General features: G+C 34.4%; 210 protein-coding genes, 8 pseudogenes and 4 other annotated features. Of the genes and pseudogenes, 58 read left to right on the forward strand and 160 right to left on the reverse strand.

Annotated elements, in window-relative coordinates; translation table 11 throughout:
* Positions 1 to 150: 150 nt before the first annotated feature.
* On the reverse strand, positions 151 to 1,353 hold the full coding sequence (locus tag ABH957_RS18380; protein WP_113937825.1) for an L-lactate MFS transporter: 1,203 nt from the start codon (positions 1,351 to 1,353) through the stop codon (positions 151 to 153).
* Between the two features lie 694 nt (positions 1,354 to 2,047).
* Here ABH957_RS18380 and ABH957_RS18385 point away from each other — a divergent pair.
* A complete protein-coding gene (locus ABH957_RS18385; protein ID WP_002012762.1) occupies positions 2,048 to 2,233 on the forward strand; it encodes a YkvS family protein in 186 nt (61 codons plus the stop codon).
* Positions 2,234 to 2,291: 58 nt separating this feature from the next.
* Here the strand turns inward: ABH957_RS18385 and ABH957_RS18390 are convergent, their stop codons facing one another.
* Positions 2,292 to 2,591 (reverse strand): ArsR/SmtB family transcription factor, encoded by a 300-nt coding sequence (locus ABH957_RS18390; RefSeq protein ID WP_097832019.1) that lies wholly within the window; start codon positions 2,589 to 2,591, stop codon positions 2,292 to 2,294.
* 335 nt (positions 2,592 to 2,926) lie between these two features.
* Between ABH957_RS18390 and ABH957_RS18395 the strand changes: the two genes are divergently transcribed.
* Positions 2,927 to 3,100 carry a hypothetical protein gene (locus tag ABH957_RS18395; protein WP_001142748.1) on the forward strand — a complete coding sequence of 58 codons (174 nt, stop codon included), beginning with the start codon at positions 2,927 to 2,929 and terminating at the stop codon, positions 3,098 to 3,100.
* Between the two features lie 123 nt (positions 3,101 to 3,223).
* Here the strand turns inward: ABH957_RS18395 and ABH957_RS18400 are convergent, their stop codons facing one another.
* The 4 genes from ABH957_RS18400 to ABH957_RS18415 form a co-directional block, all read right to left on the reverse strand.
* On the reverse strand, positions 3,224 to 6,313 hold the full coding sequence (locus ABH957_RS18400) for an AAA family ATPase (protein ID WP_404511969.1): 3,090 nt from the start codon (positions 6,311 to 6,313) through the stop codon (positions 3,224 to 3,226).
* Positions 6,310 to 7,467 (reverse strand): exonuclease SbcCD subunit D, encoded by a 1,158-nt coding sequence (locus ABH957_RS18405; RefSeq protein WP_404511971.1) that lies wholly within the window; start codon positions 7,465 to 7,467, stop codon positions 6,310 to 6,312. The genes ABH957_RS18400 and ABH957_RS18405 overlap by 4 nt, the downstream gene beginning before the upstream one ends.
* Before the next feature lie 15 nt (positions 7,468 to 7,482).
* Positions 7,483 to 7,722, reverse strand: a complete 240-nt coding sequence (locus ABH957_RS18410; protein ID WP_002085739.1) for a DUF2584 family protein — start codon at positions 7,720 to 7,722, stop codon at positions 7,483 to 7,485.
* A gap of 184 nt (positions 7,723 to 7,906) precedes the next feature.
* Positions 7,907 to 8,164: a hypothetical protein gene (locus tag ABH957_RS18415; protein WP_002012747.1), complete on the reverse strand. Its 258-nt coding sequence runs from the start codon at positions 8,162 to 8,164 to the stop codon at positions 7,907 to 7,909.
* Positions 8,165 to 8,514: 350 nt separating this feature from the next.
* Between ABH957_RS18415 and ABH957_RS18420 the strand changes: the two genes are divergently transcribed.
* Together ABH957_RS18420 and ABH957_RS18425 are read left to right on the forward strand one after the other, a co-directional pair.
* Positions 8,515 to 9,567, forward strand: a complete 1,053-nt coding sequence (locus tag ABH957_RS18420; protein ID WP_404511973.1) for an enoyl-CoA hydratase/isomerase family protein — start codon at positions 8,515 to 8,517, stop codon at positions 9,565 to 9,567.
* A 159-nt stretch (positions 9,568 to 9,726) separates the two neighbouring features.
* Positions 9,727 to 10,359, forward strand: coding sequence for a LysE family translocator (locus ABH957_RS18425; RefSeq protein WP_404443325.1), 633 nt, complete (start codon positions 9,727 to 9,729; stop codon positions 10,357 to 10,359).
* A gap of 106 nt (positions 10,360 to 10,465) precedes the next feature.
* On the opposite strand, the gene ABH957_RS18430 is transcribed toward ABH957_RS18425, so the two are convergent.
* The 8 genes and pseudogenes from ABH957_RS18430 to ABH957_RS18465 all read right to left on the reverse strand — a co-directional run bounded on the left by ABH957_RS18430 (position 10,466) and on the right by ABH957_RS18465 (position 20,169).
* On the reverse strand, positions 10,466 to 11,926 hold the full coding sequence (locus ABH957_RS18430; RefSeq protein ID WP_404511975.1) for a CoA-acylating methylmalonate-semialdehyde dehydrogenase: 1,461 nt from the start codon (positions 11,924 to 11,926) through the stop codon (positions 10,466 to 10,468).
* Between the two features lie 39 nt (positions 11,927 to 11,965).
* On the reverse strand, positions 11,966 to 12,856 hold the full coding sequence (locus tag ABH957_RS18435) for an NAD(P)-dependent oxidoreductase (RefSeq protein WP_404511977.1): 891 nt from the start codon (positions 12,854 to 12,856) through the stop codon (positions 11,966 to 11,968).
* A 16-nt stretch (positions 12,857 to 12,872) separates the two neighbouring features.
* The gene (locus tag ABH957_RS18440; RefSeq protein WP_404455121.1) at positions 12,873 to 14,582 is read right to left on the reverse strand and encodes an acyl-CoA dehydrogenase family protein; all 1,710 of its coding nucleotides are present in this window, start codon (positions 14,580 to 14,582) and stop codon (positions 12,873 to 12,875) included.
* Positions 14,583 to 14,737: 155 nt separating this feature from the next.
* Positions 14,738 to 15,646, reverse strand: a complete 909-nt coding sequence (gene prpB / locus ABH957_RS18445) for a methylisocitrate lyase (protein WP_404511979.1) — start codon at positions 15,644 to 15,646, stop codon at positions 14,738 to 14,740.
* 18 nt (positions 15,647 to 15,664) lie between these two features.
* Positions 15,665 to 17,101, reverse strand: a complete 1,437-nt coding sequence (gene prpD, locus ABH957_RS18450) for a 2-methylcitrate dehydratase (protein WP_002085755.1) — start codon at positions 17,099 to 17,101, stop codon at positions 15,665 to 15,667.
* A 98-nt stretch (positions 17,102 to 17,199) separates the two neighbouring features.
* A complete protein-coding gene (gene mmgD / locus ABH957_RS18455; protein ID WP_002127276.1) occupies positions 17,200 to 18,321 on the reverse strand; it encodes a citrate synthase in 1,122 nt (373 codons plus the stop codon).
* 415 nt (positions 18,322 to 18,736) lie between these two features.
* Positions 18,737 to 19,008: pseudogene (locus ABH957_RS18460) on the reverse strand (HesB/YadR/YfhF family protein).
* 15 nt (positions 19,009 to 19,023) lie between these two features.
* Positions 19,024 to 20,169, reverse strand: a pseudogene (locus ABH957_RS18465) (MFS transporter).
* A gap of 238 nt (positions 20,170 to 20,407) precedes the next feature.
* On the opposite strand from ABH957_RS18465, the gene ABH957_RS18470 reads away from it, so the two are divergent.
* Entirely contained in the window at positions 20,408 to 20,686 is a 279-nt protein-coding gene (locus ABH957_RS18470; protein WP_404442884.1) for a hypothetical protein, read from the forward strand.
* An 82-nt stretch (positions 20,687 to 20,768) separates the two neighbouring features.
* Here the strand turns inward: ABH957_RS18470 and ABH957_RS18475 are convergent, their stop codons facing one another.
* Positions 20,769 to 23,288: a PBP1A family penicillin-binding protein gene (locus tag ABH957_RS18475; RefSeq protein ID WP_404511981.1), complete on the reverse strand. Its 2,520-nt coding sequence runs from the start codon at positions 23,286 to 23,288 to the stop codon at positions 20,769 to 20,771.
* 466 nt (positions 23,289 to 23,754) lie between these two features.
* Here ABH957_RS18475 and ABH957_RS18480 point away from each other — a divergent pair, with 466 nt between their 5' ends.
* On the forward strand, positions 23,755 to 23,964 hold the full coding sequence (locus ABH957_RS18480) for a KTSC domain-containing protein (protein WP_002085762.1): 210 nt from the start codon (positions 23,755 to 23,757) through the stop codon (positions 23,962 to 23,964).
* A 67-nt stretch (positions 23,965 to 24,031) separates the two neighbouring features.
* On the opposite strand, the gene ABH957_RS18485 is transcribed toward ABH957_RS18480, so the two are convergent.
* The 4 genes from ABH957_RS18485 to ABH957_RS18500 all read right to left on the reverse strand — a co-directional run bounded on the left by ABH957_RS18485 (position 24,032) and on the right by ABH957_RS18500 (position 26,737).
* Complete coding sequence (locus ABH957_RS18485; protein ID WP_002085763.1) at positions 24,032 to 24,244, reverse strand: YqaE/Pmp3 family membrane protein; 213 nt, start codon at positions 24,242 to 24,244, stop codon at positions 24,032 to 24,034.
* Positions 24,245 to 24,544: 300 nt separating this feature from the next.
* Positions 24,545 to 25,204, reverse strand: a complete 660-nt coding sequence (locus ABH957_RS18490; protein WP_002136178.1) for a DUF6944 family repetitive protein — start codon at positions 25,202 to 25,204, stop codon at positions 24,545 to 24,547.
* 158 nt (positions 25,205 to 25,362) lie between these two features.
* On the reverse strand, positions 25,363 to 26,073 hold the full coding sequence (locus ABH957_RS18495; protein ID WP_404442894.1) for an SDR family oxidoreductase: 711 nt from the start codon (positions 26,071 to 26,073) through the stop codon (positions 25,363 to 25,365).
* 325 nt (positions 26,074 to 26,398) lie between these two features.
* Positions 26,399 to 26,737: a hypothetical protein gene (locus tag ABH957_RS18500; RefSeq protein WP_219302200.1), complete on the reverse strand. Its 339-nt coding sequence runs from the start codon at positions 26,735 to 26,737 to the stop codon at positions 26,399 to 26,401.
* Positions 26,738 to 26,949: 212 nt separating this feature from the next.
* On the opposite strand from ABH957_RS18500, the gene gerPF reads away from it, so the two are divergent.
* A complete protein-coding gene (gene gerPF / locus ABH957_RS18505; RefSeq protein WP_001141569.1) occupies positions 26,950 to 27,165 on the forward strand; it encodes a spore germination protein GerPF in 216 nt (71 codons plus the stop codon).
* A 285-nt stretch (positions 27,166 to 27,450) separates the two neighbouring features.
* On the opposite strand, the gene ABH957_RS18510 is transcribed toward gerPF, so the two are convergent.
* From ABH957_RS18510 to ABH957_RS18520, 3 genes are all read right to left on the reverse strand, one after another.
* Positions 27,451 to 27,786 carry a YolD-like family protein gene (locus ABH957_RS18510; RefSeq protein ID WP_113937814.1) on the reverse strand — a complete coding sequence of 112 codons (336 nt, stop codon included), beginning with the start codon at positions 27,784 to 27,786 and terminating at the stop codon, positions 27,451 to 27,453.
* 552 nt (positions 27,787 to 28,338) lie between these two features.
* A complete protein-coding gene (locus ABH957_RS18515) occupies positions 28,339 to 29,190 on the reverse strand; it encodes a peptidylprolyl isomerase PrsA (protein WP_002012625.1) in 852 nt (283 codons plus the stop codon).
* A gap of 139 nt (positions 29,191 to 29,329) precedes the next feature.
* Positions 29,330 to 30,325, reverse strand: coding sequence for a glycoside hydrolase family 25 protein (locus ABH957_RS18520; RefSeq protein ID WP_404511983.1), 996 nt, complete (start codon positions 30,323 to 30,325; stop codon positions 29,330 to 29,332).
* Between the two features lie 566 nt (positions 30,326 to 30,891).
* Here ABH957_RS18520 and ABH957_RS18525 point away from each other — a divergent pair.
* Entirely contained in the window at positions 30,892 to 31,086 is a 195-nt protein-coding gene (locus ABH957_RS18525) for a hypothetical protein (protein ID WP_002085768.1), read from the forward strand.
* A 341-nt stretch (positions 31,087 to 31,427) separates the two neighbouring features.
* Here ABH957_RS18525 and ABH957_RS18530 read toward each other — a convergent pair whose 3' ends face one another.
* On the reverse strand, positions 31,428 to 31,931 hold the full coding sequence (locus ABH957_RS18530) for a MepB family protein (protein ID WP_404511985.1): 504 nt from the start codon (positions 31,929 to 31,931) through the stop codon (positions 31,428 to 31,430).
* A gap of 220 nt (positions 31,932 to 32,151) precedes the next feature.
* Between ABH957_RS18530 and ABH957_RS18535 the strand changes: the two genes are divergently transcribed.
* A complete protein-coding gene (locus tag ABH957_RS18535) occupies positions 32,152 to 32,364 on the forward strand; it encodes a hypothetical protein (protein WP_002031831.1) in 213 nt (70 codons plus the stop codon).
* A gap of 93 nt (positions 32,365 to 32,457) precedes the next feature.
* Here ABH957_RS18535 and ABH957_RS18540 read toward each other — a convergent pair whose 3' ends face one another.
* The 4 genes and pseudogenes from ABH957_RS18540 to ABH957_RS18555 all read right to left on the reverse strand — a co-directional run bounded on the left by ABH957_RS18540 (position 32,458) and on the right by ABH957_RS18555 (position 35,473).
* A complete protein-coding gene (locus ABH957_RS18540) occupies positions 32,458 to 33,015 on the reverse strand; it encodes a hypothetical protein (RefSeq protein ID WP_002065254.1) in 558 nt (185 codons plus the stop codon).
* 137 nt (positions 33,016 to 33,152) lie between these two features.
* Positions 33,153 to 33,728 carry a C1q-like domain-containing protein gene (locus ABH957_RS18545; protein ID WP_404442905.1) on the reverse strand — a complete coding sequence of 192 codons (576 nt, stop codon included), beginning with the start codon at positions 33,726 to 33,728 and terminating at the stop codon, positions 33,153 to 33,155.
* A gap of 821 nt (positions 33,729 to 34,549) precedes the next feature.
* Positions 34,550 to 34,735 (reverse strand): annotated as a pseudogene (locus ABH957_RS18550) (hypothetical protein); the annotation flags it as partial.
* Between the two features lie 516 nt (positions 34,736 to 35,251).
* Positions 35,252 to 35,473, reverse strand: a complete 222-nt coding sequence (locus ABH957_RS18555) for a hypothetical protein (RefSeq protein ID WP_404442908.1) — start codon at positions 35,471 to 35,473, stop codon at positions 35,252 to 35,254.
* A gap of 76 nt (positions 35,474 to 35,549) precedes the next feature.
* On the opposite strand from ABH957_RS18555, the gene ABH957_RS18560 reads away from it, so the two are divergent.
* The 5 genes from ABH957_RS18560 (at position 35,550) to ABH957_RS18580 (ending at position 38,577) form a co-directional block, all read left to right on the forward strand.
* On the forward strand, positions 35,550 to 36,158 hold the full coding sequence (locus tag ABH957_RS18560; RefSeq protein ID WP_219302191.1) for a hypothetical protein: 609 nt from the start codon (positions 35,550 to 35,552) through the stop codon (positions 36,156 to 36,158).
* Between the two features lie 112 nt (positions 36,159 to 36,270).
* Complete coding sequence (locus tag ABH957_RS18565; RefSeq protein WP_404443348.1) at positions 36,271 to 36,429, forward strand: site-specific integrase; 159 nt, start codon at positions 36,271 to 36,273, stop codon at positions 36,427 to 36,429.
* Positions 36,389 to 36,745, forward strand: coding sequence for a site-specific integrase (locus ABH957_RS18570; RefSeq protein ID WP_113937808.1), 357 nt, complete (start codon positions 36,389 to 36,391; stop codon positions 36,743 to 36,745). Before ABH957_RS18565 ends, ABH957_RS18570 begins: the two co-directional genes overlap by 41 nt.
* Before the next feature lie 72 nt (positions 36,746 to 36,817).
* A complete protein-coding gene (locus ABH957_RS18575; RefSeq protein WP_002012639.1) occupies positions 36,818 to 37,132 on the forward strand; it encodes a thioredoxin family protein in 315 nt (104 codons plus the stop codon).
* A gap of 563 nt (positions 37,133 to 37,695) precedes the next feature.
* Positions 37,696 to 38,577 (forward strand): cation diffusion facilitator family transporter, encoded by an 882-nt coding sequence (locus ABH957_RS18580; RefSeq protein WP_404443328.1) that lies wholly within the window; start codon positions 37,696 to 37,698, stop codon positions 38,575 to 38,577.
* On the opposite strand, the gene ABH957_RS18585 is transcribed toward ABH957_RS18580, so the two are convergent.
* From ABH957_RS18585 to ABH957_RS18605, 5 genes are all read right to left on the reverse strand, one after another.
* The gene (locus ABH957_RS18585) at positions 38,567 to 39,202 is read right to left on the reverse strand and encodes a phosphatase PAP2 family protein (RefSeq protein WP_016094107.1); all 636 of its coding nucleotides are present in this window, start codon (positions 39,200 to 39,202) and stop codon (positions 38,567 to 38,569) included. The two genes, ABH957_RS18580 and ABH957_RS18585, sit on opposite strands and share 11 nt — an antisense overlap.
* A 77-nt stretch (positions 39,203 to 39,279) precedes the next feature.
* Entirely contained in the window at positions 39,280 to 40,035 is a 756-nt protein-coding gene (locus tag ABH957_RS18590) for a sporulation protein (RefSeq protein WP_404455107.1), read from the reverse strand.
* A complete protein-coding gene (locus tag ABH957_RS18595) occupies positions 40,017 to 40,838 on the reverse strand; it encodes a serine/threonine protein kinase (protein WP_242308425.1) in 822 nt (273 codons plus the stop codon). Before ABH957_RS18595 ends, ABH957_RS18590 begins: the two co-directional genes overlap by 19 nt.
* Positions 40,838 to 41,020: a hypothetical protein gene (locus ABH957_RS18600; protein WP_002141661.1), complete on the reverse strand. Its 183-nt coding sequence runs from the start codon at positions 41,018 to 41,020 to the stop codon at positions 40,838 to 40,840. Before ABH957_RS18600 ends, ABH957_RS18595 begins: the two co-directional genes overlap by 1 nt.
* A 110-nt stretch (positions 41,021 to 41,130) precedes the next feature.
* Positions 41,131 to 41,310 carry a YozD family protein gene (locus ABH957_RS18605; protein ID WP_002012644.1) on the reverse strand — a complete coding sequence of 60 codons (180 nt, stop codon included), beginning with the start codon at positions 41,308 to 41,310 and terminating at the stop codon, positions 41,131 to 41,133.
* 149 nt (positions 41,311 to 41,459) lie between these two features.
* Between ABH957_RS18605 and ABH957_RS18610 the strand changes: the two genes are divergently transcribed.
* A complete protein-coding gene (locus tag ABH957_RS18610) occupies positions 41,460 to 41,627 on the forward strand; it encodes a DUF3930 family protein (protein WP_000456534.1) in 168 nt (55 codons plus the stop codon).
* 4 nt (positions 41,628 to 41,631) lie between these two features.
* On the opposite strand, the gene ABH957_RS18615 is transcribed toward ABH957_RS18610, so the two are convergent.
* The 10 genes from ABH957_RS18615 to ABH957_RS18660 form a co-directional block, all read right to left on the reverse strand.
* The gene (locus tag ABH957_RS18615) at positions 41,632 to 42,294 is read right to left on the reverse strand and encodes a hypothetical protein (RefSeq protein WP_002012647.1); all 663 of its coding nucleotides are present in this window, start codon (positions 42,292 to 42,294) and stop codon (positions 41,632 to 41,634) included.
* 273 nt (positions 42,295 to 42,567) lie between these two features.
* Entirely contained in the window at positions 42,568 to 42,783 is a 216-nt protein-coding gene (locus tag ABH957_RS18620) for a YozE family protein (RefSeq protein WP_002085796.1), read from the reverse strand.
* A 72-nt stretch (positions 42,784 to 42,855) separates the two neighbouring features.
* On the reverse strand, positions 42,856 to 43,128 hold the full coding sequence (locus tag ABH957_RS18625) for a YokU family protein (protein ID WP_002085797.1): 273 nt from the start codon (positions 43,126 to 43,128) through the stop codon (positions 42,856 to 42,858).
* Positions 43,125 to 44,543 carry a lysine 2,3-aminomutase gene (gene kamA / locus ABH957_RS18630; RefSeq protein ID WP_002012651.1) on the reverse strand — a complete coding sequence of 473 codons (1,419 nt, stop codon included), beginning with the start codon at positions 44,541 to 44,543 and terminating at the stop codon, positions 43,125 to 43,127. Before kamA ends, ABH957_RS18625 begins: the two co-directional genes overlap by 4 nt.
* Positions 44,544 to 44,753: 210 nt before the next feature.
* Complete coding sequence (gene rocR / locus ABH957_RS18635) at positions 44,754 to 46,139, reverse strand: arginine utilization transcriptional regulator RocR (protein ID WP_219302185.1); 1,386 nt, start codon at positions 46,137 to 46,139, stop codon at positions 44,754 to 44,756.
* A gap of 191 nt (positions 46,140 to 46,330) precedes the next feature.
* The gene (gene ablB / locus ABH957_RS18640; protein WP_002085802.1) at positions 46,331 to 47,230 is read right to left on the reverse strand and encodes a putative beta-lysine N-acetyltransferase; all 900 of its coding nucleotides are present in this window, start codon (positions 47,228 to 47,230) and stop codon (positions 46,331 to 46,333) included.
* Positions 47,227 to 48,495, reverse strand: a complete 1,269-nt coding sequence (locus ABH957_RS18645; protein WP_404511987.1) for a peptidase — start codon at positions 48,493 to 48,495, stop codon at positions 47,227 to 47,229. Before ABH957_RS18645 ends, ablB begins: the two co-directional genes overlap by 4 nt.
* Positions 48,496 to 48,510: 15 nt before the next feature.
* Positions 48,511 to 49,173 (reverse strand): CoA transferase subunit B, encoded by a 663-nt coding sequence (locus ABH957_RS18650; protein WP_002127246.1) that lies wholly within the window; start codon positions 49,171 to 49,173, stop codon positions 48,511 to 48,513.
* The gene (atoD, locus tag ABH957_RS18655; protein WP_002085805.1) at positions 49,158 to 49,856 is read right to left on the reverse strand and encodes an acetate CoA-transferase subunit alpha; all 699 of its coding nucleotides are present in this window, start codon (positions 49,854 to 49,856) and stop codon (positions 49,158 to 49,160) included. Before atoD ends, ABH957_RS18650 begins: the two co-directional genes overlap by 16 nt.
* Positions 49,853 to 51,163: an aspartate aminotransferase family protein gene (locus tag ABH957_RS18660; protein ID WP_002136137.1), complete on the reverse strand. Its 1,311-nt coding sequence runs from the start codon at positions 51,161 to 51,163 to the stop codon at positions 49,853 to 49,855. Before ABH957_RS18660 ends, atoD begins: the two co-directional genes overlap by 4 nt.
* 801 nt (positions 51,164 to 51,964) lie before the next feature.
* On the opposite strand from ABH957_RS18660, the gene ABH957_RS18665 reads away from it, so the two are divergent.
* Positions 51,965 to 52,714 carry a DUF4397 domain-containing protein gene (locus ABH957_RS18665; RefSeq protein WP_002012659.1) on the forward strand — a complete coding sequence of 250 codons (750 nt, stop codon included), beginning with the start codon at positions 51,965 to 51,967 and terminating at the stop codon, positions 52,712 to 52,714.
* Positions 52,715 to 52,747: 33 nt separating this feature from the next.
* Here the strand turns inward: ABH957_RS18665 and ABH957_RS18670 are convergent, their stop codons facing one another.
* Positions 52,748 to 53,866: a BA2291 family sporulation histidine kinase gene (locus ABH957_RS18670; RefSeq protein ID WP_002085809.1), complete on the reverse strand. Its 1,119-nt coding sequence runs from the start codon at positions 53,864 to 53,866 to the stop codon at positions 52,748 to 52,750.
* Between the two features lie 254 nt (positions 53,867 to 54,120).
* On the opposite strand from ABH957_RS18670, the gene ABH957_RS18675 reads away from it, so the two are divergent.
* Entirely contained in the window at positions 54,121 to 54,513 is a 393-nt protein-coding gene (locus ABH957_RS18675; protein ID WP_404511989.1) for a YueI family protein, read from the forward strand.
* A 120-nt stretch (positions 54,514 to 54,633) separates the two neighbouring features.
* Here the strand turns inward: ABH957_RS18675 and ABH957_RS18680 are convergent, their stop codons facing one another.
* Both ABH957_RS18680 and ABH957_RS18685 read right to left on the reverse strand, forming a co-directional pair.
* A complete protein-coding gene (locus tag ABH957_RS18680; RefSeq protein WP_002085816.1) occupies positions 54,634 to 56,058 on the reverse strand; it encodes an aldehyde dehydrogenase family protein in 1,425 nt (474 codons plus the stop codon).
* A 143-nt stretch (positions 56,059 to 56,201) separates the two neighbouring features.
* Positions 56,202 to 57,557: a hemolysin family protein gene (locus ABH957_RS18685; RefSeq protein ID WP_002127238.1), complete on the reverse strand. Its 1,356-nt coding sequence runs from the start codon at positions 57,555 to 57,557 to the stop codon at positions 56,202 to 56,204.
* 362 nt (positions 57,558 to 57,919) lie between these two features.
* Here ABH957_RS18685 and racA point away from each other — a divergent pair, with 362 nt between their 5' ends.
* Complete coding sequence (gene racA / locus ABH957_RS18690) at positions 57,920 to 58,462, forward strand: chromosome-anchoring protein RacA (RefSeq protein WP_002012665.1); 543 nt, start codon at positions 57,920 to 57,922, stop codon at positions 58,460 to 58,462.
* A gap of 101 nt (positions 58,463 to 58,563) precedes the next feature.
* On the opposite strand, the gene ABH957_RS18695 is transcribed toward racA, so the two are convergent.
* From ABH957_RS18695 to ABH957_RS18760, 14 genes are all read right to left on the reverse strand, one after another.
* Entirely contained in the window at positions 58,564 to 59,160 is a 597-nt protein-coding gene (locus ABH957_RS18695) for a hypothetical protein (RefSeq protein WP_002085820.1), read from the reverse strand.
* 317 nt (positions 59,161 to 59,477) lie between these two features.
* Positions 59,478 to 61,328, reverse strand: coding sequence for a hypothetical protein (locus ABH957_RS18700; RefSeq protein ID WP_002136129.1), 1,851 nt, complete (start codon positions 61,326 to 61,328; stop codon positions 59,478 to 59,480).
* On the reverse strand, positions 61,318 to 63,135 hold the full coding sequence (locus ABH957_RS18705; RefSeq protein ID WP_002012669.1) for an AAA family ATPase: 1,818 nt from the start codon (positions 63,133 to 63,135) through the stop codon (positions 61,318 to 61,320). The genes ABH957_RS18700 and ABH957_RS18705 overlap by 11 nt, the downstream gene beginning before the upstream one ends.
* Positions 63,136 to 63,242: 107 nt before the next feature.
* Positions 63,243 to 63,503, reverse strand: a complete 261-nt coding sequence (locus ABH957_RS18710) for a hypothetical protein (protein ID WP_002085825.1) — start codon at positions 63,501 to 63,503, stop codon at positions 63,243 to 63,245.
* Positions 63,504 to 63,579: 76 nt separating this feature from the next.
* Positions 63,580 to 65,007, reverse strand: a complete 1,428-nt coding sequence (locus ABH957_RS18715) for a basic amino acid/polyamine antiporter (protein WP_002085826.1) — start codon at positions 65,005 to 65,007, stop codon at positions 63,580 to 63,582.
* A 213-nt stretch (positions 65,008 to 65,220) separates the two neighbouring features.
* Positions 65,221 to 66,732 (reverse strand): ABC transporter permease/substrate-binding protein, encoded by a 1,512-nt coding sequence (locus tag ABH957_RS18720; protein ID WP_002127232.1) that lies wholly within the window; start codon positions 66,730 to 66,732, stop codon positions 65,221 to 65,223.
* A gap of 3 nt (positions 66,733 to 66,735) precedes the next feature.
* Positions 66,736 to 67,683 (reverse strand): ABC transporter ATP-binding protein, encoded by a 948-nt coding sequence (locus ABH957_RS18725; protein ID WP_404511991.1) that lies wholly within the window; start codon positions 67,681 to 67,683, stop codon positions 66,736 to 66,738.
* Positions 67,684 to 67,785: 102 nt separating this feature from the next.
* Positions 67,786 to 68,343, reverse strand: coding sequence for a YdcF family protein (locus ABH957_RS18730; protein WP_002127228.1), 558 nt, complete (start codon positions 68,341 to 68,343; stop codon positions 67,786 to 67,788).
* A 63-nt stretch (positions 68,344 to 68,406) separates the two neighbouring features.
* Positions 68,407 to 69,636: an MFS transporter gene (locus ABH957_RS18735; RefSeq protein ID WP_404442950.1), complete on the reverse strand. Its 1,230-nt coding sequence runs from the start codon at positions 69,634 to 69,636 to the stop codon at positions 68,407 to 68,409.
* 1 nt (position 69,637) lies between these two features.
* Positions 69,638 to 70,174 (reverse strand): NADPH-dependent FMN reductase, encoded by a 537-nt coding sequence (locus tag ABH957_RS18740; protein WP_002031805.1) that lies wholly within the window; start codon positions 70,172 to 70,174, stop codon positions 69,638 to 69,640.
* 153 nt (positions 70,175 to 70,327) lie between these two features.
* The gene (gnd, locus tag ABH957_RS18745; protein WP_404511993.1) at positions 70,328 to 71,224 is read right to left on the reverse strand and encodes a phosphogluconate dehydrogenase (NAD(+)-dependent, decarboxylating); all 897 of its coding nucleotides are present in this window, start codon (positions 71,222 to 71,224) and stop codon (positions 70,328 to 70,330) included.
* Positions 71,225 to 71,242: 18 nt separating this feature from the next.
* Positions 71,243 to 72,592, reverse strand: a complete 1,350-nt coding sequence (locus ABH957_RS18750) for a GntP family permease (RefSeq protein WP_002165883.1) — start codon at positions 72,590 to 72,592, stop codon at positions 71,243 to 71,245.
* A 14-nt stretch (positions 72,593 to 72,606) separates the two neighbouring features.
* Positions 72,607 to 74,145 (reverse strand): gluconokinase, encoded by a 1,539-nt coding sequence (gene gntK / locus ABH957_RS18755; RefSeq protein ID WP_404455097.1) that lies wholly within the window; start codon positions 74,143 to 74,145, stop codon positions 72,607 to 72,609.
* Entirely contained in the window at positions 74,124 to 74,330 is a 207-nt protein-coding gene (locus tag ABH957_RS18760) for a hypothetical protein (protein WP_404455095.1), read from the reverse strand. Before ABH957_RS18760 ends, gntK begins: the two co-directional genes overlap by 22 nt.
* Positions 74,331 to 74,539: 209 nt before the next feature.
* On the opposite strand from ABH957_RS18760, the gene ABH957_RS18765 reads away from it, so the two are divergent.
* Both ABH957_RS18765 and ABH957_RS18770 read left to right on the forward strand, forming a co-directional pair.
* On the forward strand, positions 74,540 to 75,442 hold the full coding sequence (locus ABH957_RS18765; RefSeq protein ID WP_404455092.1) for an ABC transporter permease subunit: 903 nt from the start codon (positions 74,540 to 74,542) through the stop codon (positions 75,440 to 75,442).
* On the forward strand, positions 75,439 to 76,458 hold the full coding sequence (locus ABH957_RS18770) for an ABC transporter permease (RefSeq protein ID WP_404455089.1): 1,020 nt from the start codon (positions 75,439 to 75,441) through the stop codon (positions 76,456 to 76,458). The genes ABH957_RS18765 and ABH957_RS18770 overlap by 4 nt, the downstream gene beginning before the upstream one ends.
* Positions 76,459 to 76,610: 152 nt before the next feature.
* Here ABH957_RS18770 and adhP read toward each other — a convergent pair whose 3' ends face one another.
* The 7 genes from adhP to ABH957_RS18805 form a co-directional block, all read right to left on the reverse strand.
* Entirely contained in the window at positions 76,611 to 77,648 is a 1,038-nt protein-coding gene (gene adhP, locus ABH957_RS18775; protein WP_404455085.1) for an alcohol dehydrogenase AdhP, read from the reverse strand.
* A gap of 525 nt (positions 77,649 to 78,173) precedes the next feature.
* Positions 78,174 to 78,704, reverse strand: a complete 531-nt coding sequence (locus tag ABH957_RS18780) for a methyltransferase family protein (protein WP_404442975.1) — start codon at positions 78,702 to 78,704, stop codon at positions 78,174 to 78,176.
* 96 nt (positions 78,705 to 78,800) lie between these two features.
* Entirely contained in the window at positions 78,801 to 79,115 is a 315-nt protein-coding gene (locus ABH957_RS18785) for a hypothetical protein (protein WP_404511995.1), read from the reverse strand.
* Positions 79,116 to 79,252: 137 nt separating this feature from the next.
* Positions 79,253 to 80,107, reverse strand: coding sequence for a MurR/RpiR family transcriptional regulator (locus ABH957_RS18790; protein ID WP_001119626.1), 855 nt, complete (start codon positions 80,105 to 80,107; stop codon positions 79,253 to 79,255).
* Between the two features lie 130 nt (positions 80,108 to 80,237).
* Positions 80,238 to 80,873 (reverse strand): response regulator, encoded by a 636-nt coding sequence (locus tag ABH957_RS18795; protein ID WP_071745187.1) that lies wholly within the window; start codon positions 80,871 to 80,873, stop codon positions 80,238 to 80,240.
* A 14-nt stretch (positions 80,874 to 80,887) separates the two neighbouring features.
* Positions 80,888 to 82,006, reverse strand: coding sequence for a GAF domain-containing sensor histidine kinase (locus tag ABH957_RS18800; RefSeq protein WP_002141640.1), 1,119 nt, complete (start codon positions 82,004 to 82,006; stop codon positions 80,888 to 80,890).
* Positions 82,007 to 82,157: 151 nt separating this feature from the next.
* Positions 82,158 to 83,051: a mechanosensitive ion channel family protein gene (locus ABH957_RS18805; protein ID WP_002141639.1), complete on the reverse strand. Its 894-nt coding sequence runs from the start codon at positions 83,049 to 83,051 to the stop codon at positions 82,158 to 82,160.
* Between the two features lie 276 nt (positions 83,052 to 83,327).
* Here ABH957_RS18805 and ABH957_RS18810 point away from each other — a divergent pair.
* Positions 83,328 to 83,447, forward strand: a pseudogene (locus tag ABH957_RS18810) (NUDIX hydrolase); the annotation flags it as partial.
* A 35-nt stretch (positions 83,448 to 83,482) separates the two neighbouring features.
* Here the strand turns inward: ABH957_RS18810 and ABH957_RS18815 are convergent.
* From ABH957_RS18815 to asnB, 10 genes are all read right to left on the reverse strand, one after another.
* Positions 83,483 to 84,031: a cysteine hydrolase family protein gene (locus tag ABH957_RS18815; RefSeq protein WP_002141638.1), complete on the reverse strand. Its 549-nt coding sequence runs from the start codon at positions 84,029 to 84,031 to the stop codon at positions 83,483 to 83,485.
* Positions 84,032 to 84,270: 239 nt separating this feature from the next.
* Positions 84,271 to 84,453: a hypothetical protein gene (locus tag ABH957_RS18820; protein ID WP_235713853.1), complete on the reverse strand. Its 183-nt coding sequence runs from the start codon at positions 84,451 to 84,453 to the stop codon at positions 84,271 to 84,273.
* A 151-nt stretch (positions 84,454 to 84,604) separates the two neighbouring features.
* Positions 84,605 to 85,093: a putative periplasmic lipoprotein gene (locus ABH957_RS18825; RefSeq protein ID WP_002141637.1), complete on the reverse strand. Its 489-nt coding sequence runs from the start codon at positions 85,091 to 85,093 to the stop codon at positions 84,605 to 84,607.
* A 260-nt stretch (positions 85,094 to 85,353) separates the two neighbouring features.
* Positions 85,354 to 86,001, reverse strand: coding sequence for a nitroreductase family protein (locus tag ABH957_RS18830; RefSeq protein WP_002012699.1), 648 nt, complete (start codon positions 85,999 to 86,001; stop codon positions 85,354 to 85,356).
* A 98-nt stretch (positions 86,002 to 86,099) separates the two neighbouring features.
* A complete protein-coding gene (gene dat, locus ABH957_RS18835) occupies positions 86,100 to 86,975 on the reverse strand; it encodes a D-amino-acid transaminase (protein WP_002189501.1) in 876 nt (291 codons plus the stop codon).
* Positions 86,976 to 87,106: 131 nt separating this feature from the next.
* Positions 87,107 to 88,069 carry an ABC transporter substrate-binding protein gene (locus ABH957_RS18840; RefSeq protein WP_002189500.1) on the reverse strand — a complete coding sequence of 321 codons (963 nt, stop codon included), beginning with the start codon at positions 88,067 to 88,069 and terminating at the stop codon, positions 87,107 to 87,109.
* Positions 88,070 to 88,302: 233 nt separating this feature from the next.
* A complete protein-coding gene (locus tag ABH957_RS18845; protein WP_404442986.1) occupies positions 88,303 to 89,304 on the reverse strand; it encodes an N-acetylmuramoyl-L-alanine amidase in 1,002 nt (333 codons plus the stop codon).
* A 106-nt stretch (positions 89,305 to 89,410) separates the two neighbouring features.
* Positions 89,411 to 89,746: a hypothetical protein gene (locus tag ABH957_RS18850; RefSeq protein ID WP_012260872.1), complete on the reverse strand. Its 336-nt coding sequence runs from the start codon at positions 89,744 to 89,746 to the stop codon at positions 89,411 to 89,413.
* A gap of 45 nt (positions 89,747 to 89,791) precedes the next feature.
* A complete protein-coding gene (locus ABH957_RS18855) occupies positions 89,792 to 90,151 on the reverse strand; it encodes a GNAT family N-acetyltransferase (RefSeq protein ID WP_088039316.1) in 360 nt (119 codons plus the stop codon).
* Between the two features lie 91 nt (positions 90,152 to 90,242).
* A complete protein-coding gene (gene asnB / locus ABH957_RS18860) occupies positions 90,243 to 92,144 on the reverse strand; it encodes an asparagine synthase (glutamine-hydrolyzing) (RefSeq protein WP_002012706.1) in 1,902 nt (633 codons plus the stop codon).
* A gap of 217 nt (positions 92,145 to 92,361) precedes the next feature.
* On the opposite strand from asnB, the gene ABH957_RS18865 reads away from it, so the two are divergent.
* Positions 92,362 to 92,829 (forward strand): Hsp20/alpha crystallin family protein, encoded by a 468-nt coding sequence (locus ABH957_RS18865; protein WP_404442993.1) that lies wholly within the window; start codon positions 92,362 to 92,364, stop codon positions 92,827 to 92,829.
* A gap of 36 nt (positions 92,830 to 92,865) precedes the next feature.
* Here ABH957_RS18865 and ABH957_RS18870 read toward each other — a convergent pair whose 3' ends face one another.
* Positions 92,866 to 93,453: an SCO family protein gene (locus ABH957_RS18870; protein ID WP_002012710.1), complete on the reverse strand. Its 588-nt coding sequence runs from the start codon at positions 93,451 to 93,453 to the stop codon at positions 92,866 to 92,868.
* Positions 93,454 to 93,788: 335 nt separating this feature from the next.
* Between ABH957_RS18870 and ABH957_RS18875 the strand changes: the two genes are divergently transcribed.
* Complete coding sequence (locus ABH957_RS18875) at positions 93,789 to 94,763, forward strand: MBL fold metallo-hydrolase (RefSeq protein WP_404511997.1); 975 nt, start codon at positions 93,789 to 93,791, stop codon at positions 94,761 to 94,763.
* Between the two features lie 188 nt (positions 94,764 to 94,951).
* Here ABH957_RS18875 and ABH957_RS18880 read toward each other — a convergent pair whose 3' ends face one another.
* The 4 genes from ABH957_RS18880 to ABH957_RS18895 all read right to left on the reverse strand — a co-directional run bounded on the left by ABH957_RS18880 (position 94,952) and on the right by ABH957_RS18895 (position 97,505).
* The gene (locus tag ABH957_RS18880; protein ID WP_033733157.1) at positions 94,952 to 95,794 is read right to left on the reverse strand and encodes a DegV family protein; all 843 of its coding nucleotides are present in this window, start codon (positions 95,792 to 95,794) and stop codon (positions 94,952 to 94,954) included.
* A 153-nt stretch (positions 95,795 to 95,947) separates the two neighbouring features.
* The gene (locus tag ABH957_RS18885; RefSeq protein WP_002012715.1) at positions 95,948 to 96,199 is read right to left on the reverse strand and encodes a DUF2535 family protein; all 252 of its coding nucleotides are present in this window, start codon (positions 96,197 to 96,199) and stop codon (positions 95,948 to 95,950) included.
* A gap of 328 nt (positions 96,200 to 96,527) precedes the next feature.
* Positions 96,528 to 97,268 carry a twin-arginine translocase subunit TatC gene (gene tatC / locus ABH957_RS18890; RefSeq protein ID WP_033708120.1) on the reverse strand — a complete coding sequence of 247 codons (741 nt, stop codon included), beginning with the start codon at positions 97,266 to 97,268 and terminating at the stop codon, positions 96,528 to 96,530.
* A 57-nt stretch (positions 97,269 to 97,325) separates the two neighbouring features.
* Positions 97,326 to 97,505, reverse strand: coding sequence for a twin-arginine translocase TatA/TatE family subunit (locus ABH957_RS18895; protein WP_002012719.1), 180 nt, complete (start codon positions 97,503 to 97,505; stop codon positions 97,326 to 97,328).
* Positions 97,506 to 97,714: 209 nt separating this feature from the next.
* Between ABH957_RS18895 and trhA the strand changes: the two genes are divergently transcribed.
* The gene (gene trhA / locus ABH957_RS18900) at positions 97,715 to 98,371 is read left to right on the forward strand and encodes a PAQR family membrane homeostasis protein TrhA (RefSeq protein WP_002189496.1); all 657 of its coding nucleotides are present in this window, start codon (positions 97,715 to 97,717) and stop codon (positions 98,369 to 98,371) included.
* A 37-nt stretch (positions 98,372 to 98,408) separates the two neighbouring features.
* On the opposite strand, the gene ABH957_RS18905 is transcribed toward trhA, so the two are convergent.
* The 5 genes from ABH957_RS18905 to ABH957_RS18925 form a co-directional block, all read right to left on the reverse strand.
* Complete coding sequence (locus ABH957_RS18905; protein ID WP_404511999.1) at positions 98,409 to 99,128, reverse strand: lysophospholipid acyltransferase family protein; 720 nt, start codon at positions 99,126 to 99,128, stop codon at positions 98,409 to 98,411.
* Positions 99,129 to 99,239: 111 nt separating this feature from the next.
* Positions 99,240 to 99,875 (reverse strand): FMN-dependent NADH-azoreductase, encoded by a 636-nt coding sequence (locus tag ABH957_RS18910; protein WP_002012622.1) that lies wholly within the window; start codon positions 99,873 to 99,875, stop codon positions 99,240 to 99,242.
* 241 nt (positions 99,876 to 100,116) lie between these two features.
* Entirely contained in the window at positions 100,117 to 102,102 is a 1,986-nt protein-coding gene (pbpC, locus tag ABH957_RS18915) for a penicillin-binding protein 3 (protein ID WP_309514844.1), read from the reverse strand.
* Positions 102,103 to 102,258: 156 nt separating this feature from the next.
* Positions 102,259 to 102,747, reverse strand: coding sequence for a dihydrofolate reductase (locus ABH957_RS18920; RefSeq protein WP_000637202.1), 489 nt, complete (start codon positions 102,745 to 102,747; stop codon positions 102,259 to 102,261).
* Positions 102,748 to 102,766: 19 nt separating this feature from the next.
* Entirely contained in the window at positions 102,767 to 103,723 is a 957-nt protein-coding gene (locus tag ABH957_RS18925; RefSeq protein ID WP_002065184.1) for a thymidylate synthase, read from the reverse strand.
* A 198-nt stretch (positions 103,724 to 103,921) separates the two neighbouring features.
* On the opposite strand from ABH957_RS18925, the gene ABH957_RS18930 reads away from it, so the two are divergent.
* Positions 103,922 to 105,379, forward strand: a complete 1,458-nt coding sequence (locus ABH957_RS18930) for a serine hydrolase (protein WP_404512001.1) — start codon at positions 103,922 to 103,924, stop codon at positions 105,377 to 105,379.
* Between the two features lie 211 nt (positions 105,380 to 105,590).
* Positions 105,591 to 105,815, forward strand: a pseudogene (locus tag ABH957_RS18935) (S41 family peptidase); the annotation flags it as partial.
* A gap of 35 nt (positions 105,816 to 105,850) precedes the next feature.
* Here the strand turns inward: ABH957_RS18935 and ABH957_RS18940 are convergent.
* The 6 genes from ABH957_RS18940 to ABH957_RS18965 all read right to left on the reverse strand — a co-directional run bounded on the left by ABH957_RS18940 (position 105,851) and on the right by ABH957_RS18965 (position 110,697).
* Positions 105,851 to 106,783 carry an aminoglycoside phosphotransferase family protein gene (locus ABH957_RS18940; RefSeq protein WP_002168476.1) on the reverse strand — a complete coding sequence of 311 codons (933 nt, stop codon included), beginning with the start codon at positions 106,781 to 106,783 and terminating at the stop codon, positions 105,851 to 105,853.
* Positions 106,784 to 106,794: 11 nt separating this feature from the next.
* Positions 106,795 to 107,181: a VOC family protein gene (locus tag ABH957_RS18945; RefSeq protein ID WP_016126868.1), complete on the reverse strand. Its 387-nt coding sequence runs from the start codon at positions 107,179 to 107,181 to the stop codon at positions 106,795 to 106,797.
* A gap of 1 nt (position 107,182) precedes the next feature.
* The gene (locus tag ABH957_RS18950; RefSeq protein WP_309514843.1) at positions 107,183 to 107,818 is read right to left on the reverse strand and encodes an HAD family hydrolase; all 636 of its coding nucleotides are present in this window, start codon (positions 107,816 to 107,818) and stop codon (positions 107,183 to 107,185) included.
* A gap of 105 nt (positions 107,819 to 107,923) precedes the next feature.
* The gene (locus ABH957_RS18955; protein ID WP_002031682.1) at positions 107,924 to 108,511 is read right to left on the reverse strand and encodes a YpjP family protein; all 588 of its coding nucleotides are present in this window, start codon (positions 108,509 to 108,511) and stop codon (positions 107,924 to 107,926) included.
* A 283-nt stretch (positions 108,512 to 108,794) separates the two neighbouring features.
* Positions 108,795 to 109,994: an ABC transporter permease gene (locus ABH957_RS18960; RefSeq protein ID WP_404512003.1), complete on the reverse strand. Its 1,200-nt coding sequence runs from the start codon at positions 109,992 to 109,994 to the stop codon at positions 108,795 to 108,797.
* Positions 109,987 to 110,697: an ABC transporter ATP-binding protein gene (locus ABH957_RS18965; protein ID WP_404512005.1), complete on the reverse strand. Its 711-nt coding sequence runs from the start codon at positions 110,695 to 110,697 to the stop codon at positions 109,987 to 109,989. The genes ABH957_RS18960 and ABH957_RS18965 overlap by 8 nt, the downstream gene beginning before the upstream one ends.
* A gap of 148 nt (positions 110,698 to 110,845) precedes the next feature.
* Between ABH957_RS18965 and ABH957_RS18970 the strand changes: the two genes are divergently transcribed.
* Entirely contained in the window at positions 110,846 to 111,277 is a 432-nt protein-coding gene (locus ABH957_RS18970) for a GNAT family N-acetyltransferase (RefSeq protein ID WP_002168481.1), read from the forward strand.
* 29 nt (positions 111,278 to 111,306) lie between these two features.
* A complete protein-coding gene (locus ABH957_RS18975; RefSeq protein ID WP_002185960.1) occupies positions 111,307 to 111,834 on the forward strand; it encodes an HAD-IIIA family hydrolase in 528 nt (175 codons plus the stop codon).
* A gap of 56 nt (positions 111,835 to 111,890) precedes the next feature.
* Here ABH957_RS18975 and ABH957_RS18980 read toward each other — a convergent pair whose 3' ends face one another.
* The 6 genes from ABH957_RS18980 to ABH957_RS19005 all read right to left on the reverse strand — a co-directional run bounded on the left by ABH957_RS18980 (position 111,891) and on the right by ABH957_RS19005 (position 117,338).
* The gene (locus tag ABH957_RS18980) at positions 111,891 to 112,331 is read right to left on the reverse strand and encodes a GNAT family N-acetyltransferase (protein ID WP_033713296.1); all 441 of its coding nucleotides are present in this window, start codon (positions 112,329 to 112,331) and stop codon (positions 111,891 to 111,893) included.
* Positions 112,328 to 112,801 (reverse strand): SAM-dependent methyltransferase, encoded by a 474-nt coding sequence (locus ABH957_RS18985; protein ID WP_002168484.1) that lies wholly within the window; start codon positions 112,799 to 112,801, stop codon positions 112,328 to 112,330. The genes ABH957_RS18980 and ABH957_RS18985 overlap by 4 nt, the downstream gene beginning before the upstream one ends.
* Before the next feature lie 88 nt (positions 112,802 to 112,889).
* Positions 112,890 to 113,588 (reverse strand): aspartate/glutamate racemase family protein, encoded by a 699-nt coding sequence (locus tag ABH957_RS18990; RefSeq protein WP_404512007.1) that lies wholly within the window; start codon positions 113,586 to 113,588, stop codon positions 112,890 to 112,892.
* Positions 113,589 to 113,732: 144 nt separating this feature from the next.
* The gene (locus ABH957_RS18995; RefSeq protein ID WP_404512037.1) at positions 113,733 to 114,935 is read right to left on the reverse strand and encodes an iron-containing alcohol dehydrogenase; all 1,203 of its coding nucleotides are present in this window, start codon (positions 114,933 to 114,935) and stop codon (positions 113,733 to 113,735) included.
* Positions 114,936 to 115,022: 87 nt separating this feature from the next.
* Positions 115,023 to 116,462, reverse strand: coding sequence for a GntP family permease (locus ABH957_RS19000; RefSeq protein ID WP_404512009.1), 1,440 nt, complete (start codon positions 116,460 to 116,462; stop codon positions 115,023 to 115,025).
* A gap of 210 nt (positions 116,463 to 116,672) precedes the next feature.
* A complete protein-coding gene (locus ABH957_RS19005) occupies positions 116,673 to 117,338 on the reverse strand; it encodes an HAD family hydrolase (RefSeq protein ID WP_404512011.1) in 666 nt (221 codons plus the stop codon).
* A 183-nt stretch (positions 117,339 to 117,521) separates the two neighbouring features.
* Between ABH957_RS19005 and ABH957_RS19010 the strand changes: the two genes are divergently transcribed.
* Positions 117,522 to 118,319 (forward strand): lipid II flippase Amj family protein, encoded by a 798-nt coding sequence (locus tag ABH957_RS19010; RefSeq protein ID WP_061673890.1) that lies wholly within the window; start codon positions 117,522 to 117,524, stop codon positions 118,317 to 118,319.
* 24 nt (positions 118,320 to 118,343) lie between these two features.
* The gene (locus ABH957_RS19015; protein WP_113937766.1) at positions 118,344 to 118,919 is read left to right on the forward strand and encodes a nucleotidyltransferase family protein; all 576 of its coding nucleotides are present in this window, start codon (positions 118,344 to 118,346) and stop codon (positions 118,917 to 118,919) included.
* A gap of 35 nt (positions 118,920 to 118,954) precedes the next feature.
* On the opposite strand, the gene ABH957_RS19020 is transcribed toward ABH957_RS19015, so the two are convergent.
* From ABH957_RS19020 to aspS, 3 genes are all read right to left on the reverse strand, one after another.
* Positions 118,955 to 119,869: an alpha/beta fold hydrolase gene (locus tag ABH957_RS19020; protein ID WP_404512038.1), complete on the reverse strand. Its 915-nt coding sequence runs from the start codon at positions 119,867 to 119,869 to the stop codon at positions 118,955 to 118,957.
* 36 nt (positions 119,870 to 119,905) lie between these two features.
* Positions 119,906 to 121,246, reverse strand: coding sequence for a sodium-dependent transporter (locus ABH957_RS19025; protein ID WP_002165897.1), 1,341 nt, complete (start codon positions 121,244 to 121,246; stop codon positions 119,906 to 119,908).
* 116 nt (positions 121,247 to 121,362) lie between these two features.
* Positions 121,363 to 121,611 (reverse strand) — a binding site (T-box leader).
* Positions 121,612 to 121,779: 168 nt separating this feature from the next.
* Positions 121,780 to 123,078: an aspartate--tRNA(Asn) ligase gene (gene aspS, locus ABH957_RS19030; protein ID WP_404512013.1), complete on the reverse strand. Its 1,299-nt coding sequence runs from the start codon at positions 123,076 to 123,078 to the stop codon at positions 121,780 to 121,782.
* A 105-nt stretch (positions 123,079 to 123,183) separates the two neighbouring features.
* Positions 123,184 to 123,395: a binding site (T-box leader), on the reverse strand.
* 252 nt (positions 123,396 to 123,647) lie between these two features.
* Here aspS and ABH957_RS19035 point away from each other — a divergent pair.
* Positions 123,648 to 124,127 (forward strand): hypothetical protein, encoded by a 480-nt coding sequence (locus tag ABH957_RS19035; protein ID WP_113937762.1) that lies wholly within the window; start codon positions 123,648 to 123,650, stop codon positions 124,125 to 124,127.
* A 105-nt stretch (positions 124,128 to 124,232) separates the two neighbouring features.
* On the opposite strand, the gene ABH957_RS19040 is transcribed toward ABH957_RS19035, so the two are convergent.
* Positions 124,233 to 125,744: a M36 family metallopeptidase gene (locus ABH957_RS19040; RefSeq protein ID WP_404512015.1), complete on the reverse strand. Its 1,512-nt coding sequence runs from the start codon at positions 125,742 to 125,744 to the stop codon at positions 124,233 to 124,235.
* Positions 125,745 to 126,072: 328 nt separating this feature from the next.
* Here ABH957_RS19040 and ABH957_RS19045 point away from each other — a divergent pair, with 328 nt between their 5' ends.
* A complete protein-coding gene (locus ABH957_RS19045) occupies positions 126,073 to 126,657 on the forward strand; it encodes a TetR/AcrR family transcriptional regulator (protein ID WP_002136053.1) in 585 nt (194 codons plus the stop codon).
* 1 nt (position 126,658) lies between these two features.
* Complete coding sequence (locus ABH957_RS19050; RefSeq protein ID WP_404455048.1) at positions 126,659 to 127,744, forward strand: DUF418 domain-containing protein; 1,086 nt, start codon at positions 126,659 to 126,661, stop codon at positions 127,742 to 127,744.
* A 52-nt stretch (positions 127,745 to 127,796) separates the two neighbouring features.
* Here the strand turns inward: ABH957_RS19050 and ileS are convergent, their stop codons facing one another.
* The 16 genes from ileS to ABH957_RS19130 form a co-directional block, all read right to left on the reverse strand.
* The gene (gene ileS, locus ABH957_RS19055) at positions 127,797 to 130,898 is read right to left on the reverse strand and encodes an isoleucine--tRNA ligase (RefSeq protein WP_404512017.1); all 3,102 of its coding nucleotides are present in this window, start codon (positions 130,896 to 130,898) and stop codon (positions 127,797 to 127,799) included.
* Positions 130,899 to 130,952: 54 nt separating this feature from the next.
* Positions 130,953 to 131,191, reverse strand: a binding site (T-box leader).
* A gap of 98 nt (positions 131,192 to 131,289) precedes the next feature.
* Positions 131,290 to 135,492: a tetratricopeptide repeat protein gene (locus ABH957_RS19060; RefSeq protein ID WP_404512019.1), complete on the reverse strand. Its 4,203-nt coding sequence runs from the start codon at positions 135,490 to 135,492 to the stop codon at positions 131,290 to 131,292.
* 367 nt (positions 135,493 to 135,859) lie between these two features.
* Positions 135,860 to 136,654: an endonuclease/exonuclease/phosphatase family protein gene (locus ABH957_RS19065; protein WP_404512021.1), complete on the reverse strand. Its 795-nt coding sequence runs from the start codon at positions 136,652 to 136,654 to the stop codon at positions 135,860 to 135,862.
* Positions 136,648 to 137,532: a class I SAM-dependent methyltransferase gene (locus tag ABH957_RS19070; protein WP_404512023.1), complete on the reverse strand. Its 885-nt coding sequence runs from the start codon at positions 137,530 to 137,532 to the stop codon at positions 136,648 to 136,650. The genes ABH957_RS19065 and ABH957_RS19070 overlap by 7 nt, the downstream gene beginning before the upstream one ends.
* Positions 137,533 to 137,647: 115 nt before the next feature.
* A complete protein-coding gene (locus ABH957_RS19075; RefSeq protein ID WP_286126664.1) occupies positions 137,648 to 137,860 on the reverse strand; it encodes a hypothetical protein in 213 nt (70 codons plus the stop codon).
* A 17-nt stretch (positions 137,861 to 137,877) separates the two neighbouring features.
* The gene (locus ABH957_RS19080; RefSeq protein WP_002127167.1) at positions 137,878 to 138,219 is read right to left on the reverse strand and encodes a DUF2085 domain-containing protein; all 342 of its coding nucleotides are present in this window, start codon (positions 138,217 to 138,219) and stop codon (positions 137,878 to 137,880) included.
* A gap of 134 nt (positions 138,220 to 138,353) precedes the next feature.
* Positions 138,354 to 140,042, reverse strand: a complete 1,689-nt coding sequence (gene argS / locus ABH957_RS19085) for an arginine--tRNA ligase (RefSeq protein ID WP_404512025.1) — start codon at positions 140,040 to 140,042, stop codon at positions 138,354 to 138,356.
* Positions 140,043 to 140,087: 45 nt separating this feature from the next.
* Positions 140,088 to 140,302, reverse strand: a binding site (T-box leader).
* Between the two features lie 40 nt (positions 140,303 to 140,342).
* On the reverse strand, positions 140,343 to 141,119 hold the full coding sequence (locus ABH957_RS19090; RefSeq protein WP_002127165.1) for a class I SAM-dependent methyltransferase: 777 nt from the start codon (positions 141,117 to 141,119) through the stop codon (positions 140,343 to 140,345).
* A gap of 49 nt (positions 141,120 to 141,168) precedes the next feature.
* A complete protein-coding gene (locus ABH957_RS19095) occupies positions 141,169 to 141,603 on the reverse strand; it encodes a BrxA/BrxB family bacilliredoxin (protein ID WP_002012568.1) in 435 nt (144 codons plus the stop codon).
* An 82-nt stretch (positions 141,604 to 141,685) separates the two neighbouring features.
* Entirely contained in the window at positions 141,686 to 142,069 is a 384-nt protein-coding gene (locus ABH957_RS19100) for a thiol-disulfide oxidoreductase DCC family protein (RefSeq protein ID WP_002085930.1), read from the reverse strand.
* Positions 142,070 to 142,072: 3 nt separating this feature from the next.
* Complete coding sequence (locus ABH957_RS19105) at positions 142,073 to 143,200, reverse strand: conserved virulence factor C family protein (protein ID WP_404512027.1); 1,128 nt, start codon at positions 143,198 to 143,200, stop codon at positions 142,073 to 142,075.
* A 155-nt stretch (positions 143,201 to 143,355) separates the two neighbouring features.
* Entirely contained in the window at positions 143,356 to 143,694 is a 339-nt protein-coding gene (locus ABH957_RS19110; protein ID WP_002012564.1) for a single-stranded DNA-binding protein, read from the reverse strand.
* A gap of 161 nt (positions 143,695 to 143,855) precedes the next feature.
* Positions 143,856 to 144,110, reverse strand: a complete 255-nt coding sequence (locus tag ABH957_RS19115) for a DUF4318 domain-containing protein (RefSeq protein WP_002012563.1) — start codon at positions 144,108 to 144,110, stop codon at positions 143,856 to 143,858.
* A gap of 94 nt (positions 144,111 to 144,204) precedes the next feature.
* Entirely contained in the window at positions 144,205 to 144,936 is a 732-nt protein-coding gene (locus ABH957_RS19120; RefSeq protein WP_002127140.1) for a Bax inhibitor-1/YccA family protein, read from the reverse strand.
* 75 nt (positions 144,937 to 145,011) lie between these two features.
* Positions 145,012 to 146,907, reverse strand: a complete 1,896-nt coding sequence (locus ABH957_RS19125) for an ABC-F family ATP-binding cassette domain-containing protein (RefSeq protein WP_002127139.1) — start codon at positions 146,905 to 146,907, stop codon at positions 145,012 to 145,014.
* Complete coding sequence (locus tag ABH957_RS19130) at positions 146,904 to 147,551, reverse strand: HD domain-containing protein (protein WP_002012557.1); 648 nt, start codon at positions 147,549 to 147,551, stop codon at positions 146,904 to 146,906. The genes ABH957_RS19125 and ABH957_RS19130 overlap by 4 nt, the downstream gene beginning before the upstream one ends.
* 109 nt (positions 147,552 to 147,660) lie before the next feature.
* Between ABH957_RS19130 and ABH957_RS19135 the strand changes: the two genes are divergently transcribed.
* A complete protein-coding gene (locus ABH957_RS19135) occupies positions 147,661 to 148,398 on the forward strand; it encodes a hypothetical protein (RefSeq protein ID WP_059038030.1) in 738 nt (245 codons plus the stop codon).
* A 231-nt stretch (positions 148,399 to 148,629) separates the two neighbouring features.
* Here ABH957_RS19135 and ABH957_RS19140 read toward each other — a convergent pair whose 3' ends face one another.
* Together ABH957_RS19140 and ABH957_RS19145 are read right to left on the reverse strand one after the other, a co-directional pair.
* On the reverse strand, positions 148,630 to 148,905 hold the full coding sequence (locus ABH957_RS19140) for a stage V sporulation protein S (protein ID WP_002035358.1): 276 nt from the start codon (positions 148,903 to 148,905) through the stop codon (positions 148,630 to 148,632).
* Between the two features lie 191 nt (positions 148,906 to 149,096).
* Positions 149,097 to 149,246, reverse strand: coding sequence for a hypothetical protein (locus ABH957_RS19145; protein ID WP_002012544.1), 150 nt, complete (start codon positions 149,244 to 149,246; stop codon positions 149,097 to 149,099).
* Between the two features lie 190 nt (positions 149,247 to 149,436).
* Between ABH957_RS19145 and ABH957_RS19150 the strand changes: the two genes are divergently transcribed.
* On the forward strand, positions 149,437 to 150,021 hold the full coding sequence (locus ABH957_RS19150) for a hypothetical protein (RefSeq protein ID WP_002127124.1): 585 nt from the start codon (positions 149,437 to 149,439) through the stop codon (positions 150,019 to 150,021).
* 194 nt (positions 150,022 to 150,215) lie between these two features.
* Here the strand turns inward: ABH957_RS19150 and ABH957_RS19155 are convergent, their stop codons facing one another.
* The 3 genes from ABH957_RS19155 to exsG all read right to left on the reverse strand — a co-directional run bounded on the left by ABH957_RS19155 (position 150,216) and on the right by exsG (position 152,700).
* Positions 150,216 to 151,826 carry a lipase family alpha/beta hydrolase gene (locus ABH957_RS19155; protein WP_404455029.1) on the reverse strand — a complete coding sequence of 537 codons (1,611 nt, stop codon included), beginning with the start codon at positions 151,824 to 151,826 and terminating at the stop codon, positions 150,216 to 150,218.
* Positions 151,827 to 152,088: 262 nt separating this feature from the next.
* Positions 152,089 to 152,298 (reverse strand): hypothetical protein, encoded by a 210-nt coding sequence (locus ABH957_RS19160; RefSeq protein WP_002085943.1) that lies wholly within the window; start codon positions 152,296 to 152,298, stop codon positions 152,089 to 152,091.
* Between the two features lie 249 nt (positions 152,299 to 152,547).
* Positions 152,548 to 152,700, reverse strand: coding sequence for an exosporium protein ExsG (gene exsG / locus ABH957_RS19165; protein WP_000395676.1), 153 nt, complete (start codon positions 152,698 to 152,700; stop codon positions 152,548 to 152,550).
* A gap of 207 nt (positions 152,701 to 152,907) precedes the next feature.
* On the opposite strand from exsG, the gene ABH957_RS19170 reads away from it, so the two are divergent.
* The 7 genes and pseudogenes from ABH957_RS19170 (at position 152,908) to ABH957_RS19200 (ending at position 160,444) form a co-directional block, all read left to right on the forward strand.
* Positions 152,908 to 153,819 (forward strand): excalibur calcium-binding domain-containing protein, encoded by a 912-nt coding sequence (locus ABH957_RS19170; protein ID WP_404512029.1) that lies wholly within the window; start codon positions 152,908 to 152,910, stop codon positions 153,817 to 153,819.
* A gap of 197 nt (positions 153,820 to 154,016) precedes the next feature.
* A pseudogene (locus ABH957_RS19175) lies at positions 154,017 to 154,106 on the forward strand (iron-sulfur cluster repair di-iron protein); the annotation flags it as partial.
* A 245-nt stretch (positions 154,107 to 154,351) separates the two neighbouring features.
* Entirely contained in the window at positions 154,352 to 155,464 is a 1,113-nt protein-coding gene (locus ABH957_RS19180) for an RNA-guided endonuclease TnpB family protein (protein WP_404455023.1), read from the forward strand.
* A 137-nt stretch (positions 155,465 to 155,601) separates the two neighbouring features.
* A pseudogene (locus ABH957_RS19185) lies at positions 155,602 to 155,751 on the forward strand (DUF542 domain-containing protein); the annotation flags it as partial.
* Positions 155,752 to 156,042: 291 nt separating this feature from the next.
* Positions 156,043 to 157,005 (forward strand): AAA family ATPase, encoded by a 963-nt coding sequence (locus ABH957_RS19190; RefSeq protein ID WP_404443088.1) that lies wholly within the window; start codon positions 156,043 to 156,045, stop codon positions 157,003 to 157,005.
* On the forward strand, positions 157,005 to 158,219 hold the full coding sequence (locus ABH957_RS19195) for a DUF58 domain-containing protein (protein ID WP_404443091.1): 1,215 nt from the start codon (positions 157,005 to 157,007) through the stop codon (positions 158,217 to 158,219). The genes ABH957_RS19190 and ABH957_RS19195 overlap by 1 nt, the downstream gene beginning before the upstream one ends.
* Entirely contained in the window at positions 158,216 to 160,444 is a 2,229-nt protein-coding gene (locus ABH957_RS19200) for a transglutaminase TgpA family protein (RefSeq protein ID WP_404455020.1), read from the forward strand. Before ABH957_RS19195 ends, ABH957_RS19200 begins: the two co-directional genes overlap by 4 nt.
* A gap of 83 nt (positions 160,445 to 160,527) precedes the next feature.
* Here the strand turns inward: ABH957_RS19200 and bsaA are convergent, their stop codons facing one another.
* Complete coding sequence (gene bsaA, locus ABH957_RS19205; RefSeq protein ID WP_002065095.1) at positions 160,528 to 161,010, reverse strand: glutathione peroxidase; 483 nt, start codon at positions 161,008 to 161,010, stop codon at positions 160,528 to 160,530.
* Between the two features lie 225 nt (positions 161,011 to 161,235).
* Here bsaA and ABH957_RS19210 point away from each other — a divergent pair, with 225 nt between their 5' ends.
* From ABH957_RS19210 to ABH957_RS19225, 4 genes are all read left to right on the forward strand, one after another.
* Positions 161,236 to 161,445 (forward strand): DUF3925 family protein, encoded by a 210-nt coding sequence (locus ABH957_RS19210; protein WP_002127081.1) that lies wholly within the window; start codon positions 161,236 to 161,238, stop codon positions 161,443 to 161,445.
* 96 nt (positions 161,446 to 161,541) lie between these two features.
* Entirely contained in the window at positions 161,542 to 162,507 is a 966-nt protein-coding gene (locus ABH957_RS19215) for an MBL fold metallo-hydrolase (RefSeq protein ID WP_404455017.1), read from the forward strand.
* A gap of 85 nt (positions 162,508 to 162,592) precedes the next feature.
* Entirely contained in the window at positions 162,593 to 163,027 is a 435-nt protein-coding gene (locus tag ABH957_RS19220; RefSeq protein WP_016126826.1) for a hypothetical protein, read from the forward strand.
* A gap of 301 nt (positions 163,028 to 163,328) precedes the next feature.
* A complete protein-coding gene (locus ABH957_RS19225; protein WP_404455014.1) occupies positions 163,329 to 163,571 on the forward strand; it encodes a hypothetical protein in 243 nt (80 codons plus the stop codon).
* Positions 163,572 to 163,625: 54 nt separating this feature from the next.
* Here ABH957_RS19225 and ABH957_RS19230 read toward each other — a convergent pair whose 3' ends face one another.
* The gene (locus ABH957_RS19230) at positions 163,626 to 164,306 is read right to left on the reverse strand and encodes a DUF3600 domain-containing protein (protein ID WP_404455012.1); all 681 of its coding nucleotides are present in this window, start codon (positions 164,304 to 164,306) and stop codon (positions 163,626 to 163,628) included.
* The gene (locus ABH957_RS19235; protein WP_002165914.1) at positions 164,303 to 164,881 is read right to left on the reverse strand and encodes a sigma-70 family RNA polymerase sigma factor; all 579 of its coding nucleotides are present in this window, start codon (positions 164,879 to 164,881) and stop codon (positions 164,303 to 164,305) included. The genes ABH957_RS19230 and ABH957_RS19235 overlap by 4 nt, the downstream gene beginning before the upstream one ends.
* Positions 164,882 to 165,087: 206 nt before the next feature.
* On the opposite strand from ABH957_RS19235, the gene ABH957_RS19240 reads away from it, so the two are divergent.
* Together ABH957_RS19240 and ABH957_RS19245 are read left to right on the forward strand one after the other, a co-directional pair.
* On the forward strand, positions 165,088 to 166,074 hold the full coding sequence (locus ABH957_RS19240) for a quinone oxidoreductase family protein (protein WP_404455009.1): 987 nt from the start codon (positions 165,088 to 165,090) through the stop codon (positions 166,072 to 166,074).
* A 29-nt stretch (positions 166,075 to 166,103) separates the two neighbouring features.
* Entirely contained in the window at positions 166,104 to 166,742 is a 639-nt protein-coding gene (locus tag ABH957_RS19245; protein ID WP_404455006.1) for a zinc dependent phospholipase C family protein, read from the forward strand.
* A gap of 44 nt (positions 166,743 to 166,786) precedes the next feature.
* Here ABH957_RS19245 and ABH957_RS19250 read toward each other — a convergent pair whose 3' ends face one another.
* The 6 genes from ABH957_RS19250 to ABH957_RS19275 form a co-directional block, all read right to left on the reverse strand.
* The gene (locus ABH957_RS19250; RefSeq protein ID WP_404512031.1) at positions 166,787 to 167,170 is read right to left on the reverse strand and encodes a VOC family protein; all 384 of its coding nucleotides are present in this window, start codon (positions 167,168 to 167,170) and stop codon (positions 166,787 to 166,789) included.
* Between the two features lie 70 nt (positions 167,171 to 167,240).
* Positions 167,241 to 168,035, reverse strand: a complete 795-nt coding sequence (locus ABH957_RS19255; protein WP_404512033.1) for a sugar phosphate isomerase/epimerase family protein — start codon at positions 168,033 to 168,035, stop codon at positions 167,241 to 167,243.
* A gap of 195 nt (positions 168,036 to 168,230) precedes the next feature.
* Entirely contained in the window at positions 168,231 to 169,400 is a 1,170-nt protein-coding gene (locus ABH957_RS19260; RefSeq protein ID WP_002012513.1) for a DEAD/DEAH box helicase, read from the reverse strand.
* Positions 169,401 to 169,419: 19 nt separating this feature from the next.
* Positions 169,420 to 169,947: a hypothetical protein gene (locus ABH957_RS19265; protein WP_002065080.1), complete on the reverse strand. Its 528-nt coding sequence runs from the start codon at positions 169,945 to 169,947 to the stop codon at positions 169,420 to 169,422.
* A gap of 90 nt (positions 169,948 to 170,037) precedes the next feature.
* Positions 170,038 to 171,726, reverse strand: a complete 1,689-nt coding sequence (locus ABH957_RS19270; protein WP_277958626.1) for a formate--tetrahydrofolate ligase — start codon at positions 171,724 to 171,726, stop codon at positions 170,038 to 170,040.
* A 93-nt stretch (positions 171,727 to 171,819) separates the two neighbouring features.
* Positions 171,820 to 172,500 (reverse strand): class I SAM-dependent methyltransferase, encoded by a 681-nt coding sequence (locus ABH957_RS19275; protein ID WP_404512035.1) that lies wholly within the window; start codon positions 172,498 to 172,500, stop codon positions 171,820 to 171,822.
* Positions 172,501 to 172,859: 359 nt separating this feature from the next.
* On the opposite strand from ABH957_RS19275, the gene ABH957_RS19280 reads away from it, so the two are divergent.
* Positions 172,860 to 173,198: a hypothetical protein gene (locus ABH957_RS19280; RefSeq protein ID WP_001253195.1), complete on the forward strand. Its 339-nt coding sequence runs from the start codon at positions 172,860 to 172,862 to the stop codon at positions 173,196 to 173,198.
* Positions 173,199 to 173,227: 29 nt separating this feature from the next.
* On the opposite strand, the gene ABH957_RS19285 is transcribed toward ABH957_RS19280, so the two are convergent.
* From ABH957_RS19285 to ytfJ, 4 genes are all read right to left on the reverse strand, one after another.
* Positions 173,228 to 173,440 carry a hypothetical protein gene (locus ABH957_RS19285; RefSeq protein ID WP_002012518.1) on the reverse strand — a complete coding sequence of 71 codons (213 nt, stop codon included), beginning with the start codon at positions 173,438 to 173,440 and terminating at the stop codon, positions 173,228 to 173,230.
* A 69-nt stretch (positions 173,441 to 173,509) separates the two neighbouring features.
* The gene (locus ABH957_RS19290) at positions 173,510 to 173,830 is read right to left on the reverse strand and encodes a hypothetical protein (protein WP_002165916.1); all 321 of its coding nucleotides are present in this window, start codon (positions 173,828 to 173,830) and stop codon (positions 173,510 to 173,512) included.
* Positions 173,831 to 173,881: 51 nt separating this feature from the next.
* Complete coding sequence (locus ABH957_RS19295; protein ID WP_002085994.1) at positions 173,882 to 174,658, reverse strand: hypothetical protein; 777 nt, start codon at positions 174,656 to 174,658, stop codon at positions 173,882 to 173,884.
* Between the two features lie 160 nt (positions 174,659 to 174,818).
* Positions 174,819 to 175,244, reverse strand: coding sequence for a GerW family sporulation protein (gene ytfJ, locus ABH957_RS19300; RefSeq protein WP_113938551.1), 426 nt, complete (start codon positions 175,242 to 175,244; stop codon positions 174,819 to 174,821).
* Positions 175,245 to 175,376: 132 nt separating this feature from the next.
* Here ytfJ and ABH957_RS19305 point away from each other — a divergent pair, with 132 nt between their 5' ends.
* A complete protein-coding gene (locus tag ABH957_RS19305; protein WP_404443121.1) occupies positions 175,377 to 176,162 on the forward strand; it encodes a GNAT family N-acetyltransferase in 786 nt (261 codons plus the stop codon).
* A gap of 25 nt (positions 176,163 to 176,187) precedes the next feature.
* Here ABH957_RS19305 and ABH957_RS19310 read toward each other — a convergent pair whose 3' ends face one another.
* From ABH957_RS19310 to ABH957_RS19345, 8 genes are all read right to left on the reverse strand, one after another.
* Positions 176,188 to 177,069 (reverse strand): phosphotransferase family protein, encoded by an 882-nt coding sequence (locus ABH957_RS19310; RefSeq protein ID WP_377865927.1) that lies wholly within the window; start codon positions 177,067 to 177,069, stop codon positions 176,188 to 176,190.
* Between the two features lie 31 nt (positions 177,070 to 177,100).
* The gene (locus ABH957_RS19315; RefSeq protein WP_212090503.1) at positions 177,101 to 177,529 is read right to left on the reverse strand and encodes a GNAT family N-acetyltransferase; all 429 of its coding nucleotides are present in this window, start codon (positions 177,527 to 177,529) and stop codon (positions 177,101 to 177,103) included.
* 3 nt (positions 177,530 to 177,532) lie between these two features.
* Positions 177,533 to 177,898 (reverse strand): cupin domain-containing protein, encoded by a 366-nt coding sequence (locus tag ABH957_RS19320; protein WP_377865928.1) that lies wholly within the window; start codon positions 177,896 to 177,898, stop codon positions 177,533 to 177,535.
* Positions 177,899 to 177,910: 12 nt separating this feature from the next.
* Complete coding sequence (locus ABH957_RS19325) at positions 177,911 to 178,396, reverse strand: GNAT family N-acetyltransferase (protein WP_404443129.1); 486 nt, start codon at positions 178,394 to 178,396, stop codon at positions 177,911 to 177,913.
* Positions 178,393 to 178,953 carry a 2'-5' RNA ligase family protein gene (locus tag ABH957_RS19330; RefSeq protein WP_113938546.1) on the reverse strand — a complete coding sequence of 187 codons (561 nt, stop codon included), beginning with the start codon at positions 178,951 to 178,953 and terminating at the stop codon, positions 178,393 to 178,395. Before ABH957_RS19330 ends, ABH957_RS19325 begins: the two co-directional genes overlap by 4 nt.
* Positions 178,954 to 178,959: 6 nt before the next feature.
* Positions 178,960 to 179,526: a GNAT family N-acetyltransferase gene (locus tag ABH957_RS19335; RefSeq protein WP_404454992.1), complete on the reverse strand. Its 567-nt coding sequence runs from the start codon at positions 179,524 to 179,526 to the stop codon at positions 178,960 to 178,962.
* Positions 179,527 to 179,758: 232 nt separating this feature from the next.
* On the reverse strand, positions 179,759 to 180,889 hold the full coding sequence (locus tag ABH957_RS19340) for a metallophosphoesterase (RefSeq protein WP_404455371.1): 1,131 nt from the start codon (positions 180,887 to 180,889) through the stop codon (positions 179,759 to 179,761).
* Positions 180,890 to 181,035: 146 nt separating this feature from the next.
* A complete protein-coding gene (locus ABH957_RS19345) occupies positions 181,036 to 181,458 on the reverse strand; it encodes a GNAT family N-acetyltransferase (protein ID WP_404443139.1) in 423 nt (140 codons plus the stop codon).
* A gap of 131 nt (positions 181,459 to 181,589) precedes the next feature.
* Between ABH957_RS19345 and pdxR the strand changes: the two genes are divergently transcribed.
* Entirely contained in the window at positions 181,590 to 182,990 is a 1,401-nt protein-coding gene (gene pdxR, locus ABH957_RS19350) for a MocR-like pyridoxine biosynthesis transcription factor PdxR (protein WP_404443142.1), read from the forward strand.
* A 44-nt stretch (positions 182,991 to 183,034) separates the two neighbouring features.
* Here the strand turns inward: pdxR and ABH957_RS19355 are convergent, their stop codons facing one another.
* Positions 183,035 to 183,892 (reverse strand): YitT family protein, encoded by an 858-nt coding sequence (locus tag ABH957_RS19355; RefSeq protein WP_404443145.1) that lies wholly within the window; start codon positions 183,890 to 183,892, stop codon positions 183,035 to 183,037.
* 169 nt (positions 183,893 to 184,061) lie between these two features.
* A complete protein-coding gene (locus ABH957_RS19360; protein WP_404443148.1) occupies positions 184,062 to 185,270 on the reverse strand; it encodes a macrolide family glycosyltransferase in 1,209 nt (402 codons plus the stop codon).
* A 382-nt stretch (positions 185,271 to 185,652) separates the two neighbouring features.
* Here ABH957_RS19360 and ABH957_RS19365 point away from each other — a divergent pair, with 382 nt between their 5' ends.
* The 3 genes and pseudogenes from ABH957_RS19365 to ABH957_RS19375 all read left to right on the forward strand — a co-directional run.
* On the forward strand, positions 185,653 to 186,531 hold the full coding sequence (locus tag ABH957_RS19365; protein WP_404454989.1) for a phosphotransferase: 879 nt from the start codon (positions 185,653 to 185,655) through the stop codon (positions 186,529 to 186,531).
* A 23-nt stretch (positions 186,532 to 186,554) separates the two neighbouring features.
* Positions 186,555 to 187,421, forward strand: a complete 867-nt coding sequence (locus tag ABH957_RS19370; RefSeq protein ID WP_404443343.1) for a GNAT family N-acetyltransferase — start codon at positions 186,555 to 186,557, stop codon at positions 187,419 to 187,421.
* Positions 187,414 to 187,548 (forward strand): annotated as a pseudogene (locus ABH957_RS19375) (class I SAM-dependent methyltransferase); the annotation flags it as partial. The gene ABH957_RS19370 and the pseudogene ABH957_RS19375, both read left to right, overlap by 8 nt.
* A 31-nt stretch (positions 187,549 to 187,579) precedes the next feature.
* Here ABH957_RS19375 and alr read toward each other — a convergent pair.
* Positions 187,580 to 188,755: an alanine racemase gene (gene alr / locus ABH957_RS19380; protein ID WP_002127023.1), complete on the reverse strand. Its 1,176-nt coding sequence runs from the start codon at positions 188,753 to 188,755 to the stop codon at positions 187,580 to 187,582.
* Between the two features lie 171 nt (positions 188,756 to 188,926).
* Between alr and ABH957_RS19385 the strand changes: the two genes are divergently transcribed.
* Positions 188,927 to 189,388: a DinB family protein gene (locus ABH957_RS19385; RefSeq protein ID WP_404443154.1), complete on the forward strand. Its 462-nt coding sequence runs from the start codon at positions 188,927 to 188,929 to the stop codon at positions 189,386 to 189,388.
* 7 nt (positions 189,389 to 189,395) lie between these two features.
* Here the strand turns inward: ABH957_RS19385 and ABH957_RS19390 are convergent, their stop codons facing one another.
* The 5 genes from ABH957_RS19390 to ABH957_RS19410 all read right to left on the reverse strand — a co-directional run bounded on the left by ABH957_RS19390 (position 189,396) and on the right by ABH957_RS19410 (position 193,490).
* Positions 189,396 to 190,172, reverse strand: a complete 777-nt coding sequence (locus ABH957_RS19390) for a Cof-type HAD-IIB family hydrolase (protein ID WP_404443157.1) — start codon at positions 190,170 to 190,172, stop codon at positions 189,396 to 189,398.
* A 6-nt stretch (positions 190,173 to 190,178) separates the two neighbouring features.
* The gene (locus ABH957_RS19395; RefSeq protein ID WP_404443160.1) at positions 190,179 to 190,769 is read right to left on the reverse strand and encodes a histidine phosphatase family protein; all 591 of its coding nucleotides are present in this window, start codon (positions 190,767 to 190,769) and stop codon (positions 190,179 to 190,181) included.
* Positions 190,770 to 190,859: 90 nt separating this feature from the next.
* Positions 190,860 to 192,014 (reverse strand): stage II sporulation protein P, encoded by a 1,155-nt coding sequence (gene spoIIP / locus ABH957_RS19400; protein ID WP_043313898.1) that lies wholly within the window; start codon positions 192,012 to 192,014, stop codon positions 190,860 to 190,862.
* 73 nt (positions 192,015 to 192,087) lie between these two features.
* Positions 192,088 to 193,059, reverse strand: a complete 972-nt coding sequence (locus tag ABH957_RS19405) for an SPFH domain-containing protein (protein ID WP_002012471.1) — start codon at positions 193,057 to 193,059, stop codon at positions 192,088 to 192,090.
* Between the two features lie 2 nt (positions 193,060 to 193,061).
* Entirely contained in the window at positions 193,062 to 193,490 is a 429-nt protein-coding gene (locus ABH957_RS19410) for an NfeD family protein (RefSeq protein ID WP_404443164.1), read from the reverse strand.
* Positions 193,491 to 193,764: 274 nt separating this feature from the next.
* On the opposite strand from ABH957_RS19410, the gene ABH957_RS19415 reads away from it, so the two are divergent.
* A complete protein-coding gene (locus ABH957_RS19415) occupies positions 193,765 to 194,982 on the forward strand; it encodes an MFS transporter (protein ID WP_002168568.1) in 1,218 nt (405 codons plus the stop codon).
* A 49-nt stretch (positions 194,983 to 195,031) separates the two neighbouring features.
* Here ABH957_RS19415 and ABH957_RS19420 read toward each other — a convergent pair whose 3' ends face one another.
* The 5 genes from ABH957_RS19420 to spoIIP (ABH957_RS19440) all read right to left on the reverse strand — a co-directional run bounded on the left by ABH957_RS19420 (position 195,032) and on the right by spoIIP (ABH957_RS19440) (position 199,859).
* Positions 195,032 to 196,507: an amidase family protein gene (locus tag ABH957_RS19420; RefSeq protein WP_404443167.1), complete on the reverse strand. Its 1,476-nt coding sequence runs from the start codon at positions 196,505 to 196,507 to the stop codon at positions 195,032 to 195,034.
* A 187-nt stretch (positions 196,508 to 196,694) separates the two neighbouring features.
* A complete protein-coding gene (locus tag ABH957_RS19425; protein ID WP_404443170.1) occupies positions 196,695 to 197,141 on the reverse strand; it encodes an NUDIX hydrolase in 447 nt (148 codons plus the stop codon).
* 23 nt (positions 197,142 to 197,164) lie between these two features.
* Entirely contained in the window at positions 197,165 to 197,905 is a 741-nt protein-coding gene (locus ABH957_RS19430; protein WP_219302082.1) for a M15 family metallopeptidase, read from the reverse strand.
* Between the two features lie 11 nt (positions 197,906 to 197,916).
* Entirely contained in the window at positions 197,917 to 198,414 is a 498-nt protein-coding gene (locus ABH957_RS19435; RefSeq protein ID WP_404443173.1) for a GNAT family N-acetyltransferase, read from the reverse strand.
* Positions 198,415 to 198,704: 290 nt separating this feature from the next.
* Entirely contained in the window at positions 198,705 to 199,859 is a 1,155-nt protein-coding gene (gene spoIIP / locus ABH957_RS19440) for a stage II sporulation protein SpoIIP (RefSeq protein WP_404443176.1), read from the reverse strand.
* 89 nt (positions 199,860 to 199,948) lie between these two features.
* Between spoIIP (ABH957_RS19440) and ABH957_RS19445 the strand changes: the two genes are divergently transcribed.
* The gene (locus ABH957_RS19445; protein ID WP_002012463.1) at positions 199,949 to 200,245 is read left to right on the forward strand and encodes a hypothetical protein; all 297 of its coding nucleotides are present in this window, start codon (positions 199,949 to 199,951) and stop codon (positions 200,243 to 200,245) included.
* Between the two features lie 4 nt (positions 200,246 to 200,249).
* Positions 200,250 to 200,555, forward strand: coding sequence for a permease (locus ABH957_RS19450; protein WP_078178819.1), 306 nt, complete (start codon positions 200,250 to 200,252; stop codon positions 200,553 to 200,555).
* On the opposite strand, the gene ABH957_RS19455 is transcribed toward ABH957_RS19450, so the two are convergent.
* The 3 genes from ABH957_RS19455 to brnQ4 form a co-directional block, all read right to left on the reverse strand.
* Positions 200,528 to 201,094, reverse strand: coding sequence for a DUF1572 domain-containing protein (locus tag ABH957_RS19455; protein ID WP_002165929.1), 567 nt, complete (start codon positions 201,092 to 201,094; stop codon positions 200,528 to 200,530). The genes ABH957_RS19450 and ABH957_RS19455 overlap by 28 nt on opposite strands.
* Complete coding sequence (gene csaA / locus ABH957_RS19460) at positions 201,075 to 201,404, reverse strand: chaperone CsaA (protein WP_404443180.1); 330 nt, start codon at positions 201,402 to 201,404, stop codon at positions 201,075 to 201,077. The genes ABH957_RS19455 and csaA overlap by 20 nt, the downstream gene beginning before the upstream one ends.
* A 67-nt stretch (positions 201,405 to 201,471) precedes the next feature.
* On the reverse strand, positions 201,472 to 202,809 hold the full coding sequence (gene brnQ4, locus ABH957_RS19465) for a branched-chain amino acid transport system II carrier protein BrnQ4 (RefSeq protein WP_404443183.1): 1,338 nt from the start codon (positions 202,807 to 202,809) through the stop codon (positions 201,472 to 201,474).
* Positions 202,810 to 203,330 lie beyond the last annotated feature (521 nt).

Raw genomic sequence — 203,330 nt, forward strand, 5'->3', positions numbered from 1 at the left:
GTCTTCAAACGAAAAACACCTCCATTGAATTTGCATACTTAGTATGCGAATTCAGGAGGTGTTTTTTTCATGTACCACTATTCGGGTTCACTTCACTTCATTAAATAGGGTGCTTTTTAGTAAACATAGTGTTAAAGAAGATTTATATACTTACGCTACACTGCGATACTCTTCTTCTTTTTCTTTTTTCTGCTTAGGCACTTGGATTAAAAGTGCGATAATAAATGATACGACACATAATACGCCGATCACCATGAAAGTTGGTTTGAATCCACCTAGAACTGCACCGATAAAGGAACCAGCGAGCGCTCCAAATCCAAATCCTTGATACACAATTCCGTAGTTTTTACTATGGTTTTTCATACCGTAGAAATCACCAACGATAGCTGGGAAAATAGTGATATTTCCACCAAAGCAAAACGCTACACTTGCTACACATACGAAGTAGATACCATAATTTAAATCTACGAAACTTAAAACCAAGACTGAAGCTGCCATAGCAACAAATGTACCAGTAACGATTTTTAAACGGCCGATTTTATCTGATAACGGTCCTAAAATAATACGACCTAATGTATTGAAGATTGCAACCATAGCCACCGCATTAGCTGCTGTCGCTGCGCTAAGCCCTACAAGTTGAACACCAATGTCTTTTACCATACCAATTAAGTATAAGCCACTCATACATGATGTAAATAACATAATAAATAATAAGTATACTTGTTTTGTGCCTAACATTTCTTTCGTTGTATATTCCTGAGTTTTTGTTTCATGAACTGCTCCTTGATCTGCAGCTTGATGGATTAAACAAGCGCCAAGGACAATCATAGCTGTAACAATTAACCCCCAGTATATAAACGCTTGTGATACACCAACTGATTCAATTAACTGTGCGTTAATATATTTAAAAATTAAGCTACCCGAACCATATGCAGAGACAGAAATACCAGCAATTAAACCTTTACGCTTTGGAAACCACTTTATTAAATTGGATAATGAAGTGATATATGCTGTACCATCTGCATAACCTACAACAACCCCTGCTAGTACATAAAGCAATATTAATGAGGAAGCTTGTGAACTAAGTATTAATCCTAGTCCTAATGCTAGTCCAGCTATCATAATAAGTTTTCGAAGTCCCCACTTTTCTTGCAATTTACTCGCAAATAAAGTTGAAAACGCTAAGGAAAGACTAGTAATTGAGAAAGTTATAGCAACAGCGTTTAGACTCCAACCATATTTACTAACTAAAGGCTGATTGAATAAACTCCATGTATATATCGTCCCAAGTCCCATTTGTACTATGACTGTGCCAAGGACAACAAGCCATGGATTAACATTTGATTTTTTCATATCATTCCGCCTCCTCTTTCTATTTCAATGCTATTCGCTAAATATGCTTTTTTTATTTTTATTTTCGCCACCTCATTCGACTTAACAACTTCATTGTATAGGATGTTTTCGCTCATGTAAGCACTTACAAGACGGAGCGTCAAAAATATGGAATCAGTTACAGAAAACGAAGGGTGAAATACAAAAAACTACTTGTTAAATACGTAGTAGTTTTTATAATGTTTTACATCAATACGACTTATGTGTGTTTTCATATCCTCTTTTATACAAAGTTATGCGCCCTGTTACACCATGGCTGGACTTCAAAATTTTGATTATCCTATACAAACAAAAAAACACCATATTCTTTTTAACTCTCCAGCTTTATAACATGTTGCGTCTATATTTCTTAATACAAATCATTTAATAGTCTTGTAATCTGGCTTCTCGTTACAATGCTTGTAATCAAAAATCCCACCACTTCCACTTCCGTATATCTTGTTTTTCTAACGGAACATACAAAATTACAACATTTTTTTACAATTTTCTACATAAAAACAGAAAATATATAATTCATTTACATAATGTTGCACTTTAATTTTTATTAAACAACAAATATTTTATTGATAAATAAAACTAAACATTCACTAATATATCTATACGTGGTTTAATATATATAATAAACAAACATTTCTGACTTTTATAAGGAGGTACTATGAAAGCAAACGTAGGCGATACTATACTATTTCAACGAAATAACTTAAAGATCACAGCATCTGTACTAAAACTATACACTGAATCGGTCTTAGTTGAAGTTACAGATGTAAGCGGTGGTACTTTTGAATTTGACCGAACAATTGTAAATCATAAAAACTATAAAATTTTAAATGCAAATAAATAAAACAATACAAAATAGCCCCTGCTTAACAGCGGAGGCTATTTTGTATAATAACAATTCATTAATTTATATATCCTAAAACACTAACAATCTTGCTTGCTTTTAAATTATTAATATAATAATAAATTTCTAACCCTCTTCTCTCAGCTCTTAGCACTTTACCTTTCATTTTTGATAAATGCTGCGAAACAGTCGATTGAGGAATATTTAATATTTCTGTTAATTGTGTTACATTACAAGTTTTGCGTGCACTTAATTCATTTACAATTTGTAATCGTATTGGATGTGCCATTATTTTTAAAATATCCACATCTTCTTCAGTTACTAAACTTTTTTTTATCTCGCTCGTATATGTTGTCATAAGACATTCCCCTTTTATTTGAATTCCTTTTTATTAAAATCTGCTTCTAAATAAAATATTATCTCTAATATACAATTAAGACCCTTATATAGAAATAATAGGATTTTGATTATTTAAAAACAGCAATACTATACAATTTCATCTATTTGGTACATATACATAATACAATTTCAATTTGTGCTCTATGTGAAGTTAGCATAAATTTATAATGAAGATTTTTCAAACAATTCACATCTAACTATATACTTCCTCATAATACTATCCAGTGATTTTAACATATTTTAGGCATTTGTATATACTATCTACAAAAGAAATGTTGTTTAGGGGGAATTCAAATGCCAACAATGTTACAAGAAGAAGTTGAAGAAGCGCGCGAAACATATGTCAGTCGTATCATATTGGTCGGCGGATCAGCTTTATTTCTAGTAGGTGGTGTTATATCAGCAATTTCGGCCTTTAAAACCTATAATCGCTTAGAAAATACACCGCCTTCTACAGATAACTCGTAGGTGAATTATGTAGTTTTGAATAAAAAACAAATGCCATCTCTATAATGAGGCGGCATTTGTTTTTTCGTAAGTTCTATACTAGAAAATTGCAAACAATACTTTGAGCATGAATTATAATTGAACTTACTTCACCACAAATCTCGTCTGACTACACCCATCCTTCTGCTTCGTTACTTCTAATACAGCTGGCATTGCGTTTTTCAGTTCTTGAACGTGTGAAATTACACCGATAAATCGGCCTGATTTTTGCAAGTCGATTAGGGCGTCGACTGCTTTCGTTAATGACTCTTCATCTAATGAGCCGAATCCTTCATCGATAAACATCGTTTCGATGGAAATACCACCCTCATACGCTTGAATTACATCTGCCATTCCAAGCGCTAAGCAAAGTGATGCGTTAAATTTTTCACCGCCAGATAATGTTTTTACATCTCGGGTTTGACCTGTATATGCATCATATACATCTAATCCTAATCCACTTTGTCGATTCCTCTTTTCAACTCGTTCGCTTCGTTTTAAATAAAATTGTCCATTTGATAATTTACGTAGTCGTTCGTTCGCAATTTGAACAATTTGTTCTAAATACTCAATTAAGATGTAACGTTCAAAGGATATACGACTATCGTTATCCCCTTTCATTACTTCATATAAATCAACAAGTTCTTGGAATGCTTTTTCTTCCTCATGAATTTGTTCATCAATTCGTTTAATATTTTCATGTAAATCCGTAATATATGATACGGCGTTTTGAGTACGTTGTCGTTTTTCTTTAATAATATCAAGGTTAATTTCCAATTCTTTCACTTGCTCATCTAATGAAGAAATGTCCATATACTCTTTATCTTTTAAGTCTGCTTTTAATTCTTCAATTTGTTTTGTAAGTACTTCTAGAGATGAGTAATAACTTTGAATTTCTTGTTGTAACTTATCCATCTCAGCATCATTTAATTTGGATTCTTTATATGTTAATTGATCTGTAAATCCGCTTTGTTCTAGCTCTTTCATAAAGCGTGTGAACGTCTCTTCTTTCTTCTCTTTTGCACTATTAAATTGATTAGAAGCATTATCATGTTCTGCTTGAATACGTATATTTTCATTTTTCCAATGTTGATACGCCTCTTGTACTTTCTCCCATTCATCTTCCATTAACCTAAGTTCTTGCAGAGCTTGGTCAAACTGTACTTTCCAAGCTTGTACCGTTTGCAAGCTTTCCGGAATATTTTGCTTATCATGTTCATATGACGTACGAAGCTGCATACACTCCATTTCAGTACGGTGCTGCACAGTTTCTACTTCACGCTTTTGTTTCTGGAGTTCTTCTACTTTTTCTTCTACGCTTTTTATATTCACAGCAATTTGCTTACGCGTTTCTTCACTTGCTTTTAACGCATTAACTTCTGCTGCTAATTGCTTTCCTTTTTGAACGAGCGCACTATATGTTTCTACTAATTCTTCTGAGCGATAGCCTCGCTTTAGCACTTCTTCTATCACTTGTTCATATTGAACTCGATAGAAATTCCACTTTTCTTCTAATTGAACATGTAATTTTTCCGCAATATTTTTCTTTTCTCTTAGCTCATTTAACTCTTTTTCATCAATTGCATTACTTTGCTCTGTAGCTTTTTTCGGGTGGTCCATACTACCACATACAGGACAAGATTCACCATTATGTAAATGAAGAGCTAATATACCAGCTTGTTCACTTAACCAGCGGCGTTCCATATTTTCATATGTACTAACTGCCTGTTGCATCTTATGAAACGCACTTTCTTTTTCTAGCTCGTATTTTTGTTTTTCTTGCCATACATCATATGCCTGCTTTAATACTTTTGCATCTTCTCGCATATTCGTTAGTTCTTCTACTTTAGCTACATATTGTTCAAGCGCTGCTTCTAATTGCTGTAATTCGCCAGACATTCTTTGTTTTTCATTTTTATGCGCTTCTAGTTGTTCATCTAACTTTTGCATACCTTCTTTTAATTTTCCTATTTGAATTTCAGCATTTTGCAAATTTAACTTTTTCTCAGCTAATGATGCAATAATTGGCTGTAACTCTTCTAGTCTTTGAACTTGTTTTTTAGCATTTTCTCGCTCGGATGCCTTATTCTTTAATGCTTCATATTTCTCTTGAGCAAGTGCAAAACTGTTCATTATATGCTCTTTTTTTGCGATTATCTGTTTTAACAAACTTTCAGACTGCTGTTCATATTGCATCGCTTCCTCATACCATTGCTCAAATGGTAATAATCGCTTCGCCTGTTCCGCATGTTTAAAAGATTTTTCTTTCATTTCGATTAAGGCACGGTTTTCTTGTAAAATACTGTACTTCTCATTCTTTTGTTCTAAATCTTTGAATTTCTCATTTACAGCTTTTGCTGCATGAAAACGTGCCTCTGCTTCTTTTAATTGTTTCGTTTTGTCATTTTGTTCTAAGTGTAATTGCTCAACCTCTGCATTGTACCAAATTGTTTCTTGTTTTAATGCCTCTACTACTTGATGTGTATTTACATGCTCTTGCTCCACTAATGTCTCTAATAATGCCCCATCACGTATTGGTAATTTAAATACATTACGGAAATATAGCTCACGTTCTTTTTGTTTTTCTTGTAAGACGTCTTTCCATTGTTTACGCTTTTGATCTAATATCTCACGCATTAATTTATAACGATCTGTTTTAAAAATGCGGCGTAGTATTTCTTCTTTATTTTCCGTTTCAGATGTTAATAATTTTCGGAACTCTCCTTGCGGTAACATGACAATTTGGCTAAATTGATGTTTACTTAATCCAATTAAATCTTCAACTTTTTTATTTACATCCGTTACATGAAAACGATCGACACATGGAACTTTTTCCTCATCAATTACTTCATATAATTCGACTGCATGTCCTGTAATTGTTTTATTTCCTTGTTTTTTATGGCCCAGTTGTCGTTTAATTTCATAACTTTTTCCTTTTAATTGAAAAGTTAATTCCACACTTGTATAAACATCATCATCAGCAAATTGGCTACGAAGCATGTTTGTATCACTGCGCTCTTCTCCACTAGCCTCTCCATATAATACATAACAAATCGCATCAAAAATCGTTGTCTTTCCAGCTCCTGTATTTCCAGAAATAGCGAAAATACGATGCTCACCAAGATCTTTAAAATCGATTACTTCTTTCTGTTTATATGGACCAAACGCGGTCATTATAAGCTGAATCGGTCTCATCCTCGCTCACCTTCCCGTTCTTGCACTGTTTGCAAAACATCTAAAAATAGACGTTCTTTCTCTTCTGATAAATCTAGCCCTTTCATTTCTTTATAAAATGCTTTTAAAAGAGATAAATCATCCGTTTTATGTCTTGAAACAGTTACTTCATTTTCATCTGTGAACTCTCGTCTTTGAATAGATCTTTCAACATGCATTGCATTTGGGTATACAGAACGTATTTTTTCCATTGGCTGCAAGACAGGATTTTCATCTAATAATTTCACAAACACATAATCTTCACTCACTGGATGAAGCAATAAATCGTCTATTTTCGCTTCTACTGTACGCATTTTACGACGTGGTGTAAGTAAACGTTTTTCAATTGTTGTTTCACCTTTTTCATCCAGTTCCACAATATAATATCCTTTTTTATGCTTTTCTTCAGAAATAGAATATGCAAGTGGTGAACCTGAATAACGAATTGTCTCATTACGTACAAAATGCGCTTGATGTAAATGGCCAAGCGCCGTGTAATGAAACTTATCAAAATAATGGCTATTTACATATTCAGCACCACCAATTGAAAGTGGTCGTTCCGCATCACTCGTATTTTCCTCTGCCTCTCCTGAAGAAGTTACAAATGCATGTCCTACAAATATGTGTCTCGCTTCTTTATCCATCGTTTCAGAGAGTTCGTTCATAAAAATACGCATCGCATCATCATGAGAACGAACATCTTCATTTTTCAATATATGTCTAACAATACTTGGATCTGCATACGGAACGAGATGGAAATGAACCTCTCCGTATTCATCATTTAAAACAACAGGATTGTATGGAAACTGGAATTGTCCAACAATATGTAATCCTTGTTTTTTCATTAAATTACTACCAAAATGTATGCGGTCCGGACTATCGTGGTTTCCTGCAACTGCGATTATTGGTGTTTGTAAATCAATAACTATCTTTTGTAATACAGCATTTAATAAGTCTACTGCTTCTGTAGGTGGAATTGCTCGGTCATATAAATCTCCTGCAATAATTACAGCATCCGGTTTTTCCTCTTCAACAGCTTGTACAAACTGATCTAACACAATTTTTTGATCTTCAGTCATATATACACCATGAACAAGCTTACCTAAATGCCAATCCGCTGTATGAAAAAACTTCATATTACCCTTCTCCTTTTAGTTTACTGATTGTAGTGAAACAAGCTGATAGTTTAGTGTAGTTTTTCCGTTCTCCCATTCTAACTTTTGGACAATTGCACTACCGATTCTTTCTTCGTTTGATTTATATAAAGGCAATATTTCTTGAATAGTAAATAGATGATAACCATCTAAAATTAATTGAAATAAATTATCTTCTATATGTAATCTTACTTCTTTTTCATTTGAAATAATTTTTGTATGCATCTCAAATTTCATGCTAGATACAACCCCTTTTTTCTAATTTCTACATTTTAATAGTATAGTGGTCATGCAAGATTGACAAGTAAATACACCGCGATGTACATACTTTTTTAATTATAAATATTTTATGTTTTTTTATATGAAATACGGTATGTGAAATTATTAATCTACAAAAATAAAAATGCCCTTTCAGGCATCCTTATTTTTGTAAGTACTCTTTCATAACGTAGTACAATACAGTTATTAAGACAATCGCTACAAAAAACGCAAATACGGCCACAACATACCCATCTTTATTTAATAAAAAGCATATGGAAATAGATATTATAAAAATCGGAAACACGAGACGTACCTTAGCCTTCACTTCTTCTGTCGTATCTGTATGATGAAAATACTGTGTAATTCCTACCATAAGAGATGACAAAATAATAACCGACAATAGTAAAGGTCCTGGCATTCCGATCTCTCCTTTCTCTATTTCTAATTATATACAAACCCCGCGCTCTTTAAAAGTTAGATAATTCAGCCTTTTAAGTTTTTCTACATCCACTCTTTAATTTACGCCACGTATACTAACTCAATATAAGTTATACATATAATAGCGCCTTCAACACGACATTTTCAAATAATAGCACTTACAGTAATGTTGTAATATTCCTCTTCATTCTCTGAAATCCTGCAAATATAACTCGTCAAAATATGCGATAAATACTAACACTAAGCACCTAATTTAGACAAAAATTATAGAGGACATTTCAGCATGTATCAAGAAATAAGAATAGAAAGATAAGTAAGGGAGGATTTATAATGACTGAACACGTTTTATTTTCTGTTAGCGAAAACGGCGTTGCATCTATTACTTTAAACCGTCCAAAAGCACTTAATTCTTTATCCTATGACATGTTACAACCAATTGGGAAAAAACTTAAAGAGTGGGAGCAAGATGAGCGTATTGAACTCATCGTTTTAAAAGGAGCTGGGACGAAAGGTTTTTGTGCAGGTGGTGATATTAAAACGCTATACGAAGCACGTTCTAACGAAGTTGCATTACAACATGCAGAGCAGTTTTTTGAAGAAGAATATGAAATTGATACATTTATTTATCAATACAAAAAACCAATTATCGCTTGTTTAGATGGAATTGTAATGGGCGGTGGTGTCGGTCTGACAAATGGAGCGACGTATCGAATTGTAACAGAGCGTACGAAGTGGGCAATGCCTGAAATGAACATCGGTTTCTTCCCTGATGTCGGTGCTGCTTATTTCTTAAATAAAGCGCCTGGATATACTGGTCGATATGTTGCTTTAACGGCATCTATTTTAAAAGCTCCTGATGTATTATATATTAACGCTGCTGATTACTTTATGACATCAGATTCATTACCCAATTTCCTTACCGCACTTGAAAATGTAAATTGGAAAAAAGAAGATGTACATACTCATTTAAAAGAAGTTATTCGTACATTTGCAACTGCTCCAAACTTAGATGGCAATCTTTCTTCTTCAGTAGAAGAAATTAATTCGCATTTTGCATTCGATACAATTGAGGGAATCATTCAATCGTTAGAGAAAGATCAAAGTCCATTTGCCCAAACAACGAAAGAAAAGCTATTATCCAAATCCCCTGTTTCATTAAAGGTAACATTAAAACAGTTTATTGATGGCCAAGAAAAGTCAGTTGAAGAATGTTTCGCGACAGATCTTATACTCGCTAAAAACTTCATGCGACATGAAGATTTCTTTGAAGGAGTACGCTCCGTTGTAGTTGATAAAGACCAAAATCCAAATTATAAATATAAACAATTAAGTGATGTTTCAGAAGAAGATGTAAATCGATTCTTTAAGTTACTTAACGCTTAAACAAAGAGGCCATATATTGTAGCACACTCTCAGCTACTCTATATGGCCTCTTCTTTTTAGTTAAATAATTTTAAATATAATTTAATTTTATTTAACTAAAATGTATGTTAAACTAACGTTAATCGAATTTTCTAAAAACAACAAAGGAAGGCGGATAACATTATGGAAAATTTTTTTCTGTTTATTATTATGTCTATATGTCTTATTATTCTACCCGGTCCTGATACAGCAATGGCTACGAAAAACACATTGATTGCCGGCAAAATCGGCGGCGTAAAAACTGTTTTTGGTACTTGTGTTGCGCTTTTAATTCACACTTTAGCTGCTGTAATTGGTCTTTCAGCACTTATTGTAAAGTCTGCTCTTTTATTTTCTATTTTTAAATATGTTGGTGCTGTATATTTAGTCTATATTGGTATTAAAGCCCTTTTAGCAGTAAGAAACACAGAAGACTTAAATACAGATGACATTCCAATAAATAATGATAATAAACATACTTCTTGCTTTCGCCAAGGGTTTCTTACAAATTTACTAAACCCTAAGGTTGCAGTCTTCTTTTTAACTTTTTTACCACAGTTTTTAAATCCAAATCATAATACATTTATACAACTTCTCGTTATGGGACTTACTTATCTCATTTTAACAGTCATTTGGTTTGCTTTTTATATATTTTTAATTGATAAAATTAGTGCTTTTATGAAAAAACCGAAGACACAGCGTTATATTCAAGGGATTACAGGAATCGTCTTAATTGGGTTTGGTATTAAATTAGCCTTTGAAAGAAATAGTTAACACAATACAAACGAAAATACACTACTTCATTATGAGTAGTGTATTTTCGTTTGTATTATTTTGATAATGAGTGGGAATGCACCCCACTCATTATCATTTCACTTTATTAAAACCAGCGCTCAGTTACAACTTTTTTACGTGTATAAAATTGAACGCCATCCGTACCATTTGTACCAAGATCTCCAAAGAATGAAGCTTTGTTTCCTGCAAATGCGAAGAATGCCATTGGTGCTGGAACATTAACGTTTACACCAATCATACCAGCATCAATATTGTCTCGGAATGTTTGTGCATGTTTTCCATTTGATGTATAAATAACAGCACCATTCGCAAATTTCGATTGATTTGTCAGCTTAATACCTTCTTCTAAATCTTTTACTCTTACAATACTTAATACCGGAGCGAAAATTTCATCTTGCCAAATTTTCATTTCTTGATTTACACCATCAAAGATTGTTGCACCAACAAAGTAACCTTCTCCAACTTCTTCATTGATTTTACGGCCATCTACTAGTAAAGTTGCTCCATCTGCTACACCACTATTAATATAGCCTAAAACACGTTCTTTATGAGATTCACGGATTAATGGTCCAACATAATTATCTTCGTTGAAACCGTCACCTACTTTTAACTTCTTCGTTTCCGCTACTAATACATCAATGAATTCATCAGCAATTTCATCAACTACCGCTACTACTGAACATGCCATGCAGCGCTCTCCACTACTTGCAAACGCAGACCCAATTACACCTTGTACTGTTTTCTCAAGGTTGCAATCTGGCATTACAATCGCATGGTTTTTCGCACCTGCTAACGCTTGTACACGTTTACCATTTTTTGTACCAGTTTCATATACGTAGCGTGCCACTGGCTCAGAGCCAACAAACGAAACTGCTTGAATATCTTTATTTTCTAAAATACTATTTACAACATCTTTTCCGCCTTGTACTAAATTTAATACCCCTTTTGGAAAACCAGCTTCATAGAATAACTCTACAAGTCGCTCAGCTAAAAGTGGCGTTCTTTCAGATGTTTTTAATACAAATGTATTACCGCAAGCAATTGCAAGTGGGAACATCCATAATGGAATCATCATCGGGAAGTTAAACGGTGTAATACCAGCAACAACTCCGATTGGGTAGCGCCAAATCGATCCATCAATTCCACTAGCAATATTCGGAAGAGCTTGTCCCATCATTAAATTTGGTGCTGATGTTGCAAGTTCTACCGCTTCAATACCACGCTGTACTTCACCAGTTGCATCCGTTAGCGTTTTACCGTTTTCTAGCGTAATGATTTTTGCAAGCTCTTCTTTATTTTCTTGTAACAGTTGTAGATATTTGTATAGTTGTCTTGAACGATTTGGAACTGGCACTTTAGACCATGTTTTGTATGCCTCTTTTGCCGCTTCAACAGCTTTTTCAACATCTTCTTTTGGAGAAAGTGGAACGTAAGCGATGATTTTTCCGGTTGCCGGATTCGGAACCGCTTCTACTTCCGTACCAGTAGATTCTACCCATTCGCCATTAATATGATTTTTCACTCGTTTAATTTCAGTTGTAATCATTATATTCTCTCCTTTTTTATCATGGTTTTTATAAGTGCACTATTTTTGATTAGAAATTAATTGTTCGCTAACTTTCTTATATAAAGCAGCCATATCGTTTTCACCATATCCTGCCTCACTCGCTTCTTCATATACGTTTAATAGCATCTCACTTACTGGTAAGTGAAGTTCACTTTCTTTAGCTAAATCTACTGCAAATCCTAAATCTTTCTTTAATAAATTTACAGTAAAGCCTGGCTCATAATTTTCTGATGCAATGAAACTTTTATAATTACGCTCATAAATTCTACTTTGACCGTAACTTACATTTAAAATATCAAACATTTTATCTAAATCCATATTGTTCTTTTTCGCTAATGTTAAAGCTTCGCTCACACCAGCTGTATAAAAACCAATTAATAGATTGTTAATTAATTTAACAGTTGTACCACTATCAATCTGCTCACTAACATGGAAAACATTCGCTCCAAGCACTTCCATGACAGATTCAGTTTTCTCATATACTTCTTTCGATCCACCAACCATAAACGTTAATGTACGGTTTTCTGCACCAATTACCCCACCGCTAACAGGTGCTGCTAAAAAGTCTACTTTCTTTTCCTTCGCAGATTCCTCTAATTGTTTGTTTAATTGTGGAGATACTGTACTTGTATCAATTAAAGCTACATTCGCGTGGCTATTTTCAAATAATCCTTCTTCCCCAAAATATACCGCTTCCACAGCACGCGGTGAAGGCAAACTTGTAAAAATCACATCGCATGTCTCTGCTAGTTTTGAGATTGATAGGCCGATAATTCCTCCTTCTTTTTCAAAGGAAGCTTCCGCCTCTTTATTCAAGTCCACTCCATATACTGTGTAGCTAGATTTAACTAAATTTTTAGACATTGGAAGACCCATGTTACCTAAACCGATAAAACCAATCTTTTTCATATCGCTTTCCTCCTATTTACACAATATATTTCCCGCGATTTATAATAACTTTCGCAATATCTCTCTTTTTCGTAAATAAGTTTGAGTATAAAGGCACTAATAATTGACGGATTTCAGCTAATATTTCTTGTCTATTTTGTTCTTCTGTGACAGCTGCTGAAAGAATGGAAATCGCGGATTCTTCTACTTTACGATATCCTTCTTCACAAATAACATCTGTTATCATTTGTTTCGTACGCTCTTTTTCCTCACCATTTTTACTAACTGCTTTCCTCGTACGTAAAAATGCTGATTCCATGACGTACACGTCCGTCAACATATTTGATAATACGCGTGAATATTCTTGCTCTTGCTCAATTTTTATTCCTGGAGTTTTAGAGAGCGTTTTCAAAGATTGTTTCAACAATTTTTTCGCTAATAAAATGTAACGATGGTTTCTTTCTACATTTGCTACATCAATTTCTACTTCAGCATCTTCTATTTTCTCGATTTGCTTCATTAACATTTTTGCAACTGTTAATCTATTAATTTCATTCGTTCCTTCAAAAATACGACTAATTCTAGCATCACGATATAATCGTTCTACTTCGTATTCTTGCATATAACCGTAACCACCATGAATTTGTACAGCTTCATCTACGATATAGGCAAGCGTTTCAGAAGCGTTTACTTTATTCAGTGCACATTCAATTGCAAATTGGGACATTTTTTTCATAAGATCTTCATCACTCTCATGAATTGCTTCATCAATTACACCCGCTGTACGGTAAGCTGCACTTTCTGCTCCATATGTAGAAATAATCATATTGGCAATTTTCTCTTGAATCATCGTAAAATCTACTAATTCCGTTTGGAACTGTTTTCGCTCTTTTCCATATTGAACTGATAAACCGATTGCTTGTTTTGCTGTTCCAATATTTCCAAAAGCAAGTTTTAGTCTAGCGAAGTTAAGGATATTAAGAGCTACGTGATGCCCTTTCCCAACTTCCCCTAAAATATTTTCAGCGGGGATGACAACATCTTCTAAAATAAGCGTCGCTGTTGAAGAACCTTTAATCCCCATCTTCTTTTCTTCTAATCCTATTGATACACCTTCACATGTTCTTTCGACAATAAACGCTGTCATTCCTTTATTTGTCTTCGCAAAAACAACGTATACATCTGCCATATGAGCATTTGTAATCCACTGCTTCTCACCATTCAACTTCCAAGCAGTACCCTCTTCATTCAATACTGCACTCGTTTTTGCACTTAATGCATCAGAACCAGCATTTGGCTCCGTTAAAGCATAAGCCCCAATCCATTCTCCCGATGCGATTTTCGGTAAATATTTTTCTTTCTGTACTTTCGTTCCATAATATATGTAAGGCAATGTACCTACACCGGCATGTATATTAAAAGAAACGCTAAATGCACCAGCGTAACCCATTTTCTCTGCTACAAGACCTGAGACAGCCTTTCCTAACTCGAATCCGCCATAATCTTCTGGTACCTCAATGCCTAATAATCCAAGTTCCCCAGCTTTCTCAAATAATTGACGAGAAACTTTATAGTTATGTTGTTCAATATTCTCAATTTGCGGGACAATTTCTTGTTTAACGAATTGTTCTGTCGTTTTTGCAATTAAATCTTCATCCCCTGAAAAATCTTCTGGTGTAAAGAAAGTATTATTCACATCTTTATTGAGTGAAAAAAATTCATCCCATGGTAACTTCGTTTTCTCCATCTGAATCCCCCTATCATTTCGGCCTTCGTTGCTCTTTGCATATGCTCGTCTACGATGAGTGGAATATCTTATTATTGAAAACAGAAGGCGATGATTTTTCACATCAAGCAGTTCGTTTTGCCAAAGATGTATTTTCATCGCCTAAATCCTTCTACCTATTGATCTTCAGATAATACTGTTTTTGCAATTCCAGTATCTAACTCTTCAAAGTCATGATATGAAATTGTTTCATATAATTCACTTCTCGTTTGCATATTAGAAAGTGCATCTTTTTGAGAACCTGTTTCCTTAATTAGCGTAAACACATTCTCATATGCTTTTGCAGCAACACGAAGTGAAGTTACAGGATAAATTACCATTTGGAAGCCCATATTCGCAAATTCCTCTGCACTATAATATGGTGTTTTTCCGAACTCAGTCATATTTGCTAGTAACGGTGCATTCACTTTGCTAGTAAATAAACGGAATTCTTCTTCCGATTGAAGCGCTTCTGGGAATATTGCATCTGCCCCTGCTTTTACATATGCATTCGCTCTTTCAATCGCTGCATCTAATCCTTCCACGCCGCGAGCATCTGTGCGTGCTACAATATATAAACCTGGCGCAACTTCTTTAATCGCTTTAATTTTTTGAACTAATTCTTCTGTAGTAACAAGTTTCTTACCGTTTAAATGTCCACATTTCTTTGGTAATTGTTGATCTTCAATTTGAACAGCCGCTACTTTCGCTTCTACCATTTCTACAGCTGTTCTCGCTACGTTTAGTACTCCACCAAATCCTGTATCAATATCAACAAGAACTGGTAAATCTGTAGCTCTAATTAGATCTCTTGCTCTTTCAGCTACTTCAGTAGATGTCACGATACCTAAATCTGGTAGACCTTTACTTGCAGTGTAAGCAGCTCCCGATAAATATAGAGCTGAAAAACCTGTATTTTTCGCAACAAGAGCCGCCATTGCATCATGAGCACCTGGAATTTGCAAAATTTCATTTGCTTCTACTAAAGCTCGGAAGCGATTCGCAAGCTCCTCTTGTGTTGACTGTTTATTCACAACCCAAGCCATTATAAATTCCCCCTATTATTAAATTAAGAATAGATCTACAAATTCGTTTACATTCATATTTTCTAGTTTTTCTTCATTTAGACAAGCTTCATGGATTTTTTCTTGTTGCTTACTAGAATAATGACCTGCCATATTTGCAGTGAATTTCCGAACAACTTTTGGAATTGCTTCGTCTCTACGGAAACGGTGGCCAAGTGGGTATTCACATTCCACATTTTCTGTTACAGTACCATCTTTAAAATGAACTTGAACAGCGTTGGCGATTGAGCGCTTGTTCGGGTCAAGGTAATCTAAACTGTACTGTTTGTTTTCAACAACAACCATCTTATTACGTAATTCATCTACACGTGGATCATTCGCTACTACATCCTCATAATCATCCGCAACGATATCTCCTTTTAATAAACCTATTGCAGTAATGTATTGTAAGCAATGATCGCGATCAGCTGGGTTATTTAATGGACCTTCTTTATCGATAATACGAATTGCTGACTCATGAGTTGTAATTGTAATACGATCAATTTCATCTAATCTTTCTTTAAGTTCCGGATGTAATTTCACAGCACATTCTGCAGCTGTTTGTGCATGGAATTCTGCTGGGAATGACACTTTGAATAATACATTTTCCATTACATAAGATTCTAGCGGTCTTGCTAATTTTAATTCCTGTTTATTAAATAATACATCTTGGAATCCCCATCCTGGCGCAGATAATGCTGTTGGGTAACCCATTTCACCTTTTAGAGCAGTCATTGCAAGATGAACACCGCGGCTCGTCGCATCTCCTGCTGCCCATGATTTACGTGAACCAGTATTTGGAGCATGACGATATGTACGAAGACTAGAATTATCAATCCAAGCATGTGATAATGCATTAAAGATTTCTTCACGCGTTCCGCCAAGCATTTTCGCAACTACTGCAGTTGTTGCTACTTTTACGTATAATACATGGTCAAGACCAACACGGTTTAAGCTGTTTTCTAAAGCAAGTACACCTTGAATTTCATGTGCTTTAATCATCATTTCTAGTACTTCACGTACTTTTAATGGTTCTTTTCCTTCTGAAATACGAACGCGGCTAATATAATCTGCAACTGCTAAAATTCCGCCTAAGTTATCAGATGGATGTCCCCACTCTGCTGCAAGCCAAGTATCGTTATAGTCTAACCAACGGATCATACATCCGATATTAAATGCGCCTTTTACTGGATCTAGCACATAAGATGTTCCTGGTACACGTGTACCATTTGGCACGATTGTTCCTGGTACAACTGGTCCTAATAATTTCGTACACTCTGGGTATTGTAGTGCTAAAATTCCACATCCAAGTGTATCAAGTAATACGTAGCGAGCCGTACTGAATGCCTCTGCACTTGTAACCTCTTTATTTAATACATAGTCCGTAATTTCTTCTAATAATGCATCTTTTTGTTTAATTTCATTTGTTTTAATCATGCTATTCTTCCCTTTCTGTCGAAAATTCGTTATTATTAATGATGGGTGTCGGTCAAACACCCATCTGGCGGGCGGCGCTAACAACTCCCCAGTTGTTTTTATTTACTAAATGCATGTCGCTCGCCAATATAATTTACACGTGGACGAAACAAACGATTGTTCGCATGTTGCTCAATTACGTGTGCACATAGCCCTACTGTTCTAGAACTAAAGAAGATTGGTGTGTAAAGTTGAATTGGAATACCAAGCATCCAATATACTGGAGCAGCATAATAATCAAGATTCGGATAAATTCCTTTTTCCTTCTCCATAATTTTTTCTCCAGCTTCACACATTTCATATAGTGTATAATCGCCTTTCACATCACATAACTGCTTTAATGCTTCCTTCATCATAAGTGCTCTTGGATCCATCTTTTTCATATAAACACGGTGTCCAAAGCCCATAATTTTTTCTTTGTTATATAGTTTCTTCTGTAATAACTCTTCAAATTTCTCAACATTACCAGCTTCTAAAAGCATGTACATAACCGCTTCATTCGCACCGCCATGAAGACTTCCTTTTAAGGATGCAACTGCTCCTGTTAAAGCGCCGTATAAGTCGGATTGCGTTGATGCAATAACGCGTGCTGTAAATGTAGAGTTTGGCATTTCATGTTCACTATATAAAACAAGGGAACGATCAAAGATTTTCTCTTCAAGTTCAGTTGGTTTCTTTCCAGTTAACATATAGAAGAAATTCGCACTATATGACAATTCTTGAAGAGGCTCAATTGGTTCCTCATTATTTAAAATATGGTAGCTATTCGCTACAATATTTGGCACTTTACTTAAAAGCTTGTATCCTCGACTTTTATTCACTTCTAACGAGCGGTTTTCGATATCACTATCGTAACCAGCTAATGCAGACACGCCTGTACGTAGCCCATCCATAGGATGCGTTTCCTTAGGCAATGCCTTTAGAACATTGAATACACCTTCTGGCACTGCATATTCTTCTTTTAATTTCTTTTCAATTGTTGCTTTCTCATCCTCATTCGGTAAACGTTCTTCTAATAAAAGGTGCACAATGTCTAAATACTCTTTTGTTTTTGAGAGTTCGATTAAATCATACCCTTGAATTACAATTTCACCTTTTACTGTGTCAAGAAACGAAATTTTCGTTTCCGCTGCTACTACACCATCTAATCCCGGGGAAAATTTTTCTTCAGCTTTCATCATTATTTCCTCCAATCCTAATAGATCTTCGTGCACATAACTGTAAGCCTTTACAATAATATGAAACTACATTTCTATTTCAATGTATCAGAGTTTTTAGAAGATTTCAATTTATTTTACAATGATAAGTTTCCTATACTTTTACCGATGTAATAATACAATTTTTCAAAAATAACTTTCATCTTTTATAAAGAAAGGACAGACATCCTTTTACAATTTTTTAAAACGAAATATAACAATTATCCATATAATCCCACTAAATATACCTTTAATCCCTTTTTCTTCAACAAACATAAAAAACCGAGCTGCACTCATGCACAGCTCGGTTTTTTATAATATTTATTTCATATTCCCATAAATATAATTCTTATATAAAATTTATTTATTTTTAATAAAATTATTATTTTACATAATTAAATTAAATTTCTTCCGTTTCTTTACGATAGCTTACAACTAATTCATAGTTTTGAAAGTACGAAAGATCCTCAAAATCTATAAAAATAAACTACCGTCTTTCTCAACTGGCACTATTTCCCGAACTGGTTTCTCAGAAACAATCCCTAAAGAATATCCGGGCTGAATTGAGCTATTTCCTCCGTACCTTACAATACATCAAATAGATTCATCATGCTTTATACGCAATTCTTCCTTAAAGCATCGTCGAGCATCATGTTCAATTGAAATTTTCATCTTCGCTCTTCCTGTTTACGCAAAATCTTTTTTGCCTAATCGTTGTTTTACAAAAATGACAAATATAATTAAAGCTATTAATCCTGAAATTGCACTACCTGCGAATAAAATACGGTAACCAAACATTTGTGAAACAACTCCAAGTAAAATCGCACCTAATCCAATCCCTAAATCAAATGCAGTAAAGAATGAAGCGTTAGCAATTCCTCTTTTACTAGGATCAACAATTGTCAGCATCGCTGCTTGTAAAGTGGGCTGTGCTGAACCAAATCCAACACCATATAATGCCGCCGCAATCATTACACCTATCAAACCATTTGAAATCGTTAGTACAACTATCGCTAAAATAGTAATACATAATGTTGGCAGTATGATAAAAACTTCTCCATACTTATCTAATAGTTTTCCTGAAATAGGTCGTACAATTGTTAAAGCAATTGCATATACAAGAAAGAATGTCCCAGGATTCACATCAATTGATGACGCGAATAACGGTAAAAATGTTGTTATTCCTCCATATGCAAATGATAAAAAGAAAACAACAACCGTTATTGATAAAACGGATTTTTCAAACAGCTGAATTTTCCCTTTTTCTTTTTGTGGCGTGAATGGCATTTTCGTTATTAACGATAATACGACTGCCATAAAGGATAAAAGAGTTGCTCACAAGAATAGACCATGAAATGAATAATTTTGTACAACCCATAATCCAATCATCGGGCCAATTGCCATCGCGATTGTCATCGCCATGCCATACCAGCCCATCCCTTCACCACGACGTGAATCTGGAATAATATCAGTTATCGCTGTTCCAACTGCTGTTGTAGAAACAGCCCACGTCACTCCGTGAATAACGCGTAAAACAGCTAAAAGGACAATAGTTGATGCTAAATTATACGAATACATCGTTATTCCAAAAAAGATGAGTCCGAAAATAATAAAAGATCTTCTACCATATTGATCTAACATACCTCCAATAATAGGTCGTATTACAACTGCGGCTATCGTAAACATTCCCATCATCAGCCCAACTTGTGATTCATTTCCACCAATCTCTTTAATAAAGAGCGGGAGCGTTGGAACAAGTAAATAAAACCCTGTAAATAAAAATAACATCGCGATAGTCATTTGAATAAATGATTTCGTCCATAATCGTTCCATTAAAATCCCTCCATAAACACGTAAAATATTACGATTAACACATCCATTATATATGTTTCATATTCCTTTTCCCTCCGCTAATAGGCGTATCTTTTCGTAATAAATGGTCCACCATCAATTCACATTGGTCTTACGACTTTGTACGTATGTTTTAACCGAAAATCCTATCTGTATGTACCTTTATAAGCATTAAAAGAATATACTACTTTATCATTGAAACTTAGGAGTGATCGTTTTCATGTGGGTATCACCAAGAATAACCGCCGTTGTCCCAGCAGCTCCCTCAATACATGTTCCTACCGTTCATACAGCTAGTTCTGATGTTGGTATCGAACTTCCTGCCGCTTGGCAACAATATCAATCGACTGACCAAGTCACCCCTTCATTTTGGCATCATGGTACACACCCGAGTAGTACTACTTTTTATGGCCCTAGTTATCCAATACCGCCAACTCAAATTTTTTATCATTTCCCATCAATTTACTTTCAAAATTTCTATGGTACTTTTAATATTTAAAAATAATATTACTCTTTATAATACAAAAAGCACCAAAGAAACCGTTTTTCCCGGTACCTTTGGTGCTTTTAAAATGCATTATTTATTGTCCATTATTGGAAGGAGCCTCTCCTGTGTTCCCACCTGTAGTTGGTGGGGTTGGAGTTTCTTGGCCACCTCCAGTGGTTGGTGGATTTGGAGTTCCTTGGCCATTTCCATTGGTTGGTGGATTTGGAGTTCCTTGGCCACCTCCAGTGGTTGGCGGATTTGGAGTTCCTTGACCACCTCCAGTGGCTGGTGGATTTGGAGTTCCTTGACCACCTCCAGTGGCTGGTGGATTTGGAGTTCCTTGGCCACCTCCATTAGTTGGTGGATTTGGAGTTCCTTGACCATTTCCATTGTTTTGTTCATTTTGCTTATTTAATTCATCTTGTTTCTTTTGCTCTTCTTGCTTCTTAAGCTCTTCTTGCTTCTTAAGTTCATCTTGTTTCTTTTGCTCTTCTTGTTTCTTAAGTTCTTCCTGTTTCTTTAATTCCTCTTGATTTTTCTCTTCTTCAGTTTTTTGCTGTTGATCCTGTTTTGGTTGTTCCGTTGTATCCGGTACGCTAGTATTTGGAGATGAATCACGTTTTTCACCTTTTATACGCAATTCACTACCTTCTTGAATAACACTACTTGGCATTTTAAAGCGTGATTTATCTGTAGCCATCTCGCTCATCATTTCTTTAAAGATTAACTGTGCAATTTTCGTATTTTTACTACTAATATACTCGTCTTTACCATCTTTCGTATATCCAGTCCATACTGCCATCGTATATTGCGGTGTATATCCTGCAAACCAACTATCACGAGTTGCACTTTCTGGAATGTTATATTTCGCTAATTGTTTTGAATCATAGTTTGTTGTACCTGTTTTACCTGCTACATCAAAAGAACCTATATTTGCCGCTGTACCAGTACCTGATGTAACTACAGAACGAAGCATATCAGTAATCATATATGCTGTAGAATCCGCCATAACTTGTTTTGGTTTTTGTCCAAAACTTTGTGACTTGCCGTCTGGATAAACTACTTTCTTAACAAAATGCGGCTTCGTATACTTACCATCATTACCAAATGCCGCATAAGCACCAGCTATTTCAGTTGGCGATACTTCATTTGTACCAATAGCTGTAGATTCATCCGGCGTTTTCTTTAATGTAACACCTAACTTCTCGGAGAAGTCTTTTGATTTACTACTTCCGACTTCTTTTGCAGTTTTAATTGCCGGAACATTTCGCGACATTTTTAATGCTTCACGCATTGTAATTGGGCCTAAATGACTTCTGTCTGCATTTCGCACTTCTTGTCCAGTTGAATACTTAAATGGAGAGTCATCAATTTGATGATAAGTAGACCATTTTAAGTATTCAATAGCAGGACCGTAATCAAAGATTGGCTTCATTGTCGAACCAGCTGCACGATCTAATTCAATCGCCATATTATGTCCTTTAAATACTGCTTTATTTTCACCGCGCCCACTACCTATAGCGCGAACTTCTCCAGTTTTCGTATCCATAAATGTGAAAGCACCTTGGAATTTATCATTTGGATAATTAATAATATTTGTATTCAAAATATTATCAGCTAATTTCTGTGCTTTCGGGTCTAATGTTGTATAGATTTCTAAACCATCAGATCCAATATTAACATCTGGTATTTCCTTTTCTACTTCTTTCACTACTGCATCCATAAATGCAGTATATGGCATCGCTTGTAGTTCAGCTGCACTCTTAATATTTTTATCCACTGGTACTTTCGATGCTTCTTCCATTTCTGCCTTTGTAATATAACCATGTCTATTCATTAAGTTTAGTACAGTATTTCTTCTTTCTGTTGCCCTTTGAACATTTTCTTTTTTCGTTGGGTCATAGTTATTCGGTGCTTTTGGTAAGCCAGCTAGCATCGCAACTTCTGGTAATGTTAAATCTTTCAATTCTTTACCGTAGTAGTTTTGTGCTGCTGTTGCGATTCCATATGAACGATTACCTAAATTAATTTTATTTAAATACATCTCTAAAATTTCATGTTTTGAATATTGTTGTTCTAACTTATACGCTAAATATATTTCCTGAACTTTACGTTTTGATGTTTTTTCCATCGATAAGAAGTAGTTTTTAATAACTTGCTGCGTTATCGTACTTCCACCTTGTGAACCGTAATCTCCCTTAAGACTAACTAAAACTGCACGAGCAGTACCTTTAAAATCTACTCCGCTATGCTCATAAAAACGCGAATCTTCTGTTGCTAAAAATGCATTTTCTACTAATTTTGGGATTTGATCATACGTAACATTCGTCCGCTTTTCTTTCCCATATTCATATACCAAATTCCCGTCTTTATCATAAATTTTTGAGGATAACGGATTAACAAGTTTTGCTTTCTCAAGTTTTGGTGCATCCTTAATCATTACGAAAAAGGTAGCAACCCCTGCCACTAAACCTACAATACCAAGTAGTAAACAACTGATTAAAAATTTACGAAAAAACGATGTTTTACCTTTTGGTTTTGTTTTTTTAGAAGCTGGCTGTTTTTTCTTTTGAACTTGTCGTCGCTCCTCTCGAGAACGATAATTTTCTGACATGTTACTTTCTCCTGCCTTTCAATTCTCCCGTTGATTTACTTGAAAATATTGAGGTCACTTTCCCAAATACATTTAATCAAGAAAGTATATTGACCTGGAGCATTCAATATTTTCCCAATTCACAGATTATACATTTTAGAATACTTCTTATACAAACTATTTTCACTTCTATTTTTTCTAATAATACTGCCCCTTAAAGCATAGAATGTAAGAAGTGGATTTTTAATACCTCGTATAAATAATATACCTTTTTTTCAAATGGTCAATATTTTCTTATTTATAAATCAAAGGTGAAATAAAAATAGCACAACGATATGTACTTCGTGTGAACTTCCTTATAATTACGTATAACAAACATTTAATATATTGCATATAAGTATAATACCCCTTTAATTATTAGGATTTCAACACGACAATCCCCTTCTCTACAAGAAACCATCTAAAATGAAAAATAAGGAGTTGCGTAATGATGAAGCTATCTCCCGTTATTTCAAAAAAATTAGTTGCTGTTGGCTATAATCCTTTTTCTATGATTTTACGTATTCAACTAAAGAATGGTATGTATGATTTCTTTAATGTGCCAGAAAGCATTTACACCGGTTTATTAAACGCACACTCTAAAAGTTATTATCATAATACTTATATTAAAAATTCTTACCGCTATACTAAAATTTAAACTTGATTGGCATACAAAAAAGAAAGGCGAATCAAATCCCCTTTCTTTTTTGTATGCCAATCGCAATTTACCTTCTATTTCTTTTATTAATTTCATCATACGCCTGAACTTGTTTTTTAAGTCGCCTGTCGGCTTTTTTATCATGTACGACAAGAACTGCGTGTATCGCTCCTGGAACCCAAAAAATTAAGGTTAAAATGAAATTAATAATCGCTTGAAACGGCTTTCCGCAAAATAAAACAGCTACCGGCGGAAGTAGAATTGCTAATAAGTACATCATGTCTGAAAAACTCCTTAATGTTTATTTTTCGATTCTTCCCCATCCATCTCCTACACTATCAAACCTATGAAATCATGTTATTTCTAAAAGCGTATATAAGAACTCATCATTACAAAAATCACATATAATAGTATAACTAAATGAGGAACCTCTCACTAACGTTAACAATCTATTTTCACCTGTTCGTTTATATGTATATTCTACGCCTATATGAAAAAGCCTACAAAAACAATTAACACATCCATCTTGTCCTACTTCTAAAATTGAAATACTCCAAACTTCATTGAAATGAGTATTTCATCACCTTTTCTTAGATTCCAATCGTTGTTCCTCTACTATTTCGGTTAATCCAATTGCTGAAATTACAGTACCTATTGCCTGTATCCAAATACCTATTAGCCCTAGTATACGTTGATCTTCTTTATCTATATTACTGTCTTCTTTTCCCTTTTCTTCTTTTGGTATATTTTTAATACCTTCATATGCTTGTAATCCCGCACCTAAACTTTGCATTGAATTCCCTAATACGATAATCCACTGTATTCCATTTATCTCATTCAATGCTACTTCTACTCCTAAAAAAGCGCCAATTGATTGCAAACTATTTCCAGTAATTATAAGGAAATCATTTTCTTTCATTTGTTCATTGAGATTAAAATACGTTCCTATTACATTTGAAATATTACCTAAAGCTAATAACTCAATCCCCGTTTTCGCTAGCGCTTTATTTTTATTATCTATAGTTACCTCTTGCTTCTCACATTTATCTTCATCTTTCGCATCATTAGTTGCTATAATTTGTAATATATATCCGAGAGCTTGTAATGAACTCCCTACAATAACAAGATCCGACTCAATCTTTTCTTCCCCTGCAAACCCTCTAGTTGTTCCAATTGCTGCTATAAGATTTCCTCCTACTTGAAACCAGGCACCTGTCAATTCTAAATCGCGTAGGTTCATTTCCCATCACCTATATTCAAATTTTCTAGTACATTCAAAACAAACAAATATCACCTTTAATTCATTATTCTATTTTTCATATGTAATTTTGTGCATCACATAATGTACTAATAATACAAAAGAGCACCTTTCAGGCGCTCTTTTTGACAAGGAGTTTCTCAATAAATGTATGCCGGACATGTCAATGACTCACCGTTTTTATCTATTGATATATTTAATATATAATGAATTGCTTTATGTGACCACATTTCAGGTGTAGGAGATTCTTTTACATATTGAGGTGCACATAAGTGAAGCATTGGAGTGCTAATACTGCCACCTGGATCTAAAGCAACTACTGCCATACCATTTGGTAGTTCCATTGCCATTGACTGCGTGATACCTTCAACAGCAAACTTCGAGGCACAATATGGCGCAAGTTCAGCCTCGCCTTCTCTTCCCCAACTAGAGCTCATATTAATAATAATTCCTTCTTTCCTAGCTATCATCGCCGGGACGAACGCCCTAATGACATTTACTACCCCGTTCACATTTACACTCATTACACTTTCAAATTCTTGTGCGGTAACTTTCCATAGAGGTGCATTTTGATTAACAATCGATGCATTATTTATTAACATATCGGGAGCCCTATACTTATTAAGAATACGACTTGCCCATTTACTAACTTGGTGATGATTTGAAACATCAATTATTTGAAAATCATGTGAAGCACCGTAATATTTATTAAGCTCTTCAATTTTATTTTTTGAGCGCCCACACCCTACTATGTTCCATCCCAATTCATGAAACCTATCAACCATTGCACGTCCTAATCCTTGCGTTACTCCAGTAATAATTACAAGTTTCCCAATGTCGTTTCGCTCCAACTTCATCTCCTCCTTTCCATTAATATTACTCTTTTTATTCTTATTCAACTTCTCACTTAAGTATCAATTCATTTCATACTTTAGAAGTATTTTTAATATTACATATTACAAACAAAAAGAGTAACCATCATAGTTACTCTTTTTGTTTGTATCGTTATTATTTTTAAATTGTATCTTCTCTTCCCTACATTTCTCACATCGATAAATATAGGTTACACCTTAATGAAAGTATATTTATGTTTACGGTTCGATTTATCCAAATACTTTTCAATCCACTTTTTCAACTTAACAGATCCCACCTCTATCAAAGAATTTCCACCTAGTCTTATAACATACTTTTATTTAAATTCTCAATCTCATTTTGCAACTTTTTAAATTGCTCAAAATGCATTGTTATAGATTGAATACTATTCCTTTCAACATTTTGCTTTACTAATAAAACGCCTGTATCGTGAAAAATCGCTTCAAGTTCTTTCCTTATAGATACTTTCGTAATATATGCGGTTTTAATTGCCGATAAAATTGCTATTTCATTAAAATTTAATTTTATTTCATTAGGACAAAATGCTTTTTCGATCAATGTGACATCATTACTATAAATAAAAGCAACAAGTTTACTTGATTCTGCATCTGTTAAATCCACTGTTTTTATAACATTATCCATTACATTTCGCCTCCTTTAATTCCATATATATTAATTATTCAAATTTGTTCTTTTTAAAATTCAGCTCTTCATTAATTTTAACATACTTTTTGCTCGATTGATTAAACAAAGCTTCAAACATTTTTCTATTCCGGAATATTTGTCAAATGAACCAATTAGACTGTACCTTCATATAGTAATGCAAACAATTACTTATAAAGTAGGTGAAAATTATGCCCTCAGTTGTTGGGAATTTAGTTGTACAAAATAGTAACGGATCTTTCAACTTAGGTGATTTCTACAATGTTTCCCCAAAAGAGAATACGAAAGCTTATAACGGCTCTGGCGCATCTAACGTTGGTTTCGTAGTGAACACTTTTAGTGGGGTTAGCGCGACTAATACATTTGATTCTGATCTAGCAGATCAAAACCAAGTTGGTACGGCCTAAACAGCTCTGTAATCATTTTTGTATAACATTTTAAAATTTGTCTATACTATACTCAGGCTGATACACAGCTATCGTCGATTTTTTGAGTGCCAATCTTTTTCTCCCTTTCCCTGGGACTAAGCAGCTAGCTTGCATCTAGCTGCTTTTTCATTTAGTTCTTCACCTCTTCAAAAAATTAGGTTTTTACAGATAGGCTGACTCACAGCCGAATTTTGAGGTGTAAATCTAATTGTCCGCAAATAGCTGGATAAATTAAAGAAGCTAAACTTCAAAATTCAGCTTCTTTTAGGTTACATCAATTATGTCCATTGCAGAAAATATATATGTTTTATAAAATGCATCTGTACATTTTACAATTTGTTGAATTGGATTTATATGAACCACTGTCATATAACTCGTAAGTATGTATCCTTCTTCAAAATATGTCACTAACATCTCTTCTTCAGACAATAATGAAGTTAATAATTTGTCTGAAATGCTGTCTTTCGCTTCATTTGTTATTAGCGGTCTTTGGACTTTTAATTTCTCTCCAATAATTTTTTTCATACTTAATAATTGCTCCGACATTACTGTAAACGGAACCCACTCTCTTCCTTTTTCCTGTACCTTTACATAATTCATTTTCTTTACTCCTCAATTTTCTACATCTATCCATTCATAAGAATAGAAATTTCACTTCTAAATACACTTTATCCATCTCTTATTTATATGTAGCGTAGCTTTCCAATTCAAAACTATTTATGAATTTGTTGAAATCTCCACTTCGAAAGAACGTTTGTTCTAATTATACACGAACTAACGTTCCTATGGAAGTGCAACATGTAAATTTTTCAAACAATATGCAACTTTAATCTATGAAATTTATTCATATCTTTAAATTATGCCCTCTATTCAATTTCTAAGAAAATATATTTAGTTTATATTTAACAAAATTAATTAACTAAAACATTATCATTTCAACATTTTGCGAAGTAATTGCTAATTCCTTTTTATTTACACCAAAATTTTCTATTGTAATTCTTAATATTTAAATGTAATATTGTATTGTCTTACTATTTATTTATAACTCACACACTAACGCGAAAAGGGAACTCTATATGAGTTCCCTTTTCTATTGAAAACAAAAAAACAGAAATATAGCATTATGCTAAATCTCCGTTTTTCTTCTAAACCTTATTTCTCATCTAAGAATTTAAATGTATCTTTAAATTCTTTATCTGTTACTTTAATATCTGCTTCTTTCAATAGATCATTGATTACTTGTTGTTTCCATTTACCTGTCGCATCTTGCAGTCTTTGTTGTTCTAAATCTTTTCGAATCGTATCTTTTACTTCATCAAATGGTTTCAATTCTTTTTTATCCGTCACTTTTATTATATGATAACCATAAGATGTTTTTATTGGCTCACTTACTTGTCCTGCATCTAATTTATACGCAGCTTCCTCAAACTCTTTCACAGTTTGACCAGGAGCAAAACCAGCTATTTCTCCGCCCTGTTCCTTTGAAACAGTATCTTCCGAATACTGTTTCGCTAAAGCAGTAAAATCTTCACCATTATTTATTTTCTCTTTTACTTCTTTCGCAGTTTTTTCATCTTTCACTAAAATGTGACTTACCTTCATTTCAGGTTTATGGTTATCTTTCACATCTTTATCTGTGACAGTCGCTCTAATCGCTTTCTCAAGTGCAATTTCTGGCTTCATTCTCTCTTTTAATTCATCTTCATTCTTTAATCCTACTTGCTCTAAAGCAACTTTAAACTTGTCACCCATTTGTTCCTTCGCTGCTTCTACTTGTTTTTTAGCTTCTTCATCTGAAACTTTATATTTATCTAGCAATGCCTTATTTAACATCATTTGAGATAAAGTACTTTTTCCATATGTTTGCCTTAATTCTTTACTTAACTCTTTCTCTGTCACGTTTCCTACTTTTGATGTTGCAACATTTTCTGAGGAACCACACGCAGACAATGTTAGCGCCACACATGCAATAATAGTTCCCATAAATAGCTTTTTCTTTTTCAATTCAAATACCTCACTTTGATAAATGTATATTAGGAACTATACAGCGCTATTGTGAAATCAATGTGTTTTCTGCAAGTATTTCTCTTCATGCCAGAGACAAGCTTTATTAAATAAAAAAGCCGGCATAAAGCCGACTTTTTTATTTAATCTGCACATGTTCTTCTTTGATCCATTTGTTCCCACCTATATCTATATATCCATCTTGACGATTCCAAATACGATAAGGGACCTTCCCATCGACCGCACCTGTATCATTCCCGTTTGGCCCATCGTACGTTCTAATTTCATATCCAGGTGTGTACTTTGAATATGCATAAAACCATTGTACATTAAAATGTTCTAACTTAGCCCACTGTTGTTCACCACCTAAACAAATCATATCTTTTTCGCCACCTCCCCAATAACCTTTATAGATTAAATATGGGATTTTTTTCGTAAGTCTTCCTATAAATTGCGGATTCGCAGGATTTTCATATAAATTAATTCCGTATCCATCATCATATTTTGAAACTGCAATACCAATTCCATTTGGTTGCTTACTGTCTCCAATACTAGATTGATTTGTTTGATTTGAACCTATAAACCAAGAAAGATTTTTATTCCCAATTAATTGATTCAAATCACATTTTCCAATACCAGGAACATTTCCTGAATCAGTATATTGCCAAATATCACAAGGATATGCTGGTTTATTCCCTCCATAACGAGGAATCCAAATAAAATCCGCATCAATATTGCGAGCTCCAAATGATACATACGTGTGATGTCCTACATATAAACCAATTTTTTTTGCACCTAATCGGCGTAATTCATCAATAAATGCTTGAGTCCCGCCTTGCATATCTACCATTGTTTGAACTTCTACATCTACCACCCAAAATTTAGCGTTTTTATCGCCACGATTCCAAAAATCTTGCGCTTCTTTTTTTGCATCTGAAATAGATATAAAACGGCAAAATGCATAATTCCCAAATGGGATACTACGTTTCTTCATTTCTTTCACATAACCTTGATACATAAAATCGACCGTATTCGAACCATCTTGAACTCTAGCAATAACTAAATCTAGCTGAGACGCTGCAATATCCCAATTAATATTTCCATTCCATTTCGAAATATCTACAATATAACCCATTACTAATCAACTCCTTTTTATTATCTTATTCAAAGCTTGTTTTATTGCTAGACCCATACGCCTAATAGCAAGCTTCTATAAGACAAATAAATATATTTCCATCATTTTTTAAAACTAAATAATTTCTTTTTATCCATAATAAATAAGTCCTTCTTTTTTTCATTTGTAAACGATAAACTTGCGTTTATTTCATACTAAATATTGAGATAAAACTATAAATAATGTACATACTACATATAAGCAATTTTTGCTTATACTCATGAATGACCTCCAAGATTTTTCAATCTCCCTGTAAAAAGGCAGCTAAAAAAAGCTGCCTTTTTACAATTTATTATATAGAGACAAGTTAATTAACGCTTATTCCCTCATATTAGTCTGTTTTTAAGCTTTTTATAAACATGATATATATTTTTTCACAACACTATTTTGATACGTAATAGAAATTACATCAACTCATACAGTATATGTAATAATCAACTACAATAAAAATTACATATTATATTAATATGTCTTCCTAATTAAAAGGAAATAAACATATAACCTCTGTTATGTAAGGAGTTTATTTAATGAAAAAAATCCCTATCGTATTCAAAGTTCCCCCGAATTCAAAGCTAAAAGTTACATTCTATGGTCCTTGTAACGAAGTAATTACAAATGTATCTTTAATTAATCAACTACTCACCCCTACCTGCCAAACTGTATCTCAATATCCAGACTTCAAGAAATATATAACTGAAGTCCGATCATTATCAAATTGTTAATCGTATAATTTTATGATTTATCATTTCGAACAGTACGATAACAAAATAATAAAAAGAGCCGCATCTTTCAAAAGAAACGGCTCTTTTTCATTTCACAAAACATGACTTCATTAAAAAACTAAAATAACTCATTAATTGATATTCTGTTGATATTTTACACATATTAATGAAATGCGCATATATTATCGTATGGAGATTCTCCACTCATAAAACCTATCTTTTTTTGAGCATACTTTATTTGTATGCTCCTTTTTTATTCTTTACTTAACCGCTTACCCTGTTAATATTTCCAAATATCATCTGAACGAACATTGAATATTTCATTTTTTTCTTATTATGTGCTATGAATATAAGTTTAATAATTTATCTGTAGCTACATTTTCAGTATCACTTAAATCGACAAAATAATGAAGTTGCCACAATTGACTCTTCTTAGCTTGATTACTAATAGGTTTATCCCAAATAGGGTAAACCCTCATAGCCATTTTCCCTTTTTGATTTTGATTTTTTAATATTTTTTCTTTTAGAAGAATCTCTTTTGGAAAAATAAATTGTCCTAGTTTATTATCCGCTATACAAGTGATAACTAAAAGGTTAGGAGCTGAATCATAAGAAAATGCCTGATTGCTCGTGGAGGCATTCTTCTCCCAAAAAGAAACAAATTGTCCAATCTTATTAGGCGTAATTTTTGATACCCTAAATCGGATGCTTCTATTATTTAGCTGGAATACCCCTCCTGCATATTCTGAATTTTGCTTTTCTTCTTTTCGTTTAGTAATTAATAGGTTATTAGGTTTGTAAATCATTTCATCTAGTTTTTCAATTATATTACTAAAATTTGTCATGTAAACGCACCTTTTTTATTTTCCAGTATACCAAGAACATTCGTTCTTGTATATTAAACTTAAACAAATGTTGACTTTGAATAGTCTTTCAAAGATTATTTTATCTACTCCATCCATAACTTCAAATTTACTTTTATATTATTTATTGCATTACTCTTCCAATTCCTTGTATTCTTCATTATTTCATTAATATATTAATAAAAAACGAGGCACATATTACATGAATCCATCCAAAATTGACTTCGGCTCCATAGAGCAACCTTTATTCCTATTAATTTTATATCTTATCGCAATTCTTTTAACACTCGGCATTACATTTAGTATATGCCATTCCCTTTTACTAAATTTAAATGCACCGAGATGGGTAGCAAAACTGTTAGCTATCATATTAACTCTAGGTGTTGCTTATCAAGTGTTTATGAACTTATTTTAATATATTACCAATTTAACACCTTTAACTAAAAGGCCCTACCATAAGGTAGAGCCTTTTTTAAAAAAAATAGTCCATAAATCACAAACATGTCTTTTATTTTATTGGAGATGGGAATCTTGCAGCTTCAAAATGCGTACTAATAAATCCTGGATCATTTTGTATAATCAGTCCATCTACATCACTCTCAGCAAAAATTTCAACTACATCTCCTGCATGTAATTGAAGTATTGTTGAAACAGCTACGACATTTGCAAAATTGGGTGGACCAAAAAAGTCATTATCTATCGCTATAGCTGGATTATCATTCACCCGAATTTCTACACGCGCTCTATAATTCGTATTACTATCATTAGGTGCAAAGCTGATTGTACCAATAATAGAATAAACCCCTCTAGTCTTCGGAATAAAATCTGATGTTACTGGATTATATTCATTCGCTAAATCAAACTGTTCATTTTGGAATAATACTTTAACAAAAGTATTTGCAGTGACATTTTGATCTACTGTACTAACCGCTCTAAAAGCAGATGCCCTTACAAGTTTATCTTTCTCATTATCACAACACTTATCGTAATAATCTGTACTCTTCTTACAACAAGTATGCTTTGTCTTTTTATAGCCATTGCAATGCTTACAATAATAATAAGACATATTTATATCCCCTTTCTAAATCTATTGTTGTATACTATGCAAAATAAATTTAAAAAGTTTGGACGAGCTATTGCTATTATGAAATTAAAAAACTCCACCGAAAAGCAGAGTTAATAAAATTTTTTCCTTTTTAATATTTATACAATTGGAGATGGGAATCTTGCAGCCTCAAAATGAGAACCGTCTTCTGTACTACTAATAACCCCATCTATACTACTTTGTGCAAAAATCTCGACAATATCACCTGCATGTAATTGAAGTATTGTTGAAACACTTACGACATTACCGAAATTTATTGGACCAAAAAAGTCGTTATCTATAGCAATTGCCGCATTTCCATTCACTCGAACTTCTACACGCGCTCTATAATTTAAATTTGTATCGTTCGGAAAGAAACCAATCGTCCCAATTACGGAATAAACTCCTCTAGTCTTCGGAGTAAAATCTGATGTTGCTGGGTTATATTCGTTCGCTAAATCAAATTGTTCATTTTGAAATAATACTTTAACAAAAGTATTAGCTGGAAGGTTTTGATTAACTGTATTTACAGCTCTAAAAGCAGATGCTCTTACAAGGTTATTCTCCTTATGATCGCAAGGACAGTCATCACATCTTTTACCGCACTTATTATAATAATCACTTCTTTTTTTACAGCAATCATGATTTTTCTTTTGGTAACTCTCACAATTCTTACAGTAGTAATAACAAGACATATATAGTGCTCCTTTCTAATCTACTACTGCATAATATGTATGCTAGACTTGGAAAGTTTGGACAGGTTATTGCGATTACAAAAATAAAAATGCTCCACCATAAGGCAGAGCGAAGAGAAAGTATAACTTTTAAAAACAAAGCACTCATGTAATATTCTGGTTAAATCAGTAATACAAATTATCTAGTTTCATCAACTCGGATTTTCAGAAAAAACTCCTCTGTACGATTTTATTATTATTGAATAGATTATATTGTTAAGTGAGATATGCAATATTTCATATTTTATTATTTCAATATTCCTTTATTGTCGTTGAGTTGTAAACATTCTCTTAAAAACACTTTAAAATCAACACTTACTCTATAACAAATACTTTTTCATCCTTCAGAATTACCTGTAAGCATTATATTCAAATATTATTATTGCAAATTATTGACCTGTACAAACGTATAATTTTTGTGTATTCTATGGACAAGGAGTAAGGTAAGAGTTACTCTTTGCCATTTTAGGAAAGGCCCTGTTGGAGACAACAGGGCCTTTTTTCATAAACTAAATCGGTAACATCCCCTAACTAGTAAGCTTTCTTTACCTAAACATCATGCATTTCTTTTTGCATACACCGCTACTCTTCTTCGACTGTTTCGTTTACAATCATCAGACACTATTTAACAGTACATAGTTCATTTATCCAGCACTTTCAAAACAGCTTGTACACCGTTAAAATACTTCATGCACTTACAAATAAATTATCCGTTCTTGTACAGGATGAGTATAAATTTTGGAATGTCCTGATATTAAATTACTTACAAGGTTTCATACCACTTATACTTTTGGAGACGGGAATCTTGCAGCTTCAAAATGCGTACTATCTTCTACATTACTAATAACTCCAGCTACGCTACTTTGTGCAAAAATTTCGACTAAATCCCCTGCACTCAATTGAATTATGGATGAAACAGCTACAACATTAGCAAAGTTTATTGGACCAAAAAAATCATTATCTATTTCATAGACACCATTTATCAAACACTCCATGTTTCTTCACCCCTTGAATATTTTTTAAATAAAAATACATACTATTTTCAAGCCGTGGTATCCACGGCTAGTACTTCTTTCTTTTGTTACAGTAGTAAGCAGGCAGGTTCTTCACCTATCTGCTTTCTCTGTATATTTTTTTAGATATCGAAAATACTACCTACAAGCTGTTTGAACTAGCAGCTTCACTCTTCTTGTAATGGGAAAGCAATTTATCACAATTAGCTAACTCATTCAACTCACAGGCAGACAACCAAAATTGTTGTCTGCTTTTTGTATGGAATTTTTCATTTTGCATATACTACTTTTGAGCCTGTTTACCAACGCAAGCCATTTTGGTGTTTTGAATTCCGACTAAGCTTTTATGTTGCATAGATTATTACATATTTGACAACACTGGTTAAAAGCGCGTTTTCTGGTTATTCGTAGTTCTAGTCCAGAATAATTTTCCTTCTATAAAGGACAGCAGGTACGACTGCTCGTCCTTTTTTATTGCCCCAAATACTTTTGTAACAATTCCAACGCTTCATTAATGCTCCCATTTAAATCATCAAGTTCAGCATCTTCTGGACACTCCTGCAAAATCACTACCGCTCGACTTATGACATCTTGTAACTTTTCGATATCGATAGAAGTTGTAATAATTCCCTCTTGTTCTTGCGGATCAGCTTTGCCGTAGCCATTGTGCATGGACATCTGGTTTTCTAGCATCTAGCTCACCTTCTTAAAAAATGCAGGATTTCCCTTTCCATTATCGAATTAGTAATGTTTGGAAAGGGGGTGTAACATGGCAGAAATTAAAGTAGGACTTACACAATTTTTAGACTTCACACTGAAAAGTAGTGCAGCTAAAACAAACTTTGTAAAAAATCTAAAATCTCAACCTGAATACCAACCAGCTTTTGATTACTGGAAACAATTACGAGACACTGTTATTAAATTTCATCAAAATGAACTACCTTTTGAATGTTTCGAAACATTAGTGCAAACGGTTGATCAAAAGAAAAAGCAAAACTATATCGATGTCATAAAGCAGTACAAAAAATTTATTAAAAACAACGACGTCTCTTGGTTCGATCCAGGAAAATCACATTGGATATCAGATAATTTAATCGTCCGCTCATCACCTGAACTCGGTTTGCTCATTAATGATGAGCCGCATCTTATCAAACTATATTTCAAAGGAAAAAAAGAGCGAATTGATAAATACAACATCAACTCAACACTGACATTATTAAATGAATCAACATTTTCAGATGAACATAACGATGTGAATTATACGGTTCTTAACATCCAAAAGAACAGAATGTATACGAATAACTCTATTAATAATGATCATTTAATAGCGCTTGAATCAGAAGCTAACCAGCTTTTTTATATATGGAATAAGGTGTAAAGGGTACTATCCATCTCTTTCAATACCTTTTCCATGCATAATTTGGGCACAATTTTCACAAATCCTATCAGTTTCATTTAATTGAAGCTCACCTTCTTGTTCCTCACAAACAATGCAGGGTGGGCGTTTTTTAGAACATGCAAAAGAAAACCGTTATTATATCGCTTATCTTCTTGCTATTACATGTGGAATGCGTAAAGGTGAAATCTTAGGTCTACAATGGAAAGAGATTGCTGATTTTACCTGCCATTACTTTAATGGCACTAAATGACCATCTGCAAAAAATCTCTGAGGAAAAAGAGCGATATGATGAAAGCTATAATGACTACGATTTGGTCTGCCGTTTCAGAAGTTTGACACAGCTCTGGAAAAAGCTTATAAAGAAAAGTGAGGTTCCCGATATTCGGTTCCATGATTTGAGGATTATGTTAAAGCAAGGTATACATCCGAAGATTGTGAGTGAACGATTAGGACATAAAAAAGTAGGTATCACCTTGGACACCTACTCACATATTGTACCAGGACTTCAGGAAACTGCGGTGGATCAATTTGCAAACGAATTATTCGGAAAGAAAAACTTTTGTTAGAAGTTTTCGTTTCTAGGCAAAAACACCGCCTAAATAACCCCAAATATTATAAGTGAAAAAGGAGAAACAAACATGAAAGAAATCAAAGCTGAACAAGAATTCAAAGACATCATCGCAAGCGAGGAGCCAGTAGTTGTTAAGTTCTTTACTACATGGTGCCCAGATTGCGTGCGTATGGACAACTTTATCGGAGATGTAATGGAAGAGTTCAATAAATTTGAATGGTATTCTATTAATAAAGATGAGTTCCCAAGTATTGCTGAAGAGTATCAAGTAATGGGTATTCCAAGCCTACTTGTATATCAAAATGGCGAAAAGTTAGGTCACTTACATAGTGCAAATGCAAAAACGGAAGAGCAAGTTACTGAGTTTTTAGAAGCATACTAAGAAACGAAAAACCTCTGAAAAATCATCAGAGGTTTTTTCGTTTTCAAATTGTTCTTTACCTTTGTCTCTTTCTGGAAAGTGAATATTATAATGCTTTCTCCTCTTCTTATTGAAGAATTTTGTTATCATTTCTTATATATTACTCACACGAGGAATTACAAAGAGTCATTTTGCGAAAAATATATATGAAAAAATTTTTGAGAATCGTTATTCTCGCCCTCTTTCCATTTGCCATAATCATCATTACTTGTTTAATAAAGTGAAACTTTAATCAGTGGGGGTTTTGTTCATCCCCCACTGATTATTAGCCTTCACCAATCGGGCGTTTACGGGCACCTAACTTCTTTGCTCCAACTGAATTTTGAGGTGGGGGTCTTACTGCCCTCAAATAGCGGGATAAATTTCTACTTTGTACTTTTCAACATATTTTTCCTTAACGAAACTTTGTTATCCCCTTCTTAAAAAGCTATAAAACGTCAACAATGTTTGTATAGACTCACACGAGTTTCGTTTGATACTCTATGTATAGAAAGAAATTCCTTGTAGAAAGGCGAGTGATTAAAATGGATTCTCTTTCTCATAAAGAAGCTGATAAAGGTGCTATTGTCAGCATTATAGCCTACATATTTTTATCCTCTATGAAAATCATCATCAGTTATATTACCCTCTCTAGCGCATTACGTGCTGACGGTTTGAATAACTTAACGGATATTGGTGCTTCTTTAGCAATATTAATTGGCCTGAAAATTTCTCGTAAGCCTCGTGACCCAGATCATCCATATGGGCATTCGCGTGCAGAACAAATCGCATCACTTGTTGCTTCCTTTATTATGGCAACGGTCGGATTAGAAGTTGTTATTAGTGCAATTCAATCGTTTTTCAATCCGAAACAAGCAGCACCTAATGTACTTGCTGCATGGGTGGCTTTATTTTCTGCTGTCGTTATGTACGGTGTATACAAGTATACGAAAAAGATTGCAATACGAACAAAAAGTAAATCATTAGAGGCTGCTGCAAAAGATAATTTATCAGATGCTCTTGTAAGTATTGGTACAGTAGTAGGTATAGTCGGAGCACAGTTCCAAATGCCTATTTTGGACCCTATTGCTGCTTTACTTGTCGGTCTTATTATTTGTAAGACCGCGTGGGAAATTTTCGTAGAAGCTTCTCATATGCTAACAGATGGAATTGATCCTGAAAAAATGGATGAATACGCTGATGCTATCGGGCATATTTCAGGTGTAGAACATATTGTAGATATTCGCGCTCGTATGTATGGGAATCAAACGTATGTAGATATTACAATTGAAGTAGATGCTCGAATAGATGTTAGAGAAAGCCATTGTATTACTGACAATATTGAAGATATGCTTCGAAAGAAATTCGGAATTTACCATGCTCATATTCATGTGGAGCCCATGCAAAAAGAACCTATTATGACATAGGTTCTTTTTTAATGAACGCCTTATGAAATATAACACATAAAACGAGCCAGCTACCTCCCGCTGCCCATCCGGCTAATATGTCAGATGGATAGTGCACGCCAAGATAAATTCGGCTAACTGAAATAGATAATACAACGAAGCTTGCTATAAAAATAATCAGCAACTTTTTATGCAATGAAATACGATCTTCTGTAATTGTGACGTATGCAATAAATCCTAAAAAAGCAGTAGCATTCATCGTATGACCGCTCGGAAAGCTATATCCAGTTGCTGTAACAAGCTGCGTCACATCAGGTCGTGCTCGTTCATACCATAGTTTGAGCATACTGTTCAAATAACGTGACCCGTAATAATTAATTGTTAGAAGTAATGCACTTAATATTTTTTTTCTAAGAAGAAAATACATTACAAGTATAATGAGTAACGGGAAATATATTCTTTTTGAACCGATAAAGGACACCCAAGTAAAATAGGTTGTCAAATACTCGTTTCGGAAACTTTGAATAAAGTGTGCGACTACATTATCAAATTTTTCAATACAAGCGGTATGATACGAAAGTGATAGTGCGACAAAACAAATGAGTAGTGTACAACTTAACAAGTATAAATGTCGGTATCGTTTCACATACATAACCTCACTATGCAAAAAAATGGAGCGGTTGTTTTAGTTTTCCTCCCCATTTCTTTTTTATGCATAGTTTATTAAAAAATATTATTGTTAATTTTTTGCTGCATCGTTGGAATATCTTCGTTTGTTACTGTAAAGCGAATAACCTTCTCATCAAGATCAAGCGCTTCTGCGAATAAACCAGCCAATCCACGTGATTTTCTATCTACTTCCATAATAATTTCTAATCGGTCGTGGGCACTTGGCAAAATTAATAATTCTAATTCATCTAATTTCCCATAATACTCTCCGGAGACTGGAATAAACTCAAATTCTTGCGCGAATGGAACTTGCTTACGTAATCGATACGGTAATTCTTCGCATTCTACATGACGCGCTTTAAAACCTAATTGATTTACACTATTTAATACACTGTTCAATAGTGCATTCGGCAACACTTGAATATAATCACGGTCACTTGGATCAATACTAAGTTTAATATCAAGGCCTGTATGAACCCAAACCGTTTTCATTCCAAGTGTTAGTGGTACTTCAATTGGCATTAAAAACGAAAATGGAATTTCCACTTTTTCATTTGGCTCTACAGAAAATGGATCTGTTAAACGAACTCGCTCCAAATCATACATTGCCGTTACTTTTTTATCATCCACTTCTCTTACATATGACGTCGACAATGTTAAGTAAATGCTTTCAATTTCTTGGTTAACTGAACCTCCAGTTATATGAACCTTCCCTACTATCTCTTCTCCAACTATATACTCATCTTTTTCAAGAACGGTATCTACTTTTGCACTACCAATACCAACGCTTGCTAAAAACTTTTGAAACATGAAGTCTCCATCCTTTCTAAAGCGTAAGCTACATCTTTTTTCAAATCTTGTACATTTTCATAGTAGGGCGCTTTCATTTGTAACATTCGCATTAGCATGTCGCGATTATATTCTTCCAGCGCTAACTCTTCATACCAAGGTTTTTCCTTTTTTTCAGTCGATTCATAACTAGCATACAATAAAAATAATACGAAATGACCGAGCGCATAAAAATCGCTACGAAAGTGAACTTCTCGCATCAAAGCTTGTTCACCTTCATAAGTTATAGCACGCTCATCACCCTCACCTTTCAATTTAGCCAATCCAAAATCAATAATACTAATCTGATTTTCTTTCATTAATATGTTTGGAATACGTAAATCTCGGTGAATGATACCTTTACTATGAAAATACGAAACAATTCCTAGTACTTCATATAAAATTCCAAAAACTTCACGTTCATCATATACTTGGCCATCTAAGAAAATACAATCTTCGAAATTTTCCCCCGGCATATACTCCATCACCAAAAAGTTCTTTTTCTCCCATATGAAATGATCATGTAGGTTAGGAATTGACGCATGATTTAATGTTTGTAAAATCACTTTCTCTTGCTCAAATGATTTTCTACCAGACTCATATCTTTGTTTACTTTGCCTTAATTGTTTTAAGACTTTATATTTATTTATTTGCAAATCATTAACGATATATGTAACCCCATAACTGCCCATTCCAATTACTGATTCAATCTTATAACGCTCTGCAACGATTGTATTTTTTCGCAGTGGTCTATCAAATAAAGCTAGTATACGACGCCATTTCATCAGCTACTTGAAAAGAAACTACGGCTTTTACGTTTTCTTTTATAATGCTGATGCCCATAACCAGATGAACGTCGTTTATTATCGCTACTTGAATATGAGCGCCCTCTATGACGATAATCACTACTTGAATACGAACGATGTTTTTTCTTTCCTAATAAAGAATCAATAATTTTTTTGAACATCCCTTCACCTCTTGTATAAAATTTTCTTTTAATTATACCAACAATTCTTGTCTATATTTGTGACAAGTTTGTAAAGAGTAAAAAACGACGAGTTAAGCCCGCCGTTACTTTCAATCTTCCTCTTCATCAAAAACTTCATCAATCATGCATTTCTCTAATAAATACTCAAATGTAATATCTGCCAGGTCCTCAATTTCTTCTCTTTTTGGAACGTACCCTCTTTCAATTAGTCGCTCATAAAAAAACTCCGCAATCTCTTCCGTGTCAATTACGACTTCAATTTCCTTCATGAGCATCACTCCTTTATTTCTGTTTTATGAAAAAATCTCAAAATTATGTATATGAGATTAGAAAAATAGTTTTTCTTTTTTTATAAGTCATATCATGTAGGTAAAGGGCATACGATGTTAGTACAAGCTATCCAAAGGGGGAAATAATAATGGAATACCAATATGAAGTAGATCAAGAAGTAGGGCAAACAAAAGAAGAGTTCATGCATGAAGATCAATGGGCAGACTCTCTTATTAAATGGCTTTTTATTTTTTTAATAATTGTAGGCATACCTTATACTGCATATGTTGTTGTTCAATTTATTCTCTCTTTCTAGTTAACTATTTTTTCTCTGTCAATTTAACTAAATAATTTTGAACAACATCCATAACAATTTTATATTCTTCATCTTTAAATGTATCGAATAATAAATGATAATCATTATAAATATCTAATAACCCATCAATAATTTCTTGGCGATTCGTCTTTACACTTACTTTTTTCGAATTGTTAATCGACTTCAATTTTCCTAAATCCAATTTATTCATACCAGCTTTATCTTGTTTCATTTTCTTCAAAATTGCATTTGCCGTTTGTGCATTGGCAAGTAATGTTAAATCTGATTCATCAGCTTCTAACCATTCACCATCAGTAATTCGTGACAATTCATATATAGTATCTTCCCATGCATCATTTTTATATCTCCATACTTCTGTACGAAAACCAACAATACGAAAAACATCTTTATCATATCCAGTTACTTGCACGAGATCACCAAAAGTAAAGTTATAATTTAATTCAATCCACTCTGTGTCGCCCTTTTTCATTTCCTGCTCTGTAACATGCTGTAAAGTTTGTTCTACATAAAATCCATCGTGATTATTTACTTCGTATACGTAAACTCCATCTAAAACTTTCATATTTGTAACTTTCCCAACGGTTCCATATAGCGTAATCACGACTATGTCTCCTACGTTATATTTAGGTTGTTTTTTCCTTGCCATCAATATCTCTCCTTTTTTAAACGTCGTGATTTTGATAACAGTATATGCAACCTACATAAAAACGCTTATCACATAAGCTTATATTCATAAATTTTTTCAATAAAAAAGTAGAATTTGTATATAACTTAAAAAAGCTAGTATCTAAACTAGCTTTCACTTTTCATTTATGTTCTAACAGCAAGACGTATTGTAAATAAAAAAGCATAATGAATACTTCACTTCTTTCAAAGTAATGTATTCATTATGCTTTCATTTCCCTAAAACTTCATATCGTTATCTCTCTTGTATATATAAATCCCATGCATCATCAAATATAGACATACTTTCTAGCATTCCACTTAACTCTAAGTATGAACTAATTACATCATAGTCTTCAGATTGCTTCGGAAAACTTAAATCATCATACATCGCCTCTGCTAAATCTGATATTTCATTTTTAAATAAAGCTGCACGGTGCTTCATCATATAATGGTAAAATGTCTTTTTCAAAAATATTCCCTACCTTTCTAACTTGGGTACATTATACAAGGCAAAAAAGAAAAAAACCAGCATAAAAGCTGGTTAGAAGTCGAAATAATTCCTTTTTAATAAACGTGGTCTTCCCATCAACTCTTCGTATGTTAGTTGTTTTGGTAAATCTTTCGTATAAATTAAAAACAACTGATCTTCAATTTCTTTTACAGTATGGTCTGCTTGATAGTCCATTCCACATGAGGAACAAGTAATACATGGTGTCTCTTGGATTTCAATGGCTTTCGTACCATCTGGTAATTCCCAATATACAGTATTCAAGCTTTCTTTCGCTTCTGTACTGTCACACCACATACAATTCATACTACGTCACCCTCATTTTTTTTGTCATCATCTAACTTTGCTATTTGTGCTTGATATTTTTTATCTTTTAATTGATCACGCTTATCACGTTTATCTTTTAAAGAAGCATGCGTTTCATTGACTTCATAATCTTTGCGGCGATTCATACGTTGTAAATCATCTGGAACAAGATTAAATTTCTTATCACTCATCAATCCTGCAACGCCGATATCAGAACGTTTTTCTTCATAAGTCGGATAAATTTCTTTAAAGTAGCCTTCTGCTCTTCCTGGGATATAGTTTTCTGGTTCTGGATACGTTGTAATAACCCCTTCAAAGTTACGAAGAACAACTTTATCCGCACTTTGTGAAATTAAATAGTTTGGCTGAAGCGCAATTTTTCCGCCTCCGCCCGGTGCATCGACAACGAAAGTTGGTACTGCATAACCAGACGTATGTCCACGTAAGCCTTCAATAATTTCAAGACCTTTCGAAACTGGTGCACGGAAATGACCGATACCTTCTGATAAATCACATTGATAAATGTAATATGGACGAACACGAATTTTCACTAAATCATGCATAAGTTTTTTCATAATTGGAACGCTGTCATTAATTCCAGCTAAAATTACAGCTTGGTTTCCAATTGGAACACCTGCATTTGCAAGCATTTCACATGCTAGTTTCGATTCTTCTGTAATCTCAATAGAAGTGTTAAAATGCGTATTTAACCATACTGGATGGTATTTTTTAATAATGTTACACAGGTTTTCTGTAATACGCTGCGGGAATACAACTGGTGCTCTCGTTCCGATACGAATAATCTCGACATGCGGGATTGCTCGTAAATTCTTTAATACATATTCTAAAATTTTATCATTAATTAGAAGTCCATCACCGCCAGAAATTAAAACGTCACGTACTTGTGGTGTTTCACTAATATAAGCAATCGCATCATCTAATTGCTTTTTCGGTACGCCCATTCCAATTTGTCCACTAAAACGACGACGTGTACAGTAACGACAATACATAGAACATTGATTCGTTACTAAAAATAGTACACGGTCTGGATAACGATGAGTTAATCCTGGAACTGGTGAATCTTCATCTTCATGAAGAGGATCTTCTAAATCATATTTTGTTTTATATAACTCTTCCGAAATCGGTACTGATTGCATCCGAATCGGACAGCGTGGGTCATCAGGATTCATTAGCCAAGCATAGTACGGTGTAATGTTTAACGGGATCGTTTTCGTTGAAATTTTAACGCCTTCTTCTTCGTCAGGTGTTAAGTTAATTACTTTCTTTAAATCATCTAAAGTTTTGATCGTATTCGTTAATTGCCAAACCCAATCATTCCATTGTTCTTCTGTAACATCTTTCCATAATTCAATATCCTTCCAGTGACGATTTGGTTTGTATACATCATGTAACATTGCTATTCCCCCTTTTTATACGCTCATCCTTTATATAAGCAATAATTATGCCAACTTCATATTCTTGATAAGTAAATGCGAGAAATACCCTATTATATAAGAGAATAAATATTTTTAAGTGCTGTACTAAAACGCTATTTACTATCATATTCATTACTTGTTATATATGTAAACGCTCTTTTATTGGTGCAAACACACAAAAACCGCCGATTATTCGGCGGTTTTGTCGTACTTGCTCAGTTTATATTGAAGCGTTTGACGCGGAATACCTAACATTTTTGCTGCTTGCAAAATATTACCTTCCGTTTCAATTAACGCTTGATCTATTAATTCTTTTTCCGTTTGATGTAGAGCTTCCCTAAGTGGTAATATACTTTTCTTCTCCTGAATTTTCTCTTTCCGAAATGTTCTTGGCAAGCAATTTGCTGTTAACGAATTCCCTTCTGTAATAATGACGGCATGTTCAATCGTATGCTTTAACTCACGAACATTTCCAGGCCATTGATAAGCTTGTAATCTTTCTTTCGCTTCCTTATCAATTTGAAGTACACCTTTTTTATAACTTTTATTATATTCTTTCAAAAAGTAAGACGCTAATAACAGTACATCCTCAGTTCTTTCGCGAAGCGGCGGGATATATAATGAAAACACATTTAATCGATAGTATAAATCAGTGCGAATTTTATTTTCTCTTAAACATACTTCTGGAGGCTGATTCATTGCAGTAATAACGCGAACATCTACTTTTCTCGTCTTATTATCACCAATGCGACGAATAACTCCATCTTCTAATACACGTAGCATTTTTGCTTGTAAATCAAGCGGCATTGAATTCAGTTCATCTAAAAATAATGTCCCTCCATCTACAAGTTCAAATAATCCTGCTCGTTCGATTGCCCCTGTATAACTACCTTTTGTCGTGCCAAACAGCAAACTTTCTAATAGCGACTCTGGCAACGCTGCACAGTTTTGTGCAATAAACGGCTTATTTTTTCGTTTAGAAGCTTCATGAATCGCTTGCACAAATAGCTCTTTCCCCGTTCCAGTTTCACCATATATTAAAACATTCGCATCGGTTGGCGCTACTTTTTGTGCTAACTCTTTCGTCTGTTTAAAGCGGGAATCATCAGTTACAATTGTCTCGAATGCAACATGCTTTTTCACCGTTTTTTTGCTAGTCGATCGTTTTATTTTCGATTGTAGATCTACAATCGTATCAGTAAGCTTTTGAATAGTAGAATAATCTTTCGCAATTTCTACAGCACCAGCAATATTTCCATCTATTAAAATAGGTAACGTTGTATTGACCGTACAAACGTCTTCCCCATTTAAATTTTGGTAATGTTGAACTTGGTGTACGATTGATTTTTTTGTATCTAATACTTTCATCAACGTACTTGTTTCTCTGGATAATGACGGGAATGCTTCTAATAAATGCTTTCCTAGCACATTTTCAATTTTAGATCCATCATGTTTTGCAGCAACTGTATTATAAAAGATTGTAATCCCATTTTCATCTACTGCATGTATGGCCTCATCTATACTGCCCAAAATCGCTTCAATGACTTCCTGTGTCGAAACTGCTAGCAATGTCATCCCCCCTTTTGCCGAAAATCCAGCAAATTCATCGCCGAATTTTCGGCACCCTCTGTGAGATTATAAGCATGACGATTCCGTTCTACTATTTTGATGAAATGTGTATATATTTTTATTGCTTATTTATGGTTAAGTGACACTTTAATCAGTGGGGCTTTATTCACCCCACTGATTATTAACCCGACTCCCACCTAACTTCTTTGCTTTACAGCCGAATTTTGAGGCGGGAGTCTTACTGCTTTCGAATAGCTGGATAAATCTTTCACCCATATATTCATATCTTCCAACTTATCAAAAATGTAGCAATTATTCGCAAGCCTTCCCGTATATGTATAGCCTAATTGATGAAAGGCTGCATTCATACCGAAAGATAGCGAGCGAGCAATTGTATAAGAACAAAAAATAGATTTTTCTTGGAGCTCTTCCTCCAATTTAATTAACAGACTTTTCATGAAACCATGTTTTCGATATTCAGGTAATGTAGCACAATTCGTTAATTCTGCATTACCTTCTTTCACGTTCATTTCAGCAGATGCTGTACTAATAATTTTCCCCTCGAATTCATAAACATAGTAAATTGTATCGTCTTCCTTCATCGTCTGCTTTACATAATTCCCATCATTTAAAGGTGTCGGATAAACTTCAAATACTTTTCCAAAGACAATTGCTAATTCTTCCGCATCCTCTTCTGTCGCTTTTCTTAACACAAATTCCTCTGGGACTATTTTTTCTTTCACTTCTTTTTCTTTTACACCACTTAAAATAGTATCTTCCTCAGTCCAATGAATACTATTTCGTCTTTCATCATTATGATATTTCACGAAGAAGTGCGCATCGTGCCCTTGAAAATAATGAGGTATCGTTGCTTCCAGTAAGAAACCGAAAGAGAGCCATGTTGAAACATGCTCTCCCTTTCCTTTAATAATACATTTAGTGAAAGAATGTTTCTTTGCTAATTCATCGATTGTTTGTATGATGCTTTCAACATTTCCTGTATAGTGATCAACTCTAATACGTTTATTAAAATAATCTAAAACCCCTTCTACTGTATAATGCTTTGTCTGTTCACTAAAAGATTCATAGTATTTCATTTTTTCACCTCACACCAATCTAGTAATGTACATGCAATTATTTTTGCGGCAGCAATCATTTTATCAACTTCTATATATTCGTTTGGATAGTGTGCTACTTTCGTCTCTCCTGGACCAAATACTATCGTGGGTACGTTAGCGATTTGTGTGAACAAACCTCCATCTGTTCCCCATGGCGAAGCTTCTATAATCGGCTCGTTCCCTTCGATTTCAACAAAGTTATGTTGAAGCGTTGTAATAAGTGGATGATTTTCTTCTAGTTCACCAGGAACCCATCTAGCCCCAAACCATTCTACTTCTACAGGATTTTTTACAAACCAACTATCCACATCTTTTAATTCACCAATCCAGCCCTCAAACTCTTCTTTTGCTGCCTCTATAGTCTCATTCGACGCAATACCACATCTTCCTTCTAAAATTAATGAATCGGGAACAGAACTTGGCCAGCTTCCCCCTTCAATTTTCCCAACGTTAATTGGAATTGGAATCGGAATCCCCTTAAATAACGGATCTGTAATTCGACCATTTCTCTTCTCTTCTAATTTTCTCAAATGCTCTACAACAAACATACTTTTTTCAATTGCACTTACTCCTTCATAACGTGTACCACCGTGTGCTGCTTTTCCTTTTATATGTAGACGAAACCACATTGATCCTTGTTGTTTCGGAAAAAACTTCATATTCGTCGGCTCAGGAATAATAACGCCATCTGCCTTATATCCTCGTAAAATAGTGGCTAATGTTCCTGCCCCACCGCTCTCTTCTTCTATTACACTTTGAAAATGTATATCACCTTTTAGTTCAATACCAGATTCAATAATCGCTTCCATCGCAAGCATAAGTGAGACATTGCCGCCTTTCATATCTGTTGTTCCACGTCCATATATGCGGTTTCCTATTTTCTCTCCACTATATGGATGATGGTCCCACTGATTTACATCCCCTTCTGGCACGACATCAATATGCCCGTTTAAAATCATAGATTTCCCTTCGCCACTTCCTTTTAAAGTCGCTACAATGTTCGGGCTATCTGTAAAACTTATACGAGGTGATACGAAATAAGGGTGATCTTTCATTTCATTAAAAGCAGGCTCCCAAATATCAAGATTTAGACCTAACTCACGCAACTTTTCAATAACAATTGCCTGCGCACCACTTTCATCACCAGATACGCTCTTTTCTTGAATTAATCGTGTTAAAAATTTTACACTCTCTTCTTCATGACCCTCAATATAATCACAAACTTGTTTTTTTAATTGCTCCATATATTACAACTCCCCTCATTCAATTACTAGTAAATTTGAGCTTATATGAAAATCAGCTGTCGTATGTCGTTTTACATCTTCTACAGTATATGGACTCATTAATTCTTGTAAGACAAGTCCTCTTTGGGTCACTTCCATGACAGCCATGTCTGTAATAATTAAATCTACACATTTTTTCGAAGTTAATGGCAATGTACATTCCGAAACAATCTTTGCATTTCCGTATTTATCAACATGATTCATCACAACAACGACCCGCTTCGCTTTTTGCGCTAAATCCATCGCTCCTCCAATACCTGGAACGCGTTTTCCTGGTACAATCCAGTTCGCTAAATCACCATTTTCACTTACTTGTAACGAACCAAGTATCGTAACATCAAGTAATCCTTTTCGAATCATGCCAAACGCCATGCAGCTATCAAAATAACTTGCTCCTGTAATAAGAGATGTTGGTAAACCAGCTGCGTTACATAAATTCTCATCTTCATTCCCTTTACTTGGCGTTGGTCCCATACCAACAATACCGTTTTCTGCATGAAACATAACATTCATATCTTCTGGCAAATGATTCGGTACAAGCGATGGAATTCCAATACCTAAATTTACAAGCATACCATTCTGAATTTCTTTCGCTGCACGTCTTGCAATCTTATCTCTTACTTCTACGCCCATACCCATTTCCAATTCACTCCTTCCGATGGCACGATATAATTTACAAATACACCTGGGACGACAATTTCTTCTGGATCTAAACTTCCAAGTGGAACAATTTCTTCTGCTTCTACAATCGTTATGTCACCAGCCATAGCTACGTGAGGATTCATATTACGAGCGCTTTTATCAAATACAAGATTTCCAAATGGATCCGCCTTTTTCGCATATACAATTGCGACTTCAGCCGTTAAAGCTGTTTCAACTAAATATGTCTTTCCATTCATTTCAACTGTGCGCTTTCCTTCTTCTACAATCGTATCAACACCAACGTCAACTAAAATACCACCAAGCCCTACACCACCAGCGCGAATACGCTCTGCTAGTGTTCCTTGCGGAGAGAATTCAATTTGCAATCTTCCTTCATTTAATTGTCTTCCCGCATTTGGATTTGACCCAATATGAGAAGTAACTAAAGATTTAACCCTTTCATTCGTAACAAGACGACCGATTCCTACATCAGGAAATCCAGTATCATTTCCTATTAAATTTAAATTTGTAATGCCTTTATCTAAAACAGCTTGAATTAAAGATGGAGGGGATCCGATTCCTCCAAATCCCCCAAACATTAATGTCATATCATCATGGAACAAAGAAATTACTTCCTCTATTTCTTTTAATTTACCGAATGTATTTGTAATAGTTGTCATGCGATACTATGCCCTCCTTTTTGCATCATCTCTTCCACGCTCTTTACAAAAATTGAAAGTAATTCATCTAACTCGGAATATGTAGTTGTCATTGGTGGTGCAACAAGCAGTGCACTATCCTCTTTTCCTGCTTGCCCTGAAACAGCTTGGTATAAGAGCAGTCCATTTTTAGCAGCAACTGAAATAAGCTCCGATGCTTTTGTAAACGGTTGCAATTCTATTCCAATTAGCAATCCTTTTCCACGCACATCGGCAATGATTGTCGATTGTTGCTGAACTTTCTGCAAACCTTTTAATAAATACTCTCCCTTTTCTGCTGTTTTTTCAGGTAAATTATGTTTCTCCATATATTCAATAACAGCTAAAGCCGTTGCTGCAGACAATGGATTTGCACTAAGCGTATGCCCGCTCATTACAGAACGTGATCCATGTAAAATCGGCTCCATAACACGGTCACTTACTATTGTCGCTGCCATTGGTGTATAACCCGCTCCTAGCCCCTTACCAAGCGTCATAATATCCGGTTCTACACCCCAGTGCTCCATAGCAAACCATGCACCAGTACGACCAAGTCCAGTCATTACTTCATCCGCAATAAATAATATATCGTAATGACTACAAATATCTTTAATTACTTTATAGTATTCTTTCGGCGGGACAACCGCGCCTCCAGCAGCTCCGATAATCGGTTCAGCAATAAAAGCTGCAATATGTTCTGCACCAATTCGATCAATCGCTCTTTCTAGTTCAGTCGCACAAGAAAGTTGACATGTTGGATATACCTTTTGTACAGGACATCTAAAACAGTATGGAGCTGGAATAGTCGGATAATCTTCCAAAATAGAAACGAAACGTTGTCTGCGCAGTGGATGCCCAGACATAGATAAAGCTCCCATTGTAATCCCGTGATAGCTCATCCACCGTGACAAAATTTTATGTTTCCCTTGAATGCCACGCTCCTGAAAATGCTGAATTGCGATTTTCATAGCTGTTTCATTTGCTTCCGTACCACTATTCACAAAAAAGCTCCAGTTCAAATCTCCTACACATAAATCACTTAACTTCTTCGCTAATTTTTCAGCTGGTTCACTCGTAAACTGTGATCTATAAACGAAAGCGATCTCCTCTGCCTGTTTTTTAATAACTTCTGCTATCTCTGCTACGCCATGTCCAATACCTGCCGTAATCGCTCCAGACGAACCATCAAAATATTTATTTCCGTTTTGATCATACAAATACACACCTTTTCCATGTGAAATCATCGGATACGGCTGACCAACAAGTGGTTTAATTAAGTAATCGCGCATAGCGCTCCCCCATTTCTTCAATTTGTATATGTATATGAAGAAAATTGACGTTTCTTTCATAAAAAAGAATCCTCTGCAAAAGCAGTGAATTTATCAAAAAACTATTATAAAATATACAAATGACTGCTAAATATTATTTTAAAAACAGAAAATTCAGAACTTAAAATGAAGACCAACCTTACCTGTACGCTTAAATACCCCTTCCTGATTTAAGATAACTGCAAATTGAATATTTTTTTAATATAATATCAACTTCCCTCAATTGCTGACATTGTGTAAACTTCGACGGAACTCCCGTTATTCTCCTTCCTATTATCCTACTTTATATAGCATATTTTCAAACAAAATTCGACATTTTACTCCACCTCATTTATCGTAACTATTTCTTAACAAATAGTACCACCTGTTTAGAACAATAAAAAAAGAACCGATTAACCACATTAATCAGTTCGGCACGACGCTCTTTTATCGGTATTACCTTATCCAACGCATCACTAAAATTAATAGAAATACTCATAATACAAATCCATAATTCGTCCCACAGCCTATAGCACCAAATCCTCCATAACTTCATTCCAAATAACTATGGGGATATCCCCATCCCAATGGTTCCACTCCTTCCATCAAAGTCAAACTACCTTTCCTTTATAATTTATGTAGGACAATTATCGATTTGTATGTGTGTTTGCCTATAAATAAAAAAATCCCCATTTTAACTTTTCTTTCTAGAAAGGCAAGTTTTTTGCATAACCTCTTTCTAGCTTCGCATATATTTGTAATGATGATAAAGGAGGAATGTTCATGACTCAATCCGAAATTGAAAAATACGGCCAAGAAGCTGCACGTTACGAACAGCTCGCTCGTTACTATCAATATAGCAATCCTAAAAGATATGTAGAACTCTATATGAAATACTATGATGCAATTACAAAACTTGTACAAGCATATGAAAAGAGAGATTCACAAGAAGCGACTTTACCGTCACATATGAGAATCTTCCACACAGCTCCCCATACACCAGCAGTTGATATTATAATAAACGGACAAAAGGTTATTAAAAATATTTCTTTTAAACAATTCAGTCCGTATTTATCATTAGTGCAAGGTAAATACCGTATTGATATTGTCCCTGTCGGAAACGAAACTCCAATATTTTCAGCATTAGTACCAATAATGGGGAATCACACTTATACCCTTGCAGCGGTCAATAGCGATAATCATCTCCAATTACAACCCATTCTTGATAATACTCATTTACCATCTGGTCAAGCAAAAATACGGTTTGCACATTTTTCACCAGACACTCCAGTTGTAAATGTAAATTTAAAAGATGGGGATCATTTATTTGAAAATGTACTCTTTAAGCAAATAACAGATTTTTTACAAGTTAGCCCTGGTACAGCAGATATTGAAGTTTCACTTGCTGATACAAAAAAAGTACTATTAACCATTCCAAAATTCAACGTTGAACCAAATACAATTTACACAATTTCAATAGTTGGTTATTCAACTGAGGATCCAAAATTAGAGACCGTTATACTTACAAATTAAAACAGTCTACACCATTCGTATGGTGTAGACTGTTTACTTTTGAAACGTAATTTGAAATTCTGTCCAATCGTTATCCGAACGACACAATATGGATCCGTTATGTTTTTCTACAATTTGTTTACATACAAATAGTCCAATACCAGTTCCTAGCTTTTTAGTAGTTACAAATGGCTCAAAAATGGTCTCTACATTGTCTGCTGGAATCATAGGTCCATTATTTTTTATAACAATGCGAACAGCCTGGTCCTCTTCAAATACATCAATGATAATTTTCCGCTCTTCTTTCACCGATTCAAGAGCATCAATCGAATTCATTAAAATATTTAAAACTACTTGCTTCACTTCACTCCGGTAACCAACGAGTGGAATAGGATACGGCAAATTCTTTTCAATCAAAACATTTGCATTAACTAAACTTGGATATAAGAATTGTATAATATCTTGAAATAAGTCATTTACCAAAAAACGTTCAGATTCATTCCACATTTCTTTTTTCGATACAAGTAAAAATTGCGAAATCCTAAAATTTAATTGATCTAATTCATGTGAAATAATATCTAAATACGATAGATTAGGGTGATCTGTCTTCAATAACTTTACAAATCCCATAATCGAAGTTAGCGGATTACGAAATTCATGCACAAAACTAGCCGACATTTGCCCTAGAATCGTAAGCCTTTCTTTATGTGTTTCATTTATATATTGCTGTTTTTCTTCTAAATTTCTCGATATAATTTCTGAGTATTTTAAAACGGTATAATAAATTAATTTGTCAAAACAAGTATGTATTTTGGCCATAATCGGTTTCAGTTCACGAGCACTTACATCCAATTCGCACATCGCTTCAAAAAGTTCATTTCTTCCCACATTTGCATTGTAAACAAAATCTCCAATATTCGCATCTGCCCCTGCACGCTCAATGGCAATTTTCTCACATAATGGCTGAAGATAATTAATGTCTTTATCTTCCATAATAAGTTCGATAATTAACTCTAATAAATTCGCTCCATTTTGAACTACCTCTTGTTTAAATGGATCTTTTTCGGAAATTATCATTTTGTTTTTCCAGTTCTCTACGAATTGGTGCCTGTTGTTTTTCAAGTGCGAACAAAATACTTCTTTAATATCCTTATCGATTGGAAAAACCTCCATTCCTCCATTTCCATACGACGAATACCCTTTATATTTTGAATATTAACACAAAAAATACATTTCGTTAATAGATTTTTGTCACATTTTGTTAATTTCTGTTGATAAAATTTATTTTTCCTTTCTTATTTAAATAAGTTGTATTCCTATATCCCTTTCCCTTCTCATTTTTTAAATTATTTTCCTGTTCAAAACTACTTTTTTTTTGCATCCTTTTTAATTCTTGCGTACAATAAGAAGTGAAAGGTGTGAAAAATATGGTAAATAAAAATGTGGAAGACTATCTCCAAGAAGGCATATATGGCCAAAAGCAAAACAAACCAGAAGAACGTAATATGTACTTAACTACATTACGTGAGCGTGTAGAAATCGCTTTAACAATCGGTCAAGTAATGCAAAGTAATGTGTATACAGAAGTAACGGGTAACATACGTTCTTCTCAATCATTACAACTATTCCTAAATGGAAGCATTGCTTACCCACATTTATCAAAATACATTAAATTAGCAACTGAAAAAAATATTCCTTTTACAATTGTTCAAAATAAAGGTACTGAAACACCAATCGGTTTAGTACTCTCTTATAGCACTGCTGTAGATAAAGAACATATTTATGTCGAAGATGATATTTTCAAACAAGAAATGAAGTAAAAGGTACACTTGATTAAATGAAATCGTTCCGAGAAACGTAAAACAAACAATAAAAAACGAGTATGGAATCGTAAACATTTCCTGCTCGTTTTTTATTGCGGTGTTTAAGCTCGATCTACTTTATTTTTTAATACACACTAATTTCATTTCTGTCATTTCTTCTATTGCATATTTAATCCCTTCACGGCCTGTGCCACTCTCTTTCACACCGCCATAAGGCATATGATCTACTCTGAACGTTGGAATATCATTAATCATGACACCACCGACTTCTAATTCATCAATTGCACGCATTGCCTTACATAGATTGTTTGTAAATACACCTGCTTGTAATCCATAACGTGAATTATTTACTTGTTCTAAAGCCTCATCAAATTCTTTAAATGTATTTACAGTCATAAGTGGACCAAATACTTCTTGGCACTGAACAGATACATAATCTGGAACATTTGTTAATACAGTTGGTTCAAAAATCCTTGCATCACGTTTGTTACCACCGTATACAACATTAGCTCCTTCCTTAACTGCCTCTTCCACCCATGAATTTATACGTTCTACATCTTTTTTTGAAATAAGTGCTGATACATCTGTTTCTTCATGAAGCGGGTCTCCTACTACAACGTTTTCCATTGCTTTCGTTAATTTTGTAATAAACTCTTCCATTTTGCGTTCATGCACAAAAACACGTTGTACTGAAATACAAACTTGTCCATTATTCACAAACGCGCCCCATTTTACACGTTCAATTATTTCGTCTGTCAATTCAACATCTTCATCAATAATTACTGCAGCGTTCGATCCTAATTCTAACGTCACTCGTTTCAACCCGGCTTTTTCCTTAATTCCAATACCTACTTTCGGACTTCCTGTAAAAGTAATACTAGCAACGTTCTCATCTTTTACTAATGCCTCACCTACAACAGATCCAGGTCCAGAAATTATATTGAAAGCTCCCTTTGGTAAACCAGCTTCTTCAAATAATTCTACCAATGCATACGAAGAAAGTGGCGTTTGGTCGGCAGGCTTTAGCACAATAGTATTTCCAGCCGCAATTGCTGGGCCTACCTTATGTGCTACTAAATTAAGTGGAAAATTAAACGGTGTAATAGCACCAATAACCCCGATTGGTTGTCGAATTGTATACGCTATACGGCCACCTGCTCCTGGTGCAGCATCTAATGGTAACGTCTCACCATATATTCGCTTCGCTTCTTCAGCTGCAAACTTATATGTTTGAACAGTGCGATCTACTTCTCCCCGTGCAGCACGAATTGGTTTTGCAGCTTCTTTTGCGATAATCTCTGCAAACTCTTCTCTTCTCTCATCCATTTTTTGTGCAACCTTTTCTAAAATAGTTGCACGGTCGTATGCGGATAATTTTTTCATTTCTTTCATTGCATTTTTGGCCGAAACTATTGCTTCCTTAACGTCATCTTCTGTACCTTGCGCAATCTCCGCTAATGTTTCTTCAGAATATGGTGCATACAATGGTTTATACGTCTCTACTGATTTCCATACCCCATTTATATATAAATGTTTTTTCATAGCAGTTCTCCTTCCGAATATATGTATACAATAATACATTTCATTTATTTCACCTAGTGAAAGGTCTGACTTGTGTAATTGTATCATAGCCCTAATACATCAAAAAACATTTTGCTCAAAAAAACTCTGCTACAAAGCAGAGTTTACGAACTAATTTGTTCTTGGAGCGAAATCTTTTTTTCATCTCCTACAATAACAATCGATTCTGAAGGTTTCGTTACTTCTAATCTCTTAATATAGTGTCCATCTAATTTTTTTACGCAAAATTTATAATTTTCAATCTCAATGGTATCACCCTCGGAAATCTCAATATTTTTTGTTAGGATCCAACCGCCAATCGTATCGACATCATCGTCGTCAATAGTCAAACCTAATAATGCGTTCACTTCACTAACAAGTACTTTTCCCTCTAAAATCGTTTTCGTCTCACTAACTTGTTGGATTTCCGGTTGTTCATCAGTATCGAACTCATCTTGAATATCCCCTACAATTTCTTCTAAAATATCTTCAACGGTTACAAGGCCTGATGTACCACCATATTCATCAATTAATATAGCGATATGTGTTCTTTCTCTTTGCATTTTTAAAAATAGATCATGAATCGGGATAGATTCAATAACTAAAATAATTGGCCTAATATATTGCTCCACTGTCTTTTCACTAACAACTCGGTGCTTCACAAAATCTGTAAATATATCTTTAAAATTCACAAAGCCTATTACATGGTCCTTATCACCATCAACAACCGGATACCTCGTATATTTTTCATGAGACATTTTTTGTAAAGCCTCTTCAGCAGGCATTTCTTTATTTAAAATATTCATCTCTGTTCGTGGTACCATTATTTCTTTCGCAATACGATCATCAAATTCAAATATTTTATTCACATACTTATATTCAGATTGATTAATCTCACCATTTTTATAACTTTCTGAAACTAACAACCGCAATTCTTCTTCTGAATGCACTTCATCATGCCCTTTTGGTGGTTTCAACCCAAGAAACTTTGTAATTAACCGAGCTGATCCATTTAAAATCCAAATGAATGGGAATGCAATACGATAAAACAAAATGAGTGGCTTAGCAACAAAGAAACTCACTTGTTCTGCTTTTTGAATCGCAAATGTTTTTGGAGCTAACTCTCCTACTACCACATGGAAAAATGTGATAAACAAAAATACTAAAATTATAGCTAAAATGTCTGCGAGTTGAGTAGGGACGTTCCAATTTGCAAACAACACATCAAACATGTGCTTTAGCGCAGGTTTACCAGACCACCCAATCCCAAGAGCTGTAACAGTTATTCCTAATTGACAAGCTGATAAATATTCGTCTAAGTTTGTAATGATTGTTTTGACAGATATTGCACGATTATTTCCTTTTGCAATTAAATAGTCAATTCGTGAACTCCTCACTTTAACAATTGCAAATTCTGCTGCAACGAAAAATGCCGTTAAGGCAATTAAAACAATCACTATACTTATACTATATATGTCCAAATACTTTTCCTTACTTACAATGTAAGCAAGGAAGCCACCTCCTACTTAAATTTATTCAAGTGAAGTAAGCATTCTTATACTCTAATAAAATTCTACATTAGTAACCACCTTTTTATATATTATATGCATACATAAAAAAGATATTTATAATTATGATAATCTAATTAGCTTATTATCGTCAAACCATAATAAGCCCAATTTTCCGATAACTAAAATGATCTATATAAATAGTATGTGCTAAACAGCTGAACTTCGTGAAAAAACACTTTCTTTGCCGATTCCACACTTCTTTTGTCACACCTGAAGGGAACTTGCTACATAACTAGAAATCATTCAACAGGATATATATAGGAGGGATTATTTTGGAATATAAAACACCATTTATCGCAAAGAAATTAGGTGTTAGCCCAAAGGCTGTTGTCCGGATTGCACAACAATTAAATCTTACGATTAAAAAAAATAAATATGGTCATTTTATTTTCACACAAGGTGATTTAGATCTAATGTTAGAATACCATCGCTCTCAAATGGACCAGCCTCAAAACTCTCAAACTACTCAAAAACCATCTTCAAATGATGTAGAAAAATTAAAAACTCAAGTAAACACAATTGTTCAAAACACATCATCGAATGATTTTGAGCAATTAACAGCTCAATTTACCACAATTACGAGAAGACTAGATCGAATGGAAGAACAAATGCAAGATAAAGCAAATGATGTCGTTACATACCAACTTTTACAACATCGCCGCGAAATAGAGGAAATGTTAGAACGAATTCAAAAACTAGAAGCTGCCCTAAAAAAAGAAGAACCAATATACATTACTCCTGATGCAAAACCAACATATGAAAGAGAAAAGAAACCGAAGCGTCGTAAAATGATTTTTAGTATATTTGGACTATAATATTGTAGACCCTTATTCTGAGAATAAGGGTCTACTTTTTGTATGAAAACAGATGCCTGTAATAAGTAACTCTTCTTCATACTATACATATTCATATATTTTCATTTTGTTAACATAATATTTTTACTGTATTCTGCAATAAGTGCCTGCGCATGAGCATTCCCTTGAATAATATCACGGAATTCTTTCAAAGAATACAGATGTGTAGCCCCTTTTCGAGCATGAATTCGCACTGGTACACCTTGTAAAGTATCATGAAACTGGAATGGACTATCTATCGGTTCGATTGGAAAACCGAGTGTAAGTAAATACATATACATTCTTTTTGTAACTGCTGCAATATACCATTCCGCTTTCGTCTCTAACGCATGCATAAATAAAATAGCTGCCAGCCTTTTGAAATGTCCTCTCCCCCGAGACGTTTTCGCAATACTTAACTTTCCTATTTCATACACATTTTTCAAATCTTTCACTAAATCATTTTTAGAAAACGGATAGAAAAACTCAGAATTTGATTGTTCAGGTACTGTAAACTTAATACATTCTACTGTACCAATATGATGTTCATCTTCTATTAATAAAAATCGTGATGGGTTTAAATTACGTTCTACAAACATTAAGTTTCTTTCTTCACAAAAATCTCCCCACAGTTGCTCGAACCAAAAATGCTCTTCCTTTGTTTGAACACGCTGGAACATATTTAACCGCCTTTCCCATCGCCGCTCTGTTTTTGATAACGCTTTCACTTACTATCATATAAGAACAAATCTTCGTATGCAACTAAAAATATTTATGTCTTATTATATTCTGCAAAACGAATTAAATTCCTACTTATTAGTCATTAATACACATGCAAAACCCCTTAATTCCCCATACTGTTACAAACATAACAAGATTCAATTACTCTAATAAAAAAATGATAATCACTATCAAGTTCGAACCGTATAATGTGTCTTTCCGTACTGCATATAATTCTTCTTAACCTAAAGAAATCCTTCATTAAAAAGGATTTCTTTTACATTTTATTACTTTTTAACCATTTCTCAAAAATTTGAATCATCCCATGCTTCCCAGCCAACTTCTCTTCTCCTTGTTTCGTTTTATATGGATATAGTTGTAAAAACACTCCACATCCAGATTCAATTTTTTTACTATGCATATGGCTACCTGGATATACACAAATCACTTCATAAATCGCTCTTCGCTTAAAAATTCGTTTACCATTCTGTTCTTCTACATACTTAATAGACCAGTATTTATACATTTGCTCCGTTGCTTTCGTATTACCGACAGGCTGAAAAATATTGTACATAGGGCTGTATTTCACTTCGATAATAATAGAAGATTTATATACATACTTCTCTTCTTCCTTTACATAACAATCTAAACGAATATCCGGCTTCTTTGTGTCCTCTCCGTTATAAAAATTACTTCCTTTGCTTAGTGCAATAAGAGGGTGTGTTTCAATTAAATCATTAAACGCGACGTGCACTTTTATATCATCTCGATGTAAAATCACTGTCGTTCCATCTTGTAATCCGTCTAAATAAAAATGTTCTTGTATTTGTTCACGAATAGGATTCTTATCTTCAAATCCGATTTGTTCTAATATAGAAATAACGATAAAAAAAGCGTAATACTCATACACTAAAAACGTTGGTTTATATACGAATAATAAAGATGGAGGTTGCTCCGTATGTTGCGGTAACAATTCTAAATGGTGGATTAATTGTTGATGCGGTATAGATAAAGTGTTCGAATTAATGGTAGCTGTTTCAGAAACTTCCCTCCAAAATGGAGAATACAATAAATTTCGAAAGTATTGCACACTTTCATATACGATATGAGCTAATATTTTATATTCTTGTATTTTCACAGAACTTTTCCGTAAATCTGCTTCTTTCAGTAAATGTAGATTTCTATATTTTTGTTTTTCCCTATCCGTCACGGATCCATTTCGTTCAATCGTTTTCATAATTGTTTTAACAGCTTGAAATTCATCTGACTTTTTCTTCTTTTCTCCTTCTAGTATTTCAATAGTTTTACGTACAAAAATTTCTGCTTCAAGTAAATAATAATAGAATTGCATCGTTTTAAATTTAAGAAATGCATTTTCAATACTATTTTTTTGCTCCTTAAATTTACGGTTGTAATATTTCGCATAAAGCTTTCTTTCTGTCATAATGGCAGTTTTTCTCGTTGCCTTCCGCGCTTTCGTTTCCCATTCATATTCGTGTACAAATTCCGCATTCGATTCTACTTTCTTAAAAATTTGTTTTATTCTTTTCATTTTTTGTGGCAACTTTCTTAACAATACCAAATAAGAAGAATCTTCAATATCGCTAAGTGCTGAGAAAGTTTTCTTGTAATAACCTCTATCTAAAATTAACTCGTTTAAAATTGACTTCACATAATCTTGAATCATTTCAAATTGGTCATCAAAAAAGTTTTTAGGAACCACTTGAAACGCACCATAATAAGTTTTATCTTCTATACGCACTTCAAAATGGTATAAGCCACAGCGCCACGGATAAAAAAATTCAGTTTTTCCATGTTCATACACTAATACTCTTTGTTTTTTTTCATTTAATTCATATTGTGACTCTTTTATATTCTTTTGTCCCTCATATACTTTATTCCATATGAATGTAATGTCCATTGGATTTTGATAATGGAAATGTAATTTCAGTGGTTTTAATTCCTGTACTTTATAAATACATTGAACTAATGCTGTAGTAGACGTACAAAGCCGGTTTAAAAGGATAAAATCGCCTTTCCCCTCAGTACCAATAATTAGCTTCAATACAAACGGGAGCGTTTCTTTCGTATCGACGATTGCTGTTTCATAACGCTCCTCATTTTGCATAGCCATACAGCTCCAGTTCTCTACGCTTTTGTCTTATATAAGCTAAAGAATGTTCAAATGTAGATACACGATTTGCAAGCGGAGACTGTAAAAGTGGTATCAATGTCGCTCCCCTTTTTGCTTCTTCAGAAAGTAGAGGGCCCACTGTCATTTCTGTCCCCCTTAATTTCGTTAATACACGCTGCTTTATTTGCAAATCAAAACCTTCTTCCCTGCTAATCATATAAGACTGATTATTTTGGAACGGTATATTTTGCAAATACGTAGCGATTGCGCTTGCACATCGGAAAGAAATTCCTTTTGATATATCGTGTGATGATAATACATCATGTAACTTATCCAATAACTCTAATTCCTCTTCAGTATACACTTCGATCATCTCTTTATTCCTAAACCAATTGAGTCGAAATTCTCCCGTTGTTACTTTCAGCGGAGGTTGCTGAACAACTTTCTCATGTTCTATACTCATCTCGCAAAACGGAATTTTTTGTAATGTAATCAAATTTGTTCGATCTAATAATCGATCGGAAAGCTCTTTCGTCGTTTCATCAAAATTTACAGTGCCTACGAAAATAATATTCTCACCAATTTCCACTGAAGGTGGAATTTGATTTTCTATTTCTTGTACTTTCTCATACAAACTCAAAATACGATTTTTCTTTTCAAGTTGAAGAACGGATAGAAACGGAGTAAACCAATGCTCAATATGTGACATGTTCATTTCATCGAACACAATTATATACAATTGATTTGGATTTTCTTTAGCCTTTAACAATGTCCGAACTAACTTCGTTTCACTTTCAATAAAATTACCATTCGGATGAAGGTAACCGAGAATATCATGTGGTTCTTGATACGATGGTGAAATCGGAATCCAAATTAATTCTTCCCCATAACGTAAACCAAGTGATTCTGCATAAGCTTGCACAAAGCGTGATTTCCCAACACCTGGTATACCACCAACAATTGTTAACATATTGGTTTTAATACTAATGTGAAAATTATATATATCTGTATCATCCAAATATAACCCTTTATTACGAACCATACTTTGTACATACTGCAAAAAAGAGGATTCACGCTCATCCCATTCCCAGTCATCCTTTTGCATTTTAATATCTTCTACTTCAACTAACTTACCTTCTTCAGCAATTCGTTTATTTAGTTGGTCATACACATTTTCACTTACAAAATATAAATGATCATCTACTGCTATTTCTACATGTTTCATCCAATCGTTTATTTCAATATATTTGCATTCTTTTCTTTGCTCAAAATATGAAATTGAACTTATTGATGATTTTAACGATAAATTTCCATATAGCCTTCCTTCATGCCACAATAATTCTGGAGGCTCAAAGTCTTTTGGTAATTTAGGCATAAGAAATGATAAATAACCGTTGCTTAACTTCCGTTCCAAAGACGCTCTCTTTTTATAATTTGAGACCTTTGGTGAAGGAATCACTTTATATGAAGATGCTATTTCCCGAGGCTCTTCTGTGCATATTAATTCCAGAAATAAATTTCCACGATCATAATAAAGACGAAACATAACCAGTTGCTTTTCTAATTTATGCTTCTTTAAATCAGTAAAGATTTTTTCATTCTTTTTATTACTGCATAATCCTTCAAACAAATATTTTCCAGTCGGAAATAACTCTTGTAAAGTTAAAGGTATTGAAGAAAGACATTGTACAAAGAAATTTTCTCCATTCTTCTCTCCCTCAGCTTTTGCAAACTTCCCAATAAACCTCATATAATACATTCGCTTTATAAAACTTGGATGAAGAGCTTTATGTAATTTCAACGTAGTCACCTTCTTTTTTTCATACTATTCTTATTGTATGAACTACAATCTAAAACTAGAAATAAAAAACCTGACGTCATCCGTCAGGTTCAAAATTAAAACGTATATTAATGAGAAGGAAATGCTTTTTTTTCTTGTAAAATGGCATTATGAGCGATTTTCATTTTAGCAAGTACGTACCGTAATCGATCTTCGGCATTTTCATCTTTATTTTGCTGCAAACTCGCCAAATTCTCTACAGAACTCGCTAAATTTTCAATCACGCCTCGAAGTTCAGGATGATGATTAAAAAAAGATTCTTGTACTAATACTTTCCTTAAATCACTAGCTAAATCCATAATTCTAGACAACTGTTCTTTTTCTTCCATTTTCATCCCTCCTGAATATCTTATGTATTAAATATTCTCTAGACAAGGAAAAAAGCCCTTTAAATTAAAAGGACTTTTACATTTTTATAGTTCCTGTCAGTAACATATAAAGTGATGTAATAGCTGCAATAACAATTGCCCACATCACATATCGCTCTTTGCCTGCAAAACAACGATTCCCTTTTTCTTTTCTTGCAAACATATACACGAGAATCCCAATACCATATACGATTGAAACAAGCAATAAATTCTTTAAACCAGCTGCATAAATTAACCATACAGAGTATAGGGAAGCAATTAATGCTAACAATCCATTTTTTACTCTCGCAACTTTCAGCTCTTTCGTGATGACTAATTTCAATTGAAATAGCGCTGATAATAAGTACGGCAGTAATATAGATGTTGACGCAATAAAATACATAATTTGATATGTCGATTGTGAAAACAGAACGATTATAAATATAGTTTGGGCAACGATATTTGAAATCCACAATGCCATATGCGGCGTTTGTTTCTTATTTGTTTTCGTAAAGACTTTCGGAAACACGCCGTCTTTTCCTGCTACGTGAGAAATTTCAGAAACAAGTAAAAACCAGCCAATTAATGTACCTACAAGTGACGCAACTAATCCAATATTAATTGCCATTGCACCCCATGGCCCAACAACATGTTCTAATACATGTCCCATTGAAGGAGTCTCTAATACTGAAAGTTCTTTTCTTGTCATGGCTCCCATTGACAGAACAGAAATTAAAATATAAATAGACATTACTAAAATAAGTCCAAGTACTGTCGCTTTTCCAACGTCTCTACTATTTTTAGCTCTTCCTGATAATACAACTGCTCCTTCAACCCCAATGAACACCCAAAGGGTTACAAGCATTGTATTTTTCACTTGACCTAGTACAGAGGAAACTGAGATAGTTCCTTCGCCCCAAAAATCATGTGTAAATGTATCCCAGCGAAACGCTGTTACCATCACGACAATAAATAATAAAATCGGAACTAATTTCCCAATCGTTGCGATAACATTCATAATGGAAGCTTCACGAATTCCAAATAAAATTAGAAAATGCAATGTCCATAATAAAAGTGATGCACCTACGATTGACGCAACATTATTTCCGCCTTTAAAAATTGGGAAGAAGTAACCTAATGTACTAAACAGTAACATAATTGTTGCAACATTCCCTAAAATCCCTGCTAGCCAGTATCCCCAAGCACTGTTAAAACCAATATATTCACCGAATCCAGCTCGTGCATAACTATAAATTCCGCCCTCAAGCTCCGGTTTTTGTCTTGCTAACGTTTGATATACGAGCGCAAGTGGAATCATTCCCATTGCTGTAATACACCAACCAATTATCGTTGCACCACTATTTGCTCCTACTGCTAAATCATGCGGTAAACTAAAAACACCGCCACCAACCATCGTTCCAACTACTAATGCGATTAACGGAAAAAATCCTAACTTCTTTTCTATTTGTACCACCCCATCTGTCATTCTAGGTGTTATGTTCGTTCAACTATTAAAGTCACCTTTTTCTCTAATAGACGTTTCTCTTATATTTTTTCAGGAAAACATTACTTATTCTAAAAGAAAATGAAGAAAAATGGAATACTTTTTTGAAAAAATGTATAAGTATGCACAAAAAAACCGTTCATTTTGTAATGAACGGTCATTTCATACATATAAAATTGTATATTTATTGTAAAATTAACGAAGTAACTTCTCTTTTTGTAAAAATTGTTTTGCGACTTCTTCGCTACTTTTCCCATTCACATTTACTTCATAATTCATTTTTCTCATTTCTTCATCTGTAATCTTTCCAGATAATTCATTTAATACTTTTTCGAGTTCAGGATATTTCTGTAACGTCTCTTTTCTTAATAACGGTGCTCCTTGATAAGGCGGGAATAGTCCTTTATCATCTTTTAGCACTTTAAGCCCATATTGCTCCAATTCACTATCTGTTGAATATGCATCGATTACGTTAACATCTCCCGATTGTATTGCACTATAGCGCAGTTTCGGTTCCATCGTTTTAACATTTGAAAACTTATAGTTATATAATTTTTGCATTCCTTTATAACCATCTTCACGATCAGCAAATTCTAATGTAAATCCTACTTTAGCTTCCTGTGCAATTTTTCCTAAATCAGAAATTGTATTTATGTTATTTTGATCTGCTATTTTTTTCGGCATGGCTAGTGCGTATGTATTGTTATACTCCATTGGCTTTAACATAACCATATTATATTTCTTTTCCATTCCAATACGAGCTTGTTCATATACTTCATCACGATTTGTACTTTTCGGTTCTTCTTTCACGAAAGTAGATAAAGCTGTACCTGAAAATTCTGGGTATATATCTACTTCACCTGATTTTAACGCTTCGAATACAAATGCTGTTTTTCCAAGGCCTGGCTTTAATTCCACTTGTAAATCTGTATCCTGTTCAATAAGTTGCTTGTACATTTGAATTAATATTTCTGGTTCAGATCCAAGTTTACCAGCAATAACTATGTCTTTCTTTTCGGTATTCCAAAGAAATGGAGCAGCTATCATTACTACAACTATACATATCGTCAATATAACGCGCTTAGAAGAGCGTTTCGGGCTCTCAAGTATGCGAAGTACTATATCAAAGAATAAAGCGAGTAACGCAGCTGGTACGGCCCCTAAAATGATAAGCGCATGGTCATTTCGATCTATACCTAATAATATGAGCTTACCGAGCCCACCAGCGCCTATTAAAGCAGCTAATGTAGCCGTTCCAACAATTAATACCATCGCTGTACGAATACCGGCCATAATAATTGGCAATGCGAGCGGAAGCTCTACCTTCCATAATCTTTTCCAGCTATTCATCCCCATAGCTCTCGCCGCTTCTATAAGTGATTCATCTAATTCCCGTATTCCTGTATATGTATTTCGTAAAATAGGTAATAGTGCATACACAACTAATGCGATTATAGCTGGCAGTTTTCCAATTCCTACTAACGGAATTAATAGTCCAAGTAAAGCAAGTGAGGGCACTGTCTGCATAACAGCAGAAGTCCCTATAATAAATTCAGCCATTCGTTCTTTTCTCGTTAATATAATGCCGAGCGGCACTGCAATAATTACTGCAAAAAATAGTGAAATAAGCGATATTTGTAAATGCTCACTTAATGCACTTAGCAATTCTACTTTTCGTTCTTGGAACGTTTGAATAAAATCAGTCACTGTTTAGCCTCTTTCCTTCATTTGTTCAACAATGTAATTGACAATATGACGACTTGTTAACGCTCCAACATATTGACCATGCTCTTCAACCGGCACTGACTCTTCAGTTTGTAAGCGGACTAGTGCTTCTTGTAATGACGAATGTAAAGATAAAGCATTCCCTTCAACTCGTATACTCTCGTCTAGCGGCAATACCTCTTCTATACTCTTCCCCTCATACCAAGGTCGTCCACGATTTCCAATGAACTCCTCTACAAACTCATTTTTCGGGTTATGTATAATTCCTTCTGGTGTATCTAATTGAACAACTTTTCCTTCTTTCATTACACAAATACGATCACCAAGTGATAAAGCCTCTCGCATATCGTGCGTTACAAACACGATTGTTTTTTGAATCTTTTTTTGCAGTTGTACGATATCCTTCTGAAGCTGCTCCCTACTTAACGGATCTAACGCACTAAATGGTTCGTCCATAAGTACAATTTTCGGGTTTGCGGCTAATGCCCGTACGACACCAACACGTTGTTTCTGTCCTCCCGACAATTCATCTGGCATGCGATCACGATATACATCTGGATCGAGCCCAACCATCTGTAGCAAGTCATCGACACGTGCTTTTATTTCCTTTTTGGTCCATTTTCTCATTTCAGGGACAACTGCAATATTTTCAGCAATTGTCATATGTGGAAACAGCGCAATCTGCTGCAACACGTACCCTATATTCCAACGTAGTTCGTTTATGTTATATTGTTGAATATCTTTTCCATCGATTAAAATTGATCCTTCCGTCGTTTCAATTAAACGGTTAATCATCTTCATTGTCGTTGTTTTCCCGCAACCACTCGGACCAATGAGAACAAAAAATTCTCCTTTTTTAATTTCTAAATGTAATGAATCCACTGCTTTTGTGCCATCTTCATACGCTTTTGACACATGATTAAATTGAATCACAGACACAACTCCTTTCATGTTGTTTCCTTTATTTTGATGGAATATAGCATTCATTTCAAATGATACGCTTTATTATACAAAAAAAGAGCTCTCATTTGAGCTCTAACGGTCGAACAATATTGTTTTCATAATTGCAGCATATTCACGCACATACGCTTTTTTCTTAGAGCGTCTCGGTGTTTCAGCAGCCAAAGCTTCCATCTTTATCCCTAAACGCTTTGCAATTATTTTCGTTCGATATAAATGATACGTATTACTTACAACTACCGCATGCTTTACATCATATAAATCCATACTAAACTTTAAATTTTCATACGTATTTGTAGAGCGGTCTTCAATTAAAATACGATTCTCATCTATACCATGTACCATTAAATAGTTTCTCATACTGTGAGCTTCCGGTATATCTTCATCTTCCCCTTGACCACCTGAAACAATTACTTTCACCTCAGGGTGAGCATGTAAATATTCCAACGCTATATCCAAACGATTTTGAAGAGATAAAGACGGTCTATCTCCAAATAACTTTGCACCTAATATAAGAACGTATGGAGAGTGATTACTCAATGTTTCACGAGCAACTTTATTCATTCGAAACGTCATATAAATGATGTATAGCGGAGGTAGTAATAAGATTATAAGCAATATCCATTTGTTCATAAATAAGTTAACACTCCCTTTCTTTTTATTATATAGAAAAAGAAAAGGAGGCAGAAGTATTTTTTAAACAATTGATTTATTAGACACATTCGCTTCCGTTTTACGTTTTGAAATTACATAATAAAAAGCAATCCCTAATGATAGGATCAATATACAGCTCAGTACATAAAACGGGATCATTACCCCTGCTTTAGATACGCCTGCCGTAAACAACATTAATAATACAATTCGAATTCCTGTGCCAATTAATCGAAATAAGCTGTCCACACGTCCCATTACTTCGTTTGGGATTTCTTCCATCATCAATACATTTCTCGCCACTCGTGTTCCAGCATTTCCAATCGCATGGAAAATCGCAAGTCCATATAATAACATAATGGAAGGCTCAATAATCATTGCGGTAATTGAAATTACATAAATAACCATCGTCATAACGATTGAAATTTCTATTTTGACATATTTCATCATGATTGGAATACTTATTCCCGCAATAACAGCCCCAACACCATACATCATACCTTCTATCGCGTATACAGAGGCACTAGCTTTGAGTATATCTGAAATATAAACTGGGATTAAATAATTTGCCATCATAACACCGATAAACGGCATATAAGTGGCAAGTAAAAACCAAAAGAACTTAGGGCGATTTTTCATAAAGTGAATTCCTTCGAACAATTGCTTCTTAAATGTTACTTTCCGTTTTACTTCTTTTTTCTTTACATACGGTATACATATGAAAAGAAAAAATGCTCCTGCAAAAGTTAACATATCCACTAACAAGATCCATTTCAAAGAAATAATCTCAATTAAAAAGCTAGCAGCCGCTCCTGAAATAACTTGCGTTAATTGTCCTTGTATCTCCATCGTGCCACTTAAACTTTTATAATGTTCAGATTGAAATATTTCTTGGTTGAATGCAAAAATTGTAGGATAGAATAATAGATAATAGAAAGAACCTGCTATATAAATAATAATGTAATGAATAGAATTGTATGATTGCCCAGCAAATCCCCAAATAGCCATCATTCCTATAATCGCTATCCCAATACCTTCGTTACATAACAACAAAGATTTTCTTGAAAAACGATCTATACTTTGCCCAATAAATGGCGTTAATAAAAACATTATGAGAGTCGCAACGATAGAAACATAACCAAACGTTGTCTCTCCTCCACTTTCCTTAATTAACAACCACGGAATCGTTATCATAACAATCCCGGAACCAATAGCGGATAAACTATTGGCTCCTAGAATGTAATACAAGCGAGAATCATGATAAAGAGAGGACATATCACTCAACTCCTAATTGTTTTTTCACCTCTTTATATACGCTCATATATGCTTTTAATTCTTTAACTAAATCATGAATTAATGGTTTTGCATCTTCTCCAAGTTCACTATCTTGCACATGTAATCCATCAAGCACGACTTGTTTTGGAATTGCGTTTGCGTAAACGCCTCTAGCGACAGTGCGCATACTATTTAATGCGTTTATTCCCCCTTTACCTCCTCCAGCAACTGCTAGTAATGCGACAGGCTTATGGATGAATTCACTGCTACTTAAGTAATCTAACGAATTTTTCAGCGCTCCACTCATCGCATTATGATATTCTGGTGTACATAGTACTACTCCGTCTGCTGCTTTCACTAAAGCTTTTAATTTTTTTACTGCCTCTAATTCACGTTGTGATTCTTCCCCATTATATAAAGGCAATTCCGCTACTGCTAAATCGTATAACTCCCCTTCAAATTGCTCTGCAATATATTTTGCCACAACGCGAGTTCTACCGAACTTTCTTGGTGTACCGTTAATAACGACTAGTTTCATAATTATTTCTCCCCTTTGTTTTCAAGTTATATTTATATATTATCAGAAATTTCTATACAAAACACAGTAAAAAGAGGGAAAAACTTTCATTAAATAGTATGAGAAATAAAAAAAACTCATACTTTCGTATGAGTTTCACAAAACTAATATTTCCTATTTTTTCACAACCTCATGTCCACCGAATTGATTACGAAGTGCAGAAACCACTTTTCCGTGGAATGTATCATCTTCTTGTGAACGGTAGCGCATAAATAATGACATAGCGATAACTGGTGCTGCAGCTTGTAATTCAAGCGCAGTTTCAACAGTCCATCTCCCTTCTCCTGAAGAGTTCATTACACCTTTAATACCATCAAGTTTCGGATCATCTGCAAATGCCTTTTCAGTTAAGTCCATTAACCAACCACGGATAACTGATCCATTTGCCCATACTTTTGCAACATCTTCATAATTGAAATCAAAATCACTTTTATCTAGTACTTCAAATCCTTCAGCGATTGCTTGCATCATTCCGTATTCAATACCGTTGTGAACCATTTTTAAGAAATGCCCACTACCGACGCGGCCTGCATATGAATAACCGTTTTCTACTGCTAAGTCTTTAAATAAAGGTTCTAGTTGATCATAAATTACTTTTTCTCCACCAACCATTAAGCACGCACCGTATCTAGCTCCTTCCACACCACCTGATGTACCGATATCTACGTAATGTAAGCCAAAGCTTTTCGCTTCTTCAGCACGACGCAACGTATCTTTATAGAATGAATTTCCACCTTCAATAACGATATCGCCTTCCTCTAATAATGGATATATATCTTTTAGTACTGACTCGACAACTTCTCCTGCAGGTACCATTACCCAAATTGTACGAGGTGCTTCTAGTTCAGCAATCATTTCTTTTAACGTATGACGAGCAGTAATCCCTAATTCCCCTGCCTTTTCAACAAGCTCATTATTTACATCGTATACAACTACTTCATGCTTGTCTTCATGTAAGTGTTCAGCTAATGGGAATCCCATTTTTCCTAATCCAATTAAACCTAGTTTCATATTAATCAATCTCCCATTCTATACAAATATATTTAATAACGAAATTAGCCCAAGTGCTACAACAGATAATATTGTCTCCATTGCAGTCCATGTTAATAATGTTTCTTTCACAGTCATTCCAAAATACTCTTTAATCATCCAAAATCCAGAATCATTTACATGCGATAAAATTAATGACCCTGCTCCTGTTGCAAGTGCCAGTAACTCTACATTAACTCCTGGTGTACTTGCTGCAATCGGTGCTACTATTCCTGCTGCTGTCATCATGGAAACAGTAGCAGAGCCCGTCGCGATTCGGATAAGTGCAGCAATCCCCCAACCTAATAATATCGGTGAAATATGCGATTCTTTCGCCATCTCCGCAATTGTAGTTCCGATCCCAGAATCTAATAACACTTTATTAAATGCGCCGCCTGCACCGATAACTAACAGTATGTTTGCAATTGGGCCTAAACAATCATTTGTAACTTGTAAGACTTTGTCTTTAGAAAACCCTTTTGCATAGCCAAGACTAAAGAAAGAATATATCGTTGCAATTAATAATGCCACTATTGGATCTCCAATAAAATGCAATACTTGTGCAAGTTGGCTTGTTTTATTTAATGCTACTTCCGCTATCGATGCACCTAGCATAAGAAATACTGGAAGTAAAATAGTAAACAATGTATTTCCGAAGCTAGGAAGTTCCTTCTTCTTATCTCTTTCAATAAATTGCTCCGCTATATCTAACGGTACTTCTTTATGTATACGAGCACCAATCCATTTCCCGTAAAGCGGACCTGCAATTATTGCAGTTGGAAGTCCGACAATTAATGCATACAAAATTGTCTTCCCTACATCTGCTTTAAATATACCTACCGCTGCCATAGCTGCTGGATGCGGTGGAACAAGTCCGTGTACAACCGAAAGACCTGCTACTAGCGGAATACCGATTGTAATAAGTGATACCCCTGTTTCTAACGCAATTGTAAATACTAACGGAATTAATAGTACAAATCCAACTTGGAAAAATACCGGAATCCCTACTATAAATGCAACGAACATCATTGCCCAGTGAACACGCTTTTTCCCAAAACGTCCAATTAATGTGTTAGCAATTCGTTCAGCACCGCCAGACTCAGCCATCATTTTTCCAAGCATTGTTCCTAAAGCTAAAACAATCGCCAAAAACCCTAACGTATTACCAAGACCTAATTTAATAGAATCGATAATCCCTGGATGTTGTGGTGAAGTTCCAATTAAGGGCATCCCCATTGCTAGCCCTACACCGATTGCTGTTAAAATTAACGCGACAAATGGATGCCATTTTACTACCGTAATTAGTAAAAGCAATATGACAACAGCCGCTAGTACGATTCCAACTACCATTTCTCCCAATCCCCCTATTGTTTACGTTGGAAAGCAGCTATACAATCAAATTCTTCTTTCAAACGATTGTAAAGTCGTTCATACATATAAAACATCTCTAAATATAAAGCCGTATTTTCTTTATTCGGTACATGGTGATGGACAATATCAATCCAATCCTTCACCTCTTCAAGCGAATCAATTTTCCCAATTGCATACAAAGCAAGTGCCGCTGCCCCAAGCGCAGATGCTTCATGACTTTCTGGAACAAGTAATTCTTTCCCCATCATGTCAGATAACATTTGTCTCCAAAATGCAGATTTCGCAAAGCCTCCTGAAACACGTATTTCAGTAAGTGGCCCTGTACAATCTCGAATGGCAAGTGCTACTGAATACACACTCATACAAACACCTTCCATAACTGCTCGTATAAAATGTTCTCGTTTATGCTGAAGGTTTATACCGAAGAATGTACCACGAGCATTTGCATTCCAGTAAGGTGCACGTTCCCCAGATAAAAACGGTAAAAATAGCAATCCTTCTGCTCCAGCTGGTACATTTTCTGCATACTTAATTAATAAATCATAAGGATCAATCCCAAGCTTCCTTGCAACTTCTTGCTCTGGACTACCGAATTCATCACGTAGCCATCTTAATAAAATCCCGCCATTATTCGTCGGTCCACCGATTACCCAGTGCTCATCTGTTAATGCGTAACAAAAAGTTCTTCCTTTTTCATCTGTATTAACACTTGATGAAATTGTTCGAACCGCACCACTTGTCCCAATCGTAATTGCAGCTGATCCAGGTGATATTGCACCGACACCTACATTTGCAAGAACACCATCACTCGCACCAATAACAACTGGAGTATCTTCATGAATGCCCATCTTTTGTGCTAATTCCGGTTTCATTCCCGATAAAATATATGTAGTTGGTACAGGTGTTGATAATTGTTCTGGTGACATATTTAACATAGTTAAAACATCTTCATCCCAGTTTAATGTTTCTAAATTAAATAACCCAGTAGCTGATGCGATTGAATGATCAACTACATAGCGTGAAAATAATTGATAAATGACATACTCTTTAATGGAAATAAATTTATAAGCAGTTCTGAATAAATCCGTTTCTTCTTCTTTCATCCACAGTAATTTAGAAAGTGGTGACATCGGATGAATTGGTGTACCAGTTCTTCTATAAATGTCATGACCATTCATTTGTTGTAATAGTTTTTCTGATTGCTTTGTGCTTCTATTATCTGCCCAAATAATAGAGCGCGTTAACGGCGCACCGTTTTCATCTACAGCAATTAAGGCATGCATCGCTGTACTAATACCGATTGAAGAAATATCTTCCGGTGACACATTACCCTTTTTAATGGCAACGCTTACAGTTTTATATACAGCAGCACATATTACATCAGGATCTTGCTCAGCCCATCCGACGTTCGGTTGAATAATTGGATAATCAATTGCATGTGAAGCAACGACTTTTCCTTTTTCAGTGAATACAACCGTTTTCGTACTTGTGGTACCGATGTCAACCCCGATTACTCTCCCCCTTGTTTCCATGCGAACCTTCCCTTCGTTTCTAGCAAAATACGATCTAGTAAACCGTTTACATGAATTAGTATATAAAATATTTTTTCATAAATCAAGTTATTAGAAGAAAATTTTTTTCGAATCAAAATGTACCTCTCATCTTCTAAATCATTCTCTTTATCTTTTTTAAATAACCTTTTTAATTTATCAAACATTCTTTCCCCTCCACCTAAAGATAATAATATATAAGTTCTCGTTTTCTTAGCTTGATGGACATAGGGCGTGGCTCCCTACTATCACTTTTTTACCTTGTAAATATATGTTCCATACTATAAAATCTAATAGTATTTATATTTTTCAGAAAAATCAAAACAGAATATAAACTTTATTGTATAATGTTGTAAAAAGATGTCGGAGGGATTTAATGTTAAATACAATATCTCAATTCACAATTAAGCTTTCATCAATTCTTTTATCACTCTTACTATTATTAAATTTACCTTATTTATTTATCACTCAACAAGGATTTACCTTTCAACCAATTTACTTTTTTAATCAGATCGTTACTATGTTAAAAGAGGTTTTCTCCCCTGAATCATTAGTGGTTATCGGATCAGACCCGAAATTTGGTAGTTTCAAAAAAACACCATTATTTCCAACTGTTTTAGAACCTTACCTATATTCATTTACTGTATTATTTATAGCCTTTTTGCTTGCACTCTTTCTATCATCTAGTATGGCATTTTTTTATTTTTTAGCAAAAGATTATATAAAAAAATGGATAAACCGAATTGTATTCATATTAGAAGCTATCCCTGATATGATGATGATGATTTGTTTGCAAATATTTTTCATATGGGTACTTCAGAAATTCGGGGAATCTCCTGTCACCATTATTTCTTTTAATGAAAATCGAGCTTATTTACTCCCTATTTTATCTTTAGCAGTCTTACCTACATTACAAATGTTTCGGATGATGGTGTTATACATAAAAGAAGAACATGAAAAACATTACGTAGAGGTTGCATATGGAAAAGGACTTTCATCAAGTTATATACTTTGCATTCATTTATTCAAAAATATATCTATCCACTTCTTTCACCATTTAAAAACGATTTTTGTTTTCTTACTTTCTAACTTATTCATTTTAGAATTTGTTTTTAATATGGAAGGCATTATTCAATTTTTATTTAAGAAGGCGTTTATTTCACCCCCAGCTGCATTTATCATACTTGTTATGATTATTTTACCGTTTTATACCATTTTTCAAATAATCTCATTCATGATGAATAGATGGAAAAAGCAATTGAAAGGAGCAGCATTATGAAATCTATTTGGAAATCAAAACGATTTTTAATCGGCTTTACTTATCTATTCATACTTGTTTCAGCTAGTTTTATTTATAGTTGGTTCTTTAAAGATAACATCCCAAAACCTCCTCAGTTACTTTACAATGACAATAACGAATTACTTGGAAAGGCCCCCTTTTCGCCATCGTTAATGCCGCCTTTTGGATCTGATCGTTTTGGAGAGTCTGTTTTCTTACAAATTGTAGAAGGAGCAAAATTCACCATTTTATTAGCCGTGGCAATTAGCTTCTTTCGAATTCTATTCGGAACATGTATAGGAATCCTCTTAAGTTTATACGCTCCAAAATTCAAGAGATTTTTCCAGTCATGCTCAGAAGTTTTTTATTATATTCCAACTCTATTTATCGCATTTATACTCATCACGCCCGTTAATATTGTAATCACATCAAACGCTGATAGATTAGACCCAAATATTTCATTTATGTTTTATCAAGTACTCGTACTTATTTTCGTCGCTCTACCTACACTTTCTTTATATATATCCTCAGAGGTTGATGAATTTATGAAACAAGATTACATTTTAAGTTCTCAATTGCTGGGTGCTAGCCGTTTTCATATTATCAAAAAACACTTACGAGTCTTATTACTTGATCGCTTATTTGTGTTATTCATGGAACATATCGTCCAAACACTCATACTCGTTATCCATCTAGCGTTGCTTAACATTGTAATTGGCGGGATACAAATGCGGGAACTCTATGACGGAGTGCCCAAACCTGTTTCTCTATCTAATGATTGGGCAGGTCTTATTGGATTAAATCGTTATGAAATGAATCTTTCATGGTGGATTATTTTTTATACTCTCGTTTCATTCTTTATTACAATTCTTTTTATTAAGCTTATGACAATCGGAATTCAAGATGCACTGAAAGCAAGAGATTCGCAAGTTGTAGCAATTCAAACCGTTCCAGATCATAAAAAATTTGTTGAAAATAAAGATTCTTTTTCGTTTGCAAATAAAGTGAATTTTTAATCATGTCTCATCAATCAAGTATTAATTGGCATTGATATTAGTAGAATATAAAAAAGATGATCCCTATTGAATACGAGGGATCATCTTTTTTATGCCGTCTAACTTTTTTACATGTCCTTTGCTAGACTCATGCTTTTTATATTTAAAATGAATTATTTACAATCACAATTATGCTGTTTAAAATCGATTACCATACGTCCTTGAATTCTACCTTGTTCCATTTCTTCGAATACATTTTGTACTTTTTCTAGAGAACACGTTTGAACAACCGGCACTACTTTTCCTTCTGCGCCGAACATAAATGCCTCCTCCAGATCCTTACGAGTACCAACTAGAGAACCAACTACTTCAATCCCGTCTAATACAAGTCGTGGAATGTTTAAATCCATAGTTTCTACTGGTAAACCTACCGCAACTACTTTACCGCAAGCACGTACTGCATCAACTGCTGAGTTGAAAGCTACTTTAGAAACTGCTGTTACTACAGCAGCATAAGCACCACCAAACTCCTCTTGAACAATTTTATCAGCAGGACCTTGAGAAATTGGATTGATAGTCATATCAGCACCAACTTCTTTTGCTAAGGCTAATTTGTCGTCATTGATATCTACTGCAATTACCTTTGCACCAAATACGTTTTTAGCATATTGGATAGCTAAGTTTCCTAATCCACCGCAACCATAGATTACGATAGGTTGACCAGGTTTAATGTCTGATACTTTTATAGCTTTATATGTAGTTACGCCCGCACATGTGATTGATGATGCTTGAGCAGGATCTAATCCTTCTGGTACCTTCACCGCATAATCAGCTGTAACAATACATTGTTCAGCCATACCACCATCTACTGAATAACCAGCATTTTTCACTTCACGGCAGAATGTTTCTCTACCCGTTACGCAATATTCACAACGTCCACAAGATTGGAACATCCATGCAATACTTACACGGTCACCTATCTTTAGTGAAGTAACATCATCAGCAATTTTAGTAACAATACCTACCCCCTCATGACCAAGGATGCGGCCATCGGTGTTTCCAAAATCATGATTTGCAACGTGTAAATCAGTGTGGCAAACTCCACAATACTCTACATCTACTAGCGCTTCACCCGAATGTAGCGAACGTAATTCCTTTTCAATAACTTCAATGTTTGCTTTGCTGTTTTTATTAACTACTACTGCTTTCATATGTGATCTCCCCTTTAGTGTTTTAGAGTTTTAATGAGTTTATCTCACAACTACTGTCCTCACTATTTTGGCTAATTATTGTGCCAAATCTAAGTGTTCAATCATCATTACAGGTTCATCATAACATGGAATTTCATAAGATTATTGTGAAATATTGAACAATATTTGAATTATTAACCAAGTATTTTCTTACTATATTTGAAAGGAAAACTGAAATTCCATCATATTTACATTGAAATTTATCAGGCATTTCTTTTTGGTTTATATGCAAAGAATATAGAGGTTTAAAAAATATTTTTTAAGCTTGGGAGATTATAAGTAATATATTTCTATAGACAATTAGAACCATTAAATCTAGCGGATATATCAACAACTATTCACCAATATAAAAAGCCTTCTATTATTATATTTAGGTCATACACTTTAGACTCAATAAAATCAAAGACAGGAACATATTTGTTCCTGTCTTTTTATAATGTGGTGGGACCCCGCATCCATCTATTTAAGAAATTTCTCCTATAATCCCTAGTATAAAAACGGAATAATTCGCCAAGTCTTGGACTGATATTGTTTATATTGTTCACCAAACAGCGTAATAAGAATTCTCTCTTCAATTTTTATACGATACGAATACACAAGGAAAAATAAAATAATATTTATGATAATGGCAATGAATGAAGATATAGCAAATCCTAAAAAGGTCAAAAAAGACCCTAAATAACCAGGATGGCGAACATATTTATATAGACCGTTTTGAATTAACTTATGTCCCCCTTGCATTCCGACATTCCTACTGTAAAATCTTCCTAAGATTTTCATTGAAGAAAATCTTATCCATACACCAATTAGCCCGATAATAACACCCAAAAACAGCAATGAATTAATCTTATTTACTGTAATGAAATACATAATCTCTGGAATGGTTAACATCAATGCAAAAACTACTCCGATAAAAAAACTAGAACCACGATTTTGTTTTTCTTCTTTAACAGGTGAACTTCTATAAAATTCTAATAATAAATACAGAAAAATAGGTAAATACGCTATGAGAAACATAATTCTTTTTCCCTTCAATAAAAGTATTTTATAATTAACTCACTTATTTTTATCAATTAGGTCACAAAATTTGGAGATTCCTTCAGAAATAGCTAATTACTCTTCCTTGTTCAATGCCTTTATTTTTGCAAGTAATGGCACAAAATAATCAGAGATTAACTTTTCAATATAGTCTTTAACTTGTTCTAAAATGTAAAGACATGTATATCCCCGATCTAATTTATCAGTTTTTCGTTCTACTAAATTTTGTTTTTCTAATCGGTCTATTACTAAGCTACTGATGTAACAGGTACCCCCTCTGAATCCACTAGTAGGAAAGCTTTTCTTTTTACCAATGTTTATTTCTTTAACCCTCATTAAAACACTCTCCGAGGCTTTGTCCCCCTCCCAAAAGCCAAACAAACGATTCAAATTCCATATCTACATTATACTAATCGAATTGAATATTCATTCTTTTTATTCATTATGTAAATAAAAAGGATAATCAGCCCCGTAATGGACTAACTACCCTATAAGTTATTATCTAAATTTAACATTTGAAGAGCCCTTTATATTCGTTTCATCGAAATTGTTTCACGTATACTTTGTAAATTTTGTAGTGTTTCCTCTTGTCGCTGCAATGACAATCCCACATACAAAGTATCTAATAAACTAAGCTGCGCTAATCGTGACGAACTTGCTTCTGTACGAAATTCCGTCTCACGCGTCGAAGTATATAGTGTTATATGAGCAAGTTGGCTTAATGCCGATTTTTGATAGCTTGTAATCGCAATAATGCGAGCCCCTCTTGCTTTCGCTACTTCTAATGCTTCAAGTAATCCTTTATTACTGCCCGAATGAGAAATTGCAATGACCACCGCTTCTTTTGTCAGCAAGCCAGCTCCCATAATTTGAAAATGTGAATCCGTATGAGCAATACAAGAAATACCCGTTCTCATAAACTTATGATAAGCATCCATCGCAATAATACCCGAACCACCATTTCCATAAAACTCAATTCGTTTCGCTTCATTCAGCGCACTTACTGCCTGTTCCAACGCGTTATCATTTAACAAATGTAATGTATCTTGCAGTCCTGTAATATGTGAATGAAAAACTTTTTTAGCAACAGTGACCATATTATCTTCTACCGATACTTCCTCATGAATATTTTGCATCGGGGTATGTACAATCTCACGAGCTAATGTAATTTTCAGGTCTTGAAACCCTTGAAAACCTAGGTGTTTGCATAAGCGGAATATCGTTGCTTCAGAACTATTCGTAACTTCCGCTAACTCCGTAATTGATTTATGTACAACATCTTGTGGATGTTTCAAAATATGTTCGGCAATACTTCGTAATTTCGGTGATAAACCATTTAACGAAGCCTGAATCTTTCCAATCCCACTTTTTGTACCAGGCATATCGTATCTTCCCCTTCCATAGTAGCTATATTGTACCTAATAATCGAAAGAAGAAACACCTTTATTTAGCGATTTTATTTGCTCCTATGTATTCTACCGTAACATATGACACAATTATTCATACTTATTTCTAGTTTTCCCCATGCTTTACTGCGTATAATGCAGCTTGTGTACGATCATCTACTTCTAATTTAGCCAATACGTTAGAAACGTGTGTTTTCACAGTTTGTTCTGTAATATGAAGCTCTGCTGCAATCTCCTTATTGCTTCTTCCTTTCGCAATTTCACGAAGTACTTCTTGTTCCCTTTTTGTTAACATAGAAAAAGGATTCTCTTTTTCTTTCTTGACTGCTGATCGTCCTAATAGTGCTGGTGTTACTTTCGGGTGAAAATTTGCATTTCCTTGATATACCGCAACGATTGACGCAACAAGTTGATCTGGCTGCACTTCTTTTAATTGATAACCATCTGCCCCAGCTTCTAATGCTGGTAAAACATAATCTTGTTCTGAAAAACTACTGAGCATAAGTATCTTTATCGTCTCATCGTATTGTTTTATACGTTTTGTCGCTTCAATACCATCCATTTTCGGCATTGATAAATCCATTAATACTACATCTGGCCTTTCTGTTTGGACGAATGTTAATGCTTCTTCACCATTTTCTGCTTCCCCAATAATTTCAAATTCTTCTCTCGTCTTCAAAAAAAATACAAGTCCCCTTCGAACGATATGATGATCTTCTACAAGTAATAATTTAATTTTCACAGACGTTCTCCCTCTCAAACCGGTAATTGAATTTCTATCTTCGTTCCCTTTTCTGGTTCTGCTTTTATTCGAAAAATCCCCCTCATTAATTCAATTCGTTCTTTCATACTTTTCAAGCCAAGTGCGGACTCTCTTACTTGATCCTGTATAAATCCTATTCCGTTATCTTCTATGTAAAAGTGCAGCTTATTATCTTCAATCCTTAAATGAACACATACTTTTTCACACGAAGCATGCTTTTTACAATTATGTAATGCCTCTTGGCTTATACGCCATAAAACTTCTTCTATTTCATCTTCAATTAAAACCATTCCATCAATTCGAACTTCCACTTGAATCCCTAACAGTTTTCCGTAATTTTGTATCGCTTCTGCTAAACCTTTCTCTAATCCTTCAGGCCTTAATTGCCAAATCAAAAGTGTCATCTCTTGTAATGCTTCCTGTGATAATTCTCCAATATAACTTAACATCTCTTGCAAGTCTCTATCCTTCGTCATATTTAGAGTCCCTTTCGCTGTTAGCATAATTGAAAATAACAATTGTTTAACGGAATCATGTAAATCACGAGCCAATCGATTTCTTTCAGCTACAACTACATATTTCCGTTCTTTCTCAACTAATTCAATACGTTGTATTGTCGTTCCAATTTGAAATGCAATCGCTTCTAATAACGCTAACTCTTCCTCAGAAAAATGTGTTTTATGGGGCGAGGCAACATTTAATAGACCAAATTTCTCTGATCCAGATCTTAGTGGGATTGTCGCATGATGTGTAACATCTTCGGTCTCTCCCCAATTACATTCAATCGCATCCTCTATTCGTTTACATTCAATAATATTTGTCGCTTTTTCCAATCTTCCGTTCACAAAACGTTCTACACACCAACAATCTCCTTCACACATCGGCTTCTTTTCTTGCCACATAAGAGCTGGTGGTAAGTTTTGGTCTACAAGCATACGATGCTTTCCACTTTTATCAATAAAGAATATCCAGCCTGTTTGTAAATTCATAACTTGTAATAATGTATGTAACACTTTTTCTAACATTTCCTGTAAGTTTGTCGCTTCATTTAGTAACTCAGCAATTTCTTTTAATGCTTCTAAACGATGCATCTCTTTTTCATCTATGTTCATTCTCATCACCAACTACCATTATAACATTAAGAAATTTCTAAATACTACAAACAAAAAAGAGCTGAATTCCTTCAACTCTTTTTCAGGAGATATCCCCTACAGTTCATTCAAATCCAAATTCTAAATAAAAACAGAAATTAGCTAGTTTTCTTTAACTGTCTGATAAAGATTGTCCCCCATGAATATGCTGTAAACTTTCAGTGTTAACGAACATATTCGCTGCTGGCATTTGCACTTGATTTTTATGGAACATAGACATTAATTCAAATCTTACTTGTCTGGAAGTTTCAAAATAATCTTCAGGTTTAATCAAACCTGTAATACAAAATTCATATCCAACATATTTAAGGTTAGGATTTAAGTCTGTAACTCCAACATATTTAAATGGTTCAACAGCTTCATCATCTACTCTATAAAGATTTTGGTCCAATTTTTCATTACAAATAACACATACTTCTTCTAACAATTCCTTAACTCTTGTAGGATCTTCCTGATAACTTACCGTGATGCGTTCAATAACTCGCATCCACCCTTTATTAAAATTCTGTATCGTTCTAATCTCTCCATGTGGTATGGTAAGGAGCTTCCCTGACCATTCACGAATTTGCATAAAACGAATACTAATTTCCTCAATAGTTCCTGAATTTGTTCCGTTAAAAGTTACAAAATCGCCAACACGAAACTCTTTGTCCGCTAATCTTGCGAAGCCTAATATGACATCTTTTAGCATCTGTTGTGCAGCAAAACCGATGACAACTCCCGCTATCCCTGCACCTGCAATAATACTTTTTATATCTACAAATTGACTAATTAAATATATGATCAGACTGATGATAATGATATATCTAAAAATAGATCGAATAACACTTTGAATCGTCTGCTCTACCTCTTCATCAAAAAAGCTTGATTTTTTAAAAAACCAATCAATAATGCGGTTTATGACAAAAGAAATAATGATAAGAACTAAAGCAAATAGTAAAAATCTTAAAAGTAAAAACTCCCTTACATAATTAAAAAACTCCTCAGTATACGTTAATAAACTCATCCATCCACTTCCTTACTAATGAAAATTTCATGCAAAGCTGCTTTATTGTAAATACGCATTTATCATCTCAACACTTGTTTTCAGAACATCTTTTCTCCTGACCTTAAATCATACTTTCTTAACTATGTATTTGTATTCATTGTTCATCTTCAACAATATAATCCTTTCATCAACCTTTCAACTTCAGTATTTACTATAACCCTTTTTAATCCTCTAAAGGGATATTACAATAGAATTTTTTATAAAGGACTTTCTTTTAAGTTCGCAATACTCACCTCGTTAAAAGCAGGCGAAGCTGAATCATTACATGTACAATTTTTTGATTTAAATGGGCTACCAGAAAAGATTAGCCCGTTCATTAAAAAGTTAATTCAACAGCAAGTCGTCTCTATTTAAATGTGAAAAAGAGACCTTTTGAAGGCCTCTTTTTTTCACTTCACTTCTGCATTTAAACAAGATTTAAAATGTCCAAGTGCATATTCATGCCCTTGCGCATTAAAAGATGCTACTGCTTTTTCATAAACGACAATTTGAAACCCTTTGTTATAAGCATCTACTGCTGTATGAAGGACGCAAATATCTGTACATACACCTACAAGATGCACTTCCCCTATTCCTCTTTCTCTTAGCTTCATTTCTAAATCCGTTCCTGCAAAAGCACTGTAACGTGTTTTGTCCATGTAATATACATTTTCAGCATTTTTATATTTTTCGTATACTTCTTGTAATTCACCGAATAAGTCTCTTCCATTTGTATCTGCTATATTATGAGGTGGAAACAATTTCGCTTCTGGATGATATACATCATTGTTTTCATGTTTATCGATCGCAAATACTACGTAATCACCTTTTTCAATAAATTGTTTCGTTACACTTACAAGTTCCTTCTCAATTTCTTGACCTGGTTTCCCGCATGTTAAAGCACCTTTTTCAGCTACAAAATCATATGTATAATCAATATTTATAAGAGCTCTTTTCATAACTACAATCTCTCCTTCTTCTGTTTCACAGTAAACAATAGAAAATTTGTTATTACGACATCGTATGTACTATTCGACATTTCAAATGAAATCCCTACATTTCCAAATCAATACTTACCTTAATCCGAGTTTATCATAAAGTGAAACTTTAATCATAGGGGGTTATTATCCTTCACCAATCGGGCTTTTACGGGCAGCCCGACTCCCACCTAACTAACTTCCTCGCATGTGCCGAATTTTCAGGTGGGGTTCTTATTGTCCGTTAAGGCGGGATAAAACCGATACACAATGACAAAACATACAGCTCCAATTAACAAGTCATGAATGTGATAATTGAGCGTAACTTCAACCGCCTCTTGTAAAGTAAACCAAATGACCGAAAACATTATAATAAATAAGAAAATACGAATAACTCGTTTCAAACTTTCAATCCCTTCCTCTTACATGATAGTAAAGAATAAGTTCTTCCTATTCATTCGTACTAGAAAGTGAAACAAATTATTCTCAACAACCTAATCCTATCCAAATTAAAAAGTACACTACCACTTTAAGTAATGTACTTTTTATCCATAATTAAGACGCAGGCTTTGTTTCAAACGTTGCTTGATTAAAGCTAATGACTTTTCCTTTCGGGTCATTGTTTTCAAACTGAGCTGCGGTAATCGTATGACTACCTGTCTCAAGCGTCTTTTCTTTTAATTGTACTGTTGTCTGTGTTGTACTAGTTACTTGATGTTTATCTGCAAATATTTGATCTACAAATACAAATGTTTCTTTATCATTTTGAAAATTGGAAAGTTCTAATTCGACTTGCTGAATTAAAGTATCCTTTTTTATGAATACAGTTGGTATATTGCCATTTTCAGAAGTACCATCTGGCGTAGTTACTTTTACTTTCCCTTCTCCGACTGGCACTGCTCCTTCAGGATATACGACCATATTCTCATCACTTGCATTTACAACTTGTTCTTCTTGATTTGACTGTGCATCTTCTTTTTCCTTTGGAGCACCACAGCCTACTAATAACAATACAGACAATCCAGCGATTATGAATTTCTTCAAAATTCATTCCCCCTGTTATTTCATTATAATTTATTATACAAAAATAACTTCTTGATTTTAAAACTAGTTTTTAACACTTTCATGAACAAATATTAGCTTGCTCACGATTACTGTACCATACTTTCATTTTAAGAACATTAATTTTTTAAAAGAAATAAATAGTAATTCCACTCTATTCATCATTTTAGCCCAAATCACTTAAAAAATATCCACTCAAAATAAAAAGACATTGCTATTTCAATGTCTTTTCCACATAACATTTAGAAAATAAATGTTGTAATCTCATCAACTTCTTTTCGAGAAAGTTTCTTCGGCTTATCTTTCGGAAACCCGAGTGAAATTACCATATTAATTTGTTTTTGAGGCTCAATTTGTAAATATTGTCGCAGTTCATCTTGAGCTAATAATACAGGTCCTGTCATTGGACAAGTACCCAGTCCTCTCGCATGTGCAGCCAACATTAAGTTTTGTGCTGCTAAACAGCTACTCTTAATTCCTTCCTCTTCCCATACTGAATCAGGAACGAAGGCAATTGGATCAAATATCTTTTCGCGAAACTTTGATTCATATGGTGTTGCCAAACATACGATTAATACTGGCGCCTCAGAGAAAGCTGTCGCATATGGACCGAAAGAACGTGTAAGTAATTTCCCTGCTTTCTCTTCTCCATTTTCTGCTGCTTTTGCTGCAAGTTTATGTAATGCATCCCATGTCATTTGTTCAATTTCTTTAATTTTCTCTCGGTTCATAATGACCAAGAACTCCCACGTTTGTGAGTTCGTATCACTCGGTGCATAACGAGCACAATCAATAATTTCTTTTATATCACTAGTGGATACTTCTTGTTCTGTAAACTTTCTAACACTTCGTCTACCGTGAATTACTTCTTTAAAATCTTCATAATTCATACATTAAATCCCCTTTTTACAGCGTTTTCAAAATTTGTCCTATGGTTGAATTATATCATGAAAAAAAGCTGGGGGAATACCAGCTTTTTTCCTCATTATTAATTTGTCACTTTAAACAAACTAATACTTTCTTCATATGCAGCTTGTAGTTTTTTCGTAATTGGTCCTCTTTCGCCACTTCCAAACTTCTCATCACCAATTTGAACAACAGGGAATATTTCAAGTGGTGTCGCTGTGAAAAAGCACTCATCGGATTCGTACACTTCCTGTAATGAAAATTCACGCTCTTCTACCTCTATATGTAACGCTTTCGCTAATGTAATAACGTAGTGACGAGTAATGCCATGTAAAATAAAATGATCGGCCGGATGTGTAATTAATTTATTATTTTTCACCATAAAGAAATTCGAATGACACCCCTCTGTTACAATTCCATCTCGCACCAATATCGCTTCTTGGTAGCCTTGTTCGTTTATTTTATTTTTAATCATGATATTAGGGAGCAGATTTAATGATTTTATATGGCAGAACTTCCAGCGTATATCCTCTTCGACAGTCACCTTTATTCCTTGTTCCATAGTAGCAGTAGGTCTTGGAAACGAAACGATATTCGCAAAATATGTTGGTTGTAAATCTTTTTCATACACATGATTTCGTGCTTGAGCACCACGTGATATTTGAAGATACACATTCCCATCTTCTTGAAATTGATTTCTTTCAATCATTTGATGTAACTCTTCCACTAACTCTTCTTTAGCAAACGGTGGAATTAGTTTTATTTCTTCCATAGAATTAAAAAATCGTTCCAAATGTAAATCCAATAAATGTGGCTTCCCATCATATAACCTAAAAACCTCATATATACCATCACCAAATTGAAAGCCCCTCTCCTCTAATGGGACCATCGGCTGTTCTTCCTTCGTATTCACAATTCTTCCGTTAAACAAAATCCAATCTTTATGAGTAGCTTTCATTCCTTCCCACTCCTTTATTCCATGATTGGTTTTATTGTACAACTTATCCACACTTAAAAGAAGGAATTTTCTGTATTTAACTAAATTAAAAAGTACATCACCTATTTAAAGTGATGCACTCAACCATTCATTTATTTCAGAAAATATTTTTCAATATCATCTAACATTAAATTTGCTGCTTTAATACCGCCTGCTGTATTCCAAATTACTTCATCCACTTGGAATACTTTATTGTCTTTTGAAGCTTGTAGCTGCTTAAAGAGTGGATCTTCTGTCCATTCTTTTGCTAACGTATTTCCTTCGTTATTCTTATCTGCATCTTTATCAGATGTAAAATAGAATATGTAGTCCCCATCCATATTCGGAATTTGCTCTTTTGTAATTCCTTTTATCGCAAATTCATCTTTATCTTGTAGTGGTGGTCGCTTAAATCCAACATCATTTAAAATAGCACCTGAGAATGAGTTTTTCTGATAAATCCGGACATCACCTGGTACGAAGCGAATAATAGAAACTGTAGAATTCAATTTATCTCCTAACTTCTCTTTCATTCCTTCAATACGTTTTTTATAATCTTCAAGAGCCTTTTGCCCTTCTTTTTCTTTATTTACAGCTTTTGTATAGAGTGTAAAGTTTTCCTTCCAATCCCCGCGCAATGTTTCAGCGTATACAGTTGGCGCTATTTCGTTCAATTGCTCATATATTTTTTCATGACGCATTTTATTCCCGATAATTAAATCCGGCTTAAGCTTCATAACTGCCTCTAAATTAATATCACGCTCAGTTCCTACAACTTTCGTATCTTTTAAATCTTTCGCTAAATGAGGATACCATTCATCACCAGCACGTGGTTTTGTAGTTCCAACTGGCGTTACTCCAACAGCTAAAAGTGCCTCCGCACCCTCATTTGTTAAAACAACTACTTTTTTAGGTGTACCATTTACTGTTGTTTCACCCATTGCATGCTTTACAGTATACGAATCTTTTGCTTTAGCTGATGGATCATTTCCTTTTTTCTCTTCTTTGCTACACCCTGCGATTATTACCATAAGTATCATAATGCATAACATAAATATTTTTTTACTATGTACCATATGTCCTCCTAGATGAAATTGATTATCATTAACAATTAAAGGTTAATGTATATTACATACATTGTCAATGTATATCAGAAAACTTTTTTAATATATACAATTTAGATTCTATCCGCTATTCAAATGTTTATTTTTAAAATAAAGTGTATAAGTATGAAAACAATAAACGTTCTTAAAATGCGTATCTACGTTATACATAAATACGCATTCATATTACATCATAAATTCATTTCCTAATATTGATTATATTTAATATATGATGGATCATTATACACCCACTGATTTCCACCAAGGTTCAACCAACCGTTTTGATTAATATATACTAAATAAGATTCCGGATTATTTAATTTACGAATAACTGAAGAAGATGTTGATGGACCACTTCTTAAATTCACATTTGTTCCTTGTATATATGCAACACCAATTGCGCTTCCATCACTATTGCTCGTCTTTACAAAATTAATATACGAAGGGTCATTATACACCCATTGTCCATTTCCTAAGTCTAACCATCCGTTACTTTCCTGATATACGACATACGATTCTGGGGCGTTTAGTTGACGAATAACTGAAGAAGATGTTGATGGGCCACTTCTTAAATTCACATTTTTCCCAAGTATATAGGCAATCCCCTTCGTTTGTGGTGTTGGCTGTGGGTTTGGAGGTTGTGGATTTGGAGGATTCGGATTTGGAGCTACTCCAAAAATAGCTGCTATTCCGTTTGCATACGCTTGGCTTAGATCTTCGATAAATTGTGGATTTTTCAATAAATTAGCATCAAACGTTGTATCAATAAAGGCAGTCTCTGTTAAAATTGCATCCATTGCAGTCTCTCTTAGTACCGCATAATTTGCTTTTTTGGCTCCTCGGTCACGAAGACCGTATTTTGTTAATACAGGATTGACTGCTGCATGCATTTTTTGTTGCTTTTCATATGCGGAACTACTATTAGATAGCGCGTTGTAAATATAACTTTCAAATCCAGTTCCACCACCACTATTAATGTGAAATGAGATAAAATAATCTGCACCAAATGAATTAGCAATATTAGCACGTTCTGATAAAGAGATAAACACATCACTATCACGTGTCATTTTAATATTGATTGGATAATTTGCAGATAAAATATCTCGCACACGTCTAGCAATTTGAAGTGTTAACTCTTTTTCCACTAACCCATTACCAACAGCACCAGAATCATATCCACCATGCCCTGCGTCTATAACAAGTTTCATATATCTTTTTCGTTCCTTTCTTTATTGTAATAAGCTTTCATTTCTACTCGTCCTATTTTATGTTAATTGTACAAGTTCCGTTACAAGTACAAATAAAAAAACCCCCTTATGTAAGGCGGTTTCTATCGCTTTGCTTTAGCCAATTTAAAATGAATATATACGATTGATAATGGATGTAACGTATGCAAAATAAAAGAAATAAAAGAAATATCCCACCGCCGCTATATAGCAACCCAAACTTCAAAAAGATGTTCAAAAGAGGTGGGAAATACGTTATGTTTTGCAATACAAATAGCATACAAAACAAAATTAAAAATACGGGAATGTATTGTAATTCATATGGTCTTCTCTTCTTATACATTCTTTTCCGAATAAAAGTCTGGCATAGTTCTGCTACTATAAAACAACCTCCAACTAATACAAGACCAGAAGTAATCGTCATACGTCCACCTACCTTATATTCATATCATCACCTAATCAATATTCACTATATTTTTTTTACATATATTCCATTTTCCTCAATAAAACCAGATCCCTCTATGAAAGATTTAGCTTGTTCAGTAAACATCTCTTGCAATACTTTTATTTCTTTCACATTTCTCTGTTTCATCATTTCTTCAAATGTAAAATACGTATTTGTCCCGTATCCATAACCTTGATAATCAAAATGAATAATTAACTGTGACAAAATAGCACTCTCTTCTTGAACGCTATAATCTATTACGCCAATATATGTATCATCAACTTTTACACAATACTGAACCTTTTTCTCATCTAAGCTGTGTGAGTGAAACATTTCTTTTACAGCGCTTTTATTTTCTGTATTTACTTTCTCAAACGTAATCATATGTTGTCCATCCTTTTACTATTATTGTATCAATAATAAATGCAATTTATGAAAAAAACCTTAAGATCGAATGCGACCTTAAGGTTTTTTATTAAACTAAGCTATACGCACGCTTTGTTTCTTCGTGGAACTTATTCGTATCGTATTTATGCTCAACATAAATTTGATGCCATACCATAAACGCAAGTACAGTCCAAATTTTACGGCTATAATCGCCTTTATCTGCACAATGTGCTTCCAGTAAGTTTAATACATACTGTTTTTCGATTAAATGCTCAGTTTTGCTTTCTTTAATAATATTTACAGCCCAATCGTGCATTTCATCTTTTAACCAGTGACGAATTGGTACTGGGAATCCAAGCTTTTTACGATCTAACACGTGATCCGGAACAATTCCACGAGCAGCTTCACGTAATATAGCTTTCGTTGTTCCGTTTGCAATTTTAAATTCTGTCGGAATTTTAGATGCAACGTCAAATACTTCTTTATCTAAGAACGGTACACGAAGTTCTAATGAATTTGCCATCGTCATTTTATCAGCTTTTAATAAAATATCGCCGCGTAACCATGTGAACATATCAATGTACTGCATTTTACTTACATCATCATAATCTTTAATTTCGTTATACAATGGTTTCGTGATATCCATATAGTTAACACTTTCATCGTAATACTTCATTAATTCAGCTTTCTCTTCTTCACGGAAGATTTTCGCATTTCCATAGTAACGCTCTTCGATTGGCGTACATCCACGCTCTAAGAAGCTTTTTCCTTTAAACCCTTCTTTAAGAGCACCACTTAATGCCTTTAGAACACTCTTTCCTGGGCTAGGAATGTAAGAGAACATTTTTAACGAGTTTGGCTCACGATAAATGTTATATCCACCAAACAACTCGTCTGCACCTTCACCAGAAAGAACAACCGTTACGTGTTTACGCGCTTCTTTCGCAACGAAATACAATGGTACAGCTGCTGGATCCGCTAAAGGATCATCCATATGCCAAATGATTTTTGGGAACTCATCCATAAATTCTTGAGCTGTAATGAATACGTTATGGTTTTTAACTCCTAATTTCTCAGCAGTTTCTTTCGCAACATCAACTTCACTGAAACCACGTTGTTCGAAACCAATAGAAAATGTTAATAGATTTGGATTCATTTCTCTTGCGATAGAAGCAATAATAGATGAATCGATACCACCAGATAAGAAAGAACCTACTGGTACATCACTACGCATATGTACTTTTACAGAATCGTATAATACATCGCGAATTGCTTGGATATGCTCCTCTTTCGTTGCGCTTGAAGCGTTGAAATAAGGATTCCAGTAGCGATGGATTTCCATCTCTTTACCGATTTCTTTTACGAAGTAATGACCAGGCTCAATTTTGTTAACATCAATTGTTAATGTTTCTGGCTCTGGACCATATTGGTACGTAAAGTAGTGTTGTAGTGACTTTGGGTTTACCCCTTTGTCTTCCATTACATGCATAATACTTTTCTTCTCAGATGCGAAGAATGTAGTATCACCTTGTTGTGCGATGTATAAAGGCTTAATACCGAAGTGGTCACGTGCACCGAAAAGTGTCTTTTCTTCACGATCCCAAATCATAAATGCGAACATACCACGAAGGTAGTCTACACATTTTTCTTTCATATGTGCATACAATGCAATGATAACTTCTGTATCAGATTGTGTAGCAAAAGTTGCACCTTTTTCAAGTAACATTTCACGTAGTTCTACATAATTGTAAATTTCACCATTAAAAATAATTACATATCGATCATTTTCATAAGTTAGCGGCTGATGTCCTGCCTCTAAGTCAATGATACTTAAACGGCGGAAGCCAAATTGTACATGTTCATCACGAAAATATCCTTCGTCATCTGGACCGCGGTGGAAAATCATCGTGTTCATATTTTCAAATTGATGTTTTTCTGTTTCTGAAAACTCTCTAGGGTTTTCACATAAACATCCTACAAAACCACACATACTTCTTACCCTCTTTCAGTTTTCATTCTGTCTCAATACTACTATATCAACCCTATTTATACTAGCATAATCAACTGAATATGGCGACCAAAAACTATAAAAAACTCACTCCATTTCACATTTTTAACATTTTTTTATGAAAACATGAAAACTAGGCACTCACCTTTCTCCGCTTTTGTCATATGATATTGCAAATTGATTTCTAGGAGGTAATACCATGAGTGAAGAAAAAAAAGATTCTTCTCGCCCACCGGTTCGTAATTATTTAAAACAAATTGATGATTTTTTCGAACAAACACCTCTTCGTGGCGTAATTGCTGATTTAAATCATTTTTTCCAAAAAGGAAACCGTTTATTAACATTCCCAGTAGATTTATACGAAGTTGGTGACGAACTCGTCGTTACAGCCGAACTACCAGGTATACAAAAAGAACAAATTCAAATTGAAATACAAAGCGAATACTTAAAAGTCTCTGTAAAAGAAGATATACTTGAAGCGACGGAAGAAGAACAGACATCTCATAACTATTATCGCCGAGAACGTTCCATTTCAGAAGCGTCAAGAATTATTAAGTTACCATATTTAATTAATAAAAAAGCAACGAAAGCTTCTTATCAAAACGGTGTATTAGAAATTCGCGCACCGAAATTACCACAACAGCATGACATATTATCCATAGACTGAATACTAATAAAAGAAGGGTGCTTAGCACCCTTCTTTTTAATCAGCTAATCGCTTCATATCACGTATAATATCTTCGTATGGCGTATTGCTAATGCCGCTATATTTTTTCATTACTTTTCCATTTTGATCGACTAAGAAAAATGATGTACCGTGTATTACTTGCCCATTCTCTGGTTTATCTACAAGCGATTGGAAGTTATCTTTTGAAAACTTTGTAATATCCTCCAGTGAATAACCTGTTAACAAGTTCCAATTACTTGTATCCTCTGTAAACTTTTGAATGAATGCTTTCAAATTTTCTGGTTTATCAAGTTCAGGGTCTACACTAAACGAAACAAACTGAACGTCTAATTTCTCTTCCTTAGCCATTTTCTGTAATTTCGCCATATTAGCAGTCATTGGCGGACAAACCGTTTGACAGCTTGTAAACATGAAATCAGCTACCCAGACTTTCCCTTTTAAATCTTTTGTACCAAACGGCTTTCCTTCTTGATTTGTAAATTGGAAAGTTTCTAAATCCCAGTTTAACGGTTTACGTAATTTTGACCCTGAACTGCTACAACCTGCAAGTACAAAGAGACAAAATACAACCATAAGACCAATTAACTTTTGATAACGCTTCATTATTAAACCTCTTTTCTCTATCCTTAATTTATGTAAGTTATGTATATCATAACAAAAGTAAACACTATGAGAAAATTGTTTACATCATTTGTTCACGAAATCGTACGAATTTACGTATGTTACTTCTTTATTTCAAGCGAATTACTAGACAAAATATATTTTACTACTATTATTTCTCTAACCATTATTTGCGAAACGAAGTTCATTGTTAAATTTGTAAATAAATCCACTTATTTTTTTACAATTACTTAAACATTAATCCATGTTAAACACTGTATTCCTTAACAACATTTCGGTACAATGCAACTACAACGATTTTAAATGAGGTGATGTTCATGGCAAAGCGCTATGAAAATATGGATAATGCAAGTACAAAAAAATCAATTCGCTCCTTCTTACGTTGGCGTAAAGAGAGAAAGCAAAACAAAAAAGACTTTTCTTTTCTAGTAGAACAATCACCTGTTAAACAAAGTAAATTTCTACTAAATAACTTTGAAAAAACGACTGTCACATGGATTGGTCATTCAACTTTTCTCATTCAAACGAACGGCTTAAATATTTTAACAGATCCAGTATGGGCAAATAAATTAAAGTTAGTTCCACGACTTACTGAGCCAGGGCTCACTATAAAAGAACTACCTAAAATCGATATCGTTCTTATTTCACACTGTCATTACGATCATTTAGACTTTTCATCTCTTCGTCAACTAAATGATGATGCCTTATACCTTGTTCCTATTGGGCTAAAAAAATTATTTACTCGTAAAAAATTCACCAATGTAGAAGAATACAACTGGTGGGAAAGTACAACAATTGATGAAGTCTCTTTTCACTTCGTACCTGCCCAGCACTGGACGAGAAGAACATTATTTGATATGAACACCTCTCACTGGGGAGGATGGATCATTGATAATATGACTTCTTCAGAAACCATTTATTTTTGTGGTGATAGTGGTTATTTCCAAGGATTTAAAGAGATCGGCAAACGTTTTTCAATCGATATTGCACTTATGCCAATTGGTGCCTATGAACCAGAATGGTTTATGAAAGTGTCTCACGTTTCACCAGAAGAAGCTGTGCAAGCCTATCTAGATATAAAAGCTACACATTTCATTCCCATGCACTACGGTACTTTTGCGCTAGCAGATGAAACGCCGAGGGAAGCTGTAACACGGCTTCGTAATAACTGGAATTTACGCATGCTACCGTGGGAACAACTTCATGTTCTCTTTTTGGGCCAAACTTTCACTTATAGCCCTATTGTCTCAGTTAAAGAACCAGTAAAAATCACAGAAACTTCTCATGTATAATAGTACTAATTTTTGCGAGTAATTTATCATATACTTTAAAAAATTGAAAAGGGTGTTTTCCATGAAAGATTATTTACAGACTCGCTATATAATTAGCGGTAGCGCCTGTATTGCCCTTCTCATTTATTATTTTCTGTCCTGAAATAATAAAAAAGCTACTTGAAAATTCATTTCAAGTAGCTTTTTTATTACTCTGCTAAATACATAAAACCAATTGCTCCTGGTCCTGTATGAGTACTGATAACTGGTGTTGTATAGAAAATCTCTGATTGAGTGAATCCATTCACTTTTTCAACAGCAGCTTTTACACTTTCTGCTAAAGGAATTGCTTTAGCATGTGGAATCGCAACAGCTTTCACTACTTTTCCAGCAGTATCTTCCTCGAATATTTTAGCCAATGTTTTTACAATCTGCCCTTGGCTACGTACTTTCGTTACCGGATTATATACGCCGCCTTCTAAACTTGCGATTGGTTTAATATTAAGTAAAGAACCAATAAGTGCCTTACCTTTACCGATGCGTCCACCTTTTACTAAGTTTTCTAATGTATCTACGACAACATATAAACGAGTATTCTTTCTTACTTCATCAATACGTTTTAAAATATCTTCTAGTGAGCATTCTTCTTTTGCCATTTTTGCCGCTTCAATTACTTGATATGCTAAAGCATGTGTAATAAATTGAGAATCAACAACTGTTACTTTTGTATCTGTCATTGATGCAGCGCTATTCGCTGTTGCGACAGTACCGCTCATTCCACCTGTCATATGAATGGAAAGTACTTCACTTCCATCTTCGCCTAGCTTGTCATACATTTCTACAAATGTACCCATAGCCGGTTGTGATGTTTTTGGTAATTCTTCTGATTTAATCATTTCTTCAATAAATTCATCCGGTTGTAAATCTACACGATCTAAGTATGTTTGTCCATTTACAGAAATAGATAATGGTAAAACATGAATATCATACTTCTCAATTATATCTTTTGATAAATCTGCCGTTGAATCTGTTACAATTTTAATTTTTTGCATATTATATTCTTCCCTTTCCAATACGCTCTCCCTGTTATTATACTAGCATTCCCGATGCTTTCAACAATTTCGAATGAATTTCACCAAATTAATTATATTTTTATACCTAAAATAAAAAAGACAGAGCCTATCTAACTCTGTCCCTGCTGTGTATTATGCATTCTTTTCAAGAGTATTTGTCTTATATACATTTGAATAATCATTCCACTTCAAACAACTTTGTAAATATTCACGGAAAGAGTACGAGAATCTTGGGTTTTTATGTTTTTGAATTTTCGCAATAAACAATTGAAGACGAGACTGAATTAGAAACGCTAATGGATGCTGTGTTTGTAGGACAGGGATTTCAAATATTTTAATACAATTTCCTGTTGCATGAGTGAAATAAAAACTTTTCGTAATCACAATATCAATCCTCTTTTTCGTTGGATTTTTGAACTTCCTCCACTTTATTCTTTAACACGTTTTTTAGTGTAGGTTTCCTATGAATACTAAAATATCCTTAAGCTGCCCCATTTAGAAGTTAATACTTCATTTATATCCACCTAATTCGAACCCTGTCCTATATATCCTTTGAGACGGGAGTCTTATTATCCATATATAGCTTGATAACTTCAGTATAAACTTATAAAAATGAAAAGTTTGTCTAAATTTTGGAGATTCTATAATTTTTTCCTTCTATATATTGTATACAATTATAGCTAGAGTATAACAAATAAATTAAAAAGTGCCTTTATAACGAGGCACTTTTCGACTGTATTTCTTCTCTTTTCTGTTTTCGTTTACTAACTATCTTTGATAAAGCGATACTGATTTCATAAATACAAATAAGCGGTACCGCTACTAAACTATGTGATAAAAAATCTGGCGGCGATATACATGATGCAATTATAATCAACACGACATAAGCATATCTTCTTATTTTTTGAAGAAATTCTGCAGTTAGAAGACCTATACTCGTTAAAAACATAACAACTACAGGTAATTCAAATATAACAGCAAACGGAACTGTTAAATTTAATACGAAATGAAAATATTTTTCCGTTGTAAACATCGTATTAAACATCTCATTACCAATTGTAGTTAGGAAATGAAATAAAAATGGCATGACGATAAAATAACCAAAAGATAGGCCTGCTATAAATAATATAGACAATACCGGTATATACATTAATGTCATTTTTTGTTCATTGGGATGTAAACCTGGTTTTACAAATAACCAAATTTGTATCGCAGCAAAAGGAATTGTACAAACGATAGCAAATACTGTAGCAATCGAGAAAAAAATCCACAACACATCACTTGGACCGAGAACAGTTAATTTCATTGGTAAATCTTTTACAAGCCAAAAATAAATATCCTTCGTAAAAGTAAATCCAATAATTAAAAATAATACAAAGGATAATACTGTATATATTACTCGTTTGCGAAGCTCAACAATATGTTCTACTACGCTCATTTCCCGATCTTCCATCTCGTTCACCACACTTTATTTATCCATTCCGAGAAAAACTTCAGCATATTCTTTTATTTATTTATTTTTTTCTTTCTCTTGAAATGCCTCATCAGTCAATTCTTTTGTTGATTTTTTAAATTCTTTTAACGTTTCCCCTAAAGCTTTCCCAATTTCCGGTAACTTTTTTGGGCCAAATAAAATTAACACTGCTACTAAAATTAAAATTAACCCTGGAAAGCCAATATTTGAAAACATTTCCCCATCCCCTTCATAAGTAGATTCCTTGTCCTACTATTCCATAAGTTCATTTTGTCAAAAAATTTCGTAAACGTCAATGTATCCGTTGTCTTTTGTCAAAAAAATTCGAAAATATAATCAATTGAATATCATTTTCTATTCCTTTTGTATATGATATGGTTAAGGAAAATATAACTTATCTCAATACAGTGAAAGGAATTAACATTATGACGCAAAAAATTAAAAGAATGACCCAATTTGTAAAAGAAGAAATTGCGAATGCAATTACCCATGGTATCGGTGCCATTTTAAGCATCCCTGCCTTAATCATATTAATTATTCATGCTTCCAAACATGGCACAGCATCTGCTGTTGTTGGCTTTACCGTTTATGGTGTAAGCATGTTCTTGCTATACTTATTTTCTACACTGTTACATAGTATCCATCATCCAAAAGTAGAAAAGTTATTTACCATTTTAGATCACTCCGCCATATATTTATTAATTGCCGGCACGTATACACCATTTCTACTCATTACACTGCGTGGCCCGCTCGGTTGGACTTTACTCGCAATTATTTGGACCCTTGCGATTGGGGGCATTATTTTCAAAATCTTCTTTGTTCGTCGCTTTATTAAAACATCAACATTATGTTATATCATTATGGGCTGGCTCATCATCGTTGCCATTAAACCCCTTTATGAAAATTTAACCGGTCACGGCTTCTCACTACTATTAATAGGCGGCATTTTGTATTCTGTGGGAGCTATATTCTTCCTTTGGGAAAAACTTCCGTTCAATCATGCCATTTGGCATCTCTTCGTACTAGGCGGTAGTACAATGATGTTTTTCTGCGTACTGTTTTATGTCTTACCCACAGCATAAAAAAAGTTTCAGCTTGTTTAAGCTGAAACTTTTTTTATTACTTATGTAATTGAGATGCAATAATATCTTTTGTATGCTGGGTTAACTCTTTAGCATCCATACTTGCATATTCTTCAGGTGTAATTGGCTTAGAAATTGTTAATGTTGCATGAGCTGGTTTCATACGATTTCCATTAGCCTCAAACATCTTATATGTACCATCTAAAGTTACTGGTAATATAGATACGCCAGATTTTAAAGCAAGGTGAAAACTCCCTGCTTTAAACTCACCAATTTCGCCACCCTTACTTCTCGTTCCCTCTGGAAAAATCACGATAGAATGCCCGCTCTTTAACAGTTCAATTCCATCTTTAATTGCCTTAAGAGATTGACGACGATCGCTGCGGTCCATAAACACACAATTCATTAGTTCCATCCATGTTGGCACAACCGGAAACTTTTTAATTTCCGCTTTTGAAACGAATCCAATTGGCTTATTTAAGTAACCTAGTAACACAGGAATATCCATATTACTTTGATGATTACTTACAACTAGCACCGGCTTGTCTTTCGGAACATTTTCAAGTCCCTTTACTTCTACAGTCGATCCAGTTACACCCACCATTTTCTTACCAAACCAGTTTGTTGTTTTATACACAACACTATCTTTTTCTTGCGGTGACATCGCATTTGCTTTTCTTTTTATACGCCACAACCTTGGTGTAATCGCAATTACGATTAAAATTAAATAAAAGATTTTAAAAAACGTTTGAATCATACAGAACCCCCACCTATTATCATTCCGACCTTCATTATACTAGACAAACGAAGGAAAAAGAAGAAAAAATGTCCAAACAACAAGTGTTTGGACATTTTGAAGTTTTCTATATTAGAAACGTTTTGCTAATTCGCGTGCATTTACAATTGCTGCTTCTTTAATGTCTTGTGCTTTTTCAGGATTTGCATTCATTCCTTCAACTGCAATATATTCAGTGTCTGATACACCCATGAATCCTAATACCGCATTTAAGTGATTGCGACCGAAGTCCATAGATGCGTATGCTCCTTCAGAGTAAACGCCGCCTGTAGCTTGAATATGAAGTGCTTTTTTGCCTTCTAGTAAGCCAACTGGACCATTTTCAGTATATTTGAATGTTTTACCTGCGATTGATAAGTTATCTAAGTATGCTTTCACTACTGCTGGGTAGCTGAAGTTCCACATTGGAGTCACGAATACATAACGATCTGCATGCATAAATGTTTCTAAGTTATTGTTCATTGCTGCAACTTTTTGTTGCTGATTTTCACTTAAAGTTTCGAATCCTTCGCCTGCTGCAAATTTCCCCCAAGCAGCGAATACGTCTGCATCGATTGCTGGTACAGTTGTATTGAATAAATCAATTGTTACAACTTCGTCTTGTGGATGTTCGTTTTTATATGCTTCGATAAAAGCTTCTCCTACTGCCATACCGAAAGAACCTTCTGCTGAATTTGGATTTGCTGTAATAAATAGTACTTTTGTCATTGTATTAGCTCCCTTTTACACATTTTATCTTTAATTTGAGATTTATAATTTTAAAGTAAACAACTTACCTTATGTAAGTATAATACAAAAAGTTATGTTTGATGTCAATAAAAAATAGCTACTTTTTTTTCGTAAGTTAATGATTTATTTTGTTCCTTTAAAATTCAGTATATAGATATTTAGAATTCCTCATGCAAAAAGGCTATCTCTATACACTATAGAGATAGCCTTTTATTACATATTATTTTTGAAAAACATGTTTCACTTTTTCAGCTGGAATATTACTTCCACCTCTACCTTTTACATCTTCAATCATCATTGTAATGACCATATCAGGTGAATTTAAATCAAACGCAGCAAACCAACCTAGTTCTTTTCCTTCTGCCTCTTTTGATACTTTTAATTCTGCTGTTCCTGTTTTACCAGCAAGGGTCATACCATCAATTTTCGCAATTTTCCCCGTACCATCTGGATCGTTAATTACTTTCGTTAAAGCCGTTTTCAATATATCTTGATTTTCTTTAGAAATCACGTTCTCTTTCCAAGCTTTTGGTTGTTTATCTGTTTTAATAAGATATGGCGATGGAATCGTTCCATCATTTACAATCGGTGCATACGTTAAAGCTAAATGAAGAGGAGTCATTAAGACTTGTCCTTGTCCATATCCTGTATCTGCCATTTGAATATCATTTTTTATGCCATCATTTGCGATTTTAGAAGCTGGGAATCCGTATTCAATTGGTAATTTCTCATCAAATCCGAATTTTTTCGCCTCAGCCATAAATTTATCTTTTCCAATTTTCAAAGCTTCTTGTGCGAAATAAATATTATCCGAGTATTTCATTGCCTTATCAAAATCAATCGGATTTGCATCTTTTACACGTGTTACGTAATAATTGCCCCAAGAAGAATCTTTCGTCCATTTCAGTCCTTCAATTTTCAATTCTTCTTTTGGATCGATTGTTTTTGTTTCAAGACCAATTGCACCTGTAATTGGCTTAAATACAGAACCTGGTACCGATAATTGTGTAAATCGATTCGTCATCGGTTTTTTCGGGTCATTATTCCAAGCCTCGCGCTGTGCTTTTGATGTTCCTCGTGCAATTAAATTAGGATTATAAGCTGGACTACTTACAAGAGCAATTGTTTCTCCACTTTTCGGATTAATTGCCGCACTTGAACCAGCTTCTCCTTTCATTTCATTATACGTTTTTTCTTGAACAACACTATCGATAGTTAAAGTTACATTTTCTCCATCAACAGCATCTGTTTTCGCTAAATTTTTAATTTCTTTTCCTTGTGCATCCTCCATGAAGACACGGCCACCTTTTTTCCCGCGTAGCTGTTCTTCCAATACTTGCTCTAATCCAGCTTTACCAACTGGATCATCGGCTTGATAGCCTTTCTTTTGAAGCGTTTTTAAATCTTCTGCATTTACTTTTCCGATATAACCAGTAAGATGCGCTGCTGCTTCCCCTAACGGATATGTACGAACATTTACAGGTTTTGCTGCAACACCAGGTAAATCGATGTACGTATTTTGCGTTGCTCCCTCAGGCAAAATTCCAATTGGTACGAGATACCCTGGTTTTACCCATTTCGCAGCTAGTTTTTGATCAATCTCTTCTACAGACATATTTAACAACTTCGCTACTGCTTCTTTCGTTTGCGGAGCAGTTTCATCTAATTTTTCTGGAATAATTCCAATCTCAGAAGCTTTCCCATTCGTCGCAAGACCTTTTCCATTACGATCGTAAACTTCACCACGTTTTGGTTGTGTTGCCTGCATACGCACTTTACTATCTTTTGTCATGCCAGGGAAAATGAAATCAGGAGTCCAATCTATTTTCCAAGATTCTTTATCTCCATCTTTTTCTTTCACCATTTTTGCTTCATGACCAAAAGTGATTTTACCACCAACTGTATCCATGCTTACTTTAAAAGGAACAGGGCCTTCATCTTTTTTATCTTCTTTTACTTCCCCTGTTTCTACCTTTAAGTCTTTCACTTCAATACCAGAATAAATTTTTTCATATTTCTCAGTAAACTCTTTCTTTGAAATATCTTTTTTTGCATTTTCTGATAATTGATCGTACATATCTGCAAATTTTTGTTTATTCCATGCTTTTACATATGTATCAAACGCTTCTTGTGGTTTTTCTTCTTTACCACATCCAACTAACATGAATGTTAAGCAAAGAAAAAGAATCCCCCATATTTTTCTCAACTGATTCTCCTCCTCTTTCTATATTAATACTTTTGAAAATTTCAGCATTTTTCACATGCTACCTTTCATTATAGCACTATTGAATATCATCTATAAACTTACATTTATAAATACAAATAAAAAAATTGATGCGAATACTCACATCAATTTTTATTATTATTGTTGTTTCTCGTATACATGGTAATAATACGTATACGGATTTTTTTCATCCGTTAAACCTTTTTCTACAAAAATCTCTTTCCAATTTGTCATATCCATTTCTGGGAAGAATGTGTCTCCTTCAAATGCATGGTGGATTTTTGTTATATATAACTTGTCTACATAAGGTAAAAAGAGATCATAAATTTGCGCTCCGCCAAAAATAAAAATCTCTTCTTCATTTTTACATAGTTCAAACACTTCTTCTACAGTATGAGCTACTTCGCAGCCTTCTACATGATACCCTTCATTACGAGTTACAATAATATTACGTCTTCCAGGCAATGGTCTACCAATTGCTTCATAGTTCTTTCTCCCCATAATAAGTGGGTGACCCATCGTCGTTTTCTTTACATACTGTAATTCACTCGGTAAACGCCAAGGTAAGTTATTATCTTTACCAATTACTCTATTCTCGTCCATTGCGACCATAAATGAAACAATCATCTTGTCATCTCCTCTACAATTACACTGCAACCGGTGCTTTAATCGCTGGGTGTGGATCATATCCTTCAATCGTTAAATCTTCCATCTCAAAATCAAACACAGATTTCACATCTGGATTTAATGTAAGTTTAGGGAACGGGCGTGGTTCACGTGCCAACTGCTTTTCGACTTGTTCAAAATGATTTGTATAAATATGTGCATCACCAATTGTATGAACAAACTCTCCTACTTCAAGACCACATTCATGTGCTATTAAATGTGTTAGAAGTGAATAGCTTGCAATGTTAAATGGAATGCCAAGGAATATGTCACCGCTTCTCTGATATAACTGACAAGAAAGCTTTCCATCTGCTACATAAAACTGGAATAGCGTATGACAAGGCGGTAAAGCCATACTTGGTACATCTTCAGGATTCCAAGCAGAAACAATTAGCCGGCGTGAATCTGGTGTTTTCTTAATCATTTCAATTACATCTTTTAATTGATCAAGTGTCTCACCAGCTGTCGTTTTCCAAGCACGCCACTGCTTTCCGTATACGTCTCCTAAATATCCAAATTTCGTTGAGAATTCATCGTCTTCTAAAACGTTCTTTTTAAACAATTCCATTTGCTCATCGTATCGCTTCTTAAATTCCTCATCTTGTTGTGAGCGAAGACCGAAATCTGTCATATCAGGGCCAGTATACTCATCGCTTTCTACCCAGCTCTTAAACGCCCATTCATTCCAAATATTATTATTATGTTGCAATAAATAGCGAATGTTTGTATCACCTTTCATAAACCAAAGCAGTTCACTTGCTACAAGGCGAAACGGGACTCTCTTTGTCGTTAATAAAGGAAATCCTTTACTCAGATCAAAACGCATTTGATATCCAAATACAGATACAGTTCCTGTCCCTGTACGATCTTCTTTCTTCGTACCGTGCTCCATTACATGGCGGCATAAATTTAAGTATTCATATTCAGCATGTTTCATATGTAGGAAAACCTTCTTTCAATCTTATATGAAATTTATCATAACATGAAAAACAATAAATTTAATAATCTTGATAAATAAAAATTATTTCAGTAATTCTTACAAAATTATTAACTTTCCATATTTAAAAAGGTTTTCATTTTCTATTACCGAAAGTATAGTGCGGTAGGACAAAATTTATATTTGGAGGTTAGAAGTATGTCTAAAATTGAAACTCCTGTTATGACTTCGTTACAAACAACGGTTGAAAAAATGATGAAGGATTTAAACGTTCCTGGTGCTGCTGTAGCTGTTATAAAAGACGGTGAAGTTATTCTTTCAGAAGGTTTCGGATATCGAAATATAGAAACAAAAGAACCTGTTACACCAAGTACTCGGTTCGCAATCGGTTCCTCAACGAAAGCTTTTGGCACACTTTCATTAAGCTTGTTGGCACAGCAAAAAAAGTTTAATTGGGATACTCCTGTCCAGTCTTATATACCTAACTTCTCTTTATCTGAACTACTTGCTAGCTCACAAGTTACAGGACGAGATTTGGCTTCCCATCGTACTGGGGTAAGTCGTCATGAGGCTCTTTGGTACAGCTCTTCCTTATCTCGAAAAGATCTCGTTGAAAAAATAAAACATTTACAACTTGATGCACCGTTCCGCACAGCATTTCTTTATAACAACTTAATGTATGCAACAATTAGCCACATTGTTGAAAACATTACAAATCAAACGTGGGAGCAATACGCTACAGAACATATTTTAGAACCTTTAAATATGAGACATACAAATTTCTCTGCTACAGATTCACAAACTACAGATGATTATGCTTTACCTTACATTGAAAATGAAGGTGAAATAAAAGAAGTTCCATTCCGTAACATCGATACAGTCGGCGCTGCTGGATGTATTAATTCTACAATTGAAGATATGGCAAATTGGGTACTTCTTCACTTAAACGAAGGAAAGTTTGGAGATCATGAATTAATCTCCTCTGAATTATTACAACAAATGTATACACCACACAATTCAATTCCAGATCAACCGATTTTATCACTTCCCGAATCTCCATTAAATAGTTACGGACTTGGTTGGTTTATTAGTGCTTATCGTGGTAATAAGGTGGTTCATCATGGCGGTAATATTGATGGATTTTCAGCGCTCGTTTCATTCATACCAAATGAAAACATAGGCCTTGTCATTTTGACAAATGCTGGAGGCACATTACTTCCTACTTATCTCGCTAATCAAATTTATGATGAACTACTTGAATTAGAATCCATTGATTGGCATAAACGTGCTGTAGAAGATACTGAAAAAATGAAGGAAATGATGAAAGAAGCAACTGAATCACTTCCTGAACAAATTAAAGGAACTACACCTTCTCACAAGTTAGAGGATTATACTGGTACTTTTGAACATCCTGCATACGGAACATTACAAATATACAAGCGAGATGATTCGTTAAATGTACAATTTATGGAGATGGATATTCAATTAGGGCATCATCATTACGACATCTTCTCCGCAGAAGTTGAGTTATTCCAAATGAAAATGAGTTTATTATTCGCTTATGAAATGAGTGTGAGTGGTGAATTCCCATCCCTTCAGTTACATGTACCAGCTATGTTAAGTACTCAGCCGCTTGCATTTAAGAAAATTAAATAATTTTTAAATAGAGGGATGACAACACTTCCCTCTATTTCCCTTTAAATTCTTCATCCCAAAAAAGGATAATACGTAAAGGATACAGAATTCTATTATTCAACTAATTAAATTATAAAGTGGAAAAGCTATGTACACAGAAATTTTTAAAGAAATTGTTTCGATTACTCATCACGATTATTCCGGTTGTATTGATAAAAAAGGATGGGACGATCCTACTGCTGGTTTAAATGATTATTCTAATTTAGCAGTAATGGAATGGGCTGATACATTTGCTCTTTACTACCCTACTTCACGGCTTTCTATTATAGATAAAGGCGAAGGAATGTCCGGAATTGGTATACAACCGCATATACATATCCCGTGGACTCCGGAACATATACAAGAAGATGTAGATTTAAAGTTAGCATTACAACTGCTTCAAAACGAAGAATGGTAAAAAATAGAGGTAGATGTGAATCACACCTACCTTTTCTATTTCATATCAATCTTTTCTGGTTGAAACCAAATTGGCTTTGATAGCTCAAAGTTTTTATGATCCGCTAAAACTATAGTAAGACGTTCTAACGTATCATCTAACATATGCGGTGCTGCTCGTAAGGACCAGACAACTGATGAGAAAACTGTCATGCCAACGTACACCGCATATAATTTCCAAAACTCCTCTGGTATTCTACCATTAAAGTATCCTTCTATTTGTCCAATTGAATACGGAATACTAATGTCCCTTGCAAATAGTGCAATTTTCACGAAATCATGAAGTGGATCGCCCCAGTCGTATCCATTAAAATCAACAACACCTACATATTTCCCATCCCGCACAATTATATTTTCTAAATGAAAATCATCGTGTTGAAATCGATTTGGGCGGTTTTGTAAATACATTTCATTATCATCTATAAACTTTATGATTTTATCATCATTTTTTATTTTTATTCCACATGTTTTATATGCCACTAAATATTTCCGGTGTTTTTTCATTGCTCTTTCATACCATGGAAATATATCCTTAGGAGCTTCATATGTATGCATTTTTGCTAAATCTTTTCCTGCCTCTATACCAATATTATATTGTTCTTTTGGTGAATACGTAGGCAATAGCTTCTTCGCATCTTCTCCTTCTATATACGAAAAAACACCGTAGCATAAACCTTCTTCTTCCAACAAACCCATTTCAATTGGCTTTTGTGCTTGCACACTACGTTTTTGCATTTCATTTAAAATTTGAAACTCTATTTTCTTTCTTTCAAACTCTTTTATATCGCCTGTCCGTAACAAATACTTTTCATCTTCAATAGTCGTAATGATATATTTTTTATCAGGAGAGAAACCTTTAGAGATTTCTTCAATATTTGCTGCATCTTTTACTATTTGTATATTGTTTTGCCGTGCTGTAATTGTCTTCATGTTTATTCCCCTTACATTTCTACATTTGGTGTATACGCTACTTCTATAATAAATCCATTCGGATCGTAAAAATCAATAGTATAGTATCCGTCCGAATAATGACTCATTTCTATCGGACCACGTATTACCTTCACTTTTGTACTAGCAAGAAAATCTGCTACTTCATCAACTACTTCTCTACGAATAGCTTGGTAACAAATATGTCTAGGCCCTAAAGTCCTTACAATTTCCCCGTCCATCTCTTTAAAATATATTTCACTTTCTCCCGTACTATATGCTACTTCATTTAACTTTCTCCATCCAATTATCAAAAACAATTTATCATAAAAAGAAATAGACTCCTCTAAATTCGCGACCCAAAATTCAATATGATGAATACCTGCTCGAAGTGTATTCATATTAAGAATGTGCCCCCTGTACGACTTGTACAATTTCCATAGGCGTATGAACCATATAATCTGGTGCATCTTTTTCTACTGTTTCAATGACATCATATCCCCAAGATACCCAAATTACGTTCACACCAGCCTTTTTACACGCTGCTACGTCTCGCTGTTCATCACCGACATATAACATATCTTGCTCTGTTATTTTTTTTGATTTTAAAAATCTTTTTATCATTTTGTCTTTACCAAATAAATTTTTAGAACAATACACTTCTTGAATATTTTCGATACCATTATTGTGTAAAAACGCCCGAATATGCTCTTCTGAGTTCGATGATATGACGGCAATCCCGTAGCCTTTTTTATGTAATTCATCTAATACATCCTTCATCCCATGGAACAAAACGAGATCTTTTATAGCAGGTTGATACAATTTATAAAACTCCAGCGCTAATATCGGTAGTTTATACAGTGGTACATCGAGTTGCTTACATCTCTCTGGCATCGTTAATTTACGTAAATACTCAATTTCTTCTTCCCTTACCGTTTTATATCCGTGCTTTTCAGCAAGTTGATTATAAATCGGTACAAATATATTTTGTGAATCTACTAATGTGCCATCAAAGTCAAAAACGATATATTTTTGCATCCCCATACTCCCTTTTTTCTTTTTTCCTAAACATATGTTATTCAACAACATAAATGTCGTATCCTTTCATAAAGAAAAAAAGAACAAGATTTTCTCTCGTTCTTTTTAAGACAACCATTTCGGCGGTACATTCGTATTCCAATAAATATTTCCTAACTCATGGTGTCCTGAATATCCATCATCAAAACGATGATAGTGGAAATTAAAATAATATCCATCTTGCGGTGGATGATCTCTCCTCACATGAAATCGCAGTAAGTCATTTCCTGATTTCGTGTCATAAACATGAAAAATCTTTTCATTATTTCCGCCAGCCGGTCTTTGAGAAATCGCTAATGATTGTAACGATTCTTCTGGCACATCATTTGCAAGTTCCGCAATTGCCTCTTCAATTTTAGGTAATACAACATCTTTAAATTCATCTTCAATTACAGGCCCAATTTTAGAGCCGAATTTTTGCATAGATTGCTTCTCTGCTTCTTGCATCGCATAGTTAACAAAAGTATCGGTGGTTAACCTATCATTTGTTTCTTCATATGTATAGGACGTACTCTCCAAATTTTGTTGCCCAGCTGTGCTCGTAGGCTTGTCCGCAGCTTTGGCATTATCAAGTAATATGGAAGGAGGCGTCACTAAACCAAACGTAAATACGGTAATTAATGCGACTAAGGTTTTTCTAAACCAATTTGGCATTTATGTTCCCTCCCCTTTCACTCATTATATTTTATATAACGGTTGTTTCTTCTATTATACAAAATGATTGTAATTTTTGCACTTTACAATTTTGTTAACGTTCACATATTTTTCACTTGAATATGAAATTGTAAGATTTCATACACTATAAATACAACAACAATGAGGGGGACAATCAGATGACTTTAGATGTCGTGTACTCAGCCGCAAGCATACTCCTTTTAGTATATTTTATTTACCAGTGTGTTACAGACTAGAAAAAGAGCCATTTCCGGCTCTTTTTCTATGGTAAAAATAGAATCCAACCAATCCATACTATAAAAATAATCCCGGCAATTACAGCTGGTAATAAATAAAAATGAGAAAGTATAACTATTCCATACAAAAATATTACTGGAAGTAATAAATAGCGATCTGCCTTCCATCTTAACAATAGTAATTTGCCTTCATCACAATATAAATATAGAAACATTTTTTTCGTAAATTCATTCCAATAATCGCGTGCATAACGAGAAATTGCAACTAACGTAAATACGAGGATAATAGCTGCAATCCACCTCGGACTCATCATAATACTTACCGTGCTTATACATACAATTTGAATATAAAATATTCGTGCACTACTTGTACGGAAAAATTCTTTCAAAAAAGATTCAACGATACGCGAATCAGCTTTTTTCCCTAAAAGTCTTTTAGAATGTGGGAACATCCACGGTTTTTTACTCGAACTACTCGGTTTAGCCGCATGACCACCAACTTGCATAATCCCACTCGTCCAGCGCATACTTTCTTCTTTCTCTTTCTCAACTTCTTTAAAAAAGCAATTTTTATAATTTAGTTTTTCTTTTATCAATACGATAATTAGAAAAACTGCTAGACCGATACATAGTATAGAATAAAATGGATTTTTATAAATAAGAAACAGACTCAATCCAAAAAAGGATAGACTTATAGAAAATATTACATTTTTTATAATCCATAGTAGCCATCGTTTCCCCACACGTATATGAATAAATCTCGTCAACAACGACAACATAAATCGAAATACAGTAAAGAATGTCCAAAATAATACGATTTGTATCTTTGTCGCTCCGATACTTTTCATTAACACTGGTAACATAACAACTACTACCATTACATTCGTTATCGCTATTCGAATAAATGTATATATCATGCCATACTGAATTAATTTTCGCATATGAGTTGGATACGAAATTAAAAATAAGCTATCTGCTTGTTCAAAAAACGAGCGTACACCTCTCGAATATGTTACAAGATAAAATGCGAGTAAACCTAATCCGAAATACACAGTCTCTTCCATCGATAATGTTTCCGTCCATAGTGATCGATAATAGATTCCCATAAATATAAGTGCTGGAATAATTATATATAACGCAACTGTCCAATCTGTTACCGAACGTATGGACTTCCATTTCCGCTCAAGTTCAGGGCGTAATCTTTTATAAAATTGTTTTTTAATCATGCTGTTCACGCCTTACGATTACATCAAAACAGTCTAATAATGAACTCCCTGGCATTTCTACTAACGTTTGAATAGACTCTAAATGTCCATCTGCAACTAATGTACCTTGTGAAATGAGCAAAAATCTTTCGCAAATTCTTTCAGCAGTATCCAATACGTGCGTACAAAGTAAAATTCCTGCCCCGCGCTCTTTTTCTTTATATAAATAACTTAAAAACTCTTTCGTAGCTACTGGATCTAATCCGATAAAAGGTTCGTCAATTATATAAAAATCTGGCTTAGTTAAAAACGCCAATATAAGCATCGATTTTTGTTTCATCCCTTTTGAAAACTTTGATAAATACTCATGCTTATGCTTATCCATTCGAAACATATGTAATAATTCTTCAGCTTCCCTTTCCCAGCTTCCTACTTCATTCTCACGAGCAGCCATTAATAATTCAATATGTTCCCAGAGCGTCAAATACTCATAATATGTTGGATGTTCTGGCACATATGCATACGGATTTTTCTTTTCACCAAATGATATTTCACCATTCATATTTACAAGTAAGCCTAGCATCGTTTTAATCGTAGTACTTTTCCCGGCACCATTTGCGCCAATAAGAGCAACTAATTCACCTTTTTCAATTGAAAAAGCAATATCATGAATTGTTTTTTCACCTATTTCATATCCAGCTGAGCGGATATTCACCTTCAACATACATTCCCCTTCTTTCCATTCCCAATACAATCAAGGAAAATAATAACACTATCTATATATCATTATAAAATATTTATTTTCATAGCAGGAAAAAACATTTTTTAACAGAATATTAAATGTTTGATTACATTTTATTGGAGTGAATACTATGCCTTTTCAAATTCGTGAAGCGATGATAGATGATATAGATACACTTTGTTCTTTAACAAAAGAATTAAAAGGTTCCTCTATTTCCTATGAAGATATGAACAACCGATTGCAATTCGTACACATGAGTCCTTTTGATTTTTTATATGTTTATGAGGAAGAAGAAACTATATTTGGATTACTTGGGTTTCGTATACGCGAAAATTTAGAAGATGTAACTCGTTATGGAGAAATTTCAATTATTAGCGTCGATTCCACAATACGGCGGAAAGGCATTGGACAAGTGTTAATGAATTATGCAGAACAGTTAGCAAAGAAGCATAATTGCATTGGAACATGGCTAGTTAGCGGAACAAAAAGAGTGGAAGCACATCCTTTTTACAAAAAATTAGGTTATGAAGTAAATGGATATCGATTTGTAAAACATTTTTAAACTACTTTTTAATTGAAGGGACTATAACTATGACAAACATTAAAGCAATTTTCATTGATCGTGACGGTACAATTGGCGGCGACACTACAATACATTATCCTGGATCTTTTACATTATTCCCCTTTACAAAAGCAGCTCTGCAAAAACTAAAAGCTCAAAATATAAAAATTTTCTCTTTCACAAATCAACCAGGTATCGCGGATGGAATAGCGACTGTAGCTGATTTTGTACAAGAATTAGAAGGTTTCGGTTTTGATGATATTTACGTTTGTCCTCATAAACACGGGGATGGTTGTGAATGCCGTAAACCAAGTACAGGCATGCTTCTTAAAGCAGCGGAAAAACATGAGCTTGATTTAACAGAATGTGCTATAGTTGGTGATCGTTGGACTGATATTGTGGCAGGAGAAAAAGTGAATGCAACAACGATATTAGTACGAACAGGCGCTGGATACGATGCTTTACATACGTACCGAGACAAGTGGGCACATATTGAGCCAAACTACATTGCAGAAAACTTTGAAGATGCAACAAACTGGGTTTTAAATCAACTATAATACAATTTAAAAGAGACGTTTTCATTTTGAAAACGTCTCTTTTAATCTTACATTTTTTAAAATGTTAATTCATAATGGAAATAACGATTATCTCTCAAATAACCATTTTCAGCATATAATCGCTGTGCTGATAAATTATCAATCTCTGTTTGTAATTTTACACCTTTTGCGCCATTTTCTAATGCGAATTTTTTAGCAGCTTCTAATAATTTTTTACCTGTTCCAGATCCGCGCTTCGCCGCTTGTACAAACAGATCATTTAAAATCCATAATTCTTTCATTGAAATGGAAGAAAATGATGGATATAATTGCGTGAATCCAATATATTCACCGTCTTCAACTGCTACGAAAATAACGGATTCCTTTCTCTCGATACGATTTCTTAAAAATACTTTTGCACTTTCTAAATCGGAATCTTGTCGGTAAAACATACGATAGTTATTAAAAACTGATGCTAGTCCATCTAAATCTGCAATTGTTGCCTCATATATTCTCATTTTACTCCATTCCCCTTCCAATACTTTCTCATTATATCCGTTACCCATTTAGGCTGTTGTATTTCTTCTTTCGGCATAAACTCTTTCATTATTGGCTTTATGTCCAATATAGGGGTACCATCAATAGCATCTAACCCCTCAACAATAATTGATTTACCTTCTCTTTTTATCACTTTTACAATTGTTACACCTATGCGATTCGGGCGATTTTTCCCGCGCTGTGCAAAAATACCTACTTTAGGATAATCATTATTATTTCTAGGATGTCTAGCAAAATATTGAATTTGTTCATCCGTTACTTTATGAAAATAAAAAACAACTTCAATATGAGAAAAATCTTCAATCCCTTGTATACTTTCCTCTGTATACAATTCAGTTAAAGTAATACAGGATCTTACTTCTCCCCATTCATCATCTTTTATTTCCTTTCTTTCATTATGTACAAATGCGATTGGTTGAACTAAAAACATACGCATTCCCCCTTGAATGTAACCACTTACATTATAAAATATTTTCTGAATGTTTTCCACATACACGAACTAAGTTTACATAATATAATTACAACCTACTTTCTAAAGCCACATTTACTGCTTCAATTGCATGTATAAAAGTTGTATCGAATATCGGAACTACTACGTCTTCCTGCTTTATTAATAATCCTATTTCTGTACAACCTAAAATTATTCCCTGTGCTCCTTTTTGCACTAGCTCTTCTATGACTCTTTTATAATATTCTCTAGATTGCGATGTTATTTCTCCTAAACATAATTCTGTATAAATTATTTCATTTATTTTTTCTCTATTTTTTTCTACTGGCACTATTACTTTTATATTATTCTCTTCTATACGTGACTTATAGAAATCTTGCTCCATTGTATATTTTGTTCCAAGTAGACCAATCGTTTGAATACCTTTTCTTTTAATTTCTTTTGCAGTAGTATCAGCAATATGCAATACGGGGATGTTAATATTCTCTTTTATTTTCTCCACTACTTTATGCATTGTATTTGTGCAAATGATTATAAAATCTGCTCCTCCCTTCTGCAATGAATACGCCGCATTCCCTAATACTTCCCCTGCTCCATCCCAATTCCCGTTAGACTGGAATCGTTCTATCTCTTCAAAATCCACACTATTAATCAAACATTTTGCTGAGTGTAATCCTCCTAATCTACTTTTTATCTCTTCATTTAAAATTCGATAATATTCCGAAGTCGATTCCCAACTCATACCACCTATAAGCCCTATCGTTTTCATATAACACACCTACCTAAGCTTTTTTCTAAACTAATAACAATGTTTTATTATGTATATTATACATAATAAAACAAGAATTTAAGTTTAGAATATAAAGTATTGTTTAAACTATTTCCAAGGAAATTTTATGCGAATATTCTGAAATTAACCCCCTAATGTTTTTATAGAATCCTCATATTGATAATTAAAACATTGTCGATACAACTGTTTAATTTCATTATAAGAAGGAACTCGTGGATTATTTCCTGGGCTACCACTTTCAATTGCATCCGAGGCCATTTTTGAAATAGCATTTTCAAACTCAATTTCATCAATTCCATATTCTTTTAAATTTGGAATGCGAAGATCGAAACAAAGTTTCTTTATTTCAGCAAGCGTGTAATTCGCTACTTCTTCCTCAGAATATGAGTAGAGGTCTTTGTTTAAATTGCGTCCAATCTCAGCTAACCTTTTCACTGCACTTGTTTTTGTGAACTCTAAAACTGTAGGTAATAGTATGGCGTTCGATATACCATGTGGTACATGAAATAGTGCACCTACTGGTCTTGACATACCATGGACTAACGTAACTGATGCATTTGAGAATGCAATTCCAGCTTGTAATGAAGCGATCATCATTGCCTCCCTTGCTTCCATATTATCTCCATCTTCATATGCAATACGTAAATATTTCATAATACTTTCAATAGCCGAAAGAGCAAGTACATCTGTAAGTGGTTGTGAAAATTTAGAAATATATGCTTCAATTGCATGGCATAATGCATCTATACCTGTCGCTGCCGTAATATGAGGTGGTACCGAACTTGTTAATATCGGGTCAATAATCGCTACTTGCGGGGTAAAACTCGGATGCTTCATCATCATTTTTACATCTGTTTTTTTATTCGTAATTACTGCTACACTTGTTACTTCTGACCCAGTACCTGAAGTTGTTGGAATTGCAATGAGTGGTAGTGGATCATTTTCTATTTCAACATCTTTTTGGACGTAATATTCAATTGCTCCACCATTAGTATGTAACACCGCTACTGCTTTCGCAGCATCAATACAACTTCCACCACCAATACCGATAATAAAATCACACTTTCCTTCTTTACAAATCGTTAACGCTTCTAATACGTGTAAATTTGTAGGCTCAGCATTCACTTTGTTATATGTAATAACAGTAATACCTTTCTTATTTAGCTGTTTTATGCACCTTTCAACATACCCTAATTTCTCCATAATTGTATCAGTAACTATAAAAGCTCTTTTCCCAAACTTCTTTGATTGTTCCCCCAGCTTTTCAATCGAATTTCTTCCATATAGTACAGACTTCGGCATACGAAACTCAGCAACTTCTTGCAAGTACTCCACCCCTTCTTCCCCTTATTAATGTTTTAGTTTATAAAATATCAACTAAATAAATCTTTACAATTCATATAGTATCTATTTTTAATAAATTCCTGTAATAGTATAGAATGCGATAACTAAAAACACAGCAAGCGTTTTCAAAACTGTAATAGCAAATATATCTTTATATGACTGTTTATGTGTTAAACCTGTTACTGTAAGAATAGTAATAATAGCCCCGTTATGTGGTAATGTATCCATTCCTCCTGATGCCATTGATACGATACGGTGCATAACTTCTAATGGAATATCAAATTGATTTGCTGCTGCAATAAATTTATCCCCCATCGCACTTAAAACAATCCCCATTCCTCCTGATGCAGAACCTGTAATACCGGCTAAAATATTCGTCGTTACCGCTCCATTCACTAAAGGATTTGTGAACGTTGCAGAAATGCCGTCTCTCATAATTGCAAAGCCTGGAAGTGCTGCAATGACACCACCAAAACCAAATTCTGCTCCTGTATTCATTGTTGCAAGTAGCGCACCACCAATACTTGTATTCAATCCAGCTTGAAATCCTGTTACTACCCGTTTCCAATATAATAAAAGAGTTGTTAAAATTCCTATTATAAGTGCCAATTCTACAGACCATATTCCAACTACCGCACTCAATTCTACTTTTCCAAATGCTTTCATACCAATAGCTGAGAAATCAAACCCATTCGGATACCACTTTGGTATCATGATTGTGAAAACTTTATTCATTACACCTACTAAAATAAGTGGTACAAATGCAATTACTTGCTGTACTCTTGTAATTTCAATACTGCTTAATATCGGCATATCTTTTTGTTCTAATTGCAAAGATGCTGCCATTTCAGTATTCCCATCGTTAAAACCAAAATACCCTTCACCTGCTGCTTTTGCCTTCTTACGCCTACTCTCTAAATATAATAAACCTAACGTGAGAACAAAAATCGCCCCTACAATACCAAGTATCGGTGCAGCATAAATATCCGTTTTAAAAAATGTTGTAGGTATTACATTTTGAATTTGTGGTGATCCAGGGAGCGCATCCATTGTAAACGTCACTGCTCCAAGAACAATCGTTCCAGGTATTAAGCGCTTTGGAATATTAGCTTGTCGAAAAAGCTTAGCTGCAAACGGAAATATAGCAAATACCACTACATATACACTAACACCACTATACGTTAAAATAGCACCCATTAAAACAATCGCTAAAATCGTACGTTTTTCTCCAACCAACTCTACAATCGTCTTTGCAATAGAATCAGCAATTCCTGACATTTCTACTACTTTCCCAAAAATTGCTCCAAGTAAAAACACCGGGAAATATAGTTTAATAAACCCTACCATTTTCTCCATAAAAATATTAGAAAAGAAAGGTAATACAAAACTAGGTTCTGTCAAAAATACCGCAAATAATGCAAAAATCGGTGCAAATAAAATAACAGAAAACCCTCTATACGCTACAAACATAAGTAAGCTAAGTGCTAATAATATAATAACTAGCTCCAATTATACCCCTCCTTTAAACTGAAAATTCAATCTTTTGTTGATAAACTTCTACTAATCTTTCATTTCTGACATCCCTCCTCTAATTCATACAAATTTTTCATACTAAAATGTCTAATTATACATATTCGATTACATATGAAAAATCCCTTTAAACAAAAACGATTTCATCGTCATACGTTATAAAGGGATTGTTAGTCTCTATTTTTATTTTTATTTTTTTATTAAACTATTTTCTATACAAAAATGGTGTAGTTCTTCTATATCCTTCGCTATATGAGTCGCACTAACTTCAATCAACTCATTTTCACTACCATAGCCATATAAAACACCAATTGAAGCAATTCCATTATGATTTGCACCTATTATATCGTGCTTTCTATCTCCAATCATGACAACTTCCTCTTTATTAAGTCCTTCATTCTGTTGTAAAATATGAGCAATTATTTCTTCCTTTTTTATTCTTGTCCCATCTAAATTACTCCCAACAATCTCTTCAAAAAAAGATGTTAACTGAAAGTGCTCTATTACTTGTTTCGCAAATACAGTAGGCTTTGAAGTTGCTACAAACAAACGATTGCCAGTATCCTTTAATTCTTGCAACAGAGTTGGAATTCCATCGTATACTTTATTCTCTAATAAACCATTTTGCTTTAAATATTCCCGAAAGTAAAACACAACTCGTTCTACTTCTATTTCATTCATATTATATCTTTCTGCAAACGATTGTTGGATTGGTGGGCCGATAAATGAATCTAACTCACTTATATTCCCTTCTTCAATCCCCATCTTATTTAACGCATATAAAGCAGAATTAATAATTCCTTCTTTCGGATCAGTTAATGTTCCGTCTAAATCAAAGAGATATGTAGTGTACATATTATATTCCTCCAGTCATTGTTTACTTTATATGCAATTCACATCTTATCTATATTATCATAATTTATTTTGTCAGAAAATTACTTCTTTTACTTTCTTCTTTCATAATTTCAGTTACAAAATATATAAGAATATGATAAAGTGAACAAGTTACAATTAATTTAATAGAAACTGGTGAAACACATGTCAATTACGTTAATTTTTATAATGGCTTTCACAATTGTTATCCACGCAGTTGAAACAAGCTCTTATAGTATTCGATTAGCTGGTGTTCGTTTAAAAAAGATTGTCGTTGCCTTATCCATCGTAGGAATGGTACTACTTATTTCAAGAACATCTAACTTACTACAAGCTTTTTTAATTGGTGGTATTGTCGATGAAGCAAAGCTAGATTCTTCTATTGATTTAGAGCATATTATACGGCTCGTTCTATTATCTGCTTCTGTCGGTACATTGCTCGCGATTATACTCTACCCAACTTTGACAAAGCTATTTGGATACGTTATTCAAAACTTTGAAACGGATGGTTCATTCATTCGAATGATGAAAACAAATAACATTCAAAAATTAAAGTACACAAAAAAATATGTACGCTTTCCAAAGCTTGAGATGATTCATCGAATGCGTATTGGCGGAATTCCGAAGCGAATTATGCTTATTAATATGTTTGCCACTGCCATTTATACAGCTGGTGTTCTTTCCGCACTATATGCTTCTTTTTTAAATCCGACTTATGCAACAAATGCAAGTACAGCTTCTGGCCTTGTGAATGGTTTCGCCACTATTTTATTAACAGTGCTACTCGATCCACGCATTGCCCTTTTAACAGAACGTGCTTTACAATCTGAAAAGGGTGCTGAGGCAATGAGTAAAATGTATGGTTGGCTAATGATATCTAGACTTTTCGGCACATTATTGGCACAACTACTATTTGTACCAGGTGCTTACTGGATTTTATGGATTATTGAACTGATGCATTAATTTACTCGAAAGGTGAATGTATCAATGAAGATAAAAACAGAGCAAGATATAATTCGTTTTATAGAAAACGACGAATGGATGATGTATGTATTAAAAATGGCAAAATCACTAGAGCTACCTGATTGGTGGATTTGTGCTGGGTTTGTCCGTTCTAAAATTTGGGATACTTTACATAACTACGAAGTAAGAACGGCTACGCCAGATGTCGATGTCATTTATTATGATCCATTACATAAAGATGAGGCGTACGAACAATCATTAAAACAGAAGCTAGCGAATATGGATGCCTCTATCCCTTGGTCAGTAAAAAATCAAACTCGCATGCATGTAGTGAATGGAATGCCACCATACTCTTCTTCTGTTGATGCTATTTCTAAATTTCCTGAAACAGCAACCGCTTTAGGAGTTACGCTTGACGAGCAAAACAATCTCATATTAACAGCTCCATGTGGAATTGAAGATGTACTTTCATTACAAGTGAAACCTACACCTCATTTTCTGGAAACGAAAGAACGAATACATATGTACAACAAAAGAGTTAATCAAAAGAAATGGCAAAGCAAATGGCCTAACATTACAATCACTTATCCCGAAATTTAAAAAGGGTGCTTCTCATTATTAGAAGCACCTTTTTTTTATTTCAAAAAATGAATGATTGTTTCTGCGAATCTCTCTGCTTCTTCATAATGCGGTGAATGACCGCTTTCCCCGAATACAATATACTTCCCATTTGAAGCATCATTATTAAATATTTCAATTTGTTTTTCACACGTTACTACATCGTATTTTCCTACAATTAATAACATTGGATTTTGTATATCTTTTATTTTAGATAATAATGACGTATGACATGCTCCCTCTAATTTTAATCTATCAAAATGAATTTTGGAGCGATTTGAAAATACTTCCCACTCTTCATCACTATATAAACTATCGTCTGTCTCATCTTTTTTATAATTGTAAATCTCCATTCTTTTTTCTTCTAATTCAGCACTTAATCTTATATAAGCTTCTAACAACTCTTCTGAACTAGCATTATTAGATGAATAAGCAAAGCAGTCTTCTGCTCCCGCTTCTTTTCCATACTTTTTTAATAACGTTCCTGTCTTTTGTAATAGAGCCCTACTTGTTAATGCAAAATCGAAAGTCGGACCTTCAAATATTATTTTCTCTATTGAATTTGGATACGCCCTTGCATATAACAATGCTACATATCCACCGAAAGAGTGCCCGATTACAGACCATTTCTCAATTTGTAGTAGTTTTCTTATTTCCTCACAGTCTTCAACTAAATCATTTAATCCAAAAGATTCTTCCTCAGTAATTCCTTCTGATCGACAAACTCCTCTTTGATCTATCATAATTACATATAAGGAATCTTTTAATCGTTCCGCTTGATGAAATGAAAAATCATAACAGCTTTCACCTGGACCACCGTGTAAAAATAATACTGGTTTATTTTTAGGACTTCCATGTGTTTCAACGTATAGCTTTTTCCCTCTAATGTTCATGTATTTCCCTGTTTCCATCAAATTCGCCTTTATAATCATCACCTTCTTTTTTACTGAATATCTTAACATTTATTGTTAAATAATCCCTATTACATTTAAAAAGACAATAATTATTGCAAGTGGTGCTACAAACCGAAGTAAAAATGCCCAGCAAGTAAATACTTTCTTTCCGTAATTTCCACCTACAAAAAATTCAGCTTCTAGCACTTTCTTTTCCATCTTGAATGATACGAAAATACTAATGAATAGCGCTCCAAGCGGCATTAATATATTACTAGATAAGAAGTCTACTGCATCAAAAATATTCTTCCCAAAAATCGTAATATCACTCCATACTCCAAATGATAAGGCCGATGGTATACCTACTAGAAAAATGCAGAAACCGATGATCCATGAAAGTTTAGCTCTTCTTTCTTGTTCACCATTTGCTAATGCTGAAACAACCGTCTCTAGTAGAGAAAATGCCGATGTTAATGTGGCAAATGTAAATAGCGCAAGAAATACAGTTAAGAACAATCCTCCGAATGGAATTTGGCTAAATACAGATGGCAATACAATAAATAGTAAGCCCGGCCCCTCTGTCGGCTCCATTCCTAATGAAAATACTGCTGGAAATATAGCAAGACCTGCAAATAAAGAAACGAATAAATTCAATCCGACAATCGTAACTGCTGATTTTGGTAAACTTTCTTTTTTATTTAAATACGAGCTATACGTAACCATAATCGAAATCCCTATACTAATCGCAAAGAATGATTGGCCCATTGCGAATAAAATACTTTCTGAAGTAATCTTCGAGAAATCTGGTTGTAAGAAAAACTTCACGCCTTGCATCGCATTATCCAGTGTTAATGAACGAATAATAAGAGCGACAAATAAAACGAACAATGCTGGTAGCATATATTTACTTGCTTTTTCAATTCCATTTTGTACACCTTTTGATACAACCCATATCGTAATGAACATAAAAGCGAAATGTCCAGTAATAGCCCAAAGCGGATTTCCAATTGTTTCAGTAAATAACGAACCGTAATTTTGTCCCGGAGTAATAAGCTGTCCTGTTACTCCCCTGAAAAAATATATTAAAACCCATCCACCTACAACGCTATAAAATGAAAGTAATATAAAACAAGTTCCAACGCCAAGACGTCCAATCCAGTGCCATCCTGTATTTGGTGCGATACTTTTAAATGCTCCAACTGCTTGTTTCTGTGTACTGCGTCCAATCATAAATTCAGCTATAAGTAGCGGTAATCCAATTAATACAGTAAATAATATAAAAATTAAAAAGAATGCTCCTCCCCCGCTCTTCCCAGCGATATAAGGAAATTTCCATATTGCGCCAAGTCCAATTGCTGATCCTGCTGCTGCCATTATAAAACCTAATTTCGAAGTCCATTGCTCCGTCTGTTTCATCCTATTTTCCTCCTGTTAAAATCATTTTATATTAATAAATAAATATTATTGATCAATCTGAATAAAACCTCCATTTCTTTTTCTATAAAATAAAAAAATGGCCCAACGTCTCTATATAAAGAGACGCTAAGCCATTTACTTAACGCGGTACCACCCTTATTGATTCCATTATGAATCCACCTTAGTAGTAATCGTTTGATTACAAACCTAATATCGAAGGTTAACCGTTAAGATTTACTAAGAATGTAATTCCGTTCCACCTTACTGCTCCTAGGCGAGTTCAGGATGTCATTTGACTATGTCGCACCAACCCATAGCTCTCTGCACAAATACATGACCTTACTACTCCTATTCAACACATTTTAATATTTAGAATATATTTTCTTTTGAAATTAATATGAAGTATATCGGTTATATTTATAACTGTCAAGGGATATATTATTTTTTTGTCGAAAAGGATTTTTATAAACTTTCAATGTAAAAATGAAAGAACAGTAAAAAAGCATCTTCGCGATAATCGCGAAGATGCTTTTTTATGGTATAAGACGTGTACAATCTCTCGGAAAAGCACTCGCTTCTCTAACATTTGATAATTCTAAAAGCTTATACACAACTCGTTCTAATCCAATTCCAAAGCCACCATGCGGTGGACATCCGTAGCGGAATGTATCTACATACGATTGAAATTTCTCTGGATGTAATCCTTTTTCTTTAAAAGATGCGAGTAACATTTCATGATTGTGAATACGCTGTGCACCTGACGTTATTTCTAATCCTTTATATAATAGGTCAAATGAATCCGTTACGGCTTCATTCTCCTTATTCGGTATTGTATACATCGGTCGCGATTCTTTCGGATAATGTGTAATAAAGACAAATTCACTTTTATATGTTTCCTTCACATATTTCCCTAGTAACTTTTCACCTTCTGTATCTAAATCCCCTTCAGGAGATTCTTTCCGATACTTCATTTTCAAAATTTCTTGCGCTTCTGCCAATGTGATTTTAGGAATTTCTGTAATGACAGGTACTGTTATTTGTAATAGTTGTAGTTCTTTTTCACATTTTTCTCCTACTTGTTGAAACATGTATCGTAAAATATCTGTTTCTAATTGCATTACTTCATGAAAATCATGAATAAATCCAAGTTCTACATCTAACGATATATATTCATTTAAATGTCTTGAAGAGTTATGATGTTCAGCCCGGTACACAGGAGCAATTTCAAAAACACGTTCGAGTCCTCCCGTTACCATCATTTGTTTATAAAACTGTGGTGATTGAGCTAAATACGCTTCTTTTTGGAAATATGGAAGCTTAAAAACATTCGCTCCTCCTTCTGCCCCTTGCGAGACAATTTTCGGAGTAAATATACGTGTGAAATCGTTCTCTATTAGGAATTCACTAAAGCTCTGAACGAGTATAGATTTCACTTTAAATATCGCCGCGATTCGCTCATGCCTTAACGATAATACTCGCTCATTCAATAATTGATCTAGGCCAACTTGTAACTTTTTTTTATTTATTTCAAATGGGAGTGATTCTGCTCCATTTAGTACTTCCACTTCATGTGCAAGTACTTCAACACCTAATTCTGTTTTCGGTGTCTCTACTATTTCTCCAATTATTTGGACCACACTTTCAACATCAACTTTGTATCCGGCTAACTCGTTTTCTAATACACATTGAATAACTCCCGTTCGGTCCCTTAATAATAAAAAACTAACATTCCCTAGATGACGAATCTTTTTTACCCATCCTTGTAGTAATACAACCTTCCCGCCATGTTCCGTACATTCTCGTGTGAGTGAACGCTTCATTATTTGATCCATTACATTTCCCTCCAATAGTTTTATTTTTATTTACATTATTGTTGTCATCGTCATCATCCACGGTCACTCACCTCCTTTCAAAGAATACAAAAATCCGCCCCTATAAATAGGGACGGATTTTTCCGCGGTACCACCCAAATTGTCATAATGACCATCTTAGCCCTGATAACGGTAGGTACCGTTTGCTTTTACTAATTATCACGTTCAAAGCAACACTCACAGGTGTCTTTCCATCATGCGGTATCGCAATCTTCCCAGCAACCGATTGCTCTCTGTAGACCCTTGCATCATGTACTTTTCCTAATCATCACTTTTTATATTTACAGAGTATCCTATCTCTTTATTTTATAAAACGCAAGCCCTTTTAGAAAAATATTGCGATTTTTCACTAAACAGACCCCTTCTAAAGATATGTAACATGAGCATTGAACTCTATACAATTATCATTTGACAGCTTAGAAATATTTTATCCTTATCAAATTCTTTCAATCGAACTTTTTTCCATTTTATTACATAAAACACGAGTTTCCCACGCATATTATTATTAAAGTTTTATCGGAGGTGTACATATGAAAAAAACAATTAGTTTCTTTCTCCTACTATTATGCTTAGTTGTAGTTAATGAAGCATATGCCTATTCACCAAAATCTTTACCAATCTCTCAAAATTCTGATCAATGGCAAGTAAATATTGATGAAGTAAAAAGAACGAGTGAAAAATTGTTACAACCCAAAAAAGGTGTATTTCAAACATATCATTTCTCTGTAAAAAATCTTGGAAAAAGTGAAGTGTATAATGTACAAGTTGAAGTTTTTCGGAATGAACCAAATACGAAAACAAAATATGAACTCTTTTCCCTAAAAGAAAGTCGTCTAGCGGGCGGAAAAACTGGATTTGAACACGCTAATTTTCCAGTTTCTACAAAATCGGATAAGGTTGACGTGATCATTACGTGGCAAGAACATCCTTTCCGCTCTATGAGAAACGGTCAAAAAGTTGAATCTAGAAAATTTAAAGAGCATTTTGTTTTTAAAGAAGCAGTAAAGTGAACTTATCGGTATATGTACATTATTACCGCTACCAATAAATTTTCTAGTACCAGTTCTTAAGCAAATTAAAAACGTCGTGGCTTATAAATGCCACGACGTTTTTAATTAATTCGTACTAATTCCTCTCGCTGCCCAAATACGATTGATTTCAGCAGCATGTTGCCCGCCGTATAAAAGAGCATCTGCTTGCTTAATCGCTTTCGCTCCATCACGGAATTTCGCATTTGGCGTTAATGACCAATGTGATTGTAAAATAATTTTTGTTGCTACATCACGTCCAAAAGATTGCGCCATTTCGTATTGACCTTGAGCCCAAATTTCCCCATCATTATGCACTTCATTCGTTATATCTTTCGGGTATACTTTATTCGTATCTAATCGGCGTAAGCACGTCGGATCTGAACTAGAATAAGCAGTCGCATCCCATTCTCCAATACATGCTTTCCCGTATCCTGTTGTCGATACTGCATCTTCATAAGTAGCACCTAAGAAGTCTCCAAATCCTTCTCCCATCGCTCCACCTTCTGGTGAACTTCCGAATCCTGGCACTTGATTATCTTGAATAGAATGACCATATTCATGCGCAATAATGCCAGCATCTTCTGCATCATCTACTCCGCCAGTACCGAAAGTTAAAGCTTTCGTTGATGGAGAATAGAATGAATTATCGTCAGTTGTACCATTTACATTCACTTTAATCGAACGTTTATTAATATTTTGAAAACCTAATCCTTGAATGTAACGCTGTAATGTATCAATATGATAATATGACATAACATCTTCAAAACTATCATTTGCACGTGTATAGTTAAATTGTAAGTTTGTAGATTTCGTCTTCGCTTTTGAAGAAATCGTAACATACTCACCAATTAAAAATCCTGTACCATCTAAACCTTTTAACGTAACAGTTTTCAATTGATTCGTTAATGCTGTTGAATCTGCATCATTATTATCTTTTAACCCTGCTAAACTTCCACTAGATACGACAGGGTTAGGTAAAAATACTTTTCCTGTTCCTTCTGCTTTTCGGTTTATATCAACTTTTTTAATTAACTTTCCATTTTCCGCATCAATGAATGTTTCCCATGCACCGAATGGATTATTAGAATGGACTACCACTTTATATACAGGAATAGCGACTCCCTCTTCAACAATATATCCGAATTCTTTTTCCGTAGGAGCCCATAAGTTTTGCTCACTTTCTCCTCCAACATACGCCATCGATTTTTGTTCTGCATCTTTTTCACTAATTTTTTTCGTAACTTCCTTCACACCTGTAACAGGCTGATAATCTGAAATCGCAAGTAATCCTTTTCCCTCTCCGTTAAGAGTAACTGTAATTTGTTTTGAAAATACAGGCGCACCATTGACCACTTGTTGGAATCTAACATATGAAGCTACTGACGTTTCTGTTGTAGAAATATATTGCAAGTCTGAAAGGTCTGCCTTCAATCCATATTCCGTAGCATGTCCCTTTAAATATTCAATTGCTTTTTTCTGTGGTGAATAAGCTTCTAACTTTACTTGCTGTTGTTTTTCCAGTGCTGAAACAGTAGAAATTGTCCCCATTACTAATGGCACAGTCATTGCCATTGCCACCATTTTTTTGTTTAACATAGAACCACTCCCCCTAATAAATTGAAAACTTTACCCCATTCCTATAAGGCTATTCCTGTCCACAAGTAACGAAATAAAGTGAATCTACGAGTAATTCTATACAAACAATTCTATTACCTTTACATTTTGGGTAAGTGAAATTTTCTCAATATTTATGTGTGAAACGAGAAAAATACTGTAGAAATATATTTCTTTTGTAAATTTCTTTACCTTATGCTTTTTAAAGTAATGTGTAAAAAAATAAGTTATTTTTTACCTAACGGTAGGTTGAAAATAATATTAATGAATGATACGATTTATGTAACCTTTTTTATTAGGAGGACTTATCATGAGCAAAAGTGAAGAAACACTCTCTTCCATAGTCGAAGCAAGTTATCGACTATTTGCCGGACACGGCATTGCCAAAACGACCTATACAATGATTGCTGAAGAAGTTGGTATTGCCAAGCCATCTATTTATTATTACTTTAAATCTAAAGATGCATTAATTGAAAGTATTTTTAATGAATTATGTGCAGCGATGCAGTTCTCCTCATTCTTTCATACAGAAGAATTTACGAAAGAGAATTTCATTGAGAAATGTGTTGAAATTGGCTTTAAAATGATAGACGAACAACAGAAAGATCCTTATTTTAATCGTGTATTACAAGAATATGTATTACTATCTTCAAGAAACGATATGTACAAAGATCGATTACTAACTGTACAAACAGAATATTTAAACGGATTTGAATCACTCCTAACAAAAGCAAATGAACTTCAACTCATTCAAAATAAAAATCTAGTTTCAAAAGCTCATATGTTAGCATTAGTTCTTGATAATATTGGGAATTTTATGATGTTACATTTAGATATGGATTATAAACAAATATGGATTGAAGCTGTAAATAGCATTTTTGAAAGCAGGGATTGAAGTGAATACAAAAAAGCGCATTATCGGCTTAGATTTTGCTAGAGCGTGGGCAATGTTTGGAATGTTACTAGTTAATTTCATGGTGATAACAGGGGCGGAAGGAAATGGACCTCCTCTGTTAAAAATCTTTATGACACTTTTTGAAGGTAGAGCTTCTGCCTTGTTTGTTATACTTGCTGGGATTGGCATAACTTTAATGACTAAATCATCTGTTGCTAGCCAAGAGAAAATAAAAATCAATACCAGCCGAATATTGATTTGGAAACGATCACTATTCTTATTTATTTTAGGATTATTATTGTATGTAATGGAATGGACGGGTGATATTTTACACTACTACGGCGTTTACCTTTTCATCGCTGCATTACTAATTACTGTACGAAGAACTATACTAATATGGCTTTCTATCATTATTTTACTTGCTGCACAATATCTCCAACTTACTTTCAACGCCTTCGAAGGATGGGGAGGCACAATCCCATTTATAAACTATATAGACTTTTGGACCTTAACAGGTTTTCTTCGCAACTTATTTTTTAATGGCTATCACCCTATTTTCCCATGGTTTTCTTTCTTCTTAATCGGTATGATAATTGGCAGGTTAGATCTTCATAATAGGAAAATTAGACATTGGTTGTTCTTACTGGGTTTAACAGTAACCGTAATTGTAGAGCTATTATCAAAAGGGTTAACACACCTTTTTATCCCATACATTGGTGAAGCAGCCTCTACATTTTTGTTTAACACAGGACCCATTTTACCCAATATATTATACGTCGCATCCGCTACAGGATCTGCTATTGCTATATTAATAATTTGCCTCTACATTGCTGAAAAATATGAAAATAATTGGTTTGTTACTTCCATTATACAAACAGGACAATTAACATTAACGCATTATGTAAGTCATGTATTTATCGGTATTGGCGCATTGATTGTATTAAATCGTATGAAACATCAAACACTACTTTTCGTTTTATTATTTGCTACTGCATTTTTCATTTTCAGTATTTTATTTAGCGTATTATGGCGAAGGAACTTTTCTAGAGGACCTATCGAATGGATTATGCGGAAAATAACTGATTAATTTATCTTCATACAAAAAAGGAAGTTGGAATGATTCCAACTTCCTTTTTTCTTTAATTAGCCGCGTTTAATTTAATTCGGATCTTTGTCTCACCTAAAGAAAGTTCATCGTCCTCATTCGTTAAGTGACCAAATGTAAATTGCTTGACGAGTAAGTTTTCTTCTAATAAATCTTTATGATTCGTTAACGTTTGCTGTAGTTCTTCTTCTGTATCAAGAATTACATCCACTCGTAAATTAACTGGTAAATTCAACTGCTTACGATATTCTTGAACTGCACGAATAAATTCACGTGCTACTCCTTCTTGTAACAATTCTTCCGTTACATTCGTATCTAACATTACCGTATATTGACCGTTAGTCGTATTTGAAAATCCTGATTTCGCAACTTTTTCTACTAATACATCTTCAGCTGTTACAACTACTTCTTCTCCTGGTGCTACTTCGTAAACTGCTCTTTCTGTAGATACAAAGTGTTGTACTTCTTCTTTTGATAATTGTTTTAGCCAACCATTTACTGCATTCACACTTTTACCAAACTTCGGCCCAGCCGTTTTAAAATTCAGCTTTAATTGATAGGACGTGTATTTCGTTTCATCGAGTTCAACATGGAACGCTTTTACATTTAGCTCATCCATGATGATATCACGATAAGATTCCCAATCCATATCATTTTCATTATGCGCTAGTAATACAAGTTCTGCTAACGGCTGTTTTACTTTTAATGAATGTTGATTACGATTACTTCTTCCAAGTTCAACAACTTGTAAAACAGCATCCATTTCTGCTTCTAACTCAGGCTGGATAAGTGATTCGTTTACAACCGGATAATCTGCTAAATGAACGCTTCTTCCTTCTAAATTCAGATGAATATCCTCAGCTACAAACGGTGTAAATGGTGCAATTAATTTACTAATTGTCACAAGTACTTCATGAAGTGTCTCATACGCAGCTGCTTTTTCAGCATTCATACCAGACTCCCAGAAACGATTACGTGATCGTCTTACGTACCAGTTACTCACTTCATCTACAAGCGCCGCGATTTCACGAGCTGCATTCGTAAATTGATAATCATCAAGTGCTGTTCTCACTTTTTTCGTTGTGCTATGCAATCTTGATAATACCCATTCATCCAATTTCGTTCGCTTTACATCATAGGTTTCATTCGGATTATACTCATCTAAATTTGCATATAAAACGTAGAAGCTATATACATTGACTAACGTATCTACAAATTTAGATTTTGCTTCCAGTACTGTTCTTTCAGAAAAACGCTTTGCATTCCACGGAGCACTGTCAACAAGTAGAGCCCATCTTAAAGCATCTGCACCAAACTGATTTACTAAATCAACTGGATCTAGTGCATTTCCTTTACTTTTAGACATTTTCTGTCCTTCCTCGTCTAGAACATGCCCTAGTGATAACACTCGTTTATAAGGTACTTTTCCTGTATATAGTGCTGATACTGCTAATAAACTATAAAACCAGCCGCGTGTTTGATCAATTCCCTCTGCAATTACATCTGCTGGAAACTGTTCTTCAAATAACTCTTTATTTTCAAATGGATAATGATATTGTGCAAACGGCATGGAACCACTATCAAACCAAACATCGATTACTTCTGGTGTACGATTCATTGTACTTCCGCATTTTTCGCAGCAAACTTGCACTTCATCTACATACGGCTTATGCAATTCTAAATCTTCAGGTGTTTCTTTCGTACTATGCTTTCTTAATTCGGCGATGCTTTTCGGTGAGAATTGATGATCGCAGCTTTCACATTCCCATACGTTTAACGGTGTTCCCCAATATCTATTCCGGCTAATATTCCAGTCCACCATGTTTTCTAAAAACTTACCAAACCGTCCATGCTTCATATGGTCTGGATACCACTTAACAGAATCATTATTTCGTAAAAATGTTTCTTTAATCTCAGTTGTTCGGATTAACCAGCTTTCTCCTGCATAATAAAGTAATGGTGAATCACAGCGCCAGCAATGCGGATAGCTATGTTCATATTTTTCTTTATGATATAGCAAACCTTCTTTAGCTAAATAACGAACGATATCAACGTCACATTCTTTTACAAACTTACCTTTAAGAAATGGTACTGCATCCGTATACTCACCTTTCTCATCTACAACATGTAAGAACGACAATCCTTCACTTTGAACGACTTTATAATCGTCCTCCCCATATGCTGGAGCGATATGAACGAGTCCTGTACCACTATCTGCAGTTACAAAATCTGCTGCAATTACGTGGTACCCATTTGTAACTTCCTTCATCGGAAACGGTGCTGTATAAGATGTGTTTACTAATTCTTCGCCTTTATGAACGGATAATACTTCATAGTTTTCTTTTAGTACTTCTTGTACACGCTCTTTCGCAACAATGTATACATACCCTTCTTGTTTCGCTTTAACGTATTCCATATTTGGATGTACGGCAAGTGCAACATTCGCTGGAAGTGTCCACGGCGTTGTCGTCCATCCAAGGAAATATTCATTTTCACTATCTTTTACTTTAAACTTAACCGTTGCGCTTAAATCTTTCACTGTTTTATATCCTTGTGCAACTTCATGTGAACTAAGCGATGTTTGACAGCTTGGACAGTACGGTGAAACTCTATGCCCTTTATATAACAAGCCTTTTTCATGAATCGTCCCTAAAATATTCCATACACTTTCGATATATGGATTCTCTAGAGTAACGTATGGATCATCCATATCTACCCAATATCCAATGCTCTCCGTAAATTCACGCCACTGCTTCTCATATGTGAATACACTCTCTTTACACTTTTGAATAAATGGCTCAATGCCGTACTCTTCAATCTCATGCTTACCTGAAATACCAAGTTGTTTTTCAACGCCTAATTCTACAGGTAATCCATGTGTATCCCAGCCAGCTTTTCTTAACACTTTATATCCAGCCATCGTTTTATATCTTGCTACTAAATCTTTAATTGCCCGACCAAGTGCATGGCCGACGTGTGGTAAACCGTTCGCCGTTGGTGGTCCTTCATAAAACACAAACGATTGTGCGCCTTCTCTATTCTGAATTGATTGTTCAAAAATGCCCTGTTCGTTCCACTGCTTACGAATACGTGTTTCTCTCCCTACAGCTGACTCTTTTACATCTACTTTCTTCATGTACAATCACTCCTTTGAATGTTTTAAAAGCACACAAAAAACCCGCCCCTATGAAGTAGGGACGGGTTTACCCGCGTTACCACCCTAATTCTATTAGCTTTTCACTAATAGCACTTAGCAACGTACTAATATACGCGTTCTTTGTAACGGTAGACATCCGTCCGAGCTTACTTTATTCAGCCACGGCTCCTCGGAGATGATTTTCAAATAACGTCTGCACACCGGCTTTCAGCAATACACCGGCTCTCTGGAGAACAGCTCACTATTTTACTCTTTCTCGTCTTCAGATTTGTATACTTTATTAAAAGTTATTTTATGCCATTAAACAATTAATTGTCAACTAATTCGAAATATATTTTTATTTATACCCTTTTTCTCTATTCTTATACAATCACTTTTCAAATTCTCGCAATCCTGCTAAATCTTCATCTTCCTCTGCAAGTTCAGCGAAAAATCCTGTTTCATCTTCACGAAGCACAATTTCAAGTTCATCTCTTGCCTCTTCATTTCTGTTTAATGATGTTAAATAACAAGCATGATCGTATCTTGCTAGCAAGTCAGTAGCATCAATTGCTAATATTTCACTTGTTATTTTTTCTGCCTTTGTCGTTTGCCCAGCTCTATGATACGAAGATGCTAAAGCAAGAAGAATTGCTGTTTCATTTGGATGATGTACAGAAGCGTCTTCTAATAACTGAATCGAGTCCTCAATTCTCTCTTGACTTTGATATATTTCTGCTAAAGCAAGGAATCCTCTACTTACAAATGGCGTTTTCTCAATTAATTGCAAGTGAATTTTTTCGGCTTTTCTTTCTTCGCCTAGCTTACATAATACATTCGCTTGTAGAAGAAGTGTATCATAATCATCCGGTAGCTCGCGAACCATTTGTTTCGTTAATTCAAAAGCATCTCGTAACATATCTTCTTCTTCACACTCAATGAAAAGATTTACAAGTTGCTTCGCTACATCATAATCCCACTTATTTTCTAACGATGTTTGTAAAACCTCTATAGCTTCTTTATTCATCGCCGCATTCTCATAAAATATTGCGAAACGCTGCGCTGCCATACTATTTTTCGAATTTAACTTTAAGGAGATTTCAAATAAATCGATAACAACTGTAATCATTGAAATTTCCTTCGCACGATTTTTCATGCGATAAAATGCTCTTGTAAATATAGATTTTTTCGGTTGCTCATTTTGCTGTCTTTCTACTAATCTTTCGGCAACCGCAGTAGCTGCATACATAAACGCTGTACTTCTTTCTGCTTTTTTCACCTTTAGCGTATGAAGTACGTCTCGTATCTGGGATAATTTTTTATGTTGTTCCATTGCTTTTACGTACACACCAAAAATACGTTCACTTTCCAAATCTTTATGCATTACTTTCAGCGCAACTTCGATTGCTTCTGCACTCTGCTTTTTAACTAGCAATTTCGCATAATGATATAGTACTTCCACATGCGCTTCATCTATTTTCATTGCGCATTCGATATATTCTTTTTCTTTATCTATGTCATTCATCGCGCCAAACACGTATGCAATCGCATCTAAACGCCATGTTTCAGGAACTTCTTCCTCCAATTTTTCTAGTTCAACTAGCAATTCTTCCTGAAGATTCATTTCTACTGAAAGCTGCGCTAAATATTCCATATTTATATGCATTGGTTCTTCTTTCATCGCCTGGACCATATGCTTTTGTTCTTTGGAACGATTCTCTTCTTTTTCGTATATTTCAGCAAGCTGCAAATGTACACCTAAGAAGTTCTTATCCCTTTCTAAACATGTTTCATACGCATGCTTTGCTTCTTGAAATTGCCCTAACGCCATGAATGTTTCACCGATACGGAAATACGGCAATGAATCTTGTTTTTTCTTAAGTGCATCATTATACCGTTTTATCGCCTGATCATACTGTCCAATAGATTCATATAAAACACCTGCGTAACAACCGTATTCAATTACATCCTCTTTTGCTTTTTCTAACGTTCTTAAAAATGCTATGCCTCGTTGCACAAAAGCTGTGTCTTTTATTCGATTTACATACTCATCCAACACGCTCGCTATATTAGCGTATACGCTTCGTATACCGTTCTCTAATTTAGAAAGTGCAAGTTTTAACTCTTTTTCATCCTCACCTAATGCCATTTCAGCATCCCATAACACCATACCAGCATTCATAAGGAAATCTTGATTGTCTTCAAATTGCTTATTAATACTGACAATATAGTTTTTTGCATCCTTATATTGTTCCTTTGCCATATAAACTTGAATTAAACCGAAATGAGAATATACATCTTCATTATTTTCTTCTAAAGAACGCTTATATATAGTTTCCGCTTCTTCAAGTTCATCATTTTGAAAATGAAAATCTCCTAAACGAACATATAAAGACGCCTGATCTTCACAATTTTGAATTCCTTGTAATAGAATTTCCTTCGTATTTTTCTCATCATCCAAATCCGATTCATAGATTTCCGAAAGCTTCGTATATAAATAGGCTGCTGTTTTATCTAATTGAATCGCCACTTTAAGTCCTTTTACCGCCAAATACACTTTCCCTAAATACTGAGCACATCTTGCACGTTCATACCATATGTGCGCTTCATATTTATATTCTTTTAATAAATCATTAAAGAATCCATATGCTTCTTCATATCGTTCTAAATCTATTAAAATTAAACCGTGATTTACAAGTGTAAACCTTTCTGGACTACGTTCTATAGCTGTTAGAGAATACTCTAGCCCCTTTTCGGATTGATCCATATACATGTATGATAATGCTAAGAAACTCCACGCAACTGGTTGATCTGCATCCAATTGTAATGATGAACGAAAACTAGCAATCGATTCTGCATAATTATCTTGCTCAAAAGAATAACGTCCATTTATAAAATGATACAACGCTTGATTGCTTTTCTTCTCCACACTTTGAAGCATCTGTCCTGCTTTTTCCATATCCTGCAGACGAATAAAACACTGTGCACTATGCAATTTCACAAAGTCAGAGCTCGGAAACTTTTTCATTAATTTTTCTATACAAAACTGAATAAAATCTTTATCTACTTCAGCATCTAAATGTTTAATCGTATATAACCAAGTGTTTGGGTTTTCACTTGTTTCTTTTAAAAATAGTACTAACTTTTCAATTCCCTCTTTATCTTGCTCACCTAAATGATCTGTAAGAGAAAAGATTGTTTTATAATAAGTGTGTTCTTTCTCATTTAAAAATGAAAGTTGTTCCATTCTATCTTTTGGTATAAACGTAATAGCTAAACAATCTGTATAACGATATTTTTCTTGCAACTTATCATATTCCACAAGAATCGGTTCCAAGAAATTCGGATCTTGAATATAAAAAGCTTGCAGTACATCGTCATAACCAGAAAGCACTTGTACATGGGAAGCGTGCTCAATATCTATACTTAATAAAACGGGAATACCTTGATTGAGTAATCTCTTATAATTTTCCTCATTCCCTTGAAAATAACGATATTCGTAACCTTGCTCTTCTATATATGTAACTGTATCTGAAAACTTAGAACCTGTTACATCAAAAATATGTTGTGCAATTTCATCTTGCGTACGTTTTTCTCCCCATACCCCTAACATCATTTCCAAACTTGTCGGAACGCAATAGTTATCCTTTTGTACAACCGGAACTATCGGTAAACGAACCTTTTTTCCATCAGGATTTTTTTCTATATGATGATATAGAGAATTTTTTAAACTCTTTTCACTTTTCAATAGTGCTTGCAAATCGTGAATATTATTCATTTTATAAAATGCTTCTGCACGTAAATGTATAAAATAAGTTGTATATGCATGATGCGGAAGCATATGATTGATTTTATCTATTACCGCTAACATTTCTTCATAGCGCTCTAAATCTAATAAATATTTTACTTTTTCAAAATAGAAATATGGTACTTGAGGGAACTTTGCAATCGCATCATTAATGAGTTGTAACGCTCGCTGCTGTTCACCTTTATATGCATATAATTGCGCCAATAAGTACGTAGCTAACTCTTCACAATCTTTATGCTGCTGACCGGATAAAAGTTGTTCCTCTGCCTTCTCCCACTCACCAGTCTGTATATATAAGTAACCCCATTTATCAAAAACTGCACGCGTACTATGCTTTTCCGCCTTTTGCATATAGGCATAGGCCTCTTCATTTCGCTTCATATCTAGCAAACATCTAACTAACGTAAAGTATGCTTTCGTTAAAACATCCGCATCAGTTTCCTCTTCATTTACCTTTTCCAAAGAATCTTTTAACAATTGTTCAGCATCAAGGATTTTACGCTCATCAATTAACTCATCACAATATAAAGAGAGCGTTCTCATATTTGGGAATTTTTTATAAGTATAACGAATTAAAAAGGAGCTATATTGATGCATCAAACCTTCATCAGCAAGACGAATTAATGTATCAAACTCCTTAGGTGACGAGACGTTAGAAAGCCAGTTCTTCACGTATGATAACTTATTCGTTTCTTTTATATGCGCAATTTCATTATTTATCTCATGTAATCCATCTAGGAATCTCTTTTCTTTCAAACAAATCTCTAATTGCTTAAAATCTAGCATGCATTCACCTCAAATTATTATTTATACTGCCATTTGCAAGCAGTATTCTAACCTACTTGCTTAGATTTTACACATCATATAGTATGCATTCAACTAAAACCTCATATAATGAACGATATTATTTAATATTATTCAAGTTTATAACTAAATATCTTAAAAACGATACTTTTTCTCGTTATTTTGTTTAATTTGATGAAATAACATATATTATTCGAAGATGGGTTTTATCTTCTTTTTTGAGGCTTCATTCAGTGGATGAAATTATATTAACGATTTCCTGAATATCTATTGTAACTTACAATAGATCAACGATTTGATAAGATATATCGATTTACCTAAAAAAATGACAATCATCCTATCTTTTATTTCACTTATCAAATTTTAAATCTATAAAAACACCGTAATGATCACTTGGAAATACGTGTGATGAAGTTAATGCTAAATCTCCAAATACAGATACATTTTCTATATTTAGAGATTCAAACGAATCCTTCTCTTGTATCAAAATCCAATCATATCGTTCTTCTTGCTTTTCATCCCCTATTAAATTTGTATTCTTTCCATAATCTAAAGTTGGCTGAGCAAGAATGTTATCTTGATTTTCTTTAAGCTGAGCCACGTCTATCCATTGATTACTTATTAAGTATTGATGCACCCCTGAATGTGGTTCATCATTAAAATCACCACATAATAATTCGTAGCCACTACCTCTGTTTTTAATCCAATTATTCACCGTATCCAATTGCTCTTTTCTTACCTTACTAGATTTCCAATTTAAATGAACATTCGTTATCCCGAGCTTATACTCTTTATATTTTAACATAATTCGAATGGCACAATAATTCGATTCCTCTATATCTGTTTCCCAAATAGCTTCTTCAGCTAAAATAGGAACTTTACTTAAAAAAGCTAAGCCTTCATCTGGAGAATCTGGATACTCTTTAAATACACAGACCGGATATCCAGATTGATCCGCTATATACTGCGCAACATTTTTCTTCAATTCATACTTAGCACAACTTCCCACTTCCTGTATAGCAAGAATATGCTGGGAAATATTGCGAACCTCCTCACAAATGGCTTCTAATCTCTCAAACCAAAAACTCTCGTGATTCCATATATTGAAAGTAGCAATTCGAATTACATCACTACAATTTAACATTTTATTTCACCAAATGTAATTTTCATATTCGGAGCATAAACTAAAGATGCATGTATATGAAACACTTCAAAAAATCGTAGTTCTGCTTCATATTGAGCGAGCGCTTCAGCAAATGTTAATCCCCGACTCATTAAACGTTCTATAAATTGCTGTTTATCACCCGGATTGCCTGCAATCCCCTCTTCTTTTAGAGAATTATATAATCCTTGCTTATCATTTTGATTTAAATTAGAATCTAAAAAATTCACTTTATCACTTACTCTACATTCAATATTTTTAACACCCAATTCACTTAAATACATAGGTATTTTCATACCGATATTTCCATCTTTACCGTTTCTCTGTGTATCTCTTTCAAATAATCTCTGCAAAACACCTAGCTGGATAATTTCCGATTGATTCTCTCCATCTAATACGTATGAAGACATATTTGACATCCAATGTGTTTCAAAACAGATTATTTTACCACCTTGTTTAATTGAATGTATCATCTTCTCTAGCATCGTTTTTGGGGAACTCATATGTAATAAGAAAGCATGACTGACAGCTATATCATATTTATTTTTCAATTCAATTTCTGTCGCATCCCCCTCAATAAATTCTGTTTCATATGGGAGTGCACGAAACAACTCTCTCGCTTCAGCTATTAATGTTTCTCCCCTATCAATCCCTGTATACTTTGATCCAATTGGAAGTAAAGGCAACAAAATTAAACCTAAATAACCATATCCACAACCATAATCAACAATATGTATAGGATCAGTAATCTTCCAAACTGAATTGACTAAAAAACTTAAATAATCATCGTTATAATATAAATCTCTCGTATTTCTTAAATATGCTAGCTTACTATTCCAATCATACTCTTTCAGGTCCAACACCTCCTTTTATATACAAAACTAAAGTTCTCCATTTAATAGTCACATTCCTACACTTCTAATAAAAAAAGCTAGTATACCTTAAACGATACACTAACTTTCCCACTCACATAATTTAACAATTACAATCAGTATAATCAGTACAAGCTAATGTACTGCAATCACAGTTTCTATGTTCGTCATTTCTTTTTAGGTGAAAATAGAGTAACACAATAAATATTGTACAAATAACAAAAGCAATTACTGCTTCTATATTTCTTTCATGAATGAGAAAACTAATCCCGCTTCCTCCTGAAATAAGAATTAGAACTGAGTAAATCCAAAACATGTAAAGTTCTCCTTCCATTAATATATGCTTTTAGATGTTATCCATATAATGCTAGAGGCAATAAATAGCCCCATACCATTACCGCTTAATAAACCGGTCGTTACTCTTAGTAAATTTGTGCTGCTTCTCCATTTCCATTTTTGGGTGAATCCATCAATAAGTAACGGAATTTGAGCGGAAAATGATAGTATTATTGCAAGTAGAAACGAAGGTGTCATATAAAAATAAATTGGAAACATTAAAATACCGATAAGCATGCCTGTACAACGCGCACATAAAGGTATGTATTTTTGTAGTTTAAGGAAACTTCTTTCCGATCTTCTATGACAAGGAATTTGTAAAATAAAAGTTCGAATCAATATGAATCACCCTCTCTAAATAGATTTTAATTGATTTTGCAAAAAAATTATATATCCAATAAAAAAACAAACCAGGTTCATACTAGACCCGGTTTGTCAGTTTATTACTAAGTTCATAATAATTCTTTTCATATTTACATCTCCTCAGGTGCCCCTACCCCAAGTAAACGTAATCCCTCTTTTAATACAACCGTCACAGCGTAAGCTAATGCGAGTCTACTCTCTTTCTCTTCGTTCTCTTCTAATATACGAACATTTCCATAATATTTATTGAACGCTTGTGCTACATCTAATACGTATTTTGAAATAGTAGATGGCTCATTTTTGTTGAAGGCCGCTTCAATTACTTGCGGGAATTTATTAAGTAATTTTACGACACTCCAGCTATAATCATCTTTTAATGCAAACGTACAAGTTTCAAATTCTACACTTTCTTTTCTTAAAATTGAACAAGCACGCGCATGTGTGTACTGTATATATGGTCCTGTTTCTCCTTCAAATTTCAACATATTTTCTAATGAGAATTCGATATTATGCATACGCTCATTTTTTAAATCGTGGAAGATAACCGCTCCAACACCGACTTGTTTTGCCACGTCTTCTTTTTGTTTTAAATTCGGATTTTTCTCTTCAATATTTTGTTCCGCAAGCGCAACAGCTTCTTCTAACACTTCTTCTAATAAAATAATTCTGCCCTTACGTGTCGACATTTTCTTACCATCTTTTAATATGAACCCGAACGGTACATGTTCCATTCCATCAACCCAAGTATAGCCTAGCTTTTTTAATACAGTGAAAAATTGATTAAAATGTAAACTTTGTTCTGGTCCAACTACATAAAGTGCTTTATCAAATCCATATGTGTTTTGGCGATATAAAGCCGCCGTTAAATCACGTGTTGCGTAAATAGTTGCACCATCTGATTTTCTAATTAAGCATGGCGGCATACCTTCTTTTTCTAAATTAACGACTAATGCGCCTTCTGATTCTTCAAGTAAATCGTGCTCTTCTAAAATCCCAATAAAGTCTTCCATTTTATCGTTATAGAAAGCTTCTCCTTGAAAGTTTGTAAATTCCACACCGAGAAGTTCATAAATACGAGAAAATTCTTTTAAAGACTCATAACGGAACCAATTCCAAAGTTCGACTGCTTCTTCATTTCCTTCTTCTAGTTTTTTAAACCATGATCGTCCTTCTTCTTCTAGTTCTTTGTTCTCTTTTGCTTCTTCATGAAACTGAACATATAACTTAAATAACTCACGTATCGGATCCTCTTTAACTAACTCTTCATTTCCCCATTTTTTATATGCGGTAATTAACTTTCCAAACTGCGTGCCCCAATCGCCAATATAATTGATTCCGACAACTTCATACCCACATTTTTCGGCGATATGTTTCAGCGAATTACCAATCATTGTAGAACGTAAATGCCCCATTGAAAAAGGTTTCGCGATATTAGGAGAGGAATAATCGATAACTACCATTTTTTCACATCCAAAGTGATTTTGACCGTACTCTTCTTTCTCCGCTAAAATTATTTTTAATACTTCATCACTTACTGTTTCACGATTAAAAAATACATTTACATAAGGACCAACAGCCTCTACTTTCGTAAAGAACGGATCATTTAATTTCTCCGCCAATTCCTTCGCTATAATAGCTGGTGATTTTTTATATTGCTTCGCTAGTGAAAAGCATGGGAACGCTGCATCTCCGAATTCATCTTGTTTTGGTGTTTCGATTAAATCTAAAATTTGATTTTGTGTTAATTCATTCGTAAAAATATTCGATAAACTTTTCGCAAACTGCGTTTTATGATTCATACTATAACCTCCTTATTTTTTAAAACACAAAAAACTCGTCTCTAAAAAAGAGACGAGTTTTAACCCGTGGTACCACCCTTGTTGTTCATTTCGAACCACTTTCCCGTTTATAACGAGGACAGGGGGCCTCGGCTTACTCTACTATTCGTTCAAGAAGCATCTCCGAAGTGCGCTTCATCTTTTTCTTCTGCACTAGGCTCACACCATCCCTAGCTCGCTTTCCTTCTGAAAAAGACTACTCTCTTCATCACAGACAGTATATTTAATTAATTATTGCTTATTATACATCTTTTCAAACAATTAGCAAGGGTCAATTACACCAAAGTGAAACTTAGCACTTTTTCTTTTGTATACGTGAAAATTATGTTTTTCAAATCTAGAACTACGGAAATGATCTTTCAGAACGACACGCTTTCTCGCCACACGCTTCGCTTCCGCAATTGTTTCGTCAGTAATATCATGATACAAAGCGAAGTGTTTTAATCCTTTAATTCCATCTGATTCTATGACAGTTTCTTCGAACATTGGATCAAGGTAAACGACATCATAACTATTATCTTCACATTGTTTTAAAAATGAGTAATGCTCCGTTTGCTTCACATCGATTCGTTGCATTGCCTCATCAATTTCAGAAACAGATGAAGACCATGTTTTTAAACCATTTCCCATAATATAAGCCATATATTCATTGCCTTCAAGTCCCGTTACTTTTCCGCTTTCACCAACAATATAACTAGCTACAATACTATCTGATGCCATACCGAGCGTACAATCTAATACTGTCATTCCGCTCTCTAATTTAGCAGCTTGTACAAACGGATCGTGCTCTCCGCGCATTAACCTTTTCACACGAAACATCGCTGAGTTTGGATGAAAAAAAAACGACTCTTCCGTACCTTTTGGATAAATGGCTAATCGATTTTTCCCTACGACAAGTACATCTTGTTCATACTGCTCATGCAGTTTATGTACTGGTATGTCATTACGTTTAACGAAAGAAAGATTTAATTCTGCTGCTACCTTGTTTGCATAATCTTTCATTTCTTTATTTGTTCTTCCTGCTGTTGTTACTATCATTTTTTCACCTCTATATAAAGAAAAGAGGGAGATTCACTCTCCCCCTACTTTAGCAATTCTTTTCGAAAGCTTGTTCTAAGTTTGTAATAATTTCGTCCATTGTTGCGCCTTCAATTTCATGACGGTGAATGAAGTGAACAACTTCTTTTCCTTTTAGTAATGCCATAGATGGTGAAGATGGAGGAATTTCTCCGAAGTATTCACGCATTTTTACAGTAGCATCTTTATCTTGACCTGCAAATACAGTTACAAGATGATCAGGTTGTTTTTCAGCACGTACAACCGCTTGACCTGCTGATGGACGTGCTAAACCAGCTGCACAACCACAAACAGAGTTTACAACTACTAAAGTTGTACCTGATGCATTCTCCATAAATTCTGTTACAGCTTCTTCTGTAGTTAACTCTTCAAATCCAGAACGCACTAACTCTTGGCGCATTGGAATTACCATTTGACGCATGTATTCTTCATATGCATTTGACATCTTGTATCTCTCCTTCAACTTTCATTCCAAATTTATCATATCACGCTCTATTAATAGGTGCAAAAGAAAGATAACGATGATTTCATTTTTTTGTAGGGATTTCACAAACCCCTTCACGACAGTGTCCAACTGGGACAAGTTTTCTATTGTTGGCAATATAATCGTATACTTTACTTCCAAATCCAAGTACGATAGATAGTTTTATAAAAGGTACTGCAAACCAATAAGATGGAACGGCCTTTGCTAATACGTTAATGCTATGAATTCCGTCATACCACTTATTATTTTTTAAAATATACAATCTTTGTTCCATCTTACTTTGTAATTCTTGAGAAAGTTCATACTTCTCAACTACATCTTCATCTCGAAATGAAACAAATTTCATCTTACCCTTTTTATCTAATCTTTTCGTACGTTCTGCAACCGCCGTACACATCGGGCACCAACTATCATAGAAAACAATCATAAACTATTCCCCTTTACGAGACTCCGTCATTTGCTTCCATACTGATCCTTTTGCTTCTTCGCCGCCTTCAATACGTTCTAAAGCTAAACGTGCTTGCATCGCCACTTCAAACTCCGGATCATCTTCTGCTGCTTTTAGTGCCGGAATTGCACTTTCATCACCAAGTTCAAATAAGAACATTGCTGCACGCCAGCGTACTAATTTACTTGAATCTTTCAAAGATTTAATCATAACGAACATCGCTGCTGGATCACCTACGTCTGATAAGCAATCTCCTGCTGTACGACGAACGCTTACTGAACGATCTAATAACGCTTTATATAATAACGGCAATACTCCTTCACCTTTTGCCATACCTAAATAAGCTGTTGCTAAACGGCGGATAGATACTTTCTCATCATCTAATGCCATTTTCAATACCATCATATCTTCTTCCGTTGGATCCATTTGTTCTAAAGCTGCAAAACGGTTTTTCCAGTCAGAATCTTTCATCATCTCTTCTGTTACTTTATATGGCTCACGCTTTTGAATCGTTACTTCAACAGCACCTGCTTGATCTAATAATTCTTTAACCGTTTCATTTACACGTTCTTCTGAATAAGCAGCAATAATTTCTTCTACTACTTCTTTCCCGATTTCTTCAAAATTACCGTAACGTGTACTTTGCTCTACCCACTTACGCTCTTTCACAACGTTAGGTGCAGACATTTGCACTTTCATAATTGATTCTTTAAAACGATCAGGTAAACCAACACGCTCTTCTGAGGTTCCATCTGTTAACTTCACTTGCATCGGAATTGTAAAGAACATTTGAACAAACACTTTCACTTCTCCAAAATGAGAAAGTTGTTGTTCTTCGCTTTCTTCCACTATTTCTTCACCGAAAACAGCACGAACTTGTTGTAATAAAACTTTCCAGTCATACTTCGCATTTCGCTCCACTGCTAAAAAGTCTGCAACATGATACACACCTTTAATGCCTTCAATCTTCAAAATTTCTTGCACTTGCACTGGTGCTTGTTCTTTATTTTCATTTGTATAATTATTACGCGCTCCTGATGGTAATACTTCATTCAAAATAACTTTCATTGTATTTGGACTTGGCGTCGGTTCAATTGCTTTAATCTTCACGTAAAAAACTCTCCTTTATTGCGTGTTCTTAGCTGTATTGTAACATGTTACCCCTTTATACTCCTACTCGGATGCTTAATTTTATTGATTTCTTCCCATCATCATACTTTCTCTTTCCACCTAATTAATCCGAAACTATCATTAAAATTCTAATATTATTGCGATGCACTCTCCCGCCTTCTCTCTAAAAATGTAATATTCTCAATCAGAACTTCAGTTCTATATACTCTCTTTCCTTGTTCATCATCGTAATTACTCGTATGAATACGCCCTGTAATCCCAACAAGTGAGCCTTTCGTACAATATTCTGTTACATTTTCAGCCGACCTTCTCCATACAACACAATTAATAAAATCTACTTGTTGCTCACCTAAACTATTTCGAAAACCTCTATTCACCGCAACACATATTCGTGCATAAGCGACACCTTGTTTTGTGTAGTATAATTCTGGCTCCTTTGTCAATCTACCGATTAATACAACTCGATTCATCATAAGTTATACCACCTCACATATTTTTCTTCATTGTAAAGAAAAATGTTGGAAGGGTAAAAAGCGCAAAATGATATGTTTGTAAGCAAAAATTATTACTTTATATCTTACAAATCAAAAAAAGAAACCCTACATAGTATAAACATGTAAGGTTTCCAAAAATATTATACTTCACTGCAAGATATGTAATATCCTCCCCGGGCCATCTTTATTTCAGCGCGGTACATTACATTTTCTAAGTAAAAAGTAATCGGTTTAACTTTACTCTCAATTTTTAATTGTTCATTACATTTAGCCGCATAGCTTTCAATAGCTGAACGAATAACTTCTGCTGATGGATATGTTAAAGCGTCATCTAGTTCTATGAAAAAACTTTTAGAAAATAGTTTTTTCATAATCCCTTTTTTCTCTTTCATCATATTCTATCCCCCTTCAATTTAAGTCGCCAACATCCATATTTTCAATTTATCTTTAAAAATAAAAAAACCTGCACATTTCATGCAGGATTTTTTATTAGTCATTTTTCGTAAAGTAAGAAACGAAACGAAGAATTTCTAAGTATAACCATACTAGCGTCATCATTAGACCCATTGCACTGTACCACTCCATATATTTTGGAGCTTGGCTACGTGCACCATTTTCGATTAAATCGAAATCTAGTAATAAATTTAATGCAGCAACTACAATAATAACTGCACTAATGATCATACCAATTGTTCCACCTTGGTGAATATATGGAACAGAAACACCGAACATGTTTAATAAGAATACGATTAAATACATAACCATAATTCCCATTGTTGCTGCCATAACACCTGTGCGGAATTTATCAGTTACCTTCACTACGCGTGTTGCATATAAAACTAACATCGCAAATAGAATTGAGATTGTTAGTAATACAGCGTTTAAAACGATAGAATCCTGAAATTTCATTGCATAAACTGCTGAAATACTTCCTAACACTACCCCTTCTACTGCCGCATAAATCGGTGCACCAATTGGTGATATGCGCGGGAAGAAGATAGATGCAAATGCAACGATTGCCGCAATAACTAAAGCACCAATTAATACTGGCATTTTCATCGTACCTTGCGTCATCTGTATGTATGAATAGACAGACGTTGCAAGCAGCAAGATAAGCATGATAAACGTTTTGCCTACTGTTCCGCCAATAGTCATCGCAGAAGTATTTGCTCCCTCTTTACGGAATGCCTCTTTTTTCAACATTGGATTAGATGTTCTCATTTTTTCCCTCCTAAAATAGGTTCTACCAATAGTGTAAAGTTTTTCTCTTTACTTTTCAATATATGCAGCTTGTTTTTATTTTAATCCTTCAACGATGTCGGATAGTTCACTCCATCGTTCCATCGTTTTTTCTAGCTCTTCTTCTATCTTCTGCCCTGCTTCAGATAATTCTTGGGCCTTTGTGAAGTCAGATCCAACATTCGTAAGTTCTTCTCCAATTGATTCAAGTTTCTCTTCTAGTTGTGCAATTGTATCTTCAATTGTTTCCCATTCACGCTGCTCATTGTAAGAAAGTTTACGTTTACGTTGTTGTTTCGGAGCCTCTTCTACTACTTTTTTCTCCTTTTGAACTTCTGCTTTCTCAATGAGTTCTCTCGTTTTTTCCATTTCTAAATACTCTGTATAACTACCTAGGAATTCACGCACTTCGCCTTCGCCAGTAAAGATGAACAATTCATCTACTACTTTATCTAAGAAGTAACGGTCATGCGATACAGTTAAAACGACACCTGGGAAATCTTCTAAATAATCTTCTAGCACTGTTAATGTTTGTGTGTCTAAATCATTCGTAGGCTCATCAAGTAATAGTACGTTTGGTTCTCCCATTAAAATACGCAATAAATATAACCGTCTTCTTTCGCCACCAGATAGTTTACCAAGCGTTGTTCCATGTGAATGCGGTAGGAATAAGAAACGTTCTAACATTTGAGATGCGCCAATTACTTTTCCATCTGTCGTATGAATAACTTCCGCAATTTCTTTAATGTATTCAATCATACGCTGGTTTAAATTCATCTCTTCATTTTCTTGCGTATAATAGGCAACTTTTACAGTTTGTCCTACTTCAATTTCACCACTATCAGGAGAGAATTTTCCTGCAAGCATATTTAATAGTGATGATTTTCCGCTTCCATTTGCTCCGATAATTCCGATACGATCACCAGGCTTCACAATATGATTAAAGTTATGTAATACTGTTTTATCACCAAATTTTTTCGTTACATCTTTTAATTCAAGTACTTTCTTTCCTAAACGACTTCCACTTAGTGCAATATCAACTGATTGCTTCGCTGCTGGTCCTTCTTGTCCCTTCAGCTCATCAAAACGCTGAATACGCGCCTTTTGTTTCGTAGAACGGGCTTTTGCACCACGGCGAATCCAAGCAAGTTCACGACGATATAAATTTTGGCGTTTTGATTCTTGTGCCGATTCTTGCTCTTCACGAAGTGCTTTCGCTTCTAAAAATGTACTGTAGTTTCCTTCGTAGCTATACAGTTTACCGTTATCTAATTCAAAAATACGGTTTGTCACACGATCTAAGAAATAACGATCATGGGTTACAAGTAATACCGCACCTGTATATCTTGCTAAATATTCTTCTAACCATTCAACTGTCTCATGGTCAAGGTGGTTCGTAGGCTCATCCAAAATTAATAAATCAGGTGTTTCAATAAAACATTGCGCCATTGCAATACGCTTTTTTTGTCCACCAGATAGGTTTCCAACAGTTGCTGTAAAATCAGTAATTCCTAATTTCGTTAATAACGATTTTGCATTCGCATTTGCTTCCCATGCACTCATCGCATCCATACGTTGCTGCACTGCAAATAATTGTTCCTGTACTTTTTCATTACTTGGATCTTTTTCGATATTTAATAACGATTGTTCATAATCACGAAGAAGACGAATTAAAGGTGTATCACCATGGAACACTTGCTCTAATACTGTTAGTTTTTCATCAAACTCTGGTTGCTGTGATAAATAACTAATTGTATATCCGCGTGAATGCGTCATATCACCTGTATCAGGAGTTTCTAATCCTGCAATAATTTTTAATAACGTTGATTTACCAGTACCGTTTACACCGATAATTCCGACACGTTGTCCTTCTGTAATACTACATGATAATCCATCAAATAACGGTTTTTCTCCGTATGATTTCGATAAGTTCTCCACAGTTAACATTTTCATATTTGTGCATTCCACTCTTTCATAAATTGTTCAATAAACTGTTCCATATAACGATGACGAACTTCAGCCTCTTGTTTTGCTGCGTTCGTGTTCATTAAATCTTTTAGTTTTAAAAGCTTTTCATAAAAATGATTTAAAGATGGATCATTATTTTTTCTATATTCATCTTTCGTCATCACTTCTCGAGGAGGGATAGTTGGATCATACATTAATCTCCCTTTCGCTCCTCCGTATGCAAACGTTCGAGCTATTCCAATTGCACCAAGAGCATCTAAACGATCCGCATCTTGAACAATTCTACCTTCAAGTGACTCAACTGTGCCACCATGACCGCCCTTATAAGACATATTGGCGATGATATGAAGAACATGCTTACTTTCATCTTCTTCAACACGTAACTCTTCTAACCAATCAGAAACTTTTTTCATTCCTGCTTCTTCACTCTCATTTAACTTCTCATCTGCTACATCGTGAAGTAATGCTGCCATTTCAATTATAAAACGATTTCCCCCTTCTTGCTCGGATAAAGAAATCGCCAATTTATGTACGCGTTCAATATGATACCAATCATGCCCACTCGCATCTTTTTCTAAAATATGCTTTACGAAAGTTATTGTTTTTTGTATTTTTTCTTGTTTTATCATTTTATCTTCACCCAGTTACTTATTGTAACACGCCCGCATTTTTTCATCACATATTTTCTTGTCCGCCCATACACTAGGTGGTAGGCATCATTATGAAGGAGGAATAAAAATGTTCTATAATAACCAACCGCCTTACCCACAACAACCATTTTCCCCGCAACATCAGGAACAAAGATATGCCGAACAATATGAGGAGCAAGAGACACAACATCAAGAGCCACAATACGAACAAAATCCATACGCAACACCGCAAACTCAAGGAGCTGAATATCAACAAAATCCATATGACACACGTCCAAATTATGAATATCCTCAAAACCCATATGCAGCATCACCAACTCAAGAACAACAATATCAGCAAAATCCATACACAACTCAGTACACTCAAGAACAACAAAATCCATATGTACCGCAGCGCACCCAAGAACAACAATATCAGCAAAATCCATATGCAAATCAGCCACAACAGCCAATGTATCAACCAAACTCCGAACAACGTGTCTCCCCACCTGCACCACCAACTATCGATCCGACGCAACCACAAATTTTACCGCCTGGTCCAACATTCGATATTACACAGCCACAAATTTTACCACCAGGACCTATTACAGAACCAACACAACAACAAATTCAACAAGTTGTCGGTACACAGTTTTTACCTTTAAAGAAACCTGTACTAGATTTCGTAAAACCTTGGGTAGATTACGGTTTAAATGAAGCAAAACATACATCACATCAACACGCTTTAACTGAGGTTGCTGCAATTATGTTCTTAGTTGGTAAAGGATTCAACCCAACGATTGCTCATTATATTGTTGAATCTTGGGAGAAGAATGAGCAGTTTTAGAATTGTTGATTTTAAAAAACATAAAACCTCAAAAATGCCAAATCCCTTATGTCACAAAGGATTTGGCATTTTTAAGTTTCTAGAAAAACCCGCTAAATATAAAGAGGAATTAAAAGTCATAAATCCGGTACAATACTGTATCCACGCCCAAGGAACTGTCAAATGAAATAACGTGTCTAACTTTTTGGAGTCTATTGACCTTTTCAAATCCCCTTATATTAATGCTCGCTATTAAGACCTTCTCCTTCTAGGACCTACAATTAATTTGATTGCTGTTCTTTCTTGATTATCGATAGTAACCTCTTGAAACGCTGGAACAAGAACCAAGTCAATGCCACTTGGAGCTACAAAACCTCTTGCAATCGCAATTGCTTTAATCGCTTGATTTAAAGAACCAGCTCCAATCACTTGGATTTCTACTTTGCCACTTGCTCTTAGTACGCCCGCTATTGCACCTGCCACTGAATTCGGACTTGATTTTGAGGATACCTTTAATATATTTTCCATGTAAGTTGCTCCCTCTATTATTTAATCTCTCTTTTCTTACTGTTTGAAATATAACTAACGTATCTTTAACTACTATTCGAAATAAATACAAACAATTCTGTATAATTACATTCATTCGATATTTTTTGCCTTCTTCCTGCACAACTACATAAATAAAAAGCGACGACTAAGTTAAAAACTTAATCATCGCTTTATCCATTTCTCTGTTTCACTAAAATGCTGTCCTTTAAATACTTCTCTTCTTTACTTTGGCGATATACTATCTTAAAGTTTAAATACTTCAACATTTTAAAACCTTGGATAGAGTTATCTGCTAAATATTCATCCTTTTTCTTCTCCAAAATTCATTACATAGAATATTCTAACTCCATTTTTTTGAAAACTATATTTCCTCATTAGAGCACTTTATATTATGCCAGCTTTTTATCCCAAATCTATTACCTTATATATGGACAAGTATACACGCCAATTGCTTTTCGATTGCATAAACTACTATGTGTTATACATTTATTAATAATAGGAGGTAATATATTGGGTTCATACTATCATTCTTCAAGTTCATATAAAAGATCTTCATGCCACTCTTCTTCTAGTTCATATAAAAAATGTTCGTGTCATCAATCTTCCAGTTCGTATAAAAAATGTTCATGCGACCATTCACATAAATCATCTAAGCCTGCTTACGGCACTTTTTGGCAAACTGAGTTTATAACTGTTCCTTTTGGCGGTTCTTTTCCGTTTAATCACGTTGGCCCTTTGGCAGGAGGAGTTTCCTTATTAAATCCGACTACTATACAATTTAGTAAAGCTGGTGATTATAGAATTTCTTTCATTTCAAGTATTAACACTACGTTAAATCCTGTATTTCCCCATATTCCAGTCATCACTATATTTTTAAATAATAATCCACTTGCTAATAGTCAAGGTGATTTCGCTTTTCAAATGAATACTTCATCAAATAACGAATGCCTTCAACTAGTTGGCGAAACTATTGTTACGGTGCCTGCTAATTCAACTCTTCAACTTAGAAATAATAGTGGTTTCAATCATCAAAGTATTGTAACTTGTGATAATGGTATAAATTCAGTTGAATTAACAGTTACAAAACTAAGTTAATACTATTCCCTCACATTCAGATGCTAATTCAGCATCTTTTTTATTGCATAACGTTTTTTTGATTCCTATCGTCCTCTTATAGAACATAAACTCCTATTTCACTTTTCTATTCATCTAATAAACATGAAAAAGTGCCGAAATCCTTCTTCCACAAGAATTCGGCACTTTTTTTATTAAAACCGATTCATTCTTTCCTACTTCTCCACATAAACCGATTTAACTATCGTACGATTATAAGGTTGTCCTTCCTTATTCATTCCTTTCATATCAATTGTAACGTTATATACACCTGGCTGTTCTATATTTTTCAAAGCACCTGTAAATGTAGTTGTATTAATGTTTTTCGATTCATTTGATTCAGAAACTAATTTTCCATCTTTATTAATTACTCGTACTGTTACTGAAAGATCGCCTTTCATTTCTGGAGCTACAGGTGATTTTTTGAGTTTATACTCTGCTTTATTTACTTTAACCTTTGCCGGCATTTGAAGGACGAACGGAGCATCTTTTTTGTAATTGGTCACGATTAAATATGCATCTTTCGGCTGCTTCGCCATCATTTTAACTTGCCATTCTCCTGCTTCCATTTTATCAAATTTAAATGTTCTTATAGTGGCTCCTTTAAAGAGAGATTCACCTTCACCAGTAGATACAGCACTATCTTTATTTGTATAAACTTTTCCTTTTGGAGATATTAGTTGTATTTCTACATCTGAAGAAGCTGTTAAAATAGAAACTACCCCTTCTGCTTTTTTATCAACTGCGACAGTTTGTCCTACCCACTCATTTTGTGACAACTCTCCTCCTAAAATAGCTTGATTAGAAGTTGTGTTTAATTGTTCTACCTTTTCCTCTGAACTATTACTCGGGGCTAATAAAACCGGTACTGGTACATTCGCTGTCCGTAAATATGGTTCAATTCGTGCGAAAACGGCTGAACCTTTTCGGATATTATCATGATCAAATCGTGAATCTGTAAATAAATGTGTTCCATATGGTAACTTAGCACTCCATTCGTTCACTAACCCATCATTAGAACCGTATGATGACAAATACAACCCGCCCATAGATAATGCTGAAAAAACAGGTCCCCAGCTTGTCCCAGTAGCCGTATAGTAACGGTTTAATTTAGCTGCAGGATTATTATCTATTGTAGAACGAAACTTTGCCATTTCACCTATTTGCAATGAATATGTCCCATCATCTTTTTGACCTAATATAGAGGCAAGCCATCCTGCCCACCAACTATATGATACATCCGCTAAATTGGATCCGTAATGCGGAGTGGCAAGCGTAATAACATTTCCAACAAATCGATTCGCTCCATATCCAACTAACGCAGCTTGTGTATCAATACCACCTTTACTGTGAGCTACAATATTTACTTTTTTGCCAAAATGATTATAAATCTCTTCAAGCTTTTGTGCTAACAATTTTCCATTGTCCCATTGGCTAGCTGATCCTTTCCCCGCGGCATCATATAATTGAATAAATACAGTTTGATAGCCTGCTTTCAAAGCATAATCGTACATATCATTCATCTCATGATATACTGTCTTTCCATACCAACTATCCGCATTACCATTTCTTCCTTGTACAAAGAGAATTGGTGGTTTATTCTCATCATAATTAGCAGCTTTCTGACCTAAAAACCATTCTCCAGGAGTAAATACTTCTTGATCTGGAAAGCCAGTCTTAAGCTCTGTTACAACCTCCGCGTGTACATTTGCACTAAAAACCAGCGGACTCATAAAACAAAGTACAATAAATAATGCGATACTCCTTTTCATAATTCCCATTAACATCCCCCTTTTTCTCCCAAAAGAAAACGCCACCATTCTGTTGAACACCAATTGTTTTAAATTCCATTTAATCAATTAGTTTTACGATACAATCTAATAAGAAATTAATAGCCGCATTCCTTTCTTATCAAACGTTATTCTCTCAACATTCCTTCATTCCTTTTTATAATAAGCGTTTTGAATATTTCTCAATAAAGCATTCTCTTTACAAAAAAGCTGCGTATAAAAGGTCTCTTTAATAACCTTTTATACGCAGCTTCTTTGTTTAAAACTCGATGATGTACTCATCATCATATTTATCGTATTGCAAACCAGCTCCTATTTTGAATTCTGTAACTTGATCTCTTAGAAATGGTGCATCTTCTATTTTACTAGTTGCTATTTCAATCCCATATTTTTTTGTTAAATGCGCTAATTCTATTAAAAACCATTCTCTTCGTAATACGACTGGAATATCATACGTTCGTCTTTTCATATATACTAGCACCTCTTCTATTTTCATTATTGAAAAGAGTATCACTTCTACTTTCGATACACTTTTTAAAACTATCGTTCATCATCAATGGCCAATGAAACATTATAGTATATGCATGTCCGTTTTAAACGTGCTATAGCAAAAATAATATTAAAAAACTTAAAAAGCCTTATTTAGTTTACATAAAAAAATTATGTAATAGTAAAAGGGGAAGGCTTGTCCCTCATCCTTTTACTATCAAAAGCTAAATTAAGAACATCTTGGTACACCTAAAGCTAAGAATAAACCTGCTACTCCTGCTGTAATTGGCACTTTCAACGTAATAACATCATCTACTTTTGTTACTAAAAAGTAAGCATTCCCTTCTTGTAACACGCAATTCACTAATAATTGGAATTCCATTCAAATCTCCTCCTTTCAATCGATATACTATAATTTATGAAATCTCTTTCAAAAAGTAATAGTAAATATATCTATTTTTCCTTATATATAAAATAAATGTTTATACGTCTATTAAAATATTAATTTTCTAAATTAATATAAAACGTGTAATATCCAATAAATCCCTATATAATCAATAGAGAAAATCTTACAAATGGAGGTATGAAAATGGCTATTTTGAGTAATATTGGTGTAGCTTTATTTTTGATTGCTATCATTCTTTTAATCTTATGTATCATTTCATTCTTTAAGAAAAATGGAAAAGCAAAACAATATGGTCGTCCTACTGTTATTCTTTTTATGATTTCAATTATATTAATAATGACTGGCTCAACAAAATCTGAACACCCAGTCGTAGAATTTTTTTCTACTTTAAGTTTCATTCTATTTATATTTTTCCTTGTTCTAGCAATCATATCTGTAATTAAGAAAACAGGTGTAGCAAAAAAGCAATTTATTATTACAGCTGTTTTATTTGTCATTTTTGTTGCGCTATCAGGTATTTCAAGTCCTTCTTCTGAAAAAACGACAGCAACGAATAAACAAGTTGCTTCTAATAGTGAAGAGAAAAAAGATGACGAAAAGAAAAAGGAATTAGAAAAGAAAGAAGCGGATAAAAAAAACCGTAAGCAAGAAGATGAGAAACGTCAAGCTGAGGAACTAGCTCGTAAGCAAGAGGATGAGAAACGCCAAGCTGAAGAACAAGCCCGTAAACAACAAGAAGAGCAACAGCATCAAGCTGATGAACAGGCCCGTAAACAACAAGAAGAACAACAACGCCAAGCTGCTGAGCAAGCTCGTAAACAACAAGAAGAGCAAAAACGCCAGGCTGATGAACAAGCTCGCAAACAACAAGAAGAGCAAAAACGCCAGGCTGATGAACAAGCTCGCAAACAACAAGAGGATCAGCAAAAAGCACAGCAAGCTCAAACACAACCAGCTGCAAGTAACAATAGTAATGTAACTTACAAAAATTGTACTGAAGTTAAAAATGCTGGAAAAGCTCCATTATATAGAGATCAACCAGGTTATAGCTCTAAACTTGATCGTGATGGCGATGGAGTTGCATGTGAAAAATAGTAATAAAAAAGAAGCTTCTACTAAGCTTCTTTTTTTATTATCGTAAAGTATTGCGACGAATTACGCTTCCTCTTACTTAAATAAAACTCCTTTTATTATTCTCAAAAATGACACATAATGAGTGATTTCAATCACCACATTGATGTTAATTTATCGCTATTCTTGATTTAGATATTACATTTAAACTTTATGGAGGTATTCATATGGAACATACATTTACTGAAACTTCAATTATCGGTGAGATTGTAACACAATTTCCGAAAGCTAGTGATCTTTTTAACATTTTTTCTTAAAGAAGTCTCCTTCCTAAAGCCTGTGAAAGACGATAGTCTAGCAGTATATGGGAGATGAATTTCGGTTTGGCGTAGCCCAAAAAATGGTTTCTCTATTTATTTTGCCTCTGATATAATCAGTCTTATAAGAGGTAAAGTTTTGTATAACAATGAAAGTAGATAATAATCATGTATTGTTCAGGTTGTGTGATCACCGTCATAGCTTATGGGAAATGAAGCGGAAAATGAGGTGAGTTGATATGACAAAGCATAATAAGGCGTACAAATTTCGTCTGTATCCAACAGAAGAACAAGCACATCTGATACATAAAACTTTCGGATGTGTACGCTTTGTATATAACAAAATGCTAGCTGAACGGAAAGAAATATATGAAAAATACAAAGCGAACAAAGAAGAGCTGAAGAAACAAAAATTCCCTACTCCTGCGAAATACAAAGTGGAGTATGAATGGTTGAAAGAAGTTGATTCCTTAGCATTGGCCAACGCACAATTAAACTTGCAAACTGCGTATAAGAACTTTTTTAGTGGTCAAAGTGAGTTTCCTACATTCAAAAGTAAAAAGAATAGAAAATCCTATACAACGAATCGAGTAAACGGAAATATTATGTTGTTTCATGGTTATATCAAATTACCGAAACTGAAATTAGTACGACTGAAACAACATAGAGAGATCCCGCAAAATTATAACATCAAATCATGCACGATTTCGATGACACCAACTGGCAAGTATTATCTGTCTGTCTTAACTGAATATGAAAACGAAATTGTTCAGAAAGAAGTAGAAAGTGTAGTTGGATTAGACTTCTCAATGGCTGAATTGTACGTGAGTAGCGAAGATGAGAAAGCCAATTATCCTCGCTTTTATCGTCAGATGTTGAACCGATTAGCAAAGGCACAACGAGTATTAGCAAGGCGTGTACAAGGCTCAGCACGCTTTAATAAACAACGGATCTGTGTAGCGAAGTTGCATGAAAAAGTCGCAAATCAACGTAAAAATTTCCTTCATCACAAGTCTAAAGAATTGGCTACTCATTTTGACGTTGTAGCAATAGAAGACTTAAATATAAAAGGAATGTCACAAGCACTTCGTTTTGGTAAAAGTGTTGCGGACAACGGTTGGAGGATGTTCACGACATTTTTAGCATATAAGCTACAAGAACAAGGAAAACAGCTTATAAAAATAGATAAATGGTTTCCTTCTACAAAGATGTGTAGTCGTTGTGGAAATAAAAAAGAAATGCCATTATGTGAACGCGCGTATGCGTGTTCGTGTGGATTCACAATCAGTCGTGACTATAACGCAGCTATCAATATTAAAAAGGAAGCCATGCGGTTATTAGCGTTGATATAAATCGTAAGAAATAACCTTTGGAACAAGGGAGTTAGCTCGGCTGTCCTAGGACAAATTCGTTAGCTATCAAAAGTAGCGATGAACCGAGAAGCCCCCACTTCGGGGTAAGCTCGTAAGAGATACTAAGTGGGAGGTAGTTCACATCATATAGAATAGACTTTTGTTGTAGTGGTAATAAACCACTTATTGATGCAATTCATGAAAGAAATTTATCAGCTTCTGAAGTAATTACAGAGTTAAATACGCTTTATCATAATACGAAACTATTAAATGAATCTGAAATTGAAGTCACAGGACATGAGTAGCAATGCTCATGTCCTGCTTCTATTTATGCCTCTTCACCCTCTCTATCCATATAACTAAATTTCCTATCCGCTTCTCTTTTCACATAAAACTAGAAATCATTATTTACCATATTGCCCTTAGTTACGGAAACAATTATACTAGATGTAATCGCGATAAATAATCTGAATATTCTCAGAATTAAAGATAGGAGTTTTACTACTCGCAAATAGAGAGATAAATTCTATTTTCCACTAAATGAATTAAAAAACGACAATAAAATTAGGAGGATTACGATGCCCCAGCTTGATTCATTACATCCCATAGTAGAAAAAATAATCACCAATATTGAAAAATTAATGGTCGGAAAACGAAAAGAAACACTCTTAGCCTTAACAGCTCTTTTAGCTGAAGGTCATGTACTATTAGAAGATGTTCCCGGTGTCGGGAAAACAATGCTAGTACGTGCTCTTTCTAAATCAATTGATGCTGATTACAAGCGTATTCAATTCACACCTGATTTACTGCCGTCAGATGTAACAGGTGTTTCTATTTATAATCCAAAAGAACTCCAATTTGAGTTCAAGCCTGGACCGATTATGGGGAATTTTGTACTTGCTGATGAAATTAATCGTACATCTCCAAAGACACAATCTTCCTTACTTGAAAGTATGGAAGAAGGCACTATCACAATAGATGGCATTACAAGATCGTTACCAAAACCTTTCTTTGTAATGGCTACACAAAATCCGGTCGAATATGAGGGAACATATCCTTTACCAGAAGCTCAGCTCGATCGTTTCTTGTTGAAGCTAAGAATGGGATATCCTACACCAGAAGAAGAATTTGAAATTTTAAACCGGATGGAAAAAACAAATCCACTCTCTCATTTACAAGCTATTACTACAATAAAAGAATTACTTTATTTACAACAAAGCGTACGGGAAGTAAGCATGGACAAAGCAATCAAGCATTACATTGTAAAGCTTGTTACTCAGACGCGTTCTTATAGTTCTATACAACTAGGTGCAAGTCCGCGTGGCTCGATCGCTTTAATGAAAGCTTCACAAGCTTATGCATTCATCCATGGCAGAAATTATGTTATTCCAGACGATGTTAAATTTTTAGCTCCTTACGTTTTAGCTCACAGACTCATTCTAAAAATGGAAGCAAAATTTGAAGGAATTACAGGAGAACAAGTTATCGCAAAAATCGTTGCACGAACTACCGTGCCGACTCAAAGGACGAAAAACCTTTGATGAAACGACTACTACGGGCGCTATATCACGTTACGAAGTTATTGCTAATCCCTTTATGCCTAGTCTTAACATTTGTGTACGCTATGCTTCAAGGAGGATTTGTAAGTTGGTTTTTGTTTTACAGTACGATTCCTATTGGCCTTTATTCACTTCTACTTCCCTTCTACGCTTTACGAGACGCTGAAGTAAAACGAATAACAAACCAAAATGAATATGCAGCAGGAGAACAATTTTTAAGCACCATTACAATAAAAAGAAGATTTCCTTTTCCCTTACTTTATTTAATTATAGAAGATGAACTGCCATCACAATTTACAAATTGTAGACAAACGAAGGTGAATAAGGTAATACTCTTTCCAGGATTCAAACGAAATATTTCGTTTCAATATGTTATTGACACAATCCCTAGAGGAGAGCACACTTTTTCAAGCGTACGTGTCAAAACTGGTGATCTATTCGGTATGATGGAGAAAGAAGTAACTTTTTCAGTTCCAGATACATTTTTAATCTATCCCCAGTACGTAGATATAACATATCGACAATTGGAAAATCATTTCGAACAAGGAGCGCTTTCAGCAAATATAAATTTAGCAAAAGACTCTACAATCTCTGTCGGTGTCAGAGACTATAAACCTGGTGACCGCTTTTCATGGATTGATTGGAAAGCAACTGCCCGAACAAACAATATTATGACGAAAGAGTTTGAACAACAGCGCAGCCATAATATCATGATATTTATGGACAGAACTGAGTCCCCTCTATTCGAATCAGTCGTAACGTTTACTGCCTCTATTGTAAGGGCTGTCTTGAAGCAAAATTCACCAGCGTCATTCGTGTCTGTCGGAAAAGAACGAACTTTTTTCCCTTTAAACAATGGAGATACTCAGTTGCAACAAATCTTTTGTCATTTAGCGAAAGTACAAGCGGACAGTGTATTCCCGCTCTCCCGGAGTGTAGAAATGGAATTAAGAAAAATTTATGAGCCCGTAACGATTATACTCGTAACAAGCGATCTTTCTCCCGATATTCAAAAGGCGGCTAACTGTGCTGCTATAAAAAACAGAAAATTAATGGTGTTTGTCGTGAAAGAAAAAGCAAATCAACTCTCACATCGAGAACTAAGTATTCTAGAAACTCTACAAAAACGAAAAATATTTGTAAATGTGGTTTATGGGAACCGGTATACAAACGTGTTTTTTGAGGTGAGCAAATGATAACATTACGAACAAAATACAAATGGGATATGAACAGATTCTTCATGCATGTATGTGCACTTCTACTTTTACTAGAATGGCTAAGACCCCTTATAGGTATTACAAACGTAGGTAGATTAGATATTTTTGTAATATTTATAGGAATTTGCTTCACTCTCTCTTTTTTTCAAACAAGGTGGCAGGTTCCAATAAAGATCGTCACGATCTTATTCATCATTCATTTCCTGTATTATAAAAATGCTTTTATAAATCCATCTTGGCTAACGAAATTTTTTTCTGATATTTCTCAAAATTCCTCCCTGTTATTTCAAGGGAATTTGCTAGATATTTCTCCAGTTTTTCCAACACTTTTATTTTTTTTATCATTTTGGTTTTTGAGTTCTTTCATCTCTTTTTGGATGATTCATAAAAAACGCGGGTTGTTATTTCTTATATTGACTATTATTTATATCATAACTTTTCATAACTTACATTTATACAATGCAAACTACGCTATTATTCGTACTGTTGTCATCGGCTTTTTTATGCTTAGTCTTCTTCAAATAGAACGAATAAAAGAGATGGAACACTTACAAAATTATGCTAGAGAAATCTCAAAATTACTTAGACCTCTTACAATATTTATTGTATTGTCAGCAACCATCGCATACTTTGCTCCAAAATTTGGCCCTCAATGGCCAAACCCAATGGATTTTTTAAAATTCAACACATCTGAAGCAAGTAAAGAACAAGAAGTTTCTAAAATTGGATATGGTCTAGATGACTCGCAATTAGGCGGTCCTTTTAAGCCGGATAATACAATTATTTTTACAGCACAAACGCAAAACAAACAATATTGGAGAGTAGAAACAAAAGATTTTTATACAGGAAAAGGTTGGGATGTTTCTGAAAATCGAAAAAAAGTTTCTTTTAAAAATAAAAACGACGTCGTAAGCTGGTACGAACCAAATACAAAAACGGAGATAACTGAGGCAACAATCACCATGCAAAAAAGTTATCCTCACCTTACCTATCCAGCAGGATTAGTATCAGTTGAGGCTTCTTCTGATGTATCATACAGCGTTGACCCATTTTCAGAAAAAATCTATACGATGCACGGAGACTCTTCTACTACTTTAAATTCGTATAGAGTAACATATGAGATTCCGGAGTTTTCCATAGAAAATTTGAAATCTGTAAAAACGAATGAAGGTCATGAAACAAGTCCTTATTTCATGACAAAGTACACACAACTTCCCGAATCATTACCGCAGCGAGTAAAAGACTTGGCTGTCAATCTTACAAATGATAAAGACAACCGATATGATAAAGTATTAGCTATTGAAAATTACTTTACAGACAATTCTTTTGTATACGAAACAATGAATGTCTTATACCCTGCCAAAAACCAAGACTATGTAGATCAATTCCTTTTCGATACAAAAAGCGGTTACTGCAATAATTTTTCGACATCTATGATCGTGTTACTTCGTTCTGCCGGGATTCCTGCTCGCTGGGTAAAAGGATTTACAGAAGGAACTCTGGAGAATACACTTGCTAGTACAGAAGGTGAGAATGTTTATACAATCGCGAACAATAACGCACACTCTTGGGTCGAAGTATATTTCCCAGGATACGGATGGATTCCATTCGAACCAACAAAAGGATTTACCAATCCCTATAATTTTACAAATAATACTCCTGCTCCTACTTTACAAAATAGCGAAGAAACTAATTCTCAAAACGCACAAATACACCAACGAAACAATGAAGCAAAGCTCAAAAGTTTAATAGAAGATACAGAAGAAGCTCCTACTAAAAAGATTACAAATTCTAAAAAGGGATTTTCCTGGTGGTACGTATTCCTCTCTATGATACCAATTAGTATCATCGGATACATTCTCTTCACCACTAGAATGAAATGGATTACATTTTTTATTATTCTTTTCTATAAATACCGAAATGATGATGCTGTTTATCTAAAAGCTTACGGTGCACTTTTAAAACAATTTGCGAGAATCGGCATACCACGGGGTGAAAGTCAAACATTCCGAGAATACGCTCTCCACATCGATACACTTTACAATTCGGCCGATATGCAACAACTTACTTTCAGTTATGAGAACGCTATGTATCAAAAGGAACAGGCCGCAGCCGAATGGAAGACATCCGTACACTTATGGGAAGTGCTTATGAAAAAAGCAGCTTCTCTGCCTAAATCAAACGACTACGATAGAGTGATTTAATCTTGATAATGTGAGTTTAAAGAAAACACCTCAAAGAACTACTTTGTTCTTTGAGGCGTTTTTTAATAAAGTGAAACTCCTAATTATTCCCCAAGCACCTTCTCAATCTCAACCTCTAAATCCACCGGCTTCGTCTGCGGTGCAAAACGCCCTACTATTTTCCCGTCTTTTCCAATTAGAAACTTAGTAAAGTTCCATTTCACTGCTTTCATACCGAGTAAACCTGGTGCTTGTTCTGTCATGTATGTATAGAGGGGATGCGCTTTATCACCTTTCACATCAATCTTCGCAAACATCGGGAAGTTTACACCGTAGTTCAATTCACAAAAACTAGTAATATCAGCTTCTGTGCCTGGTTCTTGTCCCCCAAATTGATTACAAGGGAAACCGAGTATTTCTAATCCTTGGTCTTTATATTTATCATATACTTCCTGTAACCCTTTATATTGTGGTGTAAATCCACATTTACTAGCTACATTTACAATAAGAAGTGCTTTTCCTTCGTAATCTTTTAACGATTTTTCTTCTCCTGTTATTGTTTTAGCTGAAAAATCATAAACTGTCATTGTTCCTACCCCTCTCTTCACTATCATTCTATGTTTATACTATACTACATTCGTGAATATACAGCTCTTATTACGTACTCACATACCGGAATGATAGCGCTTTATTTTCGTTCGAAAATTCGACACAATATACTAGACTTTTATGATGGAAAGTTTTACAATTAATTTATGAACAAAATGTGACAGTTTATATTTCCATTATAATAGAAAAGGATGGTGTTCATTATGAAAACTGCACAACATGAAACGATTTCAAATCGCGAGTTTTATTTCGTACTATATATGATGTTATTGTATGTTATTGGCTGGGTAATCGATGTAAATGGTTTATTTTTAAGCTCCTACTTTAATTTAGCAGGAGAAATTATGCTTCCGATCGTTGGCGGCATTGTTGGACTGTTCGTTATGTCTATCAATAAAGAACAAACGAAATAACTACATTACAAAAGGGCAGAAGACGAGCTTTCGTTTTCTGTCTTTTTCTATTTTTAGCGTATAATAGATACATACCGTATATAAGGAGTGGTAAGTATGAAAAAAGTAGAACAACTATCTTCTCATCTATATCTTATTGATGATTATGACTTACAACATGATGAACGCACAGGTACATACGTTTTATTAGGTGACGATATTACTTTAATTGAAACTTGTGCGGCCCCTTCTCTTCCCTATATTTTAGACGGCTTACAGCAATTACATATTAATTTAAATGATGTAAAAAACATTATCGTTACACATGTTCATTTAGATCACGCAGGCGCAGCAGGGTTAATGATGGAAAAGTGCCCAAATGCTACTCTATTTGTGCATCCGCGCGGGGCTCGTCATATGATTGATCCAACAAAACTAATTCTTGGCGTAAAAGCTGTGTACAAAGAAGATTTTGATAAACTTTTTGATCCAATTCTTCCAATTGAAGAAGAACGTGTTCATATTGTACAAAATGGTGATACATTAAAAATTGCAGAAGACCGTACACTCACATTTTATGATACACCGGGACATGCGAAGCACCATATTAGCATTCACGATTCATTAACAAACGGCATTTTTACTGGCGATACAATAGGAATTTATTATAGAGAACTCGCAGACCTTGATGTAGAACTATATCTACCATCAACGTCTCCTTCACAATTCCAGCCAGATGCGATGATTGCTTCTAAAAATCATATTCAAAGTATGAATGTAGATACTATTTATTTCGGTCATTACGGCGCATCATCCAATGTTACAGAAGTATATAACCAACTTGAACATTGGTTACCTATTTTCGTTAATACTGGAAATGAAATTTTTCAAAAACATACTGATTTTGATGAGGCTACTAAGGCATTACAATCTTTACTACTGGAGAAAGTCTCCACTCATCTTACAAAGCTAAATGTTCCATCAAATCATTCTGTTTATAACATTTTACATCTTGATTTAGAAATTAGCGCGATGGGAATTATTGATTACTTAACGAAGCAAACAAAATCCACAATTAACTAATAGAAAACGAAGATATATACAACGCCATTATCGTATATATCTTCGCTCCTTGAATATATTTTTTAATAAAGGATGGTGGAATAGAATGCAAAAAGTGATACTTTACCTCTGCTTTACATTATTTATCATCTTATTATTAGTTGTAGGTGTTAAAATTCAATTTTATTTAGATACAGACGCGCAAGTGAACTTTAACGTCTATCCAAGATTATTCTACTTTACACTCTTCCCTCTTTTGGTCGGCATTTTATTACGATTCCTACAATCAATTAATCGCGAAACGAGTAAACAAAACTGGAACTTTCAGCCGGATAAGTTTATCGCTATTACGTTGCCAACACTATTCATTGCCTTTTCTCCAGCTCTACTCTTTTCACCAGTTGGTGAATACCTACCTTATTTAACTAATATTATTCTTGTGAATACAACTTTCGTTACCATTATTAGTTTAATAGCTGGTTACTCGCTTTTAGATTGTTTTATACAAAAAGACAAGGAGAATAGTAAGGAATATAACTAAGTGATTTCTCACTTTCACTTTACAAGATAATTCTGCCCCTGACTTGTGTGCAAAAGAACCTAATGTTCAATTTTTAAGTGCCGTTGGTTATGGTGGTTTATTTATAAGTGCAATACTCCTTGTAAGAGTTGCTATACATGCGGTAAGGAAATTTATGTAATAACAAAACGAGTATGAAATCGCATAGATTTTATACTCGTTTTTTATTGTTCATATATTTAATTGACAATAGGAAATTTATGTTAAACTAAAGAAAGTCGTGCACTAAATCAAAATACATTTCAAACAAGGGAGACTTATTATGAAATTAGGGACTTTCTCGTTTCTAACGTTTATCGCAAGTATATGTTCTTTCTTTGTTTTAAGAGGCCCTAATGCGAATTTAACGTTAATTATTGTGATTCTAAGTATACTTCCATTACTCGGCATTATTTTTGCAATCGCATCAAAGGATTGGCTATTTAAAATAGTTGGTACGGCATTAAATGGAGTAATACTCGTATTTGTATATTTCTTATTGCTAGCAAAAGGAATAGGTGGTTAATATATTTACGTTTCAATAAGAAAGGCTCACAGCTTAAGCTATGAGCTTTTTTACTTATCTCACCTTTCCATCTACATACTCCATAAACTGTTCTGCTTTAATAAATCTTTCTTTATACGCTTCAGGTACTTCTTCTACTGTTATCCCACCGCTCGATTTCGCTTTTACTAATACGGTTTGATATGACATTAACGCTTCCATATATTGTTCATACTCTTCTGAAGTTAATACTTCTTTACTAGATTTATGGCCATTTAATTTATCAAAATACGGCTGAAGCTCCATTTCTACCTTTTTCAATTCCTCTTTTTTAGCTGGTGATAATTGATCATAATCAATATTACCATTCGAATCCCCGTACTCAAGCTTTGCATTTGTTAATTTCTTTAGTTCTTTTGTAAACTCTTCATATTCCTTCGCACCCATTTCGTCTTTCGCTTCTGATAACTTTGCATTAAAACGCATATACGCTTCTAATGTCATCGCTCCGGCATGTTTTTTTAAGTTCTCAAACGAACCGTATATACCATCCGCCATAATAGATTGGTAAGCAAAACCAGTCGTTGGGATTAAAAATGCGGCTGCAAGCACTCCTGCGATAAGGCGCTTCTTCCTTTTACTTCCCCCGCTCTTCATTTTTATTTGAACAATTACTTTTTCTTTTAACTCCGGCGGGGCAATAATCCCCTTCGCTTCTTCTTGTATAGATTCTCTAACTCTACAATCTAAGCTCATTTCACATTCCCTACCTCTCCTAAAAAGATTTCTTCTACTTGCTCTTTTTGACGTAGTTTCTTTAATGCCGCATGAATTCTAGACTTCACTGTACCGATTGGAATATGTAATATTTGTGCTACTTCTTCTTGAGAGTAATCGTGTAAGTATCTTAAGATAATAACTTGTTTCAATTTATACGGTAACTTATGAATGAGTTCGATTAATTTTTGATTTGATATTTTACTTACAACATCGCTAGAAAAATCAATTTGTACTGGTTTTCTTTGCTCTTCTGCTTTTTTTACAATTCGTAGTCGCATCCACCTCTTTCTTCTATAAGAATGAATTTGTTTAATCGCAAGTCCAATTAGCCAAGGTCTAAATGGCTTCTCGCTATCATATTTACGAAGCGATTCATATAGCTGTATGTATATTTCTTGAACGACATCATCTACATCTGCTTTGTCTTCTATTAAAAAATGTGCTGTCTTATATATTTCTTGAATCGTTTTATCATACAATTCGCTATATGCTTCTTTATTGCCTGATAAAGTTAATTGGATTAAATCTGAATACACTGTTTCCCCCTTCATGTACCATCCCTCCTTTGTCCTACACTATATATTGGCAAGAAAACGATATTTCGTTCGATTTCTTTCAAAGTTTTTTCAAATAAATTAATATAATGATGCAATGACTTCATAAGCTTCACTTATAACCCTGCATAACAATTATATAATTTTCCAATTTCTAATAAAGATTTAAAATAATATATATATTCAAATTTAGGAGGATGTATATGAAAGCTATCGTTGTAACTTCGTTCGGTGGTCCTGAAGTGATGAAATATACAGATGTAGAGATGCCGGCTATTTCAGACAATCAAGTTTTAATTCGTGTTGTTGCTACTAGTGTTAATTTCGCCGATATTAAATCACGCTATGGCAAAAAAGGAAACAAAGCATTACCTTTTATTCCAGGTATAGATGTAGCTGGTATTGTAGAACACGTAGGTTCTCAAGTGAAAAATATTCATTCTGGACAACGTGTCATCGCTTTCCCTCAAAACGGATCTTACGCAGAATACGTTGTCGCAAACGAAAATCTTACTTTCGTTTTACCTGATGAAGTCGATTTTCAAGCTGCAGCTGCCTGCCCTATCGTATCTTTTACAAGCTACAATTTACTTGCAAATGTTGCAAGACTTCAGCAAGGTGAATCTGTTCTAATTCATGCCGCTGCTGGAGGAATTGGTACTACCGCGATTCAACTCGCAAAATTATTAGGGGCTAAAAAAGTAATCGGTACTGTTGGAAGTGAAGCGAAAAGAAAAATTGCTTTAGATGCTGGCGCTGATTATGTTATTTGTCATCAAGATGAAGATTTTGTAGAGAGGGTAAATCAGCTTACAAACGGAGAAGGTGTTAATATTGTTTTAGATTCTATTTCTGGTACTGTGTCCGAAAGAAGTTTAGAATGCCTTGCTTATTACGGTCGTCTCGTCCATTTCGGCAATGCTAGCGGAGAAGTTGGTATTTTTCAAACGAAAGATTTACACGCAAGTTGCCGTTCTATACTCGGTTTCAGCTTTGGCACTACACGGAAAAAACGTCCTGAATTGCTTCAAGAAACTGCGAATCAAGTTTTCCATTATTTACGCGATGGAAGTTTACAAATTAAAGCTACGAAATCTTTTCCTCTTCAAGATGCAGGGAAAGCACATGAATGGGTCGAAAGTAGACAAAGTATAGGGAAAGTAATACTACACGTTCAGACAGCTCCCTAAAATGAATACATGAAATAGAGGTGTTATTCATGGGATCACGAATTATGCATATCATTATCGCGAGCGGTATTGCTGAGAAACTTTCTATTCAAGATAAAACTTCTTTCTTACTTGGTGGTGTAGCTCCTGATGCTGTTCATTCAAAAGAAGAAAAAGGAGCTTCCCATTTTTACGCTGGTACAACGAAGAACTATACGAGAAGAATAGATTATGATTCATTTATTCATAAATACGAAGATCATATAGATTCCCCTTATATTTTAGGTTATTATACCCACCTCATTGCCGATGATAATTGGCTAAGCGGCTTTTTTCTACCTTGGCTTAAAAACAGAATAGAAAACGACGAAACTATCGCACCTATGTACTATAACGATTTTAAATTATTGAACGCACAATTGTTGCATCATTACGATAAAGAACAGCAGCTCTTCACCCTACTTAATCAAGAGGCTAACATTGTGAATATAGAGGAGGTTTCTAGAGAGAATGTTTTAGCTTTTCGGCAATATATTTTTGAAGATATGCTATATCCTGAGCAACACTTGCACGAAAACTTACAAGTGTTTTCATTTGATCAAATCGTTGGTTATATTGAGACTGCAATTGAAAAAGGAACATTTTTTATAGAACAACTCGTTAATAAAAAATTGACTTCAAATATTTAATCCCCCTCATTATTTACGAGGGGGATTTTCACATAACTATATAATTATTTATTTTTTTCCATTACTGCAAAGTAATTCCCTTCACTATCAGCAAAGTTAAACACTTTACCAGTAGGCATAGTTACCATTTCGCCAACAGTAACATTTTTATTTGTTAAATTTGTATATAATTGGTCAAGATTTTCTGAGAAGAACATTAAAGATGGTGTACCAAGATTCAATTCTGGGCTCATTTTCGAAATAACTTCTTTATTATGTAGTATAATGCTCGTTTCTGCACCCTTAGTCGGAGCGATTTCAATCCATTTCATTCCTTGTTTGTTATCTTCCTCTGCAACTACACGAAACCCTACCTTTTCCGTCCAAAAATTTACTGCCTCATCTTGATTATTTACATACAACATAATTTGTCCGACTTTATGAATCATTTGTTTTCCCCCTAATCGTTTTTATATTCTATGTAGGTTTCTACAGGTGCTATTATTATTCCTTTTGAGTTTATATGTACTTCTTCACAAAATTTATCGACCTACTCATCCCATTCAGTTCGTCAAAATAATCATTTCTTTCAATCATGTTATATCCGTCGAATCCAATTTCATCTAATACCTTGAAGAATATATCGAAATCTACTTCACCATTTCCTACTGCTACTTCTATATACTTACTTGAACTATCACTTTTCACTCCTTTACAATCTTTAATATGAGTTTGTACTATATAATCTTTTAATAGTAATAAACCTTCTACCGGATTTTCATTTGCATCACTTATTAAATTTGCTGGGTCAAAGTTAACAGCTAGTCCTTTTGAGTTTATAGTTTCTAAAAATCGTTTTAACACTAATGCTTTTTCAGACCCCGTCTCAATAGCGAAGACTCCTCCAAATTTGAATGCTAAATCCCCTATCTCGTAACAAACTCGTTCCATTTTATCATAGGACTCACTTTTTTCATTATCTGGAACTTTCCCGATATGAGCGGTTATTATCTTTGCTCCCAGATCCAAACCTCTGTCAGTAATGTATTTAAACTGCTCTATTGCACTGTCAACTTCCGTTCCTATAATTCCATTTTCTCCAAAGTTAATTGCTAATGATGGAACCTTTATTCCATTAAAAGATAACCTTTTCTTTAAAGTAGTCCATTTTGCCTTTGAAATATTAGCTAAATTGAAGTTCTTATTCATAGCATATAATTGAATATATTCTAAATCCCATTCCCTTGCTTTTTGTATTCCTTCGTTTACTTCAATAAGTTTCGTATTCAAAAACATTCCTAATTTCCTATCCATATATGTACCTTCTTTTTATTATTTCGCATCAGTTTAATATTCGACTCTCTTTACATTACTTCCTTGTACAAACTAAATGAGAAATGATTCACCTTTATCGATATTTCTTATAAGATAGGTACATTTAAATTTCCTTTGTTATTCAATTACAAACAAAAAAGACGTAACTACAAATAGTTACGCCTTTCTCTTTATTTATCTAGGTTTTTTCTTACCAGTAAAAGCTGGTTTCTTTTTCTTTGGTGCTGGTGGTTTCGATTCTACAAATGTTCCTTTGAACATTTCTTGTTTCGTAAACACGATACCTAATTTTTTCGCAAATTGAAGTAATTTACGCTCTTCTTGTTCTGTTACAAGAGAAACAACTGTTCCTTCTTTGCCCATACGTCCAGTACGTCCTGAGCGGTGAATATATTGGTCTACTGTGTCTGGTAACTCTAAGTGGATTACGTGTGTTAAATCATCGATATCTAATCCACGTGCTGCAATATCAGTAGCAAGTAATATTTCTAATTTCCCGCTACGGAACGCGCGCATCGTTACTTCACGCTCTTGTTTGCTTGCCTCTGCATGAAGTGCTGCTGCTTTCATTTTACGGAACTTCAGTTTTTGAGTAATTTCATCTAAACGGAATGGATCATTTAAGAAGGCAACTGCTTTTACATTTCCCATATGCATAACTCTTCTAATATAATCATTTTTTTCACGACGCTCACAAACGATATACGTATGTTCAACTAGGCTCTGTGCCTCTGAACGTGTTACACGTACTAATTGTGGTTCAACTGTCAAATCACGTGCCGCATCTTCTGCAGCTTTTGTTATTGTCGCCGAGCAGAATACTAATTGACGATCGCGCATCGTTGATTTAATTACATCAAGTACAGCACCCATCATCTTTTGTTTTACAATTTGATCAAACTCATCAAATACAATCGTTTTCACTTCATGCATCTTTAATTTTTTCATACGAATCAATTCTAAAATACGTCCTGGTGAACCGACAATAACTCTCGGATGTTTCTTTAATTTTTCAACTTGGCGCTTAATATCCGCACCACCAATTAAAGATGCACCTGAAATATCAGTTCCCGCTGTAAACTTTTGAACCTCTTCATGAATTTGCATAACAAGTTCACGAGTTGGCGCTAAAATTACAACTTGCGGTTGTTTAACTTCAGGATTAATTTTATGTAAAAGTGGTAATAAGTACGCTAATGTTTTTCCTGTTCCAGTTGGAGATTCAGCAATAACGTCTTGTCCTTCTAAAATAGTTGGAATCGCTTGTTTTTGAATTTCAGTAAATTCTTTAAAACCAGCCTTCTCCCAAGCTTGTTGTAAAAATGGTTGCATATCTTTTATCATTTGTTTTTCTCCTTTATCTCTATTTTTGAAGAAAATGTTGTATTGTTCGCACCGTTTCTATCATGTGTGAAATAACAGCTATTAAATCATCAACATGGTCTTCTGTAATCGATTTTTGAAATAGAACCTCTACCTTATTATGATATGAAATCGCTTGCTTATTATATTCGTATGAAATTTTTTGCGTAATCATTCGCTCTTTTCCCCATATAGAATGCAATAAAGTTTCAATTTCTTCGCATCCTATCTCTGGTTGCTCCATTTCGAACGAAAATTCCAGCTTCATTTCACAACCTGGTATAAACTGAGGTACTTCTAATATTTCACCTGATAAATTCTTTGCATCAACAGATAGTGAAAATGTCGCCTCTACCATCGTTTTAAATGTTTCTGTTAGTTGAAATGAAATACTATACATACGACTTAATGAAGCAAGGTCCATCACATCTTTTCGATCCGTTACGAGAATATCACCGTGTAAATCGAAATCATAGACAGCTCCTTCCACAATTACCTTTAAATTTTCAAAAGCAGTTGGATCAAACATAATTTCCTCCAAAAAACAGGCGCCTTTCGATGGAAAGGCGCCACTTGATGTATATATAGTTTACAGATAAACGAGATGAATTACAACCTTTTAGAATAAACCTACTGCTTTTCCATCTTCATTTACATCCATTTGTAGTGCTGCTGGTTGTTTAGGAAGGCCTGGCATTGTTAACATTGTTCCTGTTAACGCAACGATAAACCCTGCACCGATAGATGGTTTTAATTCACGAATTGTAACGATAAAGTCAGATGGGCGACCTAATTTTGTTGCATCATCCGAAAGAGAGTATTGTGTTTTTGCCATACAAATCGGTAGGTTACTCCAGCCTTCTCCCTCATATTGAGCTAATTGCTTACGTGCTTTCGGAGCAAATTCAATATCTTTTGCGCCGTACACTTTTTGAGCAATTGTACGGATTTTTTCTTCTAATGGTAATTCTAATTCATAAAGTGGTGCGTAGTTGTTTTCACCTTTTTCAATTTCTTTTAACACTTTCTCAGCAAGGTCAACTCCGCCTTGGCCACCTTTCTCCCAAACTTCCGTTAAGGATACTGCATAGCCACGCTCATTGCACCATTCTTGTAAGTATGCAACTTCTGCATCTGTATCAGTAATGAATTTGTTAATGGCAATTACGAAAGGAACACCGAAGCTTTGAATTGTTTCAACATGCTTCTGTAAGTTCTCCATACCTTTTGCTAACGCATCTACATTTTCTTCTTTTAATTGATCTCTCGCCACACCACCGTGCATTTTAAGCGCACGAATAGTCGCAACAATAACTACCGCTTCTGGTTTAATACCAGCTGCACGTGCTTTAATATCTAAAAACTTCTCGGCACCTAAATCTGCACCGAATCCAGCTTCTGTAATAACATAATCACCTAATTTTGCTGCCATTGTCGTAGCGATAACACTGTTACAACCGTGAGCGATATTCGCAAATGGTCCGCCATGAATGATAGCTGGTGTATTTTCTAATGTTTGTACTAAGTTCGGTTTTAATGCATCTTTTAATAGAAGCGTTAACGCACCTTCTACGCCTAAATCTTTAACTGTTACAGGTTGATTTGAAAAATTATAAGCGACAACAATGCGAGATAGACGAGCTTTTAAATCTTGAATATCTGTTGCAAGGCAGAATACGGCCATAATTTCAGATGCTACTGTAATATCAAAACCGTCTTCACGCGGTACGCCTTGAACCGGTCCACCAAGGCCAATTACTACGTTACGAAGGGCACGATCATTTAAGTCAACACAGCGTTTCCAAACGATTTTACGCGTATCAATTCCAAGTGTGTTTCCTTGTTGGATATGATTATCAATGAACGCCGCTAATGCGTTATTGGCAGTTGTAATCGCATGAATATCTCCAGTAAAGTGAAGGTTAATATCTTCCATTGGTACTACTTGAGAATAACCGCCACCTGCTGCTCCGCCTTTTAATCCCATTGTTGGTCCAAGAGATGGTTCGCGAAGTGCAATTACTGTTTTCTTACCAATTTTATTAAAAGCTTGACCTAAACCAACTGTTACTGTTGATTTACCTTCTCCTGCTGGAGTTGGGTTAATTGCTGTTACTAAAACAACTTTACCGTCTTTCTCATCTTGTAAACGCTTAAAAATATCAAGAGATAACTTGCCTTTATAGTGTCCGTATGGCTCTAGTTCTTCTTCTAAAATATTTAAATCAGCTGCAATTTCTTGAATCTTCTTCATACTTGCTTCTTGTGCGATTTCAATATCAGATTTAACTGTTGTAGTAGTTGTCATGTACCCTAGTCCCCCTTTAATTGATTCTGATGATATTGTATCAGTTTTTTGTATTTTCTGCACTTATTTACCTCCTAAAATCCTTCAATTTTGTCATACGTTTTTTAACATAAATACCCATAAAAATGTTAACGCTTGTTGTAACTCTGTAGGTAGCTGACCTAACATCTTCTCATTTACTCCGCGCTTATATACGCCGGTACCATCTACAACTTCAAATCCTTGTTCTTTTGCTAACTGTTCAAATTCCCAAGGCATCATCGTATTGCAAACAACGCCTTTGCCATATAGGCGCGGATAACTGTTCTCTCTCGGTTTTGCTGTCGGTCCTAAAATTGCAATACATGCGTATCCATCTTTCTTTAAAACACGCTTTATTTCATTTAATGCTCGCAACGGCTCCTCGGTCCATTCTAAAGAATTAATTGCCATAATTGCTTCAAATTTCTCATTTTCAAATGGTAATGAAGAAAGATCACCTTTTATAAAAGATAAGTTTGGGCCTTCTCCGCGCTCCTTACCCTTTTGAATCATAACTTCCGATAAGTCCACCCCAACCGCTTTGTACCCAGTAAGACTTAATTTATATGTACCATACCCATCACCACAGCCAACATCTAACACTTGTACTTCCTTTTCCACGTACTGCTCAAAAAATGGAATGATTGTACTCCTGCTCCCGCTATCCCACATTTCTTGACTATTTTGATTCCAAAACTCTGCATTGTTATCCCATTTTTTCTCTGCCGATTCATGCCAATTAAACTTCGCCATACATTCCCCTACCTTCACGTATTATCATTCATTTCATTCTACATCATGTTCCAAAATCCCTGTTTATCTTCATAAGGAGATAAAGTGAAACTTTAATCAGTGGGGGTGTTTGTTCGTCCGCCACTGATTATTATTTGAACCAATCGGGCTTTTACGGGCAGCCCGACTCCCATCTAACTTCTTTGCTCCAGCCGAATTTTGAGGTGGGGGTCTTACTGCACGGCAAATAGCGGGATAAACAGGATAACAACGGAATCTATTTTCTCCAATTTTTGCTTTACTTGGGTTTAACTCATACTCATGTTCTGCTTCTTATGAAAGATACTATAGATACACCCAATTGAAAGAGAGGGATGTACATGCGAAGAAAGAGAAATCATCATTTTAAAAGTGGTGAAAAAAACGAAGAGTATGCAGCTGAAATATCTCCAGCTGGTATTCCGATTAGACATGAGCGCAAAGAAATTGCAAATGAAATAGAAGGTACAAACACCGGTGCAATGATAGGCTATGTCGCATTATTTCTTTCGTTATTCTCCATTGCTTTTTATCCTGTTACACTCGGCTCCCTTGCTATTTTAGTTGGCTTATTAGCTGTCAATTTTGGGGCGAGAACACTTGGATATACCGCAATTGGTTTTGGCAGTTTTTCTGTTTTATTCACTTTACTATATCCGCTTGCTTTATCAGCATTTTAAAAAAACACACCAAGTTATACTTGGTGTGTTCATTCATGATACAACATGATATGACCGCATCCACAACAATGCTTCGCTGTAATTTCTTGAAAAACCGGATAATTTTCTTCATCTCTATGCTCAATAAACACCTTTTCAAATCGGTACATGTTTGGCGCATATGCCCAATCTTGTTTCGTACGTGCATATAATGTTGAAGAAAAAAACTCCTCACCACCACAAACGATACATCCCTTCTTCATCAATACCCCTCCTATGCTTGTCTTACTTCATCTATATGAACATAAGCATAAAAAAAAGACCTTCTATTACTAGAAAGTCTTCTCTGAAACAAAAAGAAATGTACCGAATATACCTACTCCGCTATATTCTTTCATAACACCAGCTTCTGTTTTATACGTTTGCTTTACAGTCATAAAGAAAACACCATTTCGTGCATCAATACTTTCAAACTGTAATTTCTCTTTTTTTTCATCTACATTTTGCGTGCATTCAAAGCTACTCTCGTCACATTTTAATGCATACTTATCCTCTAAATACAATTTAAAATCTGATTCTTTCGGACAAGTTATAAGTAATATTGCCACGAGAATAATACTTACAATACCCACAATTGTATAATATTTCTTCATTTGTTCTCCTTTCAAAAGACAAGAAAACTTGACTTCATGCGCCAAGTTTTCTTAGTCTACAACCCATTGCCACTCTTGTTCTTTCTTATCAAAAATGAGCCAACCCGTTTCTGTTGCTTCCGCTTTCAATTCATCGATATTATCTAGTACCTCATCCGTACTTTCGAATGATCCTACTACATATACCGGAATTTCAAGACCTCTTCTCGACTCAATTTTCCCCGCTAAATCAATGTATAACCCATCTTCCATTAACGGCATAAGCCCAAGGATAACTTCCTTTGAAATTGCTGGGAAAATTTTTGATTTTTGGAAGAAAGTAAAACGTTTCTTTCCAAACGAACCGAGTTTATATGGAATCACTTTACTCAGCATTCCTACAAAATCACCGATTCTACGGTAATACACTTTGTTGTACCAACCGTCATCATGTGAAAAATAAACGAATCTATTCTTCAACAATGGGAAGAACGTTCTTCCAAGTGGTTCTTTTTTGTGAGCCAAATATAATAATTCTGCAATTTCTTTTGGCTCTAACTCATCTAAATCGCTTGCATCATCGAAATCTACCCAACAAAATTCATCAAATTCATCAATCTCTGCTTGAATGAGTTTATGTATGTTTTCTTCCTCAACATATTCAAATAAAGTATGATAATGAAAATCTGTCCACTCAAAATTATGCTTTAAAAGCAATACTTGATGAAGCGGTGAAGGGATGTTACTTGCAAACTCTTTAAACGTAATTCCAGATGTAATAAAACAATGACCCCGACGATTACCATTAATATATATCATATTGTTTACTTGGTCAGATCCTCCAGACAAAGCACCTAGCCACCTTCGTTTTATATGTTTCAATTCTATAGCATATTTTAACATGAAAAATTTTAGAAACATAGAAAAAACTTCAAAAACTATTTACAATTTCATGTGTTTTATTACATACTGATTACAAGAAAAAACGCCTGCTTATGAGCAGGCGTTTTTAAAGGATATCATCTGGGTTTTGAGGGTGATTATTTCCCTCTTTCTTTTCTTCTTTTTGGAACATCGATTGAATTTTATCAATTGTTTGCGGAGCTAATTCAATTATTTTTTCTGCTAAATGTGTCGCATTTTGTAGATGCAGAATATTTATCCCGTCTTTATTCACGACTAGAAATGCTACTGGTGTAATAGAAACACCACCCGCGCTACCGCCACCAAATGCAGGGTTACCGTTCGCTCTTTGTCCATCATTCGTCTGGAAGTCAGATCCTCCTGCTCCAAAACCGAACGCTACTTTAGAAACCGTTAACACTACACCACCGTCAGCCGTTTGAACAGGCTCCCCAACAATCGTATTTACATCGACCATTTCCTTCAAATTCTCCATTGCTGCTCTCATTAATCCTTGAATTGGATGATCCACCGTTCATAACCTCCTTTGTCATATCTTTCCTAGTTTTTCCGAAAGTTGGTGAACTAAACATAAAATTTTATATTGATTTCAAAAAACTTAAGTTGTAATATTTAGAAAAATAAAAAAAGAGGTCGATTCGTTATGATGAGAAAATTAACAAAGAAAGATCATAAACAAGTATTTTCTTTTCTAAAAGAAGAAGCAGCCCTTAACTTATTTATTATTGGGGATTTAGAAGCTTTCGGTTATGAAACAGACTTTCAAGAATTATGGGGCGTATTTAAAGAGAATGGAACATTAAAATCCATTTTACTTCGCTTTCACGATACATTTATACCGTATAGTAAAGAAGAGTTTGTGGTTACTGACTATGAGGCACTTCTTTCCGCATATAAGCCACTTAAACTCTCTGGCAAGTCAACTATTGTAGAAAGATTTGAAACTGCTCCAAGTGTACAACTAGGCGCCAAAAATGAAATGTATTTTTGCGAATGTCTAAATGACAGCAATTTACCTAGCACACCAATTCATGGAACAATTAAACTTGCCTCACTCGATGATATAGAACGAATTATGAAATTACGAAGTGACATCGCTGAATTCCCGGCTGCTAATGAATCAGAAAAAATGTTAAGGCAAGCTATCGAAACAAATACAGGACGTACATACTATATTGAAAAAGACGGTGCAATCATCGCATCCGCCTCTACATCCGCTGAAAATTCATTATCGGCTATGGTTGTTGGAGTCTGTACACATCCGAATCATCGCGGGAATGGATATGCTTCGCTCATATTACAGAAAATGATTCAAGACTTTACGAAAGAAGGCCGAACGCTTTGCTTATTTTATAACAATCCAGCTGCTGGACGAATTTATAAACGTTTAGGGTTTAAAGATATTGGGATGTGGACGATGTATCGATAATAAAAAGCCGATTTGAAATCGGCTTTTATACATATTCTGCTATTCCAGCTTGAAAGGCTTTTTTATCATTATTCAGGACACCAAATAATGCTTCTTGAAGAGCAAATGTACTTTTGTAAAAATACATTCTTTCCTTTACTGCTTCTAAATTAGGATAATGAACCGAAAAGAGTTGTAAAAACTCCTCTCCATAACTAGCTAATATCCCCGCAAAGTCATAAGCAGGATCTCCCATGCTCGCACCACCAAAATCTATAACTCCTGAAATATCCCGCTTTGTTGCACTATATAAGATGTTTGTCATGCCAAAATCCCCATGAACAAGACTAGGGGTAAAGTTAAAGTGACTAGATTCATTTAAATATAACTCAAATGATTTTGAGATCTCTTTTCTCGCTTCAGTTCTCATGAATGGATAAACATGTTCTTGTAATTTGCTATATAAACTATTTATTTCTGAATACATATCAGTACCATCATATTGCATAATACCTTCAAATGTAGATAACGGAATTTCGTGTAACTCTTTTAAAAATCCCGCTAATGTGCACGCAAGTTTCTGTATTTGTTTTTCATCATTTATTTCTGTAAAAATGTCTTTCCAAAACGGTTCTCCCTCAATCATTTCATATCCTGTAAATACTTTCCCTGGCACTTCATCTTGAAATCTTTGATAACATGGATTGGGAATATGGAGCGTAATGAAGGGTCTTATTTTCTCTAACAGCTTTGTTTCTACTCGAAGTTTCTGAATACCTTTTTCATATTTCGGAAAACGAAATACTATATTATCATTTACAATTAATACATCATTATTTTGACCTATTTCATTTACATAAACCGATTTTATTTGTAATTGAGGATATATCCTTTGTAAATACGCAACATACTCATTTTCTTTTCTCATTCTTTCTCTTCTCCCGTTCAGGCTATTGTACTTACTTCAAAGTCATAATTACCTGTCTTTCAACAAACCCAAGTTCTTCGTACATCTCTTTCGCAAAATTCCCAGCAAATACATTTAAGCGAATTTCTGAATACTTCTCCTTCAATTCCTTAATACCGGCCTCCATCAATTCTCGTGATAATCCTCTCCCGCGATATTCTGGGAATACGTACAGCTCATATATAAATCCAAGTTTTTCACGAGAAAAATAGTCTGTGTTTTCCCCTATTAATATCCATCCCATTACTTTATTTTCTTCTTTAATGACTAAATAATATGCCCCTTTTTCTATTATTGGCTTTGTAATTTCAATCGCTTTCTCTTTACTTAACTGACAATTCCCTCTCGTCCCTTCAAAAAGCGCTTGAGCTGCATAATGTAATATTTCTTTTGTATCTTCTCGATTCGCCTTTACTATCATTTTTCACAACTCCCCCTCACTAATAGGCATTAATATGGCTTGTTCAAGATTCTCCGACTCCATAACAATTGCCATCAAGCCCTTTTCCGTACTCGTCTCATGAAACTCACCCTTCTCCCAAAACACAGCTTGTCCAGCTTCTACCTTCACTTTTTCTTTATTTGCTCCACACACATATCCTTCACCATCCACAATAAGAAGCAGTTGAGATACAACTGCTTCATGATATCCGATAATTCCATTCTCTTGTAAATGCATGGCACCGATATGTATATTCCCTTGATGATTTAATATTTTTGCCATTATGAAATTAGATTGAAATGCTGATATGTGTTTCCCAACTTCTGCACTGAAATCAAATATTTTCATTCCTGCTCCTCCCTATATGTATAAAACCATCCTTACTGTCTGCATCAAATGTCCTTCAAAATCTTCTTCAAATTGCTCTAATTCGGCAAAACCCTTCGCTTCATAAAAGCGCTTTCCTTTTTCGTTTGCTGCTTCTACATGAATGTACATTTTTCGAATTCCGTTTAATGCTGAAATTCCTTTTTGTAATAAAGCACTTCCTATCCCTTTTCCTTGCTGATCTGGTAACAAATAAATCGCACCTAATTCTGCTTCATTTTGCAGTCTAACAGGTGAAAAATTCGCAAATCCAATTACTTCTCCCTCTTCTTCTGCAACGAATAAATGTGTATTTTTAAGACGATATTTCATTTTTTCATCAGAATATGCTTCCTCTAAAAAACTATCTTGAATCTCTCTCGGAATAATTCCTTCGTAAGTATCATGCCAAGCTATTTTTGCTACGTTTTGTACAGCATGAATATCTTCTTGCTTCATTTCTCTAATTACATATGTCATCTCGATGTCTCCATTCTCATTAAATTATATTCTGCTAATATACTAGAAGAAATGGCAAAACCATTTTCATAATTTACCTTAATTAATTTTAACTTCTCAATCGAAGCTATTGTAACATCAAATTTTCCATATATATATTCCATTACACTTAAAAATTGATTTGAATTTAACCCATTAGAAATCGTGCAATGCGGAACCCATTTTCCTGGCACGTAATATGAATTCGAATTATCATGAAAAGTTTTGAAATAATCATGATAAGAATGATGAAGTCTTAATAATTCATCGGTAATGGTCGGTGCTAGAAAGATAGTTCCGTTAGTAGGAAAAGTTCCAACAGAAGGAAAAGTTACAGTGGAGATGTTCTCTTGAAAAGCTACAAACTCCTCTAATCTCTTCGTATATAAATTAACATCTAACTCCTTATAATCAGCCAATGTTATATGTGGTTCTACTCCGGCTAGTTCATTTGTTTCAATTATATTCGTTAATTCATTTTGCAATTCTCTAACTTTATTAGTAAACACACAATCAAATGTAGCAATGATAGCGTACATGCTTCCTCACCCCTTCGTTACACGTAGCGCTTCCCATTCTTCACGAATCATTCCCATTCGAATAGAATCATAGTATATCCCGTTATAATATCGGCATTTTCGCATTCTTCCTTCTAAGCTCATTCCTATTTTCTCTGCTACTTTCATCATTCTTTCATTGCCAGACCAAGTTGTAAGCCCTACTCTACCAATCTCCATATTTTCAAATAGTAAGTCCTTATATAATGTTAATGCTTCTGTACCATATCCACCATTCCAGTATGCTGGGTCATAAATTACGATTCCCATCTCTAACCAACGCGTCGGTTTATGCTCCCAATAAAATCCGACTGTCCCTATAATTTGGCCGTTATTTTCTATAATTAAATTTGACAGTGGTTCTTCTTTTAAACGAGCTTGCATCTTCTCTTTATAAGATGGGTATTCTTGCATTGAGAAAGGGAAATATGGCGCATCCCATTTCTTCCATTCTGGATTCTCTTCTTTAAATACGAGATTCCATAATGTTTTTATATCTGATTCTTCTATTGTACGAATTGTAACTTTGTTCCCCTTTAATATAACGTTTTGCATAATTTCCTCCTACAATCCTCTTTATTTCATATATAATTATAATATTTTTTCAGAAAAATCAAAACAAATATCGTTAATTGTATTGTATAATTTTGTTATAAAATACGAATTATTTATGTAAATTAGCCAATTTTTTCGAGTTTAATCTAGAAACGGAACTTCGGAAAAAATTAGATGAAGTACGAACTCGTAGCATAGTTAATAAAAAATAGGAGGTTATACCCCTCCTATTTTAGCTAAATATTGTATTCCCCTTCTTTTCTACCTCAAGTAGAATTCCTTTCTCAATCCAGCCTTCTACACCATCTTTTTTAATTAAATCATATCCCATGCAGCTATCATCAATTAAAGAAACTGTATCCCCTTTTCTAATACTGATTTGCGCACAAGAAATATCCGTTTTCACTGTATACTCACCTGATTCAAGTTGCTTTATATACTCGTTTTTCACATGAAGCAGTTCATTTGTTTCTATTTGTTTACATATAGTAAAATCTTTCATTCTCTCCACAGGCTCTATGTAATAATACGGATATGTAACCCCGCCATGCATTTCTGAATCCGCATTAAAATCTGCCATTACTTTATACTCTGGAAAATAGTCTACATGTGTATAAGAAAACGTATCACCTGAAGTTGTCCTCTGAATAATAAATGCGTTTAATTGCCCTGCTTCTTTAATCGCATTACCACCATCAATCGCAATAATTTTTTTCTCCTTATCAATAACTGGATTGTTAGACGGCGCCTCTTTGGAATAGTTCACAACAGGCCAATGTCCAACAATTACGTACTTATCCGCTCTATGTGACTTATTAAAAAACTCTGGCATTGCAATTGCATTTTTCCTGTCTGTTTGTCTCCAATTCTCTCTATCTTCAAGACCAGCATGTACAAAGATATAATCTTCTGTTTCAATCGCTGTCGGCAATTCTGTTAGCCACTTTATTTCTTTTGAAAAATGGCTCATCAATATGTTTTTCACTTCACGAATATCACTTTCTTCATTAACTGTAATGTTCAATTTCCCTAGCCATTCATTAAAAATTGTATTTTTTCGCGTACATAAATAATTTATTAGCGCAGGATTTTCATTTACAAGCGCTTCAACTACAACTTCACAATTCCCTTCAACTACATAAACATTTGGCTTGCTAACTACTAAATCCATGACGTAGTTTACTACGCCGATGCTATCGTTCCCCTTCTCACAAAGGTCGCCATTTATAATTAAATAATCATCATCTTTAAAATTAACTTTATGTAATAATTCCTTTAAAAGATTTAATTCGCCATGAATATCAGATATTACGATAATCCTTACACCTTTTGGGATTAATAGTTTCTGAATTTTTCCAAGTATAAACTCCCCTAACCTTCTTTTAATTCAATATTATCGTCTCAATTATAAAGAGACTATTCGACAAAATAAGTAATTAACCCTCCTCATTCTTCAATTCTAAATTAAAAGGGGTTCCATATGTTCTCACACATAGAACCCCCTTACTATTATAATTCTTTATAAAAAGAATAGCTTACCTTATTATAGCCTTCTCTTTCATAAAAACGATGGGCATCAACTCTTGGAAACGCTGATGTAAGAACGATAGAACTGCACCCTTTTTCTTCCCCCCATTTTTCTACATATGACAGAAGAACTTTACCATATCCTTTCGATCTGTGAGCTTCCGCAGTTACAAGGTCATATACGAAAACATGTTTCTCATTATAAAAGTTCGTACAAATTGCTACACCAGCTAGACTAACAACTTCATCATCTTCATTCTGTAACGAAAGTAGTTTATAATTTTCTTCTTTCATTTTTTGAAATAAAGAACTTGCTTCTTCTCTTGAAAGTTTCGTTCGTAATTGCTGTAATACGGGGAATACATCATGTAAATCAGCTTCTGTTACTACTTCTCTAATATTCATTATGATTCTCTCCTTACTATTTATAAAATTTTCTAAATGTTATATCATTATTATAAAAAGTAACTGCCCCTCACTTAAGTGACAGTTCGATTATTTTTTATATGGCCAGTTTTTAAAGGAGAATTCATAAAATGGATCTTACTATCCCATTGCAATTAGAAAGTAAAACACCAATTTATTTACAAATTTACGAATATATGAAACGAGAAATCTCTCAGGGATCACTGCCTGCCGGTACACGCCTTCCTTCTCATAGAAATTTAGCGGTACAACTTAATGTTAGTCGTATTACTGTTGAATCTGCTTATCAACAATTACTAGCTGAAGGTTATGTAGAAAGTAAACCGAAACGTGGGATTTTTGTTGTAGAAGTTGATATTGATGTCATTCAAAATAAACAACAAGTTGTGTCAAACAGCGCTAACAATATAAAAAAAGAACAATATGACTATGATTGTAGCCAAGGGCTGATTGATCAAAAAGCTTTTCCAATTACAAACTGGAAAAGAGCATTACAAGAAACTTTATTCCAGTATGAAAATGAATTATTTGCTAGAGAAGATCCTCAAGGTGAGTTCGTTCTACGAGCGCATATTTCAAAATATTTATACCATGCACGCGGGGTACATTCTTCACCTGATCAAATTATTATCGGAGCCGGTACGCAGCCTCTTCTTTGGCTACTACTTCAACTGCTTGGTCCAAAAAAAGAATACGGAATCGAAAACCCTGGATTTCACCGTATAACTGCCATGATTCAAAGTTCTGGTCTTCCTGTTCACCCTATTTCATTAGACGATAAAGGGATTCGTATTTCAGCTTTACTTGAATCACGTTCCAATGTAGCATACGTCACTCCATCACACCAATTTCCTCTTGGAATGATTATGACATTATCTAGAAGGCTCGAATTATTAAAATGGGCCAATGATTGCGGAGGATATATTATTGAAGATGATTATGACGGAGAATTTCGTTATGTAGGAAAACCTATTCCCTCTTTACAAGGACTAGATTCAAATGAACGCGTTATTTATATGGGAACTTTCTCGAAATCCTTCTTACCTTCTTTGCGAATGGGGTATATCGTTTTACCAACTCACCTATTAAAAATCTATACAGAGCTGGAAGGTAAGTTTAAACAAACTGTTTCCACAATACAGCAACTCGCTTTTGCAACCTTTATTCACAATGGTGATTGGGAGCGCCATTTGAACCGTAGTCGTACGTTATATAAAAGAAAGCACACATTACTAGTTAAATCTATCAAAAATGAAATGGGATCTCGTGTTCAAATACTTGGCGAACAGTCTGGACTGCATATCGTACTTCATGTTCATAATGGTATGAACGAACAAGAACTTATTCATACTGCTGCAAAACAACGAATCAAATTATACCCACTCTCTACATATGATTCTGTACATAATTTAAGAGAGGCGTCATATGTACTACTCGGTTTCGGCAGCATTCCCGAAGATAGTATCGAAATTGTAGTCAAATTACTAAAGGAAGCCTGGTTCCCTAAGTAAAATAACTCCACATAAGTTATACTTATGTGGAGTTATTTTACACACTATTTTTCTGATACGTCTCCTGATCGAGCAGTCCTTCCTGGACGCTTTACACCAGTTGTTTCTGTTGAATAAGAAGCTTCAATTATAGCACTTGGATCTACAGAGAGAACGAGATCTTTCATTTTTGGATAAATGAAACGGTTTGTAATACAATAAATAATTCTCTGGTGCTCTCCTAAAAAACCACCTTCTCCATGTAGATACGTAACAGACAGTTGCAATTCTTTCATAAGCAGTTCGCCAATTTCTTTATTTTTATTCGAAATAATCATGACGCTCTTCCCTTGATTAATACCGTCTAATATGAAATCAATCATTTTCGTAACAATATAGAAAATTGCTAATGAAAACATCGCTTGCTCAATTGAAAATAAAATAGCAACAAATACAAAAATAACCGCATTTACAGCAAGTAAAAATGTACTAATTGGTACTTTAAAATACTTATTCATCCAAACCGCTAACATTTCTGATCCGTCAATTGCTCCGCCCATTTTTACAACAATCCCAACACCAACACCAAATAGAACTCCTCCATAAAGTACAATTAATAATTCCGAAGTTGTAATTGCTGGAAATGGTTTTAAATAAATCAATCCGAGTGTTGTAACAACATTTGCATAAGACGTACGGATAAAGAACTTCTTACCCATTACTTTTGCAGTAAATAGTAAAATTGGGATATTAAGTCCTAAAAATACTCCATAAAGCGGTAATCCAGCAACTTTATTTGCCATAATAGCAATCGCAGTTACCCCACCGTCTACTAGGCCATTAGGCGCTAAAATAAGTTCTAGTGAGCCCGCTACAATAATGGATCCAATTGTTAATAATACGTATTCGAATAATTTTTTCATTCATTACCCCCAAAACTTATGTATTTTCTTAGTATTATTTTAACGTAATTTTACTACTAATTCAAAGATATGAGTTTATATACACAAAAGTTTCACCTTTACAGTGATTTTTTATGTAATTTATTTATAGAAACACACTTACATATTACAGTAAGTGTGCTCCAAACATTTATTTAAGTTTTGAGTACGAATTCATTTTCATTTTTAATATTTCATCAACTGCCCTATTATACCCACCAGCATTTCGAAGTGACTCTCCAACTCTACGACTATTTTCCTTAAACGTTACATCATACGTTACTTTCTCTACAGCTTCACGTAACGATTCAGAAGTTAATTCTTTACGATTAAGCCTTATTCCAGCTCCTACTTCACTCACTCGCTTCGCAACTAAAGGCTGATCTCCTGTTACCGGAATTACAACTAATGGGACACCGTAATATAGTGCTTCACTTGAACTATTCATACCACCGTGTGTCACGAATACATCAGCATGCTGTAATACTTCTAATTGCGGCACATAATTAAACAACTTAAAGTTATTCGGAATGTTTTTAAATTGACTTATATTTATCTTCTTACCAACAACTAATATGACTGTCGCTTCTACATCTTTAAACGCTTCAAAACATTTTTCATATAGCTCAGGTTGTTCATTAAAAACTGTTCCCATAGAAATGAAAATCAATTTTTTATCTTTTAAATCTTCCATAGGAAAGCGCCCTACTTCTTTACGCGTAGCAATTGATGGACCGACAAACTTATACGATTCATCGAATACATCTGAACGCGGCTGATATTCCTTTGAAGTATATACAATAGTAATATCACCAGGATGATTCATAATATCATACATATTAATACATTTCATTCCATACTGCCTATTCCATTTTTCCATTCCCGCTAAACAAGATTGATATAATGGATTAGTTTCATCTACTTGTCTCGATTCTTGTTCATCATTAAAAGTAATGTACTGATTAAAAGCAAACGTTGTACAAGAAGAAACGCTAGGTAATTTTAAAACATTCGCTATAATACGTCCTACTGGAAAATGATTATCGTATATCAAGTAATCGTACTTTTCCCCTTTTGTTTCTTCTACAATTTGAGTAACAATACGCTCTGATGCTTCAATCATATGAGATAGCATCGTCAAAGGACTCCCACCTTCATTTACTCGTTCCATAATATTAATTTGAGAGAGGAAATTCTCAAACACTCGGAATTCTGCACCTGTTGCTTCAATCTTCTTTCTATAATCTTCAATACAATACGAAACAACTGTTTCCCCTCGCCGAATTAGCTCACTTACAATAGCTAAAGTCGGATTTATATGACCTTCTCCAGGGAAATTTATTACGAGTACATTTGCCATAATATTCTCTCCTATCTAATATAATCAATAGTTAATCATATTAATTAATTTAAAACTATTAAGTAATCTATTCTACTTCTTCATATTTTTCTCTTCATTTTATTATTGAGAAATATTTTTCATAACCTACATTATAACTCTTATAAAAGTAGACTTAACCTTTCATTTATTGAAAAATACGGGATTTACATTCAGGCATTTTTCAGATTTATCATCAGAAACATTATTTTGATAATTCATACAAAACTAGAAAAATATAATTTTCACACTGATTTCTCACCATAAATTTATTTAAGTTCTATGTTGTCCCCATCATTATCCACTTGGTACATATTCTGTTATATAATAAATTTATAGAATTTACAGAATAAGGAGTCCTTTCATGCTACAACAACTATTCATTTCACCTATTATATCTGTTCAAGCACTACATCCGGGCTATGAAGACCATGCAAGCGACGTGTTTCTTGTTAAAACAGAAACTGAAGAAGTTATTGTTCGTTCCTCAAAAATGACTGAAGAGCCCAACAATGATTTTTGGCGGGGATGTAAAAACCTTTTTGGAATTGATCCAAGGCATGTACATCATTTAGAAACAATACACGCATTATTGAAAAAGCATACTACCTTGCCCATCCCGACTATTTTGCAAAAACATGTTTTAAATGAGCGAGAATATGTAATCGTCGAAAAACTAACCGGAAATACGCTGCAATCATTTTTCGGACAACCTGATTCTATTTTATTCAGCCTTGGAAAAGGACTAGCAGAAATTCATTCGTTTCAAGCAAAGTTTATAGGAAACCCATCAAGTACTTTCCACATTCCACTAGCAGAATTTAAGTCTCACATATTAAAAGTCAGTAAAGATCTTGTAAATGGGTTCTATTCCGATAACGCGAGCATCCATAACGCATTTCATACTTTTGAATCACAGCTATCTTCCTTGCTTGCACCAAAGGAATCTACACTCGTTTTAATTGATATGGATCCTACTCAGTTTTTATCAGATGGTACAACTATTACGGGTTTAGTAGATACAGCAGCCTATGCAGTTGCTCCTCGAGAGTTTGATTTTATCGGCTTAGAATATGTATTTACAGAAAAAGAGGCTCGTGCTTTTAAACGAGGTTATGAGACCATTATGCCCATTCCTCGTCTTGATCAATGTAGACAGCCTTATCGTTATTTATATCGCTTATTATCTGTTCAAGGTAGTGTGGAGTTAGAAAAGTGGTTACGTCACCCATCTTATTTTTAAAACCGATTGCGAGGGATTATGAAATGAATATTGAACAAAAGAAATCTTTAACAGCAAACGAAATTCAGCAAATGAAAGATTTATCTCATATTTGCGGACAACACGATCAAATTGATTACTCGTCAGATTTACATGTCAATTTTTTAACTGCCCGTAATAAAGAAAAGATAAATGATTTTATATTTTATGATGGTACTCAATTAATTGGTGCATTAAGTATGTATGACTTTGAAAGACCGACAAAACTGGAGTTAATAGGGTTTGTTCATCCGAACTATAGGAAACAACATATAGGCACTACTCTTTTACAAACCGCAATGAAAGAAATACAAAAAAGAGAGGCAGATGAAGCCCTTCTTATAATTAATGGTGACTCTATTTCAGGGAAATCATTTGCAAAACAAATGAACCTTCCTTATTTATACAGTGAATACGGTATGGCGTTCAAAACAAACGAAGCACAAAAAACAATGAAAAATAATATTAATCTTACCGTTGCATCTTCTGAATTACTTCCTGATCTTATAGAAATCGCTAGTGAAGCTTTTGGAGATTCGGCAGCAAATACATCCACATGGTTACAAAAGATGATGAATTCATCTTCCCATCAAGTTTACAGTGCTCTTATCGATGAAAAAGTGATAGGAACGATTACAGTTACTGAGCAAGAGCAATCTACTACACTATCAGGATTCGCCGTTCATCCATCTTATCAAGGTAAAGGATATGGTAAAGATATTCTTAGTTATATGGTACATACACTTATTACAGAAGGAGTTTCAACAATTGAACTAGACGTCGAAACGAAAAATAACAATGCTTTAAAACTATATACACAATGTGGTTTTGAAATTATGACAAAGTATGATTATTATAGATTGTTGGAATAGGAGTGACTTTTCTATCGAGGAAGCATGTTATTTTAGAGACGAAATTATTACCTCTTTAAAATCTGTAGGATGTAACAATATACAACTACACGGTATAAATAGAACATTTTTCATTTGTCAAAAATAAAAAAACTGAATCATATCGATTCAGTTTTTTCTTATTTTTTTCTTAATATATTTACAACCGCAGTCGTTTCATCATTTTTTTTATAAACACGTGGAATTCTTCTATCCAACATGCATGTAACTTCATAATTAATTGTACCTAACATATCTGCTATTTCTTCCACCGCAATCTCTTCTTCACCTTGTTTGCCGTAGAATACAACTTCGTCTCCTACTTGTACTGGCATTGCATTTGTAACATCTAGCATAAGCTGATCCATACAAACACGGCCAATTACAGGTACTCGTACTCCGTTTATTAGTGCATGCCCTTTATTAGATAGCTGACGATTATAACCATCAGCATAACCAATCGGTACAGTTGCAATCCATTCTTCGCCCGTTGTTACATAAGTATTCCCATAGCTAACACCACGATTTTTCTTCGCATGTTTAACATGAGCTACTTTTGATTTTAAAGACAACGCTGGCTGTAAGGAAGCAACTGTATGATCCACTTCTCTTGAAGGATACATACCGTAAATTCCAATACCAACACGAACCATATTTTGAAATGTGTTACTAAGTTCCATTGATCCTGCACTGTTTGAACTATGAATATATGGAAAATGAATTCCTAATTCTTCCGCTGTATTTACAGCTTTCTCAAACAAACTTGTTTGCATATTTGTATAAGTTTTATCTATTTCATCAGCGGTAGAGTAATGTGTAAACATCCCTACTACTTCTACATATCGCATACGTTTTAACTCTTCAAAAAACGGTTTAACTTCTTCTTCCTGTAAACCAATACGGCTCATTCCTGTATCAATTTTCACATGAATTCGCACTTTCTTTTGAAGATGGTTTGCAACTTCATCTATACCTTGTAAATCTTCTACTCTATAAACAGTCATCATAACGTCATATTGAATTACATCTTCTACAGCTGCTACTGGTGTATATCCTAAAATTAAAATAGGTACAGTGATTCCAGCTTCTCTTAATTCAATTGCTTCATCTACAAATGCAACTGCAAGTTGGTTTATTCCTGCTTCAATAGCCGATTTCGCAACTTCAACTGCCCCATGACCATACCCATTCGCTTTTACAGCAGCCATCATTGCAATATTTTCATCATTCACACGTTTTTTAAATTCTTTTACATTATGTTTTACCGCATTTAAGTCAACTTCAACAATTGTATCTCTTCCATATTTCAAGCTCATTGGTCTAACTCCTAACTCAATAATTACATTCCATTCTATTTCACGTTTCATATGACCTTTTACAATATAATACTTTTCACTATGCTAGTCAAACTACTAGAATTTTCGGAATTTTGAGCATGATATAATACCCTTAAGAAACTATTATATACGGAGGTGAGAATAATTACAATGTTTGTTCCATCTGCATTGAATCAAGTTAAAATTGCTATCGATACTTCCATTCAAATACTGAACCAATATACTGAAAGTGATTTGAAAATAAAGCCGATTGAATCAAAGCGGTCATTATTTGAAATGTGCACACATCTTTCCCTTATTTTCCATGCTGATTTACTCATATTAAATGGTATTACGGAAAAAGACTTACATACCTTTTATATAGAACAAACATCAGAAACAATTACTCAAATACAGCAAACGATGATACAAGGGTACGATTTACTTTCTAAAACTTTTTTATCCTGTTCCAATGAAGAATTAGCGGAAATTATGACTGCTTATTGGGGTATTTCTTACTCTCGATTCGAATGGTTGCTTGAAATCGTTGCACATTTTTATCATCATCGCGGGCAAATTCATATTTTATTATGTGAGCATATTAAAGATCCTAACATACCTTTATTTCAATAAAGGTATATTAGACGACATTAAACTTTTTTAAGGCAAATAAAATACCACCTTCACTCGCCTTCTTTGTAACGAAATCTGCTCTTGTTTTTAACTCTTCTCCACCATTCTCCATCGCAATTCCTAGTCCTACATACTGTAACATCTCAATATCATTTCCACCGTCACCAAAAGCAATTGCTTCTGATTTACAAATTTTCAGATGTTCCAATACCTTTTGAATTGCAGTTAGTTTCGATACTTTATTATCTTCCAACACATTCATAACGTAACCATGAAAACGTTCAAACGTAAGCATTGGATATCTTTTCAAAAATTTTTGAGTTTCTGATTCATCAGCATACAGACATACACAATAAACCTCTTCTAACAAGTTTCTGACTTTGTCAGGATACTGCTCTAAATTTAACGTTTCGTTTAGTGCTCGTATTACACGTTCATCTTTCGAGGCAACACCATTCATAGCAAATTCTTCTGTAAAATAAGAAACACTATGACCATGTAATTCAGCGAAATTTGAAATATCATGAACAATTTCACTTGAAAGTACCGATTTATGTATAACTTCTTCCCTACATTTTATATGTGCACCATTCGCAGAAATAAACGTGTTTATGCCCAGCTCTTTAAATTGTGAACATAAGCTATATGGTCTCCCGGTTGTAACAACTACGTGAATTTCTTTATCTATTAACCTTTGTATCGCTTCTTTTGTGCTTTCATGCATACTTCTATCAATCTCACTTAAAAGAGTACCATCCACATCGAAAAATACAACTTTGTACATATCCTCTTACATTCCCTCTAAATGATTTGTATCATTTATAAAATGAATAGTTTTCTGTTTATCCGTAAGTTCAATCAAACTAATTCCCGTATCTCCAATTTTAAAATAATAGTCCATGCTAATTGGCATTTGGAAAAACGCTCGTAAAATACTATTTATTACACCACCGTGTGCAACAATTGCAATTCGGTCATATGTATTCTCTGTCACGATTTTAGAAAAAATTCCTTCTATTCTCATTCTAAATTCAATAAATGATTCCCCGTTTTCAAAACGATCATGCAGAAATTTTGGCTCTGGATATTTTTTCGCTTCTTCAAATGATAGCCCTGCTTGTACCCCATTATTAAACTCCATTAATTCTTCTTCTAGTTGAATTGGGCACCCAATTCCTCCTGCTAATGTTTCACCAGTTTCGCGGGCACGTTTTAATGTGCTTGCCCAAATGAAATCTGGCGGGAAATCTGCTTTCACTTTCTGTACAAGTCTTTGCACTTGCTGTCTTCCCTTTTCTGTTAATTCAAAGTCAGCTCGCCCTTCATGTACATTTAAAATATCAGCTTCTGATTCACCGTGGCGTATTAATATTATTTGCATATTTCCCCTACTTCCTCATTTAATATTCACAAGATTCCATTATATCACATTCTTACCTTTCCATAACAAAAAGGAACGGTTTCCCGTTCCTCACCCATTCACTTTCTCCGCATTGTTCCAATAATATTTACTAAACGCTTCCGTCAACACATCAATTGTGTTATATAATTCATCTAATGTATTATCAACACCACCAACTTCAATTAACATCGCATTTTTAGATAAATCTTGATTATAAACGCCATTTCCATCTTTTTTATACTTTGGAAAGATTCCTCTGCTTAATCCGTAATAGTTTTCATCTAAATAACTATTGATTGCTCTTGCAATTTTTTCATTTTCAGCACGCCCTTCATTTTCCATCCCAATTATAAAATATAATCTTGCATACGATTTCCCGTTAATTACTTTTGTTGTTACCTTCTTCCGCTGATCATCACGGTGTATATCAATCGGAAACGCAATTTTATTATTTTGTGCTAATGTTTCTTTTACATATTCATGAGACGCTTTATATGATTGCGGCCATTTCCATTTTTTACTCGCTAATAAATCCCCCATATTCGTTTTATCATGAACTACCGGAATTCCTTGTCCTTCAAGTTGTTCTTTCATACGTTTCCCTAGTAAGGACACATTTACATCTGGACTTGATGGATCGGTAGCCCCTGGTAATAACGGAAAGAAAGATTCCCAGCTATGTGTATGATAAATATATACTGCACTTTCACCTTTTTTCGCTCCGTTCTTTTTCTGAACCGGATTATTCTTTTCAGCTTCTGTAACTTTATCTTTTGCTACTTCTCGCTCTTTCGTTACTTCTTCAATCGGTACACTAGATTCATTTGGGATATTCGTAAAGTTTGTCCCTTCCCCAGCTACGATAATGTTAGAGTAATACTTTGACATACCAGGCACTTCTTTACCGACAAACGTTCTTAAATCTTTAATTTTCAAATCCGTCGCAATCGAGAACATTAAATTTCCAAATGACTCCCTTTTATTCTGCTTAAAATAATCAAATCCGTAATAGCGATTCTCACTTTCTATCATTTGAACAAAACCTTGCATCGATACTTTTCCAAACCATTGATTCGCGTAATTCGATTTCATTGTATGTAAAAGCGACGTCAAAATCGACGCAATAATAATTATGACTAGTGCATATAGAAAGAGTAACGAGATTAGTTTCTTCCCATGTATACGGGTTGCATACTTCTTCACTGTATCACCTTCTTTATACATGGATATGTACAAGCCTTTCGTAATATACGCAAAAAAAAAAAGAGAAATGGCATCCCATTTCTCTTCCTCACTCTTATTGTTCTTTTTCTGTATCTGACGAAGGTAATTTCTTCGTTTGTTTCTCTTTAAAGATTTCCCCAATCGCCCCAAGAGTACCAAGTGTTTCAATTGCATTAGACGGAATAAAGACTTTATTCGCTGGTCCTTTTGCAACCTCAATCAATGATTCAAATGATTTATAAGCAAGTACGCGCTCATCTAAATCTGCTGCACGAAGTAACTCAATTCGATTTTGTTCTGCTTTTGCAATTTCCTCAATCGCTCTTGCTTCCCCTTGCGCTTCTAATTCTTTCGCTTCTCGTATACCTTCCGCTTCACGAATACGTGCTTCTTTATCCCCTTCAGCCATTAAAATTTTACTTTGTTTTTCCCCTTCAGCACGAAGGACTTTATCTTGTTTCGCTGCTTCAGCTTCTAAAATGATCGCACGTTTATTACGTTCTGCTTTCATTTGTTTTTCCATTGATACTTGCACATCTTTTGGTGGATTAATATCGACTATTTCGACACGCTCAATACGAACGCCCCATTTTTCTGTCGCTTCATCAAGTGCTAAACGAATTTCTGTTGAAATTTTTTCACGACCTGATAATGTTTCATCAAGCTCCATTTTACCAATAATTTGACGCATTGTTGCAGATGTAATATTACGAACACCATATTCATAGTTTGAAATACCATATGTCGCAAGCTCTGGTTCAACAATTTGATAGAAAATAATTGTATCAATTTCTACTTGTACATTATCTTTCGTTATTACCTTTTGTGGTGGTACATTCGTTTGTTGAATACGTAAATCGTGATATACACGAACGCGGTCTACAATTGGGATTAGAATATTTAATCCTGGGTGCATAATCCGTTGAAATTTACCAAACCTTTCAACGACCCCAACTTTTTGCTGAGAAATAATTTTAATTGTCAATGCAATAAATACAACGACAATCAATGCGAAAATAATCGTTAACGTTAATGCTACTGCCATATTTATTCACTCTCCTTTTTCACTTGTAAAATAGTACTATGCCTCTGTATAACAACGACTTTTTCTCCAGCATCAATAGGAGTATCCGAAATAGCTGTCCAAGTATCTCCATCCACTTTCACAATACCGTTCACTTCGCTTGTAATCGTTTGCATAACAATTCCCTTTTTACCAACAAGTTTATCTACTGTATCAGTAAAACCTTTTGCTTCTCGAAAGTTTTTAGAAATTCTTTTCGTAAAGAAAGTCAATGTTAAACTTACAATCGCCCCAACAACAACTTGTAAAAATAGTGCATCAGGAGCAAACAAAGCAATAAGACCTCCGACAACAGCTCCAATTCCAAGCCAAAGCATGTAAAACGTAATCGACAACATTTCTGCAATAAATAAAATACCCGCTATTATAAACCAAATCATCCATCCAGCCATATGCAACCCTCACTTTCTTTCTCATTTTCTATATGTATATGAAGAAAAGAATGGTTTATCCGCCCTTTCTCATAGAGGGGGCGTTTGCTACAAGCTATTATATGTATTCGCTGTTACAACAAGCATTAATAAAATGCTATATTAATATATTCTTCATTATACACGAAAATCCCTTTCAAAAAATGACAAAAAATTTAATTCTTTCAAAAATATAACTTACAGATTATAATAATTAAAATTAAAAGCAGTATTGATTTGAAAGGTGGTATTCTTATTGCCTAAACGTTCACTAACTTACTATTTGGGCTCCAAAATATGCATTACTCTCGCTGACATTGTATACATAATGATTATTACAACTCACATCTATATCACAACTAGATCAGCTACAATTACTGCTCTTTTTCCATTATTACAGGTTATCACAAATCTTATCGCGAACACCTCTGCACCACTTATAATGAATCGGTTTCCATCTTATTCATTGCTATATACTCTACAATGGATTAAAACAGCTCTTTTAATATTGTTAATGATATTATTTCCTATACTATCAACAAACATTTCTGCTCTTTTAACTTTTGTTATTTTCATTTCATTATGTAGTGGCTGGAGCGCTCCTCTACTATACGCCGTTATCCCGCGCTTAACACCACAAGAAAAATTAGTAAAAGTAAATAGTGTCTTTTCCTTTTCAACACAAATTATACAAGCCGCTGCATACTCATTTACAAGCATAATTGTTCTTCTCATTGGCGTTACTTCGACACTCATGATTAATAACATATTGATGATTTTCGGATGTATTACATTACACCTTTCATTACAATCTATACAAGCTGAACGAGTAGCAGAACCCACTTCTTCGAAAACTACTGCATTATTAGAAGGATGGAAACTGTTATTTCAACACCCGTCTCTGCGCATCGTTACAATTATGGACTTAATTGAAACTTTCGCAGGGACGATATGGATCGGTGCTATTACGATGGCATATGTAACGACTGTTCTTCATAAAGGCGAAGATTGGTGGGGATATATTAACACAAGTTATTACGTCGGCACATTAATTGGCGGGATATTAGCGTGGAAAATGAGTACATATATTCAAAAAAATTTAATACGCTCCATGGCGATAGGCTCTCTTATGTTTAGTATTCTTACATTTTTATATGGTATGACAAGTAGCGGATTTATTGCTCTATTTCTTTGTGTTCTAATGGGACCATGTTATCAAATTAGAGATATTTCTCAAACGACGGTTTTACAATCAAGCGTCACTCCTTCTTTATTATCGAAGATGTATACAGCTCATGGTGCACTTCTCTCGACAGCTTCTGGTCTTTCTATGCTTAGCGTTGGAATTATTACTGATATGTTCGGCGTTCGTACTATTTATATTATCGCCGCTTTTCTTATTTTATGTTCTGCTTGTTTATCCTTTAACTTATTAAAATATCAGAAGACGGAGCAGAAAGATATTTCACTTTAATCAATAAAACAAAAAGGACAGGAATTCCTGTCCTTTTTGTTTATTCTATTCATGACAAGTTGGGAATCTTCCTATGTTTTGTCGCTTGTTCAAAAGCATATGCTAGTTTAATTAATGCCCCTTCACTAAAAGCAGCACTTGCAAGAGTAATTCCAAAAGGCCTCCCATTATCCATATATCCCGCAGGCATTGCTATAGACGGATAACCTGCTTTCGCACATATAGTAGATCCTATATAAGAAGGGAACAGTATCGCATCAAGATTATATTTTTCCAATGCAAAATCAATACCTTGTTTTTGCGAAAAGTATATATCTTCTAATCTTGCCTTTAAATATTCAGGATTTCTTAACGTATTAGGAAAATCTTTTTTTCTTTCTAACTTAGTTTGTCCATATTTCAAAGCTCTTTCTGCTATGTTTTTATTAAACTCCATTAACTCCGAAATAGAATGTACTGGAATAGTAGAAGGTAATTTAGAAAGATAGTTATCTAAGCTATGCTTCAGTTCATAAAGCGGAACTCCCCAGCTCCATTCTCTATGAAAAGATGGAATATCAATATCTTCTACTATTGTCGCTCCCTTACTACGTAAAACTTGAATCGTTTCCTTAAACAATTTTTCATCGTATTCTCCAGATTCATAATAATCTTTTGGCGCATTGCTAAATACACCAATCTTAGCCCCCTTTAAACCGTTAGCATCAAGATAAGATGTATAATCTTGATATGCCATGCCTTCACTTTTATGAGTGGCTACATCCTTCTCATCCATCCCAGTTAGACTCCCTAGTAAAATAGCAGCATCTGTTACTGTTCTAGCAAATGGCCCAGCTGTATCTTGTGAATAAGTGAAAGGAATAATTCCACTACGACTAATTAACCCAACAGTCGGCTTAATACCTACAACCGAGTTTTGAACAGCTGGGCTCAAAATAGAAGCATCTGTCTCTGTTCCAACGGATAATACAGTAAAGTTAGCGGCAACTGCTATAGCAGACCCTGTACTTGAGCCACCAACGAACATATCATCCTTTCCTGTACCGTAAGGATTAATTGTTTGACCACCTCTAGCGCTATATCCAGCCCACATTTCAAAAGACATTGCATTTGCTAGTTCTGTCATATTTGTTTTACCTATTATAATTGAACCTGCTTCTCGAAGTTTTGTAACGAGAAATGCATCTTCACTACTTATATTTTGTTCTAGGGCAATCGTACCAGCACTTGTATGCATCGAGTCATTCGTTTCAATATTATCCTTAAGTAAAACAGGTATACCATGTAATGGACCTCTTACACCTTTTGTCTTTCTTTCATAATCTAACGCTTCTGCAATAAAGATAGCATCTGGATTGATTTCTAAAATAGAATTGATTTTCGGTCCATCTTGGTCATACTTTGCGATTCTATGAAGATAATACATGACTAGTTCTTTTGAAGTTAACTTCCCAGCTTCCATTTCCTTTTGAATATCATGAATTGTTAATTCTTTTTGCAGTAGGGTATTGAACTGAATTTCCATTTTCATTCTCCTTTTATAAGCCCTTTTATATATGACGTATGTCTATTACTTTTTCATTTTCTCCGCTCCTCGTATTAACAACTACTATCCCTATACAGGAATTCAACTCACCAGTTTAAAAACCTTTAATTTCCAGAGAAATACAAAGAGTCTGAAACGAATACAATATCGCCTCAGACCCTTTTTATTATTTTACATATACCTCTTCTAACAAATGTAAAAACTCGCCTTGTTTACCTGCTAATTCAGGGCATTTGTTAATATCAACCCACTCATAACAAAATACTAAACCTTTGTCTTCCTCACCAGCACTCACTATATGCTCCCACGTATCTTTCACATCTGTTAATAATGAAATGTGGAAAAAATGACGTTTTTGATATTCCTTTTTTTCTTTCACAAAAATAATGTAATCGGAAAGGAAGCGCTCGATACAAAAATGGCGTAGTCCTGACTCTTCTTGTACTTCACGTAAAATTGCTGCCTCTAACGTTTGGCCTTCATCTACTGTCCCGCCTGGCACTTGGATACCAGCCTCTCGTATATCACGATGTTTAAAAACGAGTAGTTGCATAACCCCTTCTTTTTCTCTCGTAATATATGCATGTACCTTTTTCTTATATAACATCGTCATCTTAGCCCTCTCCCCTCAATTCATTACTGCGTTACTTCTTCAATCGTCAGTTGGTTTTCATATAAATATGTAGCTTGCGGATTCCCAACATACCGTACATGCCACGGTTCATAACGATAACCGGTAATCCCTTCTTTCTCTTTCGTATATCGAATAACAAAACCAAATTTATGGGCATTTTCAGAAAGCCACTTTCCTTCTTTCGTCTCCCCAAAAACAGTTTCTAGCTGAAATTTAGCAGATTGAGATGTAATATCCATAGCTAGTCCTGTTTGATGTTCACTCGTACCAGGGACTGCACTAGACATCGCTGTCTTTGCTTCTCCATCTTGTCTTTTATACATCGTATTTAATGCTTTTTGTCGATCAAAAGATCTAAATCCAGAGACTGCAAAAAGGAAAATCCGCTCCTTATTGGCTTGCTGAAACATTTCCTCAAGTGCCGCCGCTGCCTCTTTCCTCATCTTTTTCTTCTCTTGATCACCTTCACTAGAGTAACGTACTTTCGGAACAACTAAATCTGGCGGTCTATACCCATCTGGTAAACGCCTATTTTTATTCACAAGTACAAGCATCGAATTTGGATTACTAATGACTGCGATATCCCCATCCATATTAGCAATCGTTTCTTTAGCTTTCGGAAATATATTATTTACATTTACTTCCTTCGCCTCTTGATCCTTGTACATCTTATAATTTATTCCTGCTACTCCAATGATCAGTATCATCGCTACGATACCAAGTAGTGCCCATCTTTTTTTCATATAACGACCTCTTATTTTAATAATTTGGCCATTTCATACTCATCGACACCTTTTCCATCGATGATAAGAGCAGATTTTTTGACACCTTCTTGTTCAAATCCAATTTTGCTATATAGTGCCTGAGCTCTTGTATTGTGGGCCATTACCGTTAATTCTAAACGCCATACATCATGTAATCTTGCCCACTTCTCTACTTCTTTAAACAAACTCGTTCCAATACCTCGGCCACTATACTCTTGCAAAATACCAATTACAATGCCTGCCACATGTCTCTTTCTTTGAACATCATTACCATTGGCTAAAATAAATCCAACTACTCTATCATCTTCAACTGCTACAAATATTGTTGCATATTCATTTTCTATAAAACGGTGGACCATCTTTTCTTGTTGCTCTACTGTGATTTTTCTTTCCCCTGGTTCGTATAACATAAATTTCGTTTCTTCGTCTAACTGCTTACTTAATTGTAAAAATGATGCTGCATCTTCTACTCTAATCTCTCGTATCACCTTGATCCCCTACCCATTCTGTTAGTTAAAAATTTTCCTTGTAAAAAGATTTTCTCCACTATTCCGAAAATTCCTTTTTAAATTTCTTACTATAAATAGACAAATTTCGATATCAATATAATAATAGGGAATTTTGTCTATAATGTGACATTTATTTCTACCTATAGATTATGAACAAACAAACAAATAAACGTAAGCTTCTTGCTTACGTTTATCCCGTATTAACGGGTAGCCTGATTCGTAAGGGCTACTAATCAGTAGAATGAGCACTCACCGATCAAATTTTCGCTTTATCCATTCACTTTTTCAGCTTGCCAAAAATATTCTCCAAATGCTTTAGCAAGTACATCAATTGATCGATTTAATTCTTCCTCTGTATTATCTACCCCGCCAACTTCAATTAATATCGCTTGTCCTGATAGGTCTTGATTGTAGACTCCATTTCCTGTTTGGAATCCTTTTTGAATTACACCACGGCTCATTCCCGGATATTTCTTACTAATCGTCTCATGTAACGCAGTTGCTAATTGTAAGTTTTTTTCATAGTTTTTGTTACCTTTCCCAATTACAAAAGCAAGCTTTGCATATGATTTATCTCCAATTGTTTTTGTCGTGACATTTTTCCGTGCACTATCACGGTGCAAATCGAAAAAATATTGGAGTTCTTTATTACCAGCCATCGCTTCTTGTACAATTTCTCGTGACAGTTTATAAGAACTATTACTATTTAATCCTTTACTTATTAATTTTTGACCAACATCAGTTTTATCGTTAGTAGCACCGATCCCTTCACTTTCTAACTGTTCTCGCAATCGATCGCCAACTATTGAAATATTCGTTACAGAACTCGTTGCTTTATTTGGATTTGGATCATTCGTTAAGTTAAGTAACGGCAAATAAGATTCCCAGCTATGTGAATGATAAATCAATGCAACTTGTCTTTTTCCAGTCGTTTGAGCTGGTTGTTTCTTCTCTTTATTCGGATCAGGCTTAGGAACTTGTCCAGCTTCTCCAGTCCGTTCCTTCACTACTTCTTCAAGAGGAACACTCGATTCTATCGGTAAGTTGGAATAATTTGTTCCTTCACCTGCTATAACGATTTCTGTCTCATATTTCCCAAATCCCGGAAGTTCTTTCCCGACAAAACTACGTACATCATCAAAACGAATATTCGTAGCCATCGAAAAGAGGAATGAAGAAATAGAAAAGTCTTGATTCAAATTCCGGTACTCCTGTGTAAAATAATGATTCTCTTTCCCAATAACGTACATGTAACCATTCATTGATAACTCATTTAACCAATTATATAAATACGTTGACTTTGTCTCTTTCATGGAAGTTACCATTACACTAATAAGAAAGAAAGTCGCTAATACCGTAGTAATAATAAATATAATTAACTTGCGTACACTTGTTAATTTCACGTAAAAAAAGCCTCGATTCATACTATCACCCTCTCTATTTCAAGTTATGTACAAGCTCTAGAGAATAGACCGCTTAAATTCCGGCTATATTGTTAATGAGGTGAAATGAATTGAAGCTACTAATAGGAACATTACCGATCGTCTTATCATTTATTTTTTATTTGTTTGCTTTACATCCTAAAATTCGTATTGTGCTACATATTTCCGCATACTTAGCACTGTATGTACTCGGGACAATTATTTCTATTAATATATATGATGTTTTAATACAAAATTTAGTTTTCATGACAAGCATTCATGGAATTTTACTGAATCCATTTTTCCTTATTGCAGGAGCGTATATAGGAACATACACTTTATACTTACTTTTGTCTTACATTATTACAAATATAAAAAATGGAGCGTAATGAAATGCAACCACCGTTCATCTGTCATAAATGTAAAAAAAGAATAACGAGAAGGAAAGATCTTATTACCTCTACATGGCATTTCCGCTTTTATTTGTTTCACAACACTTGTTTCAAAAATCAGCAATTATTTGTCTCACGTTTTATTCCTATAAATACACTCTTTGGTTTCTTTCTTATTACATATGGGCTTATTGCTGGCAGCATTCTAATGTTCACGGAGCCCTCTATCAATTGGCTTATTTTTTTGCTTCCTATTTTATATCGGTTTCTTTCCTATTATTACGTTGAACGTTTTTTCTGTAAATAACTAGTAGATTGACCTCTAGGAATGCTTAAACACTCCCATTCATTTTCTTTTAACATTTTACCAATGTAAATGATTTGTCCAATATGTAAAGCATAATGAGAAATTTGCCTTTCGATCGCTTGCATGACAGTGTGTTCTTCTCCGCGAATGTATACTTTCTGCAAAATCTGCTCTGCTGTTAAAGTATCCATCGTTTTAAAGACATACTCCCACCCTTCTTGCCACGCAGCAAGCGCTTCTTGTTTTGAATTGTACCCACCTTCAAATTCACCATCTCGGTTACGATCTATTTTTTCGCCATCAGACGTTAAAAATTCCGTCCATCTTGAACGCATATTACCATGTAAATGTTTAATAATAATCGCGATACTATTTGTCTCTTCATAAGCAGACCACATTATCTGTTCATAAGATAATTGAGAAAGTACACGTTCTCCTTGTTTTTGTGTTGCCTTGAAATTCGAAATGGCACATTGTAAATATTCTCGTCCGATATCCATGTTTACCCCTACCTTCACACTAACTAATTTTCGTTCCATTTGGCAATTCCATATTAGGCTGAAGCAACACAACATCACCAGCTTCAGGAACTCCACCTAATACAAGCACTTCCGATTTAAATCCAGCTACACGCTTTGGCGGAAAATTTACAACAGCAACAATTTGCTGACCGATTAAATCTTCTGGGCCGTACCTTTTCGTAATTTGAGCACTGGACTGCTTGACCCCAAGCTCCCCAAAATCAATTTCTAGTTTAATCGCTGGCACTCTCGCTTCTTTAAATTCCTCTGCCTGTGTTACTGTTCCAATTCTTACATCAAAAGTTAAAAAATCTTCAAAATTAGCCATTTTATCATTCCTCCCAATTATTACTTAGACAAAACATAAAAATCCCCTTTTAAAAAAAGAAAGGCGCCTAAGCACCTTTCTTTTGTAATTCACTTAATTCATTTGATTTATAGAAGAAGAAACCGAGAATCCCGCCAATACATGATGGGATTAGCCATCCTATTCCTTCTTTATATAATGGTAACATTTGTAGCACATTAGAAATCGCATCAATTTTAATGTTCGCACTTTCTAAACCGTTAAAGAAACTAATTAACAACGCACCTAGAATAGCTCCAATATATATTGTATTACGCTTTCCAATCCATTTATGGAAATATGAAAGTACGATTAATACGATTGCAACTGGATAAATAATCATTAACACTGGTAAAGTGACTGCGATTAATTGTGTTAAACCTAAGTTAGATACAATTAAACTAAACACACATACCATTGTTACAATCGTTTTATGCGAAAGTTTTGGGAATACGTTTGTAAAGAAGCCCGCACAAGCAGATGTTAATCCAACAGAAGTTGTTAAACAAGCGAGTATAATAACAAGTCCTAATAAAATTTTACCACTTGTTCCATATAACTCATTTACAACATTCGTTAAAATAAGTCCACCATTCTCTGAGATCCCAAGTGATGTACTTGTTGAACCAAGATAAGCAAGTGATAAATAGATTAACGTTAAACCAAGTACAGCAATAATACCTGATACAATTGTTATTTTTGCAACTTGACTACTCTCTTTTATCCCTTTAGAGCGGATAACTTGTACAACGACAATTCCAAATACGAGCGCGCTAATTGCATCCATCGTTAAATATCCTTGAATAAATCCACCAAAGAAAGCATTTTCTTTGTATGCCGCTAGCGGTGCAGCTGGTTCTCCAATCGGATCAATAATTGCCTTTCCGACAATAACAGCAACAATCAATACTAACAATGGTGTAAGAAATTTCCCGAACCAATCCACTAATTTAGATGGATTTAATGATAAATACCACGTTATTCCGAAGAAAACTATAGTGAAAAGAAATAGCATGTACCACTCAGAAACCATTGCCTCTGATAGAAATGGCTTCATACCCATTTCAAATGAAACAGCTCCAGTACGCGGAATCGCGAAAAATGGTCCAATCGCTAAATAACTAATCAATGGGAAAATAAACGCAAATATAGGGTGAACTCTAGAAGATAGCGCTTTCAAGTCTCCCTCTACAAACGCGACAGCTGTTACAGCTAATAGGGGTAATCCGACTCCCGTTACAAGGAATCCAATTGTAGCAATCCAAACATTTTCTCCTGCTTGTTGACCTAAAACTGGCGGGAAAATTAAATTTCCTGCCCCTAAAAATAGTGCAAATAACATTAAACCAATCGCTACCGTATCACCTGGCCTTAAACGTCCCTTCATGCTTTTCATTTGCATAGCACTTTTTCATTGTTTATCTCTCTTTTCACAATATGCTATGCATCCTCCTCTCTGCTCAAGATGATAAAATATGCCCCTTACAAAGCAATGTCTTTCTCCATAATTTCTCCATTCCCCTTATTCTTACTCTAATTATTATTTTTTTATTTTTTTGAATATTCAAGTCATTAGAGTGTTATAACGTGGAGTTTAGTTGTCAGACCTCTTTGTTTTTATCACACATATAGTAACATATTTGGCTGAAAAATAAAAACATATTTTTAAATAGAATTTTTTGAAAATCAAAATTATCCACACATACCTCCTTTATTTATTTTATTACACAAATTTTTTTAGAAATTTACGATTTTTACATTTTATTATATTTGAATATTTTTATACGAAAGAAAGTAAAAGCCATCAAAAAATTGAAGTGACCCCATAAAGTTAGACTGATTATTTCATTAGGCAACCTTTTGGGCATGGGTCCGGTATTGTACTGGGCTCATGCCTTTTAGTTTTGC

This window comes from Bacillus sp. RC242 (assembly GCF_044908245.1).
GTDB lineage: Bacteria > Bacillota > Bacilli > Bacillales > Bacillaceae_G > Bacillus_A > Bacillus_A mycoides.

What these genes read in the sequence shown, in the direction of transcription:
- ABH957_RS18475 (WP_404511981.1), bottom strand. Translation starts at nt 23,288, where the DNA reads ATGTCAGAAAATTATCGTTCTCGAGAGGAGCGACGACAAGTTCAAAAG.
- ABH957_RS19395 (WP_404443160.1), bottom strand. Translation starts at nt 190,769, where the DNA reads ATGCAAATAATATTAATACGCCACGGTGAATCAGAAGCTGATATTTTA.
- ABH957_RS19410 (WP_404443164.1), bottom strand. Translation starts at nt 193,490, where the DNA reads ATGGCTGGATGGATGATTTGGTTTATAATAGCGGGTATTTTATTTATT.
- ABH957_RS19230 (WP_404455012.1), bottom strand. Translation starts at nt 164,306, where the DNA reads ATGAGCTTAGATTGTAGAGTTAGAGAATCTATACAAGAAGAAGCGAAG.
- ABH957_RS19045 (WP_002136053.1), top strand. Translation starts at nt 126,073, where the DNA reads ATGAGCAAAAGTGAAGAAACACTCTCTTCCATAGTCGAAGCAAGTTAT.
- ABH957_RS18965 (WP_404512005.1), bottom strand. Translation starts at nt 110,697, where the DNA reads ATGTTGAAGGTGAATATCCGCTCAGCTGGATATGAAATAGGTGAAAAA.
- ABH957_RS18540 (WP_002065254.1), bottom strand. Translation starts at nt 33,015, where the DNA reads ATGTCTTATTATTATTGTAAGCATTGCAATGGCTATAAAAAGACAAAG.
- ABH957_RS19265 (WP_002065080.1), bottom strand. Translation starts at nt 169,947, where the DNA reads ATGTTTGATCCAACTGCTTTTGAAAATTTAAAGGTAATTGTGGAAGGA.
- ABH957_RS19160 (WP_002085943.1), bottom strand. Translation starts at nt 152,298, where the DNA reads ATGAAAAGACGAACGTATGATATTCCAGTCGTATTACGAAGAGAATGG.
- ABH957_RS19015 (WP_113937766.1), top strand. Translation starts at nt 118,344, where the DNA reads ATGAAGATAAAAACAGAGCAAGATATAATTCGTTTTATAGAAAACGAC.
- ABH957_RS18800 (WP_002141640.1), bottom strand. Translation starts at nt 82,006, where the DNA reads ATGAACATAGATGAAAAAGAGATGCATCGTTTAGAAGCATTAAAAGAA.
- gntK (WP_404455097.1), bottom strand. Translation starts at nt 74,145, where the DNA reads ATGGAAACAAGGGGGAGAGTAATCGGGGTTGACATCGGTACCACAAGT.
- ABH957_RS19430 (WP_219302082.1), bottom strand. Translation starts at nt 197,905, where the DNA reads ATGAAAAAAAGATGGGCACTACTTGGTATCGTAGCGATGATACTGATC.
- ABH957_RS18430 (WP_404511975.1), bottom strand. Translation starts at nt 11,926, where the DNA reads ATGATTACAACTGAAATTAAACGAGTGAAAAATCATATTAATGGCGAA.
- ABH957_RS18575 (WP_002012639.1), top strand. Translation starts at nt 36,818, where the DNA reads ATGAAAGAAATCAAAGCTGAACAAGAATTCAAAGACATCATCGCAAGC.
- ABH957_RS19100 (WP_002085930.1), bottom strand. Translation starts at nt 142,069, where the DNA reads ATGATTGTTTTCTATGATAGTTGGTGCCCGATGTGTACGGCGGTTGCA.
- ABH957_RS19290 (WP_002165916.1), bottom strand. Translation starts at nt 173,830, where the DNA reads ATGAAGAAATATTATACAATTGTGGGTATTGTAAGTATTATTCTCGTG.
- prpB (WP_404511979.1), bottom strand. Translation starts at nt 15,646, where the DNA reads ATGGCTTGGGTTGTGAATAAACAGTCAACACAAGAGGAGCTTGCGAAT.
- ABH957_RS18940 (WP_002168476.1), bottom strand. Translation starts at nt 106,783, where the DNA reads ATGAAGACAATTACAGCACGGCAAAACAATATACAAATAGTAAAAGAT.
- ABH957_RS19260 (WP_002012513.1), bottom strand. Translation starts at nt 169,400, where the DNA reads ATGATAAAAGATATGCAACCATTTTTACAACAAGCTTGGGAGAAGGCT.
- ABH957_RS18985 (WP_002168484.1), bottom strand. Translation starts at nt 112,801, where the DNA reads ATGTTTTTAGTTCAACCAATCGCATTTGTACATAATGAAAGAAAGGAA.
- ABH957_RS18695 (WP_002085820.1), bottom strand. Translation starts at nt 59,160, where the DNA reads ATGTTCCAGCGTGTTCAAACAAAGGAAGAGCATTTTTGGTTCGAGCAA.
- ABH957_RS19305 (WP_404443121.1), top strand. Translation starts at nt 175,377, where the DNA reads ATGATGAGAAAATTAACAAAGAAAGATCATAAACAAGTATTTTCTTTT.
- ABH957_RS18555 (WP_404442908.1), bottom strand. Translation starts at nt 35,473, where the DNA reads ATGCTAGAAAACCAGATGTCCATGCACAATGGCTACGGCAAAGCTGAT.
- prpD (WP_002085755.1), bottom strand. Translation starts at nt 17,101, where the DNA reads ATGATTAAAACAAATGAAATTAAACAAAAAGATGCATTATTAGAAGAA.
- ABH957_RS19135 (WP_059038030.1), top strand. Translation starts at nt 147,661, where the DNA reads ATGTTCTATAATAACCAACCGCCTTACCCACAACAACCATTTTCCCCG.
- ABH957_RS18730 (WP_002127228.1), bottom strand. Translation starts at nt 68,343, where the DNA reads ATGAACAAATGGATATTGCTTATAATCTTATTACTACCTCCGCTATAC.
- ABH957_RS18480 (WP_002085762.1), top strand. Translation starts at nt 23,755, where the DNA reads ATGATGAAGCTATCTCCCGTTATTTCAAAAAAATTAGTTGCTGTTGGC.
- gerPF (WP_001141569.1), top strand. Translation starts at nt 26,950, where the DNA reads ATGCCCTCAGTTGTTGGGAATTTAGTTGTACAAAATAGTAACGGATCT.
- ABH957_RS18735 (WP_404442950.1), bottom strand. Translation starts at nt 69,636, where the DNA reads ATGTCCTCTCTTTATCATGATTCTCGCTTGTATTACATTCTAGGAGCC.
- ABH957_RS18765 (WP_404455092.1), top strand. Translation starts at nt 74,540, where the DNA reads ATGTTAAATACAATATCTCAATTCACAATTAAGCTTTCATCAATTCTT.
- ABH957_RS18625 (WP_002085797.1), bottom strand. Translation starts at nt 43,128, where the DNA reads ATGAATTGTATGTGGTGTGACAGTACAGAAGCGAAAGAAAGCTTGAAT.
- ABH957_RS19390 (WP_404443157.1), bottom strand. Translation starts at nt 190,172, where the DNA reads ATGTACAAAGTTGTATTTTTCGATGTGGATGGTACTCTTTTAAGTGAG.
- ABH957_RS19405 (WP_002012471.1), bottom strand. Translation starts at nt 193,059, where the DNA reads ATGGCAGTAGCATTAACGTTAACGATTATTTTCGCATTGATTGTCGTT.
- ABH957_RS19255 (WP_404512033.1), bottom strand. Translation starts at nt 168,035, where the DNA reads ATGGATAGGAAATTAGGAATGTTTTTGAATACGAAACTTATTGAAGTA.
- exsG (WP_000395676.1), bottom strand. Translation starts at nt 152,700, where the DNA reads ATGGAATTCCAATTATTAGTGAATTGCGTGTTACAAGAAGGGAATGCT.
- ABH957_RS19275 (WP_404512035.1), bottom strand. Translation starts at nt 172,500, where the DNA reads ATGGCGAAGTTTAATTGGCATGAATCGGCAGAGAAAAAATGGGATAAC.
- ABH957_RS19345 (WP_404443139.1), bottom strand. Translation starts at nt 181,458, where the DNA reads ATGAATATTAGAGAAGTAGTAACAGAAGCTGATTTACATGATGTATTC.
- ABH957_RS18390 (WP_097832019.1), bottom strand. Translation starts at nt 2,591, where the DNA reads ATGACAACATATACGAGCGAGATAAAAAAAAGTTTAGTAACTGAAGAA.
- ABH957_RS19115 (WP_002012563.1), bottom strand. Translation starts at nt 144,110, where the DNA reads ATGATGAAAGAGAAAAAAGGGATTATGAAAAAACTATTTTCTAAAAGT.
- ABH957_RS18930 (WP_404512001.1), top strand. Translation starts at nt 103,922, where the DNA reads ATGTCTAAAATTGAAACTCCTGTTATGACTTCGTTACAAACAACGGTT.
- ABH957_RS19280 (WP_001253195.1), top strand. Translation starts at nt 172,860, where the DNA reads ATGCGAAGAAAGAGAAATCATCATTTTAAAAGTGGTGAAAAAAACGAA.
- ABH957_RS18905 (WP_404511999.1), bottom strand. Translation starts at nt 99,128, where the DNA reads ATGATTCAAACGTTTTTTAAAATCTTTTATTTAATTTTAATCGTAATT.
- ABH957_RS18805 (WP_002141639.1), bottom strand. Translation starts at nt 83,051, where the DNA reads ATGAGTTTATTAACGTATACTGAGGAGTTTTTTAATTATGTAAGGGAG.
- ABH957_RS18865 (WP_404442993.1), top strand. Translation starts at nt 92,362, where the DNA reads ATGAGTGAAGAAAAAAAAGATTCTTCTCGCCCACCGGTTCGTAATTAT.
- ABH957_RS19170 (WP_404512029.1), top strand. Translation starts at nt 152,908, where the DNA reads ATGGCTATTTTGAGTAATATTGGTGTAGCTTTATTTTTGATTGCTATC.
- ABH957_RS19200 (WP_404455020.1), top strand. Translation starts at nt 158,216, where the DNA reads ATGATAACATTACGAACAAAATACAAATGGGATATGAACAGATTCTTC.
- ABH957_RS19285 (WP_002012518.1), bottom strand. Translation starts at nt 173,440, where the DNA reads ATGAAGAAGGGATGTATCGTTTGTGGTGGTGAGGAGTTTTTTTCTTCA.
- ABH957_RS18435 (WP_404511977.1), bottom strand. Translation starts at nt 12,856, where the DNA reads ATGAAAAAGATTGGTTTTATCGGTTTAGGTAACATGGGTCTTCCAATG.
- spoIIP (WP_404443176.1), bottom strand. Translation starts at nt 199,859, where the DNA reads ATGAATCGAGGCTTTTTTTACGTGAAATTAACAAGTGTACGCAAGTTA.
- ABH957_RS18520 (WP_404511983.1), bottom strand. Translation starts at nt 30,325, where the DNA reads ATGGGTTATATTGTAGATATTTCGAAATGGAATGGAAATATTAATTGG.
- alr (WP_002127023.1), bottom strand. Translation starts at nt 188,755, where the DNA reads ATGAGCTTGAAATATGGAAGAGATACAATTGTTGAAGTTGACTTAAAT.
- ABH957_RS18740 (WP_002031805.1), bottom strand. Translation starts at nt 70,174, where the DNA reads ATGAAACTAGTCGTTATTAACGGTACACCAAGAAAGTTCGGTAGAACT.
- ABH957_RS19180 (WP_404455023.1), top strand. Translation starts at nt 154,352, where the DNA reads ATGACAAAGCATAATAAGGCGTACAAATTTCGTCTGTATCCAACAGAA.
- ABH957_RS19040 (WP_404512015.1), bottom strand. Translation starts at nt 125,744, where the DNA reads ATGTTAAACAAAAAAATGGTGGCAATGGCAATGACTGTGCCATTAGTA.
- ABH957_RS19315 (WP_212090503.1), bottom strand. Translation starts at nt 177,529, where the DNA reads ATGATAGTAAAGGCGAATCGAGAAGATACAAAAGAAATATTACATTAT.
- ABH957_RS19235 (WP_002165914.1), bottom strand. Translation starts at nt 164,881, where the DNA reads ATGAAGGGGGAAACAGTGTATTCAGATTTAATCCAATTAACTTTATCA.
- ABH957_RS19155 (WP_404455029.1), bottom strand. Translation starts at nt 151,826, where the DNA reads ATGTTAATGGGAATTATGAAAAGGAGTATCGCATTATTTATTGTACTT.
- brnQ4 (WP_404443183.1), bottom strand. Translation starts at nt 202,809, where the DNA reads ATGAAGGGACGTTTAAGGCCAGGTGATACGGTAGCGATTGGTTTAATG.
- ABH957_RS18955 (WP_002031682.1), bottom strand. Translation starts at nt 108,511, where the DNA reads ATGCCAAATTGGTTTAGAAAAACCTTAGTCGCATTAATTACCGTATTT.
- ABH957_RS18615 (WP_002012647.1), bottom strand. Translation starts at nt 42,294, where the DNA reads ATGGCAAGGAAAAAACAACCTAAATATAACGTAGGAGACATAGTCGTG.
- ABH957_RS19370 (WP_404443343.1), top strand. Translation starts at nt 186,555, where the DNA reads ATGAATATTGAACAAAAGAAATCTTTAACAGCAAACGAAATTCAGCAA.
- ABH957_RS18840 (WP_002189500.1), bottom strand. Translation starts at nt 88,069, where the DNA reads ATGGTACATAGTAAAAAAATATTTATGTTATGCATTATGATACTTATG.
- ABH957_RS19060 (WP_404512019.1), bottom strand. Translation starts at nt 135,492, where the DNA reads ATGCTAGATTTTAAGCAATTAGAGATTTGTTTGAAAGAAAAGAGATTC.
- ABH957_RS18490 (WP_002136178.1), bottom strand. Translation starts at nt 25,204, where the DNA reads ATGAACCTACGCGATTTAGAATTGACAGGTGCCTGGTTTCAAGTAGGA.
- ABH957_RS18780 (WP_404442975.1), bottom strand. Translation starts at nt 78,704, where the DNA reads ATGTTTCTCATAGCGTATTTACCTATTTTTCTGTATTTATTATTAGAA.
- ABH957_RS18970 (WP_002168481.1), top strand. Translation starts at nt 110,846, where the DNA reads ATGCCTTTTCAAATTCGTGAAGCGATGATAGATGATATAGATACACTT.
- ABH957_RS18830 (WP_002012699.1), bottom strand. Translation starts at nt 86,001, where the DNA reads ATGAATTATGAAGATTTTAAAGAAGTAATTCACGGTAGACGAAGTGTT.
- ABH957_RS18600 (WP_002141661.1), bottom strand. Translation starts at nt 41,020, where the DNA reads ATGTTCAAAAAAATTATTGATTCTTTATTAGGAAAGAAAAAACATCGT.
- ABH957_RS18610 (WP_000456534.1), top strand. Translation starts at nt 41,460, where the DNA reads ATGGAATACCAATATGAAGTAGATCAAGAAGTAGGGCAAACAAAAGAA.
- asnB (WP_002012706.1), bottom strand. Translation starts at nt 92,144, where the DNA reads ATGTGTGGTTTTGTAGGATGTTTATGTGAAAACCCTAGAGAGTTTTCA.
- ABH957_RS18950 (WP_309514843.1), bottom strand. Translation starts at nt 107,818, where the DNA reads ATGCAAAAATATATCGTTTTTGACTTTGATGGCACATTAGTAGATTCA.
- csaA (WP_404443180.1), bottom strand. Translation starts at nt 201,404, where the DNA reads ATGGCTAATTTTGAAGATTTTTTAACTTTTGATGTAAGAATTGGAACA.
- ileS (WP_404512017.1), bottom strand. Translation starts at nt 130,898, where the DNA reads ATGAAGAAAGTAGATGTAAAAGAGTCAGCTGTAGGGAGAGAAACACGT.
- ABH957_RS19425 (WP_404443170.1), bottom strand. Translation starts at nt 197,141, where the DNA reads ATGACGATGTTATATAAGAAAAAGGTACATGCATATATTACGAGAGAA.
- ABH957_RS18415 (WP_002012747.1), bottom strand. Translation starts at nt 8,164, where the DNA reads ATGCCAGGACCTTTACTATTGTCGGTTATTATTTTGTCATCTCTTATG.
- pdxR (WP_404443142.1), top strand. Translation starts at nt 181,590, where the DNA reads ATGGATCTTACTATCCCATTGCAATTAGAAAGTAAAACACCAATTTAT.
- ABH957_RS19355 (WP_404443145.1), bottom strand. Translation starts at nt 183,892, where the DNA reads ATGAAAAAATTATTCGAATACGTATTATTAACAATTGGATCCATTATT.
- ABH957_RS19010 (WP_061673890.1), top strand. Translation starts at nt 117,522, where the DNA reads ATGTCAATTACGTTAATTTTTATAATGGCTTTCACAATTGTTATCCAC.
- ABH957_RS19250 (WP_404512031.1), bottom strand. Translation starts at nt 167,170, where the DNA reads ATGATTCATAAAGTCGGACAAATTATGTTGTATGTAAATAATCAAGAT.
- ABH957_RS18385 (WP_002012762.1), top strand. Translation starts at nt 2,048, where the DNA reads ATGAAAGCAAACGTAGGCGATACTATACTATTTCAACGAAATAACTTA.
- ABH957_RS19320 (WP_377865928.1), bottom strand. Translation starts at nt 177,898, where the DNA reads ATGAAAATATTTGATTTCAGTGCAGAAGTTGGGAAACACATATCAGCA.
- ABH957_RS19020 (WP_404512038.1), bottom strand. Translation starts at nt 119,869, where the DNA reads ATGATTATAAAGGCGAATTTGATGGAAACAGGGAAATACATGAACATT.
- ABH957_RS19310 (WP_377865927.1), bottom strand. Translation starts at nt 177,069, where the DNA reads ATGAGAAAAGAAAATGAGTATGTTGCGTATTTACAAAGGATATATCCT.
- ABH957_RS18910 (WP_002012622.1), bottom strand. Translation starts at nt 99,875, where the DNA reads ATGACAAAAGTACTATTTATTACAGCAAATCCAAATTCAGCAGAAGGT.
- ABH957_RS18645 (WP_404511987.1), bottom strand. Translation starts at nt 48,495, where the DNA reads ATGGAGCAATTAAAAAAACAAGTTTGTGATTATATTGAGGGTCATGAA.
- ABH957_RS18675 (WP_404511989.1), top strand. Translation starts at nt 54,121, where the DNA reads ATGGTAAATAAAAATGTGGAAGACTATCTCCAAGAAGGCATATATGGC.
- ABH957_RS18580 (WP_404443328.1), top strand. Translation starts at nt 37,696, where the DNA reads ATGGATTCTCTTTCTCATAAAGAAGCTGATAAAGGTGCTATTGTCAGC.
- ABH957_RS19065 (WP_404512021.1), bottom strand. Translation starts at nt 136,654, where the DNA reads ATGTTAAATTGTAGTGATGTAATTCGAATTGCTACTTTCAATATATGG.
- ABH957_RS19090 (WP_002127165.1), bottom strand. Translation starts at nt 141,119, where the DNA reads ATGATAGTAACAACAGCAGGAAGAACAAATAAAGAAATGAAAGATTAT.
- ABH957_RS19005 (WP_404512011.1), bottom strand. Translation starts at nt 117,338, where the DNA reads ATGTACACTACATATCTCTTTGATTTAGACGGAACATTAACTGATCCG.
- ABH957_RS19225 (WP_404455014.1), top strand. Translation starts at nt 163,329, where the DNA reads ATGAAATTAGGGACTTTCTCGTTTCTAACGTTTATCGCAAGTATATGT.
- ABH957_RS18420 (WP_404511973.1), top strand. Translation starts at nt 8,515, where the DNA reads ATGACTGAACACGTTTTATTTTCTGTTAGCGAAAACGGCGTTGCATCT.
- ABH957_RS18595 (WP_242308425.1), bottom strand. Translation starts at nt 40,838, where the DNA reads ATGAAATGGCGTCGTATACTAGCTTTATTTGATAGACCACTGCGAAAA.
- ABH957_RS18605 (WP_002012644.1), bottom strand. Translation starts at nt 41,310, where the DNA reads ATGAAGGAAATTGAAGTCGTAATTGACACGGAAGAGATTGCGGAGTTT.
- ABH957_RS19190 (WP_404443088.1), top strand. Translation starts at nt 156,043, where the DNA reads ATGCCCCAGCTTGATTCATTACATCCCATAGTAGAAAAAATAATCACC.
- ABH957_RS19245 (WP_404455006.1), top strand. Translation starts at nt 166,104, where the DNA reads ATGGGATCACGAATTATGCATATCATTATCGCGAGCGGTATTGCTGAG.
- ABH957_RS19360 (WP_404443148.1), bottom strand. Translation starts at nt 185,270, where the DNA reads ATGGCAAATGTACTCGTAATAAATTTCCCTGGAGAAGGTCATATAAAT.
- ABH957_RS19130 (WP_002012557.1), bottom strand. Translation starts at nt 147,551, where the DNA reads ATGATAAAACAAGAAAAAATACAAAAAACAATAACTTTCGTAAAGCAT.
- ABH957_RS18980 (WP_033713296.1), bottom strand. Translation starts at nt 112,331, where the DNA reads ATGAGAATATATGAGGCAACAATTGCAGATTTAGATGGACTAGCATCA.
- gnd (WP_404511993.1), bottom strand. Translation starts at nt 71,224, where the DNA reads ATGAAACTAGGTTTAATTGGATTAGGAAAAATGGGATTCCCATTAGCT.
- kamA (WP_002012651.1), bottom strand. Translation starts at nt 44,543, where the DNA reads ATGTTACATGATGTATACAAACCAAATCGTCACTGGAAGGATATTGAA.
- ABH957_RS18545 (WP_404442905.1), bottom strand. Translation starts at nt 33,728, where the DNA reads ATGTCTTGTTATTACTACTGTAAGAATTGTGAGAGTTACCAAAAGAAA.
- ABH957_RS18750 (WP_002165883.1), bottom strand. Translation starts at nt 72,592, where the DNA reads ATGGTAGTTGGAATCGTACTAGCGGCTGTTGTCATATTGCTTTTACTA.
- ABH957_RS18380 (WP_113937825.1), bottom strand. Translation starts at nt 1,353, where the DNA reads ATGAAAAAATCAAATGTTAATCCATGGCTTGTTGTCCTTGGCACAGTC.
- ablB (WP_002085802.1), bottom strand. Translation starts at nt 47,230, where the DNA reads ATGAAATACTATGAATCTTTTAGTGAACAGACAAAGCATTATACAGTA.
- ABH957_RS18410 (WP_002085739.1), bottom strand. Translation starts at nt 7,722, where the DNA reads ATGAAATTTGAGATGCATACAAAAATTATTTCAAATGAAAAAGAAGTA.
- dat (WP_002189501.1), bottom strand. Translation starts at nt 86,975, where the DNA reads ATGAAAGCTACTCATAAAGATTGGATTTTGTTTAACGGAAGAATTGTG.
- rocR (WP_219302185.1), bottom strand. Translation starts at nt 46,139, where the DNA reads ATGACATTGCTAGCAGTTTCGACACAGGAAGTCATTGAAGCGATTTTG.
- mmgD (WP_002127276.1), bottom strand. Translation starts at nt 18,321, where the DNA reads ATGATGAAAGCTGAAGAAAAATTTTCCCCGGGATTAGATGGTGTAGTA.
- bsaA (WP_002065095.1), bottom strand. Translation starts at nt 161,010, where the DNA reads ATGACAGTTTATGATTTTTCAGCTAAAACAATAACAGGAGAAGAAAAA.
- ABH957_RS19325 (WP_404443129.1), bottom strand. Translation starts at nt 178,396, where the DNA reads ATGACATATGTAATTAGAGAAATGAAGCAAGAAGATATTCATGCTGTA.
- ABH957_RS18845 (WP_404442986.1), bottom strand. Translation starts at nt 89,304, where the DNA reads ATGAAACTTGTTATAGACGCAGGGCATGGTGGATATGATTCTGGTGCT.
- ABH957_RS18560 (WP_219302191.1), top strand. Translation starts at nt 35,550, where the DNA reads ATGGCAGAAATTAAAGTAGGACTTACACAATTTTTAGACTTCACACTG.
- ABH957_RS18760 (WP_404455095.1), bottom strand. Translation starts at nt 74,330, where the DNA reads ATGTTTGATAAATTAAAAAGGTTATTTAAAAAAGATAAAGAGAATGAT.
- ABH957_RS18870 (WP_002012710.1), bottom strand. Translation starts at nt 93,453, where the DNA reads ATGAAGCGTTATCAAAAGTTAATTGGTCTTATGGTTGTATTTTGTCTC.
- ABH957_RS18680 (WP_002085816.1), bottom strand. Translation starts at nt 56,058, where the DNA reads ATGAAAAAACATTTATATATAAATGGGGTATGGAAATCAGTAGAGACG.
- ABH957_RS19025 (WP_002165897.1), bottom strand. Translation starts at nt 121,246, where the DNA reads ATGAAACAGACGGAGCAATGGACTTCGAAATTAGGTTTTATAATGGCA.
- ABH957_RS18400 (WP_404511969.1), bottom strand. Translation starts at nt 6,313, where the DNA reads ATGAGACCGATTCAGCTTATAATGACCGCGTTTGGTCCATATAAACAG.
- ABH957_RS18535 (WP_002031831.1), top strand. Translation starts at nt 32,152, where the DNA reads ATGAATCCATCCAAAATTGACTTCGGCTCCATAGAGCAACCTTTATTC.
- ABH957_RS18650 (WP_002127246.1), bottom strand. Translation starts at nt 49,173, where the DNA reads ATGGGTATGGGCGTAGAAGTAAGAGATAAGATTGCAAGACGTGCAGCG.
- ABH957_RS19385 (WP_404443154.1), top strand. Translation starts at nt 188,927, where the DNA reads ATGTTTGTTCCATCTGCATTGAATCAAGTTAAAATTGCTATCGATACT.
- ABH957_RS19110 (WP_002012564.1), bottom strand. Translation starts at nt 143,694, where the DNA reads ATGATGAATCGAGTTGTATTAATCGGTAGATTGACAAAGGAGCCAGAA.
- argS (WP_404512025.1), bottom strand. Translation starts at nt 140,042, where the DNA reads ATGAATCATAAAACGCAGTTTGCGAAAAGTTTATCGAATATTTTTACG.
- ABH957_RS18880 (WP_033733157.1), bottom strand. Translation starts at nt 95,794, where the DNA reads ATGCAAAAAATTAAAATTGTAACAGATTCAACGGCAGATTTATCAAAA.
- ABH957_RS19330 (WP_113938546.1), bottom strand. Translation starts at nt 178,953, where the DNA reads ATGTACGCTATCATTGCTACATTTGATTGTGTGTTTACTAATAAAGTT.
- atoD (WP_002085805.1), bottom strand. Translation starts at nt 49,856, where the DNA reads ATGACAACTATTACAAATACATTCGGTAAATTAAAAGAAATAGAGGAA.
- ABH957_RS18855 (WP_088039316.1), bottom strand. Translation starts at nt 90,151, where the DNA reads ATGATTACGTTTGAGAAAGTAAATACAGAAAATAAAAGCGCTGTAAAA.
- ABH957_RS18700 (WP_002136129.1), bottom strand. Translation starts at nt 61,328, where the DNA reads ATGCAAAATGAGGAGCGTTATGAAACAGCAATCGTCGATACGAAAGAA.
- ABH957_RS19210 (WP_002127081.1), top strand. Translation starts at nt 161,236, where the DNA reads ATGAAAACTGCACAACATGAAACGATTTCAAATCGCGAGTTTTATTTC.
- ABH957_RS18395 (WP_001142748.1), top strand. Translation starts at nt 2,927, where the DNA reads ATGCCAACAATGTTACAAGAAGAAGTTGAAGAAGCGCGCGAAACATAT.
- ABH957_RS19095 (WP_002012568.1), bottom strand. Translation starts at nt 141,603, where the DNA reads ATGTCAAATGCATATGAAGAATACATGCGTCAAATGGTAATTCCAATG.
- ABH957_RS19450 (WP_078178819.1), top strand. Translation starts at nt 200,250, where the DNA reads ATGCAACCACCGTTCATCTGTCATAAATGTAAAAAAAGAATAACGAGA.
- ABH957_RS19455 (WP_002165929.1), bottom strand. Translation starts at nt 201,094, where the DNA reads ATGGAACGAAAATTAGTTAGTGTGAAGGTAGGGGTAAACATGGATATC.
- spoIIP (WP_043313898.1), bottom strand. Translation starts at nt 192,014, where the DNA reads ATGTATAAAGAAGGTGATACAGTGAAGAAGTATGCAACCCGTATACAT.
- aspS (WP_404512013.1), bottom strand. Translation starts at nt 123,078, where the DNA reads ATGGATCAAATAATGAAGCGTTCACTCACACGAGAATGTACGGAACAT.
- ABH957_RS18500 (WP_219302200.1), bottom strand. Translation starts at nt 26,737, where the DNA reads ATGGATAATGTTATAAAAACAGTGGATTTAACAGATGCAGAATCAAGT.
- ABH957_RS18850 (WP_012260872.1), bottom strand. Translation starts at nt 89,746, where the DNA reads ATGACGATTACTTCTGGTCTTGTATTAGTTGGAGGTTGTTTTATAGTA.
- ABH957_RS18975 (WP_002185960.1), top strand. Translation starts at nt 111,307, where the DNA reads ATGACAAACATTAAAGCAATTTTCATTGATCGTGACGGTACAATTGGC.
- ABH957_RS19240 (WP_404455009.1), top strand. Translation starts at nt 165,088, where the DNA reads ATGAAAGCTATCGTTGTAACTTCGTTCGGTGGTCCTGAAGTGATGAAA.
- ABH957_RS18440 (WP_404455121.1), bottom strand. Translation starts at nt 14,582, where the DNA reads ATGGAGAAAACGAAGTTACCATGGGATGAATTTTTTTCACTCAATAAA.
- ABH957_RS19335 (WP_404454992.1), bottom strand. Translation starts at nt 179,526, where the DNA reads ATGCAAAACGTTATATTAAAGGGGAACAAAGTTACAATTCGTACAATA.
- ABH957_RS19120 (WP_002127140.1), bottom strand. Translation starts at nt 144,936, where the DNA reads ATGAGAACATCTAATCCAATGTTGAAAAAAGAGGCATTCCGTAAAGAG.
- ABH957_RS18590 (WP_404455107.1), bottom strand. Translation starts at nt 40,035, where the DNA reads ATGTTTCAAAAGTTTTTAGCAAGCGTTGGTATTGGTAGTGCAAAAGTA.
- ABH957_RS19195 (WP_404443091.1), top strand. Translation starts at nt 157,005, where the DNA reads ATGAAACGACTACTACGGGCGCTATATCACGTTACGAAGTTATTGCTA.
- ABH957_RS18660 (WP_002136137.1), bottom strand. Translation starts at nt 51,163, where the DNA reads ATGCGCGATTACTTAATTAAACCACTTGTTGGTCAGCCGTATCCGATG.
- ABH957_RS19215 (WP_404455017.1), top strand. Translation starts at nt 161,542, where the DNA reads ATGAAAAAAGTAGAACAACTATCTTCTCATCTATATCTTATTGATGAT.
- ABH957_RS18790 (WP_001119626.1), bottom strand. Translation starts at nt 80,107, where the DNA reads ATGCCTGGTACAAAAAGTGGGATTGGAAAGATTCAGGCTTCGTTAAAT.
- ABH957_RS19420 (WP_404443167.1), bottom strand. Translation starts at nt 196,507, where the DNA reads ATGGAAATTCAGTTCAATACCCTACTGCAAAAAGAATTAACAATTCAT.
- ABH957_RS19140 (WP_002035358.1), bottom strand. Translation starts at nt 148,905, where the DNA reads ATGGAAAATATATTAAAGGTATCCTCAAAATCAAGTCCGAATTCAGTG.
- ABH957_RS18665 (WP_002012659.1), top strand. Translation starts at nt 51,965, where the DNA reads ATGACTCAATCCGAAATTGAAAAATACGGCCAAGAAGCTGCACGTTAC.
- ABH957_RS18960 (WP_404512003.1), bottom strand. Translation starts at nt 109,994, where the DNA reads ATGATTAAAAAACAATTTTATAAAAGATTACGCCCTGAACTTGAGCGG.
- ABH957_RS18405 (WP_404511971.1), bottom strand. Translation starts at nt 7,467, where the DNA reads ATGAAGTTTTTTCATACAGCGGATTGGCATTTAGGTAAGCTTGTTCAT.
- ABH957_RS18485 (WP_002085763.1), bottom strand. Translation starts at nt 24,244, where the DNA reads ATGATGTACTTATTAGCAATTCTACTTCCGCCGGTAGCTGTTTTATTT.
- ABH957_RS19365 (WP_404454989.1), top strand. Translation starts at nt 185,653, where the DNA reads ATGCTACAACAACTATTCATTTCACCTATTATATCTGTTCAAGCACTA.
- ABH957_RS18670 (WP_002085809.1), bottom strand. Translation starts at nt 53,866, where the DNA reads ATGGAGGTTTTTCCAATCGATAAGGATATTAAAGAAGTATTTTGTTCG.
- trhA (WP_002189496.1), top strand. Translation starts at nt 97,715, where the DNA reads ATGACGCAAAAAATTAAAAGAATGACCCAATTTGTAAAAGAAGAAATT.
- ABH957_RS18815 (WP_002141638.1), bottom strand. Translation starts at nt 84,031, where the DNA reads ATGAAAAGAGCTCTTATAAATATTGATTATACATATGATTTTGTAGCT.
- ABH957_RS19270 (WP_277958626.1), bottom strand. Translation starts at nt 171,726, where the DNA reads ATGACAACTACTACAACAGTTAAATCTGATATTGAAATCGCACAAGAA.
- ABH957_RS19125 (WP_002127139.1), bottom strand. Translation starts at nt 146,907, where the DNA reads ATGAAAATGTTAACTGTGGAGAACTTATCGAAATCATACGGAGAAAAA.
- ABH957_RS18530 (WP_404511985.1), bottom strand. Translation starts at nt 31,931, where the DNA reads ATGACAAATTTTAGTAATATAATTGAAAAACTAGATGAAATGATTTAC.
- adhP (WP_404455085.1), bottom strand. Translation starts at nt 77,648, where the DNA reads ATGAAAGCAGTAGTAGTTAATAAAAACAGCAAAGCAAACATTGAAGTT.
- ABH957_RS19075 (WP_286126664.1), bottom strand. Translation starts at nt 137,860, where the DNA reads ATGTTTTGGATTTACTCAGTTCTAATTCTTATTTCAGGAGGAAGCGGG.
- ABH957_RS18945 (WP_016126868.1), bottom strand. Translation starts at nt 107,181, where the DNA reads ATGAATACACTTCGAGCAGGTATTCATCATATTGAATTTTGGGTCGCG.
- ABH957_RS18715 (WP_002085826.1), bottom strand. Translation starts at nt 65,007, where the DNA reads ATGACAGATGGGGTGGTACAAATAGAAAAGAAGTTAGGATTTTTTCCG.
- ABH957_RS18510 (WP_113937814.1), bottom strand. Translation starts at nt 27,786, where the DNA reads ATGAATTATGTAAAGGTACAGGAAAAAGGAAGAGAGTGGGTTCCGTTT.
- ABH957_RS18770 (WP_404455089.1), top strand. Translation starts at nt 75,439, where the DNA reads ATGAAATCTATTTGGAAATCAAAACGATTTTTAATCGGCTTTACTTAT.
- ABH957_RS18990 (WP_404512007.1), bottom strand. Translation starts at nt 113,588, where the DNA reads ATGAAAACGATAGGGCTTATAGGTGGTATGAGTTGGGAATCGACTTCG.
- ABH957_RS18895 (WP_002012719.1), bottom strand. Translation starts at nt 97,505, where the DNA reads ATGTTTTCAAATATTGGCTTTCCAGGGTTAATTTTAATTTTAGTAGCA.
- ABH957_RS18875 (WP_404511997.1), top strand. Translation starts at nt 93,789, where the DNA reads ATGGCAAAGCGCTATGAAAATATGGATAATGCAAGTACAAAAAAATCA.
- ABH957_RS19220 (WP_016126826.1), top strand. Translation starts at nt 162,593, where the DNA reads ATGCAAAAAGTGATACTTTACCTCTGCTTTACATTATTTATCATCTTA.
- ABH957_RS18470 (WP_404442884.1), top strand. Translation starts at nt 20,408, where the DNA reads ATGTGGGTATCACCAAGAATAACCGCCGTTGTCCCAGCAGCTCCCTCA.
- ABH957_RS18920 (WP_000637202.1), bottom strand. Translation starts at nt 102,747, where the DNA reads ATGATTGTTTCATTTATGGTCGCAATGGACGAGAATAGAGTAATTGGT.
- ABH957_RS19035 (WP_113937762.1), top strand. Translation starts at nt 123,648, where the DNA reads ATGAAAAAAACAATTAGTTTCTTTCTCCTACTATTATGCTTAGTTGTA.
- ABH957_RS18525 (WP_002085768.1), top strand. Translation starts at nt 30,892, where the DNA reads ATGAAAAAAATCCCTATCGTATTCAAAGTTCCCCCGAATTCAAAGCTA.
- ABH957_RS18710 (WP_002085825.1), bottom strand. Translation starts at nt 63,503, where the DNA reads ATGGAAGAAAAAGAACAGTTGTCTAGAATTATGGATTTAGCTAGTGAT.
- ABH957_RS18565 (WP_404443348.1), top strand. Translation starts at nt 36,271, where the DNA reads ATGCAGGGTGGGCGTTTTTTAGAACATGCAAAAGAAAACCGTTATTAT.
- tatC (WP_033708120.1), bottom strand. Translation starts at nt 97,268, where the DNA reads ATGGAAGATCGGGAAATGAGCGTAGTAGAACATATTGTTGAGCTTCGC.
- ABH957_RS18925 (WP_002065184.1), bottom strand. Translation starts at nt 103,723, where the DNA reads ATGAAACATGCTGAATATGAATACTTAAATTTATGCCGCCATGTAATG.